Source organism: Pseudomonas panipatensis (genome assembly GCF_900099785.1).
Lineage (GTDB): Bacteria > Pseudomonadota > Gammaproteobacteria > Pseudomonadales > Pseudomonadaceae > Pseudomonas > Pseudomonas panipatensis.
This window is the reverse complement of the sequence record NZ_FNDS01000004.1, coordinates 57367-274901: the sequence shown is the minus strand read 5'-3', so window position 1 is coordinate 274901 and position 217535 is coordinate 57367. Positions and strand designations below refer to the sequence as shown.

220 protein-coding genes and 3 pseudogenes (2 of these 223 only partly in view) are annotated in these 217535 nt (G+C 67.0%); 127 read left to right on the top strand and 96 right to left on the bottom strand.

Features of this window, described 5'->3' with window-relative positions:
* On the top strand, positions 1–791 hold the 3' portion of the coding sequence (locus tag BLQ74_RS11480; protein ID WP_090262694.1) for a glycosyltransferase family 4 protein. It extends 241 nt beyond the left edge of the window; only the last 791 of its 1032 coding nucleotides appear in the window; its start codon lies off the left edge, out of view; the stop codon is at positions 789–791.
* On the opposite strand, the gene BLQ74_RS11475 is transcribed toward BLQ74_RS11480, so the two are convergent.
* Positions 788–1036, bottom strand: a complete 249-nt coding sequence (locus tag BLQ74_RS11475) for a hypothetical protein (protein WP_090262693.1) — start codon at positions 1034–1036, stop codon at positions 788–790. The genes BLQ74_RS11480 and BLQ74_RS11475 overlap by 4 nt on opposite strands.
* 220 nt (positions 1037–1256) lie before the next feature.
* Between BLQ74_RS11475 and BLQ74_RS11470 the strand changes: the two genes are divergently transcribed.
* Positions 1257–2384 (top strand): GNAT family N-acetyltransferase, encoded by a 1128-nt coding sequence (locus BLQ74_RS11470; protein ID WP_090262692.1) that lies wholly within the window; start codon positions 1257–1259, stop codon positions 2382–2384.
* Between the two features lie 15 nt (positions 2385–2399).
* Here BLQ74_RS11470 and BLQ74_RS11465 read toward each other — a convergent pair whose 3' ends face one another.
* The 4 genes from BLQ74_RS11465 to BLQ74_RS11450 all read right to left on the bottom strand — a co-directional run bounded on the left by BLQ74_RS11465 (position 2400) and on the right by BLQ74_RS11450 (position 6629).
* Positions 2400–4232 carry an ABC transporter ATP-binding protein gene (locus tag BLQ74_RS11465; protein ID WP_090262691.1) on the bottom strand — a complete coding sequence of 611 codons (1833 nt, stop codon included), beginning with the start codon at positions 4230–4232 and terminating at the stop codon, positions 2400–2402.
* 74 nt (positions 4233–4306) lie between these two features.
* Entirely contained in the window at positions 4307–4867 is a 561-nt protein-coding gene (locus BLQ74_RS11460) for a peptidylprolyl isomerase (RefSeq protein ID WP_090262906.1), read from the bottom strand.
* A gap of 30 nt (positions 4868–4897) precedes the next feature.
* Positions 4898–5689 (bottom strand): alpha/beta fold hydrolase, encoded by a 792-nt coding sequence (locus BLQ74_RS11455; protein WP_090262690.1) that lies wholly within the window; start codon positions 5687–5689, stop codon positions 4898–4900.
* A 13-nt stretch (positions 5690–5702) separates the two neighbouring features.
* Positions 5703–6629: a PA3225 family LysR-type transcriptional regulator gene (locus BLQ74_RS11450; RefSeq protein ID WP_090262689.1), complete on the bottom strand. Its 927-nt coding sequence runs from the start codon at positions 6627–6629 to the stop codon at positions 5703–5705.
* A 61-nt stretch (positions 6630–6690) separates the two neighbouring features.
* Here BLQ74_RS11450 and BLQ74_RS11445 point away from each other — a divergent pair, with 61 nt between their 5' ends.
* The 4 genes from BLQ74_RS11445 to rarD all read left to right on the top strand — a co-directional run bounded on the left by BLQ74_RS11445 (position 6691) and on the right by rarD (position 9730).
* Positions 6691–7005, top strand: a complete 315-nt coding sequence (locus BLQ74_RS11445) for a 3-phosphoglycerate kinase (RefSeq protein WP_090262688.1) — start codon at positions 6691–6693, stop codon at positions 7003–7005.
* A 149-nt stretch (positions 7006–7154) separates the two neighbouring features.
* Entirely contained in the window at positions 7155–7754 is a 600-nt protein-coding gene (locus BLQ74_RS11440; protein WP_090262687.1) for an FMN-dependent NADH-azoreductase, read from the top strand.
* A gap of 216 nt (positions 7755–7970) precedes the next feature.
* The gene (locus BLQ74_RS11435; RefSeq protein WP_090262686.1) at positions 7971–8831 is read left to right on the top strand and encodes a carboxylate/amino acid/amine transporter; all 861 of its coding nucleotides are present in this window, start codon (positions 7971–7973) and stop codon (positions 8829–8831) included.
* Positions 8828–9730: an EamA family transporter RarD gene (rarD, locus tag BLQ74_RS11430; RefSeq protein ID WP_090262685.1), complete on the top strand. Its 903-nt coding sequence runs from the start codon at positions 8828–8830 to the stop codon at positions 9728–9730. The genes BLQ74_RS11435 and rarD overlap by 4 nt, the downstream gene beginning before the upstream one ends.
* A gap of 60 nt (positions 9731–9790) precedes the next feature.
* On the opposite strand, the gene BLQ74_RS11425 is transcribed toward rarD, so the two are convergent.
* The 4 genes from BLQ74_RS11425 to BLQ74_RS11410 all read right to left on the bottom strand — a co-directional run bounded on the left by BLQ74_RS11425 (position 9791) and on the right by BLQ74_RS11410 (position 13175).
* Positions 9791–10399: a C40 family peptidase gene (locus tag BLQ74_RS11425; RefSeq protein ID WP_090262684.1), complete on the bottom strand. Its 609-nt coding sequence runs from the start codon at positions 10397–10399 to the stop codon at positions 9791–9793.
* A gap of 369 nt (positions 10400–10768) precedes the next feature.
* Entirely contained in the window at positions 10769–11176 is a 408-nt protein-coding gene (locus tag BLQ74_RS11420; protein ID WP_090262683.1) for an NUDIX hydrolase, read from the bottom strand.
* Positions 11173–11709: a dihydrofolate reductase family protein gene (locus BLQ74_RS11415; RefSeq protein WP_090262682.1), complete on the bottom strand. Its 537-nt coding sequence runs from the start codon at positions 11707–11709 to the stop codon at positions 11173–11175. The genes BLQ74_RS11420 and BLQ74_RS11415 overlap by 4 nt, the downstream gene beginning before the upstream one ends.
* A 101-nt stretch (positions 11710–11810) precedes the next feature.
* Positions 11811–13175, bottom strand: a complete 1365-nt coding sequence (locus BLQ74_RS11410) for an MFS transporter (protein WP_090262681.1) — start codon at positions 13173–13175, stop codon at positions 11811–11813.
* Positions 13176–13323: 148 nt separating this feature from the next.
* Between BLQ74_RS11410 and BLQ74_RS11405 the strand changes: the two genes are divergently transcribed.
* The 4 genes from BLQ74_RS11405 to BLQ74_RS11390 all read left to right on the top strand — a co-directional run bounded on the left by BLQ74_RS11405 (position 13324) and on the right by BLQ74_RS11390 (position 17249).
* Positions 13324–14673 carry a DEAD/DEAH box helicase gene (locus BLQ74_RS11405; RefSeq protein ID WP_170842799.1) on the top strand — a complete coding sequence of 450 codons (1350 nt, stop codon included), beginning with the start codon at positions 13324–13326 and terminating at the stop codon, positions 14671–14673.
* A gap of 158 nt (positions 14674–14831) precedes the next feature.
* Positions 14832–15248, top strand: a complete 417-nt coding sequence (locus BLQ74_RS11400; protein WP_090262679.1) for a MarR family winged helix-turn-helix transcriptional regulator — start codon at positions 14832–14834, stop codon at positions 15246–15248.
* Between the two features lie 75 nt (positions 15249–15323).
* Complete coding sequence (locus BLQ74_RS11395) at positions 15324–16517, top strand: MFS transporter (protein ID WP_090262905.1); 1194 nt, start codon at positions 15324–15326, stop codon at positions 16515–16517.
* 174 nt (positions 16518–16691) lie between these two features.
* On the top strand, positions 16692–17249 hold the full coding sequence (locus tag BLQ74_RS11390; protein WP_090262678.1) for a glutathione peroxidase: 558 nt from the start codon (positions 16692–16694) through the stop codon (positions 17247–17249).
* 70 nt (positions 17250–17319) lie between these two features.
* On the opposite strand, the gene BLQ74_RS11385 is transcribed toward BLQ74_RS11390, so the two are convergent.
* From BLQ74_RS11385 to BLQ74_RS11375, 3 genes are all read right to left on the bottom strand, one after another.
* A complete protein-coding gene (locus BLQ74_RS11385; protein WP_090262677.1) occupies positions 17320–18594 on the bottom strand; it encodes an outer membrane protein transport protein in 1275 nt (424 codons plus the stop codon).
* A 175-nt stretch (positions 18595–18769) separates the two neighbouring features.
* Entirely contained in the window at positions 18770–19249 is a 480-nt protein-coding gene (locus tag BLQ74_RS11380) for a hypothetical protein (RefSeq protein WP_090262676.1), read from the bottom strand.
* A 263-nt stretch (positions 19250–19512) separates the two neighbouring features.
* Positions 19513–20367 (bottom strand): sulfurtransferase, encoded by an 855-nt coding sequence (locus BLQ74_RS11375; RefSeq protein WP_090262675.1) that lies wholly within the window; start codon positions 20365–20367, stop codon positions 19513–19515.
* A 105-nt stretch (positions 20368–20472) separates the two neighbouring features.
* On the opposite strand from BLQ74_RS11375, the gene BLQ74_RS11370 reads away from it, so the two are divergent.
* Positions 20473–21276, top strand: a complete 804-nt coding sequence (locus BLQ74_RS11370) for a lysophospholipid acyltransferase family protein (RefSeq protein WP_090262674.1) — start codon at positions 20473–20475, stop codon at positions 21274–21276.
* Between the two features lie 11 nt (positions 21277–21287).
* Here the strand turns inward: BLQ74_RS11370 and BLQ74_RS11365 are convergent, their stop codons facing one another.
* Positions 21288–22349, bottom strand: coding sequence for an SMP-30/gluconolactonase/LRE family protein (locus tag BLQ74_RS11365; protein WP_090262673.1), 1062 nt, complete (start codon positions 22347–22349; stop codon positions 21288–21290).
* 136 nt (positions 22350–22485) lie between these two features.
* Here BLQ74_RS11365 and rnd point away from each other — a divergent pair, with 136 nt between their 5' ends.
* The 3 genes from rnd (at position 22486) to BLQ74_RS11350 (ending at position 25107) form a co-directional block, all read left to right on the top strand.
* Complete coding sequence (gene rnd / locus BLQ74_RS11360; RefSeq protein WP_374442190.1) at positions 22486–23640, top strand: ribonuclease D; 1155 nt, start codon at positions 22486–22488, stop codon at positions 23638–23640.
* The gene (locus tag BLQ74_RS11355; RefSeq protein WP_090262672.1) at positions 23637–23930 is read left to right on the top strand and encodes a YcgL domain-containing protein; all 294 of its coding nucleotides are present in this window, start codon (positions 23637–23639) and stop codon (positions 23928–23930) included. The genes rnd and BLQ74_RS11355 overlap by 4 nt, the downstream gene beginning before the upstream one ends.
* Positions 23931–24174: 244 nt before the next feature.
* Positions 24175–25107, top strand: coding sequence for a D-2-hydroxyacid dehydrogenase (locus BLQ74_RS11350; RefSeq protein ID WP_090262671.1), 933 nt, complete (start codon positions 24175–24177; stop codon positions 25105–25107).
* A 36-nt stretch (positions 25108–25143) separates the two neighbouring features.
* On the opposite strand, the gene BLQ74_RS11345 is transcribed toward BLQ74_RS11350, so the two are convergent.
* On the bottom strand, positions 25144–25737 hold the full coding sequence (locus tag BLQ74_RS11345; RefSeq protein ID WP_090262670.1) for a nitroreductase family protein: 594 nt from the start codon (positions 25735–25737) through the stop codon (positions 25144–25146).
* Positions 25738–26019: 282 nt separating this feature from the next.
* Between BLQ74_RS11345 and BLQ74_RS11340 the strand changes: the two genes are divergently transcribed.
* Positions 26020–26469, top strand: coding sequence for a YcgN family cysteine cluster protein (locus tag BLQ74_RS11340; RefSeq protein WP_090262669.1), 450 nt, complete (start codon positions 26020–26022; stop codon positions 26467–26469).
* 16 nt (positions 26470–26485) lie between these two features.
* Here the strand turns inward: BLQ74_RS11340 and BLQ74_RS11335 are convergent, their stop codons facing one another.
* Both BLQ74_RS11335 and BLQ74_RS11330 read right to left on the bottom strand, forming a co-directional pair.
* On the bottom strand, positions 26486–26857 hold the full coding sequence (locus tag BLQ74_RS11335; RefSeq protein WP_090262668.1) for a CPCC family cysteine-rich protein: 372 nt from the start codon (positions 26855–26857) through the stop codon (positions 26486–26488).
* The gene (locus tag BLQ74_RS11330; protein WP_090262667.1) at positions 26857–28920 is read right to left on the bottom strand and encodes a S9 family peptidase; all 2064 of its coding nucleotides are present in this window, start codon (positions 28918–28920) and stop codon (positions 26857–26859) included. The genes BLQ74_RS11335 and BLQ74_RS11330 overlap by 1 nt, the downstream gene beginning before the upstream one ends.
* A 98-nt stretch (positions 28921–29018) precedes the next feature.
* Here BLQ74_RS11330 and BLQ74_RS11325 point away from each other — a divergent pair, with 98 nt between their 5' ends.
* The 3 genes from BLQ74_RS11325 to BLQ74_RS11315 all read left to right on the top strand — a co-directional run bounded on the left by BLQ74_RS11325 (position 29019) and on the right by BLQ74_RS11315 (position 31009).
* Complete coding sequence (locus BLQ74_RS11325; protein ID WP_090262666.1) at positions 29019–29489, top strand: MFS transporter; 471 nt, start codon at positions 29019–29021, stop codon at positions 29487–29489.
* A 179-nt stretch (positions 29490–29668) separates the two neighbouring features.
* Positions 29669–30442, top strand: coding sequence for a class II glutamine amidotransferase (locus BLQ74_RS11320; protein WP_090262665.1), 774 nt, complete (start codon positions 29669–29671; stop codon positions 30440–30442).
* A 42-nt stretch (positions 30443–30484) separates the two neighbouring features.
* Complete coding sequence (locus BLQ74_RS11315; protein ID WP_090262664.1) at positions 30485–31009, top strand: DUF2937 family protein; 525 nt, start codon at positions 30485–30487, stop codon at positions 31007–31009.
* Positions 31010–31043: 34 nt separating this feature from the next.
* Here BLQ74_RS11315 and BLQ74_RS11310 read toward each other — a convergent pair whose 3' ends face one another.
* Complete coding sequence (locus BLQ74_RS11310; RefSeq protein ID WP_090262663.1) at positions 31044–31676, bottom strand: cysteine hydrolase family protein; 633 nt, start codon at positions 31674–31676, stop codon at positions 31044–31046.
* Between the two features lie 163 nt (positions 31677–31839).
* On the opposite strand from BLQ74_RS11310, the gene BLQ74_RS11305 reads away from it, so the two are divergent.
* Complete coding sequence (locus BLQ74_RS11305) at positions 31840–32793, top strand: GlxA family transcriptional regulator (RefSeq protein WP_090262662.1); 954 nt, start codon at positions 31840–31842, stop codon at positions 32791–32793.
* 76 nt (positions 32794–32869) lie between these two features.
* Here the strand turns inward: BLQ74_RS11305 and aceK are convergent, their stop codons facing one another.
* The 4 genes from aceK to cysK all read right to left on the bottom strand — a co-directional run bounded on the left by aceK (position 32870) and on the right by cysK (position 38350).
* Positions 32870–34594: a bifunctional isocitrate dehydrogenase kinase/phosphatase gene (gene aceK / locus BLQ74_RS11300; RefSeq protein WP_090262661.1), complete on the bottom strand. Its 1725-nt coding sequence runs from the start codon at positions 34592–34594 to the stop codon at positions 32870–32872.
* Positions 34595–34763: 169 nt separating this feature from the next.
* Positions 34764–35669: a DMT family transporter gene (locus BLQ74_RS11295; protein WP_090262660.1), complete on the bottom strand. Its 906-nt coding sequence runs from the start codon at positions 35667–35669 to the stop codon at positions 34764–34766.
* A 448-nt stretch (positions 35670–36117) separates the two neighbouring features.
* Positions 36118–37212 carry a polyamine ABC transporter substrate-binding protein gene (locus tag BLQ74_RS11290; protein ID WP_090262659.1) on the bottom strand — a complete coding sequence of 365 codons (1095 nt, stop codon included), beginning with the start codon at positions 37210–37212 and terminating at the stop codon, positions 36118–36120.
* 163 nt (positions 37213–37375) lie between these two features.
* The gene (gene cysK, locus BLQ74_RS11285) at positions 37376–38350 is read right to left on the bottom strand and encodes a cysteine synthase A (protein WP_090262658.1); all 975 of its coding nucleotides are present in this window, start codon (positions 38348–38350) and stop codon (positions 37376–37378) included.
* 288 nt (positions 38351–38638) lie between these two features.
* Here cysK and BLQ74_RS11280 point away from each other — a divergent pair, with 288 nt between their 5' ends.
* The 3 genes from BLQ74_RS11280 (at position 38639) to BLQ74_RS11270 (ending at position 42009) form a co-directional block, all read left to right on the top strand.
* Positions 38639–39484 carry an AAA family ATPase gene (locus BLQ74_RS11280; RefSeq protein ID WP_090262657.1) on the top strand — a complete coding sequence of 282 codons (846 nt, stop codon included), beginning with the start codon at positions 38639–38641 and terminating at the stop codon, positions 39482–39484.
* 109 nt (positions 39485–39593) lie between these two features.
* On the top strand, positions 39594–40775 hold the full coding sequence (locus tag BLQ74_RS11275) for a vWA domain-containing protein (RefSeq protein ID WP_090262656.1): 1182 nt from the start codon (positions 39594–39596) through the stop codon (positions 40773–40775).
* A gap of 214 nt (positions 40776–40989) precedes the next feature.
* Positions 40990–42009, top strand: coding sequence for an AraC family transcriptional regulator (locus BLQ74_RS11270; RefSeq protein ID WP_090262655.1), 1020 nt, complete (start codon positions 40990–40992; stop codon positions 42007–42009).
* Positions 42010–42027: 18 nt separating this feature from the next.
* On the opposite strand, the gene BLQ74_RS11265 is transcribed toward BLQ74_RS11270, so the two are convergent.
* Entirely contained in the window at positions 42028–43071 is a 1044-nt protein-coding gene (locus BLQ74_RS11265; RefSeq protein WP_090262654.1) for a class I SAM-dependent methyltransferase, read from the bottom strand.
* Positions 43072–43405: 334 nt separating this feature from the next.
* Positions 43406–44107 (bottom strand): DNA-binding transcriptional regulator CsiR, encoded by a 702-nt coding sequence (csiR, locus tag BLQ74_RS11260; protein WP_090262653.1) that lies wholly within the window; start codon positions 44105–44107, stop codon positions 43406–43408.
* A 197-nt stretch (positions 44108–44304) separates the two neighbouring features.
* On the opposite strand from csiR, the gene glaH reads away from it, so the two are divergent.
* The 5 genes from glaH (at position 44305) to gabP (ending at position 50982) form a co-directional block, all read left to right on the top strand.
* Positions 44305–45282, top strand: coding sequence for a glutarate dioxygenase GlaH (glaH, locus tag BLQ74_RS11255; protein WP_090262903.1), 978 nt, complete (start codon positions 44305–44307; stop codon positions 45280–45282).
* A 122-nt stretch (positions 45283–45404) separates the two neighbouring features.
* The gene (lhgO, locus tag BLQ74_RS11250; protein ID WP_090262902.1) at positions 45405–46658 is read left to right on the top strand and encodes an L-2-hydroxyglutarate oxidase; all 1254 of its coding nucleotides are present in this window, start codon (positions 45405–45407) and stop codon (positions 46656–46658) included.
* Between the two features lie 32 nt (positions 46659–46690).
* Positions 46691–48139, top strand: a complete 1449-nt coding sequence (gene gabD, locus BLQ74_RS11245; RefSeq protein WP_090262652.1) for an NADP-dependent succinate-semialdehyde dehydrogenase — start codon at positions 46691–46693, stop codon at positions 48137–48139.
* Positions 48140–48187: 48 nt separating this feature from the next.
* On the top strand, positions 48188–49462 hold the full coding sequence (gene gabT / locus BLQ74_RS11240) for a 4-aminobutyrate--2-oxoglutarate transaminase (protein WP_090262651.1): 1275 nt from the start codon (positions 48188–48190) through the stop codon (positions 49460–49462).
* Positions 49463–49581: 119 nt separating this feature from the next.
* Positions 49582–50982, top strand: coding sequence for a GABA permease (gene gabP, locus BLQ74_RS11235; RefSeq protein WP_090262650.1), 1401 nt, complete (start codon positions 49582–49584; stop codon positions 50980–50982).
* 186 nt (positions 50983–51168) lie between these two features.
* On the opposite strand, the gene mdtI is transcribed toward gabP, so the two are convergent.
* The gene (gene mdtI / locus BLQ74_RS11230; protein ID WP_090262649.1) at positions 51169–51498 is read right to left on the bottom strand and encodes a multidrug/spermidine efflux SMR transporter subunit MdtI; all 330 of its coding nucleotides are present in this window, start codon (positions 51496–51498) and stop codon (positions 51169–51171) included.
* Complete coding sequence (locus tag BLQ74_RS11225; RefSeq protein ID WP_425287491.1) at positions 51492–51788, bottom strand: SMR family transporter; 297 nt, start codon at positions 51786–51788, stop codon at positions 51492–51494. Before BLQ74_RS11225 ends, mdtI begins: the two co-directional genes overlap by 7 nt.
* Positions 51789–52578: 790 nt before the next feature.
* Here BLQ74_RS11225 and BLQ74_RS11220 point away from each other — a divergent pair.
* From BLQ74_RS11220 to BLQ74_RS27920, 7 genes are all read left to right on the top strand, one after another.
* Positions 52579–52941, top strand: coding sequence for a DUF427 domain-containing protein (locus BLQ74_RS11220; RefSeq protein ID WP_090262647.1), 363 nt, complete (start codon positions 52579–52581; stop codon positions 52939–52941).
* A 36-nt stretch (positions 52942–52977) separates the two neighbouring features.
* Positions 52978–55101, top strand: a complete 2124-nt coding sequence (gene egtB / locus BLQ74_RS11215) for an ergothioneine biosynthesis protein EgtB (RefSeq protein ID WP_090262646.1) — start codon at positions 52978–52980, stop codon at positions 55099–55101.
* A gap of 123 nt (positions 55102–55224) precedes the next feature.
* Complete coding sequence (locus BLQ74_RS11210) at positions 55225–57177, top strand: DEAD/DEAH box helicase (RefSeq protein ID WP_090262645.1); 1953 nt, start codon at positions 55225–55227, stop codon at positions 57175–57177.
* Positions 57178–57314: 137 nt separating this feature from the next.
* Complete coding sequence (locus tag BLQ74_RS11205) at positions 57315–58355, top strand: histone deacetylase family protein (protein WP_090262644.1); 1041 nt, start codon at positions 57315–57317, stop codon at positions 58353–58355.
* A gap of 23 nt (positions 58356–58378) precedes the next feature.
* Positions 58379–59479, top strand: coding sequence for an extracellular solute-binding protein (locus tag BLQ74_RS11200; protein ID WP_090262643.1), 1101 nt, complete (start codon positions 58379–58381; stop codon positions 59477–59479).
* A gap of 256 nt (positions 59480–59735) precedes the next feature.
* Complete coding sequence (locus BLQ74_RS11195; RefSeq protein WP_090262642.1) at positions 59736–60668, top strand: DMT family transporter; 933 nt, start codon at positions 59736–59738, stop codon at positions 60666–60668.
* A gap of 160 nt (positions 60669–60828) precedes the next feature.
* Complete coding sequence (locus tag BLQ74_RS27920) at positions 60829–60963, top strand: PA1414 family protein (protein WP_280139847.1); 135 nt, start codon at positions 60829–60831, stop codon at positions 60961–60963.
* Positions 60964–61039: 76 nt separating this feature from the next.
* On the opposite strand, the gene BLQ74_RS11190 is transcribed toward BLQ74_RS27920, so the two are convergent.
* The 5 genes from BLQ74_RS11190 to speB form a co-directional block, all read right to left on the bottom strand.
* On the bottom strand, positions 61040–61765 hold the full coding sequence (locus BLQ74_RS11190) for an MBL fold metallo-hydrolase (protein ID WP_090262641.1): 726 nt from the start codon (positions 61763–61765) through the stop codon (positions 61040–61042).
* A 246-nt stretch (positions 61766–62011) separates the two neighbouring features.
* Positions 62012–63613, bottom strand: coding sequence for a 5-guanidino-2-oxopentanoate decarboxylase (locus BLQ74_RS11185; RefSeq protein WP_090262640.1), 1602 nt, complete (start codon positions 63611–63613; stop codon positions 62012–62014).
* Positions 63614–63776: 163 nt separating this feature from the next.
* Positions 63777–65291, bottom strand: coding sequence for a purine-cytosine permease family protein (locus BLQ74_RS11180; RefSeq protein ID WP_090262639.1), 1515 nt, complete (start codon positions 65289–65291; stop codon positions 63777–63779).
* Positions 65292–65316: 25 nt separating this feature from the next.
* Positions 65317–65724 (bottom strand): nuclear transport factor 2 family protein, encoded by a 408-nt coding sequence (locus BLQ74_RS11175; protein WP_090262901.1) that lies wholly within the window; start codon positions 65722–65724, stop codon positions 65317–65319.
* A 9-nt stretch (positions 65725–65733) separates the two neighbouring features.
* Positions 65734–66693 (bottom strand): agmatinase, encoded by a 960-nt coding sequence (gene speB / locus BLQ74_RS11170; protein WP_090262638.1) that lies wholly within the window; start codon positions 66691–66693, stop codon positions 65734–65736.
* 280 nt (positions 66694–66973) lie between these two features.
* Between speB and BLQ74_RS11165 the strand changes: the two genes are divergently transcribed.
* The 3 genes from BLQ74_RS11165 to BLQ74_RS11155 all read left to right on the top strand — a co-directional run bounded on the left by BLQ74_RS11165 (position 66974) and on the right by BLQ74_RS11155 (position 69837).
* Positions 66974–67870, top strand: a complete 897-nt coding sequence (locus BLQ74_RS11165; RefSeq protein WP_090262637.1) for a LysR family transcriptional regulator — start codon at positions 66974–66976, stop codon at positions 67868–67870.
* Positions 67867–68463, top strand: coding sequence for a tRNA-uridine aminocarboxypropyltransferase (locus BLQ74_RS11160; protein ID WP_090262636.1), 597 nt, complete (start codon positions 67867–67869; stop codon positions 68461–68463). Before BLQ74_RS11165 ends, BLQ74_RS11160 begins: the two co-directional genes overlap by 4 nt.
* A 189-nt stretch (positions 68464–68652) precedes the next feature.
* Positions 68653–69837, top strand: a complete 1185-nt coding sequence (locus tag BLQ74_RS11155; protein WP_090262635.1) for a thiolase family protein — start codon at positions 68653–68655, stop codon at positions 69835–69837.
* 130 nt (positions 69838–69967) lie between these two features.
* Here BLQ74_RS11155 and BLQ74_RS11150 read toward each other — a convergent pair whose 3' ends face one another.
* The gene (locus BLQ74_RS11150; protein WP_090262634.1) at positions 69968–70177 is read right to left on the bottom strand and encodes a DUF6316 family protein; all 210 of its coding nucleotides are present in this window, start codon (positions 70175–70177) and stop codon (positions 69968–69970) included.
* 202 nt (positions 70178–70379) lie between these two features.
* Between BLQ74_RS11150 and BLQ74_RS11145 the strand changes: the two genes are divergently transcribed.
* From BLQ74_RS11145 to BLQ74_RS11115, 7 genes are all read left to right on the top strand, one after another.
* On the top strand, positions 70380–71018 hold the full coding sequence (locus BLQ74_RS11145; RefSeq protein WP_090262633.1) for a peroxiredoxin: 639 nt from the start codon (positions 70380–70382) through the stop codon (positions 71016–71018).
* A gap of 433 nt (positions 71019–71451) precedes the next feature.
* On the top strand, positions 71452–72045 hold the full coding sequence (ssuE, locus tag BLQ74_RS11140) for an NADPH-dependent FMN reductase (RefSeq protein WP_090262632.1): 594 nt from the start codon (positions 71452–71454) through the stop codon (positions 72043–72045).
* Between the two features lie 139 nt (positions 72046–72184).
* Complete coding sequence (locus tag BLQ74_RS11135; protein WP_090262631.1) at positions 72185–73156, top strand: sulfonate ABC transporter substrate-binding protein; 972 nt, start codon at positions 72185–72187, stop codon at positions 73154–73156.
* 116 nt (positions 73157–73272) lie between these two features.
* Complete coding sequence (ssuD, locus tag BLQ74_RS11130; RefSeq protein WP_090262630.1) at positions 73273–74421, top strand: FMNH2-dependent alkanesulfonate monooxygenase; 1149 nt, start codon at positions 73273–73275, stop codon at positions 74419–74421.
* 105 nt (positions 74422–74526) lie between these two features.
* Positions 74527–75315: an aliphatic sulfonate ABC transporter permease SsuC gene (gene ssuC, locus BLQ74_RS11125; RefSeq protein WP_090262629.1), complete on the top strand. Its 789-nt coding sequence runs from the start codon at positions 74527–74529 to the stop codon at positions 75313–75315.
* The gene (ssuB, locus tag BLQ74_RS11120) at positions 75312–76130 is read left to right on the top strand and encodes an aliphatic sulfonates ABC transporter ATP-binding protein (protein WP_090262628.1); all 819 of its coding nucleotides are present in this window, start codon (positions 75312–75314) and stop codon (positions 76128–76130) included. The genes ssuC and ssuB overlap by 4 nt, the downstream gene beginning before the upstream one ends.
* A 43-nt stretch (positions 76131–76173) precedes the next feature.
* The gene (locus tag BLQ74_RS11115; protein WP_003091900.1) at positions 76174–76389 is read left to right on the top strand and encodes a TOBE domain-containing protein; all 216 of its coding nucleotides are present in this window, start codon (positions 76174–76176) and stop codon (positions 76387–76389) included.
* A gap of 210 nt (positions 76390–76599) precedes the next feature.
* Here the strand turns inward: BLQ74_RS11115 and BLQ74_RS11110 are convergent, their stop codons facing one another.
* Entirely contained in the window at positions 76600–77562 is a 963-nt protein-coding gene (locus BLQ74_RS11110; protein ID WP_090262627.1) for a threonine dehydratase, read from the bottom strand.
* Positions 77563–77792: 230 nt separating this feature from the next.
* Between BLQ74_RS11110 and BLQ74_RS11105 the strand changes: the two genes are divergently transcribed.
* On the top strand, positions 77793–78755 hold the full coding sequence (locus BLQ74_RS11105; protein ID WP_090262626.1) for a DMT family transporter: 963 nt from the start codon (positions 77793–77795) through the stop codon (positions 78753–78755).
* Between the two features lie 340 nt (positions 78756–79095).
* On the opposite strand, the gene aqpZ is transcribed toward BLQ74_RS11105, so the two are convergent.
* The 4 genes from aqpZ to BLQ74_RS11080 form a co-directional block, all read right to left on the bottom strand.
* Positions 79096–79782 carry an aquaporin Z gene (gene aqpZ / locus BLQ74_RS11095; RefSeq protein WP_090262624.1) on the bottom strand — a complete coding sequence of 229 codons (687 nt, stop codon included), beginning with the start codon at positions 79780–79782 and terminating at the stop codon, positions 79096–79098.
* A 199-nt stretch (positions 79783–79981) separates the two neighbouring features.
* Entirely contained in the window at positions 79982–80605 is a 624-nt protein-coding gene (locus BLQ74_RS11090) for an NAD(P)H-dependent oxidoreductase (protein WP_090262623.1), read from the bottom strand.
* Complete coding sequence (locus tag BLQ74_RS11085) at positions 80598–81992, bottom strand: class II fumarate hydratase (RefSeq protein WP_090262622.1); 1395 nt, start codon at positions 81990–81992, stop codon at positions 80598–80600. The genes BLQ74_RS11090 and BLQ74_RS11085 overlap by 8 nt, the downstream gene beginning before the upstream one ends.
* A gap of 92 nt (positions 81993–82084) precedes the next feature.
* Positions 82085–83089, bottom strand: a complete 1005-nt coding sequence (locus BLQ74_RS11080; RefSeq protein WP_090262621.1) for a DUF2804 domain-containing protein — start codon at positions 83087–83089, stop codon at positions 82085–82087.
* 151 nt (positions 83090–83240) lie between these two features.
* Here BLQ74_RS11080 and BLQ74_RS11075 point away from each other — a divergent pair, with 151 nt between their 5' ends.
* From BLQ74_RS11075 to BLQ74_RS11050, 6 genes are all read left to right on the top strand, one after another.
* Positions 83241–83798, top strand: a complete 558-nt coding sequence (locus tag BLQ74_RS11075) for a DUF2059 domain-containing protein (RefSeq protein WP_090262620.1) — start codon at positions 83241–83243, stop codon at positions 83796–83798.
* A gap of 24 nt (positions 83799–83822) precedes the next feature.
* On the top strand, positions 83823–84128 hold the full coding sequence (locus tag BLQ74_RS11070; RefSeq protein WP_090262900.1) for a BolA family protein: 306 nt from the start codon (positions 83823–83825) through the stop codon (positions 84126–84128).
* Between the two features lie 108 nt (positions 84129–84236).
* On the top strand, positions 84237–85178 hold the full coding sequence (trhO, locus tag BLQ74_RS11065; RefSeq protein WP_090262619.1) for an oxygen-dependent tRNA uridine(34) hydroxylase TrhO: 942 nt from the start codon (positions 84237–84239) through the stop codon (positions 85176–85178).
* A 39-nt stretch (positions 85179–85217) separates the two neighbouring features.
* Positions 85218–85820 carry a DsbA family protein gene (locus BLQ74_RS11060; protein ID WP_170842797.1) on the top strand — a complete coding sequence of 201 codons (603 nt, stop codon included), beginning with the start codon at positions 85218–85220 and terminating at the stop codon, positions 85818–85820.
* A 279-nt stretch (positions 85821–86099) separates the two neighbouring features.
* Complete coding sequence (locus BLQ74_RS11055) at positions 86100–88556, top strand: EAL domain-containing protein (RefSeq protein WP_090262618.1); 2457 nt, start codon at positions 86100–86102, stop codon at positions 88554–88556.
* A gap of 63 nt (positions 88557–88619) precedes the next feature.
* Positions 88620–89405, top strand: a complete 786-nt coding sequence (locus BLQ74_RS11050; RefSeq protein WP_090262617.1) for an iron-containing redox enzyme family protein — start codon at positions 88620–88622, stop codon at positions 89403–89405.
* Positions 89406–89412: 7 nt separating this feature from the next.
* Here the strand turns inward: BLQ74_RS11050 and BLQ74_RS11045 are convergent, their stop codons facing one another.
* The 3 genes from BLQ74_RS11045 to BLQ74_RS11035 all read right to left on the bottom strand — a co-directional run bounded on the left by BLQ74_RS11045 (position 89413) and on the right by BLQ74_RS11035 (position 91547).
* On the bottom strand, positions 89413–90369 hold the full coding sequence (locus BLQ74_RS11045) for a quinone oxidoreductase family protein (RefSeq protein ID WP_090262616.1): 957 nt from the start codon (positions 90367–90369) through the stop codon (positions 89413–89415).
* A 24-nt stretch (positions 90370–90393) separates the two neighbouring features.
* On the bottom strand, positions 90394–90567 hold the full coding sequence (locus tag BLQ74_RS11040) for a DUF1427 family protein (protein WP_090262615.1): 174 nt from the start codon (positions 90565–90567) through the stop codon (positions 90394–90396).
* A gap of 194 nt (positions 90568–90761) precedes the next feature.
* Positions 90762–91547, bottom strand: a complete 786-nt coding sequence (locus BLQ74_RS11035; protein ID WP_090262614.1) for an AraC family transcriptional regulator — start codon at positions 91545–91547, stop codon at positions 90762–90764.
* A 352-nt stretch (positions 91548–91899) separates the two neighbouring features.
* Here BLQ74_RS11035 and BLQ74_RS11030 point away from each other — a divergent pair, with 352 nt between their 5' ends.
* The 3 genes from BLQ74_RS11030 to arfB all read left to right on the top strand — a co-directional run bounded on the left by BLQ74_RS11030 (position 91900) and on the right by arfB (position 94298).
* Positions 91900–93309: an amino acid permease gene (locus BLQ74_RS11030; protein WP_090262613.1), complete on the top strand. Its 1410-nt coding sequence runs from the start codon at positions 91900–91902 to the stop codon at positions 93307–93309.
* A 105-nt stretch (positions 93310–93414) separates the two neighbouring features.
* Positions 93415–93792, top strand: coding sequence for an MliC family protein (locus BLQ74_RS11025; RefSeq protein ID WP_090262898.1), 378 nt, complete (start codon positions 93415–93417; stop codon positions 93790–93792).
* A gap of 92 nt (positions 93793–93884) precedes the next feature.
* On the top strand, positions 93885–94298 hold the full coding sequence (gene arfB, locus BLQ74_RS11020) for an alternative ribosome rescue aminoacyl-tRNA hydrolase ArfB (protein WP_090262612.1): 414 nt from the start codon (positions 93885–93887) through the stop codon (positions 94296–94298).
* 37 nt (positions 94299–94335) lie between these two features.
* Here the strand turns inward: arfB and BLQ74_RS11015 are convergent, their stop codons facing one another.
* From BLQ74_RS11015 to BLQ74_RS11000, 4 genes are all read right to left on the bottom strand, one after another.
* Positions 94336–95688, bottom strand: coding sequence for an MFS transporter (locus BLQ74_RS11015; RefSeq protein WP_090262611.1), 1353 nt, complete (start codon positions 95686–95688; stop codon positions 94336–94338).
* A 128-nt stretch (positions 95689–95816) separates the two neighbouring features.
* Entirely contained in the window at positions 95817–96134 is a 318-nt protein-coding gene (locus BLQ74_RS11010; RefSeq protein ID WP_090262610.1) for an NIPSNAP family protein, read from the bottom strand.
* A complete protein-coding gene (locus tag BLQ74_RS11005; protein WP_090262609.1) occupies positions 96135–97868 on the bottom strand; it encodes an FAD-dependent oxidoreductase in 1734 nt (577 codons plus the stop codon).
* 55 nt (positions 97869–97923) lie between these two features.
* On the bottom strand, positions 97924–98760 hold the full coding sequence (locus BLQ74_RS11000; RefSeq protein ID WP_090262608.1) for an SDR family NAD(P)-dependent oxidoreductase: 837 nt from the start codon (positions 98758–98760) through the stop codon (positions 97924–97926).
* A 332-nt stretch (positions 98761–99092) separates the two neighbouring features.
* Here BLQ74_RS11000 and BLQ74_RS10995 point away from each other — a divergent pair, with 332 nt between their 5' ends.
* Positions 99093–99980 carry a helix-turn-helix domain-containing protein gene (locus tag BLQ74_RS10995; RefSeq protein WP_090262607.1) on the top strand — a complete coding sequence of 296 codons (888 nt, stop codon included), beginning with the start codon at positions 99093–99095 and terminating at the stop codon, positions 99978–99980.
* Between the two features lie 27 nt (positions 99981–100007).
* Here the strand turns inward: BLQ74_RS10995 and BLQ74_RS10990 are convergent, their stop codons facing one another.
* The 4 genes from BLQ74_RS10990 to phhA all read right to left on the bottom strand — a co-directional run bounded on the left by BLQ74_RS10990 (position 100008) and on the right by phhA (position 103483).
* Positions 100008–100901 carry a TauD/TfdA dioxygenase family protein gene (locus tag BLQ74_RS10990; RefSeq protein WP_090262606.1) on the bottom strand — a complete coding sequence of 298 codons (894 nt, stop codon included), beginning with the start codon at positions 100899–100901 and terminating at the stop codon, positions 100008–100010.
* 161 nt (positions 100902–101062) lie between these two features.
* On the bottom strand, positions 101063–102259 hold the full coding sequence (locus tag BLQ74_RS10985; protein ID WP_090262605.1) for an amino acid aminotransferase: 1197 nt from the start codon (positions 102257–102259) through the stop codon (positions 101063–101065).
* The gene (locus BLQ74_RS10980) at positions 102256–102612 is read right to left on the bottom strand and encodes a 4a-hydroxytetrahydrobiopterin dehydratase (RefSeq protein WP_090262604.1); all 357 of its coding nucleotides are present in this window, start codon (positions 102610–102612) and stop codon (positions 102256–102258) included. The genes BLQ74_RS10985 and BLQ74_RS10980 overlap by 4 nt, the downstream gene beginning before the upstream one ends.
* Before the next feature lie 82 nt (positions 102613–102694).
* Positions 102695–103483: a phenylalanine 4-monooxygenase gene (phhA, locus tag BLQ74_RS10975; protein WP_090262603.1), complete on the bottom strand. Its 789-nt coding sequence runs from the start codon at positions 103481–103483 to the stop codon at positions 102695–102697.
* Between the two features lie 259 nt (positions 103484–103742).
* On the opposite strand from phhA, the gene BLQ74_RS10970 reads away from it, so the two are divergent.
* Positions 103743–105305, top strand: a complete 1563-nt coding sequence (locus BLQ74_RS10970) for a sigma-54-dependent transcriptional regulator (RefSeq protein ID WP_090262602.1) — start codon at positions 103743–103745, stop codon at positions 105303–105305.
* Positions 105306–105422: 117 nt separating this feature from the next.
* Here the strand turns inward: BLQ74_RS10970 and BLQ74_RS10965 are convergent, their stop codons facing one another.
* Positions 105423–105794 (bottom strand): hypothetical protein, encoded by a 372-nt coding sequence (locus BLQ74_RS10965; protein WP_090262601.1) that lies wholly within the window; start codon positions 105792–105794, stop codon positions 105423–105425.
* Between the two features lie 124 nt (positions 105795–105918).
* On the opposite strand from BLQ74_RS10965, the pseudogene BLQ74_RS10960 reads away from it, so the two are divergent.
* Positions 105919–110251 (top strand): annotated as a pseudogene (locus BLQ74_RS10960) (DEAD/DEAH box helicase); the annotation flags it as partial.
* Positions 110252–110281: 30 nt separating this feature from the next.
* Here BLQ74_RS10960 and BLQ74_RS10955 read toward each other — a convergent pair.
* A complete protein-coding gene (locus BLQ74_RS10955) occupies positions 110282–110599 on the bottom strand; it encodes an Mpo1-like protein (protein ID WP_090262599.1) in 318 nt (105 codons plus the stop codon).
* A gap of 156 nt (positions 110600–110755) precedes the next feature.
* Between BLQ74_RS10955 and BLQ74_RS10950 the strand changes: the two genes are divergently transcribed.
* From BLQ74_RS10950 to flhB, 13 genes are all read left to right on the top strand, one after another.
* Entirely contained in the window at positions 110756–111754 is a 999-nt protein-coding gene (locus BLQ74_RS10950) for an AraC family transcriptional regulator (protein WP_090262598.1), read from the top strand.
* A 107-nt stretch (positions 111755–111861) separates the two neighbouring features.
* Complete coding sequence (locus BLQ74_RS10945; RefSeq protein WP_090262597.1) at positions 111862–112167, top strand: STAS domain-containing protein; 306 nt, start codon at positions 111862–111864, stop codon at positions 112165–112167.
* 13 nt (positions 112168–112180) lie between these two features.
* Complete coding sequence (locus BLQ74_RS10940; protein WP_090262596.1) at positions 112181–113881, top strand: ATP-binding SpoIIE family protein phosphatase; 1701 nt, start codon at positions 112181–112183, stop codon at positions 113879–113881.
* A 52-nt stretch (positions 113882–113933) separates the two neighbouring features.
* Entirely contained in the window at positions 113934–114284 is a 351-nt protein-coding gene (locus BLQ74_RS10935; RefSeq protein ID WP_090262595.1) for an Hpt domain-containing protein, read from the top strand.
* Between the two features lie 92 nt (positions 114285–114376).
* Positions 114377–115723: a flagellar hook-length control protein FliK gene (locus BLQ74_RS10930; RefSeq protein WP_090262594.1), complete on the top strand. Its 1347-nt coding sequence runs from the start codon at positions 114377–114379 to the stop codon at positions 115721–115723.
* Between the two features lie 224 nt (positions 115724–115947).
* Entirely contained in the window at positions 115948–116466 is a 519-nt protein-coding gene (fliL, locus tag BLQ74_RS10925) for a flagellar basal body-associated protein FliL (protein WP_090262593.1), read from the top strand.
* A 9-nt stretch (positions 116467–116475) separates the two neighbouring features.
* Entirely contained in the window at positions 116476–117447 is a 972-nt protein-coding gene (gene fliM, locus BLQ74_RS10920) for a flagellar motor switch protein FliM (protein ID WP_090262592.1), read from the top strand.
* A 28-nt stretch (positions 117448–117475) separates the two neighbouring features.
* The gene (fliN, locus tag BLQ74_RS10915; protein WP_090262591.1) at positions 117476–117952 is read left to right on the top strand and encodes a flagellar motor switch protein FliN; all 477 of its coding nucleotides are present in this window, start codon (positions 117476–117478) and stop codon (positions 117950–117952) included.
* 2 nt (positions 117953–117954) lie between these two features.
* On the top strand, positions 117955–118434 hold the full coding sequence (gene fliO, locus BLQ74_RS10910) for a flagellar biosynthetic protein FliO (RefSeq protein ID WP_090262590.1): 480 nt from the start codon (positions 117955–117957) through the stop codon (positions 118432–118434).
* Entirely contained in the window at positions 118431–119210 is a 780-nt protein-coding gene (fliP, locus tag BLQ74_RS10905; RefSeq protein ID WP_374442302.1) for a flagellar type III secretion system pore protein FliP, read from the top strand. The genes fliO and fliP overlap by 4 nt, the downstream gene beginning before the upstream one ends.
* A gap of 19 nt (positions 119211–119229) precedes the next feature.
* Positions 119230–119499: a flagellar biosynthesis protein FliQ gene (gene fliQ, locus BLQ74_RS10900; RefSeq protein ID WP_090262589.1), complete on the top strand. Its 270-nt coding sequence runs from the start codon at positions 119230–119232 to the stop codon at positions 119497–119499.
* Positions 119499–120275 (top strand): flagellar biosynthetic protein FliR, encoded by a 777-nt coding sequence (gene fliR, locus BLQ74_RS10895; protein ID WP_090262588.1) that lies wholly within the window; start codon positions 119499–119501, stop codon positions 120273–120275. The genes fliQ and fliR overlap by 1 nt, the downstream gene beginning before the upstream one ends.
* Entirely contained in the window at positions 120275–121411 is a 1137-nt protein-coding gene (gene flhB / locus BLQ74_RS10890; RefSeq protein ID WP_090262587.1) for a flagellar biosynthesis protein FlhB, read from the top strand. Before fliR ends, flhB begins: the two co-directional genes overlap by 1 nt.
* Before the next feature lie 131 nt (positions 121412–121542).
* Here the strand turns inward: flhB and BLQ74_RS10885 are convergent, their stop codons facing one another.
* Both BLQ74_RS10885 and BLQ74_RS10880 read right to left on the bottom strand, forming a co-directional pair.
* Positions 121543–122796: an OprD family porin gene (locus tag BLQ74_RS10885; protein WP_090262586.1), complete on the bottom strand. Its 1254-nt coding sequence runs from the start codon at positions 122794–122796 to the stop codon at positions 121543–121545.
* A 311-nt stretch (positions 122797–123107) separates the two neighbouring features.
* Positions 123108–124607: an aldehyde dehydrogenase family protein gene (locus BLQ74_RS10880; protein WP_090262585.1), complete on the bottom strand. Its 1500-nt coding sequence runs from the start codon at positions 124605–124607 to the stop codon at positions 123108–123110.
* 336 nt (positions 124608–124943) lie between these two features.
* Between BLQ74_RS10880 and BLQ74_RS10875 the strand changes: the two genes are divergently transcribed.
* From BLQ74_RS10875 to feaR, 3 genes are all read left to right on the top strand, one after another.
* Entirely contained in the window at positions 124944–126443 is a 1500-nt protein-coding gene (locus BLQ74_RS10875; protein ID WP_090262584.1) for an APC family permease, read from the top strand.
* Complete coding sequence (locus tag BLQ74_RS10870) at positions 126424–127002, top strand: DUF3156 family protein (protein ID WP_090262583.1); 579 nt, start codon at positions 126424–126426, stop codon at positions 127000–127002. The genes BLQ74_RS10875 and BLQ74_RS10870 overlap by 20 nt, the downstream gene beginning before the upstream one ends.
* A gap of 154 nt (positions 127003–127156) precedes the next feature.
* Entirely contained in the window at positions 127157–128104 is a 948-nt protein-coding gene (gene feaR / locus BLQ74_RS10865; RefSeq protein ID WP_090262582.1) for a transcriptional regulator FeaR, read from the top strand.
* A gap of 7 nt (positions 128105–128111) precedes the next feature.
* Here the strand turns inward: feaR and BLQ74_RS10860 are convergent, their stop codons facing one another.
* The 8 genes from BLQ74_RS10860 to BLQ74_RS10825 all read right to left on the bottom strand — a co-directional run bounded on the left by BLQ74_RS10860 (position 128112) and on the right by BLQ74_RS10825 (position 134081).
* Positions 128112–128450 carry a hypothetical protein gene (locus tag BLQ74_RS10860; RefSeq protein ID WP_090262581.1) on the bottom strand — a complete coding sequence of 113 codons (339 nt, stop codon included), beginning with the start codon at positions 128448–128450 and terminating at the stop codon, positions 128112–128114.
* A gap of 135 nt (positions 128451–128585) precedes the next feature.
* Positions 128586–129356, bottom strand: a complete 771-nt coding sequence (locus BLQ74_RS10855) for an SDR family oxidoreductase (protein ID WP_090262580.1) — start codon at positions 129354–129356, stop codon at positions 128586–128588.
* The gene (locus tag BLQ74_RS10850) at positions 129356–130147 is read right to left on the bottom strand and encodes an SDR family NAD(P)-dependent oxidoreductase (RefSeq protein ID WP_090262579.1); all 792 of its coding nucleotides are present in this window, start codon (positions 130145–130147) and stop codon (positions 129356–129358) included. Before BLQ74_RS10850 ends, BLQ74_RS10855 begins: the two co-directional genes overlap by 1 nt.
* Entirely contained in the window at positions 130144–130959 is an 816-nt protein-coding gene (locus tag BLQ74_RS10845; RefSeq protein ID WP_090262578.1) for a molybdenum cofactor biosynthesis F family protein, read from the bottom strand. Before BLQ74_RS10845 ends, BLQ74_RS10850 begins: the two co-directional genes overlap by 4 nt.
* Before the next feature lie 60 nt (positions 130960–131019).
* Positions 131020–131694 (bottom strand): helix-turn-helix transcriptional regulator, encoded by a 675-nt coding sequence (locus tag BLQ74_RS10840; protein ID WP_090262577.1) that lies wholly within the window; start codon positions 131692–131694, stop codon positions 131020–131022.
* 108 nt (positions 131695–131802) lie between these two features.
* Positions 131803–132168 (bottom strand): cupin domain-containing protein, encoded by a 366-nt coding sequence (locus BLQ74_RS10835; RefSeq protein WP_090262576.1) that lies wholly within the window; start codon positions 132166–132168, stop codon positions 131803–131805.
* A 38-nt stretch (positions 132169–132206) separates the two neighbouring features.
* Positions 132207–133505: an NAD(P)/FAD-dependent oxidoreductase gene (locus BLQ74_RS10830; RefSeq protein ID WP_090262575.1), complete on the bottom strand. Its 1299-nt coding sequence runs from the start codon at positions 133503–133505 to the stop codon at positions 132207–132209.
* A 135-nt stretch (positions 133506–133640) separates the two neighbouring features.
* Positions 133641–134081 carry a GlcG/HbpS family heme-binding protein gene (locus tag BLQ74_RS10825; protein ID WP_090262574.1) on the bottom strand — a complete coding sequence of 147 codons (441 nt, stop codon included), beginning with the start codon at positions 134079–134081 and terminating at the stop codon, positions 133641–133643.
* Between the two features lie 145 nt (positions 134082–134226).
* On the opposite strand from BLQ74_RS10825, the gene hpaR (BLQ74_RS10820) reads away from it, so the two are divergent.
* Entirely contained in the window at positions 134227–134649 is a 423-nt protein-coding gene (gene hpaR / locus BLQ74_RS10820; RefSeq protein ID WP_090262573.1) for a homoprotocatechuate degradation operon regulator HpaR, read from the top strand.
* Between the two features lie 37 nt (positions 134650–134686).
* Here the strand turns inward: hpaR (BLQ74_RS10820) and hpaI are convergent, their stop codons facing one another.
* The 8 genes from hpaI to BLQ74_RS10780 form a co-directional block, all read right to left on the bottom strand.
* The gene (gene hpaI, locus BLQ74_RS10815) at positions 134687–135493 is read right to left on the bottom strand and encodes a 4-hydroxy-2-oxoheptanedioate aldolase (protein ID WP_090262572.1); all 807 of its coding nucleotides are present in this window, start codon (positions 135491–135493) and stop codon (positions 134687–134689) included.
* Between the two features lie 10 nt (positions 135494–135503).
* A complete protein-coding gene (gene hpaH, locus BLQ74_RS10810; RefSeq protein ID WP_090262571.1) occupies positions 135504–136307 on the bottom strand; it encodes a 2-oxo-hept-4-ene-1,7-dioate hydratase in 804 nt (267 codons plus the stop codon).
* Positions 136308–136318: 11 nt separating this feature from the next.
* The gene (locus BLQ74_RS10805) at positions 136319–137626 is read right to left on the bottom strand and encodes an MFS transporter (protein ID WP_090262570.1); all 1308 of its coding nucleotides are present in this window, start codon (positions 137624–137626) and stop codon (positions 136319–136321) included.
* Between the two features lie 42 nt (positions 137627–137668).
* Positions 137669–138061: a 5-carboxymethyl-2-hydroxymuconate Delta-isomerase gene (locus BLQ74_RS10800; RefSeq protein WP_090262569.1), complete on the bottom strand. Its 393-nt coding sequence runs from the start codon at positions 138059–138061 to the stop codon at positions 137669–137671.
* Positions 138062–138072: 11 nt separating this feature from the next.
* Positions 138073–138996: a 3,4-dihydroxyphenylacetate 2,3-dioxygenase gene (hpaD, locus tag BLQ74_RS10795; protein WP_090262568.1), complete on the bottom strand. Its 924-nt coding sequence runs from the start codon at positions 138994–138996 to the stop codon at positions 138073–138075.
* A gap of 120 nt (positions 138997–139116) precedes the next feature.
* Complete coding sequence (hpaE, locus tag BLQ74_RS10790; protein WP_090262567.1) at positions 139117–140577, bottom strand: 5-carboxymethyl-2-hydroxymuconate semialdehyde dehydrogenase; 1461 nt, start codon at positions 140575–140577, stop codon at positions 139117–139119.
* Positions 140578–140594: 17 nt separating this feature from the next.
* Positions 140595–141365 carry a fumarylacetoacetate hydrolase family protein gene (locus tag BLQ74_RS10785; protein ID WP_090262566.1) on the bottom strand — a complete coding sequence of 257 codons (771 nt, stop codon included), beginning with the start codon at positions 141363–141365 and terminating at the stop codon, positions 140595–140597.
* 1 nt (position 141366) lies between these two features.
* On the bottom strand, positions 141367–142032 hold the full coding sequence (locus tag BLQ74_RS10780) for a fumarylacetoacetate hydrolase family protein (RefSeq protein WP_090262565.1): 666 nt from the start codon (positions 142030–142032) through the stop codon (positions 141367–141369).
* A 284-nt stretch (positions 142033–142316) separates the two neighbouring features.
* On the opposite strand from BLQ74_RS10780, the gene hpaR (BLQ74_RS10775) reads away from it, so the two are divergent.
* The gene (gene hpaR, locus BLQ74_RS10775; protein WP_090262564.1) at positions 142317–142739 is read left to right on the top strand and encodes a homoprotocatechuate degradation operon regulator HpaR; all 423 of its coding nucleotides are present in this window, start codon (positions 142317–142319) and stop codon (positions 142737–142739) included.
* A gap of 49 nt (positions 142740–142788) precedes the next feature.
* On the top strand, positions 142789–143706 hold the full coding sequence (hpaA, locus tag BLQ74_RS10770) for a 4-hydroxyphenylacetate catabolism regulatory protein HpaA (RefSeq protein ID WP_090262563.1): 918 nt from the start codon (positions 142789–142791) through the stop codon (positions 143704–143706).
* 27 nt (positions 143707–143733) lie between these two features.
* Here hpaA and BLQ74_RS10765 read toward each other — a convergent pair whose 3' ends face one another.
* Positions 143734–144963 (bottom strand): MFS transporter, encoded by a 1230-nt coding sequence (locus BLQ74_RS10765; RefSeq protein WP_090262562.1) that lies wholly within the window; start codon positions 144961–144963, stop codon positions 143734–143736.
* Positions 144964–145297: 334 nt separating this feature from the next.
* Between BLQ74_RS10765 and BLQ74_RS10760 the strand changes: the two genes are divergently transcribed.
* The 17 genes from BLQ74_RS10760 to BLQ74_RS10680 all read left to right on the top strand — a co-directional run bounded on the left by BLQ74_RS10760 (position 145298) and on the right by BLQ74_RS10680 (position 162811).
* Positions 145298–146470, top strand: coding sequence for a p-hydroxyphenylacetate 3-hydroxylase oxygenase component (locus BLQ74_RS10760; protein ID WP_090262561.1), 1173 nt, complete (start codon positions 145298–145300; stop codon positions 146468–146470).
* Between the two features lie 100 nt (positions 146471–146570).
* Entirely contained in the window at positions 146571–147512 is a 942-nt protein-coding gene (locus BLQ74_RS10755) for a p-hydroxyphenylacetate 3-hydroxylase reductase component (RefSeq protein ID WP_090262560.1), read from the top strand.
* A gap of 164 nt (positions 147513–147676) precedes the next feature.
* Positions 147677–149833 (top strand): flagellar biosynthesis protein FlhA, encoded by a 2157-nt coding sequence (gene flhA, locus BLQ74_RS10750; protein WP_425287488.1) that lies wholly within the window; start codon positions 147677–147679, stop codon positions 149831–149833.
* Between the two features lie 10 nt (positions 149834–149843).
* A complete protein-coding gene (gene flhF, locus BLQ74_RS10745) occupies positions 149844–151145 on the top strand; it encodes a flagellar biosynthesis GTPase FlhF (protein ID WP_090262558.1) in 1302 nt (433 codons plus the stop codon).
* A 152-nt stretch (positions 151146–151297) separates the two neighbouring features.
* Entirely contained in the window at positions 151298–152128 is an 831-nt protein-coding gene (fleN, locus tag BLQ74_RS10740) for a flagellar synthesis regulator FleN (RefSeq protein WP_090262557.1), read from the top strand.
* Positions 152125–152871 carry an RNA polymerase sigma factor FliA gene (gene fliA / locus BLQ74_RS10735; protein WP_090262556.1) on the top strand — a complete coding sequence of 249 codons (747 nt, stop codon included), beginning with the start codon at positions 152125–152127 and terminating at the stop codon, positions 152869–152871. Before fleN ends, fliA begins: the two co-directional genes overlap by 4 nt.
* A gap of 284 nt (positions 152872–153155) precedes the next feature.
* Complete coding sequence (locus tag BLQ74_RS10730) at positions 153156–153530, top strand: chemotaxis response regulator CheY (protein WP_090262896.1); 375 nt, start codon at positions 153156–153158, stop codon at positions 153528–153530.
* Positions 153531–153549: 19 nt separating this feature from the next.
* Positions 153550–154335 (top strand): protein phosphatase CheZ, encoded by a 786-nt coding sequence (locus BLQ74_RS10725; protein WP_090262555.1) that lies wholly within the window; start codon positions 153550–153552, stop codon positions 154333–154335.
* A gap of 30 nt (positions 154336–154365) precedes the next feature.
* Positions 154366–156621, top strand: a complete 2256-nt coding sequence (locus tag BLQ74_RS10720) for a chemotaxis protein CheA (RefSeq protein WP_090262554.1) — start codon at positions 154366–154368, stop codon at positions 156619–156621.
* Between the two features lie 53 nt (positions 156622–156674).
* Positions 156675–157769, top strand: a complete 1095-nt coding sequence (locus tag BLQ74_RS10715) for a protein-glutamate methylesterase/protein-glutamine glutaminase (protein ID WP_090262553.1) — start codon at positions 156675–156677, stop codon at positions 157767–157769.
* Positions 157770–157785: 16 nt separating this feature from the next.
* A complete protein-coding gene (locus tag BLQ74_RS10710) occupies positions 157786–158526 on the top strand; it encodes a flagellar motor protein (protein ID WP_090262552.1) in 741 nt (246 codons plus the stop codon).
* 13 nt (positions 158527–158539) lie between these two features.
* Positions 158540–159421, top strand: a complete 882-nt coding sequence (gene motD / locus BLQ74_RS10705) for a flagellar motor protein MotD (protein ID WP_090262551.1) — start codon at positions 158540–158542, stop codon at positions 159419–159421.
* A 46-nt stretch (positions 159422–159467) separates the two neighbouring features.
* The gene (locus tag BLQ74_RS10700; protein WP_090262550.1) at positions 159468–160256 is read left to right on the top strand and encodes a ParA family protein; all 789 of its coding nucleotides are present in this window, start codon (positions 159468–159470) and stop codon (positions 160254–160256) included.
* A gap of 82 nt (positions 160257–160338) precedes the next feature.
* Positions 160339–161238: a CheW domain-containing protein gene (locus tag BLQ74_RS10695; RefSeq protein ID WP_090262549.1), complete on the top strand. Its 900-nt coding sequence runs from the start codon at positions 160339–160341 to the stop codon at positions 161236–161238.
* 82 nt (positions 161239–161320) lie between these two features.
* Complete coding sequence (locus tag BLQ74_RS10690) at positions 161321–161800, top strand: chemotaxis protein CheW (RefSeq protein ID WP_090262548.1); 480 nt, start codon at positions 161321–161323, stop codon at positions 161798–161800.
* A gap of 1 nt (position 161801) precedes the next feature.
* Positions 161802–162209 carry a DUF2802 domain-containing protein gene (locus BLQ74_RS10685; protein WP_090262547.1) on the top strand — a complete coding sequence of 136 codons (408 nt, stop codon included), beginning with the start codon at positions 161802–161804 and terminating at the stop codon, positions 162207–162209.
* Between the two features lie 122 nt (positions 162210–162331).
* Positions 162332–162811, top strand: coding sequence for a hypothetical protein (locus BLQ74_RS10680; RefSeq protein WP_090262546.1), 480 nt, complete (start codon positions 162332–162334; stop codon positions 162809–162811).
* Here BLQ74_RS10680 and BLQ74_RS10675 read toward each other — a convergent pair.
* Both BLQ74_RS10675 and fliK read right to left on the bottom strand, forming a co-directional pair.
* Positions 162783–163130: an EscU/YscU/HrcU family type III secretion system export apparatus switch protein gene (locus BLQ74_RS10675; protein WP_090262545.1), complete on the bottom strand. Its 348-nt coding sequence runs from the start codon at positions 163128–163130 to the stop codon at positions 162783–162785. The two genes, BLQ74_RS10680 and BLQ74_RS10675, sit on opposite strands and share 29 nt — an antisense overlap.
* Positions 163127–164710 carry a flagellar hook-length control protein FliK gene (fliK, locus tag BLQ74_RS10670; protein WP_090262544.1) on the bottom strand — a complete coding sequence of 528 codons (1584 nt, stop codon included), beginning with the start codon at positions 164708–164710 and terminating at the stop codon, positions 163127–163129. Before fliK ends, BLQ74_RS10675 begins: the two co-directional genes overlap by 4 nt.
* 130 nt (positions 164711–164840) lie before the next feature.
* Here fliK and ccmA point away from each other — a divergent pair, with 130 nt between their 5' ends.
* From ccmA to BLQ74_RS10620, 10 genes are all read left to right on the top strand, one after another.
* A complete protein-coding gene (gene ccmA / locus BLQ74_RS10665) occupies positions 164841–165512 on the top strand; it encodes a cytochrome c biogenesis heme-transporting ATPase CcmA (RefSeq protein ID WP_090262543.1) in 672 nt (223 codons plus the stop codon).
* Positions 165509–166180, top strand: coding sequence for a heme exporter protein CcmB (ccmB, locus tag BLQ74_RS10660; RefSeq protein WP_090262542.1), 672 nt, complete (start codon positions 165509–165511; stop codon positions 166178–166180). The genes ccmA and ccmB overlap by 4 nt, the downstream gene beginning before the upstream one ends.
* A gap of 63 nt (positions 166181–166243) precedes the next feature.
* A complete protein-coding gene (locus BLQ74_RS10655) occupies positions 166244–166990 on the top strand; it encodes a heme ABC transporter permease (RefSeq protein ID WP_090262541.1) in 747 nt (248 codons plus the stop codon).
* Complete coding sequence (gene ccmD, locus BLQ74_RS10650; RefSeq protein WP_090262540.1) at positions 166987–167163, top strand: heme exporter protein CcmD; 177 nt, start codon at positions 166987–166989, stop codon at positions 167161–167163. Before BLQ74_RS10655 ends, ccmD begins: the two co-directional genes overlap by 4 nt.
* Positions 167160–167642 (top strand): cytochrome c maturation protein CcmE, encoded by a 483-nt coding sequence (gene ccmE, locus BLQ74_RS10645; protein WP_090262539.1) that lies wholly within the window; start codon positions 167160–167162, stop codon positions 167640–167642. Before ccmD ends, ccmE begins: the two co-directional genes overlap by 4 nt.
* A 2-nt stretch (positions 167643–167644) precedes the next feature.
* Positions 167645–169621, top strand: coding sequence for a heme lyase CcmF/NrfE family subunit (locus BLQ74_RS10640; protein WP_090262538.1), 1977 nt, complete (start codon positions 167645–167647; stop codon positions 169619–169621).
* A gap of 2 nt (positions 169622–169623) precedes the next feature.
* The gene (gene dsbE / locus BLQ74_RS10635; RefSeq protein WP_090262537.1) at positions 169624–170166 is read left to right on the top strand and encodes a thiol:disulfide interchange protein DsbE; all 543 of its coding nucleotides are present in this window, start codon (positions 169624–169626) and stop codon (positions 170164–170166) included.
* On the top strand, positions 170163–170633 hold the full coding sequence (locus BLQ74_RS10630) for a cytochrome c-type biogenesis protein (protein WP_090262536.1): 471 nt from the start codon (positions 170163–170165) through the stop codon (positions 170631–170633). Before dsbE ends, BLQ74_RS10630 begins: the two co-directional genes overlap by 4 nt.
* A complete protein-coding gene (gene ccmI / locus BLQ74_RS10625; RefSeq protein ID WP_090262535.1) occupies positions 170630–171838 on the top strand; it encodes a c-type cytochrome biogenesis protein CcmI in 1209 nt (402 codons plus the stop codon). Before BLQ74_RS10630 ends, ccmI begins: the two co-directional genes overlap by 4 nt.
* Positions 171839–171863: 25 nt before the next feature.
* The gene (locus BLQ74_RS10620; RefSeq protein WP_090262534.1) at positions 171864–172277 is read left to right on the top strand and encodes a hypothetical protein; all 414 of its coding nucleotides are present in this window, start codon (positions 171864–171866) and stop codon (positions 172275–172277) included.
* A gap of 110 nt (positions 172278–172387) precedes the next feature.
* Here BLQ74_RS10620 and BLQ74_RS10615 read toward each other — a convergent pair whose 3' ends face one another.
* Positions 172388–173614 carry a GGDEF domain-containing protein gene (locus BLQ74_RS10615; RefSeq protein ID WP_090262533.1) on the bottom strand — a complete coding sequence of 409 codons (1227 nt, stop codon included), beginning with the start codon at positions 173612–173614 and terminating at the stop codon, positions 172388–172390.
* A gap of 165 nt (positions 173615–173779) precedes the next feature.
* Between BLQ74_RS10615 and BLQ74_RS10610 the strand changes: the two genes are divergently transcribed.
* Together BLQ74_RS10610 and BLQ74_RS10605 are read left to right on the top strand one after the other, a co-directional pair.
* Positions 173780–174496, top strand: coding sequence for a lipoate--protein ligase family protein (locus BLQ74_RS10610; RefSeq protein ID WP_090262532.1), 717 nt, complete (start codon positions 173780–173782; stop codon positions 174494–174496).
* Positions 174497–174568: 72 nt separating this feature from the next.
* The gene (locus tag BLQ74_RS10605) at positions 174569–176422 is read left to right on the top strand and encodes a monovalent cation:proton antiporter-2 (CPA2) family protein (RefSeq protein WP_090262531.1); all 1854 of its coding nucleotides are present in this window, start codon (positions 174569–174571) and stop codon (positions 176420–176422) included.
* Positions 176423–176466: 44 nt separating this feature from the next.
* Here the strand turns inward: BLQ74_RS10605 and BLQ74_RS10600 are convergent, their stop codons facing one another.
* From BLQ74_RS10600 to BLQ74_RS10590, 3 genes are all read right to left on the bottom strand, one after another.
* Positions 176467–176652: a hypothetical protein gene (locus BLQ74_RS10600; RefSeq protein ID WP_090262530.1), complete on the bottom strand. Its 186-nt coding sequence runs from the start codon at positions 176650–176652 to the stop codon at positions 176467–176469.
* Positions 176653–176869: 217 nt separating this feature from the next.
* Positions 176870–177592: an rRNA pseudouridine synthase gene (locus tag BLQ74_RS10595; protein WP_090262529.1), complete on the bottom strand. Its 723-nt coding sequence runs from the start codon at positions 177590–177592 to the stop codon at positions 176870–176872.
* 155 nt (positions 177593–177747) lie between these two features.
* Positions 177748–177948 (bottom strand): hypothetical protein, encoded by a 201-nt coding sequence (locus tag BLQ74_RS10590; RefSeq protein WP_374442412.1) that lies wholly within the window; start codon positions 177946–177948, stop codon positions 177748–177750.
* A 145-nt stretch (positions 177949–178093) separates the two neighbouring features.
* Between BLQ74_RS10590 and BLQ74_RS10585 the strand changes: the two genes are divergently transcribed.
* Both BLQ74_RS10585 and BLQ74_RS10580 read left to right on the top strand, forming a co-directional pair.
* Positions 178094–179857, top strand: coding sequence for an ABC transporter transmembrane domain-containing protein (locus BLQ74_RS10585; RefSeq protein ID WP_090262527.1), 1764 nt, complete (start codon positions 178094–178096; stop codon positions 179855–179857).
* Between the two features lie 53 nt (positions 179858–179910).
* Positions 179911–180747 (top strand): CvfB family protein, encoded by an 837-nt coding sequence (locus tag BLQ74_RS10580; protein WP_090262526.1) that lies wholly within the window; start codon positions 179911–179913, stop codon positions 180745–180747.
* 65 nt (positions 180748–180812) lie between these two features.
* Here BLQ74_RS10580 and BLQ74_RS10575 read toward each other — a convergent pair whose 3' ends face one another.
* Positions 180813–181367, bottom strand: coding sequence for a hypothetical protein (locus BLQ74_RS10575; RefSeq protein ID WP_090262525.1), 555 nt, complete (start codon positions 181365–181367; stop codon positions 180813–180815).
* Between the two features lie 262 nt (positions 181368–181629).
* Here BLQ74_RS10575 and def point away from each other — a divergent pair, with 262 nt between their 5' ends.
* Entirely contained in the window at positions 181630–182193 is a 564-nt protein-coding gene (def, locus tag BLQ74_RS10570) for a peptide deformylase (RefSeq protein WP_090262524.1), read from the top strand.
* Between the two features lie 91 nt (positions 182194–182284).
* On the opposite strand, the gene BLQ74_RS27915 is transcribed toward def, so the two are convergent.
* From BLQ74_RS27915 to BLQ74_RS10555, 3 genes are all read right to left on the bottom strand, one after another.
* Positions 182285–182416 (bottom strand): hypothetical protein, encoded by a 132-nt coding sequence (locus BLQ74_RS27915; RefSeq protein ID WP_280139840.1) that lies wholly within the window; start codon positions 182414–182416, stop codon positions 182285–182287.
* A gap of 127 nt (positions 182417–182543) precedes the next feature.
* A complete protein-coding gene (locus BLQ74_RS10560) occupies positions 182544–182732 on the bottom strand; it encodes a hypothetical protein (protein WP_090262522.1) in 189 nt (62 codons plus the stop codon).
* Positions 182729–183229: a hypothetical protein gene (locus BLQ74_RS10555; RefSeq protein ID WP_244507177.1), complete on the bottom strand. Its 501-nt coding sequence runs from the start codon at positions 183227–183229 to the stop codon at positions 182729–182731. Before BLQ74_RS10555 ends, BLQ74_RS10560 begins: the two co-directional genes overlap by 4 nt.
* A gap of 208 nt (positions 183230–183437) precedes the next feature.
* Here BLQ74_RS10555 and BLQ74_RS10550 point away from each other — a divergent pair, with 208 nt between their 5' ends.
* Positions 183438–184346: a YihY/virulence factor BrkB family protein gene (locus tag BLQ74_RS10550; RefSeq protein WP_090262521.1), complete on the top strand. Its 909-nt coding sequence runs from the start codon at positions 183438–183440 to the stop codon at positions 184344–184346.
* Positions 184347–184349: 3 nt separating this feature from the next.
* Here the strand turns inward: BLQ74_RS10550 and BLQ74_RS10545 are convergent, their stop codons facing one another.
* The gene (locus tag BLQ74_RS10545) at positions 184350–184847 is read right to left on the bottom strand and encodes a hypothetical protein (RefSeq protein WP_170842792.1); all 498 of its coding nucleotides are present in this window, start codon (positions 184845–184847) and stop codon (positions 184350–184352) included.
* Between the two features lie 155 nt (positions 184848–185002).
* Positions 185003–186127 (bottom strand): PilT/PilU family type 4a pilus ATPase, encoded by a 1125-nt coding sequence (locus tag BLQ74_RS10540; protein ID WP_090262520.1) that lies wholly within the window; start codon positions 186125–186127, stop codon positions 185003–185005.
* 169 nt (positions 186128–186296) lie between these two features.
* On the opposite strand from BLQ74_RS10540, the gene BLQ74_RS10535 reads away from it, so the two are divergent.
* Positions 186297–186926 (top strand): hypothetical protein, encoded by a 630-nt coding sequence (locus BLQ74_RS10535; RefSeq protein ID WP_090262519.1) that lies wholly within the window; start codon positions 186297–186299, stop codon positions 186924–186926.
* Between the two features lie 43 nt (positions 186927–186969).
* On the opposite strand, the gene BLQ74_RS10530 is transcribed toward BLQ74_RS10535, so the two are convergent.
* The 9 genes and pseudogenes from BLQ74_RS10530 to BLQ74_RS10495 form a co-directional block, all read right to left on the bottom strand.
* Entirely contained in the window at positions 186970–187524 is a 555-nt protein-coding gene (locus BLQ74_RS10530; protein WP_090262518.1) for a hypothetical protein, read from the bottom strand.
* 137 nt (positions 187525–187661) lie between these two features.
* Positions 187662–188096: pseudogene (locus BLQ74_RS28105) on the bottom strand (methyl-accepting chemotaxis protein); the annotation flags it as partial.
* Between the two features lie 156 nt (positions 188097–188252).
* Positions 188253–188888, bottom strand: a pseudogene (locus BLQ74_RS28100) (PAS domain-containing protein); the annotation flags it as partial.
* 281 nt (positions 188889–189169) lie between these two features.
* The gene (locus BLQ74_RS10520; RefSeq protein ID WP_090262516.1) at positions 189170–189451 is read right to left on the bottom strand and encodes a peptidylprolyl isomerase; all 282 of its coding nucleotides are present in this window, start codon (positions 189449–189451) and stop codon (positions 189170–189172) included.
* Between the two features lie 133 nt (positions 189452–189584).
* Positions 189585–190169 carry an NADPH:quinone oxidoreductase MdaB gene (gene mdaB / locus BLQ74_RS10515; RefSeq protein WP_090262515.1) on the bottom strand — a complete coding sequence of 195 codons (585 nt, stop codon included), beginning with the start codon at positions 190167–190169 and terminating at the stop codon, positions 189585–189587.
* 124 nt (positions 190170–190293) lie between these two features.
* Entirely contained in the window at positions 190294–190947 is a 654-nt protein-coding gene (locus tag BLQ74_RS10510; RefSeq protein WP_090262514.1) for a TIGR02466 family protein, read from the bottom strand.
* A gap of 133 nt (positions 190948–191080) precedes the next feature.
* Entirely contained in the window at positions 191081–191770 is a 690-nt protein-coding gene (locus tag BLQ74_RS10505; protein ID WP_090262513.1) for a hypothetical protein, read from the bottom strand.
* 86 nt (positions 191771–191856) lie between these two features.
* On the bottom strand, positions 191857–192792 hold the full coding sequence (locus BLQ74_RS10500; RefSeq protein ID WP_090262512.1) for a hypothetical protein: 936 nt from the start codon (positions 192790–192792) through the stop codon (positions 191857–191859).
* Positions 192793–193196: 404 nt separating this feature from the next.
* Positions 193197–194096, bottom strand: coding sequence for a LysR family transcriptional regulator (locus BLQ74_RS10495; RefSeq protein ID WP_090262511.1), 900 nt, complete (start codon positions 194094–194096; stop codon positions 193197–193199).
* A 104-nt stretch (positions 194097–194200) separates the two neighbouring features.
* Between BLQ74_RS10495 and BLQ74_RS10490 the strand changes: the two genes are divergently transcribed.
* The 3 genes from BLQ74_RS10490 to BLQ74_RS10480 are packed head-to-tail and all read left to right on the top strand — an operon-like array spanning position 194201 to position 196361.
* A complete protein-coding gene (locus BLQ74_RS10490; RefSeq protein WP_090262510.1) occupies positions 194201–194830 on the top strand; it encodes an NADPH-dependent F420 reductase in 630 nt (209 codons plus the stop codon).
* 23 nt (positions 194831–194853) lie between these two features.
* A complete protein-coding gene (locus tag BLQ74_RS10485) occupies positions 194854–195687 on the top strand; it encodes a DODA-type extradiol aromatic ring-opening family dioxygenase (RefSeq protein ID WP_090262509.1) in 834 nt (277 codons plus the stop codon).
* A complete protein-coding gene (locus BLQ74_RS10480; RefSeq protein WP_090262508.1) occupies positions 195684–196361 on the top strand; it encodes an alpha/beta hydrolase in 678 nt (225 codons plus the stop codon). Before BLQ74_RS10485 ends, BLQ74_RS10480 begins: the two co-directional genes overlap by 4 nt.
* A gap of 27 nt (positions 196362–196388) precedes the next feature.
* On the opposite strand, the gene BLQ74_RS10475 is transcribed toward BLQ74_RS10480, so the two are convergent.
* Complete coding sequence (locus tag BLQ74_RS10475; protein ID WP_090262507.1) at positions 196389–197273, bottom strand: hypothetical protein; 885 nt, start codon at positions 197271–197273, stop codon at positions 196389–196391.
* A 426-nt stretch (positions 197274–197699) separates the two neighbouring features.
* On the opposite strand from BLQ74_RS10475, the gene BLQ74_RS10470 reads away from it, so the two are divergent.
* Positions 197700–198023: a hypothetical protein gene (locus BLQ74_RS10470; protein ID WP_139199056.1), complete on the top strand. Its 324-nt coding sequence runs from the start codon at positions 197700–197702 to the stop codon at positions 198021–198023.
* Between the two features lie 177 nt (positions 198024–198200).
* Positions 198201–199052 carry a CAP domain-containing protein gene (locus tag BLQ74_RS10465; protein WP_090262505.1) on the top strand — a complete coding sequence of 284 codons (852 nt, stop codon included), beginning with the start codon at positions 198201–198203 and terminating at the stop codon, positions 199050–199052.
* Between the two features lie 304 nt (positions 199053–199356).
* Here the strand turns inward: BLQ74_RS10465 and BLQ74_RS10460 are convergent, their stop codons facing one another.
* Positions 199357–200415, bottom strand: a complete 1059-nt coding sequence (locus BLQ74_RS10460; RefSeq protein WP_090262504.1) for a hypothetical protein — start codon at positions 200413–200415, stop codon at positions 199357–199359.
* A gap of 203 nt (positions 200416–200618) precedes the next feature.
* On the opposite strand from BLQ74_RS10460, the gene BLQ74_RS10455 reads away from it, so the two are divergent.
* A complete protein-coding gene (locus BLQ74_RS10455) occupies positions 200619–201377 on the top strand; it encodes a hypothetical protein (protein ID WP_090262503.1) in 759 nt (252 codons plus the stop codon).
* A 171-nt stretch (positions 201378–201548) separates the two neighbouring features.
* Here BLQ74_RS10455 and BLQ74_RS10450 read toward each other — a convergent pair whose 3' ends face one another.
* The 3 genes from BLQ74_RS10450 to BLQ74_RS10440 all read right to left on the bottom strand — a co-directional run bounded on the left by BLQ74_RS10450 (position 201549) and on the right by BLQ74_RS10440 (position 206955).
* Entirely contained in the window at positions 201549–202013 is a 465-nt protein-coding gene (locus BLQ74_RS10450; protein ID WP_090262502.1) for a BRO-N domain-containing protein, read from the bottom strand.
* A 538-nt stretch (positions 202014–202551) separates the two neighbouring features.
* The gene (locus tag BLQ74_RS10445) at positions 202552–203799 is read right to left on the bottom strand and encodes a ribonucleotide-diphosphate reductase subunit beta (protein ID WP_090262501.1); all 1248 of its coding nucleotides are present in this window, start codon (positions 203797–203799) and stop codon (positions 202552–202554) included.
* Positions 203800–204069: 270 nt separating this feature from the next.
* A complete protein-coding gene (locus tag BLQ74_RS10440) occupies positions 204070–206955 on the bottom strand; it encodes a ribonucleoside-diphosphate reductase subunit alpha (RefSeq protein WP_090262500.1) in 2886 nt (961 codons plus the stop codon).
* 715 nt (positions 206956–207670) lie between these two features.
* Between BLQ74_RS10440 and BLQ74_RS10435 the strand changes: the two genes are divergently transcribed.
* The 10 genes from BLQ74_RS10435 (at position 207671) to modC (ending at position 215238) form a co-directional block, all read left to right on the top strand.
* A complete protein-coding gene (locus BLQ74_RS10435) occupies positions 207671–208372 on the top strand; it encodes a response regulator (RefSeq protein ID WP_090262499.1) in 702 nt (233 codons plus the stop codon).
* Between the two features lie 54 nt (positions 208373–208426).
* Positions 208427–210040, top strand: coding sequence for an ATP-binding protein (locus BLQ74_RS10430; RefSeq protein ID WP_090262498.1), 1614 nt, complete (start codon positions 208427–208429; stop codon positions 210038–210040).
* Positions 210041–210133: 93 nt separating this feature from the next.
* Positions 210134–210463 (top strand): ArsR/SmtB family transcription factor, encoded by a 330-nt coding sequence (locus BLQ74_RS10425; RefSeq protein ID WP_090262497.1) that lies wholly within the window; start codon positions 210134–210136, stop codon positions 210461–210463.
* Positions 210460–210894 (top strand): YeeE/YedE family protein, encoded by a 435-nt coding sequence (locus tag BLQ74_RS10420; protein WP_090262496.1) that lies wholly within the window; start codon positions 210460–210462, stop codon positions 210892–210894. The genes BLQ74_RS10425 and BLQ74_RS10420 overlap by 4 nt, the downstream gene beginning before the upstream one ends.
* Before the next feature lie 2 nt (positions 210895–210896).
* Positions 210897–211322: a DUF6691 family protein gene (locus BLQ74_RS10415; RefSeq protein WP_090262495.1), complete on the top strand. Its 426-nt coding sequence runs from the start codon at positions 210897–210899 to the stop codon at positions 211320–211322.
* Positions 211319–212182 (top strand): MBL fold metallo-hydrolase, encoded by an 864-nt coding sequence (locus tag BLQ74_RS10410; protein ID WP_090262494.1) that lies wholly within the window; start codon positions 211319–211321, stop codon positions 212180–212182. Before BLQ74_RS10415 ends, BLQ74_RS10410 begins: the two co-directional genes overlap by 4 nt.
* Before the next feature lie 55 nt (positions 212183–212237).
* A complete protein-coding gene (locus tag BLQ74_RS10405) occupies positions 212238–212600 on the top strand; it encodes a YidH family protein (protein ID WP_090262493.1) in 363 nt (120 codons plus the stop codon).
* Positions 212601–212698: 98 nt separating this feature from the next.
* Positions 212699–213454: a molybdate ABC transporter substrate-binding protein gene (modA, locus tag BLQ74_RS10400; RefSeq protein WP_090262492.1), complete on the top strand. Its 756-nt coding sequence runs from the start codon at positions 212699–212701 to the stop codon at positions 213452–213454.
* 12 nt (positions 213455–213466) lie between these two features.
* On the top strand, positions 213467–214147 hold the full coding sequence (gene modB, locus BLQ74_RS10395; RefSeq protein WP_090262491.1) for a molybdate ABC transporter permease subunit: 681 nt from the start codon (positions 213467–213469) through the stop codon (positions 214145–214147).
* Between the two features lie 2 nt (positions 214148–214149).
* Positions 214150–215238: a molybdenum ABC transporter ATP-binding protein gene (gene modC, locus BLQ74_RS10390; protein WP_090262490.1), complete on the top strand. Its 1089-nt coding sequence runs from the start codon at positions 214150–214152 to the stop codon at positions 215236–215238.
* A gap of 6 nt (positions 215239–215244) precedes the next feature.
* Here the strand turns inward: modC and BLQ74_RS10385 are convergent, their stop codons facing one another.
* The gene (locus BLQ74_RS10385) at positions 215245–215955 is read right to left on the bottom strand and encodes a 4'-phosphopantetheinyl transferase family protein (RefSeq protein WP_090262489.1); all 711 of its coding nucleotides are present in this window, start codon (positions 215953–215955) and stop codon (positions 215245–215247) included.
* A 285-nt stretch (positions 215956–216240) separates the two neighbouring features.
* On the bottom strand, positions 216241–217032 hold the full coding sequence (locus tag BLQ74_RS10380; RefSeq protein ID WP_090262488.1) for a dienelactone hydrolase family protein: 792 nt from the start codon (positions 217030–217032) through the stop codon (positions 216241–216243).
* A gap of 159 nt (positions 217033–217191) precedes the next feature.
* Between BLQ74_RS10380 and BLQ74_RS10375 the strand changes: the two genes are divergently transcribed.
* A protein-coding gene (locus tag BLQ74_RS10375) for a lytic murein transglycosylase (RefSeq protein ID WP_090262487.1) crosses the window boundary here: on the top strand, positions 217192–217535 show its beginning. 853 nt of this gene lie beyond the right edge of the window; only the first 344 of its 1197 coding nucleotides appear in the window; its start codon is at positions 217192–217194; its stop codon lies beyond the right edge, outside the window.

Below are 217535 nucleotides of genomic sequence, written 5' to 3'. Positions count from 1 at the left end.
GGCCGCTGGGCTGGGCTGCGCGGCGTTGGTTGGGGCGCCGCGGATGGGCCTTTACCTCGGCCATTCACACGCGCTTTCCGGAATACCTGAGCACCCGTTGGCGCTGGCTGCCCCTGGCGATCGGCTATGCCTTCCTGCGCCGCTTCCACGCACCCAGCGCGGCGGTACTGGTGAGCAGCGAACGCATGCGCCAGGCCTTCGCCGAGCGCGGCGTGGCGCACCTGGCGCTCTGGCGCAAGGGTGTCGATGTCGGTGTTTTCCAGCCCAATGTGTTTCCACGCGGCGATGCCGTGTTCCTCTACGTTGGCCGGCTCGCCCCGGAGAAGAACCTGGAGGCTTTTCTCCGCCTCGACCTGCCGGGGCGCAAGCGGGTGGTCGGCGATGGGCCGCAACGCGCCGAACTGCAGGCGCGCTATCCGCAGGTGGAGTTCCTCGGCTACCGCTACGGCGTTGAGTTGGCCGAGGCCTACCGCAGCGCCAGCGTGCTGGTGTTTCCGTCCCTCACCGACACCCTCGGGCTGGTCATGTACGAAGCCCTGGCCTGCGGCACGCCAGTGGCCGCGTTCCCGGTGGCCGGGCCACTGGATGTGCTGATCGAGGGCCGCACCGGCGCCCTCGATACGGACTTGCGCAACGCCTGCCTGCGCGCGCTGGCGCTGGACCGCCGGGATTGCGCGCGCTGGGCGGCGGAACAGTCCTGGCGCGTCTCCGCGCAGCAGTTTCTTGCCTTGCAGCGTGCCCTGGTCGAGCGGCCGCCGTGCCGCGCCGACGCATTGCCCGTCAGCGATTAGAAGAGCTGCCGCTTGCCCTCCAGGCACTGATCCACCAGCCATTTGCCGTGGGCGATGGAGGCGTGCTGGGCGTTGTCCAGGTCGGCCAGGTAGGCCATTTGCGCCGGCAGTGCCTGGCGCCGGCTGATGCGGCCGTCGGGGGCGATGATCTCGCAGCCGCCGGCCCAGGGCGTCGGCAGGCCGGGATGCTCGAAGACGCGGGCGACGATGGTGTAGTCGCGGTGGGTGCATTGCAGGCTTTGCATGGGGCGTTCCTCATGGCGAGGCCAGAGCCACGGGCTTCCCGAGCCATCCGGGAACGCTCTGGCGTGGATGTCCCGCCGACGGGCGGGGCCGATGCTTCAGCGTCACACCACCTTAGAGCAGCGTCGCGTCGGCGCAAGCGCCTCTCGACGAAGGGCCAGGCCAGGTTTTCGCCGTGCGTCCATCTTTCGTTCCACCGCGTCTCGCGCCAGACTGTCGGGCATGCCTATCCAGACCCTTTCCCGCCTCGCCGACCTCGATGCCCGCCAGTGGGACGCCCTGTTGCCGGATGCCCAGCCATTTCTGCGCCACGCCTTCCTCGCCAGCCTGGAGGACAGCGGCAGCGTTGCCCCGCAGAGCGGCTGGCAACCGGCGCACCACCTGCTGCGCGGCGATGACGGCCGCCTGCTGGCGGCGTTGCCGGCCTATGTGAAAGCCCACTCCTACGGCGAGTATGTCTTCGATTGGGGCTGGGCCGATGCCTGCCAGCGCGCCGGTATCCGCTATTACCCCAAGCTGCTGGTCGGCGTTCCCTTTTCGCCGGTGAGTGGGGCGCGCCTGCTCGGCGAGGACGCGGCGCTCACCGAATTGCTCGGCGCCCTCGCCCAAGGCAGCGAGGCGGGGCGCTGGTCCGGGGTGCACGTGAACTTCACCGATGCCCGCGCCGACGCCCGACTGGCCGCCGAAGACGGCTGGCTGGAGCGCCTGGGGTGCCAGTACCACTGGTTCAACCGGGGTTACCGCGACTTCCAGGACTTTCTCGATGGGCTGGCCTCGCGCAAGCGCAAGCAGATGCGCAAGGAGCGTGAGCAGGTGGCCGGGCAGGGCATCGATTTCCGCTGGATGGCAGGGCACGAGCTGAGCGAGGTCGACTGGGACTTCGTGCACGCCTGCTACGCCAGTACCTACGAGGTACGCGGCCAGGCGCCCTACCTGCGTCGCGAGTTCTTCAGCCTGCTGGCCGAGCGCATGGCGGAGTCGATCCGCGTGGTCTTCGCCCGCCGCAGCGGCCGGCCGCTGGCCATGGCCTTCTGCCTGGTCGATGGCGACACCCTCTACGGGCGCTACTGGGGCTGTCTGGCAGAGTTCGACCGCCTGCACTTCGAGACCTGTTTCTATCAGGGGCTGGACTACGCCATCGGCGCGGGCCTGCGCCGTTTCGACGCCGGCGCCCAGGGCGAACACAAGCTGATCCGTGGCTTCGAGCCGGTGATCACGCACTCCTGGCATTACCTGGCGCACCCGGGGCTGCGCGCCGCGGTGGCGGAATTCCTCGAACAGGAGCGCGGTGCTATCCGCGCTTACGCCGAAGAGGCGAGGGCGGCCTTGCCTTATCGGCAGGCGGACTAGCGCGCGGACGCTGCCTCAATCCACCCCGACGAAGCCCCCGGTCTGGTGCTGCCACAGGCGTGCGTAGAGACCGCCCTGTTCGAGCAGCTCGGCGTGGCTGCCACTTTCGACGATGCGTCCGTGGTCGAGCACCACCAGGCGGTCCATGCGCGCGATGGTGGACAGGCGGTGGGCGATGGCGATCACCGTCTTGCCCTGCATCAGCGTCTCCAGGCTTTCCTGGATGGCCGATTCGATTTCCGAGTCGAGCGCCGAGGTGGCTTCGTCGAGGATCAGGATGGGCGCGTCCTTGAGCAGCACGCGGGCGATGGCGATGCGCTGGCGCTGGCCGCCGGAGAGCTTCACGCCGCGCTCGCCGACGTGGGCGTCGAGACCGGTGCGGCCCTGGGCGTCGTACAGCTGCGGGATGAACTCGTCGGCGCGGGCCTTGCGGATCGCTTCCCGCAGGTCGTCCTCGCTGGCGCCGGGGCGGCCGTAGAGCAGGTTGTCGCGGATCGAGCGGTGCAGCAGCGAGGTGTCCTGGGTGACCATGCCGATCTGCGCGCGCAGGCTTTCCTGGGTCACGCCGGCGATGTCCTGGCCGTCGATGAGGATATGGCCGCCTTGCAGGTCGTAGAGACGCAGCAGCAGGTTGACCAGGGTCGACTTGCCGGCGCCGGATGGGCCGACCAGGCCGATCTTCTCGCCCGGACGCACGTCCAGTTGCAGGCCCTGGATCACGCCCGCGCCTTTGCCGTAGCTGAAGCTGACATCCGCGAAGCGCACGCCGCCGCGTTCCACGCGCAGGGCCGGGGCATCGGGCTGGTCCACCACCTGGCGCGGGATGGCGATGGTCTGCATGCCGTCCTGGACCTGGCCGACGTTTTCGAAGATGCCGCCGACCACCCACATGATCCAGCCGGACATGTTGTTGATGCGGATGACCAGGCTGGTGGCCAGGGCGATGGCGCCCACCGAAATCAGCGCCTGGCTCCACAGCCACAGGGCCAGGCCGGTGGTGCCAGCGATGAGCAGGCCGTTCATGAAGGTGATGCTGACGTCCATCGAGGTCACCACGCGCCCGGCGCGCTGGGCCTTGCGGGTCTGGTCGTCGATCGCCTCGCGGGCGTATTCCTCTTCCTGGCGAGTGTGGGCGAACAGCTTGAGGGTGGTGATGTTGGTGTAGCCGTCGACGATGCGCCCCATGAGCTTCGAGCGCGAGTCCGAGGCGGCCACCGAGCGGCGCTTCACCTGCGGCACGAAGTAGGCGAGGGCGCCGACGTAGGCGATCACCCAGAGCACCAGCGGGATCATCAGGCGCCAGTCGGCCTCGGCGAACAGCACCAGAGCGCTGAGCGTATAGATCGCCACGTGCCAGAGCGCGTCGACCACCTGCACCGCCGAATCGCGCAGGGAGTTGCCGGTTTGCATGATGCGTTGGGCGATGCGCCCGGCGAAGTCGTTCTGGAAGAAGCCCAGGCTCTGCTTGAGCACGTAGCGGTGGTTCTGCCAGCGGATCAGGTTGGTCATGCTGGGGTTGATGCTCTGGTGCACCAGCATGTCGTGCAGGGCGTTGAACAGCGGGCGCAGGACCAGCGCGACCAGCGCCATCCAGACCAGCTCGCGGCCGTGCAGGCTGAAGAACTGGCTGGCGGGGGTGTTCTGCGCCAGGTCGACGATGCGCCCCAGGTAGCTGAACAGCGCCACTTCGATGAGCGCGACGACCAGGCCGACCACCAGCAGGACCGAAAACACCGGCCAGACCTGGCGCAGGTAGTAGGCGTAGAAGCGGACGACGTCGGCCGGCGGCATGCGCTCGGGAGCGTCGCGGAAGGGATCGATGAGTTTTTCGAAACGGCGATAAAGCATGATGTCTCTCGGTTGCGGCAGGCCCATCCGTTGGGCCTGCCTGGTCAGTCCTCCGCGTCGTGCGCCGGCAGTGTTTACAGGCGTTTGGCGGAAAGAATGACGATGGGTTCCTTGGGCACGTCCTGGAACATGCCGCTGTTGCCGGTGGGGGCCTTGGCGATCATGTCGACCACGCCCATGCCGCGCACGACCTTGCCGAACACGGCATAGCCGAAGTCACGCTGGCCATGGTTGAGGAAGTCGTTGTCGGTCAGGTTGATGAAGAACTGGCTGGTGGCCGAGTTGACCTCGCTGGTGCGGGCCATGGCCAGGGTGCCGCGCGTGTTGAGCAGACCATTGTCGGCTTCGTTCTTGATCGGCGCCTGGGTGTCCTTCTCCTGCATCTTCTCGGTGAAACCGCCGGTCTGCACCATGAAGCCGGGGATCACGCGGTGGAAGATAGTGCCGTTGTAGAAGCCGCTGTCAACGTAGCCGAGGAAGTTCTTCACCGAGATCGGGGCCTTGGTCGCGTCGAGTTCCAGCTCGACTTCACCGAGGGTGGTGGACAGCAGAACGTGCGGTTTCGCTGGGTCCGCGGCAAGCGCCGAGGTGGCCAGGACGAGGGTGCAGGCGGCGAGCAGGAGGCGTTTGAACAGGGTCATTTTGCGGATGTTTCCTGGGGCTGTTTACGAATGGTCGACCTGCCCGAGGAAGTCGAGCAGGGTGCGGTTGAAGACCTGTGGCTGGTCCAGCGGGGTCGCGTGGCGCGAATCTTCGATCACCACCAGGCGCGCGTTGGGCAGGCGTTCGACGTAGGCCTGCTTGAGCGCCACCGGGGTGTAGTCGCGGTCGGCGCTGATCACCAGTGTCGGACAGGTTATGCGCCCGAGACGCTCCTGCACACCCCAGCCGATGATCGCGTGCAGGCTGGAAAGGTACGCGCGTTTGTCGTTCTGCGGCCAGCGCTGCTCGATCTTGCGCCGCAGTTCGGCCTGCTCCGGCTTGGGGAAGAGCAGCCGGCCGAGGGCCTTGCCCACGGTGTTCAGGCCCAGCACATGGGCGAGGAACAGGCGCCGCGCCACCTCCAGGTATTCGCGCGGGGTGCGCGGCTTCACTTCGGGGGCGCTGTTGACGATGGTCAGGCTTTTCAGCAGTTCCGGCCGGCGGGTGGCCAGCTCGAAGCCGATCATGCCGCCCATGCTGATGCCCACCAGATGCACCGGCGCCAGGCGCAGCTGCTCGATCAGCGCCGCCACGTCGGCGGCGAAACCGGCGATGCTGTAGCGCTCGCGCGGCTTGTCGGACTGGCCGTGGCCGCGCACGTCGAGGGCGATCACCCGGTGCCGGGCCTGCAGTTCGGGAATCTGGTATTCCCAGTCGCGGCTGCTCGAACCCAGGCCGTGGACCAGCAGCACCGGCGTGCCCTCGCCACTGTCCGCGTAGTACAGGCGCTGGCCGGCATGGCTGAGGTAGGGCATGGGCTGACTCCTTTCAGTGGGTGCTTTGCGGCGCGGCGAAGTGCGCGTCCAGCGGCACGTTGGCGAAGGTCTTCAGTAGTTCGACGAGAATCTGCGTGGCCGGACCCAGGGGTTTGTCCTTGTGCGGGTAGAGGTAGAAGCTGCTCTGCCGGGTGCCGCCCTGGGTCAGCGGCAGCGGCTTGAGCAGGCCGTCGCGCAGTTCGCGCTCGATCATGTGCCGCGGCAGCCAGGCGAAGCCCAGGCCGTTGCTGACGAAGGTGGCGGCGGTGGCCAGGCTGCCTACCGTCCAGCGCTGCTCGGCGCCGAGCCAACCGACGTCGCGCGGCTGCAGGCGCCCCGAGTCGCGGATCACCACCTGCATCTGGGTTTCCAGATCCTGGTGGCTGAGTTCACGTTGCAGGCGGTGCAGCGGATGGTCCGGGTGTGCCACGGCGACGAACTCCACCGTGCACAGCTCGGCGCCGAGATGGCCGGGGATGTTCAGGCCGCTGATGGCCAGGTCGGCGGCGCCCTGGATCAGCGCCTCCTCGGCCCCGGAGAGCACCTCTTCGCGCAGTAACACGCGGCAGCCGCGGCTCTGCGGCATGAACGCGGACAGCGCACGGACCACGCGCACGGTGGGGTAGGCGGCGTCCACCACCAGGCGTACCTCCGGCTCCCAGCCCTGTTCCATGTGGTGCGCCAGTTCTTCCAGCTGGCCGGCGGCCTTCACCAGTTGCCGCGAGCGGCGCAGCAGCACCTCGCCGGCCTCGGTGAGCACCGCCTTGCGTCCGTCGATGCGCAGCAGCGGCACACCGAGCTGCTCCTGCATGCGCGCGACCGTATAGCTGATCGACGATTGCGAGCGGTGCAGGGCCTCCGCCGCTTGCGCGAAGCCGCCGTGATCGACCACGGCCTGCAGCGTCCGCCACTGATCCAGGGTAACGCGGGGCGCTTTCATCCTCGCCTCCTCTTGTCTACTCTGGCGGTCTGCCTGAAACCGACTGTCCAGGGACCGCCACATGAAAAAACTCTGCTGTGCGTTGCTGTTGTCGCTGCCGCTGAGCGCCTTCGCCTACCCGACCGAAGTGGAAACCTCGCTCAATGGCACCGAGGTGTCCTACGAGACCCAGGATATCGGTGACAGCATGGGCGCCGTATTGCTGCAGAACTATGGCAAGCAGGATGTGAACTGCACGGCGGTATTCCAGAACGGACCGGAAACCCCCAAGGTGCGCAAGACGCTGGTCCCCGCCGGCAAGACCAGCAACCTGACCGTCAGCTTCGGCCGCGCCATCATCAAGCTGCGCGTCAAACTCACCTGTAATCCGGCCTGAAGCCGAGCGGTACTGGGATCAGACTAGGGCCGGAAGTTTCATAAATCAACTTAGTCGATGCTTTGAAGCGAATTTTTCCGCTTTTTTATCGATTGGTCTGGCCATAGTCTCTCTCCATCGACGCAACTGACCGATGGAGGTCGAAGCCCATGTCCCGCGTTCTGGTTATCGAAAGCAGCGCTCGCCAGCAAGATTCGGTGTCCCGCCAACTCACCGCCGAGTTCATCGCCAATTGGCGTGCCGCGCATCCGGCCGATCAGGTCCAGGTCCGCGACCTGGCCGTCAATCCGTTGCCGCACCTGGACGCCGATCTGCTCGGTGGCTGGATTAAACCCGCCGCCGAACAAAGCGCCAGCGAACAGGCCGCGTTGCAGCGTTCCAACCTGCTCACCGACGAACTCCTGGCGGCCGACGTGCTGGTGCTGGCCGCACCCATGTACAACTTCGCCATCCCCAGCACCCTCAAGGCCTGGCTCGACCATGTGCTGCGCGCCGGGGTGACCTTCAAGTACACCGAGAGCGGCCCGCAGGGCCTGCTCAGCGGCAAGCGCGCCTTCGTGCTGACCAGCCGTGGCGGCGTCTACGCCGGCGGGCCGCTGGACCACCAGGAGCCTTACCTGCGTCAGGCCCTGGCGTTCATCGGCATCCATGACGTGACCTTCGTCCACGCCGAAGGCCTGAACATGGGCGGCGAGTTCGCCGCGCGCGGCCTGGCCAAGGCCCGCGAGCAACTGGCCGCGGTTGCCTGATCCCGCTCCACTTTCCCTTGCGCGCCACCGCTCCTGGGCGCGATGCCCGGTCGATCACTGCCTCCCCTGCGAATGTCGACCGGGCTTTTTCTTGCGCCACTCGCCGCCAGCCATGCGCCGAGCGCCCGGTCGCCAGCCTGTCGCCGCGGACCCGCGCCGCTTCCCCCGTTCCGGCAAAAGCGCTATTTTCCTCGCCCATTTTTCGCGGCTGCGCTCATGCCTTATCTGTTGTTCGTGACGGTCCTCTGGGCCTTCTCTTTCAGTCTGATCGGCGAATACCTCGCCGGTCGGGTCGACAGCTACTTCGCCGTGCTCACCCGAGTGCTGCTGGCCGGCCTGGTGTTCCTGCCGCTGACCCGCTGGCGTGGCGTGGCGCCGCGCTTCATCGGCGGCGTGATGCTGGTCGGCGCGCTGCAGTTCGGTGTCACCTATATCTGCCTGTACCAGAGTTTCCGCGTCCTGACGGTGCCCGAGGTGCTGCTGTTCACCGTGCTCACGCCGCTGCACGTGGCGCTGATCGATGATGCCCTGAACCGCCGCTTCAACCCCTGGGCGCTGCTGGCTGCCGCCGTGGCCGTGCTGGGCGCGGCGATCATCCGTTACGACGGGGTCAGTGGCGATTTCATCGAGGGTTTCCTGCTGCTGCAGTTGGCCAATGCGACCTTCGCCGCCGGCCAGGTGCTGTACAAGCACCTGGTGGCGCGCTACCCCTCGGACATCCCGCAGTACCGGCGCTTTGGCTACTTCTTCGTCGGTGCGTTGCTGATCGCCTTGCCGGGCTGGCTGTTGCTGGGCAATCCGCAGAAACTGCCGAGCACCGAGACCCAATGGCTGGTCCTGCTGTTCATGGGCCTGCTGGCCACCGCCCTGGGGCAGTACTGCTGGAACAAGGGTGGCACCCTGGTGGATGGCGGCACCCTGGCGGTGATGAACAACCTGCACGTGCCAGTCGGCCTGTTGATCAACCTGCTGATCTGGAACCAGCACGCCGACCTGCCACGCCTGGCCCTGGGCGGCGCGGTGATAGTGGCGTCGCTGGGCGTCAATCGCCTGGGTGGGCGGAGGGCGACGGCATGAATATCTCCGGACGTGGCGTGGCCTTGTCCCTGGCGTCGTCGCTGCTGTTCGTCACGCTGCCCGGCTACATCCGCTGGCTGGCGCCGCTGGACAGCGTTCAGGTGGTGGCGCACCGGGTGGTCTGGTCGATTCCCATGGTGTTGCTGCTGGTGGCCTTTACCCGCCAGGGCGGCGTCTTGCGCGCGGCCGGCCAGCGCCTGTTGCGCGAGCGCTGGCTGCTGCTGTGCTTCCCGCTGACCGCGGCGATGATGCTGGTGCAATGGGGCGTGTTCATCTGGGCGCCGATGGTCGGGCGCACCCTGGAGCTTTCCCTCGGTTACTTCCTCCTGCCGCTGACCATGGTGCTCTGCGGCCGGCTGTTCTATGGCGAGCGCCTGACCTCGCTGCAGAGCATCGCCGTGGCCTTCGCTCTGCTCGGCGTGCTGCACGAGCTGTGGCTGACCCGCGCCTTCTCCTGGTTCAGCCTGATCACCGCGCTGGGTTATCCACCGTATTTCATGCTGCGCCGGCGCATGGGCGTGGACGCGCTGTCCGGCTTCGTCTTCGAGATGCTGGTGCTGTTGCCCTTCGCCATCTTCACCATCTGGCACTTTGGCGAGCGCCAGGCGTTCATGGAGACGCCGCGGCTCTGGGGGCTGCTGCCGATGCTCGGGCTGATCAGCGCGCTGGCCTTCGGCGCCATGATGGCCTCCAGCCGTCTGCTGCCCATGGGGCTGTTCGGCATTCTCAGCTATGTCGAGCCGATGCTGTTGTTCGCCATCGCGGTGCTGTTCCTCGGTGAGCACTTCCAGGTGCAGCAACTCTGGACCTACGGGCCGATCTGGGTGGCGATCCTGCTCACCGGCTGGGACAGCGCGCGCCTGCTGCGCAAGCAGGCGCGGCGCGATCCGAAAGGCTGAAAACGCAGAACCCCGGGCAAGCCCGGGGTTCTTGTTGCAGCAGGCCAGCGGGGCTGGCGCTTATTCGTAGCGATGGCCCGGCAGGTCGGCCTTGGCCAGGGTTGTCGGCAGCACGCGCTTGGCCGCCAGGTAGTGACGCGTCCAGTAGCTGTCGTTGAGGTTGGCCACCTTGACCTTCTCGCCGCGCCGCGGCGCGTGGACGAAGCGGTCGTTGCCGACGTAGATGCCGACGTGGTCGACGTTACGGCTGTGGATGCGGAAGAACACCAGGTCGCCCGGCTGCAGGTCGCGGCGCGCCACTTTCGGCTTGCCGCTCTGGTAGATGGCCCGTGCGGTACGCGGCAGGTCGACTTCATCGACGTCCTGGTACACGTAGTTGACCAGGCCGCTGCAATCGAAGCCCTTCTTTGGCGAGGTGCCGCCCCAACGGTAGGGCGTGCCGATCATGCTGAAGGCCCGTTTGGTCACTTCATGGGCTTCGCGTTTGTCCTGCGTAGCCGGTTTGGGCGCCACGGTGAGCAGGGCGCTGCCCTGTACCGGAACGCGGAGATCGATGGGGGCCGGAGTGTAGGTTCGGGTGGCCCGCGTAGAGGCATCCGCCTCGGTCACAACTGCGGCAAAACTAGCCGCCAAGCCTATGGAAAGGCATGTCAAAAGGATACTGCGCATTCGGCATGTCTTCTTGCTGGTTGATTATGTAACCCAGACTCCGCTGGATCGCCGTTGCTTCTGTGCGGCGATGGTTTCCTTTGGTCCGTGAAAAATGCCCGGGCATTCTGACCGACTTTGGATGACAGTGTTTTTACCGTTTGTCGCCATCGACTAACGTCATGTGACTTCGCCGGTGAGCGGTGACATGTGCTCTGACCTTTCAGTCAGTCCCGGAGCTTATAGCCGAAAGCCCTATAGGATGGGGCTTTCGGCGCGATGGCCAGGATGCTGGCCAGGTCTCGGGAATCGGCCAGGGAAAGGCCGGGGTGGGATGCATTGTCGCAGTGAAAAACCCGACGAAATGCACGGTCTCGCGGTGTTTTGCACTCAGTCGAGGTGTTTTTTCAGGGCGGGCAGTACCTGTTCGCTGAGCAACGGGGCCAGGTGATCGGGGGGCGGCGCACCAGGTTCCAGCCAGCTCAGCTCTTCCAGTTCGGCGGCAGGTGCCACCGGGTGCGGCAGCGCGGCGACGTAGACCTGGGCCTGCACGCGGGTATTGGCTTCGTTGGCGGCGACGGCCTGGAAGCTGCCCAGCGGGGTCAGCGCGGAGGCGGGCAGGCGCAGGTCGAGTTCTTCCTGGAGTTCGCGCTGCAACGCCTGCAGCGGGCTTTCGCCGGGCTCGCGTTTGCCGCCGGGCAGCATGAAGGCACGGGTGCCGCGCTTGCGCACCAGCAGCAGGCGGCCGGCATCGTCGAGCAGGCAGGCGGCAGCGATATCGAGAAGGGTGTGGGTCATGGGGACGCGGTTTCTTTGAGCACCTGGTAGTGCATCTGCACGATCCCGCTGGGAAAACTGCGCATTTCCAGCAAGTGCAGAGGCCGTTCGATGCCGATGCCGAACAATGGGATGCCGGCACCGAGCAGGAGCGGGATGATGCTGATCACCACTTCGTCGAGCAAGCCCGCCGCCAGGCAATTGCCCGCCAGGCTGCCGCCACCGACCAGCCAGATACGCTGGCAGCCCTGGGCCTGCAGTCGCTTCAGGGCGTCGGCCGGGGAGCAGTGCAGTTGCTCCACCTGCGGCGCGGCGCGGGGCAGATGGTTGGCGCGGGTGAGGACGATGGTCGGTTTGTCCGGGTACGGCCAATCGCCCTCGTCGAGGCATTGCTGGTAGGTGGCGCGGCCCATGAGCAGGCCATCGATGCTGGCGTAATAGTTGTTGTATCCGTGGTCATCGACGAAGGGCAGCAGCCAGTCGATGCTGCCGTCGGGGCGCGCGATATAGCCATCCAGACTGGCCGTCACGTAATAGATGAGGGTCACGGGCATGGCGCTCTCCGGACAGGGCGCGGGGTATGCGCCTGCCCTGAGCATGGCACCGGCCGCGCGGGGCGGCCAGGCTGGCCGGTGACGTCTGTCCGATTCGCGCGTCAGCCGGCCAGCTCTTCCAGCGTGCGGCCACGGGTTTCGATGCCGAAGCCCCAGACCACGGCGGCAGCCAGCAGGAAGCACAGGGCGCCGAGGCTGAATACGCCGCCCTGGCCGGCCACCGGCAATATCAGCCCACTGATGGTTGGCCCGAGCAGCGAGCCGACGCGCCCGACCGCCGAGGCAAAGCCCGAGCCGGTGGCGCGCGCCGAGGTCGGGTAAAGCTCCGGGGTATAGGTGTAGAGCACCGCCCACATGCCGAAGAGGAAGAACTGCATGGCCAGGCCGCAGCCGATCAGCAAGGCCAGGCTGCCGCCGAACACCGCGGTCTGCCCGTAGGCGGAGGCCATCAACCCGCCGCCGATGAGCATCAGGATGCAACTCGGCTTGCGCCCCCAGCGTTCCACCAGCCAGGCCGCGCAGAGGAAGCCGGGGATGCCGGCCAGGGAAATCAGCACGGTGTAGTACACCGACTGGGTGACCGCGAAGCCGGACTGCTGCAGCAGCGCGCTGAGCCAGGAGGTCAGCCCGTAGAAACCGAGCAGGGCGAAGAACCACAGGCTCCAGACGGTCAGGGTGCGGCGCCGGTAGGTCGGCGTCCAGAGTTCGGCGAAGGCGCTGAAGAAGCCCTTGCGGCGGCCTTCCAGGCGTGGCACCGGGCGTGGCTCCGGCAGGCTGCTCAGCCCCAGCGAGCGCATGACCCGTGCCTCGATGCGCGCCAGTGCGCGGTCGGCTTTCTCCGGCATGCCGGCCTGCTCCAGCCAGCGTGGAGACTCCGGCACCAGGAAGCGGATCGCCAGGACGAAGACCGCGGGGAAGGCCAGCAGCAGGAACAGGCTGCGCCAACCGCCCAGCGGCAGGATGAAATACGACAGGCAGCCGGCGGCGATGAAGCCCAAGGGCCAGAACCCGTCCATCAAGGCGATGTAGCGACCGCGACGGCTGGCCGGAATCATTTCCGAGAGCAGCGACTGGGCGATCGGGAATTCCATGCCCATGCCGATGCCCAGCAACACCCGGTACAGCGTCAGGTGCTGCACATCGGCGGCGGTGGAGCAGAGGTAACTGGCCAGGCCCCAGAGCACGATGCTCCACTGGAAGACCGGCTTGCGCCCATAACGGTCGGCCAGCAGCCCGGACAGGGCGGCGCCGAGGACCATGCCGAAGAAACTCGAACTGGCCAGCAGCCCGGCCTGGGCGCTGGAGAGGCCGAACTCGGCTTTGATCGAGCCGAGCAGGAAGGTCATCATCGCCAGGTCCATGGAGTCGAAGAAGAAGGCCAGCGCGATGATCACGAAGATCAACCGGTGGTAAGGGCTCAGGGGCAGGCGTTCCAGGCGTTCGGCGGCACTGTGGCGGAGAGGCATCGCGGCGGTCCTTGTGCGGGGGTTGCGGCCAGTCTGGGATGGGCCCTGGCGGCGGACTTTCCCGGCAGCGACACGGACGCAGCGGATCGCGACCGGCGAATAAAACCTGCGCTCGGGCGCGGCAACCGTTAGGCTATGCAGCTGTTCGATTCCTTCACGCTCCACGAGGTCTGCCTTGTTCGCCCAATTCGCCCTTCACGAACGCCTGCTCAAGGCGTTGGAAACCCTGTCCTTCACCGAGCCGACCGCCGTCCAGGCTGCCGCCATCCCGAAGGCACTCGAAGGGCGCGATCTGCGCGTGACGGCGCAGACCGGCAGCGGCAAGACCGCCGCCTTCGTCCTGCCGCTGTTGCACCGCCTGCTCAGCGAGGACAAGCCGAAGAGCGGCGCCCGCGCGCTGATCATGCTGCCGACCCGCGAGCTGGCGCTGCAGACCCTCAAGGAAGTCGAGCGCTTCGCCCAGTTCACCTTCATCAAGGCGTGCCTGATCACCGGCGGCGAAGACTTCAAGGTGCAGGGCGCACGCCTGCGCAAGAACCCGGAAATCATCATCGGCACGCCTGGGCGGCTGAACGAGCAGTTCAACGCCGGCAACCTGCCGCTGGGCGATGTCGAAGTGCTGGTGCTCGACGAAGCCGACCGCATGCTCGACATGGGCTTCTCCGAAGACGTCCTCAAGCTCGCCGCGCAATGCCCCGCGCAGCGCCAGACCCTGCTGTTCTCGGCTACCGCCGGCAGTGGCCTGCGCGAGATGGTCGAGCAGGTCCTGCGCGAGCCGGAAACCCTCATGCTCAACCGCGTCAGCGAGCTGAACGAGGACATCCGCCAGCAGGTCATCCTGGCCGACGACAACGCGCACAAGGAAGCCATCCTGCAGTGGCTGCTGGAGAACGAGACCTATGAGAAGGCCATCGTCTTCACCAACACCCGTATTCAGGCGGACCGCCTCACCGGGCGCCTGATCGCCGCCGGGCACAAGGTTTTCGTCCTGCACGGCGAGAAGGACCAGAAAGACCGCAAGCTGGCCATCGAGCGCCTCAAGCAGGGCGCCGTGAAGATCCTCGTCGCCACCGACGTCGCCGCGCGAGGCCTGGATGTCGACGGCCTGGACCTGGTGGTGAACTTCGACATGCCGCGCAAGGGCGACGAGTACGTGCACCGCATCGGCCGGACCGGTCGTGCCGGCGCTTCCGGCCTGGCCGTGTCCCTGGTCGGGCATGGCGACTGGAACCTGATGTCGAGCATCGAGCGCTACCTCAAGCTGCGTTTCGAGACGCGCACGATCAAGGAACTCAAGGGCAGCTACAAGGGGCCGAAAAAGCTCAAGGCCTCCGGCAAGGCGGCGGGCGTGAAGAAGAAAAAGGCCGATCCGAAGAAGGCCGGCGCCAAGCCCGCGGCCAAGCGCAAGCCAGCCGCCAAGCCCAAGACCGGCCCGTCGCAGGTGGTCAGCCAGGATGGCCTGGCGCCGCTCAAACGCAAGAAACCGGCCGCCGAGTAAGCATCGCCACGGGTGAGGCGTCGCGCCTTGCCCTGTCCAGCTCAGCCCGCGCGCGAAGGCGGCTTGCTCCGCCTTCCAGCCCTTCACTGAACACAGTGGCTTGTCCGGCGTCCCGTCGGTCATTGACGCTGCGGGAGGTGCGGGTATATACACGCATCATGCTGACGACTCCCTGCCTCTGTACCCGACTGCGCCGCGCCGCCCGCGGCGTCACCCGTGTCTATGACGATGCCTTGCAAGGTGTCGGTCTGACGGTGGCGCAGTATTCGCTGTTGCGCCACTTGGCGCGTCTCGAACAGCCGAGTATTTCCACCTTGGCCGAGGCGCTGGGCCTCGAGCGCAGTAGCCTCGGGCGCAACCTGCGGCCGCTGCAGGCCGAGGGTCTGCTGGAGCTGCAAGGCGATGCGTCGGACCAGCGCAATCGCCTGGTTCTGCTCACCGCCGCCGGACGCCAGCGCCTGGAGCAGGGCGCCGCGCCCTGGGAAGCGGCGCAGCGGTATCTGCTGGCGCGACTCGGTGAGCAGCGGCGGGAACAACTGATGGCGCTGTTGGGTGAGTTGGAAGACCTCGGCTGAGCCGATTCGCGGCCTGGCCTGGAATGATGGTGTGCGGGTATCCGCCCTGATGGAGCAATAAGAATAATGGCCAAGCTGTCGCGTGCGGGGTTCTGGATATTGCTGTCCGGCGCCCTGGTCCTCGCCCTCTCGTTGGGTATCCGTCACGGCTTCGGCCTGTTCCTGGCGCCGATGAGCGCCGAATTCGGCTGGGGGCGCGAAGTCTTCGCCTTCGCCATCGCCTTGCAGAACCTCATCTGGGGCATCGCCCAACCCTTCACCGGGGCGCTGGCCGACCGTTTTGGCGCGGGACGTGTGGTGCTGCTCGGTGGCCTGCTCTACGCCGTCGGCCTGGTGCTGATGGGACATGCCGATTCGGCGGCGAGCCTGTCGCTGAGCGCCGGCCTGCTGATCGGCATCGGACTGTCCGGCACTTCGTTCTCGGTGATCCTCGGCGCCGTCGGCCGCGCCGTGCCGCTGGAGAGACGCAGCATGGCCATGGGGATTTCCGCCGCCGCCGGTTCTTTCGGCCAGTTCGCCATGCTGCCCGGCACCCTCGGGCTGATCGGCTGGCTTAGCTGGTCGTCGGCATTGCTGGCCCTGGGGCTGCTGGTGGCGTTGATCGTGCCGCTGGCCGGACTGATGCGCGACCGACCGCTGCCGGTGCAGGCCCATGAACAATCCCTCGGCGAAGCCCTGCGCGAAGCCTGTGCCCACCCCGGTTTCTGGCTGCTGGCGCTGGGATTCTTCGTCTGTGGCTTCCAGGTGGTATTCATCGGCGTGCACCTGCCGGCCTATCTGGTCGACCGCCATCTGCCGGCCACGGTGGGCACCACGGTGCTGGCGCTGGTCGGGCTGTTCAATGTGTTCGGTACCTACATCGCCGGCTGGCTCGGCGGGCGCTGGTCGAAACCACGCCTGCTCACTGCGCTCTACCTGATCCGCGGGCTGGTGATCCTGGCCTTCATCTGGGCCCCGCTCAATGTCTGGAGCGCCTATGCCTTCGGTATCGCCATGGGCCTGTTGTGGCTGTCCACGGTGCCTTTGACCAACGGCACCGTGGCGACCCTGTTCGGCGTGCGCAACCTGTCCATGCTCGGCGGCATCGTTTTCCTTTTCCACCAGCTCGGCGCGTTCCTCGGTGGTTGGCTGGGCGGTTATGTCTATGACCACACTGGCAACTACGACCTGGTCTGGCAGATTTCCATCCTGCTCTCGTTGCTCGCCGGTCTGCTCAACTGGCCAGTGCGCGAGCATCCGGTGGCGCGCTTGCGGGTGGAGGCGGCGTGAGCCCGTTGCGTCTGCTCGGTGCGGCCCTCGCCGGGCTGCTGCTCGCGCTGGCCTGGTGGGGCTGGAGCCAGGGCGGCCTGGCCTTGCTGGAGGCCGGGCTCGGCCATTGCACCTGAGGATTGCTCAAGACCATTGGCCAGAGTAGCGTCGCTGCACCAACGGAGGTTCTTGCCCATGTCCTATCGTCTGTTCCTCGCCGTCGCGTTCGCGCTTCCCCTGGCTGCTGCCCAGGCCGCCGATTGTCCTTCGCTGCTCAAGGAGCAGGGACACTTGCAGAAGCTGCGTTCGAAGACCGATCTCGATCTGTGCTCGCTCTACGCCGGCAAGCCGTTGCTGGTAGTCAACACGGCCAGTCACTGCGGTTTCACGCCGCAGTTCAAGGGACTGGAAGCGATCTACCAGCGCTACAAGGGGCAGGGGCTGGAGGTACTTGGCGTACCTTCGGACGATTTCAAGCAGGAGGCCGACGACAGCGCCGAAACCGCCAAGGTTTGCTACGGCAACTACGGTGTGACCTTCAATATGACGCAGGTGCAGTCGGTGCGCGGGGACGCGGCGATTCCGCTGTTCAAGGGACTGGCCGAACAGTCCGGCCAGGCGCCGCGCTGGAATTTCTACAAGTACGTGGTCGATCGCCAGGGCAAAGTGGTCGCGCAGTTCTCCAGCATGACCAAGCCGGATGATCCTGAATTGCAGGCGGCGATCGAAAAGGCCATCGCCAGCCAGCCCTGACTCGTGCAGCCGGGGGCGACAACGAAAAAACCGGGCGTTTGCCCGGCTTTTTCATGCGCGTCGCTGGCTATCAGAAGCGATAGGTCACTTGCGCGGTCAGGCCGTTGGCGCTGTTGTCGTACTTGGCGCTGTAGGCCGGCTGCAGTGCGCTGCCTTCCTGATTGACGCTGGTGGTGTTTTCCCACAGGTAGGCGTAGGCAACGTCGACGGTCAGGTCCGGGTTCGGCGACCAGCCGGCACCGAAGGTGACGATCTTGCGGTCGCCGACCGGGATGCGCACGGTGCGGTGATCGTTGGTGGTCGGCGACGGGTCGTAGGCGAAGCCGGTACGCAGTACCCACTCCTGGTTCAACTGGTAGGACGCACCGACCGAGCCGGACCAGGTGTCATGCCACTTCATCTCTTCGCCGATGGTACCGAAGCCCAGCGCCTGGCCCAGTGCCGGAACGCCGCTGTTCTGTACTTCGATGGCCTTCAGGCGGCTCCAGCGGGTCCAGACGGCGCCGACGTAGCCGGTCCACTTGTCGTCGAACTTGTGGGTGAAGGAGGTATCGACCGATTCCGGCAGGGTGATATCCAGCTTGGCGTCGTAGGTGCCGTTCAGGCCCAGGGCGCCCGGCGCATTCGATACCTTGGTGTGGCCATCCAGGTGGTAGTCGACCTTGGAGTGATAGGCCAGGCCCCAGGTGGTGCCTTCGGCAAGGTCGACCATCACGCCGATGTTGTAGCCCAGCGCGGTGTCGTTGCCCTTGATGTCGATCTTGGTGTCGCCCTGGCCGCCGGCGATGCCGTTGGTGGCCAGGTTGTTCTGCAACTGGCCGTCGAGACGGTTGATGGTCGGGCCGAAGCCGACGGAGACCTTGTCGTTGATCTTGTAGGCGATGGTCGGTTGCAGGGTGATGACCTGAACCTTGCTATAGGAGCCGTGATAGGAGCCCTGGAAGCTGTTTTCGTAGTCGTTGATGATGCCGTAGGGCACGTACATGCCGACGCCGAAGGTGAAATCGTCGTTGATCGGCGTGGAGATGTAGCCGAACGGAACGCCGGCCAGCGGCACGGAGTCACCTTTGCTGGTGCCCTGCGCGGTGCTGTGGGCATCGCTGATGTCGTCCTTGGCCGAGACGACGGCGGCACCGCCGCTGACTTCGGTGCGTTTCAGCTTGGACAGGCCTGCCGGGTTGCCGTAGATGGTGCTGGCGTCGAGCGCGGAAGAGGCGCGGCCGGCGTAGGCGGTGCCGGCGCCGCTGGCGCTTTGTTCGTTGATTGCGATGCCGTTGGCCAGGGCCTGGGCAGAGGCAGCGCTAATGGTCAGTGCGAGAGTGGTTTTGAGCCATGTTGTTTTCATTGTTAGAGCAACTCCTATGTATTCCCGCGCGGAAACTACCAAGTTTCCCAGGCCATTGGTAGTGCGGGAAGGCGCTCTATTCCGGGCATTAACGGGCGAGGCGGCGGAAAATCGGGGGATTTATCGTTCGTTACTGTATGTAAATTATTTTTGACTTGTAGGTCATTTCCGGACTTCACGCAGCCAGGCTCGGGTTGCCGATGTAGGCTCGCCAGGCAGTGATGAAATCGCGCAGATGGCCATGGGGTTGGAACACCCTGCGCCAGACGCGTGCCTGACCGATATGGTCGTCCGCGGCGGGCAGCGGCAGGCGTTCGGCTTCCACCAGCAGCCAGGCGATGGCGCAGCTGTAGCGCAGGTTGACAGTGAGTTCCAAGTGCGGCGCGGCGAGGAAGGCGTGCTGGCTGGCCAGCCCGCGGACCCGGCTGGCGAGTTCCGGGTCGCGTGCCAGGTAGTTGTCCCATAGCGTCTGGTGGCGCCTGGCATCGATGCGGAACAGGCCGTGGCCGTGGCCGTCGTCGAGAAGGTTGCCCAGTGCCGATTGGCAGGCCGCCGCTCCCAGCAACAGCGCCTCGGCCTCGTTGCTGTGACGTTCCAGGTACAGCAGAGCGGGCCGGATGACGTGCTGTCGCAGGTCGCTGGCGGCGATTCCCATGGTCTTATCCTCAGTGAACGGCGGGGCTGGGCGTCTTGGCAGCTTCTGATGTTCTCCTGGGCCCCGCCGTGAGCGAACTTAGCCGCTCCATTTGAAGTGTAGTGCGACAAGTACGCTGTAAAGGACTGTTTTTAAATTGTTTTGACCTTCTGGTTATTGGCCATATTCCTGCTGGTGATTAACCCAGGGAGGGGCGAGCAGGGTTGTACGCCGGCAGACAGGCTGCCGGCGCGGGTTCCACCAGAGGCTGCGGAGCGGCTCGTTCAGGCGCCGCGGGCGATCGGATGCCGCGGGTCGGTGATCCATTCACTCCAGGAACCGGCATACAGGCGGCCCAAGGGGTAACCGGCGAGGCTGAGGGCGAACAGGTTGTGGCAGGCGGTTACGCCGGAGCCACAGTAGGCCACCAGTTCCTCTGCCGGGCGACCGCGCAGCAGGCGGGCGAAGCGTTGGTGCAACTGCGCCGGCGGCAGGAAGCGGCCATCGCTGCCGAGGTTCTCGGTAAAGGCGGCGCACTGGGCGCCGGGGATATGTCCGGCGACCGGGTCGATGGGCTCCACTTCGCCACGGAAGCGCGGTTCGGCGCGGGCATCGATCAGCGGCAACTGCGGATCGGCGAGCAGCGCCACGAGGCCGTCGGCGTCGATCAACAGCCCGCTGTCCGGTTCGCCGCGGAAGGCGCCCGGTTGCACGCTGGGCTTGGCGGTGGTCAACGGCAGGCCGGCGGCGCGCCAGGCATTCATGCCGCCGTCGAGCAGGTAGACACCATCGCGTTTGCCCAGCCACAGCAGCAACCACCAGGCGCGCGCGGCGAAGGCGCCGGGACCGTCATCGTAAAGCACCACTTCGTCGGTGTTGTCCAGGCCCCAGGCGCGCAGGCGTTGCAGCAGGGTCTGCGGATCCGGCAGCGGGTGGCGCCCGGTCTTGCCCTTGACGACCTCGGCCGACAGATCGCGCTCCAGGTCTGCGTACTGCGCGCCGGGAATGTGGTTCTCGGCGAAGACGCGGGCGCCGTAGCCTGGGTCGTCGAGGGCGAAGCGGCAGTCGAGGATCAGCAGGCCGGGGTCGTCCAGGCGGGCTGCCAGTTGTTGCGGGCTGAGCAGGCGAGCGAGTGACATCTTGCGGGTTCCTGTGTCGTGACGGTGTCCTGGGGCATCATAAGGCCTGTGCAGCGAAAGCGCTGTCTGTCAGTGCTTTCCTGAGTTGATTGGGAGTTTTCGAGCATGCACAGCTTTCAGCCGATGACGCGCCGGGCGTCTCTGGCGCGCGTCGTCACCGTTGCCGTGGTCACGGCCCTGGTAACCCTCTACTACAGCCTTTGCGTCCTCACTCTGGCGGCCTGTGGCCGCCTGCGCCGTTCGCGCGTGGATCGCTACACCCGCGAGTGGTCGGGGCTGCTGCTACGCCTGGTGCGCATGCGCCTGAGCGTGCACGGCGAACTGCCGGACTTCAGCGACGGCCGCCGCTACATGATTCTCTGCAATCACTCCAGCCACTACGACATTCCCGCCACCTTCGTCGCCATGCCGGGCTCGATCCGCATGCTGGCGAAGCAGGAGCTGTACGGGATTCCGATCCTCGGCCGCGCCATGCGCGCCGCCGAGTTTCCCTCCATCGACCGGCATAGCGGCCAGCGCGCCCGCGCGGACCTGCAGCGGGCGCGTGAAATGATGGAAAGCGGCATCGTTCTGTGGGCCGCGCCCGAGGGCACGCGATCCGCCGATGGCCAGTTGCTGCCGTTCAAGCGTGGCTGCTTCCGCCTGGCCCTGGACACCGAGGCGGTGATCGTTCCGATCGCCATTCGCGGTATCCAGCGCGTGCTGCCGGCGCGCACCTTCGATCTCACCCTGGGGCAGCCGGTCGACCTGGTGGTCGGCCAGCCGATGGATGCCGCGGCGTATCGCGAGCGTGGCATCGAGGCGTTGCTCGGGGATGCACGCGAGCGCATGCAGGCCTTGCTCGAGCAGCCGCTGGGCGGCGAGCCGGGCGTCGTGCGAGCGGCCCGGCAAACCGTGACGCTTGACTGAGGCTGCGCCCGTCAGCGGATTTTCAGGCGGCCGATGCGGTCGTTTTCCAGGCTGCCGAGGTACAGCTCATCACCCACCGGCTTGGCCGAGGTGATCATCCGCAGGTGCTGGCCGCTGGTGTCGTGCAGGCTGCGCAGGATCTTGCCGTTTTCGTCGATGGCGAGCACCAGGCCATAGGGCGTCGGCTTCGGCAGCAGGGCGCGCGGCAGCTTGGCCAGTTGGCGCTTGAGCCAGGGATGGTCGAGGATGAAATCGGCGTCGGCCTTGCGCGGGGTCGGCAGGGCCACCCAGAAGGTGCCGTGGCGATCGCCCTGGAGGTTGTCCGGCAGCCCCGGCAGGTTGTCGATGAAGACATCCTGCTGGCCGGCCTTCGGCCCCTTCAGCCAATAACGGGTGATGCGGTAGCGGTAGGTTTCATTGACCAGCACGAAGTCCTCGCCGGCGGACAGCGCCACGCCATTGGCGAAATACAGGTCCTTGAGCAGCACCTCGGTCTTGCCGGTCGCCGGGTCATAGCGCAGCAGACGGCCGTGGGGCCGGGTTTCGAGCAGGTCGAGCACATAGTCCGGCTGGTGGAAGCGACTCGATGCGTCGCTGAAATAGATGCGCCCGTCGCTGGCGATGTCGAGGTCGTCGGTGAAGCCGAAGGGCAGGCCGTCGGCGCTGTCGGTGAGGCGGCTGATCTGGCCTTGCGGGTCGATTTTCAGCAGGCCCTTCCAGGCATCGGCGACGATCAGGTTGCCCTGCGCGTCGAAGTCCATGCCCAGCGGTCGGCCACCCGTGTCGGCGAAGGTTTCCGGCTGGCCGCTGCCGTTCAGGCGGATCACCCGGCCGTCGCTTTGTCCGGCATAGACGCGGCCCGCCGCATCCACCGCGGTATCTTCCGGTCCCTTGACCTGGCCCAGGCCGAGAAGCTCGGCTTTCATCAAGGTGTCGTTGGGTTCCAGCACGCCTTGCATGGGCGGCGGTGCCGCGGGAGCCCAGGCCAGAGGGTCGATGGGGCTGGGCGTGAGGGCAAGGTACAGGGCCACCGCGGCGACCAGGACGGCCAGTGAGGCGAGGAGTTTCTTCATGGGTGACTTCTTGTCGTTGTTGTCCGAAGACGGGAAAGATAGGCCGCGCTGGTCGGCGCTGACAGCCATTGGTGCAAATGCGGAATGCTCGCACATCATTCGGCTCTATATAATGCGCGGCACTTGAAGCAAGGAGATGTTCGTGAGCGCACTCGATATCCGGTGGATTCGCGACGATGCCAGCCTGGCGCAGCAGTGCCAGGACTGGAAACAAAGGCCGTACCTGGCACTCGATACCGAGTTCATGCGCGTCGATACCTTCTACCCCGAAGCCGGCCTGGTGCAGGTTGGCGACGGCGAGCGGGCCTGGCTGATCGACCCGCTGCTGATCCGCGACTGGTCGCCGTTCTCCGCGGTGCTCGAAGCGCCTGGCGTGGTCAAGGTGTTCCACGCTTGCGGCGAGGACCTGGAAGTCTTCCAGCGCCTGACCGGCAGCCTGCCGCAGCCGCTGTTCGACACCCAACTGGCCGCCGCCTACCTGGGCATGCCGCATTCGATGGGCTATTCCAAGCTGGTGCTGGAAATCCTTGGCCTGGAACTGCCCAAGGAAGAGACCCGTTCCGACTGGCTGCAGCGGCCGCTGACCGACATGCAGGTGCGCTACGCCGCCGAGGACGTGCAGCACCTCGCCGAGGTCTACGTGAAGCTGGCGCCGCGCCTGGAGCCGCACAAACTGGCCTGGCTGCTCGCCGACGGCGCCGATCTGGTGAGTAACCAGACCCGTGTGTCCGACCCGCGCGAAGCCTGGCGCGACGTCAAGCTGGCGTGGAAGCTGAGCCCTCAGCAATTGGCCGTGCTGCGTGAACTCTGTGCGTGGCGTGAGGAACAGGCGCGAGTGCGCAATCAGCCACGCAACCGTGTGCTGCGCGAGCCGACGCTGTGGCCGCTGGCGCGCTTCCAGCCAACCGACAAGGTGGCCCTGGCGCGTGTCGAAGACATGCATCCACGCACCGTGCGCCAGGACGGCGATACCCTGCTGGCGTTGATCGCCCATGCGGCGGCCTTGCCTGCCAGCGACTGGCCCGAGGCGCTGCCCGAGCCCCTGCCGCGCGACGTCACCCCGTTGCTGAAGAAGCTGCGCGAGGTCGGCCAGCGCGAAGCCGAGCGCCAGGGCATGGCGCCCGAACTGATGTTGCGCAAGAAGATTCTCGAGGCCTTGCTCAAGAGCGGCTATCCGAACGGCCCCTACCGGTTGCCCGATTCCCTGCAGGGCTGGCGCCGCGAGCTGATGGGCCAGGCACTGCTCGACTGCCTGGCCAGCGCCACTGACGAACACGCGGAGACCCCATGAAACGCATCTGCTCCATCTACAAGAGCCCGCGCAAGAACGAGATGTACCTGTACGTCGACAAGCGCGAAGCCCTGAGCCGTGTCCCCGAAGCCCTCCTGGCGGCCTTCGGCGCGCCGCAGCACACCTTCGACCTGTTGCTCACGCCGGAGCGCAAGCTGGCCCGCGAGGACATTGCCAAGGTCCTGGAAAACATCGAGAAGCAGGGCTTCCACCTGCAGATGCCGCCGGGCGAGGAGGAGTACATCGAGCACCTCCCCGAGGAACTGCTGCGGATGAACGACCCGCTCTGACGCAACACCCCGCGCCCCGCCGCTGCGAGCCCCGTATTTTCTCAGTGCCACTACTGTGCAAGTACGGGGCTCCGGCGCATTATTACCTCAGAAAAATACGTCAGAAGATCGGAACGTCTATGCTTGGCGTGTGTCTACAGGCGTCCATCTGACCAGTCCGGGCCGCACCGCCACTCGCGGGGTGACACCACTAATGAGAAACACCGTGCCTCCGCCTTGCTCCTTCCGTGGTGCGATCTGAATCATGCGCTTGCTCATCCTCGATCGCGATCATGCCCTTTATGCCGCCCTGATCATGGCGGCCGAATCCAATATCACCGTGGTTTCCGGGGATAACCCCGAGGCGCTTCGCGATGCCGCGGCCGAGTGCCCGGTATGGCTGGGCCAGCCCGATCTGGTGGCGCGCATGCTGCGCCAGGGCGTGCACCCGGTCTGGGTGCAGTCGACCTGGGCCGGCATCACGCCGCTGCTCGCCGACGATCTGCCCAAGGACTACGCGCTGACCCGCGCGGTGGGTATTTTCGGCCAGGTGATGAGCGAATACCTGCTGACCTACCTGCTGGCCCATGAGCGCCAGTTCCTCGGGCGCCTGGCCAGCCAGGTCGGCACGCAGTGGGACGACCGCATGCCCGGCAGCCTGCATGGACGCCAGATACTCCTGGTCGGCACCGGCGAGATCGGCCAGTCGGTGGCGCACATGCTGGCGAGCTTCGGCGTCGACCTGATCGGTGTGGCGCGCAACCCACGCTCGTTGCTGCCGTTCCAGCGCATCGGCGCGTTGTCCGACCTGCCGCGCCTGGTGCAGACCGCCGACTACGTCATCAACCTGCTTCCGGATACCCCGGAAACCCGCGATATCTTCGACCTGGCGTTGTTCCAGCGGATGAAGTCCTCGGCCCTGTTCATCAATGTCGGGCGTGGCAGTTCGGTGGTCGATGCCGATCTGGTCACGGCGCTGGAAGGCAACCGCCTGGCCGGCGCGATCATCGACGTCTGCCGCCAGGAACCGCTGCCGCCGGAGCATGCCTTCTGGCACAGCCCGCGCCTGCTGCTCACCGGGCATACCGCCGCACCGACGCTGCCGGGGCCGATGGTGGAACTGTTCCGCGACAACCTCGCGCGCTTCTGGGGTGGCCAGGGCATGCGCGGCGAAGTGGACTTCAGTCGCGGATATTGAGGCGCCGGCGCCCCGCGGAGGAGCGCCGGCAGAGCATCACAGGCTGAAATCGCCCTCGGCGGCCAACTGCTCCAGCGGTTTGCGCGGGCTCGGCACTTCACGGGCCTGCAGGCTTTCCGAGAGGCTGGCCTTGTCGCCCAGTTTGCCGATGGCGACGACCGCGTGAATCTCGTATTCCGCCGGCACTTTCAGTTCGACGCGGGCCAGTTCACGGTCGAAACCGGCCATGCCATGGCTGTACCAGCCCGCCAGGCTCGCCTGCAACGCCAGGAAGGCCCAGGCCGCGCCGGTATCGAAGGTGTGCCAGAGCGCCGGTTTCTCCTCGCTGGAGCCGGGCGGCGCGAAGGTGGTTTTCGACAGCACCACGACCAGCGCCGAGGCATTCTGCGCCCAGCCGCGGTTGAATTCGCCGAGCAGGTTCAGGTAGCGCTGCCAGTTCGGCGTATCGCGGCGCGCATAGAGGAAGCGCCAGGGCTGCGAGTTGAACGAGGAGGGCGCCCAGCGGGCGGCTTCGATGAAGCTCAGCAGGGTTTCTTCGGGGATGCTTTCGCCGTTGAACGCGCGCGGCGACCAGCGATTGAGGAATTGCGGGTCGACGGGGTAGTCGGCAACGCGGGGATTGGCGCTCATGGAAGCTCCTGATCGGCAAGTGGGAAGTGGGATGCTGCCGTGGACGGCTGGGTATCCGAGGAACGACGAGGACGTTGGGCGCCGGCTTGGGACGCCGCACCGTGGGTGGCGCGGAAGGAGTGCCGGCGGTGGACCGTTCGGCTGTCGAAACTACCCAGCGCGGCGCCGCCTGGCAAGCACCGAAATGGCTGGCCGATGGTCGCTTGCGCTTGGCCGGCGCGGCACACCGGCATAGACTTGGCGCCCCGTGAAATCCTCCCTCCCGAAGCCCCAGCGCAGATCATGGCCGCCAAAGTCGAACCTTTCTGGAAACGCAAGACCCTCGCCCAACTCGACCAGGAAGAGTGGGAGTCGCTCTGTGACGGCTGCGGCCTGTGCTGCCTGCAGAAACTCGAGGATGAAGACGACGGCAGCGTTTACTACACGCGCATCGCCTGCAAGCTGCTGGACCTGAAGACCTGCCGCTGCACCGATTACGCCAATCGCCGCGCCAGCGTGCCGGACTGCATCCAGCTCACCCCGGCGCAGGCCGACGAGTTCCGCTGGCTGCCGCCGACCTGCGCCTACCGCCTGGTCGCCGAAGGCAAGGACCTGCCGCTCTGGCACCCGCTGGTCTGTGGCGACCCGGACGCGGTGCACCATGAGCGCATCTCGCAGTCGGGGCGCATGCTCAGCGAGAACCAGGTAGCCGAGGACGACTGGGAAGAACACCTGATCTTCCGCGCCGGCTGAAGCCGCCGCCGCCGTTTCAGCGCTGGCGCTCGCCGCGCGGCGAGCGCAGCCAGTAGCAGGCTTCGACGCCCGGCGAGCGGTCGCTGGCGCGCATTTCCCGTTCCGGGACATAGTCCACCGGCCGCTGCCAGAGCGGGAACCATTGCGGGTCCAGCTCATCCTCGATGGTCACCGGGCGCACCTGCGCCTGCAGGTGTTTCTCGCAGGCGCCCCATTGCACGTAGTTCACCTGCGCTTCGATCAGGCTCACCGTATTGGCGCCGCCGCGGGCATCCGGGAAGCACAACTGGGTGTAGTCGTCTTCCCAGAAGCAGATCGGGCAGATTTCGTAGGAGCCCGGCGCATCGTTGAAACTGAAGTGGCCGCAGCAGGGGCAGGTGTAGAGCATCAGGCGCCGGCGTCCGCCAGGCCCAGCACCTTGAGCAGGAAGGCATATTCCAGGGCCACGTCCTTGAGCCCCTGGTAGCGGCCACTCATGCCGCCATGGCCGGCGCCCAGCTCGGTCTTGAGCAGCAGCAGGCGCTCGTCGGTCTTGCTGACGCGCAGCTTGGCCACCCACTTGGCCGCTTCCCAGTACTGCACGCGACTGTCGTTGTAGCCGGCCACCACCAGCATCGCCGGGTAGTCCTGGGCGCTGACGTTCTCGTAGGGGGCGTAGGCCTTGATCCGCTGATAGACCTCCGGCTCCTGCGGGTTGCCCCACTCGTCGTACTCGGTGACGGTGAGCGGCAGGTCGGGGTTGAGCATGCTGTTCAGCACATCGACGAAGGGCACCTCGGCGATCGCCGCGGCGAATTGCTGCGGGCGCTGGTTGAGCACCGCGCCGATCAGCAGGCCGCCGGCGCTGCCGCCGCTGATGGCGGTCTGCCGCGGGGTGCTGTAGCCCTCGCGGCAGATGTGTTCGGCGCAGGCGATGAAGTCGCTGAAGCTGTTCTGCTTGTGCGCCAGCTTGCCGGCGCGGTACCAGGCTTCGCCCAGCTCGCCGCCGCCGCGCACGTGGGCGATGGCGAAGACGAAACCGCGCTCCAGCAGGCTCAGGCGCGCATGGGAGAACCAGGGGTCGAGGCTCATGCCGTAGGCGCCGTAGCCATACAGGTAGAGTGGCGCCGGGCGGCCGGCGGCGATGCCGTCGAGCACCTCGCGGCGGGCCACCAGGCTGATCGGCACCTGCACGCCATCGACGCTGGGCGCCCAGAGCCGGCGGCTGACATAGGCGTCGGCGTCGAACGGCCCTTCCACCGGGGTTTCCTTGAGCACCGTCTGCGCGCCGCTGGCCAGGTTCAACTGGCGGATCTGCGCCGGGCGGTTCAGCGCCTCGTAACGCAGGCGGATGCTCGGGCTGTCGAACTCCAGGCTGTCGTGCACATAGAGGTTGTAGGCCGCGTCGGGCAGTTCGACACGCCGTGGCGCCTGGCCATTGGCGTGGACTTCGATGATCGGCAGGCCGCCTTCGCGCAGGCTGAGGGTCAGCGCGTCCTGGTTGAGGGTGATGTCTTCCAGCATTACCTGTTCGCGATGGGCGATCAGCTCGCGCCAGTGCTCGCGGGTCGGCTGTGCCTCGCTGGCGCTGTACAGGGCGAAGTTGATGCCGCTCTGGTTGCTGCGGATGAACCAGGTCCATTGCCCGTCGAGACGGCCGTGGTCGACGTGGTATTCGTGTTCCTCCTCGCGCGGCGCCAGGCAGCGGAATTCGCCGCGCGGCTGCTCGGCGTCGAGCACCCAGGCCTCGCTGGTGGTCTTGCTGCCGAGCAGCAGGACCAACTGGCGTTCGGAGCTGGCGCGGTAGCAGTGCAGGAAGAAGCGCCCGTCGGTTTCCACGAACACCAGCTCGGCGCCTGCTTCGCCCAGGGTATGGCGGTAGAGTTTGTGCGGTCGGTGGGTGTCGTCCAGCTCGCCGAAGAACAGTGTGCGGCTGTCGTTGGCCCAGGTCATGCTGCCGTCGCAGTCGTCGAAGGGCAGTTCCTCGACGGCGCCGCTGGCCAGGTCCTTGACGTAAAGGCGGTAGATTTCGTCGCCGCTGGTATCCAGGCTGTAGGCCAGGCGCGAGTGGTCCGGGCTGATGCTGAAGGCGCCGAGGGCGAGAAAGTCGTCGCCGGCCAGGGCGTTGGGGTCGAGCAGCAGTTGTTCGGCGCTTTCATCCACCGTCAGCGAGCCGTCGGCCGGGCGGGGGCAGCGGTAGTGGCGCGGATACTCGTCGCCGGCGGTGGTGCGCTGGTAGTACATCCAGGGCCCCCAGGGCGAGGGCAGCGAGAGGTCGGTTTCGCGAATACGCCCCTTGATCTCCTGGAACAGCGTTTCGCGCAGCGCGTCCTGGTCGGCCAGCTGCTCTTCCAGGTAGGCGTTCTCCGCCTTGAGGTAGTCGAGCACCTCGGCAGTGTCGCGGTTTTCCAACCAGGCGTAAGGGTCGGCGGCGGCTTCGCGACGGGCGATGGGAGGCTGGCGATCGGTCATGGCGGCTCCTTGGCGGGGCAGGGGTGACGCCCGGCTGCGCACCCGCGGGTAAAAGCGGCTATCATAAGCGCCCCTCCGCCGCTATCGCACGCACGCGCATGAACCATAACGATTATCTGCTCGCCTGGGGCGCCTATCTGGTCGCCGGCCTCGGACTCCTGCTGGTCTGGTTCCTGATGACCGGCTGGATGTGGCGTTGGCTGCGCGAGCCGCTGCGGGTGATCGTGCTGGTTCTGCTGTTCACCCCGACCCCGGTGGACCCGGCCAACAACGAATACGCCCCGGCGATCGCCATCACCGCCCTGGATATCGTCTTCAAGGTCGGCAACAACGCCTGGCGTGCGGTATCCGACCTGGCCCTGGTGATGCTCGTGGCCTTCGCCGTGTACCTGCTGTTCGTGGCCATCCGCTGGCCCATCGAGCGCGCCGCGAGAAGCCGTCGGGCCCGCGCCGAGGCGGAAAAGGAACCGACCATGCGGCAGATGATGCAGCCGCAGTTGATGCCGGACGTCGACAGCCGCACCGACGAGCGTGGCGACCGCCGCATGCGCATCGAGCCGCGCCTCTGATTGCGTCACGGCGCCGCCCTTGCGCGGCGCCCGGCGGGCGTTCAGCATGGCGCCTGTCGGTTCCGCCAGGTTCCGTATCTTTCCCCTGATTCATCGCGCGGGGCGCTGTGGCCCCGCGAAGCAGTCCGTCGCCCACGGCGGCGGGCGTGCGGCTGGCTCTGCAACAGGAGATTCGAGCCATGTGCGAACTGCTCGGCATGAGCGCCAACGTACCCACCGATATCGTCTTCAGCTTCACCGGCCTGATGCAGCGCGGCGGCGGCACCGGTCCGCACCGCGACGGCTGGGGCATCGCTTTCTATGAAGGGCGCGGCGTGCGCCTGTTCCAGGACCCGCAGGCGAGCATCGACTCGGAAGTGGCGCGCCTGGTGCAGCGCTACCCGATCAAGAGCGAGACGGTGATCGGGCATATCCGCCAGGCCAATGTCGGCAAGGTCTGCCTGTCCAACACCCATCCCTTCGTCCGCGAACTGGGCGGGCGCTACTGGACCTTCGCGCACAACGGCCAGTTGGCCGATTTCGCGCCGCCCGCGGGGCTCTATCGGCCGGTGGGCGATACCGACAGCGAAGCGGCCTTCTGTGATCTGCTCAATCGCGTGCGCCGGGCCTTCCCCGAGCCGGTGCCGGTGGAAGTGCTGTTGCCCACGCTGATCGGCGCCTGCGCCGACTACCGGCAGAAGGGTGTGTTCAACTGCCTGCTCAGCGACGGCGACTGGCTGTTCACCTTCTGCTCCAGCAAGCTGGCCTACGTTACCCGCCGGGCTCCCTTCGGCCCGGCGCGGCTGAAAGACGCGGACCTGACCGTGGACTTCCAGGCGGAAACCACGCCCAATGACGTGGTCACGGTGATCGCCACCGAGCCGCTGACCGACAACGAAAACTGGAACCTGCAGCAGAGCGGCGAGTGGATGCTCTGGTGGCGCGGCGAGATTCTCGACCAGGGCCGCGTCTGAACGCCGCCGTGCAGGTAGCCGGATCATCACAAGGGGACAAACATGCTGCGCAGCTACATTCGTCTGGTGCTCTTCGCCTTCGGCTTGATGGTCGGCGTACAGGTGCCGGGCTTCATCAAGGATTACGCGCTGCGCGTGGACGCCCACCGGCAAGAGGCGAGCCAGGCCCTGGAAGGCTATCGCGGCACCGCCGGGCAGTTCTTCACCGGCGACCTCAATGCCCTGGTGGCGCACTACCGCGGCAGTCCCGATCCGGTGTTCCAGCGTGACGCCGACAACATCGAGCGGGTGCTGCGCCGCTCCCAGCTGTTCGACAAGGAGTGGCAGGTCCTGCAGGGCCCCTGGTACGCCCGCGCCTGGCACATGCTCAGCGCGCCGAACCTGGAACTGCTGCGGGAAACCTTCGACAGCTACACCTACCAGGTGGCGCTGGTGCCGGAAGCCATTGGCTGGGCGCTCGGCGGCGGCCTGCTGATGGCCTGGATCGTCGAGTTGCTGATGGTCTCGCTGGGCGCCCTGGTCGGGCTCGGCGACAACCGCCACAGCGCGCGCCGCCACTGGAGCTGACGCGCGCGGGCGGCAACCGCCTCGGCGGCGGCGACTATCGCCCCCGCGCCGCCAGCGCCCGCTGGTTGGAGGCGTAGATGGTGTCGCGCGGTGGCGCTTCGCCGGCGTTCAGCGCTGCCAGCCAGCGTTCGGTGCTCAGCACCGTGGCGAAGGACGAATGCAGCACCACGCTGAACACCCGATGGATTTCCTCGGCGCTGGCGTTGCCGGCGCTGTTGGCGTAGGGCAGCGAACCGCTGGCGTCGTCGAGGAACTCCACGTGCCAGCCTTCATGGGCCGCCTGGCGGGCGGTGGCGTCGTCGCAGTTGTGGGTCATGTAGCCGACGATGCTCAGCGTGTCGATGCCGCGCTGGCGCAGCCAGTCGCCCAGGCCGGTGCCGCTGAGGGCGCTGGCCTTGGATTTCTCCAGCAGAAGATCGTAGGGCCGCTGCGCCACTTGCGGGTGCAGTTCGGCGCCGTGGCTGCCGCGGGCGAAGATCGGCGAGCCTTCCGGCGCCAGGTGCTTGAGCAGCACCACCGGGATGCCGGCGGCGTGGGCGGCGTCCATGGCGCGGAGGATATTGGCCAGGGAGTCGCTGACCGGTGGGTATTCGATGCGCAGGTTGCCGTCGAAGTATTCGTTCTGCACGTCGATGACGATCAGGGCGCGTTTCGGGCTGTCGCTCATGTCTTGTTCTCCGGGGTGGGTGACGATGTGGCCATTCTGCGCAGGGCGCGCCGACCAGTGTGAGTGGCCCGGATGACAGCTTTCGCTAGAATCGGGCCAACGTATTCTTCTCGTCGTGCGGTCCTGGGCGTGCTGCCCTTGCTGAAAACCGCTGGAGGTGTCTGTGGATATCCATCGTGTGGCGGTGGTCGCGTTCGACCAGATCAGCCCCTTTCACCTGTCGGTGCCCTGCCTGGTCTTCGGTGAGGGCGATCCGGGCGGCGACCGCGTGCGCTTCGAGCTGTGCGTCTGCGCCGCCGAGGCCGGGCCGTTGCGCACCAGCGCCGGTTTCAGCATCGACACGCCGCATGGCCTGGAGGCCCTGGCCGCCGCCGATACGCTGATAGTGCCGAGCTGGCGCGATCCCCAGGAGCGCCCGCCGCAGGCGTTGCTCGACGCCCTGGTGGCGGCCGAGGCGCGCGGCGCGCAACTGGTCGGCCTGTGCCTGGGCGCCTTCGTCCTCGCCGAGGCCGGACTGCTCGACGGCCGCGTGGCCACCACCCACTGGCTGTGCGTGGAGCAATTCGCCCAGCGTTTCCCGAAGGTTCGGCTGCAGCCGGACGTGCTCTACGTCGACGATGGCCCGATCCTCACCTCCGCCGGCACCGTGGCCGGCATCGACTGCTGCCTGCACCTGCTGCGCCAGCGCTGCGGCGCCGGCTTGAGCAACCAGCAGGCGCGACGCCTGGTGGTGGCGCCGCACCGCCAGGGCGGCCAGGCGCAATTCATCGAACAGCCGTTGCCGGCGACGGCCCGCGACAACCGCCTGTCCGGCCTGCTCGACTGGGTCCGCGAACGCCTCGACCAACCCCACGACCTGGACAGCCTGGCCGCACGCGTGCTGATGAGCCGGCGCAGTTTCAGCCGGCATTTCCGCCAGCTCACCGGCGCGACCCTGGGCGACTGGCTGCGCGGCGAACGCCTGGCCCTGGCGCAGCGCCTGCTGGAATCGACCGAACAGCCCATCCCGGCGATCGCCAGCCTCGCCGGCTTCGGCTCGGTGGCCTCGCTGCGGCAGCACTTCAGTGCCGCGCTGGGGGTTTCGCCGAGCGCCTACCGGCAGGCGTTTCGGGGATAGGCGCGGCGGTCGAAACAGCGATGCCCGATGACCACGGCAATAACGCCCCAGGCGCTATGCGCCCTACGGGCGCGGCTCATTCCGCCAGGGCTTTTTCCGGCAGCTCGTTGCGGCGGTAGGGGAATACGTCGATGACCTTGCCGGCGCGGATCTGCGCCTGCAGGCCCTTCCAGTAGTCGGCGTCGAAGAGGTCGCCGTGCAGCTTGCTGAACAACCGGCGTTGCGCCAGGTCGACGAACAGGAAGCGCGGAAACTCCTCGGGGAACACGTCCATCGGCCCGACCGAATACCAGGGCTCGGACGACAGTTCGTCCTCCGGGTAGCGCGGCTCGGGAATGTGCCGGAAGTTCACTTCGGTGAGGTAGCTGATCTCGTCGTAGTCGTAGAACACCACGCGGCCGTGGCGGGTGACGCCGAAGTTCTTCAACAGCATGTCGCCGGGGAAGATGTTCGCCGCCGCCAGTTGCTTGATGGCCAGGCCGTAGTCGTTCAGCGCCTCGCGCACCTGTGCGTCGGTGGCGTGTTCCAGGTAGATGTTCAGCGGGGTCATGCGCCGTTCGGTCCAGCAATGGCGGATCAGCACCACATCGCCCTCCAGCAGCACGGTCGACGGCGCCACCTCCAGCAGTTCGGCCAGGCATTCGGGCTCGAACTTGCTCACCGGGAAGCGGAAATCGGCGAACTGCTGGGTGTCGGCCAGGCGGCCGACGCGGTCGTGGTTCTTCACCAACTGGTATTTCTGCACGACGGTGGCGTGGTCGACGTTCTTCGCCGGGTTGAAGTTGTCCTTGATGATCTTGAACACGGTGTTGAAGCCGGGCAGGGTGAACACGCTCATGACCATGCCGCGCACCCCGGGCGCCATGATGAAGCGGTCGTCGGTGCTCGCCAGGTGGTTGATCAGCGCACGGTAGAACTCGCTCTTGCCCTGCTTGTAGAAGCCGATCGAGGTGTACAGCTCGGCGATGTGCTTGCCCGGCAGCAGGCGCTTGAGGAAGGCCACCAGCTCGGCCGGCACCGGCACGTCGACCATGAAGTAGGAGCGGGTGAAGGAGAAGATGATCGAGACTTCCGCCTCGTCGGTGATCACCGTGTCGAACTGGATGCCCTTGCCATCGCGGTGGATCAGCGGGAACACCAGCGGCCACTGCTCGTCCGGGGTGAACAGGCGCCCGACCAGGTAGGCGCCCTTGTTGCGGTAGAACACCGAACCGATCAGCTCGATGCTCAGCTCGGGGTCCTTGCACACCCAGTCCGGCAGGTTGTGCCGCAGCAGGGCGTCGATGCGTTCCAGGTTGCCGGCCTCGTCCTCGTAGGGCACCTGGAAGCGGTAGTCGGCGAAGATCTGCTCCAGCGCCTGGCGCAGGTGCCCGCGCGGCCGGTAGAGGCGCGTGTGCGGGTCGCGGGTCTGGGCGCGCAGCGAGGGTCGCGTGGTGTGCACGAACATGGTGCCGTCGCTGATGTTGTCGTGGCTGAACAGCCCGCAGAAGATCGAGTTGAACCAGGTTTCCGCCAGCTCGTCGTCGTTGCGCGGGTCGATCAGACGGATGTAGGCGCTCTTGATCAGCGGCCAGCGCTCCACGTCCAGCAGCGCCTCGCGGCCGAAATCGCCGATCACCCGCGCGACCGTTTCAGCGACCTTGTCCTCGTACAGGTTGATGCGCTCGGCGGAGGCCCGCTGAGCTTCCTGCCAGAGCGCCTGCTCGAAACGCGCCGGCGCGCCGTCGGTGATCTGCCGGAAGCGCTCGCGGTAATCGTCGAAGCCTTGCAGGATGGTCTGCGCGATCTGGGCGTGCATCATGGGCGCGTCTCGTTGGCGGGGTTGCAGCGAGCTTAGCCAGGGTGCGGGCGGAGGGAAAGCGCGGCGTCCGCGCGGGCGCCCGGCCCAGACCGTTGCGACGGCCGGCAATCCGGCCGGCCAGGGCGTCCCGGCAACGCAAGGTCGCCGCGGACGCCTATCTGCGCACGGCTCAAGCGGCCCGGCCGCCTTCGCGCGAGGGGGTGTCCGCCGCGCCGCGTGGCTGGCGAAACACCAGCAGCAGGCCCACGACGATCAGCCCCATGCCGAGCAGGGCGAGGCCGCCCAGGCGGTTGCCGAACACCAGGTAGTCGAGCAGCGCGGTCACCGCCGGCACCAGGTAGAACAGGCTGGTGACCTGCACCAGGTTGCCGCGCGCGATCAGCCGGTACAACAGCAGGGTCGCGCCCACCGAGATCACCAGACCCATCCACAGCAGCGTCAGCAGCAGTTCCAGGCTCCAGTCCGCGCGTAACGGCTGGGTCGGTGCCAGCGCCAGGCACAGCAGCAGGCCGGCGGCGTATTGCAGCGGCAGACTGCCCAGCGGGCTTTCTCGCAGGCCCTTTTGCAGCAGGGTGCCGACGGTGATGCCGAACAGCGCCAACAGGCCGCAGAGCAGGCCGCCGACGGTCAGCCCACTGAAGCCGATGCTCTGGTAGACCACCAGCACCAGCCCGCCCAGGCCGAGCGACAGGCCGCTCAGGCGTGTGGCCGAGAAGCGCCGTTCGAGGAGGATGCCGGTGAGGATCGGTTGCACGCCGAGCAGCGTGGCGATCACCCCGGGCGTCACCCGCAGGTCCAGCGCCAGCAGATAGAAGATCGGGTAGAAGCCCAGCAGCACCAGGCCGGTGAGCAGCGCCTGGCGGCGCTCGCGCGCTTGCCGGGGCAGGCGCAGGCCGAGCAGCGGGCCGAGCGCCAGCAAGGCGAGCAGGGCGATGGCGAAGCGCCCGATGAGGAAGACGAAGGGCGAGGCGTGGGCCAGCCCCCATTTGGAGGCGATCGCCGCGCTGCTCCAGAGCAGCACGAAAAGGCCGGTACTGGCCAGGTTGGCCAGGCTGGAACGATTGAAACTGGACATGGGATTCACCTGTCTGGGCACAGCGGCCGGTGCTGACGCGACCGGCCAGGACCGCAGCGCGCGGGCGTGGCGCGGCGGCATAGGGTTCAGCGCTGTGGGGGTGGCGCCTGGGTCAGGCGCTCGCACCCGGCGGCGGGCAGGCCGCGACGGAGGGCGGCGGGGGCGCCACGGCAAGGGCGGCAACGGCGGGAGACAGGTGGGCGATGGCGTCACGCAGGCAGGCACGCGCTTCACCAGGGTGGGCGAAGGACGGGGCGGGGAGCTTGGGCGCGTAGGTCATGGCCGGTGGCTGCGTGGCTGGATGGGACGGGGTGACTATAGCCGCGCCGGCGGGCGCCGGCGAGGCGCGGGAGAGCGGCGCGGCAATCCGCGAGTCCGGCGACAAAGCGCCGCCGGCCCAGGGCGTGGCGCCGGGCTCCCTGGAAGCTGAGGCCCGGCGCGGCGCGGATTACTTGCCGGTCTTGATGGTGTTCCAGATGCGCGTGCGCAGGCGGTCGATCTTCTGCGGCATGGATTCCAGGGCGAACAGCTTGGCCATCTTCTCCTGCGGCGGGTAGATCGCCGGGTCGGCCTTGATCGCCGCGTCCACCAGCGGGTCGGCGGCCTGGTTGCCGTTGGCGTAGTGCACCGAGTTGCTGATGCCGGCCATCACCTCCGGGCGCAGCAGGTAGTTCATGAAGGCATAGCCGGCCTTCTCGTCGGGCGCGTCGGCGGGCATGGCGACCATGTCGAACCACAGCGGCGAGCCCTCCTTGGGCGTCGAGTAGTGGATCTCCACGCCGTTCTTGGCTTCCTTGGCGCGGGTCGCCGCCTGCAGCACGTCGCCGGAGAAGCCGACCACCATGCACACCTCGCCGTTGGCCAGGTCGCTGACGTACTTCGAGGAGTGGAAGTAGCGGATGTACGGGCGGACCTTGAGCAGCGCTTCTTCGGCCTTCTTGTAGTCTTCGGCTTTCTGGCTGTGGTGCGGCAGGCCGAGGTAGTTGAGGGTGATCGGCAGCAGCTCGGGGCCGTTGTCCAGCACGGCAACGCCGCACTTGGCCAGCTTCTCCATGTTCTCCGGTTTGAAGAACAGGTCCCAGGAGTCGAGCGGCGCGTTGTCGCCCAGCACTGCCTTGATCTTGGCCGGGTTGTAGCCGATGCCGGTGGTGCCCCACAGGTAGGGGAAGCCGTGCTGGTTGCCCGGGTCGTTGACCTCCAGGGCCTTCATCAGCACCGGGTTGAGGTTTTTCCAGTTCGGTAGCTGGCTCTTGTCCAGCTTCTTCAGGGCGCCGGCCTGGATCTGCTTGGCCATGAAGTGGTTGGACGGGAAGACCACGTCGTAGCCGGACTTGCCGGTCATCAGCTTGCCGTCGAGGGTCTCGTTGCTGTCGTAGACGTCGTAGGTGGCCTGGATGCCGGTTTCCTTGCTGAAGCCCGGCACCGTCTCCGGCGCGATGTATTCGGACCAGTTGTAGATCTTCACGGTGTCGGCCTGGGCGACACCTGCGCCCAGGGAGACGGAAAGCGCGAGGGCACTGAGCAGCGGTGCGGTTGTTTTCATTGTTGGATTCCTGACGGCGAACGGGAATGGCGCGACCGGGCGGGGCCGCGGCCTGGGCAAGAAATAACCGTATTGCCGGAGGATTTGGAGACGGCGGGGTTGTCTGCGGGTCCGCAGACAGGGGCGGGGAGGGCGCCGCCCCGCGATGGGGCGGCGCGCCGGCTTACTGCACCAGTTCCTGTTCGTCGAACACGCCCTCGAAGAGCATGCTCGACAGGTAGCGCTCGGCCGAGTCGGGCAGGATCACCACGATGGTCTTGCCCTGCATCGTCGGCTCCTGGGCCAGGCGCACGGCCGCGGCCATGGCGGCGCCGCAGGAAATGCCGCAGAGGATGCCTTCTTCCTGCATCAGGCGCTGGGCCATGGCCTTCGCCTCGTCATCGGTGACCGTCTCGACGCGGTCGACCAGCGACAGGTCGAGGTTCTTCGGCACGAAACCGGCGCCGATGCCCTGGATCTTGTGCGGCGCGGGCTTGATCTCGGCGCCGGCGAGGGTCTGGCTGATCACCGGCGAACTGGCCGGCTCCACCGCCACCGAGAGGATCGGCTTGCCCTTGGTGTTCTTGATGTAGCGCGAGATGCCGGTGATGGTGCCGCCGGTGCCGACCCCGGACACCAGCACATCCACCGCGCCGTCGGTGTCGTTCCAGATTTCCGGGCCGGTGGTCTTCTCGTGGATCGCCGGGTTCGCCGGGTTGTCGAACTGCGCCGGCATGAAGTACTCGCCGGGATGTGCGGCGACCAGTTCCTCGGCCTTGGCGATGGCGCCCTTCATGCCCTTAGCCGGTTCGGTGAGGATCAGCTCGGCGCCGAGCGCCTTGAGCACCTTGCGGCGTTCCAGGCTCATCGAGGCGGGCATGGTCAGCACCAGCTTGTAGCCGCGCGCGGCGGCGACGAAGGCCAGGCCGATGCCGGTGTTGCCGGAGGTCGGTTCGATGATGCTCATGCCCGGCTTCAGGCGACCGCTGGATTCGGCATCCCAGATCATGTTGGCGCCGATCCGGCATTTCACCGAATAGCCGGGGTTACGCCCCTCGATCTTGGCCAGGATGGTGACGCCGCGCGGGGCGATGCTGTTGATCTGGACCAGCGGCGTGTTGCCGATGGACTGCGCGTTGTCTGCGAAAATGCGGCTCATGGTGAGTGTCCTTGTGGCGCGATGGTGATCCGCCAGCCTATTCCGCGACGCTGGGCGAGTCCAGCGGCGAACCGGCGGAAAGATCGGGGTGGCGGGGGGGCGTGGCTGCCAGGCTCCGGGTCGCCGGGCGCGGCGGAAATGCCTGGTCGCGCCGTGGCCGTGCATTCAATGACTGAATGCCGCGTCTGCGTTCACAGTCGAAGGACCTGCGCGTTATAGTCGCTGTCTGTCGCAAATTTTCCTTCAGCCCGGGCATGGCCCCGGCCGATACCGTTCGAGGATTCCCTGATGAAGTTCGAAGGCACCCAGTCCTACGTCGCCACCGACGACCTCAAGCTGGCGGTCAATGCCGCCATCACCCTGCAGCGTCCGCTGCTGGTCAAGGGCGAGCCGGGCACCGGCAAGACCATGCTCGCCGAGCAGTTGGCCGAGTCCTTCGGCGCCAAACTGATCACCTGGCACATCAAGTCCACCACCAAGGCCCACCAGGGGCTCTACGAGTACGACGCGGTGAGCCGCCTGCGCGACTCGCAACTGGGCGTGGACAAGGTCCACGACGTGCGCAACTACATCAAGAAGGGCAAGCTCTGGGAGGCCTTCGAGGCCGAGGAGCGGGTGATCCTGCTGATCGACGAGATCGACAAGGCCGACATCGAGTTCCCCAACGACCTGCTGCAGGAACTCGACAAGATGGAGTTCTTCGTTTACGAGACCAACGAGACCATCAAGGCCAGGCAGCGGCCGATCATCATCATCACCTCGAACAACGAGAAGGAACTGCCGGACGCCTTCCTGCGCCGCTGCTTCTTCCACTACATCGCCTTCCCCGACCGCGAGACCCTGCAGAAGATCGTCGACGTGCACTACCCGAATATCCGCGCCTCGCTGGTCAGCGAAGCCCTGGATATCTTCTTCGACGTGCGCAAGGTGCCGGGCCTGAAGAAGAAGCCCTCGACCTCCGAGCTGGTGGACTGGCTGAAGCTGCTGATGGCCGACGAGATCGGCGAAGCGGTGCTGCGCGAGCGCGATCCGACCAAGGCCATTCCGCCGCTGGCCGGCGCCCTGGTGAAGAACGAGCAGGACGTGCAACTGCTCGAGCGCCTGGCCTTCATGAGCCGCCGCGCCAGCCGCTGAGTAGCGGGCTGCTGCGCGGCGGCCTTGCCCGGCTCCGGCTCGCGAGCCCGGGCACCGAGTGCAAAAGGAGCATTGCTCCTGAATCAATGAAATCACGAGGCATGCAGCCATGCTGCTCAACCTGTTCAACGAAATGCGCGCGGCCAAGGTGCCGGTGTCGGTGCGCGAGCTGCTCGACCTGATCGATGCGCTCCAGCACCGCGTGGTATTCGCCGACATGGACGAGTTCTACTACCTCGCCCGCACCATCCTGGTGAAGGACGAGCGCCATTTCGACAAGTTCGACCGGGCCTTCGGCGCCTACTTCAAGGGCCTGGAGAAACTCGACGACCACCTCAAGGCACTGATCCCCGAGGAATGGCTGCGCAAGGAATTCGAGCGCCTGCTGACCGACGAGGAGCGCGCGCAGATCCAGTCCCTCGGCGGCCTGGACAAGCTCATCGAGGAGTTCAAGAAACGCCTCGAAGAGCAGAAGGAACGCCACGCCGGCGGTAACAAGTGGATCGGCACCGGCGGCACCAGTCCGTTCGGCTCCGGCGGCTTCAACCCCGAGGGCATCCGCGTCGGCGACGCCGGCAAGCGCCAGGGCAAGGCCGCCAAGGTCTGGGACCAGCGCGAGTACAAGAACCTCGACGACCAGGTCGAGCTGGGCACGCGCAACATCAAGATCGCCCTGCGCCGCCTGCGCAAATTCGCCCGTGAAGGCGCCGCCGAAGAGCTGGACATCGACGGCACCATCGACCACACGGCGAAGGATGCCGGGCTGCTCAACATCCAGATGCGCCCGGAGCGGCGCAACACCGTGAAGCTCCTGCTGCTGCTCGACATCGGCGGTTCCATGGACGCCCACGTGAAGGTCTGCGAAGAGCTGTTCTCGGCGTGCAAGACCGAGTTCAAGCACCTGGAGTACTTCTACTTCCACAACTTCATCTACGAATCGGTGTGGAAGAACAACCTGCGCCGCAGCAGCGAGCGCACCGCCACCTTCGACCTGCTGCACAAGTACGGGCCGGACTACAAGGTGGTGTTCGTCGGCGACGCGGCCATGGCGCCCTACGAGATCACCCAGGCCGGCGGCAGCGTCGAGCACTGGAACGAGGAGGCCGGTTACGTCTGGATGCAGCGCTTCATGGAAAAGTACAAGAAGCTCATCTGGATCAACCCCTACCCGAAGGACACCTGGAACTACACCGCCTCCACCAATCTGGTGCGCGAGCTGGTCAAGGAACAGATGTACCCGCTGACCCTCAGTGGCCTGGAAGAGGGCATGCGCTTCCTGTCGCGTGGCTGAGGCATCCGGCGTTTCCAACCGCGCAGCACGATTGGCGCGAGCCCGGGGCGTACAACCGTTCGCGGTTTTACGCCGCCGTCCCCCATGCCCCTCCAGCGGCGCGGTCGAGCCCAAGGCGCCGCCCCGGCCTCCGGCACGCAACTTGCCTTGCCATTAGCCGCGCCATCGGCGGTAACATCCCGTCGGCGCGTCGTTGTGCACTGATGGGCAAGACATGATCGCAACCACTTTTTCCCGCTCCACCTGGCTCAATTCCCTGCACATGTCCTCGCTGACCGTGTCCCTGCTGGAAGCCGAGGGACACCCGCGCGAGAGCATCCTGGAGGGCAGCGGCATCACCTCCGATGACTTGCTCGAGCTGCGCCGGCTGATCAGCCCCTGGCAGGAGCAACAGGTGTTCGCCAATGCCCAGCGCCTGGCCGGCGAAGCCGCGCTTGGCCTGCGCCTGGGGCTGCGCACGCGGATTTCCGCCTATGGCCTGCTGGGCTATGCGTTACTTTCCGCACCGACCTTGGGCGAAGCGCTACGCATCGGCCTCGGTTATCCGGTGCTGCTGGGTACCTACTTCCACCTGGCGTTGAGCGTCGAGGGCGAACTGGCCTGGCTGGTGGCCACCGGCTACGGCGAAGACGCAAGCCTGCTGCCGTTCAATACCGAACTGTGCCTGGGCTCGCTCCAGGTGATCTGCGCCGACCTGCTCGGCCAGCCGCTGCAACTGCTCCACGCCGAGTTCGACTACCCCGGCACGCCCGAGCGCGAGGCGGCCTATGCCCAGGGTTTCGCCTGCCGACCGCGTTTCGATCGGACGCGCAGCGCCATCGGCTTCCCCGCTAGCTGGCTGGAGCGGCGCCTGCCGCTGGCCGATCCGGTGACCCACCGCGAGATGCTCGAACAGTGTCGCCGGCAGAACGTCGACCTCGCCGCGCGCCGCGCCTGGTTGGACAAAGTCCGCGCGATCCTCGGCGAGCGCCTGCAGGAGCCGCCGGGCCTGGAGGAGCTGGCGCGGCGGCTGAACTGCTCCTCGCGCAGCCTGCGTCGGCACCTGCAGCAACAGCAGACCAGCTACCAGCAACTGCTCGACGAACTGCGTTTCGCCCGCGCCAAGGAGCTGCTGCAGGACGGCGACATGCCGATCTACCGCATCGCCGAGGCGCTCGGCTTCAGCGAAACCGCCAGCCTGCGGCACGCCTTCCAGCGCTGGAGCGGCCAGCCGCCGAGCCACTTCCGCGCCTGAGTGCCCGGCGCATGAGCGCTACGGCCGTGCTTCCAGGATCAGGTTGAACGGCGTTTCCGTCGCCCGGCGGAAGTGGCTGAATCCGGCTTCCTCGAAGACCTTGCGCAGACGCGCTTCGCCGGCCTGGGCGCCGAGGCCGAGGCCGACCTCCTGGGACAGCGAGTTGGGCGTGCAGAGGAAGGTGGAGGCGGCGTAGAACAGCCGGCCCACCGGCGTCAGGTTGTCGTCCAGGTGGTCCTGCGCATAGGGCTCGACCAGCAGCACGCAGCCGCCCGGCGCCAGGTGCTGGTAGGCGTAGCGGGCGGCGCCCACCGGGTCGCCCATGTCGTGCAGGCAGTCGAAGAAGCAGATCAGGTCATAGTCGCCCGGGTAGTCCTTGGCGGTGGCCTGGGCAAAGCTCACGCGGTCGGCCACGCCGCCTTCCTCGGCGCGTTGCTTGGCGATGTCGATGGACGGCGCGTGATAGTCGAAGCCGAAGAAACGCGAGGCCGGGAAGGCCTGCGCCATGATCACGCTGGAGGCGCCATGGCCGCAGCCGATGTCCGCGACCCGCGCGCCGGCCTTCAGTTTGTCGACCACGCCATCGAGCGCCGGCAGCCATTCGTCGACCAGGTGCGCGCGGTAGCCGGGGCGGAAGAAGCGTTCGGTGCCGCGGAATAGGCAGGGGTGGTGGTCGCCCCAGGGCACCGCGCCGTCACCGCGCATGGCGGCGATCAGCTTGTCCTTGTCCTGGTACATCGAGGCGAGCACGCCCGCGCCGCCGGCCACGTAGACCGGCGAGTTCTCGTCGGCCAGGGCCATGGCCTGTTCTTCCGGCAGGCGGAAGAGCCCGTTGTTGTGTTCCATGTAGCCGGCCGCGGCCTGGGCGCTGAGCCATTCGCGCAGCAGGCGGGGGTTGCAGCCGGTGCGTTCGGCCAGGGTGTCCGGGCTGAGCGGCTGGCTGTCGGCCATGGCGCGGTAGAGCCCCAGCTCATCGCCGAGAATGACATTGGCCAACATGGCCGCGCCGCCCATGTCGCTGACCAGGCGACCCATGAAGTCGTTGAGTTTGGCTTCGTCCATGGCGTGTCCTCCAGCTGCAAGGCCAGCGCGCCGCGCTGCGCGGCGGCGGCGAGGTTCATCGGGACTGCGGGATCTGCCGGAAATCCATCGGCGCCGCGAACGGCGGGGGCCTTCGGGCAATGGACGGGCACCCCGCCGGGGCGCGGAACGGAGCCATTGTGCAGGCGTCATGCAGCCGGATTCGGACGCGTGCCGGCAGCTCGCTGCTCACGCGCCGAGCCTGCTCCGGGCATGACGGGTCCCCTCTGCGGGGCGTGTTTAAAGTCTAGTCCCGCGGGGCGCGCGGGGTTCGCCGGCCGACACCCGGCGCGCCCTGTAAAGGCGCGCGGGCGCTTCAGCGCGCGCCTTCGCCCAGGCCGCCGGACTGCATGATGGTGGCGATGATCGGCACCGGCGTCATCAGGTGGGTGCGCATCATCTCGCTGGCGCGCGCGGCGTCGCGGGCGAGGATCGCCTCGACCAGCGCGGCGTGCTCCTGGCGCTTGAGTTCCAGGGCCTGCTCGGAGAACACCGTCTGCGTCAGCCACAGGTGCCGGTAGCGTTCGGCCTGGTCGAACAGGTAGGTGCGCGCCTGCAGCAGGTGCTTGGAGCCACAGCCCTGGGCGATGGCGGTATGGAACGCCTTGTGGCGTTCATCCCAGACATCCAGGCGCTGCTCGCGGGTCTTCACTTCGACGACCTTGGCCAGGGTGTGCGAATGCGCCAGCACTTGGGCTTCCCAGGCGTCGTCGCCACGCTGGATGGCCAGGCCGACGATCATCGCTTCGAGATTGGCGCGGGCATCGTAGATGTCCTTCATCTCGTCCAGCGACATGGGCGCGACGCGGTAGCCCTTCTGGCTGATGGCCACCACCAGGTGTTCGGCCACCAGTTGCGAGAGGGCCTCGCGCAGTGGGCCGACGCCGAGGTCGTAGCGCTCCTTCAGGGCGCTCATCAGCAGCTTTTCGCCGGGCTTGAAGACACCACGGATGATGTCCTGCTTGAGCCACTCATAGCCGCTGAATGCCGAATTTTGCCGGGGGGCGAGCGCTTCCAAATCCAGCTCCTATAGGGGTTTTGCGCGGAATCATACCCAAATGTCGGATGGACGAAAAACAATAGACAAGCGTTGGTTTTGTTGTCGTTTTATAAAAATGTAGACATTTTTGTTTTGTAGCGATATTTTTCTCATCGCCCGCCTGATCCAGGTCATTGCCGGACGGCGAAAACCCCTTCTTCTGCCAGGACACTGCCATGAATGCCTTCACCTCGATCCAGGACCTTGTGATGCCCTTGCCGCTGGAAACCCGGGGCTATTCCGTCGCGCCCTCGAAGCAATCGCCGCGCCTGCTCGAGCTGACCTTCGCCCGCGAGACCGTGAAGGCCTTCCTCGAGGCGGTGGCGCAATGGCCGGTTCAGGCGCTCGAATACAAGTCCTTCCTGCGCTTCCGCGTTGGTCAGATCCTCGACGAGCTGTGCGAAGGCACCCTGCGCCCGGTGCTGCTGAACACCATCCTCGATCGCGCCACCGGCGGCATGCTGATCAAGCCCGAAGGGCTGGATGACGTGGCCCAGGCCGAAGACATGGTGAAGTTCTCCACCGCCGTCGCGCACCTGATCGGCCGTTCCAACTACGACGCCATGAGCGGCCAGTTCTATGCCCGCTTCGTGGTGCTCAACACCGACAACTCCGACAGCTACCTGCGCCAGCCGCACCGCGTCATGGAGCTGCACAACGATGGCACCTTCGTCGACCAGATCACCGACTACGTGCTGATGATGAAAATCGAAGAGAAGAACATGGAAGGCGGCAACTCCCTGCTGCTGCACCTGGACGACTGGAGCGATCTGGACGAGTTCTTCCGCCACCCGCTGGCCCGCCGCGAAATGCGCTGGACCGCGCCGCCGAGCAAGAAGGTCAGCGAGGACGTGTTCCACGCGGTGTTCGATACCGATGCCGAAGGCCGCCCGACCATGCGCTACATCGACCAGTTCGTGCAGCCGAAGGACTTCGAGGAAGGCGTCTGGCTGAACAGCCTCTCCGAATCCCTGGAGGGCAGCGAGCAGAAGCTGTCGGTGCCGGTGCCGCAGGGCTGCTTCCTGCTGATCAACAACCTGTTCTGGCTGCACGGCCGCGACCGCTTCATCCCCCACGAGGGCCTGCGTCGTGAACTGATGCGCCAGCGCGGCTACATCGCCTACCAGAAGCCGCTGTACCAGCGCGGCCAGTAATTCCCACAGCGTCACCCTTCCCGCAGCCGCGGGCCCGCCGTCGAAGACTCCGCGCACGAGCTTCACGGCGGGCCCGCGTCTGCGGGGCTTTTTCAGCTAAGCCAGTGCGCGAGGTAATGGCTGTGTACGATTTCATCATCATCGGCGGCGGCATCGTCGGCATGTCCACCGCGATGCAGCTCACCCAGGTCTACCCGGACGCGAAGATTCTCCTGCTGGAGAAGGAATCCGGCCCGGCGCGGCACCAGACCGGGCACAACAGCGGCGTGATCCACGCCGGCGTCTACTACACCCCCGGCAGCCTCAAGGCGAAGTTCTGCCTGGCCGGCAACAAGGCCACCAAAGCCTTCTGCGACAAGCACGGCATCCGCTACGACGAGTGCGGCAAGCTGCTGGTGGCCACCAACGAACTGGAAATGGAGCGCATGAAGGCGCTCTGGGAACGCACCGCGGCCAACGGCCTGGAGCGTGAATGGCTGTCCGCCGCGCAACTGCGCGAGCGCGAGCCGAACATCGTCGGCATGGGCGGCATCTTCGTGCCCTCCAGCGGCATCGTCAGCTACTCCCAGGTCACCGCCGCCATGGGCCGCGAGTTCACCGCCGCCGGTGGCGAGATTCGCTACAACGCCGAAGTGGTGGCCCTCGACGAACGCGCCGAGGAAGTGGTGGTGCGCACCACCGACAACGAATTCCGTGGCCGCTACCTGGTGACCTGCTCGGGCCTGATGGCCGACCGCATCGTGCGCATGCTCGGGGTCGAGCCGCAGTTCATCATCTGTCCGTTCCGCGGCGAGTACTACCTGCTGCCGCAGCAGCACAACCAGATCGTCAACCACCTGATCTACCCGATCCCCGATCCGTCCATGCCGTTCCTCGGCGTGCACCTGACGCGGATGATCGACGGCACCGTCACCGTCGGCCCCAACGCCGTGCTGGCGATGAAGCGCGAGGGCTACCGCAAGTCCGACATTTCCGTCAGCGACCTGTTCGAGACCCTGACCTCGCCGGGCATCCTCAAGGTACTGGCGAAGAACCTGCGTCCGGGCCTGATCGAGATGAAGAACTCGCTGTTCAAGGGCGGCTATCTGAAGGAAGTGCAGAAGTACTGCCCGAGCATCGTCAAGAGCGACCTCACCGAGTACCCGGCCGGCGTGCGCGCCCAGGCGGTCTCGCGCGACGGCAAGCTGATCGACGACTTCCTCTTCGTCAACACCAAGCGCAGCGTCAACGTCTGCAACGCGCCGTCGCCGGCCGCCACCTCGGCCATCCCGATCGGCGCCTACATCGTGGAAAAGGTCCGCGAACAGATCGCCGGCCTCGGCACTGACTTCGTCAAAGCCGCGACCCCCGACAACAACCTGCGGGCGGCCGGCTGAGCCGTCCCGTCACCGATAACGAGGAAGACTGCGTGCAACTTAAAGACTCCAGCCTGTTCCGTCAGCAGGCCTACATCGATGGCGCCTGGGTCGATGCCGACAGCGGCAAGACCCTGGCAGTGAACAACCCGGCCACCGGCGAGACCATCGGCAGCGTGCCGAAGATGGGCGCCGCCGAGACCCGCCGCGCCATCGAGGCCGCCGACCGCGCGCTGCCGGCCTGGCGCGCGCTGACCGCCAAGGAGCGCGCCAACAAGCTGCGCCGCTGGTTCGAACTGATGATGGAAAACCAGGACGACCTGGCCCGTCTGATGACCATCGAACAGGGCAAGCCACTCACCGAAGCCAAGGGCGAAATCGCCTACGCCGCCTCCTTCCTCGAATGGTTCGGCGAAGAAGCCAAGCGCGTCTATGGCGACATGATCCCCGGTCACCAGGCCGATAAGCGCCTGATGGTGATCAAGCAGCCGATCGGCGTCACCGCCGCCATCACCCCGTGGAACTTCCCCTCGGCGATGATCACCCGCAAGGCCGGCCCGGCCCTGGCCGCCGGTTGCACCATGGTCCTCAAGCCCGCTTCGCAGACCCCGTACTCGGCGCTGGCCCTGGCCGAGCTGGCCGAGCGCGCCGGCATTCCGAAAGGCGTGTTCAGCGTGGTCACCGGCAGCGCCGGCGAAGTCGGCGGCGAACTGACCAGCAACCCGATCGTGCGCAAGCTGACCTTCACCGGCTCGACCGAGATCGGTCGCCAACTGATGGCCGAGTGCGCTAAGGACATCAAGAAGGTCTCCCTGGAGCTGGGCGGCAACGCACCCTTCATCGTCTTCGACGACGCCGACCTGGACGCCGCCGTCGATGGCGCGCTGATCTCCAAGTACCGCAACAACGGCCAGACCTGCGTCTGCGCCAACCGCCTGTACGTCCAGGACGGCGTGTATGACGCCTTCGTCGAGAAGCTCAAGGCCGCCGTGGCCAAGCTGAACATCGGCAACGGCCTGGAGCAGGGCATCACCACCGGCCCGCTGATCGACGCCAAGGCCGTGGCCAAGGTCCAGGAACACATCGCCGACGCCGTCAGCAAAGGCGCCAAGGTCGTCGCCGGCGGCAAGCCGCACGCCCTGGGTGGCACCTTCTTCGAGCCGACCGTGCTGGTCGACGTACCGAAGAACGCCGCCGTAGCCAAGGAAGAGACCTTCGGCCCGCTGGCGCCGCTGTTCCGCTTCAAGGACGAGGCCGAGGTGATCGAGCTTTCCAACGACACCGAATACGGCCTGGCCGCCTACTTCTATGCCCGCGACCTGGGTCGCGTGTTCCGCGTCGGCGAGGCGCTGGAGTACGGCATCGTCGGCATCAACACCGGGATCATTTCCAACGAAGTCGCGCCCTTCGGCGGCATCAAGGCCTCGGGCCTGGGCCGCGAAGGCTCCAAGTACGGCATCGAGGACTACCTGGAAATCAAATACCTGTGCATCGGCGTGTGATCCACGGCGACCCATTCTTCAGTGCCTGAGTGCAATACCGGAGACAGCATGAATAGCAACCAAAGCCTGCAACAGCGCCGCATGGCCGCGATTCCCCGCGGCGTCGGGCAGATCCACCAGATCTACGCCGAGCGCGCCGAGAACGCCACCGTCTGGGACGTCGAGGGCCGCGAGTTCCTCGACTTCGCCGGCGGCATCGCCGTACTCAACACCGGCCACCTGCATCCGAAGGTGATGGCCGCCGTGCAGGAACAGCTGGCCAAGCTCACCCACACCTGCTTCCACGTGTTCGGCTACGAGCCCTACGTGGCGCTGTGCGAGAAGATCAACAAACTGGTGCCGGGCAACTTCGAGAAGAAGACCCTGCTGGTGACCACCGGCGCCGAAGCCGTGGAAAACGCCATCAAGATCGCCCGCGCCGCCACCGGCCGCACCGGCGTGATCGCTTTCACCGGCGCCTACCATGGCCGCACCCACTACACCCTCAGCCTGACCGGCAAGGTCGTGCCGTACTCCGCCGGCATGGGCCTGATGCCCGGTGGCGTGTTCCGCGCGGAATACCCCAACCCGCTGCACGGCGTGTCGGTGGATGACGCCATCGCCAGCATCGAGCGCATCTTCAAGAACGACGCGCAGCCCAGCGACATCGCCGCGATCATCCTCGAACCGGTCCAGGGCGAGGGTGGCTTCAACCCCGCGCCGAAGGAGTTCATGGCCCGCCTGCGCGCCCTCTGCGACCAGCACGGTATCCTGCTGATCGCCGACGAAGTGCAGACCGGCGCCGGGCGTACCGGCACCTTCTTCGCCATGGAACAGATGGGCGTGGCGGCGGACCTGACCACCTTCGCCAAATCCATCGCCGGCGGCTTCCCGCTGGCCGGCGTCAGCGGCCGCGCGGAAATCATGGACGCGGTAGCACCGGGCGGCCTGGGCGGCACCTATGCCGGCAGCCCGGTCTCCTGCGCCGCCGCCCTGGCGGTGATCGAAGCCTTCGAGCAGGAAAAACTGCTGGACCGCGCCAAGGCAGTCGGCGAGATCCTCAGCAGCGGCCTGCGCAAGCTGGCCGAGAAGCACAAGAGCATCGGCGACGTGCGTAACCTCGGCGCCATGGTCGCGGTGGAACTGTTCGAAGCCGATGGCCACACCCCGGCCGCCGAGCTGACCGGCAAGATCGTGGCCAAGGCGCGCGACAAGGGCCTGATCCTGCTGTCCTGCGGTACCTACTACAACGTCCTGCGCATCCTGGTGCCGCTGACCGTCAGCGACGCCGACCTGGAGCGCGGTCTGTCGATCATCGCCGAGTGCTTCGACGAACTGGCCTGATGGCCCGTCGCGTCCGCTGAATCGCAAGACACTACGACGTATCCCTTCCTGCCCGTGAGCGATCACGGGTGGGCGGGGCTGTTTTCGCTGCAAGGACGCTGTTTTAGAAAGGTGAGACCATGCAAAAGCTCAACAAGAACAACCTGAGCCATGGGTTGAAATCGCGGCATGTGACCATGTTGTCCATTGCCGGGGTGATCGGCGCCGGCCTCTTCGTTGGCTCCGGCCGCGCGATCGCCGAAGCCGGTCCGGCCGCCATCCTGGCCTACATCCTGGCTGGCGCGCTGGTGGTGATCGTCATGCGCATGCTGGCCGAAATGGCCGTCGCCGCGCCCGACACCGGCTCTTTTTCGACCTACGCCGACCAGGCCATCGGTAAATGGGCCGGCTACACTATCGGCTGGCTGTACTGGTGGTTCTGGGTACTGGTGATCCCGATCGAGGCGAACATCGCCGCGACCATCATCAACACCTGGGTGCCGCAGTTGGACATCTGGGTGCTGTCCCTGGTGATCACCCTGCTGCTCACCGCCACCAACCTGTTCAGCGTGAAGAACTACGGCGAGTTCGAGTTCTGGCTGGCCCTGGTCAAGGTGGCCGCGATCACCTGCTTCATCATCCTCGGCGCCTGCGCCATCCTCGGCCTGCTGCCGAATACCGGGGTGAGCGGCGTATCGCGCCTGTGGGACAACGGCGGCTTCATGCCCAACGGCTTCGGCGCGGTGCTCAGCGCCATGCTGATCACCATGTTCTCGTTCCTCGGCGCCGAGGTGGTGACCATCGCCGCGGCCGAATCCGACGCGGCCGAGAAGCAGATCTCCAAGGCCACCAACTCGGTGATCTGGCGGATCACCCTGTTCTACATCCTGTCGATCTTCATCGTCGTCGCCCTGGTGCCCTGGACCGACTCGCGTCTGGCCGCCGATGGCTCCTACGTGACAGTGCTGGAAGTGCTCGGCGTACCCCACGCCAAGGCGCTGATCGATGTGGTGGTGCTGACCTCGGTGACCAGTTGCCTGAACTCCTCGCTGTACACCGCCTCGCGCATGCTCTTCTCGCTGAGCAGCCGTGGCGACGCGCCGGCCTGCGCCCGCATCACCAGCAACGCCGGCACGCCGGTGGTCGCGGTGCTGCTGTCGACCGCCGCGGCCTTCGCCACCGTGATCGCCAACTACCTGGTCCCGGCCCAGGTGTTCGGCTTCCTCATGGCCAGCTCCGGCGCCATCGCCCTGCTGGTGTACCTGGTGATCGCCATCTCGCAACTGCGCATGCGCAAGCGCCTGGTCGCCGAAGGCAAGCCGATCCAGTACCGCATGTGGCTGTTCCCCTGGCTGACCTGGGGCGTGATCGTGTTCATCGTCGGCGTGCTGGTGCTGATGCTGCTGCGTCCTGACCATCGCATCGAAGTGGCCGCCACCGCGCTGCTCAGTGTGCTGATCGTTTGCTCCGGCCTGCTCGTCACCCGCCGCCGCGCGCGCAGCGAGTCGCTGCAAGGCAGCCTCGGCGTCGCCGAACGCTGAGTCGCCCCTTCGGGATTTCCGCGGGCGCGGGCGGTTTCGGTTAGTCCCCTTGCCGCACGTCCTGCCCGCGGGAGCCCGGTTTTCTCGGCATCTACCTGGTGTCGGTGGATAAGGCGAAACGCTTTATCCACCGACACCAGGGGTAAACGGAGCGGGGCGCCGCAAGGGCGCCCCGTGTTCGTTGCATCAGGCCAGTTTCAGCAGGCCCATGCCGGCCACCAGCAACGCCAGCCCCAGCCAGCCGCGCCAGACCAGGCGCTGGCCGAACAGCACCCAGCCCATGGCTACGGTGGCGAGAATGCCGAAGCCGCCCCAGACCGCGTACGCCACCGACAGCTCGATGTCGCGCACCGCCTGCGCCAGCGCGGTGAACGCCAGCAGCACGCAGAGGATCGAGGCGACCCCCAGGCCGCGTTTGCGGAAGCCGTCGGAATACTTCAACAGCAGGTTGGCCAGCACTTCCAGGCCGATCGCCAGGCCCAGCCAGGCGCAGGCGATCCAGGTCGAAGTCAGCATGCCAGCGCCTCCTCTGTGGCCGGCGCGCGAGTGCGGGTGCCGGACTTGATCAGCAGGATGCCGGCGATCATCACCGCCAGGCCGATGGCCTTCTCCGGGGCCAGCTCCTCGCCCAGCAAGGCCACGCTGACCAGAGTGATGAGGACGATGCCGATGCCTTCCCAGAGGGCGTAGGCGACCCCCACCGGCACGCGCTTGATGGCCAGCGACAGGCAGTAATAGGACAGGCCGATCAGCACGTACATCAGCAGGTGGCCGCCGAACGGGGCCTGCTCGGCGGTGAATTTCATCGAGGTGGTGCCAACGACTTCGAAGCCGATGGCCGCGAACAGGTAGATCCAGCTACGCATGTTTTTGCCCTCCCATGGGCGCGCGCCGAGCCAACGCCGCAAGGCGAGGCAGGGCGGATGACGGGGACATGGAGGGAGACGGCGGGCGCACGGCGATGGCCGATCGCGCGGCGTCTCCGACAGAAATGACCGTGGGGGAGGGGCTACAGATCGCCGGTCCAGTAACGCTCGCGGGAAACCAGGCGGGAGGTGCTGAGGGGTAACGCTTGGGTGTTCAACATAATGAACGATATTTTGCCTGAGCTAATGGATGTTGGCAAACCGATAGTGACAGGAAATTGTTTAAAGGCTGTTAAAGCCCGAATTTATTAGCGATTAGCGCGAGGCTCTTTCAGAAGGTGCTGATTGGAGTGTGCAATATTTTGTTCATTTTGGTCGGCCGCGCCCCGTCGCCGCGCGCCTGACCGCGAGCCCTGTCCTACGTCCCTTGCCTTGAGGCCTGTGTCCGTCGCCCATACCCTCAGCGCGCCTCCATACAAGCGATGGAGGTACGGGTTTGGCGACTCGTTCTACTTAGGTGCGGTGACGCTCCCATGCTCAGCGACCTGTCCAGGCTGGTCGCCGAACCCCACCGCAGCGGTCGTTGGCGCCGCTTGCTGCCGGGCTGGCGAGGGACGCCAGCGCTACGCCCATCGGTTTTTCCGGCGTCATCGGGCTGGGCTTCTACCCTGAACAGGTGCGCCGCCACGTCGGCGGCCGGCTCAGCAGACCAGACCACTGGAGAGCGCCGATGAGCAACCCCGGCCACCCGCACCCGATCGATATCAGGCCGTATCGCGGCCGTGTCAGCGTGTCCTTCGCCGGCGCCCTGGTTGCCCGCAGCGACAACGCCCTGTTGCTGCACGAGGCCGGCTATCCCGCGGTGTTCTACCTCCCCGAAGCCGATCTCGATCCGGCGTGCTTCGTGCGCAGCCAGCACCACACGCATTGCCCGTACAAGGGCGAAGCCAGCTACTACAACCTGGTGCACGACGGGCAGGTGTCGGCCAACGCGGCGTGGACCTACGCAGACCCCCTTGCCGCAGTGGCGCCGATCCGCGGCCATGTCGCTTTCTACCCCGAGCAGGTGCGCATCGACGCCGAGCCGCAGTGAAGCGGCGCGCCTGTCCCTCGCCAAAGGGATCTCGCCATGTCTTCCAGCAAGGCCCCCGCGCTCCTCGACGCCTACCGCCAGGTGCGCCAGCGCAGCGAAGCGCTGATAGTCCCCCTCGACGCCGAGGACATGGTGGTGCAGTCCATGCCCGACGCCAGCCCGGCCAAGTGGCACATCGGCCATACCACCTGGTTCTTCGAGACCTTTCTGCTCACGCCGCGATTGCCGGGCTACGCGCGTTTCGACGAGCGCTTCGGCTACCTGTTCAACTCCTATTACGAGGCCGTCGGGCCACGCCAGCCGAGGCCGCAGCGGGGCATGCTGACGCGCCCGTCGCTGGCCCGCGTGCTGGCCTACCGGGAGCATGTCGACCGCGCCATGCAGGCGCTGCTGGAGGCCGGCGTGGACGCCGACGGGGAGACCCTGGTGCGCCTCGGGCTGGCCCATGAGGAGCAGCACCAGGAGCTGTTGCTGATGGACATCCTCCACCTGTTCAGCCTCTCGCCGCTGGCGCCGGCCTATGGCGACGGCTTCGCTGCTGCGCGCGGGCGGCCGGCGCGCTGGCGCACGGTGCGCGGCGGGCTGGTCGGCATCGGCCATGGCGGCGACGGTTTCGCGTTCGACAACGAAGGGCCGGCGCATCGCTGCTTCCTGCCGCCCTTCGAGATCGCCGACCGCCTGGTGAGCAACCGCGAATGGCTGGCGTTCATCGAGGACGCCGGCTATCGGCGCGCCGAGTTCTGGCTTTCCGATGGCTGGGCCAGGGTCCGCGAGGAGGGCTGGGATGCGCCGCTGTACTGGCGCCGCGACGGCGACGCCTGGGCCGAGTTCGGCCTCGCCGGATTGCGCCCGCTGGATCTCGACGCGCCGGTGCTGCACATCAGCTACTACGAGGCGAGCGCTTATGCCGCCTGGGCCGGGGCGCGCCTGCCGACGGAGGCGGAGTGGGAGACCGCCGCCCTCGACGGCCTGCTGGAGCAGGTGTACGACTCGGCCTGGCAATGGACGCAGAGCGCCTATGCGGCCTATCCGGGGTTCCGCCCCGGCGCCGGGGCGGTGGGCGAGTACAACGGCAAGTTCATGGTCAGCCAGATGGTCCTGCGCGGCGGCGCCTGCGTCACCCCGCCGGGGCATTCGCGGCCGAGCTACCGCAATTTCTTCTACCCGGACAAACGCTGGATGTTCGCCGGCCTGCGCCTGGCCCGCGACCTGCCGGCGCAGGCCGGGATCGAGCCGCAGGCGCGCGAGCTGATGGAGGACGTGGTGGCCGGGTTTACCGCTACGCCCAAACGGCTTTCGCCGAAGTATTTCTACGACGCCGCCGGTTCCGAGCTGTTCGAGGCCATCTGCCGCACCCGCGAGTACTACCCGACGCGCAGCGAAACCGCGCTGCTGGCGCGGGTGGCGCCGCTCATCGCCGCGGACATCGTCGCTGACAGCACCCTGGTGGAGTTCGGCAGCGGCGCCAGCGAGAAGACCTGCCTGTTGCTGGATGCCGCGCCGCAGGTGCGCGGCTACCTGCCCATCGACATTAGCCCGGCGGCGCTGGACAAGGCCGCCGCGCGCCTGCAAGGCGATTACCCGGCGCTGCGCATCAGCCCCCTGGCGGCGGATTTCACCCGCCTCGAAGCGCTGCCCGCGGCGCTGGCGCAAGGTCCGCGGCTGGGCTTCTTCCCCGGCTCGACCATCGGCAACTTCAGCCCCGAGGAGGCCCTGGACTTCCTGCACTCGGCCCACGCCCTGCTGGGCGTCGGCAGCGTGTTCATCGTCGGCGTCGATCTGCCCAAGGCCCGCGATGTACTGGAGGCCGCCTACAACGACGCCGATGGCGTCACCGCGCGCTTCAACCTCAACCTGCTGCGGCGCCTCAACCGCGAGCTGCACGCCGACTTCCAGCTCGAACGCTTCGAGCACCTGGCGTTCTGGAGCGCCGAGCACAGCCGTGTCGAGATGCACCTGGTGAGCCGGGTCGCGCAGACGGTGGAGATCGCCGGGGTGCGCTACCACTTCGACGCCGGCGAACGCCTGCACACCGAGAACTCGCACAAGTACAGCGTCGATGACTTCGGCGCCCTGGCCGAGCGCGGCGGCTGGCGGGTCAAGGCGCACTGGCTGAGCCCGGCGCCGCAGTTCGCCATTTTCCAGTTGCAGGCGACCTAGCGGCGCTCGCCGGCGCTGCCTGCTGGCCCCGGGCCCAGGCCGAACCGTTGCCCACGGCAACTGTCGGAGCGTCACCCAAACCCCTTATCATTCCGCGACATGTCACCGGGTCGGAGCCTTTCGATGCTGTCTGCCGTCAGGCGCTACAAACTGCTGTTGGCCGAGTCGCTGGCGCGTTATTTCCCACGGACCACCGCGTACCTGCGCGAACAGGGCCAGGCCGCGCCGCCCGCGGCCCACGGCAAGCGCCCGGCGGCCAAGGCGCGGGCGAAGAAGGCCGGGGCCTGCGCCCAGGACGAGAACGCCACGGCCAAGCCGCGCCGCCGCAAGGCCGCCGAGGGCACGGCCGCGCCGCGCGCGACCCAGCCCGCCAGCGCCGGCATCTACCCCGCGCGCGCCCTGCCGGTGGACGCAAGCCAAGAGCAGGCCATGCGCGCCCGCGTGGCGCAGGCGGTCAGCGCCGGGGTGCTCAGCCCGCCGTCCGACGAGCAGTGGGCGATGATCCTCTGCCGCCAGCCGCTGACACGCATCTTCGCCGGCGCCGGCTCGGGCAAGTCGACCACCCTGGTGCTGCGCGTGGTGTTCATGCTCTGCCACCTGGGCATCGAGGCCGAGCGGATCACGGTGATTTCCTTCACCAACGCCTCCTGCGCGCAGTTGCGTGAACAGTTGCAACGGGTGCTCGGCTTCTGGTCGTTTCCCTTCGACCAGGCCCAGGCGCACCAGTGTGTGCGCACCTTCCACTCGGCCATGGGCGGGCTGGCCAAAGCGTTGCTGGGCAATCCGCGCTGGTTCGAGCAGCTCGACGAGCGCAACCCCGACGAGCCGGACAACCCGCTGACCGGCGGACGCCTGCGCCCGGCCCAGCAACGCCTGCTGCAACAGGCCTACAGCGAGTGCTATGCGGCCAGCGCGGTTTTCCGCGGCAAGGTGCATCGCCTGCTCGGGCTGCCCAAGCCGGCGGAGGAGGCGGTCGGCGCGGCGCCCCTGGAGCCCTTCAAGCTGGCCGGCGAGTTCGCCGCCGTGCCCTTGTTCGAGGCTTTCTACGTGCAGGCCGGGTTCATGGAAAGCCTCGGCCTGCGCCCGGAATCCCTGGGCAAGGCCGAGCTGGCGTGCGCCACGCGGGAGAAAATCTTCCTCGAAGCCCTGGCGCTGTTCTGGAGCTTCTTCCTGGCGCTGCTGCGCAAGCAGCGCCTGATGACCTTCAACGCCGCCTTCCAGCAACTCACCGAGCGCCTGAACGACGGCGCCGCGCCGCTGGAGGCGGTGCAGCCGTTCAGCCATCTGCTGATCGACGAGTTCCAGGACATCTCGCCGCAGATCGTTCTCTGGTTGCAGGCCGTGCAACGCCACCTGTCGCGCCAGGGCCAGGCGCCGAGCCTGATGGCCATCGGCGACGACTGGCAGTCGATCTACGGCTGGCGTGGCAGCTCGCCGGAGCTGTTCATGGACTTCGACCGGCATTTCCCCAGCAAGGGGCGCAACCGCAAGAGCACGGTGCTGCTGCTGGAAACCAACTACCGCAGCATCGAGCCGGTGATCCGCGACGCCGAGGCGGTGCTCGCCGAGGTGCGCTTCAAGCAGGCCAAGCACAGCCGCGCGTTCAAGGCCATGCAGCCGGGCGACCACGGCGTGCGCCTGGTGCAGCCGTTCGACCTGAAGACGCAGATGCCGGCGTTGCTGCGCGAGATCCAGGCGCAGTGCGCGCATGTCGAGGCGGGCAGCAGCCGTGAGCGCACCGCCGTGCTGCTGCTCAGCCGGCGCAACGAGCCGTTGCAGCAGATCCAGGCGCAACTCGACCGCGCGTGGCCGGTGAAGGCCATGAGCATCCACCGCGCCAAGGGCTTGCAGGCCGAGGTGGCGATCATCGTCGACGACTGCGCGCCAGTGGAGAAACACCCGCTGCGCAACGCGCTCTACGCGCACTGCGGCTTCTTCCGCAACAGCTACGACCAGGCCATGCAGGACGAGAGCCTGCGCCTGGCCTACGTCGCCATCACCCGTGGCGTCAGCCGGGTGTTCTGGTATACGCGTAAGGTCCAGGGCGCCACCGCGCTGCTGGGCCGACGCGGCTGAGGGGAGGGAAAGGGCTATCGGGTCATGAAACATGGCCATATCGATCCCCTTTTGGCCGCTGCCACCGTTCAGTCCATTTCCTCCGAGTGGGCAGAATCCTCTCCACCAAGAACAACAAGCCCTGAGAGGTTCTCCCCATGCTGACCGTCTATAGCGACGATCATCGCCTGCATTTCGGCCAGTCCGAACTGGTCGATGGCAAGCTCCAGCCCTGCTTCGAAATGCCCAGCCGCGCCGACACCGTGCTGGCCCGGGTGAAGTCGCAGAACCTCGGCGAGGTCATCGCCCCGCGTGACTTCGGTGTCGATCCGATCCACCGCGTGCACGACCCCCGGTACGTCGCCTTCCTTCAGGGCGCCTGGGCGCGCTGGGTCGCCGCGGGCCACTCGGGCGACCTGGTTTCGACCACCTTCCCCGGCCGCCGCCTGCGCCGCGACGGGCCGATTCCCACGGCGCTGATGGGCGAACTGGGCTACTACAGTTTCGACACCGAGGCGCCGATCACCGCCGGCACCTGGCAGGCCATCCACAGCTCGGCGCAGGTCGCGCTGACCGCCCAGGACCACCTGCGCCAGGGCGCGCGCAGCGCCTTCGGCCTCTGCCGTCCGCCGGGACACCACGCCGGCAGCGACTTCATGGGCGGCTACTGCTTCCTCAACAACGCCGCCATCGTCAGCCAGGCCTTCCTCGACCAGGGCGCCAAGCGCGTGGCCATCCTCGACGTGGACTACCACCACGGCAACGGCACCCAGGAAATCTTCTATCAGCGCAACGATGTGCTCTTCGCGTCCATCCACGGCGACCCGCTGGTGGAGTACCCGTACTTCCTCGGCCATGCCGACGAGCGCGGCGAGGGCGCCGGCGCGGGCTGCAACTTCAACTACCCGCTGGCCCACGGCACCGGCTGGGACGGCTGGTCCGCCGCGCTGGAGGACGCCTGCCGGAAGATCGCCGCCTACGCCCCGGACGCCGTGGTGGTGTCGCTCGGCGTGGACACCTACAAGGACGACCCGATCTCGCAGTTCAAGCTGGACTCCCCGGACTACTTGCGCCTGGGTGAGCGCATCGCCGCGCTCGGCGCGCCGACCCTGTTCATCATGGAAGGCGGTTATGCGGTGGAGGCCATCGGCGTCAACGCGGTCAATGTCCTGCAAGGTTACGAAGGCGCCGCCCGTTGAGGCGGCGCATCGAGGAACGAGTCATGCACAGCTACAAGAAAAGCCTCTGCGGCCTGCTCGCCGCGACTCTGCTCGGCGGCGCCGGCCTGGCCAGCGCCGAGCCGGTGGTGCGTATCTACAACTGGTTCGATTACATCGCCCCGGACACCCTGAAGAACTTCCAGCAGGCCAGCGGCATCGCGCCCAAGTACGACGTCTACGACAGCAACGAGGTGCTGGAGGCCAAGCTGCTCTCCGGGCATTCCGGCTATGACCTGGTGGTGCCCAGCGACAGCTTCCTGCCCAACTACCTCAAGGCCGGGGTATTCCAGCCGCTGGACAAGAGCAAGCTGCCGAACTGGAAGAACCTCAACCCGGCGCTGCTCAAGGTGCTGGAGGCCAAGGACCCGGGCAACCAGTACGTGATGCCGTACATGTGGGGCACCAACGGCGTCGCCTACAACGTCGACAAGGTCAAGGCGATCCTCGGCGACAACGCGCCGGTGGATTCCTGGGACCTGATCTTCAAACCGGAGAACCTGGCCAAGCTCAAGGAATGCGGCGTGGCCTTCCTCGACTCGCCCACCGAGGTGATCCCCGAGGCCCTGCATTACCTCGGGTTGCCGCCGAACAGCCGGAATCCGGAAGACTACGAGAAGGTCGAGAAGCTGCTCAGCAGCCTGCGGCCCTATATCACCTACTTCAGCTCCTCGAAGTTCGTCAGCGACCTGGCCAACGGCAACGTCTGCGTGGCCATGGCCTGGTCGGGCGGCGCGCTACAGGCGGCTAACCGCGCCAAGGAAGCGAAGAACGGCATCCGCATCGACTACCGCATCCCGAAAGAGGGCACCGCGGCCTGGTTCGATGTGCTGGCCATTCCCAAGGACGCGCAGAACGTCGAGCAGGCCCACGCCTTCCTCAACTACCTGCTGCAACCGGAAGTGGTGGCGCCGATCTCCGACTACGTGTCTTACGCCAACCCCAACCAGGCGGCGGACAAGCTGATCTCCGCCACGCTGCGCGACAACCCCAACGTCTACCCGCCGGCCGAGGTGCAGGCCAAGCTGTTCTCGGTGGAAATGCTGCCGGCGAAGCTGGAGCGGGTGCGCACGCGGACCTGGAGCAAGATCAAGACCGGTCAGTGACTGGCCGCCCGGCGTCGTTTTTCGAATGGTGTCCGGCGTACCGGAACTGAAATAATCGGCGGTACCCTTTGGGGGCCGCCGATTTGCCTGTGCCGCGTGTCATGCGCTGCCGCGCGGATCGCCGGACGGCGCGGCGGAGCGATTCCCAGAGCGGCCGCCGGCAGCGGCCAGCGACGAACCTTTTTCTGCCGAGTCCTGCCATGCCTGCCTGTGTCGATCCGTCCATCCCCCTGCCTGCGCGCCTGCGGAGGCTCCCATGAGCCCGACACGCAAGGGCGCCGACGCCTTCGCCCTGCAGGCGATGCTCGGCCTGTGCCTGATCTGGGGCATCCAGCAGGTGGTGATCAAGCTCGCCGCCGGGGATATCGCGCCCATCCTCCAGGCCTGCGCGCGCAACGCCATCGCCGCGCTGCTGGTGGGCTTGCTGATGTGCTGGCGCGGCGGCTGGCAAGGCTTGCGCCAGGGCACCCTGGCCGGTGGCGCGCTGGCCGGCGTGCTGTTCGCCGGGGAGTTCTTCTTCATCGCCCAGGGGCTGGTCTACACCTCGGCCTCGCACATGGCGGTGTTCGTCTACACGGCGCCGATCTTTTCCGCCCTCGGTCTGCATTTCCTGCTGCCCAGCGAGCGCCTGCGGCCATTGCAGTGGCTGGGTATCGTGGCCTGCTTCGGTGGCATCGCGCTGTGCTTCGGCGCGGGCTTCGACCTGGCGCACCTGGACCGGCGCATGTTGCTGGGCGATGCCCTCGGCGTGCTCGGCGGGGCGTCCTGGGGCGCGACCACCGTAGTGGTGCGCAGCACGCGGCTGTCCGAGGCTCCGGCCAGCCTGACGCTGTTCTACCAATTGTTCAGCGCCGCGCTGCTGCTGCCGCTGCTGGCCCTGGCGCTGGGCGAACTCGGGCCGCTGCGGCTGACCCCGAGCAGTGTCGGCAGCGTGCTGTTCCAAGGCGTGGTGGTGTCCTTCTTCAGCTATTTCAGTTGGTTCTGGCTGCTGCGCCGCTACCTGGCGTCGAACCTGGCGGTGTTTTCCTTCATGACGCCGCTGTTCGGCGTCACCTTCGGCGTACTGATCCTCGACGAGCCGCTGACCCTGAACTTCGTCGCCGGCGCGCTGCTGGTGCTGCTGGGCATCACCCTGGTCAGCAGCGAGGCGTGGATTCGCCGTCTGTTGCGTGGCGACAAGCGCGCCTGAACTTGACCCAAGTCAGTCGGCGAGCCGTGCTAAACACATAGTCTTCAACTCAAGGAGCGAGTGGCACGGGCGGAGAGTGGGACGCCGGGCTACTCTTTCCGAGGGTGGCCTCGCTTAATCGCGGGCCGCCCGACTTTCTTACCCGATAAGGGGGCATTCCATGAAACTCTGGCTGCAATCCTTGGCGTGGAACCTTGGCGTCGCCCTCGGCCTGATCGAGGCGCCGCGACTGCAACGCATCCCGGTCCACAGCGACGAGCAACGCCGTCTGGCGCAGCAACGTCGCCAACGCTGACCCTTCTTCCCACGCACCTCTGTCTGCCCGCGATCGCGGGCAGATTGCTATCTACTGCGGCCGTCTCGCGTGGCGCTCAGGCGTGCGCCTTCAGCCAGTCGTCGATGAGGCTGCGCAGGCGTTCGCCGGAGAAGCTGGCGAAGTGCCCGCCATGCACGGTGCGCACCGGCAGTTCGCGCAGGCGCTGCATGCTCTTTGCGTAGTCGTCCAGGTTGGCGTGGTAGGCATCCTCGATCAGCGGGCCGTCGTAGACGATATCGCCGCTGAACAGGGTCTGCGTCGCCGCTTCCCACAGGCTGATGCCGCCCGGCGAATGGCCGGGGGTGTGCAGCACTTCCAGCACGCGGTCGCCGAGATCGAGCACGTCGCCTTCGTCGATGGTGCGCGTCGCCGGCGCCGCCTTGACGCGGTATTCGGCGTAACACAGCGGGCAATCCGGGTGAGCCTCGAACATGTCGTCGCCGACGAAGGCCGTGGCCAGGGTGCGCTCGCCGTCCGGCGCGGCGAGGATGTCGGCCTCGGCCGGGTGCACCAGGCGTTCGGCGAATTCGTGGTGGCCGGCGATATGGTCGAAGTGGGTATGGCTGGCCACCGCCAGCAGCGGGCGCTCGCTGAGCCAGGGCAGTTGTTCGCGCAGGCTGACCAGCCCGGAGCCGCTGTCCACCAGCACATCGCGCTCGCGGCCCTGGATGTGCCAGATGTTGCAGCGGTAGAAGGGCCGCACGTAGGGCTCGTGGATCAGGCTGATGCCGTCGTAGAGGTGGCGGATTTCGAACCACTGGTCACGGGTGACGATTTTCATGGTCGGGAGCCTTGTTTCGGGTAGTGGCGACCACCTCGGTCGCTGGGGGAGGGCGGATGACGCTTTGGCGTGATGCGCCCCACGCGATTGTGCCGTATGCGTCGCATACAAGGGCGTACAAGCGTTCGCCGTCGTCCACCGCTACACCACGCTTGCCACTGGCCTCAGGGCCACGCTCGGCGCGCCCTGAGGCCAAGGTGGAACGGTGGATGACGTCGAACCTTAGCCACCCTGCGCCTGGTCGCATCAGGGCGCGAAGGGCGTCGCCTCCATCACTTCGACGAGCAGCGGGCGGTCCGCCGGCGCATGGCGCAGCAGTTCCCGCAGGTGCGCGTGGTCGCGGGCGCGCTCGGCGGCGCAGCCGAAGCCCCTGGCGATGGCGAGGAAGTCCGGGGTGTAGATATCCACACCCAGCGGGGTGATGTCGCGGCGTTCCATGTAGCGCTTGATCTCGCCGTAGCCGTGGTTGTTCCACAGCAGCACGATGATGCCGACCTTGGCTTCCACCGCGCTGGCCAGCTCGGGCAGGGTGAACTGCAGGCCGCCGTCGCCCATCAGGCTGATCACCGGGCGGCGCGGTTCGCCGAGCTTGGCGCCGATGGCCGCGGGCAGGCCGTAGCCGAGGGTGCCGTAGCCGGTGGAGGCGTTGAACCAGCGGCGGCCGCCGTCCAGTTCCACCAGGTGGTTGCCGCTGTACACGGTCTGCGTCGAGTCGCCGACGAAGCGGGCCTCCGGCAGCACCTCGAGGATCGTCTCGAACAGCCTGCGGTAGTGCGCCCAGCCGCTGAAGTCCTCGGCCAGGCGCGCGCGCACCTGGGCGGCGCGCTGCGCGCCGGGGCTGTCGGCGCTGGCTGCGCGGGCCGGCAGCAGTTCCAGCAGGGCGCGCATGGCCGTGCGCGCGTCGCTGTGGATGGCGATGCTCGGCGCGTGGTTGCGCATCAGTTGCTGCGGGTCGATGTCGATGCGGATCAGCTCGCCGCCGATCTTGAAGTTACCGTCGAACACCACGTCGTAGTCGGTCTCGCCCAGCTCGGTGCCGATGGCCAGGACCACGTCGGCCTCCAGGGCCAGCTCGCGCACCGGCACCAGCGACTGGTTGCTGCCGAGCAGCAGCGGGTGCTCCGGCGGCAACAGGCCCTTGGCGTTGATGGTCAGCGCGGTCGGGGCGTCCAGCGCGCTGGCCAGGGCGCGGGCTTCGGCCTCGGCGGCGACGCAGCCGCCGCCGAGCAGCAGCAGCGGCTTCTGCGCCTTGGCCAGCTTGGCCGCCGCTTCGTGCAGCGGCGAGCGCGCCGGCGCCGGGCGCGCCAGCGGCACGCGCGGGCGTACCGACAGGTGCGCGGCCGGGGCGCTGATGATGTCCAGCGGCAGCTCGATGTGCACCGGGCGCGGGCGCTCGCTGTCGAACACGGCGAAGGCGCGGGCGAGCACCGCCGGCAGTTCCTCGACGCTCATCAGGGTGTGGCTGAAGGCGGTCACCCCGGCGCTCATCGCGCGCTGGTTGGGCAACTCGTGCAGGTAGCCGTTGCCGTGGGCCAGGCGCGCGCGCTCGTTGACGCTGGAGATCACCAGCATGGGGATCGAGTCGGCATAGGCCTGGCCCATGGCGGTGAGGATGTTGGTCATCCCCGGTCCGGTGATGATGAAGCACACGCCGGGCTTGCCGGTGACGCGCGCGTAGCCGTCGGCCATGAAGCCGGCGCCCTGTTCGTGGCGCGGGGTGATATGGCGGATGGCGCTGCCCGGCAGGCCGCGGTACAGCTCGACGGTGTGCACGCCGGGGATGCCGAAGACGGTATCGACGCCCCAGGCTTCGAGTTGCTTGACGAGGAATTCGCCGCAGGTGGTCATGGCAGTTCCTTAGGGTTCGTGGATGAGGTCGGAGTGAACGTCATTGCCAACGAAGCGGGCGCGGCGATCGTCTCGCCGCGCCCTTGCTCATTACCATGTCACCATCGGGCCGCGCTGGCGGTGACCGGCCCGACGGCGTCTTGCCGGGACTTGCCGGGGCGTTTCAGGCAGCCGGTTCGCCGATGCCGCGCACCGGGCGAGCGTGGCTGCCGACCCAGCGCGGGCCACGCGGGCCGTACACGCCTGCGGATTCCGGGAAGGTCCGCAGCAGGGTCAGGTAGAGCAGGGCGGCCAGGCCGAGGGTGATCGGCAGGCTGATGTCGATGCCGCCGGCCAGGTTGCCCAGCGGGCCGACGAATTGGCCCGGCAGGTTGACGAAGCACAGGCCGGCGGCCGCGCTGGGAATCCAGGCGCCCATGCCGCGCCAGTTCCAGCCGTGGTGGAACCAGTAGGCGCCGCCTTGCTGGCCGCGGGTGAACACCTGCAGGTCATCGGCGTGGTAGAAGCCACGGCGTGTCACCAGGCCGAGGATCATGATCACCATCCAGGGGCTGGTGCAGGTGATGATCAGCACGGCGAAGGTGGACACGCTCTGTACCAGGTTGGCGGCGAAGCGGCCGATGAAGATGAAGGCGATCGACAGCAGACCGATCAGCAGGGTCGCCTGGACGCGGTTGAGCAGGCGCGGGAACACGCTGGACATGTCCAGGCCGGTGCCGTACAGCGAGGTGGTGCCGGTGGACATGCCGCCGATGGTGGCGATCAGGCACACGGGCAGGAAGAACCAGCTCGGCGACACCGCCAGCAGGCCGCCGACGTAGTTGTTCGCGGCGATGTAGTCCGGCGCTTTCACGGCGACGATGGTGGCGGTGACCAGGCCGAAGAAGAACGGGATCAGGGTGGCGATCTGCGACAGGATCACCGCCAGCATGATGCGCTGCTTCGAGGTCTCGCGCGGGATGTAGCGCGCCCAGTCGCCGAGGAAGGCGCCGAACGAGATCGGGTTGCTCATGGCCAGCAGGGTGGCGCCGATGAAGGCGGCCCAGAAGCCGGCGCTACCCATCTGCACGGTGCCGGCGTAACCGGCGTCGAACGGGCCGGCGAAGGCGAACACGCCGAGCAGGAACAGCAGGCTGGCGGCCCAGACGGCGATCTTGTTGACCAGCAGCATGAAGCGGAAGCCGTAGATGCACACCACCAGCACCAGCACGGCGAACAGGCCGTAGGCCAGGCCCAGGGTGAGGTCGGTTTCCGGCAGGCCGAACAGGCGCTTGGCGCCGCCGATCAGCGCGTCGCCCGAACTCCACACCGACAGCGAGAAGAAGGCGATGGCGGTGAGCAGCGAGAGGAAGGAACCGACGATCCGTCCGTGCACGCCGAAGTGGGCGCCCGAAGACACCGCGTTGTTGGTGCCGTTGAGCGGACCGAACAGGCCCATGGGCGCGAGGATCAGCGCGCCGACCAGCACGCCGAGGATGATCGACCAGACGCCGGCCTGGAAGGACAGCCCGAAGAGTACCGGGAAGCTGCCCAGCACCGCGGTGGCGAAGGTGTTGGAGCCGCCGAAGATCATGCGGAACAGGTCGGTCGGCGTGGCGTTGCGTTCGTGGTCCGGGATCTGTTCGACCCCGAATGTCTCGATGGTGGTGATGGCGTGTGCGTTGTTCTTGTTATCCATGACTTCCTCCCGGGAAAGTCCTGACTTACGGCGTCGGCGCCGCGGACAGGTGCTCGTGTACGGCCAGCCAACGGCCTTGTTCTTGTGTACGGCGGAAGACGATGGTCTCGCGCTCGTGGTTGAGGCTTTCCGCTCCCTGGATGCGCAGCCGCGTGGCGACGTCGTGGCTGAAGATCGCCACGTCGCCGTGCAGGCTGACAACGGTATTGCTGGACTGGCAGTCGAGGACCGCGAAGCCGTCCTCGCGCAGCCAGCCTTCCCAGACCTCGCGGTAGGCCGCGCGCGTCGGTAGCGGCTGCGGCCAGGTGTGGAAGATGAAGCTGGCGTCTTCGCTGAAGGCCGCGAAGTAGGCCTCGGTGTCGGTGCGGGCGAAGGCGGCCACCAGGTCGCGGGCCGCCTCCAGCACCTGTGCTACGCAGGCGTCGTTGGGCATGGTGGTCACTCAGCGGCGCTCCACACCCGGGAGGATGCAGAGCATTTCATAGAGCAGGTTGGCGCCGAGCAACGAGGTGTTGCCGGTGGTGTCGTAGGGCGGGGAGACCTCCACCAGGTCGCAGCCGATGATGTCCAGGCCGTGGCAGCCACGGATGATTTCCATCGCCTGGATGGTGGTCAGGCCGCCGATTTCCGGGGTGCCGGTGCCGGGCGCCCAGGCCGGGTCGATGCCGTCGATATCGAAGGACAGGTACACCGGGCCGCCGCCGACCTTCTCGCGGACTTCGGCCATCAGCGGCTGCAGCGACTTGTGCCAGCACTCTTCGGCCTGCACCACGCGGAAGCCCTGCTTGCGGCTCCAGTTGAAGTCTTCGGCGGTGTAGCCCTGGGCGCGCAGGCCGATCTGCACCACGCGGTCGCAATCCAGCAGGCCTTCTTCCACGGCGCGGCGGAAGGTGGTGCCGTGGGCGATCTTCTCGCCGAACATATGGTCGTTGACGTCGGCGTGGGCGTCGATGTGCACCAGGCCGACCTTGCCGTGCTTCTTGTGGATGGCGCGCAGGATCGGCAGGGTGATGGTGTGGTCGCCGCCAAGGGTCAGCGGGAGGATGCCGTGGTCGAGGATCTTGTCGTAGGCCTCCTCGATGATGCGCACCGCCTCCAGCAGGTTGAAGGTGTTGATCGCCACGTCACCGATGTCGGCGATGTTCAGCGAGTCGAACGGCGCGGCGCCGGTGGCCATGTTGTACGGACGGATCATCACCGACTCGGCGCGGATTTCGCGCGGGCCGAAGCGAGTCCCGGAGCGCAGCGAGGTGCCGATGTCCAGCGGCACGCCGACGAAGGCGGCATCGAGCTGGTTGAGTTCCTCGGGGGACTGGATGTGCGGCAGGCGCATCATGGTGGCGATGCCGCCGAAGCGCGGCATTTCGTTTCCGCCCAGGGGTTGATGGAGTGTCTTGTCCATGGGGAGGCCTCACGCAATTCGCTGGTTTTTGTAGGAGCAGGCTGGTTGATGCTGGAAGCGGATTCTCTTCAGGTCGGGGAGGCGGAAGAATCGCTGTCGGCAAATAATCACTTCAGCATTTTCTAAACTTATTTCTCTCGCTAGACTGCGCCCGCGTGTCGCAGCGGCCCGGCTGCCGGCCACGCCCGGCCTGACCTGCGGGTCATTCGGCAGGGCGCATGCGGCGCTCGCGCCAGTCCTGGGTCCGCTGAACTGGGCCTTTTGCTTTTCTGGAGTCGCCATGAGCGCCAACGCCTTGCCCGATATCAAGCTGCTGCGCATCTTCGCCTGCGTGGTGCGCAACCAGGGCTTCGCCGCCGCGCAGCAGGAACTCAACCTCTCCACCTCGGCGATCAGCACCTACATGAGCCAGTTGGAAAACCACCTGGGCATCGTGCTCTGCCACCGGGGCCGCGGCGGCTTCGGCCTGACCAGCAAGGGCGAGCTGTTCCACCAGGAAACCCTGCGCATCCTCGGCGAACTGGAAGGCTTCGAGCGCTACGCGGCGACCCTCAAGGGCGAGTTGCGCGGCACCCTCAACCTCGGCGTGCTCGACTCCACCGTGAGCGATCCGGCGCTGCCGCTGGCCGAGGTCATCGGCGCCTTCAGCAGCCTGCACCCGGCGGTCCATCTGCACCTGCAGGTGCAGAGCCCCTATGAGTTGCAACTGGCGGTGCTGGACAACCGCCTCGACCTGGCCATCGGCTCCTTCTTCAGCCGCATGAACGGCCTGGTCTACCAGCCGCTGTACAGAGAGCAGCACTGGCTGTACTGCAGCGACCGCCACCCGCTGTTCGACGGCCGGCGCATCCCCGCAGAGCTGATCACCCAGCAGCGCATGGTCGGCCGGGGCTACTGGAGCCAGGCGGAACTGGCGCGGCACGGCTTCAAGCACAGCGCCGGCACCGTCGAGAGTATGGAAGCGCAACTGATCCTGATCCTCTCCGGCGGCTACATCGGCTACCTGCCCGAGCACTACGCGCATCCCTGGGTCGAGCAGGGCCGCCTGCGCGCGCTGTTGCCGGCGACCTTCGGCTACCAGGCGCCGTTCTCGCTGATCCTGCGTCGCGGCCGTTCGCGCGAGCCGTTGATCCAGAACTTCCGCGACCTGCTGCGCACGCAGCCGGGCAAGCCATGAGCCGGCCCCGCTGCGCGCGCTGCGAACGCCCCCTCGGGCACTGTTTGTGCGCGCTGATTCCGCGCCTGGCCAGCCGCACGCTGGTGCTGCTGCTGCAACACCCCAGCGAAACCGGCCACGCGCTGAACACCGCGCGCCTGGCCGCGCTCGGCCTGGAAAACGCCGAGCTGCGGGTGGGCGAGCGCTTCCCGCCGCAGAGCTGGCAGCGCGACGGCTACCAGAGCTGGCTGCTGTTCCCCGGCGAGCAGGCGCGAAGCCTGAGCGAGGTGGCGCAGGCCTGCGCCGAACAGCCGTGCCAGCTCATCGTTCCCGACGGCACTTGGCGCAAGGCGCGCAAGCTGCTGCACCTGAACCCGGAACTGGCGGCGCTGCCACGCGCGGTGCTGCCCGCGGGCCTGAGTTCGCGCTACCGCCTGCGCAAGGCCCCGGCCGACGGCGCGCTCTCGACCATCGAGGCTGTCGTCCAGGCGCTGAACGTGCTGGACGCGCCGCGGGACTTCGATGAGCTGCTCAAGCCTTTCGATGCGCTGATCGACGGGCAGATCGCAGCCATGGGCGCGGAAACCTTCCAGCGCAATCACCAGCGGCCCTGAGCGCCGTTGTGGTCGGGCGTTATCCGCCCTGCGCTTGGCCGGCTGGGGAGAGGCCGCTGTGCCGGCATTTCCGTCAGGGGATGGCGCCGCATATGCCAGGTGAATGATCGTCGCGCGTCAGGATTCCCCGGCTCTATTCTTGCCCGACGTCATCCTCCCTTCATCGAACAACAATCAACGAGGTATCCCATGCGCGAAGTGGTGATCGTCGACAGCGTCCGTACCGGCCTGGCCAAATCCTTCCGTGGCAAGTTCAACATGACCCGCCCGGACGACATGGTCGCCCATTGCATCGATGCGCTGCTGGCGCGCAATGACCTCGATCCGCTGCTGGTCGACGACTGCGTGGTCGGCGCCGGCTCCAACGAAGGCGCCCAGGGCCACAACATCGGGCGCAACGCGGCGGTGCTGTCGCGCCTGGGCACCCACGTCGCCGGCATGACCCTCAACCGCTACTGCTCCTCGGGCCTGCAGGCCATCGCCATCGCCGCCAACCAGGTGGCGTCCGGCTGCAGCGACATCCTGGTCGCTGGCGGGGTGGAATCCATCACCCTGACGGCGAAGAAGCAGAACATGGACAATTTCTACAACCCGCGCCTGCAGCAGGATTTCCCCGGCATCTATTACCCCATGGGGCAGACCGCCGAGATCGTCGCCCGCCGCTACAACGTCAGCCGCGAGGAGCAGGACCTGTACTCGCTGCAGAGCCAGCAGCGCACCGCCCGCGCCCAGGCCGAAGGCCTGTTCAAGGACGAGATCGTGCCGATGCGCGTGCGTTACGCCGTGGAAGACAAGGCCAGCGGCGAGAAGACCCTCGTCGACGGCGTGGTCGAGGCTGACGATTGCAACCGCCCGGACACCACCCTCGAAGGCCTGGCCTCGCTCAAGCCGGTGTTCGCCGAGGACGGTTCGGTCACCGCCGGCAACGCCTCGCAGCTTTCCGACGGCGCCTCCATGACCCTGGTGATGAGCCTGGAAAAAGCCCTGCAACTGGGCCTCAAGCCCAAGGCCTTCTTCCGTGGCTTCACCGTCGCCGGTTGCGAGCCGGACGAAATGGGCATCGGCCCGGTGTTCTCGGTGCCCAAGCTGCTCAAGGCCAAGGGCCTGCGGATCGACGACATCGACCTCTGGGAGCTCAACGAAGCCTTTGCCTCGCAGTGCCTGTACGCGCGCAACCGCCTGGGCATCGACAACGAGAAGTACAACGTCAACGGCGGCTCCATCTCCATCGGCCACCCCTTCGGCATGACCGGCTCGCGCCAGGTCGGCCACCTGGTGCGCGAACTGCAACGGCGCAACCTGCGCTACGGCATCGTGACCATGTGCGTGGGCGGCGGCATGGGCGCCACCGGGCTGTTCGAAGCGCTGCGCTGAGTTCCCTGCGGTCCGACGCAAAAGCCCCGGCAGCCAAGGCTGCCGGGGCTTTTTCATGGGCGTTCGGCCAGCCGCGCGACAAAGAAAAGCCCCGGTGCTTGCCGGGGCTTGGGTGAGGTCGTGTCTTCGCCTAGCGCGCCACCCGCGCGAACAGGCCGGCGGCCTGGCGCATGCGGTTGATGTACTGCTCCACCTCACGCTCCGCGTCGAAGCGGGTGAAGAAAGGACCTTCCAGGGTGCCTTCGCGAGTCGAGAAGAAATACTGGCCGTTGACGGCGCTGATCCGGTCGCTGCGATAGTGCGTACTGGCCACGCTGTCGCTGGTCCTTTGTCCGAACATAAGTACACCTCCCGGAAAATGGGCTGATGTGTTCAGTGTAGTTGTGCCGCGCCGACACGCTGGGCAAGCGATGAACGGCTAGGGTTGGCGCCATGCTCGGCAGGGTTTGGTTTTTCAGTTATAAGAAAATCGAAATATATTCTTTTTGGTTCGCTGAATCCTTGTGCATAGTTGAGCCCAACACGAACCAGGAGAATCTCCCATGAGTCTGCGTCTCGGCGATATCGCCCCCGATTTCGAACAGGATTCCAGTGAAGGTCGCATCCGCTTCCACGAATGGCTCGGCGGCAACTGGGGCGTCCTGTTCTCCCACCCGGCGGATTTCACCCCGGTGTGCACCACCGAGCTGGGCCTGACCGCCAAGCTCAAGGATGAATTCGCCAAGCGCGGGGTCAAGGTCATCGCCCTCTCGGTGGACCCGGTGGCGTCCCACGTGAAGTGGATCGACGACATCAACGAGACGCAGAACACCCAGGTCAACTTCCCCATCATCGCCGACGCCGACCGCAAGGTCTCTGAGCTGTACGACCTGATTCACCCGAACGCCAACGACACCCTGACCGTGCGTTCGCTGTTCGTCATCGATCCGAACAAGAAGGTGCGCCTGATCATCACCTACCCGGCGAGCACCGGGCGCAACTTCAACGAAATCCTCCGGGTCATCGACTCGCTGCAGCTCACCGACCAGCACAAGGTCGCCACGCCGGGCAACTGGCAGGACGGCGACGAGGTGGTGATCGTGCCCTCGCTGCAGGACGAGGAGGAGATCCAGCGGCGCTTCCCCAAAGGTTACCGCGCGGTCAAGCCATACCTGCGCCTGACCCCGCAGCCCAATCGCTGAGGCGGCGTGGCCGTCCGCGACACCCAGTTTCATCCACGACAGTAGGGTTTTTGGCCGGTTCGCCGGCCAGCTTTTTTTCCGTTCCCCGCGCGGTCTTTCCCCGCGTCTTTTTTTGCCTCTCCTCCCGGCTTGCGGGGCAGGGCGATGCCCGCTGATTCCCGCCATCCGCCGCGCCCTGAGCACCACGCTGCTCGCCGACCATCCGCCTTGTCCACGCCATTCCCCATGCCATCCCTGGCCCCTGCCCGCAGCGGGCCGAGGGTGCTGATGGACATGTCGCAGGTTTTTTTCGTGAAGGCAGAGGATTGCTTAAAAGTAATAAGCAAATGAATAAATAACATTTATTGGAATAACAGAAGGCCTGATAAGGTCTATGCACGTTGGTTAGCGAGCCGCTTGATATCCGGCTCTTTCAGTTATAAGGAAGCGTGCCATGTATGTGCTCACCCTCGCCGGCAGTCCCAGCCAGCGTTCCCGCTCCGCGGTCTTGCTCGACGTTGCCCGGGACTGGCTGCAGCGGCACGGCGTCGAAGTGCGCTCCTATCAGGTGCGCGACTTCCCGGCCGAGGATCTGCTCCACGCGCGCTTCGACAGCCCGCTGGTGCTGGAACTGCTGGAACAGGTGGCGCGCGCCGATGGCCTGGTGATCGCTACCCCGGTGTACAAGGCCTCCATCGCCGGCGCGCTCAAGGTGCTGCTCGACCTGCTGCCCGAACGCGCGCTCAGCCACAAGGTGGTGCTGCCCCTGGCCACTGGTGGCAGCAATGCCCACATGCTCGCCGTGGATTACGCGCTGAAGCCGGTGCTGGCGGCGCTCAAGGCCCAGGAAATGCTCCAGGGCGTGTTCGCCGAGGACAGCCAGATCGCCTACGCCAGCGCCGAAACGCCGGCGCAACTGGCGCCGGCCCTGGAACAGCGCCTGCTGGAGGCCCTCGAACAATTCCACGGCGCCCTGGCGCGGCGCCCCCGACCGATCGACCCGGAGCTGCTCAACGAACGCCTGCTCAAGGCCCGCTGGAGCATCTGAACGACAACCCCACCGTCATCCGCCGCCCAGCCCCACCCCGGCACGCGGCCCGCAGGACGGCAGACGACATCAGGCCCTCACCGCCCCGCCAACGGGACGGCAGGTCCGGCAAGCACACAATGACAAAGGAGCAATGCCCATGCGCACCCTCACTTTGCGTCGTGGACTGGCGGCCCTGCTGGTAGCGGCCCTGTCCTACGGCGCCCACGCTGAAGAACAACCTGGCACCCTGCGGATCGGTTACCAGAAATACGGCACCCTGGTCCTGCTCAAGGCCCGTGGCACCCTGGAAAAACGCCTGGCCGAGCAGGGCGTCAAGGTGCAATGGACCGAGTTCCCCGGCGGCCCGCAACTGCTCGAAGGGTTGAACGTCGGCAGCATCGACTTCGGCGTCACCGGTGAAACGCCGCCGGTGTTCGCCCAGGCCGCCGGCGCCGATCTGCTCTATGTGGCCTTCGAGCCGCCGGCTCCGACCAGCGAGGCGATCCTCCTGCCGAAGGATTCGCCGATCCACTCGGTCGCCGAACTCAAGGGCAAGAAGGTCGCCCTCAATAAAGGCTCCAACGTGCACTACCTGCTGGTGCGCGCCCTGGAGAACGCCGGGCTGAAATACAGCGACATCCAGCCGGTGTACCTGCCGCCGGCTGACGCCCGAGCCGCCTTCGAGCGCAAGAGCGTGGACGCCTGGGTGATCTGGGACCCGTACCAGGCCGCCGCCGAGAAGCAACTGCAGGCGCGCACCCTGACCGACGCCCGTGGTCTGGCCGACAACCATCAGTTCTACCTGGCCGCGCGCCCCTACGCCCAGCAGCACCCGCAGGTGCTGACGACCCTGATCGACGAAGTGCGCCAGGTCGGCGAATGGTCCAAGGCCAATCCGCAGCAGGTCACCGACCAGGTCGCGCCGCTGCTCGGCCTGCCCGCCGACATCACCCTCACCGCGGTCAAGCGCCAGGGCTACGGCGCGCAGTTCATCACCCCCGAGGTCGCCGCCGCGCAGCAGAAGATCGCCGACGCCTTCGCCCAACTGAAGCTGATTCCCAAGCCGCTGAGCATCAAGGACGTGGTCTGGACGCCGCCGGCCGAGGCCAAGCTCGCCACCAGCAACTGAACACCGGGTAACGACGCAGGCTCGGGCCAGGCCCGCGCCTGCGCGAACCGCGACACCTGCGAAACCATCATCGCGCGGCTACGCCACGCCGGCGCGCTCACATTGGAGTTAATGCGATGAGTCTGAATATCTTCTGGTTCCTGCCCACCCACGGTGACGGCCATTACCTTGGCACCGCCGAGGGCGCCCGCGCGGTCGACCACGGCTACCTGCAGCAGATCGCCCAGGCCGCCGACCGCCTCGGCTTCGGCGGCGTGCTGATCCCCACCGGACGTTCCTGCGAGGACTCCTGGCTGGTCGCCGCCTCGCTGATCCCGGTGACCCAGCGCCTGAAGTTCCTGGTCGCACTGCGTCCGGGGATCATTTCGCCAACCGTGGCCGCCCGCCAGGCCGCGACCCTCGACCGCCTGTCCAACGGCCGCGCGCTGTTCAACCTGGTCACCGGCGGCGACCCGGACGAACTGGCCGGCGACGGCCTGCACCTGAGCCATGCCGAGCGTTACCAGGCCTCCGTCGAATTCACCCGCATCTGGCGCCGCGTGCTGGAAGGCGAAACCGTCGACTACGCCGGCGAGCACATCCAGGTGAAGGGCGCCAAGCTGCTCTATCCGCCGATCCAGCAGCCGCGTCCGCCGCTGTATTTCGGTGGCTCGTCGGAGGCCGCGCAGGACCTCGCCGCCGAGCAGGTCGAGCTGTACCTGACCTGGGGCGAGCCGCCGGCCGCGGTGGCCGAGAAGATCGCCCAGGTGCGCGAGAAGGCCGCCCGCCAGGGCCGCACGGTGCGCTTCGGCATTCGCCTGCATGTGATCGTCCGCGAGACCAACGCGGAAGCCTGGCAGGCCGCCGATCGCCTGATCAGCCACCTCGACCAGGACACCATCGACCGCGCCCAGGCGTCCCTGGCGCGCTTCGACTCGGTCGGCCAGCAGCGCATGGCCGCCCTGCATGGCGGCAAGAAGGACCGACTGGAAGTCAGCCCCAACCTCTGGGCCGGCGTCGGCCTGGTGCGCGGCGGCGCCGGCACCGCGCTGGTCGGCGACGGGCCGACCGTGGCCGCGCGGGTCAAGGAATACGCCGCGCTGGGTATCGACACCTTCATCTTCTCCGGCTACCCGCACCTGGAAGAGTCCTACCGGGTCGCCGAACTGCTGTTCCCGCACCTCGATGTGGCTCGCCCGCAGCAGCCCGAGGCGCGTGGATACGTCAGCCCGTTCGGCGAGATGGTGGCCAACGACATCCTGCCCAAGCAGGCGTCGCAGAGCTGAGTGAACCCTGGGGCGCATGCGGCGCCGGCGTGATCCGCCACTGTCGGGCAGTGGCGGACCGAGCCTGCCGCTTCATGCGCCCGACGCAAGCGTTGGAGAGTTGATATGAGTGTGTCCAATCGAGTGGCCGAGCGCCTGGCGCCCTGGGCGCTGCCCGTGGGGCTGCTGCTGCTCTGGCAACTGGCGGTGGAGGCCGGCTGGCTGTCCAGCCGCATCCTGCCGGCGCCGAGCGCGGTGGTTGCCGCTGGCTATCACCTGGTGCAGAGCGGCGAGCTCTGGCACCACCTGGCGATCAGCACCTGGCGCGCCGCCATCGGCTTCGTCATCGGCGGCGCCATCGGCCTGGCCCTGGGCCTGATCACCGGCCTGTCGACCTGGGGCGAGCGCTTCCTCGACAGTTCGGTGCAGATGATCCGCAACGTCCCGCACCTGGCGCTGATCCCGCTGGTGATCCTGTGGTTCGGCATCGACGAGACGGCGAAGATCTTCCTGGTCGCCCTCGGCACCCTGTTCCCGATCTACCTGAACACCTACCACGGCATCCGCAGCATCGATTCCGGCCTGCTGGAAATGGCGCGCAGCTATGGCCTGTCCGGTTTCGCCCTGTTCCGCCAGGTGATCCTGCCCGGCGCGCTGCCGTCGATCCTGGTCGGCGTGCGCTTCGCCCTCGGCTTCATGTGGCTGACGCTGATCGTCGCCGAAACCATTTCCGCCAATGCCGGCATCGGCTACCTGGCGATGAACGCCCGCGAGTTCCTGCAGACCGACGTGGTGGTGCTGGCGATCCTGCTCTACGCCGTCCTCGGCAAGCTCGCCGACCTCGCCGCGCGCGGCCTCGAACGCCTCTGGCTGCGCTGGCACCCGGCCTACCAGAACAAGGCAGGTGCGGCATGAGCGCGCTGAACCATCCGAACGCCCCGCACAGCCTCAAGCAGGGCATCCCGCTGCTGGCCGACGGCGTGCGCAAGCGCTTCGCCGAGCGCGAGGTGCTCAAGGGCATCGACCTGCGTATCCCGGCTGGCCAGTTCGTCGCCATCGTCGGCCGCAGCGGCTGCGGCAAGAGCACCTTGCTGCGCTTGCTGGCCGGCCTCGACGACGCCAGCGAAGGGCAACTGCTGGCCGGCTCGGCGCCGCTCGAATCGGCCCGCGAAGACACCCGTCTGATGTTCCAGGATTCGCGCCTGCTGCCCTGGAAGCGGGTCATCGACAACGTCGGCCTGGGCCTGAGCGGCGACTGGCGCGGCAAGGCCCTGGAAGCCCTGGAAGCGGTCGGCCTGGCCGACCGCGCCAAGGAGTGGCCGGCGAGCCTGTCCGGTGGCCAGAAGCAACGCGTGGCCTTGGCCCGCGCGCTGATCCACCGGCCGCGCCTGCTGCTGCTCGACGAACCGCTGGGGGCGCTGGACGCGCTGACCCGCATCGAGATGCAGCAACTGATCGAACGCCTGTGGAAGCAACACGGCTTCACCGTGCTGCTGGTGACCCACGATGTCAGCGAGGCCGTGGCCGTCGCCGACCGGGTGATCCTCATCGAGGACGGCGAGATCGGCCTCGACCTGCCGATCGACCTGCCGCGCCCGCGTTCGCGCGGCTCGGCGCGCTTGGCCGCCCTGGAAGCCGAAGTGCTCGACCGCGTGCTGGCGCTGCCGCCGTTGCCGCCGGAACCGGAACCCGTTTCACCCCTGCCCACGCAACTGCGCTGGGCGCTTTGACCACCTGACTCATCCGTAACGCCATTGCCCAAGGAGAAATGCCATGACCATCAAAGCCATCAACGTCCGCAACCAATTCAAAGGCACCGTGAAAGAAATCATCGAAGGCCCGGTCCTCTCGGAGATCGACGTGCAGACCGCCGCCGGCATCGTCACGTCGGTGATCACCACCCGTTCCGTGAAGGAGCTGGAGCTGGCGATCGGCAGCGAAGTGATCGCCTTCGTCAAATCCACCGAGGTCTCCATCGCCAAGCTGTAAGGCGGCAGGCAAGAAAAAAGCGGGCGGCCTTTCGGGGCCGTCCGCTTTTTTGTGCCGGGCTTGGCAGCGCGCCACGCAGGATGGCGTTGAGCGCAGCGAAACCCACCGCCGGGAATCGCTGCGCACATCCCAGCCTACGATCCTGCTTCGCTCGCCACGCCGCCGCAGAAGCGGCGAACAACGCGCCGCGTCATCCACCAGGGCGAGCGTTCAGTCGGCTCTGGCCAACTCCCGCGCATACACCGCGCGGTCGACATTGCCGCCGCTGAGCACCAAGCCCACCTTCAAGCCGCGCAACGCCTCGCGCTCCTGCAGCGCCGCGGCCAGCGCCGCCGCCCCGGCGCCTTCGGCGACGTTGTGGGTGGCGCTGAAATACAGGCGCATGGCCGCACCGACCTCTTCATCGGTGACCTGCACGATATGCGCGGCGCCGCCCAGGATGCTCGCCAGCGCCGTCGGCTCCGGGGTGGTGCAGGCCATGCCGTCGGCCAGTTGCGTGCTGGTGGCGTGGTACACCGGCGCGCCGGCCGCGAAGGACAGCGCATAGGCCGGCGCGTGCGCCGAGACCACGCCGACGATGCGCGTCTTCAACCCCAAGGCGTCGCGCGCCGCGATCAGCGCGCAGATGCCCGAGCCCATGCCGATCGGCACATAGGCGACATCCAGCGTGGGCAGGGCGCGGAACAGCTCCAGGCCATAGCTCGCAACGCCGGCCACCAGCCACGGATGGTAGGAGGGCACCAGGTGCAGGCCGTCGCGCGTGGCCAGCGCCTGGGCGTGTTCGCGGGCGGCCTGGAAGTCCTCGCCGTGCTCGATCAGCTCGGCGCCTAGGGCGCGCATGGCGGCGTTCTTCTCGCGGCTGTTGCCATGCGGCACGACGATGCGCGCCGGGATGCCCTGGCGTGTGGCGGCGAAGGCGATGGACTGGCCGTGGTTGCCTCGGGTGGCGCTGATCACCCCGGCCGGGCGCTGGGCCTGGGCGGCCAGGTGATGGAAGTAGACCAGCCCGCCGCGCAGCTTGAAGGCGCCCACCGGCGAGTGGTTCTCATGCTTGACCCAGGCGTCGCAGCCCAGTGCCTGGCACAGCAGTGGCCAGCGGATCTGTGGCGTCGCCGGCAGGCTCTGGCGGACGATGGCGGCGGCCTCTTCCAGGGCGGGGAGGGAAAGCGGCATGGGCGGTCTCCTGTATGGGGCCTTCAGTCTAGGAGGTGGCCGAGGCGAGCCACCAGCTACAGCTAGCGAGGCGCTGGCGCGTCAACTGTAGCGCCTGTGCCGGGCGCAGCCCGCGAACGACGCGGGCTGCTGGGGCAGGGACCGGTACAGTTGTGCCGCCGAACTGTTCCTGTCGAGCCCGGTGGCCCTTGGAATAGCATGGCGGACCGCACACGCGTAGAGATGTCCCCATGCACGTATCTTCCGGCCGCTGGCAACTCGGCCTGTTCCTCTCCCTGGTCACCGCCGTGCTCTGGGGCATCCTGCCGATCAAACTGAAAGAAGTGCTCAAGGTGATGGATCCGGTCAGCGTCACCTGGTTCCGCCTGGTGGTGTCCGGCGGCATGCTGTTCGCCTGGCTGCTGGTGCGCGGGCAACTGCCGCGCTTCCGGCCGCTCGGCAAGCGCGGCGGCGGCCTGGTGCTGCTGGCGGTGCTGGGCCTGACCGGCAACTATGTGTGCTACCTGATCGGCCTGCGCCTGCTGACGCCCGGCACCACCCAACTGGTGATCCAGATCGCGCCCATCCTGCTGTTGCTCGGCAGCCTGTTCGTCTTCAAGGAGAGTTTCAGCATCGGCCAGGGCATCGGCCTGGCGGTGCTGCTGGGCGGCTTCGGGCTGTTCTTCAACCAGCGCCTGGCGGAGCTGTTCGGCTCCCTCGGCGACTACACCCTGGGCGTGCTCATCGTGCTGCTGGCCGCCTTCGTCTGGACCTTCTACGGACTGGCGCAGAAGCAATTGCTGACGCAATGGACGTCGCTGCAAGTGATGATGGTCATCTACCTCGGCTGCGCGCTCCTGCTCACGCCCTGGGCGCACCCGCAGCAAGCGTTGCTGCTCAGCCCGCTGCAGGCCTGGCTGTTGCTGGCCTGCTGCCTGAACACCCTGGTCGCCTATGGCGCCTTCGCCGAAGCCCTGGCCCACTGGGAAGCCTCGCGGGTCAGCGCCACCCTGGCGCTCACGCCGCTGGTCACCTTCGCCTCCGTGGCCCTGGCCGCCAGCCTGTGGCCGGACCATGTGCACCCGGAAAGCGTCAATGGCCTGGCCTACCTCGGCGCGCTGCTGGTGGTCAGCGGCTCCGCGCTGACCGCCCTGGCGCCGTCGCTGCTGCGCAGCTACCGGGCGCACAAGGCGCGTCTGTATAGCGCGCCCTGAACCGCCTCGCAGGACGGCGTGAGCCCGCGAAACCCATGCGGTCAGGCATTTCCATGCAGCGGATGATGGGAATCGCTGCGCTCAACGCCATCCTACGAACCCCCGGCCACACCGACGTGGCCCCCGTAGGATGGGTTGAGCCCGCGAAACCCATGCGGTCAGGCATTTCCATGCAGCGGATGATGGGAATCGCTGCGCTTCACGGCCTTCTTCGGACCCCCGGCCACACCGACGTGGCCTCCGTAGGATGGGTTGAGCCCGCGAAACCCATGCGGTTGCCCGGCAGCCCAGGCGATGGGTAAGGCTGCGCTCAACGCCGTCCGACGGGGCGGCGTTTGTCTCAGCGGCCGCGCAGTACCCGGTAGACCATGGCGCCGAGGGCGCCGCCGGCCAGCGGGGCGACCCAGAACAGCCACAACTGGTTCAGCGCCCAGGGACCGGCGAAGACCGCCACGGCCAGGCTGCGCGCCGGGTTCACCGAGGTGTTGCTCACCGGAATGCTGATCAGGTGGATCAGCGTCAGCGCCAGGCCGATGGCCAGCGGGGCGAAGCCGGCGGGAGCCTCCTGGTCGGTGACGCCCATGATGATGAAGAGGAAGAAGGCGGTCAGCAGCAGTTCGCAGAGCAGCACCGCCTGCAGGCTGTAGCCCCCCGGCGAATGCTCGCCGTAGCCGTTGGCGGCGAAGCCTTTCAGCGAGTCGAAGCCAACCGCGCCACTGGCGATCGCGTAGAGCGCGGCGCCGGCCAGCAGTCCGCCGAGCACTTGGGCCAGCACATAGGGCGCCAACTGGCTGAGCGGGAAGCGCCCGCCGACGCACAGGCCCAGGCTCACCGCCGGGTTGAGGTGGCAGCCGGAGATCGGGCCGATGGCGTAGGCCATGGTCACTACCGTCAGGCCGAAGGCCAGGGACACCCCGAGCAGACCGATACCGACATCGGCGAAGTGCGCGGCCAGCACCGCGCTGCCGCAGCCGCCCAGAACCAGCCAGAACGTGCCGATCAGTTCGGCACCGAGTTTGCGAAGCATGTTTCCTCCCAAGGAACGATCGACGCCGCCCCAAGGGCGGGGCGGCATGGCCTGGGATGCTAGGCAAGGCCGCCAACCCTGGCTTTAAGCGGTGTCTTAGGCAGAGGTAGGACGCAAGCCTGAATGGGCGGTGTTTTGTAGGTGGGAGAAGAGAATACGGGCTGACAGCCTTGGAATCGCCTGTCAGCCCATTGCGCTCTCAGCGCTGGGCGCCCAACTGCCGGGCACGCTTCAGCCAGGCCTGGCGCTGCTCCTCGCTGGAGTTGCGCAAGGGGCTGAATTCCTCCAGGTGGCGGGTGCGGATGCCGCAGGGGCCGAGGATGCAGCGGACCATCTGGCGATGCGCCGGGGCGTCCTGGCGCAGGCGGTAGCGCCAGTGCGCCTGGTCGTGGCTGACCAGCAGATCGGCGCTGCGTCCGCCGAGCAGCGGCTCTGGCTCGCGGTCTTGCGGCCTGTGGTAGCGGAAGGCGAAGCCAGGCAGGAAGACGCGGTCGAAGAAGCCCTGCAACAGCGCCGGCAGGCCGCCCCACCAGATCGGGTAGACCAGGGTCAGGTGTTGCGCCCAGTGCAGTTGGCGCTGGGCGTCGAGCAGATCGGGTTCGAGCTCCTGGCTGCGTTCGTAGCCGCCGCGCAGCACCGGGTCGAAGTGCAGCTCGCCGAGCTTGAGCACGCGCACCACCTGGTCGCGGCTGCGCGCGCCCTGGGCATAGGCCTCGGCCAGGGCGTGGCAGAAGCCGTCGGCCTTGGGCGTGCCGAGGATCAGCAGGATGCGCTTGCCGTCGCCCTCCAGGGGCGTGGCGCCGGATTTGCCGCCTTCAACCATGCTGGCCGGCCTCCAGCATGTCCTGCGGGCGCACCCATTCGTCGAACTGCTGGTCGTTCAGGTAGCCCAGCGCCAGCGCCGCCTCGCGCAGCGAGGTGCCTTCCTGGTAGGCCTTCTTGGCGATTTCCGCGGCCTTGTCGTAGCCGATGTGCGGGTTCAGCGCGGTCACCAGCATCAGCCCGCGCTCCAGGTGCTCGGCCATGCGCGCGGCATCCGGCTGCATGCCGGCGATGCAATGGGTATTGAAGTTGCGGCAGCCGTCGGCGAGCAGGCGCACGGATTCCAGCAGGTTGTAGATGATTACCGGTTTGAACACGTTGAGTTGCAGGTGGCCCTGGCTGGCGGCGAAGGTCACGCAGGTATCGTTGCCGAACACCTGGCAGGCGAGCATCGACAGCGCTTCGCACTGGGTCGGGTTGACCTTGCCGGGCATGATCGAGCTGCCCGGCTCGTTGGCCGGCAGGCGCACCTCGGCGAGCCCGGCGCGGGGGCCGGAGCCGAGCAGGCGCAGGTCGTTGGCGATCTTCATCAGGGCCACGGCGAGGGTCTTGAGCGCGCCGGAGAGTGCCACCAGCGGTTCGTGGCCGGCGAGGGCGGCGAATTTGTTCGGTGCGGAAATGAAGGGCAGGCCGGTGAGCCCGGCCAGCTCGGCGGCGATGTCTTCGGCGAAGCCCTTGGGCGCGTTCAGTCCGGTGCCGACCGCGGTGCCGCCCTGAGCCAGCTCGTAGAGCGCCGGCAATGCCGCGCGGATGGCGCCCTCGGCGTAGTCGAGCTGGGCGACGAAGGCCGAGAGTTCCTGGCCGAAGGTGATGGGCGTGGCGTCCATCAGGTGGGTGCGCCCGGTTTTCACCAGGTCGGCATGGCGCACGGCCTGGGCGGCGATGCCGCCGCTCAGTTCGGCGACGGCCGGCAGCAGTTCGTCATGCACCGCGCGGACGGCGGCGATGTGCATGGCGGTGGGGAAGCTGTCGTTGGAACTTTGCGCGCGGTTGACGTGGTCGTTGGGGTGCACGGGCGACTTGCCGCCACGCGGCTTGCCGGCCATCTCGTTGGCGCGCCCGGCGATCACTTCGTTGACGTTCATGTTGCTCTGGGTGCCGCTGCCGGTCTGCCAGACCACCAGGGGGAACTGTTCGTTGTGTTCGCCGGCGAGCACTTCGTCGGCGGCCCGCTCGATCAGCCCGGCGATCTCTGCCGGCAGCTCGCCCAGGCGCAGGTTGACGCGCGCCGCGGCTTTCTTGATCAGGGCCAGGGCGTGCACCACCGCCAGCGGCATGCGCTGGCCGCCGATGGCGAAATTCTCCAGCGAACGTTGCGTCTGCGCGCCCCAATAGGCCTGGGCATCGACTTCGATGGGCCCGAGACTGTCGGTTTCGATGCGTTTCATAAGGCGATCTCCCGAGGTGGATTGAGGGAGTTTAGGCTCTGCGCCGGCGGTGGGGTTCCGCTGCCGGTCGCTGTCGACGATCGCTTGCCGCCTCACCAGCGCGCGTGGGTTTCGCCGATCCAGCCCAGCGCCCGCGTGACCGGCACCTGCTGGCCATCGAGGGTGCGCAGGAAGCCGTCGTAATGGCCGAACCACTGGCTGGTCTCGGCGAACAGCAGGCCCAGGCGCGGCGCCGCGCGGTGCAGTTTGAGCGGGGTGAAGCGCAGCTCGACGCGCTGGTCGGGGCTGCTCAGGGTCCAGGGCGCCAGTGGGTCGTGGGGCGCCTGGCGGATGTCCACGGCGCTGCCCAGGCGCTGCAGCTCGCCGCCGAACCACAGGGCGTTCTCCTTCAACTCGCCGTGGTCGGTCCAGCCGGCGCCGAAGTTGCCGGCGATGCCGCCGGGCGCGGAGAAGGCAGCGCGGGTCCAGTGGCTCCTGAACGGCCAGACGCCGCGACCGAAGTCCAGCGCGGCGAAGCTCTGGTCCGGCGCGCAGTGGTAGCTCTGGCCGCCCAGGTGCAGGCTGCCGCTCAGCGGCAGGCCCATCTGTCGGCTGCAGGCGTGGAAATGCCGCTCGCCCATGGGCACCACCAGGTTGATCGACTCCAGGTGCGCCGGCCGCTGCACCTCCAGCGCCAGGCACAGCGGCTCGCCACCGACATCGCAGGCGTGGGCGCCAATGCGCAGGCGACCGGGCTGGTCGTCGAAACTGAGGTCGAGGCGGTCGTGATGGAAGGCGTGGCTCTGGTGGGGCCGGTCGGGCAGCTCGCAGCCGCGCGCCAGCGGGCTGAGCACGGTGCGGGAGACGGCCTTGCCGCTGTTCAGGTCGAGAAAGTAGAGGGCGCCGTAGCCGAGGTAGTCGAGGTCGGCGATGGTCAGCGAGAGCATCCAGCCGGGGGCGACCAGGCACCAGTGGTTCCAGCGTTTGCGCCGCCCGTGGTGACCCGGCAGGGCGCAACGGAGCTGCGGACGCACCGACCAGCCGACGGCGGCGGGATTCAGCCGCCCTTGCGGGTCGCACAGCATTTGCTCGGCGGGGAAGCGGGCCTGGGAGGTCATCGAACACGTCCATGTGACAATGCGTCTCAGCATGCCGTTTCGCCTGGGGGAGGACAAGAGAAGGCGGTCACTTTCCACCACTCGCGAGCCTCGGGGCGTCGCGCACCGTTACTCAGGAGCCGCTTGAGGCGATTCCGAACTTAGGCGCAGAATGTCGGGTCCCAAGGGACACATCCTCCAGACTCAAGGACTGCTCATGACCGCCCTTCGCAAACTCTGCACCGCCGCACTGCTCGTTGGTTTCAGCTCCGTCGCCCTCGCCGATTCCGCCGCCGAGGCCGAGAAATTCCTCAAACAGGTCCACGCCGACAAGCTCACCGTGCCGGTCTACGCCCAGGTGCAAGAGATGTTCGCCCAGCGCTTCGCCCAGGCCAAGGCGCCGGACAGCAAGAAGGCCGTGCTCGACCGTTACCAGGCCAAGGCCAACGCCGAGCTGGACCGCGCCGTGGGCTGGGACAAGATCAAGCCGGACCTGATCAAGCTCTACACCGACAACTTCAGCGAGTCGGAACTCAAGCAACTGAACGATTTCTACGCCTCGCCGCTGGGCCAGAAAGTCCTGACCAAGATGCCGCGCCTGACCGCGCAGTCCGCTCAGATGACCCAGGCCAAACTGCAGACCGCCGTCGATCCGGTGAACAAGCTGATGGCCGACATGGACAAGGAACTCGGCGTGAAGGCCCCGGCGGCCCCGGCCCAGAAGCCCTGATCCAGCCGCTTAGCGAGTATGACCATGAGCATGCGTGAACGAATCCAGACCGCCCTGGCCGCACTCGAGCCGCAGCACCTGGAGGTGCTCGACGAAAGCCATATGCACAGCCGTGGCCTGGAAACGCACTTCAAGGCCGTGGTGGTCAGCCCGGTGTTCGCCGGGCTGAACGCGGTCAAGCGGCACCAGAAGGTCTATGCCAGCCTCGGCGAGCTGATGGGCCAGTTCCACGCCCTGGCCTTGCACACCTACACCCCCGAGGAGTGGGCCGAGCAAGGCGCGGCGCCGGACTCGCCGACCTGCAAGGGCGGCAGCAAGCACGATCACTGACGCTGTCCGATCATTGCGCTAGAATGCCCCAGCGCCGGCTCCTTGCCGGCGTTGTCTTTTCTGATCCGGTCCGCCCTTTGCGTGGGCGACCACTGGAGGATGTACCCCATGACCCGCTCCATCGTCGTGGCGGCGCTGTACAAGTTCGTCTCCCTGCCGGACTACGTCGCGCTGCGCGAACCCCTGCTGCAAACCCTCCTCGATAACGGCGTCAAGGGCACCCTGTTGCTCGCCGAAGAGGGCATCAACGGCACCGTTTCCGGCTCCCGCGAGGGCATCGACGCGCTGCTCGCCTGGCTGCGCAGCGATCCGCGCCTGGTCGATATCGACCACAAGGAGTCGTATTGCGACGAACAGCCCTTCTACCGCACCAAGGTCAAGCTGAAGAAGGAAATCGTCACCCTCGGCGTGCCCGGCGTCGATCCCAACCGCCGCGTCGGCACCTATGTCGAGCCCAAGGACTGGAACGCGCTGATCACCGACCCCGAGGTGCTGCTGATCGACACCCGCAACGACTACGAAGTGGCCATCGGCACCTTCGAGGGTGCGGTGGACCCGCAGACCAAGTCGTTCCGCGAGTTCCCCGAGTACATCAAGGCCCACTACGATCCGGCCCGGCACAAGAAGGTGGCGATGTTCTGCACCGGTGGCATCCGTTGCGAAAAGGCCTCCAGCTACATGCTCGGCGAGGGTTTCGAGGAGGTCTACCACCTCAAGGGCGGCATCCTCAAATACCTGGAGGAAGTGCCCGAGGCGGAAACCCGCTGGCGCGGCGACTGCTTCGTCTTCGACAACCGGGTGACGGTGCGCCACGATCTGTCCGAGGGCGACTATGACCAGTGCCACGCCTGCCGCAACCCGATCTCCGCGCAAGACCGCCAGTCCGAGCACTACGCGCCAGGCATCAGTTGCCCGCACTGCTGGGACTCGCTGAGCGAGAAGACCCGCGCCAGCGCCCGCGAGCGGCAGAAGCAGATCGAGCTGGCCAAGGCGCGCAACCAGCCGCATCCCATCGGCCGCGACCCGCGCCAGGCCGCCCTGGAGGATTGACCCGTGGCCAATGCCCGCCTGCTCTATGTGATGGACCCGATGTGTTCCTGGTGCTGGGGCTTCGCGCCGGTGGCGCAGGCCCTGGTGGAGCAGGCGGCGGCCGCGGGCGTACCGCTGGCGCTGGTGCTCGGCGGCCTGCGCACCGGGCAGGGCGCGGCGCTCGAACCGACCACCCGGCGCTACATCCTTGAACACTGGCAGGCGGTGGCGAAAGCCACCGGCCAGCCATTCCGCTTCGAGGGGGCCTTGCCCGAAGGCTTCGTCTACGACACCGAGCCGGCCTGCCGCGCAGTGGTGGCCGCGCGGCGCCTCGACGATGAGTACGCCTGGGCGCTGGTCAAGGCCATCCAGCAGGCCTTCTACGTCGAGGGGCGCGACGTGACCGCGGCGGCGACCCTGGCCCAGCTGGCCGAAAGCGTCGGCCTGCCACGCATCGAGTTCGCCGAGTTGTTCGACAGCCAGGAAATCCACCTGGCGACCCAGGCCGACTTCTCCTGGGCGCGCGACCTGGGCATCGCCGGCTTCCCCACGCTGCTGGCCGAGCGCAATGGCCAACTGGCGCTGCTGACCAACGGGTACCAGCCGCTGGAAGAACTCGCGCCGATGTTGGCGCGTTGGCTGGAGCGCGGTCGCCAGGCCTGAACCTGCCTGCCGGCAGCCCGGCTGTCGGTCGCCGCTCCGGTTCCGCCGCCAAGCGCGTTGACGGCCGCCGCGCATTCCTGGAAATCTCCCCCGCCGCTGTGCCCCCGGTCTCGCTACCGCCGCCATTTGCACGGTTTCCGCCGCCACGGGCTTGTGGAATCGGTGTCATCGGCTATGAGTTAGGGGGACGCATACACAGCTGTCCGATCTCGTCGGGTCGGGTCCGTTGGTGCCATCGCAGCGGGCGAGCAGGGAAACGAAAGGAATCCAGGACTCTCCATGGGTGAAACAGGACACAGTCGTACCCGCCATCACTCCCAGCTGCTGAAGCTGGTGTGGCCGTTCATCATCGTGATCCTGCTGCAGGCATTGCTCGGCGGCGGCAGCCTGTACCTGATGTCCGGGGTACGCGCCTATGTCGGCGGCGAAAGCCTCTGGTCGAAGGGCCAGAAGGACGCCATGCATTACCTGCAGCGCTACGGCGAAACCCGCGACCCCTCGGACTACCGGCGCTTCCAGGCGGCGATCGCGATTCCGCTGGGCGATCGCCTGTTTCGCTCGGCCATGGACCGGGCAAAGCCGGACTATGAACTGGCGCGCCAGGGCATCCTGGCCGGCGGCAACCATCCCGGCGACGTCGACGCCATCATCTGGCTGTACCGCTACTTCCATGACTTCGCCTATTTCCGCGATGCCGTGCGCTACTGGATCGAAGGCGACCGCTACCTCGACCGGCTGACGACCATCGCCGACCTGATGCACGCGCGCATCGACAGCGGCCAGGCCAGTGCCAGCGAGCTGAGCTACTGGAGCCAAAGCATCCAGGCCATCAGCGATGACGTCGCGCCTCCGTCCCAGGCCTTTTCCGCCGCGCTGGGCGAGGGCTCGCGCAACATCACGCGGCTGCTGCTGGGCGTCAACGTCATCTTCGGCCTGATGCTGATTGCCCTGGCGGTGTGGCGCACCGGCGTGCTGCTGATGGCGCAGAACGCCTTCCGTGGCGCCCTCGACCGTGAGCGCGAACAGGCGCAGACGACGCTGGCCGCCATCGGCGACGCGGTGATCACCATCGATGAGCAGGAGTGCATCCTCTACCTCAATCCGGCCGCCGAACGGATGATCGGCTGGGACGGCGAAATGGCCATCGGCCTGCCGCTGAAGTCGCTGCTGCACATGCGCGACGAAAACGCCACGGCGGAAGACATCGCGCTGATCGGCCAGGTGCTGCGTGGCGAGGTCGAGGCCGGCAGCGAAACCAGCAAGGTGCTGCAGCGCCTGGACGGCAGCCATCTGGCGGTGACCCTGGTGGGGACGCCGATCCGCGTGCAGGGGCGTATCGTCGGCGCGGCCCTGGTGCTGCACGACATGACCCGCGAGCGGCAGTACATGGAAAGCCTGTCCTGGCAGGCGACCCACGACGCCCTGACCGGGCTGTGCAACCGCCGCGAATTCGAATTCCGCCTGAAGCAGGCGCTGGAGCGTTCGGCGCACATGCACGACCGCCATTCGCTGATGTACCTGGATCTCGATCAGTTCAAGCTGGTCAACGACACCTGCGGCCATGCCGCCGGCGATGAGCTTCTGCGTCAGGTCTGCAGCCGCCTCGAAGGCTGCCTGCGCGAGGGCGACACCCTGGCCCGGCTGGGCGGTGACGAGTTCGGCATCCTGCTCGAGGGGTGTCCGCCGGAAGTCGCCGAGCAGATCGCCGAGAGCCTGCGGCGGAGCGTCGAAGGCCTGTACTTCGTCTGGGATCGACGGCCCTTCAACATCACCGTGAGCATCGGCGTGGTGCACGTCTCGGCGATGATGGTGTCGGTGGAGGAGGCCCTGCGCTGCGCCGACATGGCCTGCTACCTGGCCAAGGAAAAGGGCCGCAACCGCGTCCAGGTGTTCAGCCCGGACGACAGCGAGCTGTCCATGCGCTTCGGCGAAATGGCCTGGGTCCAGCGCATCCGCCAGGCCCTCGAAGAGGACCGTTTCTGCCTTTACGCCCAGCCTATCCAGGCGGTCGATGGGCACGCCGAGGAGGGGCGGCACGTCGAGTTGCTGCTGCGCCTGACCGACGAGAATGGCCGGCTGGTGGCGCCGAGCAACTTCATTCCCGCCGCCGAGCGTTACGGCCTGATGCCGCAGATCGACCGCTGGGTGGTCGAGCAGGCGTTCAAGACCTTGGCCGCGCGCCGCGACAGCGGCTGCGAGCCGATCGCCACCTGCGCCATCAACCTGTCCGGCGCGACCATCGGCGACAGCGGCTTCATCGACTTCCTGCGCGAGCTGCAGCCGCGCTACGGCCTGGTGCCGCAGAGCATCTGCTTTGAGGTCACCGAAACCAGCGCCATCGCCAACCTGGTCAGCGCCACCCAGTTCATCCACGAACTCAAGGCACTGGGCTACCGCTTCTCGCTGGACGACTTCTGCGCCGGCATGTCGTCCTTCGTCTATCTCAAGCACCTGCCGGTGGATTACCTGAAGATCGACGGCAGCTTCATCAAGGACATGCTCGAAGACCCCATCGACCGCGCCATGGTCCAGGTGATCAACCAGATCGGCCATGTCATGGGCAAGCGCACGGTGGCCGAGTTCGTCGAGTCGCAGGAAATCCTCGAAGCCCTGCGCGAGATCGGTGTCGATTATGCCCAGGGTTACGCCCTGGGCCGCCCGCAACTCTTCGGCCTGCAGTATGCCGAGCGATCGGTGGAGGTCGTGCTGGCGTCGCACACAACCTCCGGACGGTGACAGCGGGCCCACAGGCGATTAGGCTGTGGCGTTCGTCGTCTATGCACACAGGGATGCCTCCGCATGAGCGAAATCTTTCTTCGCAGTGGCCCGCTGAAGGAACTGAGCAGTTACCCGCAGTGGGCGCAGGAACTGGTGAAGGCTTGCGAGCCTGCTCGTCGCGCTGTCACCGAACATGAGTTGTACCGGCGCATGCGCGATGGCGAACTGTCCTTCGACACCCTGCGCACCTTCCTCATCGGCGGTTGGCCGGTGGTCGAGCAATTCCCCCTCTACATGTCGCAGAACCTGCTGAAGACCCGCTTTGGTCGCTCGCCGGGCGAGGACATGGCGCGGCGCTGGCTAATGCGCAACATCCGCGTCGAACTCAACCATGCCGACCACTGGCTGCGCTGGGCCGAGGCCTACGGTATCGGCATCGCCGACCTGCACGCGCAGAAGGTGCCGGTGGAGCTGCACGCCCTCGGGCACTGGAGCTGGCACACCAGCGCGTCGGACGACCTGGCGGTGTCCATGGCCGCCACCCACTACGCCATCGAGGGCGCCACGGGCGAATGGTCGGCACTGGTCTGCTCCAGCGACGCCTACGAGCACTCGCTGCCGGCGGAACAGCGCAAGGGCGCGATGCGCTGGCTGCGACTGCACGCGCGCTACGACGACGACCATCCCTGGGAAGCCCTGGAGATCATCTGCACCCTGTGCAGCCCGTCGCCGTCGGCCGAGCGCCAGGATCAGTTGCGCGATGCCATCTGCAAGAGCTATGGCTACATGCGCCTGTTCCTCGACCATTGCCTGGCCCTGGAGCCCGCCGGCGCGGTGCGACCCGCCAAGGTGCGGGTCGCCGGCTGAGCCCGCCTCAGGGAATCAGCACTATCTTGTCGCTGCTACCGGCGTTCACCTCGCGGTAGCACTGCGGCCCGGCGCTCAGCGGGACTTGGTTCAGCCCCTCGGGTAGCGGCAGACGCCCATCGTCGAACCATTGGCCGAACTGCGTGAGCATCCGCGCGCAGGCGACGCTGTCATACAGCAGCGAGTTGATACCCACCAGCGAGCCGCCACGGCGGTACAGGGCCAGGGCCGGCAGTTGTACCTGGCCATCCATCGGCGCGGCGATGATGGCGATGCGGCCGAAGCTGGCCAGGGCATTCACCGCCGCCGGCAGCCAGAAGCCGGTGGTGTCGAAGATCACCTCGGCGCCACCGGGAAACACCGCCTCGACCTGTCCTGCCAATGCCTCCGGCGTATCCAGCAGCAGGCTGGCGAAGCCCTGCGCCTGCAGGGCGCTGGCCTGTTCCGCACGCCGTACGCCAGCCAGCGGCTGTGCGCCGAGGGCCTTGGCCAGGGCCAGGGCGGCGGAGCCGACGGCACCGGCGCCGATCACCAACAGCCGGGTGCCAGCCTTGACCCCACTGCGCTCCAGGGCATCCCAGGCGGTGCTGAAGGGGACGCCGCAACTGGCCGCCTGGGCAAAGCCGAGGCTTTTCGGCATCAGCGCCACCCCCTTCGCCGGCAGGGTCAGCAGGCTGGCATGGCTACCGTCGCGGAAGAAACCGAGGTCCTTGCCGGTGCCCCAGACCGCCTGGCCGAGCAGCGCCTGCGGGCCTTCTACCACGACGCCGGCGAAGTCGCGGCCGGGCACCCGTGGCAGGGTGGTGTAGGGGAAGCGTCCGAGGACGTTTTTCACGTCGCTGGGATTGAGGCCGGCGGCGCGGACCTCCACCAGCACCTCGTCGGCGGCGGGCACGGGATCGGCCAGCTCGACCAGGCGCAGGGCGTCGAGATCGCCGGTACGCTCGAATTGCAGGGCTTGCATGGAGACACTCCTTCAGTGGCGGGGTCAGTGGAACCAGCGCAACAGCAGCTCGCGGCCGAACGGCAGCAGGCCTTCGCCGATCTGCATGCCGAGCAGGCCGACCAGGGCCACCAGGGGCGGCGCCGGGGAGCGGAAGTCGAGCAGGTGATAGAGCAGACCGACGACCAGCCCTATGGCCAATGAGAGCAGGTAGTTCATAGCGCCTCCGCGGCGTGGCTGGATGCAGGCAGTCTAGGGCCGCGCGCAGCCGGGCGTCGGTCAAGGGCTTCGGAATTTCGGACAGAGTGGTCGGCCAGCGCCGCCGGCGGCGGTCGCTTTGTCGGATGGCAGGTGCGCGGCGATTGCCATCGATGGGTATCGCTGTGCGCCACGCCTTCATGGGGGCGCCGCGCCTAGGCGGCGGGGGACGAATCCTCGGCCAGGTAAGCCGATGGCGACACCCCCAGCTCGCGACGGAACATCTCACTGAAGCTTCCCGGCTGGTAGCCCAACTCATGGGCGATGCGGCTCACCGGCTGGCCCTCGGCCAGCGCCGCCACCGCGGTGGCCAGTTGCACCTGGCGGCGCCAGGCGGCGAAGCCCATGCCCAGGCTGCGTTGGAACAGGCGGGCCACGGTGCGCACGCTGGCGCCGGCGTCGGCGGCGTGCCGCTCGAAGGGAATGGCGGCGCTGGGCTGCGCCATCACCGACTGGCACAGGGCGAGCAGACGGCGGTCTTCATGCCTTGGCAGGGGCACGCGCAGCAACTGGCTGCGCGCGCGACGCAGCTCCAGCACACAAAGGTTGGACAGGGCCGAGTAGTACTCGGCGTCGGGCTGCCGTTCCTGTTCCACCAGGCGCAGGATCAGCTCGCGCAACAGGGGATTCACCTCGAACACCTGGACCCGCTCGTCGAGGCTGCCGGCCAGGGTCGGACGCAGGTAGATGTTGCGCATCTGCAGTTCGCTGACCACGCGGATGCCGTGGGGCACGCCGGGCGGCAGCCAGACCGCCCGCTGCGGTGGCAACAGCAGCGCTTCCTGCGGGGTTTCCAGCCACATCAGCCCGGAGATGGCATAGAGCACCTGGCCCCAGTCGTGCTGGTGCGGCTCGATGTACAGCCCGCGCGGGTAGCTGCGCGCCAGGCCGCGCAGGGGTGCCTGGCTATCGCTGAGATCGGGCGGGGCGGCGCGGGCCATGGCAGCACCAGGGTTGGGGGGACGTTGCGCATGGTAGCCGCGCGCGCCTGGCGATGCATCTGCCCTGGAAGGCTGGCGCACCGGTCTGTAACGCAGGCTTTACGGCTGTACGCGGCGAATCCGCGCCGGCTCTGCCGTTGCTGCGAGCGTAACGGAAACTTTCCGCTTGGCGGCCCGTTGCCGGGTGGCCAGGCACGGCCGACGGGCTTGTCCGAGCCTCGGGCAACGGCTGTGATGGCGCCTGCTCCGCCCCGGCCGCTCGACCCGACGGCGGCGCCCACAGCCTTGCATGCCGCGCGGTCACGAGCCGCGCGGGCCCGATCCGTCACAGATAACAACAAAAGGTGACGCCATGTCGCGTGATACCCAGCACGCAGGCCAGCTCCAGCGCGGCCTGAAGAATCGCCATATCCAACTGATCGCCCTCGGCGGCGCCATCGGCACCGGCCTCTTCCTCGGTTCCGCCGGGGTGCTCAAATCGGCCGGCCCCTCGATGCTGCTCGGCTACGCCATCGCCGGCTTCATCGCCTTCCTGATCATGCGCCAGCTCGGCGAGATGATCGTCGAGGAGCCGGTGGCCGGCTCCTTCAGCCACTTTGCGCACAAGTACTGGGGCGGCTTCGCCGGCTTCCTCTCCGGCTGGAACTGCTGGGTGCTGTACATCCTGGTCGGCATGTCCGAGCTGACCGCGGTCGGCAAGTACATCCACTACTGGTGGCCGGACGTGCCGGCCTGGGCCAGCGCCGCGCTGTTCTTCGTGCTGGTCAACGCCATCAACCTGTTCAACGTGAAAGCCTTCGGCGAGGCGGAGTTCTGGTTCGCCATCATCAAGGTGGCCGCGATCCTCGGCATGATCGCCCTCGGCAGCTGGCTGCTGCTCAGCGGCCACGGCGGCGCGCAGGCGTCGGTGAGCAACCTGTGGAGCCACGGCGGCTTCTTCCCCAACGGCATCAAGGGGCTGGTGATGGCCATGGCGATCATCATGTTCTCCTTCGGTGGCCTGGAGATGCTCGGCTTTACCGCCGCCGAGGCCGACCAGCCGAAGACGGTGATCCCCAAGGCGATCAACCAGGTGATCTACCGCATCCTGCTGTTCTACGTCGGCGCCCTGGCCGTGCTGCTCTCGCTGACCCCCTGGGATAACTTGCTGCAGACCCTCGGCGCGTCCGGCGATGCCTACAGCGGCAGCCCCTTCGTGCAGATCTTCTCGATGATCGGCAGCGACACCGCCGCGCACGTTCTCAACTTCGTGGTGCTCACCGCGGCGCTGTCGGTCTACAACAGCGGCACCTACTGCAACGGGCGCATGCTGGTCGGGCTGGCCGAGCAGGGCGACGCGCCCCAGGCGCTGGCCAAGGTCGACGGCCGTGGCGTGCCGGTGCGCGCCCTGCTGGTGTCGGCGGCGGTGACTTTCCTCGCCGTGCTGGTCAACTACCTGATCCCGGCGCGCGCCCTGGAGCTGCTGATGTCGCTGGTGGTGGCGGCGCTGGTGATCAACTGGGCGATGATCAGCCTGGCCCACCTGAAATTCCGCGCGCAGCAGGAGCGGCGCGGCGTGCGCAGCGCCTTCCGCGCGCTCTGGTACCCGCTGGGCAACTGGCTGTGCCTGGGTTTCGTGGTCTTCATCCTGGGCGTCATGCTGCTCACCCCGGGCATCCAGGTCTCGGTCTATGCCATTCCGCTGTGGCTGCTGGCGATGTTCGCCTGCTATCGCCTGAAGCGTCCGTCGCTGGCGCACCGGGCCCTGGCCCTGGCCGAGTGAAGCGCAGGGTCCGGCCGCCGAGGTTGTTCGGCGGGCCGGGCCGTTTCCCCCGGCGGCGATCCTTGACTAGAGTGACAAGGCCACGTTTTCGTCAGAGGGATGTTCATGAACAAAGCCTATGTGCTGTTGCTGGCCGCCGTGCCGGTGCTGCTGGTCGCCTGCGGCGGCGGAGAAAAGAAAGCGCCGCCGGTGGATGCCCTGGTCCTGCCCGGCGACGCCAAGCTGGATTCGCGCAGTGTCGACTACAAGTGCGAGGACGGCCGCAAATTCAGCGTCCAGTACCTGAACAAGGGCGATAACCACCTGGCCGTGGTGCCGGTCAGCGACAGCGCCAGCCTGGTCTTCGCCAACGTCATCTCCGCCTCCGGCGCCAAGTACGCCGCCGGCCAGTACATCTGGTGGACCAAGGCCGACCAGGCCACCCTGTACAAGGACTGGAAGGGCGGCGAGCCGGCCGACGGCGTGGCCTGCAAGGAACGCTGAGACCTCAGCCGGCGGGCGCGCGCCGCAACCGCTGCGCGCGCTGCCGCCGCGCTCGCGATATCCTTGGGCTTCCCCCGCACGAAGCCACCGTCATGCTGAGCATTTCCAACAGCGTCGAGATTCCCGACAGCGAGATCGAACTGACCGCCATCCGCGCCCAGGGCGCCGGCGGGCAGAACGTCAACAAGGTCTCCAGCGCGGTGCACCTGCGCTTCGATATCCACCGCTCGTCGCTGCCGGCGTTCTACAAGGAGCGCCTGTTGGCCTTGCGTGACCAGCGCATCAGCGGCGATGGCGTGGTGGTGATCAAGGCCCAGCAGTACCGCACCCAGGAGCAGAACCGCGAGGATGCGCTGCAGCGCCTGGCCGAGCTGATCCGCAGCGTGGCCAAGGTGCAGAAGGCGCGCCGTCCGACGCGCCCGACGCTGGGCTCGAAGACGCGCCGGCTGGATGCCAAGAACAAGCGCGGCTCGATCAAGGCCGGGCGCGGCAAGGTGGACTTCTGAGCGAGGCGGCCAGCCGCCCCGCCCATGCGCCACGCGTTCAGCGGCTGACGGCGCCCAGGGCCTGCGGCCGGCGCTGCCGGGCGAGCCCCTTGGCGGCGATGACCAGGGCGCCGAGCAGGGCCGGCAGGGTCAGCGCGGCGAACATCTGCGGGAAGCTCCAGCCTAGGGCCATCATCTGCGCGCCGGCGAAGGCGCTGAGAATCGCGCCGAAGCGGCCGATGCCGCTCATCCAGCTGGCGCCGGTGGCTCGCGCCTGGGTCGGGTAGAAGCAGGTGGCCAGGGCATTCATGCCGACGCTGGTGCCGTTGAGGCCGAAACCGATCCCGCAGGCGAACACGCAGAGCAGCAGGAAATGCGTGGTGGCCTGGCCGATGCAGAAGATCAGCGCGGCGCTGCCGGCGAAGGCCAGCACCAGCACCTTGTAGGGGTTGAAACGGTCCATCGACCAACCGACGAACAGCGCGCCGGCCGGACCGCCGATCTGGAACAGCGCGGTGACCAGGGCCGCCTCGCCGACGCCATAGCCACCGCCTTCCTTCACCAGCATCGGCAGCCAGCTACTGAACAGGTAGACCAGGAACAGCGCGAGGAAGTAGCCGGCCCAGACCATCAGGGTGCCGAAGCGGTAGTGCGGCGACAGGATCAGCCCCACCGAGGTCTTCGCCGTGACCGGCGCCGACGGCAGGCAGAAATGCGATTGCGCCGAGCTGGCGCCGGGCGCGATGCGCTCGACGATCCGCCGGACCCGCGCGGCGGGCGCGCCCTGGGCGACCAGGAAACTGATCGACTCCGGCAGCAGCAGCCACAGCAGCGGCGCCACCAGCAGCGGCAGCGCGCCGCCGAAGAGCAACATGCTGTGCCAGCCGAACGCCGGGATCATCCAGGCGGACAGGAAGCCGCCGCCGGCGGCGCCTGCGGAAAAGCCGGCGAAGGCCACGGTGACCAGGAAGGAGCGCCGCTTGTCCGGGGCGAACTCGGAGACCAGGGTGCTGGCGTTGGGCATCGCCGCGCCCAGGCCGAGGCCGGTGAGCAGGCGCAGGATGACCATCTGCGTGACGTCGCTGGAGAAGGCCGTGGCCAGTGTCCAGAAACCGAAGAAGAACACGCTGCTGACCAGCACGATGCGGCGCCCGAAGCGATCGGCGAGCGGACCGGCGATCAGCGCGCCCGCCGCCAGGCCGACCAGCGCCGCGCTCAGCACCGGCCCCAGGGCCTGCGTGGAGAGGTTCCAGTCGGCTTTCAGTTGCGGGGCGATGAAGCCCATGATGGCGACGTCCAGGCCATCCAGGCCGATGATCAGGAAGCCGAGGAAGACCACCCAGAGCTGGTAGGCACCCAGCGGACGGTCGTTGATCAGTTGGCGTACGTCGATTGCTCGTTGTGTGTTCACAGTCTTCACCTCGTGTCGACGCGGGCCGTGGCGCCGCGTCGCTGTTGTTATTGTTCGGTGCTGCGGCCGTTGGCGGCGCAAGGGCAGGGGGGGCGGTTCCTCCGTGTGTTTTGTGTGCTGGCGCTCGCTCAGCGCAGGCTGGGCAGGTCGGCCGGGCGCAGGATGCGCGTTTCCTGGGCGATCACCAGGTGCGCCGAGGCTTGCAGGTACGCCGGGAAGTCGGGGTCGGCATCGCGCGCCGCCGAGCGTCTTTCGAAGTCATCCAGGCTCTGGTAGCCCCACAGGTGCAGCACCTGGTTGAGCGGACCGATGCTGCTGACGTAGAAGCCCAGCGGCTCGCCGAGATGGCGCCGCAGCACGGGCAGCGCCAGGCGGTCGAAGATCTCGAGGAACTCGGCCATGCCGCGCGGGCGGATGGTGTAGAGACGGTGGTCGATGACGTTCATTCAGGCGCTCCTGCGCGGGCTCAGGCGCTGCGCGGCCGGATAGGCGCCGGCCAGGTGGCGGCCGGTGATGTAGGCGAAGGTCATGATCGGCCCCAGGGTGATGCCGGCGCCGGGGTAATTGCCGCCCATCACGCTGGCGCGGTCGTTACCCACCGCATAGAGGCCGGGAATCGCCTGGCCGGCCTGGTCCAGCACTTCACCGACCAGGCTGGTGCGCAGGCCATCGAAGGTGCCGAGGTCGCCCATCAGCACCTTCACCGCATAGAACGGCCCTTTCGCCAGCGGCGCCACGCAGGGGTTCGGTGTGTGCTGCGGGTCGGCGAGGTAGCGGTTGAACGCCGTGCTGCCGCGGGCGAATTCAGGGTCTTCGCCGCGCACCGCACCGAGGTTGTAGCGCTGCACCGTGCGCTCCAGTCCCTGGGCGTCTATGCCGGCGTTGGCCGCCAGCTCGGCGAGGGTCCGTCCTTTGATCAGATAGCCGTTGCGCAGGTGCGGGCGCAGCGGCATGGGGGCCGGCTTCACATAGCCGAGGCCGTACTTGGACAGCGTCGCCTGGTCGCAGACCAGCCACATGGCGGTCTCCCGCTCGCCGGCACAGGCCTTGAGCATGGCGGCGCCGACATCGTGGTAGGAGTCGGATTCGTTGGTGAAGCGTTGCCCGTTGCGCAGCACCCCGATCACGCCGGGCTTGTAGCGATCCAGCAGGTGCGGGAAGACGCCGAAAGCGTTGCCCAGCGGCACCCGCGACACCGGCATCCAGGCCGCCGCCTGGGGATAGTCCAGTTGCAGCTGCGCGCCCAGCCGCTCGGCCTGGCGCACGCCGTCGCCGCTGTTCTCGACGGGCACCGGCGACAGGTGTTCGCCGCCGCGGCGCAGGTGCGGGTAGACCTCGGCCAGGCGTTGGCGGTCGTGGGAGAAGCCGCCGCAGGCCAGCACCACGTGCCTGGCCTCGATCCGCTGGCCGTCGCCGACCCGCGCGCCGCAGACCCGCCCATCCTCGCTCAGCAGCTCGCGCAGCGCCGTGCCGGTGAGGATCGGGATGCCCAGGTCCAGCGCCGATTTGGCCAGGCGCGCGGCGAGGGCGTTGCCGCTGGTGACCTGGATGCCGCGGCGATACAGCAGCAGCTCCTTGAGGTGGGTGGCCAGGCGCCGCGCCACGTAGAGGAACGAGGTCAGCGAGCGGGTGGCATTGAAGAAGTGCTTCAGATCGGCGTTCGACGAGTTGAACATCATGCCGATGAAGGTGATGGTCTTCAGCGGCGGGCGCAGGCGCGCCATGTCGGCCCCGAGGCGGCGGATATCGAAGGGCTTGGCCAGGATCGAGCGGCCGATCGCGACGCCGCCGGGCGCATCGGGGTGGTAGTCGGGGTACAGGGTGGGGACGAACTGCACCTCGGTTTCGCGGCGGAAGAACTCGACCATCTTCGGTCCTTCTTCGAGAAAGGCTCGCGCGGCGTCTTCGTCGAAGTGCGCGCCGGCCTCGTGGCGCAGGTACTGCAGCGCGCGTTCGTGGCTTTCCCGGGGGTCGCGCTGGCAAAGGTCATTGCCGGGAATCCACAGCACGCCGCCGGAAAACGCGGTGGTGCCGCCGAAGCGTTCGGCCTTCTCGACGACGATCACATGGAGGCCGTGTTTCTTCGCGGTGATCGCCGTGGCCAGGCCGCCGGCGCCGGCGCCGACCACCAGTAGGTCGCAGCGCAGCACGCCGCGTGGGTCTTGTTGGGTGTCGTTCATTGCAGCTCTCTCGCGCTGAAAAGTGGGCGGCGGATGGCCCGCCGGGCCGGGAGTCTCAGGCCTTGGCCAGCGGCGACTGGAAGCCGGGGCGCGGCACCAGGTCCATGAGCATCGAGCCGAAGCCGCCATCCACCGTCAGTTCGGCGCCGTTGACGTAGTCGGCGCGCGGGCTGGCGAGGAACAGCGCGGCGTTGGCGATGTCCTGCGGCTCGCCGATGCGGCGGTTGGCGGTCATCGCCGTGCGCGCCGCCTCGACCGCGGGGTCGGCGTAGAAGGCGGCGGACAGCGGCGTGCGGATCATTCCCGGGCAGATCACGTTGCTGCGTATCCCGCGCGGGCCCCACTCGGCGGCGAGCTGGCGCGAGAGCAGGCAGACCGCGCCCTTGGCCGCGCTGTAGGCGCCGCTCCAGGTCTGCGGGAACTGCGCGGCGATGGAGGCGATGTGCACCAGGCGCCCGGTGCGGCGGGCGAGCATGCCGCGGCCGAACGCCTGGGCGCACAGCAGGTAGCCGCTCAGGTTCACCGCCAGCAACTGGTTCCAGTGTTCCAGGCTGATTTCTTCGAGGGCGCCGGGGCGCAGCACGCTGGCGTTGTTGATCAGCACGTCGCAGGCGCCGAAGCGGCTTTCCATTGTCGCGGCGGCGGCGCGCACGCTGTCCGGCTCGGCGATGTCGCAGCCCAGGGCGAGCACTTCGCGGTCGAACTCGGCGGACAGCGCGTCGGCGAACTGGGCGCAGCCCGCCTGGTCGCGGTCGAGCAGAACCAGGCGAGCCTTCTGTTCGATCAGCCCGCGGGCGATGGCGCGGCCGATACCGCCGGCGGCGCCGGTGACCACGCAGACGGCATCGTCGAGTTGCAGCCAGGCGGTGGAGGGATTCTTGTTGTCGGTCATGAGGGAGTCTCAGCATCAGGCAAACGGAGCACGAAGTGCCGGCCGGACCACTTCGATGGCCTGAAGGATGCTCGCCAGGACGCCCGCGCAGAATGGACAAAACCCTCAAGCGGCTAGACATAAACGACAAAATGCAGCGCTTCGCCGGCCCCCCGGACAGGGGCGCAGGCCTTGCGCGGCGTGGCTTGCGCCCGTGCCTTCGGGCCGTCGTGGAGCGGTCAGCGGGTTTGACCGCGGCGGCCGGCGCGGTTAAGAAAGCGTCATGACGAGCCGTGCCGGGGCTGCCTGCCCCGACGCCCGGCCTCGACTGCTTTTTCAGCGTGGGAAAAATAATGAACAAGATCCCCAGCTATGCCTTGTATGGCGAGCAGGCTCAACCGGTGTGGCACCAGTCGCTGCATGTCGAGCCGATTTCCATCCGTTCCGGTGCCTATGACTGGGTGATCGACGCCCATCGCCATGACAGCCTGCTGCAGATCCTTTATGTGCAGAGCGGCGCGGGCGAGGTGGCGTTCGACAGCGAGCGGCTGACGGTCGAGGCGCCCTGCGTGATCCTCGTGCCGGCGCTGGTGGTGCACGGCTTCCGCTGGGCGGGCAAGGTGTCCGGCTGCGTGGTCACCGCCGAGCAGCATCCGCTGGAGTCGATCACCGGCATCCTCGCCCCGGCGCAATTGCCGCGCCTGCGCCAACCCCAGGTGATCGCGCTGCCGCGCTGGCGCCAGGCCGAGGACCCGCTGCGGCCGCTGTTCCGGGCGCTGCAGGCCGAGTACCACAACCGCGAGGAGGAACACGTCGCCAGCAGCATGGCCCTGTTGCTGGCGCTGGTGATCGCGGTGTTCCGCCTGGACGTGCCGGCGCCGCTGCCGTTGCCGCGCGGCGGCGGCCGTCGCGCGCAGCAGGTCAAGGCGTTCCGCGAGCTGGTGGACACGCACTTTCGCCAGCACTGGCCGCTCAAGCGCTATGCCGAGGCGCTCGGCGTCACCCTGGTGACCCTCGGGCGCTTGTGCCAGGAGCAACTGGGGATGACGCCGATGACGGTGATCAATGCCCGGCTGATTCTCGAAGCCAAGCGCCAGCTCGCGCATTCCAGCCTGAGCGTGAAGGAGATCGCCCACGACCTGGGCTTTGCCGACCTGGGCTATTTCAGCCGCTTCTTCCGCAAGCACACGCAGCTCAGCCCCAGCGCCTTCAAGAGCGCGCTGCAACTGCGCGTGGCCTGAGCCGCGGGCGTTCCGCCGCGAGCCGCCTCAGCGGCTCGGCACCTCGCCGACCACGGTGGTGCGGTACATCTCCCGGCGCATGCCGTGGTAGTCCGCCACCGGGTAGTGCCAGGTGCTGCGGTTGTCCCAGATCGCCAGGGTGCCCTGGGTCCAGCGCATGCGGCAGGTGAAGGCCGGCTGGGTGGCGATGCCGAACAGGTAGTCGAGCAGCGGTTGCGCTTCGGCCGGGCGCAGGCCCTTGATGCCGCTGGTGTAGGCGGGGTTGATGAAGAGCACCTTCTTGCCGGTTTCCGGATGGCGGGTCACCAGCGGGTGCGAGCGCACTTCGCCGTCGCTGTTGCCGTAGCGCACCGCCATGTTTTCCATCAGCTCGTTGTGCTTGGCTTCGGCGCCGTAGGCGCGCTCCGGGCTGTGGATGGCGTCGAGGGTCTCCAGCTGCGCGCGCAGCTTCGGCGACAGCCACTCGTAGGCCAGCGCCAGGTTGGCGTACAGGGTGTCGCCGCCGAAGGGCGGGATGTCGTGGCCGTAGAGCAGGGTGAAGGCCGGCGGGCGCTCCTGGAACGACCAGTCGCTGTGCCAGGCGCCGCCGAACACCACCGGGGTCTTTTCGTTGGCCTCCTTGAGCACCCGCACCACATGGGGATGGCCGGGCATGCCCTCGACATAGGGCTCGCGGCCGAACTCGCCGAAGCGCAGAGTCAGCGCCTCCATATCCTCGACGCCCAGCGACTGCCCGCGGATGAACAGCACCTTGTGCGCCAGCAGGGCCTGGCGCAGCTCGGCGAAGCCGTCGTCGCCAAGGCTTTTCAGGTTCACCCCGGTGACGTCCGCACCGATGGCGCCGGTCGCCGGCAGGATGCTGAAGTGACGGTACTCGGCGGCGCGGTTCTGGCTCGGCAAGGCGTAGAAGAACTCGAACATGGGGTGCCCTCTGCTTGGGGGATCGGCACAGCCAGAATGGTCGGCATCCGGCGATTGCGCCACTGCCCGCCGGCGCTCCCTGCGCCGCATCCACCGGCTGGCGGCCTTGCGCGTGGCAAAAAAAGACCGGCCAGTGGCCGGTCGAGCGAGGGGGATGGCGCTCAGGCGCAGACGCTGGCGATGGCCCTGGCCAGTTCGTCCAGGCGCTGGGCGTCGATGCCGGCCATGTTGGCGCGGCCGCTGCCGACCAGGTACACGCTGTGTTCGTCGCGCAGGCGGCGGACCTGCTCCGGGCTGAGTCCGGTGTAGGAGAACATGCCGCGCTGGATCGCCAGGTGCGCGAAGCGCTCGGCCAGGCCGTGCGGGCGCAGGGCGTCGACCAGGTCCAGGCGCAGGCCGGCGATGCGCGCGCGCATGGCGTCCAGTTCCTCCAGCCAGAGTGCTTTCAGCTCGGGGTCGCCGAGGATGGTCGCCACCACTTCGGCGCCATGCGCCGGCGGGGTGGACCACAGATTGCGCGCGAGGAACGCCAGTTGGCTGCGCACGTCGGCCAGTTTCGCCGCGCTGCCGGCGCAGACGATCAGCGCGCCGACGCGGTCGCGGTAGAGACCGAAGTTCTTCGAGCAGGAGCTGGTGATCAGCAGTTCCGGCAGGTTCTCGGCGAACAGCCGCACGGCGCGCGCGTCTTCCTCCAGGCCGTCGCCGAAGCCCTGGTAGGCGAAGTCGATCAGCGGCAGCAGCTCGCGCCGCTTGACCACTTCCAGCACGCGTAGCCAGTCGTTCCAGGCCAGGTCGAAGCCGGTCGGGTTGTGGCAGCAGGCGTGCAGCAGCACCACGTCGCCGTGGGGGATGTGCTGCAGGGCGGCGAGCATGGCCTCGACGTCCAGGTGGTTATCGGCGCCGACGTAGGGGTAGTACGCCACCTGCACCCCGGCGGCGGCGAAGAGGCTTTCGTGGATCGGCCAGGTCGGATCGCTCAGCCAGACGCCGCGCCCGGGCAGGCAGCGGGCGATGAAGTCCGCCGCCAGGCGCAGCGCACCGGTGCCGCCGGGCGTCTGGCTGGCGTCGGCGCGCTGGCTGCTGAGCAGGCGCGAGTCGCTGCCCAGCACCAGTTCGCAGAGGCGCGCGGCGAACAGCGCGTCGCCGTGGCCGCCGACGTAGCTCTTGGTGGTTTCGTGCTCGACCAGGTACTGCTCGGCGCGCTTCACCGTGCGCAGGATCGGCGTCAGGCCCTGGGCGTCCTTGTAGACTCCGACGCCCAGGTCCAGCTTGGCCGGGTTGGGATCGGCGCGGAAAGCGTCGAGCAGGCCGAGGATGGGGTCCCCGGGCACCCGTGGGACATGGGCGAAATGGCTCACTTGCGGCCCTCGGCGGTCTTGGCCAGCTCGTCGGTGCGCGCGGCCATGATGAAGTCGTTGCGGTGCAGGCCCTTCAGTTCGTGGCTCCACCAGGTCACGGTGACCTTGCCCCAGCGCGTGAGCAGGTCCGGGTGGTGGCCTTCTTCCTCGGCGAGGGCGCCCACCGCGTTGGTGAAGGCCAGGGCGTGGCGGAAGTTCTTGAAGAGGAACTCGCGCTCCAGCTCCATGTGGCCGTCGCGGACCTCGATGTTCCAGTCCGGGATCTGCTTGATCAGCACGGCCAATTCGTCGTCGGACACCTTCGGGGCATCGGCGCGGCAGGCTTCGCAATGGGCTTGGGTCAGGGCGGTCATGGGGTTCTCCTTGGAATGCATCGGGCAAGGCAAAGGTGGCCGACCGCGCGGGTCGTCCACCAAGGGTAGTCAGTGCAGCGGATCAGGCCGCTGCTTTCGGCGGAAACTTCGGTGCGTGCAGACCCAACTGCATGGCGCGGTGGACCAGCGCCATGATGTCCTGGTGGGCCAGCTCGAACAGGCGCTTGAGTTCCGGCAGGACGAAATAGACCGGCTGCAGGATGTCGATGCGATAGGGCGTGCGCATGGCCTCCAGCGGATCGAAGGGCAGGTGCTCGGGCGCGTCGGAGAGGCTGTAGACGGTTTCCTTCGGCGACGAGAGGATGCCGCCGCCATAGATGCGCCGGCCCTGCGGCGTGTCGAGCAGGCCGAATTCGATGGTCATCCAGTACAGCCGCGCCAGGTAGACGCGCTCTTCCTTGCTGGCGGCCAGGCCGAGCTTGCCGTAGGTGTGGGTGAACTCGGCGAACCAGGGGTTGGTCAGCAGCGGGCAGTGGCCGAAGATTTCGTGGAAGATGTCCGGTTCCTGCAGGTAATCCAGCTCTTCCTGCGTGCGGATGAAGGTGGCCACCGGGAATTGCTGGCTGGCGAGCAGCTCGAAGAAGGTCTGGAAGGGGATCAGCGCCGGGACGCGGGCGACGCGCCAGCCGGTGCTGGCCTGGAGCACGCGGTTGATTTCGTCGAGTTGCGGGATGCGCTCATGGGGCAGGCGCAGTTGCTCGATGCCGTCCAGGTATTCCTGGCAGGCGCGGCCCTCGATCACTTTCAATTGGCGGGTGATCAGGGTGTTCCACACCTGATGCTCGGATTCCGGGTAATCGATGAAACCCTTCTCGTCAGGTTGGCGGGCCACGTACTGCGTTGTCTTCATGGGTCCTCCGGCGTCGAGGCCTTGTTGTTGTGATGCCTCAGAAATAACCCGGCGGGCGCTGCCACGCAGCCAGGCAGCGGGCGGCGGCGAGGCGGGATGAGGCAGCTTTCCGTAAAGTTATCGTTACGAATGCCGTGGATTCGCATGCCGTCGGCTTGTCGATGCGGCATGCTGTCACATATTCTTGACGGAAATTTCCAGGCAACTGGGGAAAGTCCGCTGCCTGAAGCCCACTACAACCACAATGACGGGCCGCTCCATGCGCATCAAAGTGCACTGCCAGAACCGCGTCGGCATCCTTCGCGACATCCTCAACCTGCTGGTCGAGTACGGCATCAACGTCAACCGCGGCGAGGTCGGCGGCGAGCAGGGCAATGCCATCTACCTGCTCTGCCCGAACCTGATCAACCTGCAGTTCCAGTCGCTCAAACCCAAGCTGGAGGCGATCCCCGGCGTCTTCGGCGTCAAGCGCGTCGGCCTGATGCCCAGCGAGCGCCGCCACCTGGAGCTGAACGCGCTGCTGGCGGCGCTGGAATTCCCGGTGCTGTCCATCGACATGGCCGGGCAGATAGTCGCGGCCAACCGCGCCGCCGCGCAGTTGCTCGGCGTGCGCGTCGACGAGGTGCCGGGGATTCCCCTGGCGCGCTACGTCGAGGACCTCGACCTGCCCGAGCTGGTGCGCGCCAACAAGGCTCGCATCAACGGCCTGCGGGTGAAGGTCAAGGGCGATGTGTTCCTTGCCGACATCGCGCCGTTGCAGACCGAACACGACGAAAGCGAAGCGCTGGCCGGGGCGGTGCTGACCCTGCACCGCGCCGATCGCGTCGGCGAGCGCATCTACAACGTGCGCAAGCACGAGCTGCGCGGCTTCGACAGCATCTTCCAGAGTTCGCGGGTGATGGCCGCGGTGGTCCGCGAGGCCCGGCGCATGGCGCCGCTGGATGCGCCCTTGCTGATCGAGGGCGAAACCGGCACCGGCAAGGAGCTGCTGGCGCGCGCCTGCCACCTGGCCAGCCCGCGCGGGCAGTCGCCGTTCATGGCCTTGAACTGCGCCGGCCTACCGGAATCCATGGCCGAGACCGAGCTGTTCGGCTACGGCCCCGGCGCCTTCGAGGGCGCGCGCCCGGAAGGCAAGCTCGGCCTGCTCGAACTGACCGCCGGCGGTACCCTGTTCCTCGACGGCGTCGGCGAGATGAGCCCGCGCCTGCAGGCCAAGCTGTTGCGCTTCCTGCAGGACGGCTGCTTCCGCCGGGTCGGCAGCGACGAGGAGGTCTACCTCGATGTGCGGGTGATCTGCGCGACCCAGGTCGATCTTTCCGAACTCTGCGCCAAGGGCGAATTCCGCCAGGACCTCTACCATCGCCTCAACGTGCTCTCGCTGCACATTCCGCCGCTGCGCGAGTGCCTGGATGGCCTCGGCCCGTTGGTCGAGCACTTCCTCGACCAGGCCAGCCGGCAGATCGGCTGCGCGCTGCCGCTGCTTTCGCCGCAGGCCATGGAGCGCCTCGGCCGCTACCACTGGCCGGGCAACGTGCGGCAACTGGAGAACGTGCTGTTCCAGGCGGTGTCGTTGTGCGACGGCGGCACCATCAAGCCCGAGCACATCCGCCTGCCGGACTACGGCGCGCCGCACCCGCTGGGGGATTTCTCCCTCGACGGCGGCCTGGATGCCATCCTCGGGCGTTTCGAGAAGGCGGTGCTGGAACGGCTCTACCGCGAACACCCGAGCAGCCGCCTGCTGGGCAAGCGCCTGGGGGTGTCGCATACGACCATCGCCAACAAGTTGCGCCAGCATGGCCTGGGGCCGGGCGGCGAGTCGTAGCGCCGATGACCGCTCGCGGTGATACGCCGCTGCAGCACGCCCGTGCCCGGCTCTGCGGCCGAACTCGGGCGTCGGTTCATGGCGAGCGTCGAGCCGCTACCCGGCCGGACCACGGCGTTACCAGGTCTTCGCCCGATAGCCCTTCACGCAGGCGCGCACCTCGTCGTCGATCAGGTTGCCCGGTTTGATGCATTCGGCCAGCGCTCGTGGGCTGTCGCTGTAGCGGCCGGGGCTGGCCGGCGCGGCGTGCGCGGGTTGCTCCAGACCGAGGCGGCCGAGCAGGGCGTGCCAGCGCATCTGCACCCAGGCCTGGCCGTTGGGGGCGTGCCACAGTGCCCAGGCGCCGCTGGCCAGGGCCCCCAGCAGAATCAGCCAGAGCAACGGCGCCAGCAGGCGGCGCCAGCGTGGCGGGCGGCGCTCCGGTGGTTCGCCGTGCTGGCCCGGATTGTTGATGTTCTGCCAGTACCAGTCGCGGTCTTTCAGGCTCATCGGGATCGGTCCGCGGACGAAGAAGTGCGCGCAGCTTAGCCGCTGTCGCCGCGCGCCGCGAGGTGCGATCGGCGGCCCTTGAGGCAGGCTTCTCGCGCCAGCATAGTGTCGGCATGAACCGACCCGTCACGCCGACCCGGCCACGCGACCCGCTGGCGGATTTCCATCCCGCCGTCGCGGCCTGGTTCCGTCGCCATTTCCGCGCGCCGACCCCGGCCCAGGTCCAGGCCTGGCCGTCGATCCGCGCCGGCCGATCGACCCTGGTGGCGGCGCCCACCGGCTCGGGCAAGACGCTCACCGCCTTTCTGTCGGCCATCGACGGGCTGGTCCGCGAGGGCCTGGACCACGCTGGCGAGCTGCCCGACCGCACCAGCGTGGTCTACGTCTCGCCGCTGAAGGCGCTGTCCAACGATATCCGCATCAACCTGGAGGAGCCGCTGGCCGGCATCCGCGAGGAACTGCGGCGCGCGGGGCTGCCGGCGGTGGATATCCGCACGGCGGTGCGCACCGGCGACACCAGTCAGGGTGAGCGCGAGGCCATGCGCCGCCGGCCGCCGCACCTGCTGGTGACCACCCCGGAATCGCTCTATGTGCTGCTCGGCTCGGATTCCGGGCGGGCCATGCTGGCCGGCGCGCGCAGCGTCATCGTCGACGAGATCCACGCCCTCGCCGGGAGCAAGCGCGGCAGCCACCTGGCGTTGTCGCTGGAGCGCCTGCAGGCGCTGTGCGCCGAGCCGCTGGTGCGCATCGGCCTGTCCGCCACGCAGAAGCCCATCGAAGCGGTGGCGGCCTTCCTCGTTGGCCACGGCGCGGCGGGCGCGACGGGCTGCGACATCGTCGATATCGGCTACAGCCGCGCGCGCGACCTGGCCATCGAGGTGCCGCCGGCGCCGCTGGAGGCGGTGATGTCCCACGAGGTCTGGGACAGCGTCTACGACCGCCTGGCCGCGCTCGCCGAGGCCCACCGCACCACCCTGGTATTCGTCAACACTCGGCGCCTGGCCGAACGCATCACCCGCCATCTCGGCGAGCGCCTGGGCATCGAGCGGGTCGCCGCGCACCACGGCAGCCTGTCCAAGGAGCAACGCCTGGGCGCCGAGCAACGGCTCAAGGCCGGCCGGCTGAAGGTGCTGGTGGCCACCGCGTCGCTGGAGCTGGGCATCGATATCGGCGAGGTCGAACTGGTCTGCCAGATCGCCTCGCCGCGCTCCATCGCCGCCTTCCTGCAACGCGTCGGACGTTCCGGGCACAGCGTCGGCGGCACGCCCAAGGGGCGTCTGTTTCCGACCTCGCGGGACGAGCTGGTCGAATGCGTGGCGCTGCTCGATAGCGTGCGCCGTGGCGAACTGGACGCCCTGGTGATACCGCGCGCGCCACTGGACGTGCTGGCCCAGCAGATCGTCGCCGAAGTGGCCTGCCGCGAGTGGCACGAGGAGGCGCTGTTCCAGTTGTTCAGCGCCGCCCAACCCTATGCCGAGCTGCCGCGCGAGCGCTTCGAGGCGGTGCTGCGCATGCTCGCCGAGGGCTACGCCAGCCGTAACGGGCAGCGCGCGGCCTACCTGCACCGCGACGGCATCCACCACCTGCTGCGCGGACGCCGTGGCGCGCGGCTGACCGCCGTGACCTCGGGCGGCACCATCCCTGACGCGGGCGACTACAGCGTGCTGCTGGAGCCGCAGGGGTTGACGGTCGGCACGGTGAACGAGGACTTCGCCGTGGAAAGCCTGGCCGGCGATGTCTTCCAACTGGGCAATGTGTCCTATCGCATCCTCCGCATCGAACCGGGCAAGGTGCGGGTCGAGGATGCCCAGGGCCAGCCGCCGAACATTCCCTTCTGGCTCGGCGAGGCGCCGGGGCGCAGCGACGAGCTGTCGGCCAGCGTGTCGCGCCTGCGCGAGCGCCTGGACGCGCTGCTCGCCGAGGGGCAGGGCGGCGCCGAGCCGCTGGCGCCGGCCATCGCCTGGCTGAACGCGGCGCTCGGCGTGGACGAGGCCGCGGCGCGCCAGATGGTCGAGTACCTGGCCCGCGCGCGCAACGCCCTGGGCGTGTTGCCGAGCCAGTCGGCGCTGGTGCTGGAGCGCTTCTTCGACGAGTCCGGCGGCATGCAGTTGGTCATCCATTCGCCCTATGGCAGCCGGGTCAACCGCGCCTGGGGCCTGGCTTTGCGCAAGCGTTTCTGCCGCACCTTCAACTTCGAGCTGCAGGCGGCGGCCACCGAGGACGCGATCATTCTCTCGCTGTCCACCAGCCACAGCTTCCCGCTGGACGAGGTCTGGCGTTACCTGAATGCGAAGAACGCCGAACAGGTGCTGCTGCAGGCCCTGCTCGACGCGCCCTTGTTCGGCGTGCGCTGGCGCTGGAACGCCACCACCGCGCTGGCCCTGCCGCGCTTCCGCGGTGGCCGAAAGGTGGCGCCGCAACTGCAGCGCATGCGCAGCGAGGACTTGTTGGCCGCGGTGTTCCCCGACCAGGTGGCGTGCCTGGAGAACATCGTCGGCGAGCGGCAGATTCCCGATCACCCGCTGGTCGCCCAGACCCTCGATGACTGCCTGCACCAGGCCATGGACTGCGACGCCTGGCTGGCCCTGCTGCGGCGCATGGAGAACGGCGCGGTGCGCCTCTATGCGCGCGACCTGCCGGCGCCCTCGGCGCTGGCGGCGGAAGTGCTCAGCGCCGCGCCCTATGCCTTCCTCGACGACGCGCCGCTGGAAGAGCGGCGGACCCAAGCCGTGCAGAGCCGGCGCTGGAGCGACCCGGAATGCGCCGACGACCTCGGCGCCCTCGACCCCGAGGCGATCGCCGCGGTGCGCGCCGAGGCCTGGCCGGAAGCGCGCGATGCCGACGAGATGCACGAGGCGCTGAGCGGCCTGGGTTGCATCCGCCTCGACGAAGCCGCCGCCAACCTCGGCTGGGAGTTGCTGCTCGGGCGCCTGGCCAAGGCCGGCCGCGCCACCCGTCTGCGCACCGCCGCGGTCGAGCTGTGGGTGGCCGCCGAGCGCCTCGCTCAACTGCTGGCGATCTATCCCCAGGCCCGACCGACGCCGGCGCTGCAACTGCCCGCGACGCTCGGCGACGGCTGGTCGGCGGAAGACGCGCTGCTCGAACTGCTGCGCGCCCGCCTGACCGGCTTCGGCCCGCGCAGCCAGGCACAACTGGCCGACGACCTGGGCCTGGACGCGGCGGCCATCGCCTTCGCCCTGGCTGGCCTGGAGCGCGAGGGCTACGTCCTGCGCGGCCGCTTCAGCCCCGGTGCCAGTGAGGACGAATGGTGCGAGCGCCACCTGCTGGCGCGCATCCACCGCTACACGGTGCGTCGCCTGCGCCGTGAGATCGAGCCGGTGGAGCGCGCCGACTACCTGCGTTTTCTCTTCGACTGGCAGCGCGTCGCCGCGGGCGCGCGGGTGCGCGGCGCCGAGGCGCTGGCCGGGGTGCTGAGCCAACTGGAAGGCTTCCAGGCCGCCGCCGGCGCCTGGGAGAGCGACATCCTGCCGGCGCGGGTCGCCGATTACACGAGCCACTGGCTGGACGATCTCTGTCGCGCCGGCCGCCTGGTCTGGGCGCGCCTGCCGGGGCGTGGCGCCACGCGCGGGCGCAGTGGCGGCGGGCCGTTGCGCAGCAGCCCCATTGTCCTAGTGCCGCGCCGGCAGTTTTCCCTGTGGAGTACGCTGGGCGCCGATAGCGGCGATGCACAGCCGTCGTCCAAGGCGCAGAAGGTGCTGGCGGCGCTGACCGAGCAGGGCGCGCTGTTCTTCGACGAGTTGCTGGGCGACACCCGCCTGCTGCGCAGCGAGCTGGAAGGCGCGCTGGGCGAGCTGGTGGCGCTGGGCCGGGTCAACGCCGACAGCTTCGCCGGCCTGCGCGCCCTGCTGCTGCCGGCGGCCAAGCGCAGCCGGCATGACCGGCGCGCGCGCACCCCGCTATTCGGCATGGCCGACGCCGGACGCTGGGCGTTGCTGCGGCGGCCCACGGCAATGGCCGAGAAGGGGCGCCCGGCGCGGCTGGCGCCGGACGTGCTGGAGCATGTCGCGCTGACCCTGCTGCGGCGCTACGGCGTGGTCTGCTGGCGGGTACTGGCGCGCGAGGCCGACTGGTTGCCGCCGTGGCGCGAGCTGTTGCGCATCTACCATCGCCTGGAGGCGCGCGGGGAAATCCGTGGCGGCCGTTTCGTCGCCGGCCTCACCGGCGAGCAGTTCGCCCTGCCGGAGGCGGTCGGCCTGCTGCGCGAGGTGCGCAAGCGCGACAAGGACGGCGAGTGGCTGGTGCTCTCGGCGGTCGATCCGCTCAACCTCTCCGGCAGCCTGTTGCCGGGCAACAAAGTCCCGGCACTGGCCGGCAATCGCGTGCTCTACCGCGACGGCGTGGCCAGCGGCGCGCTCATCGCCGGCAAGGCGGAACTCTGGGTCGAGCTGGCGGCGGAAGACGCGGCCAGGGCGCGGGAACTGCTGATCCGCCGCTAGCGGCGGGGCGCTTGCGCTACCCCGCGGGATTCAGAAGCGAATCCGCCCGGTGAAGGCATCCTTGAGCATCACCCAGTCGCCGATGAACGACCACAGCGGGTACTTGAAGGTGGCCGGGCGGTTCTTTTCGAAGACGAAGTGCCCGACCCAGGCGAAACCGTAGCCGGCGAAGGGCAGGGCCAGCAGCCAGGCCAGTTGCCCGCTGAGCAGGGCATAGGCGAGGATCGCCAGCACCAGCAGGCTGCCGGCGTAATGCAGGCGGCGGCAGGTCGAGTTGCTGTGTTCCTGCAGGTAGAAGGGATAGAACTCGGCGAAACTGTGGAAACGCTCGGCGGTCTGGGTGCTCATGGCGCACCTCCTGTCATTGTGAGGGGCCCAGTGTAGGCTCCGGGCCGGCCGCTTGCAGATGACATACACAGCCAGTTTAGTATCCTTCCCCGCCATTCCCCGGCCGGGCCTGCGCCTGCAGTCCCGGCGCCACCGCACAGAACAAGAAGAAGCGATATGCCTGAGCGAACAACCCTGTCGAGCTGGGTGCGCGGAATGGTCGAGGCCATCGAACTGGAAGGCCTCGACGGTCGCAGCCTGTTCGCCGAACTGGGACTGGACTACCGCGCCCTCGACGACCCCGACGCGCGCTTCCCGCAGGACGCCATGAGCCGCCTGTGGCAGCGCGCGGTGACGCTCAGCGGCAATCCGGCCATCGCCCTGAACATCGCCCGCGTGCACACCCCGGCGTTTCCCGTGCTGGGGTATGCGCTGATGTCCAGCCGCAACCTCGGCGAGGGACTGGAGCGCCTGGAGCGCTACCAGCGAATCATCGCCGAAGGCGCCGACCTGAGTTTCCGCCGCTTGCCCGAGGGCTGTCTGTTCAGCGTGCAGGTGCATGGCGACCGCCTGCCGCCGCCGCGGCAGAGCGCCGAGTGTTCCCTGGCCAGCCTGATCGCCCTGGTGCGCTGGATCACCGGGCGCCACCTGAAGCCGCTGGAGGTGCGCCTGGCCGGCGAGCCGCCGCTGGATGCCACGCCCTACCAGGCGCTGTTCGAGGCGCCGCTGAGCTTCGGCCACGGGCAGTGCGCGTTGCTCTTCGCCCATGCCGACATGAGCGCCGCGCTGCCCACCGCCAATGCCGAACTGGCGCGCCTGCACGATCGCTTCGCCGGCGACTACCTGGCGCGCTTCGCCAGCAGCCGCTTCAGCCACCAGACGCGCCAGGTGCTGTGCCGCTTGCTGCCGCAGGGTGAACCGCGGCGCGAGGCGGTCGCCGAAGCCTTGCACCTGTCCGAGCGCACCCTGCAGCGACGCCTGCAGGAAGAAGGCAGCAGCTACCAGCAACTGCTCGACGACACGCGCCGCGAACTGGCCGAACAGTACCTGGCGACACCGCACATGACCCTGCTGGAAATCGCCTACCTGCTCGGCTTCTCCGAGCCGAGCAATTTCTTCCGTGCCTTCCGCCGCTGGTTCGGAGTGACGCCGGGCGAGTACCGCGAGCGCTTGTAGCGGCCGGCGCCGAGCGCTGTCCGCCTGCCGCCGAAGTTGCTGGGCGGCGGACAAGCTGCTAAATCTTCCTCCCCAGACGCGCAGTCCTATCAGTAGGGAGACATCCAGTGGCCATCACTTCCGTTCCATCCGCCGACGGGCAGGAGTTGACCATCGTCGTCCAGGGCCGCTTCGATTTCGGCGCGCACCAGGAATTCCGCAACGCCTACGAACGCCAGGACATCACCCCCAAGCGCTATGTGGTCGACCTCAAGGGCGCCACCTACCTGGACAGCTCGGCGCTGGGCATGTTGCTGCTGTTGCGCGACCACGCCGGAGGCGAACAGGCGCGGATCAGCCTGGTGCAGTGCAGCCCGGACGTCCGCAAGATCCTTTCCATTTCCAACTTCGAACAACTCTTCCAGATCAGCTGAGCCGCGACCGGCCATGGCGAACTTCCTGACGGTGCTGATCGCCGACGACAACGCTGCCGACCGGCTGTTGCTCTCGACCATCGTCAGCCGCCAGGGCCATCGGGTGCTGACCGCCGCCAATGGCCTGGAGGCCTTGGCCCTGTTCGACCAGGAGCGTCCGCAACTGGTGCTGATGGACGCACTGATGCCGGTGATGGACGGCTTCGAGGCGGCGCGGCGTATCCGTAGCCTGGCCGGCGAGGAGCTGGTGCCGATCATCTTCCTCACCTCGCTGAGCGAGACCGAGGCGCTGGTGCAGAGCCTGGAGGCGGGCGGCGACGACTTTCTCTCCAAGCCCTACAACCGCGTCATCCTCGAAGCCAAGATCCGTGCCATGGGCCGCCTGCACCATTTGCAGCGCGAGGTCCTCGAACAGCGCGACCTGATCGCCCGGCACAACGAGCACCTGCTCAACGAACAGCGGGTGGCCAAGGCGGTGTTCGACAAGGTGGCGCATTCCGGCTGCCTCAACGCGCCGAACATCCGTTACCTGCAATCGCCGTTCGCGCTGTTCAACGGCGACCTGCTGCTGGCCGCCTACAAGCCATCCGGCGGCATGCACGTGCTGCTCGGTGACTTCACCGGCCACGGCCTGCCGGCGGCCATCGGCGCCATGCCGCTGGCCGAGGTGTTCTACGGCATGACCGCCAAGGGATACCCGATCGCCGACATCCTCCGCGAGATGAATGCCAAGCTGAAACGCATCCTGCCGCTGGGGGTGTTCTGCTGCGCGACCATGCTCAACCTGAGCTTCCAGCGCGGCATGCTGGAGGTGTGGAATGGCGGCCTGCCGGACGGCTACCTGTTCCGCCACGACGGCACGTTGCTGCCGCTGGTGTCGCGCCATCTGCCACTGGGCATCCTCGAATCCAGCGCCTTCGACGAGCGCTGCGAGGTTTTCCCCATGGAAGACGGCGACCGCGTGCTGCTCTTCTCCGACGGCGTGCTGGAGGCGCGCAATACCCAGGGCGAGATGTTCGGCGAACAGCGTCTGCGCCAGGTCTTCGCCCGGCATGCCGGCGGTTCGCGGCTGTTCGACGACATCCAGGCGACGCTGTCGCGTTTCCGTGGCGAGGCCCAGGACGACCTGAGCATGCTGGAAATCGCCCTGGTGCCGGATGCCAGCCTGCAACGCCCGCCGCTGGCGTTCTCCGACGCCGGCTTGAACGGCCCGCAGGACTGGTCGAGCAGTTTCGAGTTCCGCGCGCCGACCCTGCGGCATTTCAATCCCTTGCCCTTCCTGCTCCAACTGCTCATGGAAGTGCATGACCTGCGGCCGCGCGGCGGCGCGCTCTACACGGTCTTGGCCGAACTCTATTCCAACGCCCTGGAGCATGGCCTGATGGGCCTGGACTCCCGCCTGAAATGCGACGCGGAGGGCTTCGCCCGCTATTACGCCGAGCGCCGCGAGCGCCTGCAGAACCTCAGCCATGGCTTCGTGCGCTTCCACCTCGACCTGGCGCCCCACGGTGACGGGGGGCGCCTGTTGCTGCGGGTCGAGGACAGCGGCGACGGCTTCGACGTCGGCGCCGTGCTGCAGGCCCAGGCGCAATGCCCGGGACCCGGCTTCAGCGGGCGCGGCCTGACCCTGGTGCGGCAGCTCGCCGACCGCTGCCAATGGTCGGCGGACGGCAAATCGGTATCCGTGGAGTTTTTCTGGTCCGCTCAGGCATAATCCGCCGTTCTCGCGCGCCGGCCCAGGCGCCGGGCGGCCAGGGAGTGAGCGAATGTCCGAGGTGCATCTCGACGATGCCGCGTTGAACGCCTTGCGCGATGTGATGGCGGAGGAGTATCCGCTGTTGCTGGAGACCTTCATCAGCGACTCCGAGGAGCGCCTGCGCAGCTTGCGCGAGGCCCTCGCCAATGCCGACAGCCAGGCACTGCGCCACGCCGCGCACAGCTTCAAGGGCAGTTGCGGCAACATGGGCGCGCAGATCCTGGCCGGCCTCTGCAAGCAGCTCGAAGAATCCGCCCGCCAGACCGACCTACCCCATGCGGAAGCGCTGGTGGAGCAGGTCGAGCGCGAATTCGCCATCGTCCGCATTCTCCTCAAGCAGCAGCGCCACCCGCGTCGCTAGGGGCTCGCGCGGGTTTTCCCGCGGTCGTCGAGGAAACTGGCCCGTCCCTTGCTATCTCCGTAGTGGTTACTCAATACGAACGGAGAGTTCCGATGGCTGTCGCCCCGGATATTTTGTTGTCGCCGACCCCCGCGCCGAGCCCCAGGGCGACCCCGTCCAAGGCTGCGCAGGATTCGGCGAATGCCACGAACGACAAGGGTTCCAGCTTCGCCGACGTGTATGCGCAGGAGAGCCGGCCGGCCTCCACCGAGCGCCCGGCGAACAGCGCCAAGCCGGCTCGCGACAAGGGCAAGCCGCAGCAGGACAAGGACACCACGGACAGCGCGTCGGCGCCGCCGCCGGCCGCTGACCAGCCAAAGGTTGCCGAAGGCGGCAAGGCATTGCCGGCCGATGGGCAGGACAAGCCGGCCAGCGCCGACGACAAGCCCGCCGACAGTCTCGATCCCTTGTTGGCCTTGGGGCTCGGCAGCCCGTTGCCGGCCAGCGCCGCCAGCGCCTCGACGGCGCCCGCCGCGACCGGGCAAAGCCAGCCGGGCGCGGCGGCGAGCGATGGCGACTTGCTCAAGCTCAACCAGGCCCAGGGGGTGAACCTGCTCTCGGTCGCCGGCGCGCCGGACGCCACGCCAGCGTTGCAACTGCAACTACAGGCGCAGGTGCAGGGGGTAGGGCAGGCGCAGGGGCAAGCCGATACCGCGACGGCGGCCAAGCTGGTCGACAAGCTCGGCGATGGCCATGCCAAGACCGACATGGCGAGCCTGCTGGCCGGGCTGAGCAGCGGGCAGGAATTGCAGAGCGCCGACGGCAAGGCGCTCGACACCAGCCTGCAGGCCAGCGCCGAGCTGGCCCAGCAGTTGCCGGAGAAGGCCGTCGACAGCAAGAGCGAGAATCGCAATGAGGCCTTCGCCAACAAACTGGAAGCCCTGACCCAGGCGCTCAATGGCACCCAGCAGAGCCTCACCAGCCGTCCGGTCAACGCCCTGGTGCCCGGCCAGCCGGTGTCCGTGCAGCAGAGCGGCTGGACCGACGCGGTGGTCGACCGGGTGATGTGGATGTCCAGCCAGAACCTGAAGTCGGCGGATATCCAGATGGAGCCGGCCGACCTGGGGCGCGTGGAAGTGCGCATCCACATGGCCAGCGACCAGACCCAGGTGACCTTCGCCAGCGCCAACGCCGGCGTGCGCGAGGCCCTGGAAAGCCAGCAGCACCGCTTGCGCGACATGTTCAGCCAGCAGGGCATGAACCAGGTCAACGTCAACGTCTCCGACCAGTCCCTGGCGCGTGGCTGGCAGGGCCAGCAGCAGGGCGGCAACGCGCGTGGCGGCGGCAATGCGGCGACTGGCCGCGACGCTGCGGACGACGAGCCGTTGATCAGCGGTGTCAGCGAAATCCGCAGCCGGCCGCAGGTGGGCGGCCTGGGCATGGTGGACTACTACGCCTGATCCCCGCCGGACGCCGGTCCAGCGCAGCTCGACCTGCGCCGATGCGAGCATGAACGGCTCCCGCCCGGGAGCCGTTCATCGCGAGCTTTTCTCGCTCTCCCCCGTGACTTCCTCCCGCCAGTCTGTAATATCCGCCGCGGCGGTCAGCTATTTGTGAGCTGGCACAGCCCTTGCTCCTGTTCCAGGTGACAGGCATCGGACCGCTCAAGCGACGGATTTTTGGCATGGCAAAGAACGATCAGACGACCTCTCCACCCGCCGAGGGTGGCTCCGGCAAGAGCCGAATGAAGCTCATCATCCTGCTGGCGGTGGCCTTCCTGGTGGCGGTGGGGCTGTCGGTGGGCGGCACCTGGTTCTTCCTCAGCCGCAACGCCAAGCCGGCGGAGAGCGCGCCGGCCGAAGCCGATGCGCACCCGGGCAAGAAGGAGGCGCTCTACGAAGTGCTGGCGCCGTCCTTCGTGGTCAACTTCAACCAGGGCGGGCGGCAGCGCTACCTGCAGGTTTCGGTGGCCCTGATGGGCCGCGACCAGGCGCAACTGGATGCGCTCAAGGAGCAGATGCCGTTGGTCCGCAATCAGTTCGTCATGCTGTTTTCCAGTCAGAATTTCGATTCGCTGGTGACGCCAGTCGGCAAGGAAATGCTGCGCCAGCAGGCCACCGCCAGCATCCAGGCGCTGGCGAAGAAGGCCACCGGCCAGTTGGCCGTCGAACAAGTGCTTTTCACCAACTTCGTACTGCAGTAGGTAACGCGCATGGCCGTGCAAGATCTGCTTTCCCAGGATGAAATCGACGCGCTTCTGCACGGCGTGGACGATGGCCTGGTCGAGACGGAAGCCGAGGTCGAACCCGGCGCGGTCAAGTCCTATGACCTGACCAGCCAGGACCGCATCGTCCGGGGCCGCATGCCGACCCTGGAGATGATCAACGAGCGCTTCGCCCGCTACACCCGCATCAGCATGTTCAACCTGCTGCGCCGCTCCGCCGACGTCGCCGTGGGCGGCGTGCAGGTGATGAAGTTCGGCGAATACGTGCATTCGCTGTATGTGCCGACCAGCCTCAACCTGGTGAAGATGAAACCGTTGCGCGGCACCGCGCTGTTCATCCTCGACGCCAAGCTGGTGTTCAAGCTGGTGGACAACTTCTTCGGCGGCGATGGCCGCCACGCCAAGATCGAGGGCCGTGAGTTCACCCCCACCGAGTTGCGCGTGGTGCGCATGGTCATCGAGCAGGCCTTCGTCGACCTCGCCGAGGCCTGGAGCGCGGTCATGCCGATCGCCTTCGAGTACGTCAACTCGGAAGTGAACCCGGCCATGGCCAACATCGTCAGCCCCAGCGAAGTGGTGGTGGTGTCGACGTTCCACATCGAGCTGGACGGCGGCGGCGGCGACCTGCACATCACTCTGCCGTACTCGATGATCGAGCCCATCCGCGAGATGCTCGACGCCGGCTTCCAGTCCGATCTCGACGATCAGGACGAGCGCTGGGTCAACGCGCTGCGCGAGGATATCCTCGACGTCAATGTGCCGGTGGACGCCACCGTGGTGCGTCGCCAGCTGCGCCTGCGCGACATCCTGCACATGCAGCCGGGCGACGTGATCCCGGTGGAGATGCCGGAGCACATGATCCTGCGCGCCAATGGCGTGCCTTCCTTCAAGGTCAAGCTGGGTTCGCACAAGGGCAACCTGGCCTTCCAGATTCTCGAACCGCTCGAGCGTCCGCGCTGAGCGCAGCTACATAGAGGACAGATTCACCATGGCAGACGAAGAGAACGTGACTCCCGAGGAACAGGCGCTGGCCGACGAGTGGGCCGCGGCGCTGTCCGAGGCGGGCGACGCCAGTCAGGACGATATCGACGCCCTCATGGCCGGCAATGCCGCCCCCGCCGCCCCCGCCGCGCCGGTCGCGCCGCGCGCGCCCATGGAGGAGTTCGGCATGTCGCCCAAGGCGCCGACCATCGCCGGCCTGGAAGGCCCGAACCTGGATGTGATCCTGGACATTCCGGTGACCATCTCCATGGAAGTCGGGCACACCGACATCAACATCCGCAACCTGCTGCAGCTCAACCAGGGGTCGGTGATCGAACTCGACCGCCTGGCCGGCGAACCGCTGGATGTGATGGTCAACGGCACCCTGATCGCCCATGGCGAGGTGGTGGTGGTGAACGAGAAGTTCGGCATCCGCCTCACCGATGTGATCAGCCCCAGCGAACGCATCAAGAAGCTGCGCTGACCATGGCCCGTCTGCTCGCGCTGTTCCTTGCCCTGCCGCTGGCCGGGCTGCCGCTCTTCGCCGGCGCCGAAGAAGAAGCCGCCGTCGCTCCGGCGCCGGCCATCGTGCATGCCAGCGCCTCGCCCAGCCTGATTACCGGCAGCGCCGGCACGCAACTGCTGCAACTGTTGTTCGGCCTGGTGCTGGTGGTGGCGCTGATTTTCCTGCTCGCCTGGCTGGTGCGGCGCATGCAGCAGATCGGCCCGCGCAGCAACCAGGCGATCAAGCTGGTGGCCAGCCAGGCGCTGAGTCCGCGCGACCGCCTGGTGCTGGTGCAGGTCGGCGAGGAGCAGATCCTCCTCGGCCTGACGCCGGGGCGCATCACCCCGCTGCACGTGCTCAAGGAGCCGGTGCGCAGCACGGAGCCGGTGGAGCCGGCGACGCCGGAGTTCGCCCAGCGCCTGCTGGAGCTGCTGAACAAGGACAAGGGCCGCCCGCAATGAGTTTCCGCGCTGTACTGGAGGCCCTGCGCCGCTGCCTGCCGCTGGCCCTCGGCCTGCTCGCGCTGGGCATGCCCCAGGCCTTCGCCGCCGACCCCACGTCGATCCCGGCGATCACCGTGACCACCAACGGCCAGGGCCAGCAGGAGTACACGGTCAGCCTGCAGATCCTGCTGATCATGACCGCGCTGAGCTTCATCCCGGCGTTCGTCATGCTGATGACCAGCTTCACCCGGATCATCATCGTCTTCTCCATCCTGCGTCAGGCCCTCGGCCTGCAGAGCACGCCGTCGAACCAGGTGATGGTCGGTCTGGCGCTGTTCCTCACGCTGTTCGTCATGGCCCCGGTGTTCGACAAGATCAACAGCAGCGCGCTGCAGCCGTACCTCAACGAGCAGATTCCGGCGCAGGAGGCGGTGAGCCGCGCCGAGGTGCCGCTGAAGGCCTTCATGCTGGCGCAGACCCGGCAGTCGGACCTCGACCTGTTCGTGCGCCTGTCCAAGCGCACCGACATCCCGCGCGCCGATGCGACGCCCATGACCATCCTGGTGCCGGCCTTCGTCACCTCGGAGCTGAAGACCGCTTTCCAGATCGGCTTCATGATCTTCATTCCCTTCCTGATCATCGACCTGGTGGTATCCAGCGTGCTGATGGCGATGGGTATGATGATGCTGTCGCCGCTGATCATTTCCCTGCCGTTCAAGCTCATGCTGTTCGTCCTGGTGGACGGCTGGGCGCTGATCATCGGCACCCTGGCCGGTAGCTTCGGCACCGTGTAACCGCAGAGGAGGGTGCGCCATGACCCCGGAAGTTGCCGTCGACCTGTTCCGCCAGGCGCTCTGGCTGACCGCCATGATGGTCGCCATCCTGGTGCTGCCGAGCCTGTTGGTGGGCCTGGTGGTGGCGATGTTCCAGGCCGCCACGCAGATCAACGAGCAGACCCTGAGCTTCCTGCCGCGCCTGCTGGTGGTGCTGGTCACCCTGATCGTCCTCGGCCCCTGGCTGCTGCGTGAACTGATGGAGTACACGCAGAACCTGATTACCAGTATTCCGACGCTGATCGGCTGATGTTCGAACTGAGCAACGCCCAGATCGGCGGCTGGATCTCCAGCTTCATCCTGCCGCTGTTCCGCATCGGCGCCCTGCTGATGACCATGCCGCTGTTCAGCACCCAGATGGTTCCGGCGCGGGTACGTCTGTACCTGGCCCTGGCCATCAGCGTGGTGCTGGTGCCGAACCTGCCGCCGATGCCGCAGGTGGATGCGCTGAGCCTGCGCAGCATGCTGCTGATCGGCGAGCAGATCCTCATCGGCGCCATGCTCGGCTTCACCTTGCAACTGATGTTCCATGCCTTCGTGGTCGCCGGGCAGTTGCTGTCGATGCAGATGGGCCTGGGTTTCGCCTCCACCGTCGATCCCACCAACGGTGTCTCGGTGCCGGTGATGGGGCAGTTCTTCAGCATGCTGGTGACCCTGCTGTTCCTCGCCATGAATGGCCACCTGGTGGTCTTCGAGGTGATCGCCGAGAGTTTCGTGACCCTGCCGGTGGGGCAGGGGCTGTCCGCCGAGCATTTGTATACCGTGGCCGGCAAGCTCGGCTGGGTGCTCGGCGCCGGCCTGCTCATCGCCTTGCCGGCGATCACCGCGCTGCTGGTGATCAACCTGGCCTTCGGCGCCATGACCCGCGCCGCGCCGCAACTGAACATCTTCTCCATCGGCTTCCCGCTGACCCTGGTGATGGGCTTCGTCATCATCTGGATCGGCACCGCCGAGATCCTCTCGCAGTACCAGTCCCTCGCTGGCGAAGGACTGCGACTGCTCCGTGAATTGGCGGGAGCGCGCTGATGGCGGAAAGCGAGAGCGGTCAGGACAAGACAGAGGAACCCACAGAGAAACGGCGCCGAGAGGCGCGCGAGAAAGGCCAGCTGCCGCGCTCCAAGGAGCTCAACACCCTGGCGGTGCTGATCGCCGGTTCGGCGGCGTTGCTGAACTACGGCGCCGGCCTGGCCGTTGACCTGATCCGGGTGATGCGCGGCAGTTTCGATCTGTCCCGCGAGACGCTGATGAACAGCGACAGCATGCTGCAACTGGTCGGCGCCGCCGTGCGCACCGCCGGCGAAGGGCTCTGGCCGATCCTGCTGATCCTGCTGCTGGCGTCGATCATCGGTCCCATCGCCCTCGGCGGCTGGCTGTTCTCCGCTGAAGCCCTGGCCCCCAAGTTCAGCCGGCTCAACCCGCTGGAAGGGGTCAAGCGGATGTTCTCCAGCAAGTCGCTGCTGGAGCTGTTCAAGGCCCTGGTGAAATTCCTCGTGGTGCTGGTGGTGGCCCTGCTGGTGCTGCAATCGGACCGGCAAGCGCTGCTGGCGCTGATCCACGAACCGCTGGAGACCGCCATCCTGCACAGCGTCCAGGTGATTGGCTGGAGCGCCTTCTGGATGGCCTGCAGCCTGTTGCTGATCGCCGCGGTGGACGTGCCCTACCAGCTCTGGGACAACCGCCAGAAGCTGCTGATGACCAAGCAGGAAGTGCGCGACGAGTACAAGGACTCCGAAGGCAAGCCGGAAGTGAAGGCCAAGGTCCGCCGCCTGCAGCGCGAAATGGCGCAGCGGCGGATGATGCAGGCGGTGCCCGATGCCGACGTGGTCATCACCAACCCGACGCACTTCGCCGTGGCCCTGAAGTATGACCCGCAGTCCGGCGGCGCGCCCAAGCTGCTGGCCAAGGGCAACGACTTCCTCGCCCTGAAGATTCGCGAGGTCGCCCAGGAGAACAAGATCACGGTGCTGGAATCACCGGCACTGGCGCGCGCGGTCTACTACTCCACCGAACTGGACCAGGAAATCCCCGCCGGCCTCTACCTCGCCGTGGCCCAGGTGCTGGCCTACGTCTACCAGCTCAAGCAATACCGCGCCGGCAAGGGCAAACGCCCCGGCCCGATGCCCGACGTACCGATTCCGCCGGATCTGCGTCGCGACGAGTGAGAGGCGAATCCAACCTTGGCTGTTCCGTGTGGCTGCTGGTCGTTGCCCGTGGCGGTTGCCTCTCCCTGGAAACGCTGCGCACTCGACAGTGCTCGCGCCAGGCCGGCCGCTCTGTTCTTCGCTTGCGTCGCTCACCAGAACTTGAAGCTGTAATTGACGATGAACCGGTTCTCGTCCATGTCCGCGCCGTAGCGGCTGCGCACGCTGACGTTGCGCCATTTCAGCGCCAGGTCCTTCAGCGGTCCGCTCTGCACCACATAGGCGAGGTCGGTGTCGCGCTCCCATTCGGCGCCGTTCGCCAGTCCGTTGCCGCGCTGGATGTCGTCGCCGTGGGCGTAGCGGCTCATCAGCGCCAGGCCGGGGACGCCAAGGGCGGCGAAGTCGTAGTCGTAGCGCAGTTGCCAGGACTTCTCGCCGGCCTGGGTGAAGGTCTGGATGGTCATCAGGTTGTGCGAGTAGGGCGGGGTGTAGCCGTTCAGGGTGGGGAAGGGGTCGTCACCCATCATCTTCTGGTAGGCGACGCCGAATGCATGGGCGCCGGCCTTCAGTGTGAGCATGGCGTTGAAGTTGCGGTTGTCCACCGGGCCGGAGATCGCCTGGCCGTCGTCGCTGCTGTCGAAATAGCGCAGATCGCTGCGCAGCGATAGGTCCTTGGCCAGCGGCAACGTATGCACCAGGCCGACATAGTGCTGCTGGTAGATGTCCTTGAGTTCGCCATAGAAGTAGCTGGCGCTGAGGTTCGGGGTGAGCGCGTAGGTGGCGCCGCCGAGGTTGAATTCGTCGCTGGCGAAGGCTTTGCTGCGGCCCATGATGTACATGTCGTCGCTGCCGGCGGACTCGCGGGTGCGCGATTTCCATAGTTGGCCGGCGGTGAGGCTCAGGTGCTCGATCTCGTTGGAGGTCAGCAGGGCGCCGTCGAAGGTCTGTGGCAGCAACCGGGTGTCGTCGCGGAACACCACCGGTAACTGCGGTTGCAGCAGGCCGACGTTCAACTGGCTCTTCGAGTAGCGCAACTTGGCGGTCAACCCGGCGTGGCTGTAGTCATCCACCGGCTCGCGTGTTTGCGGGCTGAAGGGCAGGGTGCCGTCGCCGCTACGCCCGGCACCGGAGTCGAGCTTGACCCCGAGCAGCCCGGTGGCGTCCAGGCCGAAACCCAGCGGGCCCTCGGTGAAGCCCGATTGCAGGCGCAGGACGAAGGCCTGCGACCAGCTGCCGGCCTGGGATTGCGTGGCGTTGTCCTGGCGGTAGTCGCGCAGTTGGTAGAAGTTGCGCAGGTCGAGGTTGGCGCTGCTGTCGTTGCTGAAATCCGCGTGGGCGTCGGGCGCCAGCAGCGGCGTAGCCAGCAGGCAGCAGCCCAGCAGCTGCGGTGCGAGGGTTCTGGACATGGAGGACTTCCCGTTTTGTTCTTGTTTTCCGGCGTCATGGGTGCCGGCGGCGGGAAGGTTTTACCACATGATTAACTTGTTAATGAAGCGCTGGCGTGGGCATTGAAAGCCGGTGGCTGATCCCATAGCCCGCTTCGCTGCTTGATTAATCTGATATCTGATTGATTTTGATGATTTTATGTTTTGATGGTGGGCGTGTTGACGGACGCCATTGACGGGCTTTTCCTACTGTACCTGTCAGTCGTTTCTGAGATTTTTAATCTGTTAACCAAGCGGCGGCCTCCCCGGCGTCGGGGAGGCCGCCGCGGCCGTCAGTAGGTGATGCAGACCGACTTGAGTTCGGTGAAGCCTTCGATCGCGGCGCGGCCGAACTCGCGGCCGATGCCGGATTGCTTGTAGCCACCGAACGGCAGGTTGGGGTCCAGCGGCACATGGTTGTTGACCCAGACGGTGCCCGCCTGGATGCGCGGGATCAGGTCCATGACCCGGCCGAGGTCGTTGCTCCAGATGCTCGCCGCCAGGCCGTTGGGGTTGTCGTTGATCCGCTCCACGGCAGTATCCAGGTCGTCATAGCGCAGCACCGACAGCACCGGCCCGAAGATTTCCTCGCGGGCGCAGTCCATGCCCGGCTCGACGTCCGCCAGCACGGTCGGCTCGACGAAGTAGCCGGGCCGCTCCGGCCGTGCGCCGCCGCAATGCACGCGCGCGCCCTGCTCGCGGGCGCGGGCCAGGTGGCCGAGCACGCTGTCCTGCTGACGCCGCGAGACCAGCGGGTTGATCTGCGCCTGCGGGTCCATGCCGGCGCCGATCTTCAGCGCCGCGACCTGGGCGCCGAGCCGTTCGACGAAATCGTCGTAGCGGCTGGCGTGCACGAAGAAGCGCGAGGCCGCCGCGCACACCTGTCCCTGGTTCAGCAGGCCACCGCCGATGGCGCCGGCCACCGCCTTGTCCAGATCGGCGTCGGGCAACACCAGCATGGGGTTCTTGCCGCCCAGTTCGAGGGTGAAGCGCGTCATGTTCTGCAGAGCGGCGGCGCCGACCTGCTTGCCCACCGCGGTGGAGCCGGTGAAGGACACCTTGTTCACCAGCGGATGGGCGATCAGCGCCGCGCCCGCCACCGAGCCCTGGCCCAGGAGGACGTTGAAGACGCCGGCGGGGATGCCCGCCTGGATCGCCAGTTCGGCCAGGCGCAGCACGGTCAGCGGCGTCTCGTCGGCCGGCTTGATGATGATGGTGCAGCCGCAGGCCAGGGCCGGCATGACTTTCCACAGGGCGATCATCATCGGGAAGTTCCACGGCACTATGCCGGCCACCACCCCGGCCGGTTCGCGCCGGGTGTAGGCGTTGAAGCGCGCGCCGGCGGGCATCGGCATGGACACGTCGAGGGTCTGGCCTTCGATCTTGGTGGCCCAGCCGGCCATGTAGCGCATGTAGTTGAGCGTGGCGCCCACCTCGATGGCGCGGGCGATGTGGATCGATTTGCCCTGGTTGAGGCTTTCCAGCTGCGCCAGTTCTTCGCTGTGCTGTTCCACCAGGTCGGCGAAGCGCAGCAGGAGGCGTTCGCGCTCGGCCGGCGTCAGCCCGCTCCAGATGCCGGAGCGGAAGGCGCGGTGCGCCGACTGGACGATGGCCTCGACCTGGGCGAGGTCGGCCAGGCGGGTTTCGCTCAGCGCAGTGTCGTCTGCCGGGTTGCGCAGCGTGCGCCGGGTCTCGCCGCCGGGCAGGCGTTGTTCGCCGTCGATGAAGGAGGCGTGGCTGCGGGCCAGGAAGGCCTCGACGCTGGCGAGGGGCTGGATCAGGGGGCTGGTCATGCTCGGCTCCTGGAGTGCATGGATGTCGACCCAGGCTATCCACGCCGGGCGCGCGCCGCTTGTCTCTGCCTGCCAGCCGCGCATGACCCGGATTGCCGGACATGGCAGCCAGCGACAAATACCCCGGCAACCCTGGGCAAGACGCCAGCCGGTGGCGGGCGCAGAGTGGCAGGCAAGGTTCACCGGGCCGCGCCCTGCGCGCGGCCCCTCAGCGGACGGGAACGGTGGACGGCGGCCAGCCAGTAGAACAACAGGCCGTGCGGTCGTAACGGGGGCGCGGCCCCCTTGAATGCCTAAGCCACAAGAAACGAAAACAACTGCTTAGAGGCTCCCAAGATGTCGATCAATCAACAGCTCAGCGCGCATTTGAACCGCGGCTCGGTCGGTTTTCCCACCGCCCTGGCCAGTACCATCGGGCTGATCATGGCCAGCCCGGTCATCCTCACCGCCACCATGGGCTTCGGCATCGGCGGCAGCGCCTTCGCCGCGGCCATGCTGATCGCCATGCTGATGATGCTGGCGCAGTCGACCACCTTCGCCGAGGCGGCCTCGATCCTGCCCACCACCGGCTCGGTGTACGACTACATCTCCTGCGGCATGGGGCGCTTCTTCGCGATCACCGGCACCATCGCCGCCTACCTGATCGTGCATGTCTTCGCCGGCACCGCCGAGACCATCCTCTCCGGGGTCATGGCGCTGGTTAACTTCGAGCACCTCAACACCCTCGCCGAGTCCGCCGGCGGCTCCTGGCTGCTCGGCGTCGGCTTCGTGGTGGTGTTCGGCATCCTCAACGTGTTCGGCGTCGATGCCTTTGGCAAGGCCGAGGTGGTGCTGACCTTCGGCATGTGGACGACGCTGATGGTGTTCGGCGTGCTCGGCCTGTTCGCCGCGCCGGCGGTGCAACTGGACGGCTGGTTCGGCGCCTCGCTGGTCGGCACCGATCTGCAGACCATCCTCTCGCTGGTGGGCATGGCCATGTTCATGTTCGTCGGCTGCGAATTCGTCACCCCGCTGGCTCCGGACCTGCGCCATTCGGCCAAAGTGATGCCGCGCGCCATGGCCCTCGGCCTGTTCGGCGTGGCCGCCTGCATGTTCATCTACGGCGCGGCGATGAAGCGCCAGGTGGAGAACGTCCTGCTCGACCCCGCGGCCGGCCTGCATCTGCTCGACACGCCCATGGCCATTCCGAAATTCGCCGAGCAGGTGATGGGGCAGATCGGGCCGATCTGGCTGGGCATCGGTTTCCTCTTCGCCGGTGCCGCCACCATCAACACCTTGATGGCCGGCGTGCCGCGCATCATGTACGGCATGGCAGTGGACGGCGCGCTGCCGAAGGTCTTCGCCTACCTGCACCCGCGCTTCAAGACCCCGGTGCTGTGCATCCTGGTGGCGGTGCTGATTCCCTGCCTGCACGCCCTGTGGCTGCGCGGCAACACCGACCACATCATGAATCTGGTGCTGGCCGCGGTCTGCGCCTGGAGCCTCGCCTACCTGCTGGTGACCCTGTCGGTGGTCAGCCTGCGCCTGCGCCGCCCGGACCTGCCCCGCGCCTATCGCTCGCCCTGGTTCCCGTTGCCGCAGATCGTCTCCAGCGTCGGCATCCTCATCGGCATGTGGTACATCACCCCGCCGGGCATGAACCCCAGCGACATCTACGTGCCCTTCGCCGTGATGCTCGGCCTCACCGCCGCCTACGCGCTGGTCTGGACCCTGCTGGTGCAGCGGGTCAATCCGTTCCGCCCGGTGCCGGTGGAGGAGGTGCTGGAGAAGGAATTCCGCAGCGAGCCGGGCATCCATTCCAGCGAGCTTTACGACCATGTTTGCAAAGCTGTGTGAGTGGTTCGGCCGGGCGCCGTCCGGCTACCGTCCGGGGGTGACCCTGGAGCAGGCCCGGCGCAACCTCGCCGGGCTGACCTTCCAGGCCCTGGCGCCCGGCCTCGGGCGCTTCGGCACGGTCGACGGCGGCCTCGTCTTCGAACTCCACGAGCGGCCCCTGGCGCAGTTCCTCATGCACCTGGTGCTGACCGAGTTCGTCCTCGAACGGCCCGCGCTCGACGCCGCCGAGGCGCGCTTCGAGCTGCGCCACAGCGGTGCCTTGCGCCGCCAGGGCCTGGTCTGCCGGCAGCGCGCCGGCGATCCGGCCCTCGGCGCGCGCCTGGCCGAACGCCTGGGCGCCGATGCGCACCTGCAGCAGGCCTTGCTGCCGCTGGACTTCAAGCGCCTGCGCCTGGAGCGCGGCGCCGGCCGCTGGCGCGTCCGCCTGGAGCACATGGGCGCCAGCGAGGTGGTCAATCGCATGCCCAGCTTCCGCCGCTATGTGCAGTTGAGCCGCGAGCAGCGCGACTACCTGCTGAGGGCGCTGTTCCATTTGCAGCGGCTGTTGGGCGACCTCTGAGAGCGGCCTAGCCGCTCTTTTTTCATTCACAGATTACTCATCGTCCCTGGCATGCGGGCTGCATGAATGGCGGCTATCCGAATCCCGTTGCGTGCAGATGGATAAGATGTTAACTGTTCGCCAACAAAAACAATGCCACCCCACGGAGGTGCGTATGCAAGCTCGTCAAGCGGCTCAGGCCGGGCTGGAAGGCTGGAGCGCGGCCTTGCGTTCGATCTGCGGTCAGTTCGAAACCCAGTTGGCGTTCAGCCGCTCCCTGTTCATTGGTGAGATTTCCGCGCAGTCGCACTCCGGCCTCACCATGGCGCACCTGCGCACCAATGCCGGACTGATCGCGCGCAACCGCCTCAATACCGACCGTGACGATGACCGCCATTGTTTCCTGATCAGCCAGCGCAGCGGCTTTTCGCAGATTTCCCAGAACGGCGTGAATATCCAGCTCTCGCCCGGCGAACTGCTGCTGATGGACTCCATCGGCAGTTGCGAGATCACCCCCTTCGGCCTCATCGAACATGCTTCGCTGCACCTGCCGCGCGAAGCGGTGGACAAGGTCCTGCCCGGGCAGCGCAAGTTCGGCAAGGTGTCTTCTGCCTGCGCCAGCGGGCGCATGCTGCACCTGCTGGTCGACCAGCTCTGCCGCGAGCCCGAAGGCCACAACGCCAATGAGGAGCGCGCCGCCCTGGAGAGCGCCATCATCGCCCTGCTGGCGCCCGCGCTGGCTCGGGCCGGCGATGACGGCGGCGTTGCCGAGGCGCTGCAGGGTTCCAACCTGCGCAGCTATGTGCAGAAGATCATCGACGAGTCGCTGACCCAGCCCAACCTCAGCCCGCTGAACCTGGCGCAACGCCTGGACATCTCGGTGCGCCACCTCTACCGGCTGTTCGAGGAGCAGGGCGACAGCGTCTGCCGCTACATCCAGCGCGCCCGCCTGCAGCGCAGCGCCGACGACCTGTCCAACCCCGTCCTCAAGGGCGAATCGATCACCGCGATCGCCTACAAATGGGGCTTCACCGACTCGGCGCACTTCAGCCGTGCCTTCAAGAAGCACTTCGAGCGCTCGCCCAAGGACTATCGCGCCAGCGCCCTGCAGGGCGTGGCCTGAGCGCTGCTCAGAGCAACTGGTCGATCAGCACCGCGTTGCTGTAGATGAGGCTGCCGTCGCTGGCGCGGTGGCCGATCAGGTGGACATGGCCGCGCCGGTCCTGGTCCAGGTAGACGCGCAACTGGCAGTCGGCCAGCGGGCCATAGCCTTCCGGCAGGCTCAACTCCAGGGTACTCGGGTCAACGTCCACCAGGCGCTCGCGCTCGTGGGTGCGTTGCAGGAATTCCTCGGCCTGTTCCAGGTGCAGGTGATCGCTGCCGCTGAGGTAGAAGTGGATGTCTTCGATCGGCGTGGGCGCGCTGTCGGCGCTGGTCTTGCACCAGCCTTCGATGGTCAGGGTGCTCATGGCCTGGCCTCCTGTGTAAGCGTGGACAGAGAAGCGCCCGGCCGTTCCGCGACCGGGCGGTGGAGTGGATTTTCTCGCCGGCGGCGGCCCGCCGTCATGGGGTTTCGGGTGAACGGTCGGCGCCGTGCCCGGCTGTCAGTCCCGTGCCGGCCGGACCTCCGCCAGGGTCGCGCCACCATCCACCACCAGGGTCTGGCCGGTGATATAGCTGGCCGCGTCCGAGGCGAGGAAGAGCATGGCCGCGGCGATGTCCTGCGCCTCGCCCAGGCGGCCCAGGGGCACGCCGCTGGCGATGCGCGCCTGCAGCGCGGCGTCACCCAGGTTGGCCATGGCCGGCGTGCGGATCATCCCCGGTTCCACGCCATTGACGCGGATGTTGCGCGGCGCCAGTTCCAGCGCGGCATTGCGGATGAAACCGTTGACCCCGGCCTTGGACGCCGCGTAGTGGCTCAGCCCCGGATAGGCCATGCGCGGGCCGGTCACCGAGGAGGTGGCCAGCACGCAACCGCCAGCGCGCCGCTGGAACAGCGGCAGGGCGCCCTGGGTCAGCCAGAACAGTGCGCCAAGGTTGATCGCCAGGGTGCGCTGCAGCAGCGCCGGGGTGATGTCCGCGAAGTCCGTCAGCGGGAAGTGGGCGGCGTTGTGCACCAGCACATCCAGGTATTCCAGTCCGGCCAGGCAGGCGCTGATCGCCTCGGGCTCGGCCAGATCGACGACCAGGGCGCGGGCCTGCTTGCCCTGGCTACGCAGGTCGGCGGCCAGGGCCTCGGCGGCATCGCCCTGGTGGTCGACGATCAGCACCTGCGCGCCGCCACGGGCGAAGCGTTCGGCGATGCCGCGGCCGATGCCTTGGGCGGCGCCGGTCACCAGCACCTGCTTGCCGCTGAAATCGAAGTGGCTGGGCATCAGGCGTTCTCCAGGCGTTCGAAGGCCAGGGTCGGCAGGTCGACCACACTGGCGCCGCCGTCGGCCATCAGGCAGGCGCCGGTGACGATGGCGGCGGCGTCGCTGGCGAGGAAGTGGCACAGCTCGGCGATTTCCCCGGCGCTGGCCGGACGGCGCAGCGGCACCTCGGCGGTGACCCGCGCGTAGGCGGCGTCCAGGCTTTCGCCGTAACGCTGCATCAGCGGCTGCATCTCTGCGTCCGCCATCGGCGTGCGTACCCAGCCGGGGCACACCGCGTTGACCCGCACGCCCCGCGGGCCGTAGTCGCGGGCCAGCGAGCGCATCAGGCCGAGCAGGGCATGCTTGGCGGTGGTGTAGCCGCAGACACCGGGCCCGGCCAGCCGTGAGGCGATGGAGCCGACCAGGACCATGCTGCCGCGCCGTTCGATCAGGCCCGGCAGGCAGGCGCGGGCGCTGACGAAGGCGCTGTCGAGGTTGCCGCGCAGCGCTTCGCTCCAGGCCTGGTCGCTGGTTTCGCCGGCGCGGCCGAGGCCATGGCCGCCCGCGCAGCCGATCAGGGTGTCGATCGCCCCGGCGTATTCCGCGATGCGCGGGAGGAAGCCCTGCCAGGTCGCGCCGTCGGCGGCGTCGCCCGCTAGCACCAGGCCGCCGGTTTCCTCGGCCAGCCGTTGCAGCGCGTCGCGGCGGCGGCCGATCAGCACCAGCCTGGCGCCCTCGGCGGCGAAGCGCCGCGCGCAGGCCGCTCCGATGCCGCTGCCGGCGCCGGTGATCACCACGCAGCGGCCGCTCATTGGTACACCGTGCGGTTGAGGAGGTCGCAATAGGAGCTGACCGGGAAGTTCGACAGCGCATCGAAGTCGGCGCCGGCATAGCCGAAGATCTTGCCGTCGCTGCGATGCTGTTGCAGGTCGATCATCACCAGGCCGAGGGTGGGCACGATCTTCTCGCGCCAGACGAACAGGTAGAGCTGTTCGGCGATCTTGTAGGTGTGGCAGCGGTCGGTGTCGCACAGGCCCGCCTCGACGCCGTGCAGGCATTGCCAGGTATAGAAGTGGTCGTTGAGGTAGATGTGTTCGTAGACCTCGCTGGGGCTGTAGCGGTAGCGATTGCGCAGGCCGACCAGTTCCTGGGTCGCGGCGTGCGGGCAGGCGCCGTCCTGCCAGGGGCGGTCGAGGCTGCCGTGGAGGATCTGCACCTGCACGCCGGTCAGTTCGCCGCCGGCCAGGGCGCGGGCGTAGAGGCCTTGCGCGCAGTCGGCGGCGTCGGGCAGGCGGCCGATCACTGCGGTAAAGGCCTGGTTGTGGCTATCCAGCACCAGGCTGATGGACCAGGCCTGGCCGTCCTCGTGCTTGGTGAAGTCGACCAGGACGATGCCCGGCCGCACCGAGGTGGCGCGGTAGGGCGCGCTGCCCGCGGAGTGGCCGTCGGCGGCGCGCCACTGGGTGGTCTCGGCGTCGAAGCGCTGCTCGATGCGCCAGCCGTTGGCGAAGTTCAGTTCGATGCGCTGGCCGGCGAGGTCGGCCAGGCGGGGCAGGATGAATGCGTCGGGGGCGAAGCCCTCGGCGAGGGCACCAACGGTGATCCAGTCGGAAGAAGCGCTCATGGGGGGGAACTCCTGTGTCTGTGGAGCCCCCATGCTGAAGCGCGGCGCCCGCGCGCCACATCAACCGGATGGTTGATCCAGGAACATCCGTGCGATGAGTTCGCCGCGGCTGGCCACGCCGGTCTTGCGGAACAGGTGGATGAGGTGGGTTTTCACCGTCGCCAGGCCCAGGTCGAGCTGGCGCGCCAGGTCCTTGTTGCTGGCGCCGTCGCGCAGCAGCAGGGCGATCTCGCGTTCGCGCGGGGTGAGCTGTTCCAGCGCCGCCTGCGCGCTGGCGCGGGGCAAGGCCTGGGCCGCGAGTTCCAGCAGGCTGTGCAGGGCCAGCAGGCGATTCAGCTCGTCGGGCGAGAAGGGCGCCTCACCGACTCGCCGCAGCAGCGATAAACCTGCCAGCGGGCGGCCCTGGTCGGCGGCGATGATCTCGACCACGTCGATCACCCCGTGGTGCTGGAGGAAGCCGCGATAGCGCTGGCTGCGCTCGCTCGGCTGCTGCGCCATGGCGACCGCCAGCGGCACCACGGGCAGGCCGGTGGCCAGGCAGCCGGCCGGTTGCAGCGGGTCCAGGCGGCGATAGTGGGCGAGGTAGTCGGCGTGCATCTGCGGACGCATGCGCTGGAGCTGGAAGTCGCAGGCCTGCAGTTCGGCGTCGATGCGGTAGAAGGCGGATTGGGCGGCGGGCACCAGTCGGTCGAAGGCGTGCAGGCAGCGCTGGCCGATCTGCTCGGGGGTGGGCATGGAGGGGCTCCTGCGCGTTGCTGATGGCGGTGGAGCGAAGGCTACCCGTTCGCCAGCGAGCGCGCGCCTAAGAAGCGCGTGCTTGCTGGCGAAGCGCGGGCGCGGAGGTCAGGCCACGGCGTAGTAATGCTTGACGAAGCTGTCGCTGAGCACTTCCCAGAGCACCGGCGTGCCCTTGGTGACGAACCAGCTGTCGCCGGCCTTGAACTGCTGGCTGTGGCCGGTGGACTCGTCGGTGAGGCGCAGTTCGCCGCTGACCACGGTGGCCTGTTCGTTGAACGGGTAGGTCATGCGGAACTTGCCCTTGGTGGTGCCGAAGTAGGCGGCGCTGACCGGATCGGTGGGGGCGCCGGCGGTCATCTTGCCGAAGGCGCGGACCTCGCCTTCGAGGATTTCCGAGCCGAGGTCGGCGACCGTGCCCCAGGCGTCCAGTTGTTCGAGGGTGATGCCGTGCGTGATGGCGGTGAGGGCCATGGGTGTCGCTCCTGTGGAAGTGATGGGGGAAAAGGGGATCAGCGGCGCCCGCTCCAGTAGCCGGACACCTGGTGCCAGGACTTGCCGGCGGTGAGCAGCAGGGGACGGATCTGGTCCTTGCCGTGGACGCGGATGCGCCGCACCGAGCTGATCAGCTCGTAGCGCGCCGAGCCTTCGCTCATGCCTTCGGCGAGGACCTTGCAGATGATGTGGCTGGGGGTCACGCCGAAGCCGGAGTAGCCCTGCACGAAGAAGGCATTGGGCCGGCCGGGCAGGGTGCCGATCTGCGGGAACAGGTTCGGGCTGCAGGCCATCGGGCCGCCCCAGGCGAGGTCGATCTTGACGTTTTCCAGGTAGGGGAAAATCTTCAGCATCAGCCGGCGGTTCCAGGCCTTGAGGTCGCCGGGGATGTGCTCGACCAGCGGCGTGGCGGCGCCGAACAGCAGGCGGTTTTCCTTGGTCACCCGGTAGTAGTCGATGACCGGGCGGATGTCGCTGTAGGCGCCGCGGATCGGGCTGATGCGCTGGATCAGCTGGTCCGGCAGCGGCTCGGTCATCATCTGGAAGGCGTAGGTGTTGATGGTGCTCTTGTGCAGCTCCGGTTCCAGCTTGTTGAGGAAGCTGTCGCAGGCCCAGAGCAGCTTGCCGGCCTTCACCGAGCCCTTGGCGGTGCGCACGCTGATGCGCTCGCCATAGCTCACGTCCAGCGCCGGGCTGTACTCGAAGATCTTCACCCCATGGCTGGCCAGCGCCTTGGCTTCGCCAAGCAGCAGGTTGAGCGAGTGCACGTGGCCGCCGCCCATGTGCAGCAGGGCGCTGCCGTAGGCGTCGGAACCGATGATCTGGCGCACTTCGGAGCCGTCCAGGTAGCGGATCTCATGCTTGGAGTTGAGCGACTTGAACTCTTTCTCCCAGGCCCGCAGGGTCTTCGCCTGGCGCGCGTTGAAGCCCATGTAGCCATAGCCGTGGCAGAAGTCGGCATCGATGCCGTACTTCTCGATGCGGCCCTTGATGATGTCGGCGCCCATGTCGCTGATTTCGAAGATGGCGCGCAGGCCGTCTTCGCCGACATCCTTCTTGATCTTCTCCAGGTCGTGGCCGATGCCGGCCATGATCTGCCCGCCGTTGCGGCCGGTGCCGCCGAAACCGAGGTAGCGCGCTTCCAGCACGACGATGTTGGTGATGCCCTTTTCGGCCAGCTCCAGGGCGGTGTTGATGCCGGAGAAGCCGCCGCCGATCACGACGACATCGGCTTCCAGGTCCGCCTCCAGGGAGGGGAAGGACAGGTCGTATTTCTTGGTCGCGGTGTAGTAGGTGGGGGTCTCGATATTGATCATGACAGCAGCCTGAAACCGGGTGATGGATGACCCGGGCGATGCCCGGCGGGTTGCCCTATTAGGGGCTGCGCCGGGGGGCGCTGTCTTGATCCTGACTGCCCCGGCACTTGTCCCGGGCTGACAGAGCGGCCGGCTTCAGCTATCGAGCAGGCTTTGCACGCGCTCGACGGCGGCTCGCGCGCAGCGCACGTCGACCTGCTCCGAAGCGCCGGAAACACCGATGGCGCCGAGCACCTCGCTGCCCAGGCGGAACGGCTCGCCGCCGCCGAACAGCACCAGCCCGGCCTGCAGCGGCAAGCCCTGGCGCACGGCCGGCGAACTGCGCTCCAGGCGCTCCTGCCAATCGCCGGTGGCACAGCCGAAGCCGGCGGCGCTGCGCGCCTTGCCCAGGGCGATGTCGCGGCATTGCGCGGGCGCGCCGTCCATGTGCGCGCTGTGGATCGGCTGGGCGCTGGCGTCCACGATCACGATGCTGATGCGCACGCCGTCAGTGGCGGCCTGCGCCAGGGCGGCCTGGAGTGCCTGCATGGCCAGGTCGAGGGTGATGCTGGTCTGTTGGCGGAGAAGCCTGTGCATAAGGGATTGCCTCTGTCGGGTTGCGGTGATGGGGGACGATGGAAAGGCGTCACGCCGGGACATGGGCGCTGGCAGCCTCGGTCATGACGGGGATGGCGGTTGTCCGTCTAATGCCGGCATCACCCCGACCAGTCGAAGTCCTGCCATGCCGAACGCCACCCCCTCCCTGACCCTCGCGCTGTTGCAAGCGCGCGAAGCGACCATGCGCTTCTTTCGTCCGCAGCTCAATCGCCAGGGGCTGACCGAACAGCAGTGGCGCGTGATTCGTCTGCTGCGCCAGCACGGCGAACTGGAAAGCCGCCAGTTGGCGCACCTGGCCTGCATTCTCCAGCCGAGCCTGTGCGGTGTGCTGGCACGGCTGGAGCGCGACGGCCTGGTGCGCCGGCGCAAGTCCGCCGAGGACCAGCGCCGCAGCCTGGTGAGCCTGGCCACGGCGGGCGAGGTGTGCTTCCAGGCCATGCGTGGGCAGATGGAGGACAACTACCGGGAGATCGAGCGGCGGCTGGGCGAGGAGAAGGTGGCGCGGCTGCTGGCGTTGCTGCATGAGTTGAAGGGCCTGCGCCCCTGAGCGCCCGGTCCGGCGTCGAGCGGGACGGGCGCTGCGTTCAGTACACCGAGGGCGCGGCCGGCGCGCTGGCGGCGGCGTCCGCCTTGAAGGTGCCGGCGAGTTTGCGCAGGGCGCCCGCCAGCAGGCTGGTGTCCACGCCCACGGCGACGAAGGTCGCGCCCAGCTCCAGGTAGCGGCGGGCGAGCTTTTCGTCGGCACTGAGAATGCCCGCCGCCTTGCCGGCTTTCTGAATGCGCCGGATGGCGTCTTCGATGGCGGCCTGTACCTCGGGGTGTCCGGGGTTGCCGCGCTGGCCCATGGCGGCGCTGAGATCGGCGGGACCGATGAACACGCCATCGACACCCTCGACGGCGGCGATGGCGTCGAGATTGGCCAGGCCGTCGAGGTTCTCGATCTGCACCAGCAGGCACATCTGTTCGTCGGCCTGGTCCAGGTAGCCGGGAATGCCGTTCCAGCGCGAGGCACGGGCCAGGGCGCTGCCGACACCGCGGATACCCTGCGGCGGGTAGCGCATGGCGCGGACCAGCTCGCGAGCCTGTCCGGCGCTGTCGACCATGGGCACCAGCAGGGTCTGCGCGCCGATATCCAGCAGTTGTTTGATCAGCGCGCTATCGCCGATCGGCGGGCGGATGATCGGCTGGCTGGCGTAGGGCGCCACCGCCTGCAACTGGCCGAGCAGGCTGCGCAGGTCGTTGGGTGCGTGCTCGCCGTCGAGCAGCAGCCAGTCGAAGCCGGCGTTGGCCGCCAGCTCTGCGCAGTAGGGATCGGCCAGGCCGAGCCACAGGCCGATCTGTGCCTCGCCGGCTTGCAGGCGTTGCTTGAAGCGGTTGATGGGCATCTGCATGGGGGTTCCCTCAGACGAAGCGGCAGGCGATGCAGCCGAGCTGGTCGTAGTCGACGTGGAAGGTGTCGCCGGGGGCGGCGGCCACCGGGCGGGTGAAGGAGCCGCCGAGGATGATCTGCCCGGCTTCCAGGGTGACGTCATAGGGCGCCAGCTTGTTGGCCAGCCAGGCCACGCCCTTGGCCGGATGGTTGAGCACCGCGGCGGACACCCCGGACTCCTCGATCACGCCGTTGCGGTAGAGCACCGCCGGCACCTTGCGCAGGTCGATGTCGTTCGGCCGCACGGCGCGTCCGCCCATGACCACGCCGGCATTGGCGGCGTTGTCGGAGATGGTGTCGAAGACCTTGCGCGTGGCCTTGGTTTCCGGGTCCACCTGCTGGATGCGCGCGTCGATGATTTCCAGCGCCGGGATCACCCATTCGGTGGCGTCGAGCACATCGAACAGGGTGCAGTTCGGCCCGCGCAGCGGCTTGCCGAGGATGAACGCCAGCTCCACTTCGACGCGCGGCACGATGAAGCGCGCGAAGGGAATGTCGCTGCCTTCCTCGAAGAACATGTCGTCGAGCAGCGCGCCGTAGTCGGGCTCGGTGATGTTCGACGAGACCTGCATGGCGCGCGAGGTCAGGCCGATCTTGTGGCCCTTGAGCACCCGGCCGTCGGCGATCTTCCGCGCCACCCAGGCGCGCTGGATGGCGTAGGCGTCCTCGATGCCGATGTTCGGGTAGTCGAGGGAGAACTGGCGTACCTGCTGGCGCGAGTGCTCGGCGGCGTCGAGGCGGGTGGCGGCTTCCTGGATCAGATGGGGATCGAGCATGGTGGTGTCTCTCAGCGTGGGTTGACCACGGCGGCCGGGGTGCGCAGGACCAGGGCGGCGCCGAGGGCGATGAGGAAGGCCAGCAGGTACAGGGCCAGGCTGGCGCTCTGGGTGGTGTCGCGCATCCAGCCGATCAGGTAGGGCGCGAGGAAGGCGGCGACGCTGCCGAAGGAGCTGATCAGGGCGATGCCGGCGGCCTGGGCACGGGCGCCGAGGAAGGCCGGCGGCAGTTGCCAGAACATCGGCAGGGCGGCGCTGGCGCCCATCCCGGCGACGATCAGCCCGGCCATCACCGGCAGCGCATCGGTCGGCGCCACGGCGGCCAGGGTCAGGCCGATGGCGGACATCAGCAGCGGCACGGCCAGGTGCCAGCGGCGCTCGCGGCGGAGGTCGGAGGAGCGGCCGAGGGCGATCATGAACACGCAGCCGGCCAGGTACGGCAGGGCGCTGAGCAGACCGATGCGGCTGTCCGAGCCGATCCCGGCGGAGTGGATCAGGCTGGGCGCCCAGAAAGCGATGGTGTTCACCGCCAGCATCACCGCGAAGTAGATCGCCACCAGCAGCCAGACGTGGCCATTGCGCAGGATGCCGGCGAAGGAGGTGATCGCCTTTCGCTGCTCCTCGCCGTGCAACTCCTCGCGCAGGCCGGTTTTCTGCTCCTCGCTCAGCCAGGCGGCGCGCTCGAAGCTCTCCGGCAGGCTGCACCAGACCACCAGGCCGAGCAGCACCACCGGCAGGCCCTCGATGAGGAACATCCACTGCCAGCCGCGCAGGCCGGCGAAATCGTGGAAGCCTTCGAGAATCCAGCCCGACAGCGGTCCGCCGATGACCCCGGCCATGGGCACGGCGATGGCGAACAGCGCGGTGATCTGCGCGCGGCGGCGCGCCGGGAACCAGCGGTTGATGTAGACCAGGATGCCGGGGAAGAAGCCGGCCTCGGCCACCCCCAGCAGCAGGCGCAGCGTATAGAAGGCGCTGGCGCTCTCGATCAGCAGCATGCTGGTCGAGAGCAGGCCCCAGGTCACCATCAGGAAGGCGATCCAGCGCCGTGGGCCGATGCGTTCCAGCATCAGGTTGCTGGGCACGCCGAACAGCGCGTAGGCGACGAAGAACAGACCGGCGCCGAGGCCGTAGACGGTGTCGCTGAAATGCAGGTCGCCACTCATCTGTAGCTTGGCGAAGCCGATGTTGATGCGGTCCAGGTGGGCGAACACGTAGCAGACCAGCAACAGCGGCATCAGCCGCCAGGCGATGCGGGTATAGGTACGGTCGCTGGCGCCGGGCAGGGCGGCGCCGTCGAGGGTCGTGGTTGTACTCATGGTCTTGTTCTTCTTTTGTCGTGAGCGCGAGGGCGCGGAACGTCAGCCGGCCTGCCCCTTGAGGAAGGCGTGGACGTTGTTCTGCTTGTAATTGAGCTCGGCGTTCAGCTCGCTCATCTCGAAGGACAGCGCGAGCAGGCGGCGCGCCTGGAGGTCGGCGAAGTGCGCGGTGATCACCTCGAAGAGCGCGTCGGCGACCTGCCGGCGGGTCTCCAGATCGCGTCCGGCGCCGACCTTCAGGCTCATGTGGACGAAGGCGTAGTCATGCTGCCCGTCGGCCATGCGCCAGGTGTCCAGGCGCACGCCGCGGCTGCGGATACCGCCCAGGGGGAAGACCCCGGACGCGCCCAGGCAGGCGTGGACCTTCTCGAACAGCCCCGGCAGGTCGGCGTCGGCTTCGATGTTGTCGGTGTATTCGGCGATGAAGTGCGGCATGGCGCTGTTCCTCAGAGGCGGCTGCTGGATTGGCCGCAGGCCGGGTTGGAAGCCTGCGCCGCCGGAATGGCCGCGCCGTCCTGCGCGGTGACCGGGAACACCGCGTTGATCTGTCCGGTGCCGGAGGCGCCGAAGTAGGGAGTGAGTACCTCCGCCTTGCCGTCGTAGTCGGACCAGCCGAGCGCGCCGAGCAGCATTGCCGTGTCGTGCATGAAGCCTTCGCCATGGCCCTTGGCGGCGTACTCCGGGAGCATCGCGCAGAACTCCTGCCAGCGGCCGTCCTGCCACATCTGGATGACGCTCAGGTCGAGGTTTTCCAGGAACGGGCTCCAGATCCGGGTGGCGAAGTCCGGGGCCTGGCCGTTCTGCGCGAAGCGATGCGACAGCGAGCCGCTGGCGAGGAAGGCGACGGTGCCGTCGTAGTGTTCCTCCACCGCCTTGCGCATGGCCCAGCCGAGGCGCGCGCTGTCGTTCAGGTAATGCACGGTGCACAGGGCGGAGACCGAGACCACCTTGAAGTGCTGGTCCTGGTTCATGTAGCGCATCGGCACCAGGGTGCCGTACTCGGGCGCCAGGGTGGTGGCGTCGTGGGCCAGGGTTTCCACGCCCAGGGCGTTGCAGCCTTCGGCGAGGATGCGGCCGAGTTCCGGGTTGCCGGGGAAACCGTATTCCATGTTGCTGATGAAGTGCGGCAGCTCGTTGCTGGTGTACAGCCCCTGGAAGCGCGGCGCGCAGTTGATGTGGTAGTTGGCGTTGACCAGCCAGTGGGTGTCGAAGACGACGATGGTGTCCACACCCAGTTCGCGGCAGCGGCGGCCGATTTCCTGGTGCCCGTCGATGGCGGCCTGGCGGAAGCCCTGGCGCGGGCCGGGCAGTTCGGACAGGTACATCGACGGAACGTGGGTGATCTTGGCAGCCAGAGCGAGTTTGCCCATGACGATTCTCCTAGCGGCGGGCGCCGCGCATGGCGGGGCGCCCGGATTCTTGTGATTGTGTCTGCACGCTGGCGAGTCGGGCGGTCTTCTGGATGGACCGCCCTGGAAGGTCCCGAGTGCTCACAGGCCCCAGCGCGGGATGTGGTGGCTGCCCATGGAGATGCACACGTTCTTGATTTCGGCGAAGACCTCGAAGCTGTACTGGCCGCCTTCGCGGCCGGTGCCCGAACCTTTCACGCCGCCGAACGGCTGGCGCAGGTCGCGGACGTTCTGGCTGTTGATGAAGACCATGCCGGCCTCGATGCCGCGCGCCAGGCGATGGGCCTTGCCGATGTCCTGGGTCCAGATGTAGGAAGCCAGGCCGTATTCGGTGTCGTTGGCGAGCGTCAGGGCCTCGGCTTCGTCCTTGAACTTCATCAGGCAGACCACCGGGCCGAAGATTTCCTCCTGGGCGATGCGCATGCGGTTGTCGACGTTGGCGAACACCGTGGGCTGGATGAACTGGCCCTTGGCGAGGTGCGCCGGCAGGTTGGCCGGGCGCTCCAGGCCGCCGGCCAGCAGGCTGGCGCCTTCCTCGATGCCGATGCGGATGTAGCCGGTGACCTTGTCGTAGTGGGCCTGGGTGATCATCGAGCCGACCTGGGTCTTCGGGTCCTGCGGGTCGCCGACGATCAGGCGCTTGGCGCGGGCGGCGAACTCGGCGACGAAGCGGTCGTAGACCGTTTCCTGGATGAAGATACGGCTGCCGGCGGTGCAGCGCTCGCCGTTCAGCGAGAAGATGGTGAACAGCGCGGCGTCGAGGGCGCGGTCGAGGTCGGCATCGTCGAAGATCAGCACCGGCGACTTGCCGCCCAGCTCCATGGAGTATTTCTTCAGGCCGGCGGTCTGCATGATCTTCCTGCCGGTGGCGGTACCGCCGGTGAAGGAAATGGCGCGTACGTCCGGGTGGCGGACCAGGGCGTCGCCGGCGGTGGCGCCGTAGCCTTGCACCACGTTGAGCACGCCCGGCGGGATGCCGGCTTCCAGGGCCAGGCGGCCCAGCTCGTTGGCGGTCAGCGGCGACAGTTCGCTCATCTTCAGCACCGCGGTGTTGCCCAGCGCCAGGCAGGGTGCGGTCTTCCAGGTGGCGGTCATGAACGGCACGTTCCACGGCGACACCAGGCCACAGACACCCACCGGCTGGTACAGGGTGTAGTTGAGCATCTGGTCGTCCACCGGGTAGCTGTGGCCGTCCATGCGCGTGCAGACCTCGGCGAAGAACTCGAAGTTGTGCGAGGCGCGGGGGATCAGCACGTTCTTGGTCTGGTGGATCGGCAGGCCGGTGTCGAGGGTTTCCAGTTCGGCCAGGTTCGGCACGTTCTGGTCGATCAGCTCGCCCAGCTTGCGCATCAGCTTGGCGCGTTCCTTGGCCGGGGTGTTGGCCCATTTCGGGAAGGCTTCCTTGGCCGCCGCGACGGCCAGGGCGATTTCCTCGGCGCCGCCGCTGGCGACTTCGCCGATGGCATCGCCGGTGGCCGGGTTGTAGTTGGTGAAGACTGCTTTGCTCTCGACCTCGCGGCCGTTGATCCAGTGCTTGATCATGGTTCTGCCTCTGCGTGTTACTGGCGGGCGCGGTTCGCGAAGAACTCGGCCTCGCTGACGATGCGGTTGACCAGGCGGCCGACGCCTTCCACTTCCACCACCACTTCATCGCCCGGGACCACGTCGGCCAGGCCTTCCGGCGTGCCGGTGGCGATCATGTCGCCCGGCTGCAGGGTCATGAAGCTGGAGAAGTATTCGATCAGGTAGGGGATGTCGAAGATCATGTCCGCGGTGGTGCCTTCCTGCTTCAGCACGCCGTTGACCCAGGTGCGCAGCTTCAGCCGCGACGGGTCGGCCACGTCGGCGGCGTCAACGATCCACGGGCCGACCGGGGTGGTGGCGTCGCGGTTCTTCACCCGCAGGTTGGGCCGGTAGTAGTTTTCCAGGTAGTCGCGGATGGCGTAGTCGTTGCAGACGGTGTAGCCGGCCAGGTAGGCGAGGGCGTCCGCGCGCTTGACGTTGCGCGCCGGCTTGCCGATCACCGCCACCAGTTCGCACTCGTAGTGCATGTAGGCGACGTTGTCCGGACGCCAGGTGACCTGGTTGTGGCCGGTATAGGTGCCCTTCGACTTGATGAACGCCAGCGGCTCGGTGGGGGCCTTGAAGGCCAGTTCGGCGGCGTGGTCGGCGTAGTTCAAGCCGAGCGCGAACATGCTGCCTTCGGCTGGCGGCAGCCATTCCACCTCGTGCTCGCCGAGCCGGCGGCCGTCGGCCAGGCGCACGGTGTTGTCAGCCTCGACGGTTACGGCGTGGACGTCGCCCTGGTAGCGGATGCGTGCGTGCTTCATCTCAGGCGTCCTCCGCCACTACGGTGTTGCACAGGCGGCCGAGACCTTCGATCTCCACCACCACGTCGTCGCCGGGCTTCACGTCGACGCGACCCTCGGGGGTGCCGGTGATCAGCACGTCGCCGGCATGCAGGGTCATGAACTCGCTGATCTCGGCGATCAGCTTGGGAATGCGGCGCACCAGGTTGGCGGTGCTGTTCTGCTGGCGGACTTCGCCGTTGACCAGCAGGCGGATCGGCAGGGCGTGCGGGTCGGCGATCTCGTCGCGGCCGATCACCTCGCTGCTCAGCGGACAAAAGCCATCGCGGCACTTGGCTTTGACCGCCGGGCGGTAATAGCTGTCTTCCGGTTGGCTGAACTCGTTGACGATCACATAGCCGGCGACGTGGGCCATGGCGTCCTGTTCGCCGACGCGGCTGGCGTCGCGGCCGATCACCACGCCCAGGGCCGGTCCCGGTTGCAGGCGCTCGATGGTGGCGGGGAAGACCACCGGATCGCCATTGCCGTTGCGCGTATTCGGCGTCTTGATGAACAGCACTGGCTTGACCGGTGGCTTCTGGTAGGGCGGCTGCTGGAATTCCTCCAGCCGGCTGTGCAACAGGCCCTGGTAGTTCAGCGCGACGCCGAACAGGGTGCCCGCGGCGGCTTCGCTCACTGCGCGACGCATGGGGTGCTCTCCTGATGTCGATCGAGACCGACCGCTTGGCCGAGTGCTCGGGGGAGGGTGATCGTTAACATCTTAGCGTTATAGTTAATATGTTAATCATGGTCAAGCCATGGCTCGCAGGATGCGCTCCTGCCGGAGGCATTAGAGCGGGACGGCCGGTGACTGGATTGCCCAGGCCTGCCAGGGCCTTGACTGGGCCTGCCAGGGAGCTGCGAGAAGGTTTGCGCGAGGGGGCGGGTTGCTGGTTAAAATCTTCTTCTTTTTCCGACGAGCACTTCCCATTCATGTCGAGCCCACGTCCGTCCCTGACCCTCACCCTGCTGCAGGCCCGCGAGGCCGCCATGGCGTTCTTCCGTCCGTCGCTGAATCAGCACGGCCTGACCGAGCAGCAGTGGCGGATCATCCGCATCCTCCGCCAACAAGGTGAGATGGAGAGTTACCAACTGGCACAGCAGGCGTGCATCCTCAAGCCGAGCATGACCGGCGTGCTGGCCCGCATGGAGCGCGACGGCATCGTTCGCCGCTGGAAGTCCGAGCAGGATCAGCGCCGGGTGCTGGTGTGCCTGACCGAGCACGGCCACCAGTGCTTTGTCGCCATGAGCGAAGGCATGGAGAACAATTACCGGCGTATCCAGGAGCAGTTCGGCGAAGAGAAGCTGCAGCAACTGCTGGGCCTGCTCGACGAGTTGAAGCAGATCAAGCCCTGAGACCCGGCACGGCGGACGCTGATCGCTGGCTCACCCGGAGGTCCTGGCCATGGCCACCCGCACGCCCATCCCGAACATCGACATCGGCCAGGTCTATGACTTGCGTTACGCCGATTCCGAGGTGCACTACGAGGAGCTGGGCAAGCTCGCCGACTTCTTCGGCCGCAACATGCCGGTGCACCGCCACGACCGTTTCTTCCAGGTGCATTACGTGAAGAGCGGCTCGGTACGGGTCTACCTCGACGAGCAGCTCTACCATCAGCAAGGCCCGCTGTTTTTCCTCACCCCGCCGACCATTCCCCATGCCTTCGTCACCGAGGCGGACGCCGATGGCCATGTGTTGACGGTGCGCCAGCAACTGCTCTGGCCGTTGCTGGCGCCGGAGCAGGGCCTGGCCGAGGGGCCGCGCATCGGTGCGGTGTGCGTGGCCTTCGGTGAACTGGACGAGGCGCTGGCCGGCGAAGTGGCGCGGCTCGACAGCCTGTTCGAGATGCTCCGCGACGAGTTCCGCGCCGACCGTGCTGGGCGCGCCGTGGCCCTGACCGACCTGACCCGGTTGGTCTTCGTCAGCCTGCTGCGGCTCTCCGCCCGCTCGCTCAAGGCGCAGCCGACGCGGCGTGACGACCTGCGCTTCTTCCATCGCTTCAATGCGCTGATCGAGGAGCATTACCCGGAGCACTGGCCGCTGGCGATCTATGCCGAGCGCATTGGCGTCACCGAGGCACGTCTCAACGACATCTGCCGCCGCGTCGCCGGACTGCCCTCCAAGCGTCTGGTCCACGAGCGCTTGATGCAGGAAGCCAAGCGCCTGTTGCTGTTCGGTGGCAGCTCGGTGAACGAGATTTGCTACCAGCTCGGCTTCAAGGACCCGGCCTATTTCAGCCGCTTCTTCACCCGCAATGCCGGCATGGCGCCCGGCGAATACCGCCAGCGCAAGTCCGAGGACAAGGAAGAGGCCTGGCGCTGAGCGCCAGGCAATGAGCGGCGCGCTGCGTCAGGCGGCCTGCTCTTCCACGGGCATGGCCGGGCGCTGGCTCAGCCAGACGCAATAGGTCAGCAGCAGGGCGCCGGCCAGGCCCATCGCCCAGGGGCCGCCGAAATGCGCCGCGAGCACGCCGGCAAGCAGTCCGCCGATGGCGTCGAAACCGAAGCGTGTCGAGGTATAGAGCGATACCACCCGCCCGCGCAGCCTTTCCGGCGCCTGGCTTTGCAGAACGATGTTGGTGCCGACGTTGCAGATCGATACGCCGAAGCCGAGCAGCGCCATGGCCGCCAGCGACAGCGGCAGGTTGCGGCTGCCGGCGAACAGCAGCAAGGCGACGGCGCAGGCCACGGCCGAAGCCAGGATCGCCTTGGGCAGCCGCGCTGGGTTGGTGAGCGTGGCGAGGAACAGTGTCGACAGCAACGAGCCGAGGCCGGCGGCGCCCCACAGCCAGCCGAGGGTGCGCGCGTCACCGGCGAAGATGTCGCGGGCGAACACCGGCAGTAGCGCCGCATAGCTGGAGGCGGTGAGGTTGACCAGCAGCACGCTGAGCATCATGCGTCGTACGTTGGGGGTTTCCAGCGCGTAGTTCAGGCCTTCGCGGAACACGTGTCGCATGCTTCCCGCGGCGCGTGGCGCGGGCGCCAGGCGGACGCACAGCAGGCCGATCACCAGGGCCAGATAGGAGCAGGCATTGATGGCGAAGCACAGGCTCTCGCTGGTCACCCCCAGCAACAGGCCGGCCAGGGGCGGGCCGACGAAGCGCGAGCAGGTGAACAGCGAGGCGTTCAGCGCCAAGGCGTTGGGCAAGTCCTCGCGCTGGTCGACGAAGCGGCTCAGCAGCGATTGACGCAGCGGCGTGTCCAGCGCATTGAGGACGCCGAGCAGCGCCGACATGGCGACGATCAGCCCCGGCCCGATCAGGCCGTTGTGGGTGAGCACGGCCAGTCCGGCGGCCTGGGCGGCGAGCAGGCTCTGGCTGATCAGCAGCAGGCGGCGCTTGTCGTGGCGGTCGATCCAGGCGCCGGCCAGGGGGCCGATCAGCAGTTGCGGCAGCAGGGCGACGCAACTGGTCACGCCGAGCAGGGCAGCCGAACCGCTGAGCCGGTAGACCAGCCAGGCCAGGGCTACCTGCTGAATCCAGGTGCCCAGGGTGGAAATCGCGTAACCACAGAAATACAGGCGGAAATTGCGATGGCGCAGGGCGCGGATGGACGTCGGCCAGGGGCGGGATGCGGGCATGGGGACGCTCGGAGCGGCGAACGGAGGTGCGCCATGATAAATGATCTCGGCTTCTCTGTTCACATGTTAACGTCTTTTTCTCTGTAGCCCGCGCCACGCCTGCTCTGGAGCGACTCGGCACAGCCCAGAGGGCATCTTTCGATGACTGAATATCCTGTGGAAAGTGCAATCTAGTCCTCGGAAGTTGCATTCAAGCACGCTGCCGCACCCTCCCATAATCGCTCCCGCCACTCTCGCCATCGCGTTCGAGAGCCCAGCCGACAGCCCGCTCGGGTCGCATGGCGACCGCCGCCGGCGCTTCGGTGAGCCTCCAATAACAATCAGGGCCATCCAGATGAAAAAGCCAAACTCCCTCCTCGAAGACTTGCAAGCCGTCCTGCCCGCCATCGCCGCCAATGCCGCCCGTGCCGAACAGGAGCGCATGGTGCCCGCCGAGAATATCGCCCTGCTCAAGGGCATCGGCCTGCACCGTGCTTTCCAGCCCAAGGCCTATGGCGGCCTGGAAATCTCCCTGCCGGAATTCGCCGACTGCGTGGTCGCCCTCGCCGGGGCCTGCGCCGGTACTGCCTGGGCCTTCAGTCTGCTGTGTACCCACAGCCATCAGATGGCGCTGTTCTCCAAGCGGTTGCAGGACGAAGTCTGGGGCGAGAACCCGGACGCCACCGCGAGCAGCAGCATCGCGCCGTTCGGCAAGGTGCGGGAGACCGAGGGCGGTGTGCTATTCAGCGGCGAGATGGGCTGGAGCAGCGGCTGCGATCATGCCGAGTGGGCCATCGTCGGCTTTCGCCGGCAGGCGCAGGACGCTGGCGACCCGGTCTATTCGTTCGGCATCGTGCCGCGTGCCGACTATCGGATTCGCGATGACTGGTTCGTCGCCGGCATGCGTGGCAGCGGCACCAAGACCCTGATCCTCGAGGATGTGTTCATCCCCAACCACCGTATCGAAGCGGCCAAGGACATGATGGAAGGACGCTCCGCCGGATTCGGCCTGTATCCCGACAGCCAGATTTTCTACGCCCCGTACCGGCCCTATTTCGCCAGTGGTTTCTCGGCCATCAGCCTGGGTGTCGCCGAGCGGATGCTGGCGGCCTTCGCCGAGAAGACCCGCAACCGCGTGCGCGCCTACACCGGCGTCAGCGTCGGCACCGCGACCCCGGCGCTGATGCGGCTGGCCGAATCCACTCATCAGGTGGCGGCCGCCCGCGCCTTCCTGGAAAAGACCTGGGAGGAACATGCCGAACATGGCCGCGCGCATCGCTACCCGGATCGTCAGACCCTGGCCTTCTGGCGCACCAACCAGGGCTACGCGGTGAAAATGTGCATCGAGGCGGTGGATCGCCTGTTCGCCGCCGCAGGCGGTACCGCCTGGTTCGAGAGCAACGAGCTGCAGCGCTTGTTCCGCGATTCGCACATGACCGGCGCCCATGCCTATACCGACTACGACGTCTGCGCGCAGATTCTCGGCCGCGAGCTGATGGGGCTGGAGCCGGACCCGAGCATGGTCTGACCGGGCCGTCGCCTACTGCCTCTCCCGGCGGCTGTGTGCAGCGGCCGTCGCATCCTTGCATCGACCCGCCGGCCAGCGCGCCGGCGCGGAGGATTTCCCCATGACCCAGAACAACAATGAAACGGGCTTCGACCCGCGCGCCTTCCGCCGTGCCCTGGGCAACTTCGCCACCGGCGTCACCGTCATGACCGCCGCCAGCGCGGACGGCCAGCGCGCCGGCGTCACCGCCAACAGCTTCAACTCGGTATCCCTCGATCCGCCGCTGGTGCTGTGGAGCATCGACAAGCGTTCCAGTAGCTACGAGGTGTTCGAGCGGGCCAGTCATTTCGCGGTCAACATTCTGGCGGCCGACCAGATCGACCTGTCCAACCAGTTCGCTCGCCCCAGCGCCGACAAATTCGCCGGCGTCGCCTGCGAGACCGGCATGGGCGGCGCGCCGCTGTTCGCCGACTGCGCCGCGCGCTTCCAGTGTGAAAAGCACCAGCAGGTCGACGGTGGGGACCACTGGATTCTCATCGGTCGGGTACTGGCCTTCGACGACCTGGGCCGCGCCCCTTTGCTCTACCACCAGGGCGTCTACTCGACCGTGCTGCCGCACCCGCGCCTGCGCAAGGTCGAGGCCGGGATGCCGCGTACCGCCTTCCAGGGCCGCTTGAACCACAATCTCTACTATTTGATGACGCAGGCCGTGCGCAGCTACCAGAGCGACTACCAGCCGCGGCAGATGGCCAGCGGCTTGCGGACCAGCGAAGCGCGCATGCTGATGGTGTTGGAGAAGGACGCCAGCCTGGACATGCTCGCCCTGCAGCAACTGGTCGCCATGCCGCAGCGCGAGATCGAGGAGGCGCTGGAGAACCTCAAGCGCAAGGGCCTGCTGCAAGGCAGCGAGCCCGGCTACGGCCTGACCCCGGCCGGCATCGATCAGGCGGAAACCCTGTGGACCATCGCCGAGGAACAGCAGGCGAAGATCTTCTCGCGCTTCAGCGAACAGCAGATCGAAACCTTCAAGGATGTCCTCAGGGCGATCGCACAGCCCGCGTAACGCCCGGATCGGGCCCGAATCGCGCAACGCGGTTCGCCGCAGCCAGCGCCCCGGCCAACCGGGGACTGGCTCTCGCGACCCAGCCCCGGAGAAAGTTGGAACACTTCCTGCTACCAGCCCTGTAGCGCCGCTTCCGGCGTCAAAAGTTTGATTCTCGTGGGCCGATGGTCCGCACCAGGGTAGTAGGGGAGTTCGGGGTGGATCGTTCGCAATGGGTCGGCGCAGTACGCAGCAATCTGGCAGGACTGGGCCGCGGCAACCTGGGGGTGCCGCTGCTGCTCCTGGCGATGCTGGGGATGATGACCCTGCCGATCCCGCCGTTCCTGCTGGATGTGCTCTTCACCTTCAACATCGCCCTGTCCATCGTCGTCCTGCTCGTCTCCGTGTACGCCCTGCGTCCGCTGGACTTCGCGGTGTTCCCGACCATCCTGCTGGTCGCGACCCTGCTGCGCCTGGCGCTGAACGTCGCCTCCACCCGCGTGGTGCTGCTTCATGGCCATGACGGCCACGCCGCCGCGGGCAAGGTGATCCAGGCCTTCGGCGAGGTGGTGATCGGCGGCAACTACGTGGTCGGTATCGTGGTCTTCGCGATCCTCATGATCATCAACTTCGTGGTGGTCACCAAGGGCGCCGGGCGGATTTCCGAAGTCAGCGCGCGTTTCACCCTGGACGCCATGCCCGGCAAGCAGATGGCCATCGACGCCGACCTCAACGCCGGTCTGATCGAGCAGGCGGAGGCCAAGAAGCGTCGCGCCGAGGTGGCCCAGGAAGCCGACTTCTACGGCTCCATGGACGGTGCCAGTAAGTTCGTTCGCGGCGACGCCGTCGCCGGCCTGCTGATCCTCTTCATCAACCTGATCGGTGGCGTGGCCATCGGTGTGATCCAGCACCAGATGTCCTTCGGCGACGCCGGCAAGGTCTATTCGCTGCTCACCATCGGCGACGGTTTGGTGGCGCAGTTGCCCTCGCTGCTGCTGTCCACCGCGGCGGCGATCATGGTCACCCGGGTTTCCAGCTCCGAGGACATGGGCCAGCAGGTCAACCGGCAGATGTTCGCCTCGCCCAAGGCCCTGGCGGTTTCCGCCGCGATCCTCATCGCCATGGGCCTGGTGCCGGGCATGCCGCATATTTCCTTCGTCGGCCTGGGTGGCCTGGCCGCCGCCGGCGCCTGGTTGATCTGGCAGCGCCAGCGCAAGGCGGTGCAGGCCGAGGAACAGGAAACCCAGCGTCAGCAGGAATTGCTGCCAGCACAGCGCGCCCAGGAAACCAAGGAACTCGGCTGGGACGACGTGACCCCGGTGGACATGGTCGGTCTGGAAGTTGGCTACCGGCTGATCCCGCTGGTCGACCGCAACCAGGGCGGCCAGTTGCTGGCGCGGATCAAGGGCGTACGCAAGAAGCTGTCCCAGGACCTGGGCTTCCTGATGCCGTCGGTGCACATCCGCGACAACCTCGACCTGTTGCCCAACGCCTATCGTTTGACGCTGATGGGTGTCAGCGTGGCGGAAGCCGAGATCTACCCCGACCGCGAATTGGCGATCAATCCGGGGCAGGTGTTCGGCACGCTCAACGGCATCGCTGGCAAGGACCCGGCGTTCGGCCTGGAAGCCGTGTGGATCGAGGCCGGTCAGCGCGATCAGGCGCAGTCGCTGGGATACACCGTGGTAGACCCGAGCACGGTGGTCGCCACGCACCTCAACCAGGTCCTGCACAAGCACGCGCACGAACTGCTCGGGCACGAGGAAGTCCAGCAACTGATGCAACTGCTGGCCAAGACCTCGCCCAAGCTGGCGGAAGAGTTGGTTCCGGGACTGATTTCCCTGTCCACCCTGCTCAAGGTCCTGCAGGCGCTGCTGCAGGAGCAGGTGCCGGTACGCGATATCCGCACCATTGCCGAGGCCATCGCCAATGTGGCCGCCAAGAGTCAAGATCCCGCCGCGATGGTTGCTGCGGTCCGCGTCGCGCTATCTCGCGCCATCGTGCAAAGCATTGTGGGGCTTGACTCGGAGCTGCCTGTGATCACCCTGGAACCCAGGTTGGAACAGATTTTGCTGAATAGCCTGCAGAAGGCCGGACAAGGTTCGGAAGATGGCATGTTGTTGGAGCCGGGAATGGCCGAAAAGCTGCAACGCTCGCTGGTCGATGCGGCGCAGCGCCAGGAAGTGCTCGGCAAGCCGGCGATCCTCCTGGTGGCAGGTCCGATTCGCGCGATGATGTCGCGATTCGCGCGGATGGCGGTATCCACCATGAGCGTGCTGGCCTACCAGGAAATACCGGACAACAAGCAAGTCACCATAGTCGCCACCGTTGGACAGAATTAAGGACAGCGCCATGCAGGTTAAACGCTTTTTCGCCGCCGATATGCGCCAGGCCATGAAGCTGGTCCGTGATGAGCTGGGCGCGGATGCCGCCATCATCGGCAACCGCCGGGTCGCGGGTGGCGTCGAGCTGACTGCGGCGCTGGACTATCAGCCGCCGGCGGCCGCCAGTAAGCCGAATCCTGCGCTGGAAGCCGAGTTGCGCAAGACCCAGGCGCGCATCGCTCAGGCCCGCGCCGAGCTGAGCACGCCGATCCGCGCCGCGCAGGATGCGCGCAAGGATCGTCAATTGTATGGCGCCGAACCCGCCAAGCGCCCGAGCCTGGCCGAAGCCATGGCCGCGCCGGTGGCGCCTGCCGCACCGAGCGCCAGCCAGCAGACTCTGGAAGCCATGCGCTTCGAACTCAACGGGCTGCGCGAGCTGATCGAAGTGCAGCTTGGTTCCATCGCCTGGAATCAACTGCAGAGCCAGCGGCCCAAGCAGGCTGGCCTGTGGCGCCGCCTGCAGCGCATGGGCATGCCGGCCGACCTGAGCCGCCAACTGCTCGAGCGCGTGGCCGGCATTGCCGATCCCAAACAGGCCTGGCGCATGCTCCTGGCGCATCTGGCGCGCGCCATCCGCACGCCGGACGCAGACTTGCTGGAGCAGGGTGGGGTGATCGCCCTGGTCGGTCCGGCCGGGATGGGCAAGACCACCACTTTGGCCAAGCTGGCCGCGCGTTACGTCCTGAAATACGGCGCGCAGAGCCTGGCGCTGGTGAGCATGGACAGTTTCCGCCTGGGCGCCCAGGAGCAGATCAAGACCCTCGGGCGCATCCTCAACGTCCCGGTGACCCTGGTCGATCCCGGTCAGTCTCTGGTACAGGCCATGGCGCCTTTGGCGCGCAAGCGCCTGGTGCTGATCGACACCGCCGGACTGCCGGCCAGTGATCCGGCGCTGCGCATGCAGCTCGAAGCGCTGGCGGCGCAGAGCCTGAACGTGAAGAGTTACCTGGTGTTGGCGGCTACCAGTCAAAGCCAGGTGATGAAGGCCGCCTGGCACGCTTACCGCACCTGTGGCCTGGCCGGCTGCGTGCTCACCAAGCTGGACGAAGCCGGCAGCCTGGGGGAAGCCCTGGCGCTGGTAATAGCACAACGTCTTTCGGTTGCCTATCTGGCGGACGGGCCGCGAATTCCGGATGATCTGCAGGTTGCCCGCGCGCACCAACTGGTCAGCCGCGCGGTCAGTCTGCAGGCCCCCGACGAACCCTGTGAGGACACCATGGCCGGGTTATTCGCCGGCCTTTATCAGCAACCGGCGCGTTACGCCGGCTGAACGATTCCCGCGACTCCCGCGTAACGGGGGTCGCCAAGCGGATACGGATGCTCGAACAGATCCGTCAGCGCTGGGGGCGGAGAGCACTGCAACCGGCAGGATCCAGGCGCAACGAATGGCGTCGGGGTCGATGAAGAGGCAAGGTAAGGTTTATGGGTATGCATCCCGTTCAGGTAATCGCGGTCACCGGTGGCAAGGGTGGTGTCGGCAAGACCAATGTGTCGGTGAATCTGTCGCTGGCCCTGGCCGAGCTGGGTCGCCGCGTCATGCTGCTGGACGCCGACCTCGGACTGGCCAACGTCGACGTCTTGCTGGGGCTTTCTCCCAAACGCACCCTGGCCGATGTCATCGAGGGCGAATGTGACCTGCGTGACGTGATTCTCCAGGGGCCGGGCGGTATCCGCATCGTTCCCGCGGCGTCCGGCACGCAGAGCATGGTGCAGCTATCGCCGATGCAGCATGCCGGACTCATCCAGGCTTTCAGCGATATCAGCGAAAACATCGACGTGCTGGTGGTGGACACCGCCGCTGGCATCGGCGATTCGGTGGTCAGCTTCGTGCGTGCCGCTCAGGAAGTGCTGCTGGTGGTCTGCGACGAGCCGACGTCGATCACCGACGCCTACGCACTGATCAAATTGCTCAATCGCGACTACGGCATGACGCGCTTCCGCGTGCTGGCCAACATGGCGCACAGCCCGCAGGAAGGGCGCAACCTGTTCGCCAAGCTGACCAAGGTCACCGATCGCTTCCTCGATGTGGCGCTGCAGTACGTTGGCGCCGTTCCCTACGACGAGTCGGTGCGCAAGGCGGTACAGAAGCAACGCGCGGTCTATGACGCATTCCCGCGCAGCAAGGCTTCGCTGGCCTTCCGTGCCATCGCCCAGAAAGTCGACAGCTGGCCGCTGCCGGCCAACCCGCGTGGGCACCTGGAGTTCTTCGTGGAGCGCCTGGTGCAGAATCCAACCACGGGTTCGGCCGTATGATGAGCGGCTCCGGAGCGCGTATGTACAGCAAGGCGCAGGCGCAGAACTCCCAGGAACAGCTGATCCAGCGTTACGCCCCGCTGGTGAAGCGGATCGCTTACCATCTGCTCGGCCGCCTGCCGGCCAGCGTCCAGGTGGAAGACCTGATGCAGGCCGGCATGATCGGCCTGCTCGAGGCGGCGAAGAAATATGACTCCGGCAAGGGTGCCAGCTTCGAAACCTACGCGGGCATCCGTATCCGTGGCGCCATGCTCGACGAGGTACGCAAGGGGGATTGGGCGCCACGCTCGGTCCACCGCAACACACGCATGGTCAGCGATGCCATCCGGGCGATCGAAGCGCGTACCGGGCGGGATGCTAAAGATCAGGAAGTCGCTGCCGAACTCAATATGAGTCTCGACGATTATTACGCGATCCTCAGCGACACCCAGGGCAGTCGTCTGTACAGTTTCGACGACCTGGTGCTGGAGGGTGGTCAGGGTGGCGCGGTGGAAGACTCCATGCACCTGGACAATGAACCGTCCCATGGATTGGAGGACGAGCGCTTCCAGGCGGCGTTGGCCGACGCCATCACCAAGCTCCCCGAACGCGAGCGGCTGGTGTTGGCGCTCTACTACGACGAAGAACTGAACCTCAAGGAGATCGGTGAAGTGCTGGGGGTCAGCGAGTCGCGGGTCAGTCAGTTGCATAGCCAGTGCGCCGCTCGATTGCGCGCGCGTCTGGCGGAATGGCGGGCGCATTGAGTGCCGATCGCAACAAAGCCATAGCGGAATTTTCCGACAAGACGGATAGAATCTTGCCGGTTTGACCCGTGCGGCACCATCGAGCGGAAAGCGGGGCCGGCACGGCTCCAGGTGGAGCGGCACGAAATGGGTGGGGGTGTGGTCCGTCGGGGAGTTCCCGGTGGAGGCCCCGTACCCGGGAAGCGAATCAGGGTGGGTGCCTGTCGGGCGCCGGCCAATGGGTTTTCAAGGCGCGTCCGTGGCGGCGCGTCAGGGACTGGACGGAGGCAGGTTTGGACAAGAACATGAAAATTCTCATTGTGGACGACTTCTCCACGATGAGGCGCATCATCAAGAACCTCCTGCGTGACCTGGGGTTCACCAATACCGCTGAGGCCGACGACGGCACCAGCGCGCTGCCGATGCTGCACAGCGGCAATTTCGATTTCCTCGTCACTGACTGGAACATGCCGGGCATGACCGGTATCGACCTGTTGCGCGCCGTGCGTGCCGACGAACGCCTGAAGCATCTGCCGGTGCTGATGGTGACCGCGGAAGCCAAGCGCGACCAGATCATCGAAGCGGCTCAGGCCGGGGTCAACGGCTACGTGGTCAAGCCTTTCACCGCTCAGGTGCTGAAAGAAAAGATCGAGAAGATTTTCGAGCGGGTTGGCGGTTGAAGCCGACCAAGAGGGCGTCATGGAGCTCGTCAACGATTCCACGGGTGACTTCGAGTCGACCCTGAAAAAACAAGCGCACGAACTGGTCGACAGCCTGGAACGGGGCGAGGTCCAGCAGGCCGTACAGCTCATCCATGAGCTCAACCAGGCGCGCGACCGTGGCCTCTACCAGGAGGTCGGAAAGCTCACCCGCGAACTGCACAACGCTATCGTCAATTTCCAGATCGACCCGCATTCGCGGCACGTCGAGGAAATGTCGCAGATCGCCGACGCCACCGATCGTCTGTCCTACGTGGTGCAGATGACCGAGAAGGCGGCCAACCGCACCATGGACCTGGTGGAGGAGTGCACGCCACTGGTCGGGCATATCGAGAGCGAGGCCAAGGCGCTGCAGCAGGATTGGTCGCGCTTCATGCGTCGGGAGCTGGGGCCGGACGCCTTCCGCGACCTGGCCAAGCGCGTCGAGCAATACCTCTACAGCAGCGCCCAGGACAGCCGCAAACTCTCCGCGCACCTCAACGACATCCTTCTCGCGCAGGATTTCCAGGATCTCACCGGGCAAGTGATCAAGCGCGTCACCAAGCTGGTCACCGAGGTCGAGAGCAACCTGGTCAAGCTGGTCTGGATGGCGGGGCAGGTCGATCGTTACGCCGGCATCGAGCACGACCACCAGGAAATGCGCGATGAAGTCGCAAAAGAAAGATCGTCCAAGGGTGAAGGTCCGCAGGTCGCTGCCGATAAAAGAGTGGACGTCGTATCCGGTCAGGACGACGTCGACGATCTGTTGTCCAGCCTTGGTTTTTGAGGTGTGTGATCACACCGTAGGGAGCACCGCATGAGCTTCGACGCCGATGAAGAAATCCTCCAGGACTTCCTGGTGGAGGCCGGCGAGATTCTCGAGCAATTGTCCGAACAACTGGTCGAGCTGGAAAGCCGACCGGATGACATGGACTTGCTCAACGCTATTTTCCGTGGCTTCCACACTGTCAAGGGTGGGGCGGGCTTCCTCCAGCTGAATGCGCTGGTCGAGTGTTGCCATATCGCGGAGAACGTCTTCGACATCCTGCGCAAAGGCGAGCGTCGGGTCAGCTCCGAGCTGATGGATGTGGTGCTGCAGGCGCTGGACACGGTCAACGTCATGTTCGATCAGGTCCGCAACCAGCAGGAGCCCACTCCCGCGTCCGCCGAGTTGCTCGCTGCGCTTGCGCGCCTGGCGGAACCGGCCGGAGACGACGAGCAGGCGCCGGAGCCCGTTGCCGAGGCGCCGGTCGAGGCGGTTCCCGCTGCCGCTCAGACGCCAGCCTATGGCGAAATCACCGATGCCGAGTTCGAGCAGTTGCTCGATGCGCTGGAGCCAGCCGATACCGCGCAACCGGCGCCGGCTGCAGCGGCCGAGCCGACCGGCAACGCCGCTGGCGATGAAATCACCGACGACGAATTCGAAGCGCTGCTCGACCAGTTGCATGGCAAGGGGCAATTCGCTGGCGCCAAGGCGGTTGCCGAGAACGCCGCCGCACCCGCTGCGCCAGCGGAGAGCGCACCTGCAAAGTCCGGCGACGACCAGATTACCGACGATGAATTCGAAGCCTTGCTCGATCAATTGCACGGCAAGGGTCAGTTCAGTGCCGACAAGGCAGTGGTCGAAAACGTTGCCGCAAAACCCGCGGCGCCAGCCGAGAGCAGCCCTGCCGCTTCCGGCGACGATCAGATTACCGACGATGAATTCGAGGCATTGCTCGACGAACTGCACGGCAAGGGCAAGTTCGGTGCCGCCGAGGAAGCTCCCGCTGCCGCGGTAGCACCGGCGGCGCCTGCTGCGGCAGTGGTGCCGGCTGTGGCCAAGGCCCGACCCGCCGCGCCAGCCAAGGCGCCTGAGCCTTCGCGGCCTGCCGCCGCGCCTGTCCATGAGAAGAGTGCCAGCGAGGCGGAGACCACGGTGCGCGTCGATACCGCGCGGCTCGACGAGATCATGAACATGGTCGGCGAGCTGGTGTTGGTGCGAAACCGCCTGGTGCGCCTGGGGTTGAACAGCGGCGACGAGGCCATGAGCAAAGCCGTGGCCAACCTCGATGTGGTTACCGCCGACCTGCAGATGTCGGTGATGAAAACCCGCATGCAGCCGATCAAGAAGGTCTTCGGACGCTTCCCGCGGCTGGTGCGCGATCTCGCGCGCAACCTGAAGAAAGAAATCAACCTGGAGCTGGTCGGCGAAGAGACCGATCTCGACAAGAACCTGGTCGAGGCGCTGGCCGATCCGCTAGTGCACCTGGTGCGCAATGCCGTCGACCACGGTATCGAATCGCCGGAGGAGCGCGAAGCCGCCGGCAAGCCCCGTGGCGGGCGAGTGGTGCTGTCCGCCGAGCAGGAAGGCGACCATATCCTGCTGTCGATCTCCGACGACGGCAAGGGCATGGACCCGGATATCCTCCGCGCCAAGGCGGTGGAGAAAGGCCTGCTGGAGAAGGATGCGGCGGAACGGCTGAGCGAGTCCGACTGCTACAACCTGATCTTCGCCCCCGGCTTCTCGACCAAGACCGAGATTTCCGACGTCTCCGGCCGCGGTGTCGGCATGGACGTGGTGAAAACCAAGATTTCCCAGCTCAACGGCATCATCAACATCTACTCGGCCAAGGGCCAAGGCTCGAAGATCGTCATCAAGGTCCCGCTGACCCTGGCGATCATGCCGACCCTGATGGTCATGCTGGGCAACCAGGCGTTTGCCTTCCCCCTGGTCAACGTCAACGAGATCTTCCACCTCGACCTGTCGCGCACCAACGTGGTGGACGGCCAGGAAGTGGTGATCGTCCGCGACAAGGCCTTGCCGCTGTTCTACCTCAAGCGCTGGCTGGTGCCCGGTGCCGCCTACGAGGAGCAGGGCGAGGGGCATGTGGTGATCCTCTCGGTGGGCACCCAGCGCATCGGTTTCGTCGTCGACCAACTGGTCGGTCAGGAAGAAGTGGTCATCAAACCCCTGGGCAAGATGCTCCAGGGCACCCCCGGCATGGCCGGCGCGACCATTACCGGCGATGGGCGAATCGCCCTGATCCTCGACGTGCCGAGCATGCTCAAGCGCTACGCGCGGCGAATCTGATCAATCCGCGCGGGGCTGCCCGCGCGCGATCATGGCTTTAATCAGGAGTGTTTATGGCTGTCAAAGTCCTGGTGGTGGACGATTCGGGATTCTTCCGCCGCCGCGTCTCGGAAATCCTCTCCGCCGACCCGCAGATCCAGGTGGTCGGCACGGCCACCAACGGCCGCGAAGCGATCGACCAGGCGCTGGCGCTCAAGCCCGATGTGATCACCATGGACTACGAGATGCCGCTCATGGATGGCATCACCGCGGTGCGCAATATCATGCAGCGCTGCCCGACCCCGGTCCTGATGTTCTCCTCGCTGACCCATGAGGGCGCCCGCGTCACCCTGGACGCCCTGGATGCCGGTGCGGTGGATTACCTGCCGAAGAACTTCGAGGATATCTCGCGCAATCCGGAGAAGGTCCGCCAGTTGCTCTGCGAGAAGGTCCACACCATCGCCCGTAGCAACCGTCGCTACGCCTCCTTCCTTTCCGCGCCGGCGCCTGCCTCTGCACCGCCTTCGCCGGCTGCTGCCGCAGCGCCCCGGCATGCTCCTGCCGCTCCCCAGGCCGCTGCGCCCCAAGCCTCGACCCCAAAGCGTAAGCCCTACCGGCTGGTCGCCATCGGTACGTCCACCGGTGGTCCGGTGGCGCTGCAGCGGGTGCTGACCCAGCTGCCGGCCAATTTCCCCGCGCCCCTGGTGCTCATCCAGCACATGCCGGCGGCCTTCACCAAGGCCTTTGCCGAGCGGCTGGACAAGCTCTGTCGGATTAGCGTCAAGGAGGCCGAGGACGGCGACTTGCTGCGTCCGGGCCTGGCCCTGCTGGCACCGGGCGGCAAGCAGATGATGGTCGATGGGCGCGGTGTGGTGCGCATTCTCCCTGGCGATGAGCGGTTGAATTACAAGCCCTGCGTCGACGTGACCTTTGGTTCGGCGGCCAAGGCCTATGGCGACAAGGTACTGGCGGTGGTGCTCACTGGCATGGGCGCCGATGGCCGTGAAGGCGCGCGCATGCTCAAGCAGAGTGGCAGCCAGGTGTGGGCGCAGGACGAGGCCAGTTGCGTGATCTACGGCATGCCCATGGCTATCGCCAAGGCGGGACTTGCCGACGCGGTCTACAGCCTCGACGACATCGGTCGGCACCTCGGCGAGGCCTGTGCATGAGTCGGGATTCGCGCTGATGGATGTACTCAGCCTGGTCGGTCTGATACTGGCGCTGGTCGCCATCATCGGCGGCAATTTCCTCGAAGGAGGGCACGTCAGCGCGCTGGCCAACGGTCCGGCCGCGTTGATCGTGGTCGGCGGTACGCTGGCAGCGGCCTTGCTGCAAACCCCGGTGGCGATGCTCAAGCGCTCGCTCAGCCTGCTGCGCTGGATAGTCCTGCCACCCAAGGTGGACCTGCCCGGCGGCATCAACCGGGTGGTGGGGTGGAGCATGACGGCGCGCAAGGAAGGCCTGCTGGGGCTGGAAACCGTCGCCGAAAGCGAACTCGATCCTTATGCGCGCAAGGGCCTGCAATTGCTCGTCGATGGCGTCGAACCGGAGTCCATCCGCAGCATCCTGGAAGTGGACCTGTTCAATCAGGAAGGGCGCGATCTGCAAGCGGCCAAGGTCTTCGAGAGCATGGGCGGCTATGCGCCGACCATCGGTATCATCGGCGCGGTGATGGGCCTGATCCATGTCATGGGCAACCTTGCCGATCCCAGTCAACTCGGTAGCGGCATCGCCGTCGCCTTCGTCGCCACCATCTACGGCGTGGGCTTCGCCAACCTGTTGCTGCTGCCGATCGGGAACAAGCTGAAGAGCATCGTGCTGCGTCAATCCAGCTACCGGGAAATGCTCATGGAGGGGCTGCTGTCCATTGCCGAGGGCGAAAACCCACGCTCTATCGAACTGAAGCTGCAAGGCTTCGTCGGCTGAACGGGGAGTCGCCATGGCCCGTCGTCCCCACCGTGACGAACATGAGAATCACGAGCGCTGGTTGGTGTCCTACGCGGATTTCATCACCCTGTTGTTCGCCTTTTTCGTCGTGATGTATTCGATTTCCTCGATCAACGAAGGCAAGTACAAGATTCTCTCGGAAACCTTGACCGGGGTGTTCAATCAGCCGGACAGATCGATCCGGCCAATCCCCATCGGCGAAGATCGGCCGCGCACGACCCAGGCGCCCAACGACGACATGCAACAGGGTGGTCAGGACAGTCGCGACGCCGGCGACCCGCTGACGCAGATCGCCAACTCGGTGCGCGAGCAATTCGGCGACCTGATCAAGAGTGACCAGTTGAGCGTGCGGGGCAACGAGCTGTGGATCGAGATCACCCTCAACTCCAGCCTGCTGTTCCCCAGCGGTGACGCCATGCCCGCCGATGCAGCGTTTGACATCGTGGAAAAGGTTGCCAGGATTCTGACGCCCTATCGGAACCCTATCCATGTGGAGGGCTTTACCGACAACGTGCCCATCCACAACGCGCAGTACCCGACAAACTGGGAATTGTCCACCGCGCGTGCGGCGAGCATAGTGCGCCTGCTGGCGCAGGACGGGGTCGATCCCGGACGCCTGGCGGCGGTGGGTTACGGCGAGTTCCAGCCGCTGGCGGACAACGCCAATGCCGAAGGCCGTGCGCGCAATCGCCGGGTGGTGCTGGTGATTTCCCGCAATCTGGAAGTGCGCCGCAGCGTCAGCGGGGTCGGCAGCGCCAAGGCGCAGCCGGATCCGGTTTTGCGGCAGGCTGGCACGCAACCTGCACCGCAGGCTTCCAACGAGGCGCCCACTGCGGGTGCCGTCAAATCTCCGTCGCCTGCGCCCGGGGGCTGAGCAAAATGACAAGCATGAACCAACCATTCGGACCGGAGAGAACAGCATGAAAGTCTGGGCGGTTGCCAATCAGAAAGGCGGCGTCGGCAAGACCACCTCGTCCATCGCACTGGCTGGCCTGCTGGCCGATGCCGGCAAGCGCGTCGTAGTGGTCGACCTCGACCCGCATGGCTCCATGACCAGCTATTTCGGCCATGACCCGGATACCCTCGAGCACAGTGTGTTCGACCTGTTCCAGCACCAGGGCACGGTTCCCGAAGGCCTGCCGAAGCAACTGCTGCTGCCGACCAGCCACGAGAAAATCGCGCTGCTGCCCTCGAGCACCGCGCTGGCTACCCTGGAGCGCCAGTCGCCGGGGCAGAACGGCCTCGGCCTGGTGATCTCCAAGAGCCTGGCCCAGCTCTGGCAGGATTTCGATCACGCCATCATCGATAGCCCACCGTTGTTGGGCGTGCTCATGGTCAACGCATTGGCCGCCAGCCAGCATCTGGTCATCCCGGTACAGACCGAGTTCCTTGCCCTCAAGGGCTTGGAGCGCATGGTCAATACGCTGTCCATGGTCAACCGCTCGCGGCGCCAGGCGCTGCCCTACAGTATCGTGCCGACCCTGTTCGATCGCCGTACCCAGGCCTCCATCGGCGCCTTGCGCCTGCTCCGCGACACCTATCCGGATACCCTCTGGCCGGCGTTCATTCCGATCGATACGCGCCTTCGCGATGCCAGCCGTCACGGTTTGGTACCTTCGCGGTATGACGCCAACAGTCGTGGTGTGATTGCCTATCGCGCGCTGCTCAAGCACCTGCTTGGCCAGGTACCGGCAACCCAGGTGGCTTGACGATGAATATCCGACGGCAGTGTTCAAGTCTGACCCCAGGCCGGCCGATAGGCTGGCTAACCCCATTGCGCGGATTCCCTGCATGAGCCGTTCCGCTACCGCCACACGCCCCCAGATCGCGTTGCAGTCCTATCTCGACGCATTGCTGCAGGAGGCAACGTTCGAAGAGGTCGTCAGCGCGCCCGCCGTGCTGGAGCCGGTCGTCCTCACCGCCGTCGCCGCGCCCATAGCGGTCGAGGTACGTGCCGATGTGACAGCGGATGAGACGTTCGCCAGCAGCGTCAGCCTTGACGAGTTCGAGGCCGCGGTGCTCGAAGAGCAGGTTCGCGATGCGCGCCTGGCCGGTGCGAGCGCCGAGCCTGTTGTCATCCACGCTCCTCGCGAACCGCTGGCCAGCCCCGTGCTGGAGCCGCCGGCTCCCGCGCAGGCGCCGCTCTCCGCTCAGGTCATCGAACTGCATCGTCCCGGCAGTGCCGATTTGCCGGCAGCACCGCTGGCGTTGCTCGACGATGGCCGTCCGCTGTGGGCCGCCGAACCCTTCGAGTGTCTGCTGTTCGATGTCGCTGGCTTGACTCTGGCGGTGCCGTTGGTCTGCCTGGGCTCGATCTATCCGCTGAGCGGACAGGAGTTGACTCCGCTGTTCGGCCAGCCGGACTGGTTCCTCGGCATACTGCCCAGCCAGGCCGGCAACCTGAAAGTACTGGATACCGCGCGCTGGGTGATGCCCGAGCGCTATCGCGACGATTATCGCGAAGGGCTGCAATATGTGATTTCGGTGCAGGGGTACGAGTGGGGGCTGGCGGTGCATCAGGTCAGTCGCTCGGTGCGCCTCGATCCGTCCGAGGTGAAATGGCGCAACCAGCGCGTGCAGCGACCCTGGCTTGCCGGTACCGTGATCGAACAGATGTGCGCGCTGCTGGATGTCTCGGCCCTGGCCGAGCTCATCGCCAGCGGCGCGGCGCGCAACCTGCCGCGGCGTTGAGCCGACGCCGGCTGGCAACGAAATTGAACGACAACCGCCATGCGGCCAAACCGGCGTGGCAGATAACGAGAGGCGAGGGGATATGAACAAGACGTCAGCGCAAGGTGCCGAAGATCCGATTCTGCAGTGGGTCACCTTCCGCCTGGACAACGAAACCTATGGCATCAACGTGATGCAGGTCCAGGAAGTGCTGCGCTACACCGAGATCGCTCCGGTGCCGGGGGCGCCCAGCTATGTGCTGGGGATCATCAACCTGCGCGGCAACGTGGTCACGGTGATCGATACCCGTCAGCGTTTCGGCCTGGACCCGGCGCCGGTATCGGACAATACCCGCATCGTCATCATCGAGGCTGACAAGCAGGTGGTGGGTATTCTGGTCGACAGCGTTGCCGAAGTGGTCTACCTGCGCCAGTCCGAGATCGAGACCGCACCCAATGTCGGTAACGAAGAGTCGGCCAAGTTCATCCAGGGCGTCTGCAACAAGAATGGCGAGCTGCTGATTCTGGTCGAGCTGGACAAGATGATGACCGAGGAAGAGTGGTCGGAGCTGGAGAGCATCTGAGATGCTGGTCGCTCTGGCCTTGCTCGGGGTCGTCTGTCTGGCCCTGGGGGGATTCTCTGTCCGGTTGCTGCTCGAGCAGCGCCGTCAGGCCGCGCTCATCGCCCAGCAGGCGACCCAGGGCGCGGCACTGGAGCTGCGTCTGAAGGAGCTGGGCAAACGCCTCGAATCCTACCAGCGCATCAACGTGCGCATGGGGGAGGAGCTGGGTGAGCTGCGCAAGCAGGTCGCCAATTTGCCCGAGCGCCTGGCGCGCCTGGAACAGCGTGATCCGGCCAGCCTTTCCTTCAGTCAGGCGGCGCGCCTGGCCGGAATGGGGGCCAGTGCCGCCGATCTGACTCAAGCGTGTGGTTTGTCCCAGGCCGAAGCCGATCTGGTGGCCCGCCTGCACCGTGGTCGCCCGCAGGATTGACCTCGCGCCAGGGGCGCCGTGCAACGCGGCGGCCCCCTACCGGCTTTTCGGATTTGTCTCATCATCAAGCGTTGACGGCCTCGGTAGATTGGCGGACATCAGCCATTTCCGAGGATTTCGCAATGCTTCCGTTATCGCAGCGGACCCTGGTGTTCTGTCCGCACCCCGGTTGTCTGCAGCAGTACGGCATACTGCTTAACCGTCTTGAGGTCTTTCACCTCAGCTTGTGCCTCAATCTTGGCGAAGTGACCGCAGCCTTGCGTTCCGGTCAGCACTACCACCTGTTCATCTACGACAAGTTCAGCCTCAGCGAAGACGACTTCGCGACCCTGCTGCGCCTGAGTCGCAACGATGCCATCCAGCAGTTCGTCCTGGTCGGCAGTTTCTCCGAACCGGAGCGCCTGGAACTGCTGGAGTGGGCCTGGCATAACCGGGTGCCCCTGCTGCAGATTCTGGAGCGCCCCTTCAGTCTTGCCCAGTTGCGCATGGCTATCACCAGCCTGGTAGATTACGGCAATGCGCATGTCGGCGGTTTTCGCGATGGCCAGCCCGCTTTCGCGATGGCCAAGGAACTCAGTGGGATGCCGGGCTGGCCGGCGTGAGGCCGGGGCCCTCGAGTAAGAGCTGCTCGCTATTGGCGTTTGCCCGGGGTGCCGGACTCTTGCCCTTGAGGTACCAGGCGAAGGCGATGATCTCCGCCATGGTCCGGTACAGCGCTTGTGGAATTGCTTCACCCAGTTCCAGGCGCGCCAGCAGGCGCACCAATTCGCCATTTTCGTAAATCGGTACTTCGTGCTCGCGGGCGATGGCCAGGATGGCTTCGGCCAATTCGGCGTCGCCCTTGGCGCTGAGGGTCGGAGCGCTCTGCCCGTCATAGTTGAGGGCAATGGCCTGGCGTGGGACCTTGTGCGTTTTCTTCATGCGGTTTCATCCACCCAGCGTTGTTCCAGAGCGGTGCGGGCACCTTGCGGCGGCCGCCCCTGGCGGCAGGACAGCTCGCGCACCGTGAGGCCGGCATCCTGCAAGCGTTGACGCAGGTGGCCGAGTTCGCGGTCAATCAATTGGGCGGTGCTGTCGCGTTCGGCCCACAGTTGGCTGCTCAAGCCGATGCTGGCCAGCGTGGCCTGCACCTGTAGCGGCCCGAGCGGGTCGAGGTCGAAAGCCAAGTCGATACGCCAGAGGCTCTCTCGCGCTTGCTCCTGATCCTTGTGGCTGTGGCGTTCCTCTTGCTGAATGCGCACTTGCAACGGGATCACCGACTGCTGCTGGCGCATGGGGATTTCCATCTGCCAAGTGTTCAACTGGCCGCCGTCGGGCAATGGCTCGCTCTGCACCAAGCTGCTCAACTGGTGGGTCTGCAGGCGGGCGACCGCGGCGCTGGCCAGTTTCAGCAACGACTCCAGGTCGCCCTCGTCTTCCAGCTTCTGCAGGGTTCGCGGGGGGAGCGGAAAGTCGGTGTGCTGGACACGGGGGCTGCCATTCTGACTGAGCGTCCCGAGGGCATTGCGCACGAAAGCCGGCAAGCTGCGCACCAGATTGGCCGCCGAGTTGTTGGCCAGGTTGGCGAGCAGGCCGGGGGCATCGTCGCCGGCTACGGGCAGCAGTTCGCTGATCAACCTCAGCAGGTTCGCCTTGTAGTCGCTGGCTTGCGGTGCGACGCCTTGCAGCAGACGTCCTTCGAGGAAGCTGCCACTTTGCTGCAGCGCCTGGGCCAGGCCCTTGGCGTCGCTGAGCTGGTGAATGTCCGGCAGGCTGGCGAGCAAGGTGTTCACCGCGCCGCGCAGCGGCGCTGGCAGATCCTCGCCGTGAGCAGTCAGAGTCTGCAACGTCTCGATCAAGGCCTGGGGCGGCGTTTGCCGGCCTTGCTGGGCGATCAGTTGGCGGCTCAAGTTGAGCTGGTCGAGGCGCTCCGACAGCGGCAGGAACTGCAGCGCGCGAGTGTCCTGGACCTGCGCGCTGAGCAGACTGCCAGGCTTCAACGGGCGCGCCGAATCGAGGTCCAGCAGGCGCCCGGCCAACGGTCCGCCGAGCAGGCGTAGCAGCACCCGGTAGCCGCTGGTTTGTGTCTGTTCGGCTGGCAGTGCGGTACTGGACAGCACCTTGCCTTGCACCAGGCTGCCTACCGGAAGCTGCTCCAGATCGAGGCTGGCCAGTGGCAGCAGGTCGTCGACGATCGCACTGCTGGATGGCGCCAGCAGGGTGGCGGCCAGGCTCGTGGGGGACACGGCGGACAGGGTGAGGTTGCTGCCCTTGGGCAAGGGTTGCGCGCTATCGGCGGTGACCAATGCCTGCTGGCCGCTGGCCAGGGTCAGGCGCAGCAACAACTGGAAGTTGAAAGGGGCTTCGCGAACCGCCAGGACTTCGGCGCTGGCGCTCTGTCCGGTAGGCAGCAGATCGCCCAGGCTCTGTGCCAGCTTCAGGGAAATTTCCGCCGCGCTCTGGGTGACGCGCGCGGGGGTCAGCGCTGGCAGCGGGCGGGAGGCGCCAATCTCGCTCGGCATCGGTAAACCTTGCTAACAAGCTGTCGAAAATGCCGGCGCCGGGGCCGGGATGGGGCGTGTATAATGCGCCGCCCGTGGCCACTATAGCGGCCCGTGGCAGCATGACTTTAGCCTGAATTCGATTCTCTCGATGGGTTCCGATGCCTTGACCAGTCCGCTTCTCGAAACCGTGGCGCTCGCCTGCGAGCGAGACTGGCGCATGCTCTTCGAAGGCCTCGATCTGCGCCTTGGCGCCGGCGAGATGCTGCAGATCGTCGGCCCCAACGGCAGTGGCAAGACCAGCCTGCTCAGGCTGCTCTGCGGGCTGATGCAACCGACCGCCGGCGAAGTGCATCTGAATGGCCGGGCGTTGCACGAGCAGCGTGGCGCCCTGGCGCGCAGCCTGCTGTGGATCGGTCACGCCGCGGGAATCAAGGGGCTGCTGACGGCCGAGGAGAACCTGGCCTGGCTCTGCGCCTTGCACCAGCCGGCCGAACGCCAGGCGATCTGGTCGGCGCTGGCGGCGGTGGGGCTGCGTGGCTTCGAGGACGTGCCCTGCCATACCCTGTCCGCTGGCCAGCAGCGTCGCGTGGCGCTGGCGCGTCTGTACCTGGACGCCCCTCCGCTGTGGATTCTCGACGAACCTTTCACCGCCCTCGACAAGCAGGGTGTCGCGCAGTTGGAGGAGCACCTGGCCCGGCATTGCGAACGCGGTGGGCTGGTGGTGCTCACGACCCACCACAGCCTGCAGCGCATGCCCGCCGGCTATCGTGCCCTCGACCTCGGCCAGCACGCCCGCGAGAGCGCGGGGGTGCGTGCATGAGCAACGTCTTCAGCCTGCTCCTGACCCGCGAGGCGCGCCTGCTGTTCCGCCGCCCGGCGGAGCTGGCCAATCCCCTGGTGTTCTTCGCCATCGTCATCGCCCTGTTCCCGCTGGCCGTCGGCCCGGAAAGCCAGATGCTGCAGAACCTCTCGCCCGGCCTGGTGTGGGTGGCGGCGCTGCTGGCGGTGCTGCTGTCGCTCGATGGCCTGTTCCGCAGCGACTTCGAGGACGGTTCGCTGGAGCAGTGGGTCCTTTCGCCGCACCCCCTGCCTCTTCTGGTTCTGGCCAAGGTGCTGGCACACTGGTTGGTTTCGGGGCTGGCCCTGGTGCTTCTGTCGCCTTTGTTCGCCTTGATGCTCGGATTACCGGTACGCTGCCTGCCGGTCCTGCTGCTGTCGCTGCTGCTCGGGACGCCGGTGCTCAGCCTGCTCGGCGCGGTCGGTGCGGCGCTGACGGTCGGTCTGAAACGCGGTGGGCTGCTGCTGGCATTGTTGATCCTGCCGCTGTATATCCCCGTTCTGATTCTCGGCAGCGGTGCCTTGCAGGCATCGTTGCAAGGCTTGCCGACCGCCGGGCACCTGCTCTGGCTCGGCAGCCTGACCGCGTTAGCATTGACGCTGACGCCTTTCGCCATCGCTGCTGGCCTGAAGATCAGCGTTGGCGAGTGAACCCAGCCGTACGCGCGGAGCGGTCCCGGCTATGAAAAGAAGTGCCCTGACACACAGAGCCTGATGATGAACTGGACTTGGTTTCACAAGCTTGGGTCGCCCAAGTGGTTCTACGAGATCAGCGGACGCTGGCTGCCCTGGTTCGCCATCGCTGCCGTGCTGCTGATCGTCACCGGTATCGTCTGGGGGCTGGCCTTCGCGCCGCCGGATTACCAGCAGGGCAACAGTTTCCGCATCATCTATATCCATGTGCCGGCGGCGTTCCTCGCCCAGTCCTGCTATGTGATGCTGGCGGTGGCCGGCGCCATCGGCCTGATCTGGAAGATGAAGATCGCCGATGTCGCGGTGCAGTGCGCGGCGCCCATCGGTGCCTGGATGACCTTCATCGCGCTGGTCACCGGGGCCATCTGGGGCAAGCCGACCTGGGGCGCCTGGTGGGTCTGGGATGCGCGCTTGACCTCGATGCTGATCCTGCTGTTCCTCTATTTCGGCGTCATCGCCCTCGGCCAGGCGATCAGCAACCGCGACAGCGCGGCCAAGGCTTGCGCGGTGCTGGCCATCGTCGGGGTGGTGAACATCCCGATCATCAAGTACTCGGTGGAGTGGTGGAACACCCTGCACCAGCCGGCCACGTTCACCCTGACCCAGAGGCCGGCGATGCCCGCCACCATGTGGGTGCCGTTGCTGATCATGGTGCTCGGCTTCTACTGCTTCTTCGCCGTCGTGCTGCTGATGCGCATGCGTCTGGAAGTGCTCAAGCGCGAGTCGCGCGCGTCCTGGGTCAAGAACGAGGTGGAACGCGCCCTATGAGTTTCGAGTCGTTCGGCGATTTCCTCGCCATGGGCCACCACGGGCCCTACGTCTGGTCGGCCTATGCCATCAGCCTGGTGGTACTGGCGATCAACGTTGCCTCACCCATCCTGGCGCGTAAGCGTTATCTGCAAGAAGAGGCGCGCCGTCTGCGCCGGGAGGCCAATAAGTGAATCCGGTCCGCAAGAAGCGCCTGTACATCGTCCTGGCCATCGTCGCTGGCGTCGGCGTCGCCGCCAGCCTGGCGCTGTCCGCGCTGCAACAGAACATCAATCTGTTCTACACGCCGACGCAGATCGCCAACGGCGAGGCGCCGCATGACACGCGCATCCGCGCCGGCGGCATGGTCGAGAAGGGCTCGCTGAAGCGTTCGGCCGACTCCCTCGACGTGGAGTTCGTGGTCACCGACTTCGCCAAGGAAGTCACGGTGAAGTACCGCGGCATCCTCCCGGATCTGTTCCGTGAAGGGCAGGGCATCGTCGCCCTCGGCAAGCTCGACGAGAACGGCGTGCTGAGCGCCGATGAGGTATTGGCCAAGCACGACGAGAAGTACATGCCGCCGGAGGTCACCAAGGCCCTCAAGGACAGCGGCAAGATGGGCCAGTACGAAGCCTCCAAGAGTGGCGGCGCGGCGCAGCAGGGGAGCAACTGACGATGATCCCTGAACTCGGCCACCTCGCGCTGATCCTCGCCCTGTGCATGGCGCTGGTCATGTCCTTCTTCCCGCTGGTCGGTGCCTGGCGCGGCGATCGCCAGTGGATGAGTCTGGCGCGTCCGGCGGCCTGGGCGCAGTTCACTTTCCTCGCGTTCGCCTTCGCCTGCCTGACCTGGGCCTTCCTCCACGACGATTTCTCCGTGGCCTATGTGGCCAGCAACTCCAACAGCGCGCTGCCCTGGTACTACAAGTTCAGCGCCGTGTGGGGCGCCCACGAGGGCTCGCTGCTGCTCTGGGCGCTGATCCTCGGCGGCTGGACCTTCGCGGTATCGATTTTCTCGCGGCAGTTGCCGGAGCCCATGCTGGCCCGTGTGCTGGCGGTGATGGGCTTGATCAGCACCGGCTTCCTGTCGTTCCTGATCATCACCTCCAACCCGTTCAAGCGCCTGCTGCCGCAGTCGCCGGCCGATGGCAACGACCTCAACCCGCTGCTGCAAGACCCCGGCCTGATCATGCACCCGCCGATGCTCTACATGGGCTACGTCGGCTTCTCGGTGGCCTTCGCCTTCGCCATCGCCGCGCTGCTCGGCGGGCGCCTGGACGCTGCCTGGGCGCGCTGGTCGCGGCCCTGGACCCTGGTCGCCTGGACCTTCCTCGGCTTCGGCATCGTGCTCGGCTCCTGGTGGGCCTACTACGAGTTGGGCTGGGGTGGCTGGTGGTTCTGGGACCCGGTGGAGAATGCCTCCTTCATGCCCTGGCTGGTCGGCACCGCGCTGCTCCATTCGCTGGCGGTGACCGAGAAGCGCGGGGTGTTCAAGAGCTGGACGGTATTGCTGGCCATCGCCGCCTTCTCTCTCAGCCTGCTGGGCACCTTCCTGGTTCGTTCCGGGGTACTGACCTCGGTACACGCGTTCGCCTCCGATCCGGCGCGCGGGGTGTTCATCCTGGCCTTCCTGCTGGTCGTGGTCGGTGGCTCGCTGACCCTGTTCGCCCTGCGCGCGCCGGTGGTCAAGAGCCAGGTCGGATTCGCCCTGTGGTCGCGGGAAACCCTGCTGCTGCTGAACAACCTGGTGCTGGTGGTGACCGCGGCGATGATTCTCCTCGGCACCCTCTACCCGCTGGTGCTGGATGCCATCAGCGGCGCCAAGCTGTCGGTCGGCCCGCCGTACTTCAATGCGCTGTTCGTGCCGCTGATGGCGGTACTGATGCTGGCGCTGGCGGTCGGCGTGCTGGTGCGCTGGAAAGACACGCCCGGCCAGTGGCTGCTGCGCATGCTCACCCCGGTGCTGATCGGTACCGTCGTGCTCGGCGGCCTCGCCACCTTCTTCTATGGCGATCTGCACTGGCAGGTGCTGGCGGTGTTCCTGCTGGCCGCCTGGGTCGTGCTCGCGGGTGCCCGCGATTTCCTCGACAAGGTGCGGCACAAGGGCCTGATCGCCGGCGCCGCCAGCCTCAACCGCAGCTACTGGGGCATGCAGGTCGCCCACCTGGGCATCGCCGTGTGCGCCATCGGCGTGGTGCTGACCAGCCAGTTCAGCGCCCAGCGCGACCTGCGCATGGCGCCGGGCGATAGCGTCGAGCTGGCCGGCTACCAGTTCCGCTTCGAGGGTACCCGGCACGTCGTAGGACCGAACTTCACCTCGGACAAGGGCACCATTCGCGTGACGCGCGACGGCGATGAAGTGGCCGTGCTGCACCCGGAGAAGCGCCTGTACAGCGTGCAGCGTTCGATGATGACCGAAGCCGGTATCCACGGCAGCCTGACCCGCGACCTCTATGTCGCCCTCGGCGAGCCGCTGGACAACGGTGCCTGGGCCGTGCGCCTGCACATCAAGCCGTTCGTCCGCTTCATCTGGCTGGGTGGCCTGCTGACCGCCCTCGGTGGCGTGCTGGCGGCGCTCGACCGGCGCTACCGGGTGAAAGTGAAGACCAGGGTGCGCGAGGCATTGGGTCTCGCTGCCGGACAGGGAGCCTGAGTGTGAAGCGTGCGATCCTGCTGTTGCCGCTGGCGATCTTCCTGGTCGTTGCGGTATTCCTCTTCCGCGGGCTCTGGCTGGACCCCAGCGAGCTGCCCTCGGCGCTGATCGACAAGCCCTTCCCGGCGTTCTCCCTGCCTGGCGTGCTGGACCCGCAGAAAACCTATACCCAGGCCGACCTCAAGGGCCGGCCGGCGTTGGTCAACGTCTGGGGCACCTGGTGCCCGACCTGCCGATTCGAGCACCCGGTGCTGAACCAGTTGGCCCAGCAGGGCGTGCTGATCGTCGGCATCAACTACAAGGACGACAACGCCGCTGCGCAGAAATGGCTGCAGGAGCTGCACAATCCCTACCAGTTGAACATCAGCGATGCCCAGGGCAGCCTCGGCCTGGACCTGGGCGTCTATGGCGCACCGGAAACCTACCTCATCGACAAGGACGGCATCATTCGCCACAAGCTGGTCGGTGCGGTCGACGAGAAGGTCTGGCGCGAGCAACTGGCGCCGATCTACCAGAAACTGGTCGACGAGGCGACGGGCAAATGAAGCGACTGCTGGCCGTTGCCCTGCTGGGGCTGGCGTTGTGCGGGGTAGCCCGCGCCGCCATCGATACCTATGAATTTCCCAACGAAGGCGAGCGTCAGCGCTTCCGCGACCTGACCACCGAGCTGCGTTGCCCGAAGTGCCAGAACCAGGATATCGCCGACTCCAACGCGCCCATCGCTGCCGACCTGCGCAAGCAGATCTACGAGCAGCTGAAGCAGGGCAAGAGCGATGCCCAGATCGTCGACTACATGGTCGCTCGCTACGGCGACTTCGTGCTCTACAAACCGCCGGTCAATGAGCGCACCTGGCTGCTCTGGTTCGGCCCCGCGGGGGCGCTGCTGCTCGGCGTGATCGTCGTCGCTGTCCTGGTCGCCCGCCGCCGTCGGCCGGCCTCCGGCGCCGCCGCCACGCTGTCCGCCGAAGAACAGGCACGTCTCGACCAATTGCTGGATAACCAAGACAAATGATCGATTTCTGGCTCGCTGCCGGCCTGCTGTTGCTGGTGGCCATGGCTTTCCTGCTGATTCCGCTGCTGCGTGGCCGTCGCGCGCAGACCGAAGAAGATCGCACCGCACTCAACGTCGCCCTGTACCAGGAGCGCCTCGCCGAACTCTCCGCGCAGCACGCCGCCGGAACCCTCGACGATGCCCAGCTGCAAGCCGGGCGTACCGAGGCCGGGCGCGAGCTGCTGGCCGACACCGAGGGTGATGGCGAGCGGCGTTCGCGCCTGGGCCGCGCCGTGCCCTTGCTGGCCGCGCTGCTGCTGCCGTTGCTGGGGCTGGGGCTGTACCTGTACTGGGGCGCCAGCGACAAGCTGGAGCTGGCTCGCGAATTCGCCCAGCCGTTGCACTCCATGGATGAGATGACCGCGCGCCTGGAGAAGGCGGTCAAGGTCCAGCCGGACTCCGCCGAAGGCTGGTATTTCCTCGGCCGCGCCTACATGACCCAGGAACGCTTCGCCGACGCCGCCGCCGCTTTCGAGCGCGCCGCCAGCCTCAGCGGGCGCCAGCCCGAGGTACTTGGCCAGTGGGCCCAGGCCCTGTATTTCTCCGGTGGCAAGAAGATGACCGCCGCGACCAAGGCCATGGCTGACGAAGCCCTGCAGCGCAATCCACAGGAAGTCACCACCCTCGGCCTGCTCGGCATCGCCTCCTTCGAGGACAACCACTACGCCGACGCGGTCGGTTATTGGGAGCGCCTGGTGGCGGTGCTGCCGGCCGACGATCCGTCGCGCGCGGCCATCCAGAGCGGCATCGAACGCGCCCGCCAGCGTCTCGCCGAGCGTGGCGAAAGCCTGCCGGCCAGTCCGCCGGCCGTGGCCACCCAGGGCGTCAGCCTGAAGGTCAAGGTGAGCATCAGTGATGCGGTGAAGGGGCAGGTCCAGCCTGGCGACAGCGTCTTCGTCTTCGCTCGCGCGGTGAGCGGTCCGCCCATGCCCTTGGCGGTGAAGCGCCTGACCGTCGCCGACCTGCCCAGCGAAGTGACCCTGAGCGACGCCGACGCCATGATGCCGCAACTGAAGCTGTCCAACTTCCCGCAGGTGCAACTGGTCGCCCGGGTTTCCCGCGCCGGCAATGCCATCAATGGCGAATGGATCGGACGCAGCCAGGCGTTGTCTACCTCCGGCGCGGGCGATCAGGCAGTGACCATCGACAGCCCCGACCAGCATTGACCGACGAACATCAGGAGGCACGCCCGTGAAAGGCAGAATCCTAGCGCTTGCCGCGCTGCTCGCCCTGGGTGGTTGCGTGGCCCAGCAACCGCAACCGGAATCGCCGCCGCCCGGCAGCCAGTCGGGCGGTAATAGCGCCGGCGCCACGCGTCAGCCGAACAAGCCGGCGCCGCGCACCGCCATCACGCCGAGCCCTTCCGGTTCTTCCGCCAAGTCCCGCAGCCACACTCAGTTCGCTCCGCCGCCGGGCGGCACCGGGCGCTGGGATGCCAGCCTCGGCGTCTATGTGATCCAGGGCCAGAAAGACCTCTATTACCGCCAGCGCACCTACTATCACTGGGCCGATGGCTGGTACTGGGGCGTCAGCCCGAACGGTCCCTGGACCGCCACCGATGCCAGTGGTGTGCCGCCCGGCCTGAATCGCCGTTACGCGCAATGAGCGCGGACCGCCGGCCCATGCCCTCGATCGCCGCGCAGCGACGCCGCCAGGCGCGCTCGATCGCGGCCGCAGGATAGCCCGAGGCGATCCGCCGTCGGCTGGAGAGCCTGTCACTCCAGCGTGCCGCAGGGCGCCGCGTCGAGCACCTCGACGCGGTTGCGGCCGCTCGCCTTGGCCCGGTACATGGCCTGGTCGGCGGTGCTGTAGAGGCGCTCGTAGGTACTGGTGACGCCTCGGCCAAGGCTGGCGATGCCGAAGCTGGCGGTGAGATAGAGCAGGCCGTCCTTCATCGGCAGCGGGGTACTCTCCAGCAGTGTGCGCAGCTTTTCGGCGATGCTGCGTGCCTGCTGCTCGTCGGTATCTGGCAGCAGCAGGAGGAATTCCTCGCCGCCGACCCGCGCCACGCTGTCACTGCTGCGGGTGTGCTTGCGCAATTGATTGGCGGCGTGGCGGATCACCTCGTCGCCCAGTGGATGGCCGTAGCGGTCGTTGATGAACTTGAAATGGTCGAGATCGATCATCAGCAGGCTCAGGGGCGCCGGCTGGCGGGTGCAGCGCGCCAGTTCCTGGGTCACCACCTGGTCGAAGTGGCGGCGATTGAATAACCCGGTCAAGGGATCGTGGCCGGCGAGGTATTCCAGTTGGCGGTTCTTTGCCTCTAACTCCTCGCGTTGTCGTTGCAGGCGCCGCCGCTGGCGCAGGTTGCGCAATTGGCTGAACCAGAGAATCAGCGACAGCATCAGGCCGATGCCGCAGGCGGTCAGGCCGCCCACCTGGTTGGACAGGCGCAGTTGCGGATCGGCCTGGGCGCTGTCCATGGCCACCTCGAACGCCACCAGGGCGATGCCGTAGAGGGCCAGGGCGCACACCGGGCGCAGCAGCACGATCAGCGCGGCGGCCACCGAGCCCATGAGAAAGGGCGTGATGCTGCTGGTGACCTGCTGGTGGTAACAGCTGAGAGTCAACCCGAAGGCCAGCAGGATGGCGCCGCCAGCGTTGCTCAACAGTTCGCAGTACCAGAGCGGCGCCGCCAGTTTGCCCCGCATCGCCGCGCGCGCCAGCAGGCCGAGGCTCACCAGCGACAGGCCGGCCAGGGCATGGGTGCGGATGATCTCCATGCGCCAGGCGCTGAATTCCGGGCGGGTGCCCTGCAGGTTGAGCCAGAAGGCGAGCATCTGCGCGAGGACGAAGGGCACGATCAGTATGCCCAGCCAGAGCAGCCGCCGCAGGTTGTCGTTGGCGATGGCGCGCGCCAGCCAGGGACTGACCTTGAACAGTGGGCGAAGGGCGTGTGATAGCGGCGGGGACACTCTGGCCAATCCTCTGCACGATGGCATCCGGCTACCAGCATAGTCAGTTCTGTCGGTGCTTTCCTATCCATTCCGCGGCGCGCCAGGGGCAGGCGCGGCCCCGATGCGTCCACGCTGCCGGCTACTGTCGCGCTTGCGGCTCGGCGGCTGCGCTGGGCATAGTTCGCTACCTTGCGGTAAAGGAGATCGAACATGCGTGAGAAATTTCAGTGGTTGTCGGCCGAGGCGGGCCTGGATGCCGAACGGGCTGCCCTGGAGCGCGTGTTCTCTGGCCAGGAGGAAGCCGGCCTGTTGTTCTGGCGGCCGCTGCAGCCGGCCCTGGTGATGCCGCGTCGGCTCAGCCGCCTGCCGGGATTCGCCGTCGCCGAGGCGGACTGCCGTGCGCTTGGCTGGCCCATCGCCCTGCGCGACACCGGCGGCGAGCCGGTGCCGCAGTCGCCCGCAGTGCTCAACGTGGCGCTGTGCTACGCGGTGCCCCTCGACGACAACGAGCAGACGCGCATCGACACCGCCTATCAGCGCCTTTGCCAGCCACTCTGCGACTGGCTCGAAGCGTTCGGTCTGGACGCTGGGCTGGGGGAGGTGGACGGCGCCTTCTGCGACGGCCGCTACAACGTCAATATCGCCGGCCGCAAGCTGGTCGGCACCGCCCAGCGCTGGCGTCGCCGGCATAGCGATGGCCGTTACGTGGTCCTCGCCCACGGCGCGATCCTCATGGAGAACCAGCGCGACGCCATGGTCGAGGTGGTCAATGCCTTCTACCGTGCCTGCGACCTGCCGGCCGTCTGCCGCGCGAGCAGCCATGTGGCCCTGGAGGAGCACCTGCCTCAGCCCTGGCAGCAGCTCGATGCCCTGGCCGGCCACTTCCAGCGCCACCTCGCCAGCCACGGGTTGCAATTGCCGGCCTGACCCAGGCCACCGATTCATCCGGGGAACGGCGCTGGCGCCGCGCCCCTCGTCCTGCCCCTGGAGAGTTCTGGCATGGAGCATGGTTCCAACTATCTGCAATCGGCGGTGGTCTTCCTCATCGCCGCGGTCTTCATGGTGCCGCTGGCCAAGCGCCTGCAACTGGGCGCGGTGCTCGGCTACCTGCTGGCCGGCGTGCTCATCGGTCCGTCGCTGCTGCGCCTGATCGCCGACCCTGAGAGCGTCGCCAGCCTTTCCGAGCTGGGCGTGGTGCTGCTGCTGTTCATCATCGGCCTGGAGCTGTCGCCCAAGCGCTTGTGGGTCATGCGCAAGGCGGTGTTCGGCATCGGCCTGGCGCAGGTGCTGCTCACCGCGCTGGTGATTGGCGCGACGGCGCACCTGGGCTTCGAACTGCCGCTGAATACTTCGGTGGTGCTGGGCGGCGGCCTGGCGCTGTCATCCACCGCCTTCGGCCTGCAGATCCTCGCCGAGCGCAAGGAGCTGTCCAGCCCCCACGGGCGCCTGGCCTTCGCCATCCTGCTGTTCCAGGACATCGCCGCCATCCCGCTGATCGCCATGGTCTCGCTGCTCGGCGCGCGCGCCGACGAGACGGTGCCGGGCGGCGACTGGCGCCATGCCCTGGAGGTGGTGGGCAGTATCGCCGTGGTGGTGATCGGCGGACGCTACCTGCTGCGTCCGGTGTTCCGTCATGTGGCCAAGACCGGCATGGCCGACCTGTCCACCGCCACCGCGCTGCTGGTGGTGGTGGGCACCGCCTGGCTGATGGAACAGGCCGGCGTGTCCATGGGCCTGGGCGCCTTCCTCGCCGGCCTGCTGCTGGCCGACTCGGAGTACCGCCACGAACTGGAAGCGCAGATCGAGCCGTTCAAGGGCCTGTTGCTGGGCTTGTTTTTCATCAGCGTGGGCATGAGCGCCGACCTCAGTCTGTTGCTCAGTTCACCGCTCGCAGTGCTCGGCCTGACCCTGCTGCTGATCGCCATCAAGCTGCCGCTGCTGTACCTGCTCGGGCGCCTGACGGGCGGCCTGGATACCTTTTCGGCGCTGCGCCTGAGCATCATCCTGGCGGCGGGCGGCGAATTCGCCTTCGTGGTGTTCAAGCTGGCGCGCGCCGAAGGTCTGCTGGATGCCGGCCTGCATAGCCTGCTGGTGCTGACCATCACCCTGTCCATGGCGTTGACGCCGTTGCTGGTGCTGCTGGTGGCGTACCTGGTCAAGCCGCGTCCGCAGATTCCGCGCGAGCCGCCGGAGGAGTACCGGCGCATCGATGGCGACACGCCGCGGGTGGTGATCGCCGGCATGGGCCGCATGGGCCAGGTGATCGCGCGGGTAATGCGCGCCCAGCGCGTGCCTTTCATCGCCCTGGACACCTCGGTGGACACCATCGAGCTGAGCCGCAGCTACGGCACCATCCCGATCTTCTATGGCGATCCGCTGCGCCCGGAAATCCTCCGCGCGGCGCAGGTGGACAAGGCCGAGTTCTTCATCATCGCCACCGATGACCCGAAGACCAACATCGAAACCGCGCGCCTGGTGCGCAAGCTCTATCCGCACCTGAAGATCATCGCCCGGGCGCGTAACCGCCAGCACGTCTATCACCTGCTCGACGCCGGCGCCAGCCCGGTCCGCGAGCTGTTCCACGCCAGCCTGGAAATGAGCCGGCTGATCCTCATCGGCATGGGCTTGTCCGAAGAGCAGGCGGCGGCACGCATTCGTCGCTTCCGCCGACATGACGAGGATGTGCTGACGGCGCAGTACGCCGTCTACGACGATGCCAAGGCGGTGATCCAGACGGCCCGCGAGGCGCGGCGTGAACTGGAGACGCTGTTCGAGGGGGACTTGCTGGAGAAGCACGGCCTGGAGGTGGTTCACCCCGAGCCCGGTGCAGAGCCGCCGCCGGCCAAGGGTTGAGGCCGATGCCGTGGACTGCCGCCGTGCGCCTCGGGCGTTTGGCGTCAGCGGCGCAGGCTACGGCGCGGCGGCGGGTCGATGCGGATCGGCTCGCCGGGGGAGCGCATTGCCAGCACGGCGATCACGCTCAGCAGCAAGGTGCCGGCCAGGCCGATGGCGCCCAGCACCACGTAAAGCAGCAACTCCGCCAGGGAGCCAATGATCAGTAGAAAGTCCAGCGCGGCCTGCATGATCCGATCCTCCAGTGCCAGCCTCGTCCAGGGTTCGGGGCGGTCCGGTGGTGTGCACGCGCAGGCTGCCTCGCGGCCTCGACAGGGGGGAAGTGAGGCCTGGGGCAACCATACGCCGCCGCGCGGCAATGGGAATTGAATCTCCCTGCTGGTGACTATCGACGCCGTTGATGGGGCGAAAAGCCCCATGCCAGAGCGGTCGCCTCGGCAGCTCGGCTCAGAAGCGCTCGTTCGGCAGCAGGTAACGCCACTGTCCCGCTTCGAGCTTGCCCATGGCCACCCCGCCCAGGCGCAGGCGGCGGATCGAGAGAACCTGCAGGCCGACGCTGCGGCACATGTGGCCGATCTGCCCGGGACGGAAACGCTTGCCGGCGAAGCGCAGGCGGTTTTCGCTCTGCCAACTGACCTTCAAGGGCGGCAGTGCCTGGCCCTCGAAACTCAGGCCTTGGCAGAGTCGCGCGAGGCCCTTGGCGTCGAGCTGGCCGCTGACTTCCACCACATATTCATGCTCGACGCTGGCGGCATCGTCCACCAGCCGGCGCAGCACGCCGCGGCTCTGGGTGAAGACCATCAGGCCGCTGGCGTCGGTTTCCAGCGGCGTGGTGGATTGCTGGTGGGCGAAATGCTTGCGCAGCAAGCGCATGCCGGCCGTGTCGCCGGGCCAGTGGTGTTCGGCGGTGAGCAACTGCTGCGCGGAATTGGCGCCGTTGCCGCTGCCGTAGCCGCTGGGCTTGTTCAGCAGCAGGGTGACCGGATGGATGGGCTCCGGCGTGGCGCCGGGCAGCAGCTCGATGCGCTGATCGCCGACGCGGAAATGCGCCTCCTCGACACGTTGGCCATCCACCGTGACCCAGCCGCCCTCGATGTACAGCTCGGCTTCGCGGCGGGAGCAGGGCAGGAGTTCGGCAAGGCGTTTGGACAGGCGGATCGGCTCGGTCATGGCAGGGGCACGGCGTAGGAAGGGGCGTTAGTGTAACCCGCGTGGACGAGGCGTGCGGGGTGCTGGAAGGGTGCGGCGGGGTGTCGGTGGCGGGATCGTCGAGCGCGGAGAAAAAGGCAGCCCGCCATGTGCGGCGGGCTCCAGGGACTTTCCGGTTACTTCTTGCCGAGGCTGATGTGGCGGCTCGGCGCACCGTAGTTCTGCCCGGTGACGCCCTTGGCGATCTGCTGGATCTCGCCGCCGGAATTGAGGAAGGCAGCCACTTGCGCCTCCAGGGATTCACGGGTCTCGACGGCCGCGGGGGGCTTGGGCATCGATTTCTGGCGGGTGGAGGGCTTGGTAGTCATGTCTGCCATACCTTGTCATTCGCGAATTGGCTGGCCATTGTACACGAAATGAGCAGCCTTCGGGGCGGCAATTGCCTGAGCGGTCCGTGCCATCGCCGGGGGCGGGTGCCGGTGCTACTCTGCGCGCACTGCCCCTGGCCTGTCCGAGTCGTCCATGCCCCTGCTTTCTGCCCGCCAGCGCAACGCGCTGCGCCTGGCCCGCGCGTTCCTCGCCCCGTATCGCTGGCGGGCCCTGGGGGCGTTGCTGGCCTTGCTGTTCACCGCCGCCATCACCCTGTCGCTGGGGCAGGGCATCCGGCTGCTGGTGGACCAGGGCTTCATCACCCAGTCCGAACAACTGCTGAATCGCTCCATCCTGCTGTTCTTCGTGCTGGTGGCAGGGCTGGCGATCGGCACCTTCGTGCGTTTCTACCTGGTGTCCTGGATCGGCGAGCGCTTCGTCGCCGACATTCGTCAGCGCGTCTTCGACCACCTGATCGAGCTGCATCCGGGCTTTTATGAAAGCAACCGCGCCTCGGAAATCCAGTCGCGCCTCACCGCCGACACCACCTTGTTGCAGACGGTGATCGGCTCCTCGTTGTCGATGGCCCTGCGCAACGCCCTGACCCTGATCGGCGGGGTGATCCTGATGTTCGTCACCAACGCCAAGCTGACCAGCATTGTGGTGCTCGCGCTGCCGCTGGTGATCGTGCCCATCCTGCTGTTCGGCCGCCGCGTGCGTCACCTGTCGCGGCAGAGCCAGGACCGCGTCGCCGAGGTCGGCAGCTACGTCGGCGAAACCCTCGGGCAGATCAAGACCGTGCAGGCCTACAACCACCAGGCGCAGGACCGCGAGCGCTTCGGCCACACCGTGGAAGCGGCCTTCGCCACCGCCTGCAAGCGCATCCTGCAGCGCTCCTGGCTGGTCAGCGTGGTAATCCTCCTGGTGCTGGGAGCGGTGGGGGTGATGCTCTGGGTCGGCGGAATGGACGTCATCGCCGGGCGCATCTCCCCCGGCGCGCTGGCCGCCTTCGTCTTCTACAGCCTGATCGTCGGCATGGCTTTCGGCACCCTCAGCGAGGTGCTGGGCGAACTGCAGCGCGCCGCCGGCGCCGCCGAGCGTATCGCCGAGCTGCTGCGGGCGCGCAACGAAATACAGGCGCCGCAGAGCGGCCTGCTCACGTTGCCGACGACGGTCGCCGGGCACATCGAGCTGGACGGCTTGCGCTTTGCCTATCCGTCCCGACCGCAGCACTGGGCCATCGATGGCATCGACCTGGACATCCGTCCCGGTGAGACCCTGGCCCTGGTCGGGCCTTCCGGGGCCGGCAAATCGACCCTGTTCGACCTGTTGCTGCGCTTCTTCGACCCGCAGCAGGGCGAAATCCGTATCGACGGCCGGCCCATCGCCCGTCTCGACCCGCGTGACCTGCGCCGCTGCTTCGCCCTGGTCTCGCAGAATCCGGCGCTGTTCTATGGCAGCGTCGAGGACAATCTGCGCTATGGGCGTCCCGCTGCCAGCGACGCCGAGGTGCAGGCGGCGGCCCGCGCGGCCCACGCCGACGAGTTCATCCGCACGTTGCCCGAGGGCTACCGCACACACCTCGGCGAGAGCGGCATCGGCCTTTCCGGGGGGCAGCGCCAGCGCCTGGCCATCGCCCGCGCGCTGTTGGTGGACGCGCCCATCCTGCTGCTCGACGAGGCCACCAGCGCGCTCGATGCCGAGAGCGAACACCTGATCCAGCAGGCCCTGCCGGGGCTGATGAGCGGGCGCACCACCCTGGTCATCGCCCACCGCCTGGCGACCGTGCTGAATGCCGACCGCATCGCGGTGATCGACCAGGGCCGCCTGCTCGCCCTGGGGCGTCATGCCGAACTGGTCGGCAGCAATCCGTTGTACGCGCGCCTGGCGGAACTGCAGTTCGGCCAGGGACAGTAACGCCGCGGCGCGCCAACGCGTAGAATGCGCGGCCCTGATTCGAGGTAACGGTTATGGCAGTCATCGGGCGTTTCAATTCATTGCAGGTGGTCAAGCACACCGACTTCGGGCTGTACCTGGACGGCGGCCCGCACGGCGAGATCCTCCTGCCCAAGCGTTACGTCCCCAAGGACGAGCCCACTGAAGAGGGGGACTGGCTGAACGTCTTCGTCTACCTCGACAGCGAAGACCGGGTGATCGCCACCACCCTCAAGCCCAAGGTGCAGGTCGGCGGTTTCGCCAGCCTCAAGGTGGTCGAGGTCAGCCGCGTCGGCCTGTTCCTCGACTGGGGCCTGCCCAAGGACCTGCTGCTGCCGCACTCGGAAGAGAAGCGCCCGTTGCAGGTCGGGGACTACTGCGTGGTCTACGTCTACCTCGACGAGCGCACCCGGCGCATCACCGCCACCGCGCGCCTGGACCGCTACCTGGACAACACCCCGGCCGATTACCGCGCCGGCGAAGAGGTCGACCTGCTGGTGGTGGAACGCACCGACCTCGGCTTCAAGGCCATCATCAATGGCAAGCACTGGGGCCTGATCCACAAGAACGAGATGTTCAAGTTCCTGCGTGGCGGCATGCGCGAGAAGGGCTACATCAAGGAAGTCCGCGCTGACGGCAAGATCAGCCTCAGCCTGCAACCGGTCGGCCAGGCCGCCCGCGACGACCTCAGCGAGAAAATTCTCGCCGAGCTGCGCGCCGCCGGCGGTAGCCTGGCGCTTTCCGACAAGAGCCCGCCGGAACTGATCAGCCAGCACTTCGGCGTGAGCAAGGGCAACTTCAAGAAGGCCATCGGCGGCCTGTTCAAGCAGGGCCTGATCAGCATCTTCGACGACCGCATCGAACTGCGCTGAGCGGCCCGCGCCCGGCTTGAAGCGAAACTGCCTCGATTCAAGCCGCGGCGATTGCCTCGCTGCCCCTACATCATGCGTTTGAAGCGGTGCCACGCCTGTTCCCAGGCCAGCACCCAGCGCGGCATCGCGGCGCCGAAGCCAGCGACTTCCAGGCGTGGGTGATGGCCCACGACCATGTCCAGCAGCGGTTCCTGGTCCGGCTGCACGTCGACGAAGAAAACGTGCTGGCCGGCATGCAGGCGCGGTCCGAAGCGGCGCATGTCGCCGCTGGGACGCTGCAGGCCGAAGAAACTGCCCTCCCACAGGCAGAAGCCGAGCAGCACCGCCGCGAGGAACAGCACCGGCACCCAGCCGGCGGCGGTTTCGCTCCAGCCGGCGAGGTAGCCGAGCAGCACCACCACGACAGCCAGCGCCAGGCCGATGCCCAGGCCGTACTTGCCGCCGCGCACCACATCCTTGCGCATGACTTCGGGGACTTCGTGCAGCCTGCGCTGCCCGAGTTCGGCATCCTGCTCGCTGAGCACATGCATCTGCTCCGTCTCGATGCCGTTGGCCTTGAGTTCGCTTTCCAGGTGCTCCAGTTCATCCAGGCTGTCACTGATGTAGTAATGCCTGTTCATGGCAGACCTCCTTCCAGCCCCCCGAGTGACCCCAGAGTTTCATCCGCGATCGGCGCTGATCGACCGGCGAAACGCGGACATTTGCCGGCTTGCGCCTGGTTTGAGTCTAGCACCGGGCCTTTCCGCCCGAACGCCGCCCGACGGTGGGCGGCGTGCGTCGATTCAGCCGACGCTGGTGCCCGCCCGACCCGCTTATCGCTTGTCCTGCACGGCCGCTTAGACGACCATGGATTGCCATGATGAGCACAGCGACGAGGCTGGCATGATCCGCGAAATTCTCAAGATGGGTGACGAGCGCCTGCTGCGCATTGCGCCGCCGGTGCCCGCGTCGATGTTCGCTAGCGCCGAGTTGCAGCGGCTGATCGAAGACATGTTCGACACCATGCGCCACGTCGGCGGTGTCGGCCTGGCGGCGCCGCAGATCGGCGTCGACCTGCAACTGGTGATCTTCGGTTTCGAGCGCAGCGAGCGTTACCCGGACGCGCCGGCGGTGCCGGCGGCCATCCTGCTCAATCCACGCATCACGCCACTGGACGATGAGCTGGAGGCCGATTGGGAGGGCTGCCTCTCGGTGCCCGGCCTGCGCGGTACGGTGAGCCGGCACCGGCGCATCCGCTACCAGGGCGTCGATCCGCAGGGGCAGCCGATCGACCGCAGTGTCGACGGCTTCCATGCGCGGGTGGTGCAACATGAGTGCGACCACCTGATCGGGCGTCTGTATCCGTCGCGGATCAGCGATTTCAGCCGTTTCGGCTTCACCGAGGTGCTGTTCCCCGATCTCGACCCCGAGGGGCGTCGGCTGAGCACTTCCAGCACGCGCGGCTGATCGGCCCGGTGCTTTGCCCTGGCCAGGTGATGTCGAGCGGGGAGGGAAAGTGAAGGCGGATAACCCATGACAGGGTTATCCGCCCCCGGGGTCAGGATTCTTCTGTGCGCTTGCCGAGTAGCGATTGGCCAGACTTCTTCTGTTTTTTCGCCATGCGCTTTTCATGGGCGTTTTTCAGTGGCTTTTTCTTCGCTTCTTTGTGCGGACCCAAACCTTTGCTCATGACCTTCACCTCCGAGGGTGACTGGAAGGGGATGCCTCCCTGCGCTTTGCGCTCCTCGGCGCCACTCGCCATGGCGAATGGAACCCATCTTCTTACAGCATAGTTGCTGTCTGCGCTGCCGGCCGTGTCAGACGTCGCTCAGGCGCTCCAGCTCACGGCGCACCATGGCGGCGAATTCCGGCGGGCTCAGGCGGTACAGCTCGGTCGCCACCCAGGGCAGCCAGCGGCCAGCCAGGGCCTGACGCTCGGCCAGCAGGCGGCGAGCCTCGCTGGCGGCGCGTTCGGCGTTGTCGCGGTGGAAGTCGGCGCGGCTCATCCTTGCGGGCATTGCAGGACCTTGGGATCGATCTCGACGCTGGCCAGCGGCTTGCCGTCGCTGCCGTCGTAGTCGTGGGCGATGCGGATGTCGTGCTGGCTGATGCGCTGCAGCAGCATCGGCTGGGCGCAGGTGCTACGTTCCAACTGGCTGCGCATGTCGCCGCGGAACTTGTCCAGACCGGCCGCGCCGAGCCCGTCGGCGGTCATGCTGGAAACTCCGTAGTGGTAGTGCAACACCTTGCTGTCCGGGTCGAGGTGGATGCTCACCAGGCGCGTCACCTTGTCCACCTGCACCGGCAGGTTGGTCTTGGTCTGCTGATCGAAGAAGGCCACCGACTCCTTGAGGAAGGTGGCTTCGTCCTGCGTCGCTTCGGCCCGGGCGTCCACCGCTTGAAGGGCGAGGGTGGCGCCGAGCAGGGCAATGACCAGGGCGCCGCACAGGCGTTGCGGGGCGCGGCGCGAGAGCGGGGTGGGACGTTCCATCGGCTGGGGCATGCGGGCTTTCCTCCGGTTGTCGGTTGCCCGTCAGTGTATAGGCCAATTCGCACGCTTGCCCGGCCGCCGCGCCACTTCACCTTGGCGCCCAAGCTGGCTAGGCTTGCCAGAGTGGTCCGACGTTTGCGCAACCTGCTCGCCGCGTCGGGCGCCACGGGTGGTCGTCGCCGACCGTCTCCCAGCCAGCAGCCATCAAGGAAACCGGCGGATGCGATTCATGGATTTGCGCGGCCTGCGCCTGGGCCCCTGGACGCTGCTGAAGCTGACCGTCACGAAGTTCCTCGAGGACCAGATGCCCACCTATGCGGCGGCGCTGGCCTACCAGGGACTGTTCTCGCTGTTTCCCTTTCTGCTCTTCCTCATCGCCCTGCTGGGCTTCCTGCATCTGCCGGAGTTCTTCGCCTGGCTGCGCGAGCAGGCCGCCTACGTGCTGCCGGCCCAGGCGCTGGCGCAGGTGAACCCGGTGATCGACCAGTTGCAGCGGCGCCAGGGCGGGCTGCTGTCCATCGGCATCATCGTCGCGCTGTGGTCGTCATCGTCGGCGGTGCGCTCGCTGATGACCGCGCTGAATGCCGCCTACAACGTGCCCGAGACGCGCCCGCTGTGGAAGCGCGTGCCGTTGTCGGTTTTCCATACCCTGGGCCTGGTGCTGTTGGTGTTGCTGATCAGCGCGCTGATGATCCTCGGCCCCTGGGTGATGGGCTGGATCGCCGAGCAGATCGGTCTCGAACGCTACGTGGTGATTCTCTGGGCGTGGTTGCGCTGGCCGCTGGTGATACTGCTGATGACCATGCTGGTGGCGGCCATCTACCACGTGACGCCCAACGTGCGGCAGCACTTCCACCTGATCAGTCCGGGCTCGGTGCTGGCGGTGGTCGCCTGGGTCGGTGCGTCCCTGGCCTTTGGCTTCTACGTGCAGAACTTCGCCGACTACAACGCCATGTACGGCAGCGTCGGCGCCATCATCGTGCTCTTGCTGTACTTCTACATCTCCGCCGCCGTGCTGCTGCTGGGCGCCGAACTCAACGCGGTGATCGAGCACCACCTGCCGCACGACGCCAGCCCCGCCGCGCCGGCCAGCGACGAGGACCGCCAGCGGCACGATCGAGACCGCTGAGCGTCATTGTGCCGGCGGTTGCTGGGTCAGCAGCATCTCGACGATTTCCTGGGCGCGCTCGAACGACGGATAGCCGCTCTTGGCCACGTCCAGCTGGGCATAGGCCGCGCGGTACTGGGCAGCTCGCTGCGGATCGGCGTGTTGCACCAGCATCGGCTGGCTGTAGGCGCGGTAGAGCAGGGCGACCGCGTAGGGCTGGTCGGCATTGGCAGCGCGCTCCAGCAAGGGCAGCACCTGCTCCGCCGGGGCGTGCTGGCGGATTTTCAGCAGGGCGTCGTAGAAGGACGCTTCGCCGCGCTGGTCATGGTCCTTGGCGCGGTCGAGCAGGGAGTTGGCCAGGGCGTAGTTGGCCGGGTCGGCCGAGGCGATCAGCAGCTTCGCCTGGAGCATGTCGTTGCGGTAGAGCTGGTGCTGTTCCTCGGCGGGCTGACTGGCGCAACCGGCGAGCCAGAGCGGCAGGCCCAGCGCGGCGAGGCGAATGTAAGGGTGAAGCAGGCCCATGAAGGTCCCTCGGCGGCAGATGGCGGACGTGAATGGCGGGCGGCCCGAAGCGCCAAGCATAGCCGGGAGACCCCCGTGCCTGGAATCCGCAGGCCCGGGGAATCGTCCCGAGGTATTGACGCCATTGTCTGGCGACGACGTGAGCGGCACGCCGTTCAGGCGCCGAACATGCCGCCTGTCTCGTCGTTCTCGAAGCCGCGTTCCAGCTTGATCTTCAGGCTCAGGTCGGTGCGCGAGTCGGCGAACTTGAGCGCGTCGGCCACGCTGATGCGCCCGGCTTCCATGAGTTGGTAGAGGCTCTGGTCGAAGCTCTGCATGCCGTGTTCCAGGGCGCGTTCGGTGGCGGCCTTGAGATCGGTCAGTTCGTCGCGCTGGATCAGCCCGCGGATGTGCGGGGTGCCCAGCACCAGTTCCACCGCCGCCACCCGCCGCTGCGAGGTGCCCGGCACCAGGCGCTGGCCGATCAGCGCCAGGAGGTTCTGCGAAAGGTCGGCCAGTACCTGGTGGCGTGCCTCGTCGGGGAAGAAGCGGGCGATGCGCTCGATCGCGTGGCGGCTGCTGGTGCCGTGCAGGGTGGCCACGCAGAGGTGGCCGGTTTCGGCGTAGTGCAGGGCTTGCTGCATGGTTTCGCCGTCGCGGATTTCGCCGAGCATGATCACGTCCGGCGCCTCGCGCAGCACATTGCGCAGGGCATCGGCGAAGCTGTGGGTGTCCAGCCCCACCTCGCGCTGGTCGATGATCGAGCGCTGGTGGCTGTGGAGGAATTCGATGGGGTCTTCGATGCAGACGATGTGGCCGCTGCGATGGCGGTTGCGGAAGTCGAGCAGCGAGGCGAGGGTGGTCGACTTGCCCGAGCCGGCCGCGCCCACCACCAGGATCAGCCCGCGATCCTGCACCGCCAGCTTCTCCAGGATCGGCGGCAGGCCGAGGCTGGCGGTGTCCGGGATCTGCTCCTTGATCAGGCGCACGACCATGGCCACGTCGCCGCGCTGGAAGTACATGTTGGCGCGGAAGCGTCCGCTGCCGGGCACGCTGATGGCCAGGTTCATCTCCAGGTCGCGCTCGAAATCGGCGATCTGCTCCGGCGTCATCAACTGACAGGCCAGCAGGCGCACTTCGCCGGCGAGCAACGGGCGCTCGCCCACCGGGCGGCTATGGCCTTCGACCTTGATATGCGGCGGCGCGCCGACACTGAAGAACATGTCCGAGCCGCCTTGCTGCGGCAGCAGGGCCAGGTAGCTGAAAACATCCGCTTGGGTGGGTTGGGTTGGGTCGTTCATGTCGCCTCCGCGCGTCAACACCTCAAGCCTAGCAGCCCGACGCAGAGGGCCGGCAGAGGCAGCTTCCGGCAAATTGCCATTATCGGTTGCCGGCGGGTAGAGTAGCGCCGCCGCGCGCGGACCGTGCGCCGCGCGCAGGAAGCCACCCGAGATAAACGAAGGATTCGTGATGAAACTCAAGATGTTGGGCGCGCTGTTCGCCCTTTCGCTGGCCGCTTGCGCCAGCTTCCCCGGCGATCAGGTCGCGCCGACCAAGCTGCCGTCGATGGCCAGCTACCAGCAACGCCCGAGCGTGTATGTCGACTTCGCTTTCTACCAGGGCGAGCCGGGCAGCCAGGGCGCCGTGGAAATGCCCCAGGCCCGTGAACAGCTCAAGCCGCAACTGGAGACCCTGCTGCGCGAATCCGGCCTGTTCAGCCGCTATAGCCTCGACCAATTCCAGAAGCAGCCGGGCGACTACACGCTCAAGCTCAAGGTCTACAACCATGGCTCCAGCGGCGCGGCCATGCTCAGCGGCATCATCACCGGCGTCAGCCTGTTCATCATCCCCGGCACCGCCAGGGACGACTACACCATGACCTTGCAGGTGATCGACCCCGATGGCCGCCCGGTGCTGGCACAGCAGAACAACGAGTCGATCCGCACCTGGCTCGGCATCTGGTTCCTGCCCTTGGCCGCACACACGCCGAAGGACGCGACCAACGATGCCTTCAGCCGCCAGTTCAACGCCCTGTTGAAGAAGCTGGTCGATCAGCAAGTGCTGAAGTACGCGCAACTGCCGTCGCCGCTGCGCGGCTGAGCAGCACGGCGCGCCTGCCCGGGCGCGCCGCTTTACCCGTGGATCAGGGGCGCTTGAGCGCCTGGATGAACTCCGGGTCCTGATACAGCTCGGCGAGCAACTCGCGCACCAGCGGGTTGAAGGCATTGGCCGCGCGCGGGATGGCAAATACCGCGAAGAAGCTACTGTCCCAGCGGCTGCTCACTTGCTTGCTGCCGTGGTAGAGCGACACGCCCTTGTCGCGCAGGTCGAAGTCGGCACTGAGCGTGCCCTGGCCATCGCCGAAGGCGGCGGCGTGCAGATCGGTCTTGCGCAAGCGGACGTCCAGATGGCGTGGCGAGCCCGGCTCCAGCAGGCCGGCGAGGCGCAGTTCGCCTTCCAGCGCGTGCTGCACATGCTGACTGAGATCGCCTTCGGGGCTGCGCACCGGATTGGCGCGGACGAAAATCGAGTTCTGCCCGGCGTCGGCTTCCACGCTGGGTGCGTCCAGGGTGGCCAGCGGCGCCTTGGCGCGCAACGCCTGGACATTGTCGTAGCTGGATTCGTAGCGCGGCATGGTGATGCCACAGCCCTGCAGGAGCAGAGCGGCAAGGGCGACGGGCAAGAAGCGGCAAAGCATGACGAGTCCTTTCGATGAATGATGGGGACGCGATGCTAGCACGCTGATTGCGTACCTAACTATTTGATCAGAATTGCTTTTCCGCTGGGCTCGGCGGCGGCGCCGGAGGACGGCGACGCCGTGTCGCGCGCCGGCGCTCAGCCCGCCAGATGGCTGGAGAACTGCCCCACGGCGTTGACCACCTGTTGCGCGCCTTCCTGGATTTCGATGATCACCGTGCCGGCCTGGCCGGAGAGTTCCAGGCCCAGTTCGGCCTGTTGCTTGCCCCGGTCGATCATCGCCACGGCGCGTTCGGCCAGTTGCTGGTTCTGCTCCACCACCTTGGAGATTTCCTCGGTCGCCGCGCTGGTGCGCGAGGCGAGCTGGCGCACCTCGTCGGCGACCACCGCGAAGCCGCGGCCCTGGTCGCCGGCGCGCGCCGCTTCGATGGCCGCGTTGAGGGCCAGCAGGTTGGTCTGGTCGGCGATGCTGCTGATGCTCTTGACGATCGAGCCGATCACCTGCGACTGCTGGTCCAGCGCCTCGATGCCCTGGGTCGCCTCCTGCATGCGGCTGGCCAGTTCGCGCATCACCTCGACCGTCTGCTGCACCACCGCCGCGCCTTTCTGCGCGCTGTCGTCGGTGCCCTGCGACGTGCTGTAGGCCAGGCGCGCGGCCTCGGCCACAGCGGTTTCGCGATTGATCTGCTCGGTGATCACCGTGGCGAACTTGACCACTTTATAGAGCCGGTCGTGGGCGTCGATGATCGGGTTGTAGGAGGCTTCCAGCCAGACGGTGCGGCCATGGCTGTCCAGCCGTTTGAAGCGGTCGCTGACGAATTCACCGCGGCGCAGCTTGTCCCAGAACGCCTGGTACTCGGCCGACTGGTAATCGCTGGGTTCGCAGAACAGACGGTGGTGCTTGCCCTGGATCTGCGCCAGGGAATAGCCCATTGCATCGAGGAAGCGCTGGTTGGCGGTGAGCACTTCGCCGTCCAGGTTGAACTCGATCACCGCCATGGAGCGCTGCAGCGCGGCGATCAGGTTTTCGTGCTCGCGCGAGCTTTCGATGGTGCGGGTCAGGTCGCTGGCATAGATGGAGAAATGCTGCACCACGCCGAGGCTGTCGCGGATCGGCTGGACGATCGAGCGCAGCCAGGCTTCCTCGCCATTGCCGCGCTGAAGGCGGATCACCCCGGCCAGGTGCTCGCCGCGCTCCAGCGCCTGTTTGACCCGGTGGTGGAAGTCGAGGCCGCGCACATGGGCGGGGATCAGCTCCAGCAGCGCGCGGCCCTGCAGGTCGGCATTGCGGTAGAGCATTTCCTTCTCGAAGTTGGCGTTCACCGACTCGATGCGGCCGCGTGGGTCCAGGTAGAGCGCCAGCATCTCGTTATCGAGGCTGGCCTTGACCTGCTCGATGGACGACAGTTCTTCGCGCAAGGCGGCCAGTTCCTGCTTCAAACGCGTATTGAACATTCGGGGGGTACTCGAAGGGGGGAGAAGAAATCCGTTCCCCATGGATCGGCCCGGGAGACGACTTCTTGAGGCCCCCAGCGATCCGCGCTTGCCTGTGGAACGCTCGTGCCACTAGGTCTCGGGCGGACCCGGCGCTTGCCGCCGGGTCGTCTTGGCGCCGTGTCGGAAGGCTCCGGCCGGCGCGCGGCGAATCAGTCTTCGCGGCTGGTGACTTCCACCAGGTGGTAGCCGAACTGGGTCTTCACCGGGCCTTGCACCACGTTCAGCGGCGCGCTGAAGACCACTTGGTCGAACTCGCGGACCATCTGGCCCGGACGGAAGGAACCGAGGTCGCCGCCGCTGCGGCCGGAGGGGCAGGTGGAGTTGTCGCGGGCGACCTGGGCGAAATCGGCGCCGGCTTCGATGGCAGCCTTGAGTTCGTTGCACTTGGCTTCGTTGGCAACCAGGATGTGACGGGCAGTGGCGCGGGCCATGGAAATTCTCCTCTGAAAGTACGGCGTCGGCGGATGCCGGGCCGGTAACACGGGCTGAAACGGGCCCATAGCCTAGCGCAATCGCCCGTTCCTCGCCCGCCGTCAGTCGAGCGCCGCGCTGCGCTCGCCGTGGTCAGCCCTGGAACACCTCGGCCAGGTGCCGCTGGTAGCGCTGCACGTCGCGCTCCACGTCGGGGCGCTTCATCACGTCCACGCAGAGGAAGGTCGGCAGCGGCGCCATGCCGAGGAACTGGTTGGCCTTGTGGAAGGGGAAATACACCGCGTCCACGCCCTTGCCCTCGAAGAAATCGCTGGGGTCGTCGAAGGCTTGCTGTGGCGCGTTCCAGGTGACTGAGAGCATGTAGTGCTTGCCCTGCAGCAGGCCGCCGCTGCCGTATTTCTGCGAGGCGTCGGAGCGGGTGCGGCCGTCGTTGGCGTAGAGGCTGCCATGGCCGGCGGTGAACACCTCGTCGAGGTACTGCTTCAGCGTCCAGGGCGCACCCATCCACCAGCCGGGCATCTGGTAGATCACCACATCGGCCCAGAGGATCTTCTGCACTTCCTCTTGGATGTCGTAGCCCTCTTCCAGGACCGTGGTGCGCAGGTCGCAGCCGGCGCGGTCGAACCACTCGGCCGCCGCCGCGTGCAGGGTGGCGTTGTACTGGCCGTTGGAATGGGCGAAGCGCTTGCCGCCGTTGATCAGCAGAATCTTTTTCATGGGGACTCCAGAGCGAACGAATGGCCGGCAGGATAGCGGCGCGGGGCAGGGGGAAACACCCGGCCCAGGTCAATTGATTCTTGAATCTGGCGCATGAATCGGCGAGGAGTACCGCAGCCGCGCGTCAGAGTCCGAAGTTGAACGCCACCGACAGCCGCGGCCGCTTGCTGTGGTGCGGCAGCACCCGGTGCAGCAGCCAGGAGGGAAACATCAGCAGTTGCCCGCTCAGCGGCGCGATGCCGGTGGCGTAGCCGGCGCTCAGGCAGCCCTGGATACGCATGCGCAGTTGCGGGTTGTAGTGTGAGGGCATGAGCCCGCGCGGGTCGATGAACTCCAGTTGCCCGCCGAGCGACGGGTCGGCGCCGCAGCCGCCGTCATCGACCCAGTAGACCCCCGACCAGAAGCAGCCCGGATGGCCGTGCAGGGCGTTGCCGTCGCCGGCGCGGTTGAGGTTGGCCCAGGCGTTGTAGCGCCAGTTCAGGCTGGCCGCCAGCAGCCCGGCCTGGGCGTCGTGGACGGCGGTGAGTTCATCGGCGAAGGCACGGGCGAAGGCCACCAGTTCGGCGCCGGCGTCGCCGCTCCACTGCTCGAAATCGTCCGCCGACTGCCAGCCGCCCTCGTTGCTGTGCCGCACTCCGGGGTCGCTGGCGGCGCGGCGCAGGATGCGCTCGCCGAGCGCCGCGTTGAGCGCGTCGGCGTTCGGGTGGTTGAGACGGGCGACGGGGGTGCTGAACAGGCGTTCGATGTGGATGGCGTCGGTATCGATGGCGGCGGACATGGCAAGTGCATTCGTTGCAAATGCGCTCGTTATAGCCGCCGAAGGACGCGGATCGAAGCCTTTTCGGGTATCAGTGGCGATACCCGTGCAAGCATCCGCTTACAAAGGCGCCGCCGAGTGGCCAGGACGCCCGTCAGTTCGCCGGTTGCGACGGCTGCGCCAGCGCACAGCCCTTTTCCGCCGCGCGTTGCCGGTAGCCGTCACGCTTGGCCGCCGGCACCTTGGTGCTGAGCATCAGGTAGATGTCCGCCTGGTAGTCGCGCAGTCCACCCAGGGTGGCGTTGAGCGTCATCTCGCGCTTGGCCGAGCACCAGCCCAGGGCGTGGCTGGGCTGCGGGAAATACTTGGCATAGCGCCCCGAGCGGGCGGCGGCTTCGGCCTGCTGGAGGAACTGCGCGCGCTTGGCCTGCTCCGGGCAGAGGGTTTCCAGTTCCAGCGCGGCCGGAGCGAAGCCTTGCTTCAGGCTGTCGCCGAGCAACTCGCAGGCGCGTTGCTGGCTCTTCGCGTCCTGGGCGAAGTCGGCCAGCACCTGGGCCAGGCGGTACTCCGCCACCGGGTGCTTCTGCGCCGCCGCCTGGTTCAGCAGCGGTATGGCCTGGTTGAGGTTCTTCGACAGTGTCGCGCTGAACGGCTTGGCCGCCTCCGCCGGGCTTTTGCCGGCCTCGCGGGCCTTCTCCATGCCGGCGATCTGTTCTGCCGCCTTGTCCAGGAAGGGCAGCGCCTTGCGGTAATCGCCATCGCCCGGCAGCGGTTTGTCCTTGGCCTGGGCCGTGGCGGCGCCGAGCAGCAGGGTGAGGGAAAGCAAAGCGATGCGCCGGTTCAACGTACGGCCTCCTGGGTGAGCACGGGAACGTGCGTGCATGGTAGGCAGCCCCGGCGGGGCTGTCATCCGTCGCGCGGGGCGCGGCATCAGTCTGCGTAGCTGTTGACGCTGGCATAGAGCGACAGCCACTGGCGGGACTTCAATGCCTGGGCGTCCTCGCCGCGCTGGCCGTCGGCGGTTCGCGGCGCGACGAAGTCGAGCAGTTCGAGGTAGATGTCGTCGGCGGCGAGCTGGCGCAGCGAAATGCGCTTCCAGGTGACGCGGCCCTGCTCATCGGTGGCGGCGGCGAGAAGGGTGCCGGGGGCGTCGCTGAGGTTGGCGTAGGCCGGCACATCCGGCACCTCGACGCCGTCGTGCATGGCTTGCACGAGCTTGTAGCGCAGGAGTTCTGCCGACTCGTAGTGGGCGCGCTTCTCGACGTCGCTCATGCCCGCGTAGAGCTGCAGCCAGGCCTTGTCGCGCAGCGCCCTGACGCTGGCATCCTGCTGCAGCAGCTCCAGGGCTTCCTGTTGTTTCTGCACCGCCTTCCAGTAGCGATCATCGCGTTGGCCGATTTCCGTCAGGGCCAGGTCGCGCTCGGCGGGGGTAAAGGCCGCGGAATCGTTGTAGGCGATCTTCGACAGCGATTCGCGGCTCAGGCTTTGCAGCGGGTTCGCCGGCTCCACCCCGGGGTAGAGCGGTGCCAGCCCGTATCGCTGGCTCAGCCGGTTGGCCGCCTGGCGGGCCAGTGCAAGGCGCGCGGGGTCGTTGCTGTCGGGCATCACCGCGAGCAGTTCCGCCGCCGAGCCGTCGCTGGCGATCTGCTGATGCAAGCGACCGGTGGTGTCGAAGGCTTCGCGCCAACTGAGGCTGTCGGGTTGGTCTTGCAGCAGGGCATCGAGCGTCCGCGCTTCGATGGAGAGGGAAACGCCAGCCATTGGCGGCGTGTCTTGGTCCGCCGGCTCGGCAACCGCCATGGTCCTGACGGGCGCATTGATGAGCCGGATAGTGAGGATGTTCTGCAGTGCGTTGATTCCAACCATGGCTTATTGCTCCGTTCAGCGTTCTCCGCGGAAGCAAGGCAGTGGAGAACGGGCGTTGGACTATCGCGGCGGCTTGCCGGATATGGCAGCGAGCGACTCTCTCCTTCGTTGCAAGTTATTCGGTGCAGTGATTGACGACCGGTATGGAATGGCGGCTTACCAGGGCTCTATCGGCGGATAAACAAGAGGACTTGAGTCAAATGAATGAGATCGACGGACAGATACATAAAAAGAATGAACTTGTAGGAAAGTTCACTGGGAAACTTCTTTAGTTATTCCGCTGAATGTTTGATTGATGATTGGATTGATTAAATGCCAGGCGCAGCGACGGGGACAGTTCGCCAATCGCCGAACAGCGGACGCGCCAACCTCTCCGCTGTCCCGCGAGCCGGGCCGTGGGTGCCTCAGTCGCCCCAGTCGACGCGTTGGAAGCTGTCGGCGAGGAAGCTGATCAGGGCGCGCACCTTGGGCGCGAGGTGCTTGCGCGACGGATAGACGGCATAGATGCCGAATTCCACCGAGCGATAGTCCGGCAACAACTCCACCAGGTCGCCGCGGCGCAGGTCTTCATGCAGCATGAAGCTCGGCTGCAGGAGGATGCCGCCGCCGCCCAGGGCGATGGCCCGGCAACTATCGCCGTTGTTGCAGCGGATCGCCGCGTGGGTCTGCACGCTGATCCGCCCCTGCGGCCCGTTGAAAATCCATTCGTTGCGGCTGGCCAGGTTGCTGTAGGCCACCACCGCGTGCTGGTTCAGGTCGGCCGGGGTGCGCAGCGGCGGGTGCCGGGCCAGGTAAGCCGGCGCGGCGCACAGGCGCATGCGTGTGCTGGCGAGGCGCCGGCTGATCAGCGAGGAGCTTTCCATCTGGGCGATGCGCACCGCCATGTCGAAGCCTTCCTCGACCAGGTCGACGACCCGGTCGTTGAGGCTGATATCCAGCTCGATCTTCGGGTAGGCCTGCATGAAGCGCGCCCACAGCGGCGCCAGGTGCAGCACGCCGAAACTCACCGGCACGTTGACCCGCAGCATGCCGCTGGGCTCCTGGGAGCCGGCGGCCACCGCGTTCTCGGCGGCATCGAGCATGGCCAGCACCTCCTTGGCCTGTTCGTGGAATACCCGACCCTCTTCGGTCAGCGACAGGCGCCGCGTGGTGCGCTGCAACAGGCGCACGCCCAGGCGTTCCTCCAGGGCGTTGACGTGGCGCGAGACGGCGGCCTTGGACAGGCCTAGGGCATCCACCGCGGCGATGAAGCTGCCCTTGTCCACCACGGTACAGAACACCTGCATTTCCAGCGCGCGGTCCATGTTTGTCTCACTAAGCGGAACGATGAGTGCCATTAGCGCATGTTTATCCCGTGAATCCTATCCATAAACTGACAGCAACTTCCGACTGATTCACGAGGCAGGCCATGAACATCACCCTGATCGGCACCGGCAACATGGGCGCGGCATTCGCCAAGCAACTTTCCGCGGCGGGACACCGTGTCCGCCTCACCGGGCGCGACCTGGCCAAGGCGCAGGCACTGGCCGCGCAGCATGCCAACGTCGAGGCCTATCCCGCCGTGCAGGCCCTCGGCGACAACGCCGTGGTCATCCTCGCCACCGGCTACGCCGACGCGGTGCCCGCCCTGCGCGGCCTGGGCGACCTGGCCGGCAAGGTGGTCATCGACATCAGCAATCCGCTGACCCCTGACTACATGGGCCTGACCCTCGGCCACAGCACCAGCGCGGCGGAAGAAATCGCCAAGGCTTTGCCCGAGGCGCAGGTGGTCAAGGCCTTCAACACCCTGTTCGCTCAGGTGCTCGCCGACGGCCCGGTGTTCGCCGATGGCCAGCGCGCCAGCGTGTTCGTCGCCAGCGACAGCGAGCGCGCCAAGCAGACCGCCATCGCCCTGGCGCAGAGCCTCGGCTACGAAAGCGTCGACGCCGGCGGCCTGGTCAACGCGCGTTACCTGGAGCCGCTGGCCGGCCTGAACATCTACCTGGGTTACGGCGCCGGGCTGGGCACCGCCATCGCACCGACCTGGATTCACAAGTGAGCTTGCGGCCTGGAGCCTTGTCCATGAGTAGCGCCTATCCCGTTCTGTTCATTTCCCACGGTGCGCCGACCTTCGCCATCGAACCCGGCCAGGCTGGCGCGCGCCTGCGCGAACTGGGGCGGACGCTTCCGCGGCCGACGGCGGTGCTGGTGGTCTCGCCGCACTGGATGACCCGTGGCGGCGTACGCGTCGGCGCCAGCGCCGCGCCGGAAACCATCCACGACTTCGGCGGCTTCCCCGACGCGCTCTATCGCCTGCGCTACCCGGCGCCCGGCGCGCCGGCGCTGGCCGAGGCGATCGTGCAACGCCTGCGTGCGGCCGGCGTGCCCGCCGAGGCCGATCCGCGCCGTGGCCTCGACCACGGTGCCTGGGTGCCGCTGCTGCACCTGCTGCCCGAGGCCGATGTGCCGGTGCTGCAGGTCTCCATGCCGATGCCGCTGGACACCCACGGCGCCTGGCGTCTGGGTCAGGCCCTGGCACCGTTGCGTGAGCAGGGCGTGCTGATCCTCGGTTCTGGCAGCCTGACCCACAACCTCTACGAATTCCGCGGCGGCAATGGCCCGGCGGCTGGTTACGTCGCGCGCTTCGCCGAGTGGACCGCTCAGGCGCTGCAGGCCGGCGACAACGACGCACTGCTGGACTACCGGCGACTGGCGCCGGAGGCCGAGCGCGCGCATCCCAGCGACGAGCACTTCCTGCCCCTGCTGGTGGCCCTGGGCGCCGCTGGCGAAGACTATCGGGTGGAGGTGCTGGAGGGCGGCATCAGCTATGGCGTACTGGCCATGGACAGCTACCTGTTCGACGCCCCGGCAGCCGCCGCCCACTCCGTCTCCCACCAAGGTCAGCACGCATCATGAGCCATCCCGTGTCCTTCTCTTCGCTGCAAGTCGATGCCGATTCCGCCCTGCAATTCCGCCAGCGCGTCCAGGCCCAGGGCGTGGCGCCGCGCGCGCGGCTCCTGCTGCTGCATGGGGTCGGCGGCAACGAAAGCAACCTGGCCGGCCTGGCCCAGTACCTGCCGGCGGACCTGGACGTCCTGCTGCTGCGCGGGCCGTTGCAGATCGCTGCCCAGGGCTTCGCCTGGTTCCAGGTGAACTTCAGTGCCAACGGGCCAGTGATCAACGCGGAACAGGCCGAAGCCAGCCGGCAGCAACTGCTGACCTTCATCCAGGCCCGGCCAGCCCTGCCCACTGTGATCGCCGGCTTCAGCCAGGGCGGCATCCTCAGCGCCAGCGTCGGCCTCAGCGCGCCGGGCAGCGTGGCCGGTTTCGGGCTGCTCAGCGGGCGCATCCTGCCGGAGCTGGAGCCGCACATCGCCACCGCCGAGGCGCTGCGCACGCTGTCCGCCTTCGTCGCCCACGGCCGTCATGACGACAAACTGCCGCTGTTCTGGGCCGAGCGCGCCGATGCCTGGCTGACGCGCCTGGGCGTCGAGCACCAGACGCGCCTCTACGACATGGGCCATGAACTCGTCGCCGAGGAAGTCAGCGATTTCGTGCAGTGGCTGGACGCCACGCTGCAACGCCACTGAGCCGCTGCGCCCCGCCCCCGCGCCGGGCTAGCTGCTGATGCATAGCGACAGGGACAGCCATTGGCGGGTCGTCAGGTGTTCGGCATCGCCATGGCTCGGCCCGGCGGCCGCGAAGTCGACCAGTTCGATGCGGCAGCCCTGGGCGGTCAGGCGGTAGAGATCGAGCCGTTGCCAGATGGCGTGGCCCTTGGCGTTGATGCCGGCGGCGAGCAGGCTGCCCGGGATGTCGCGCTCGGTCGGGTAGTCCGGCAGCACGGGCAAGGGCACGCCGCTGGCGTCGAACTGATCGATGTGGCTGCGCAGATCCTCCAGCGACTGGTAGTAGGCCGCGCGCTCCGCCTCGCACATGTAGCCGTACAGCCTGAGCCAGGCCTTGTCGTAGAGCGCCTTGCCGGCCTTGAGGCCGAGCAGGTGCTCGACCGACTGGGCGAGGTCCGAAATCCGGTTCCAATAGGCGAAGTCGCGCTGGCGAATGTTGCGCAAGGCGATCCAGCGCTCGGCCGGGGTGAAGGCGCCGGTGGCGTTGTAGGCCAGCCTGGAAAGCGCGCCGCGGCTCAGGTGAGCCAGCGGGTCGGCCGCATCGACAGCGGCGTGGATGGGCGTCAGGTCGTGTGCGCTCAACACATGGTTGACCGCCTGCCGGGCCAGCGCCAGGCGCACGGGGTCGTCGCTGTCCGGCATGCTCGCGAGCATCGGCGCGTCGCCGCCGGTGATGGTCATCTGGCGCAGGAACAGGTGATCGTCGATCAGGCTGTGGCGCCAGCTCTGTTGATTGCACGGGCCATCGCTGTCGGCGCGCAGGGTGCGGCTTTCGAAGGTCAGGATGAGTGGGGTGTCAGGGGCGGCCCGGTACTCTGGCGCAAGCGGGCGGATGGGAGCGTTCAGCAGGCGGTCATAAAGTGTTTGGCTCAATTGAGCGATTCCAGCCATTGGCGCGTTCTCCATAGGGACTGCATGCGCCGCAGCGCAAGGCCACGAAACGCAACGGGAAAATCGCTGGCCAGAGGAGCAAACCGGCTGCGCGATATTCCTCGACACAGGGATGATCGATACGGGATGTACGAGCGAATTATCGATGCCAGTTTGCTAAGACTTTAACGAGTTGTGTCGGGAATACATTTCTGAATGTTGAATAACAAGTGTTATGTAGGAAATAACTTTAGGAAACTTCTTAATAGTTCTGCGTTAATTGAAGTTCAATACAACGGCACTTAAACGCGTTATTCAGGCTCTTCGGCGTGATCTGCTCCGGCACGCTAGTCAGCCGGCCAGTCCGCGTGCCTTCGTCGACTCCCCCTGGTCTACACTTTGCGGACGTCCACGCGGAGAACGTCCCCCATGAAAAGCACCTCTACGTTCCTACCGTTGCTGGCGACCGTTACCGTGCTGTCCGGTTGCATGAGCGACCAACAATTCCTCGCCTCCAACCAGCAAGCTGCGCTGAATGCCACGACCTCGCGCGCCAAGTTCGAACTCAATTGCCAGGACGTCACGCCCAGCGTGCTATCGAGCAAGGTCACCCAGGCCCGCGTCGGCTACCAGCACACCGAATACACCATCGGCGTGCGCGGTTGCGGCAAGCAGGCGGTGTACATCACCTACTGCCTGAACCCGCAGACCTGCAACGCCATCGCCGACACCGCGCGCATCGGCAACCAGTGAGCGCGCGTTAGCACAGGCGCTGAGCCCGGCGCGGCGGCCGTCCCGCCAGCGCCGCTCCCGCGGCGCTCACTGCGCATCCCGGCGCCAGCGGGAAATGCTGCGCGCGCCGCACTTCGACCTGCACAGAAGGGGGCGGAATCGCGCATCATGTGCGCCGTCAGGTCGAGGGAGTTTTCCATGCACGTCTTTTCTTCCGTTGTACGTCTTGCCGTTTTCTCGCTGGGGCTGTTGCTTGCCGCCACCGCCGGGGCCAGCGAAGAGTCGCAGTTGGTCGAGTCGATCAACGCCTACCGTGGCCAGGTGCAGCGCTGCGCCGGCCAGGCCTCCGGCGAATTGCCGCCGCTCTCGGCCGATCCGCGCCTGCTGCTGCCGGCCAGCGGCTACGTGGACCTGCAGCAGGCGCTGAACCGCGCGGCGTATCAACTGGTCAACGTCCAGGCCATCAGCCTCTCCGGCCCGCGCGATGCGGCGGCGGCGATGAAGGCGCTGCAGGAGAGCTTCTGCCAGGTGGTGCTCGACCCGCAGTTCGTCGACATCGGCATCAGCCGCGACGGCCGCGACTGGCGCATCGTCCTGGCGCGGCCGCTGCTGAGCAAAGGCATGGGCGACTGGCAGGCAGAAGGACAGAAGCTCCTCGAACAGATCAACGCGGCCCGCACCAAACCGCGCCAGTGCGGCGGCCAAGCCTTCGCCGCCGCCGGGCCGCTGGGCTGGAACGCCACCCTGGCCAGCGTCGCCGAAGGGCATAGCCGCGACATGGCCAACAACAACTACTTCGACCACAAAGACCGCGCCGGGCAAACCCCCGGCGACCGCGCCGAACTGGCCGGCTACGCAGGCCGGCAGATCGGCGAGAACATCGCCGCCGGCCAGGACAGCGTGCGCAAAGTGGTCGACGGCTGGCTGGCCAGCCCCAGCCACTGCGCCAACCTGATGAACCCGCAGTTCCGCGAACTGGGCGCGGCCTACGCCATCGACCCGAAGAGCGACGCCGGCATCTACTGGACGGCACTCTTCGGCACCCCCTGAACCGCCCCACCGCCCCACCGCCCAGCCTGGCTTTCGCCCATGTCGAACGGAACGAGGCGATGGCTATCGCTGCACTCAACGCCATCCTACGCGCGGTCAATCCGTAGGATGGGTTGAGGAACGAAACCCATGCGGGGGCGGCGGAGGCTGATGGGTATCGCTTCGCTCAACACCATCCTACGCACGGTCAATTCGTAGGATGGGTTGAGGAACGAAACCCATGCGGGGGCGGCGAAGGCTGATGGGTATCGCTTCGCTCAAGCCATCTTGTCTCCCGACCAAGCTTGCACGCTGCGCTACCGCGTCAGCTTTCCTGGCGGATGATGGCTTTGACGAATCGCGAGGGAATCTGCACCTGCCGGGCCGCTTTGTCGCTGCCGATGCTCAGCGTCAGGGTTTCGCCCATGGACCAGATGATGCGCACGTCTCTCAGGTTGCACGCTGTGTTCAGCGGCAGTTCCTTGGGGAAACTGCCGCTGCAATAGGTCGGGTCCAGCAGCACGCTTTCCGCCTGATAGCCTCCCAGGCCGAGTCTCTGCATGGTGCGCTCTGGCAGACCGGCCAGAACGCCGCTGTAGAAGGCGATGATGAAGGCGAAGATCAGTGAAAAGTGAACGGCATAACTGAGGCCGCCAAAGCAGCCCAACGCGCTGACTGCGGCGACTAGGCAGGCGCCCAGTGGTATCAGATAGAGCGCCAGAAGCTTCAGGTTGTTGCCATCGAGACTATCGATGAAGGGCTTTACGTCGGCGATCACGCTGAAGGCCATCGCACAGACGACGGCGACTGGCACCCAGGCGTTGAAGGCGTAACGGCAGAAGGCGAACTTCGGTAGTTTGAAGGTGAGCTGCAGGGTGATGCCGAACAGCAGCACGACCAACAGGCTGAGCCCCATTAGCGCAGTGACATACAGCTCTGGAAATTGTGTGAGTACGAATGAAAGCAACAGCGAGTTAACGCAGTAGGGGCCGGCATAGCAAAGGAAAAACAGCCACAGAACAAGATTTACCCGGCGCGCCTCATCGGTAGACAGTCGGTCGATGATCCGATGGCGAATGTCTTTCTTGTCGATGAAACAATGGAAGATCCATAACCCCGGCAGCAGCAGCCACAGCAGTAGTGAACCGATAATGGCGAATCCGACCATGCCAGCGCCCAGCAGCAGCGAGGAAAATTGCAGCAGGTCGAAGCTCGGGTAGAAATGGTTGCCGTAGAAATACAGCAGAAAGAGCGCAAAGCCGGTCACCGGCGGTGCGAACTTGGCGATCTGGGATGAGTACCGCTTGAAGAGTGCTGTGCTCAATGCGGCGAATCTGTCGATCGGGTCGCCTTCCGTAGCGGGGCGGTCGCTCCACTTTTCCATGGGGCCTTCCTTGTGCGAGTGCGGCTAAGTGCAGGCATGGTATGGAGCGGCGGATGTGCTGTCATCCCGGCCAAGACACGGAACGCAGTGCAAGCGCGCAGGCAGGGCGGCACTCTGGTACTTTTTCGCCTGCTCGGGGCGTGCGGACGAGGCACGGCTGGCTCAACACACAAGGAGGGCCTTCATTGTTCAAGGAGGGATCGATGTTCAGGAACCAGCAGGCAGTCACGTTGGGCATCCTCTCGGCGGCGTTCAGCGCCGCCACCTGGGGCGCGACCTTGGCGCCGGGCGAATACGCCAGGGGAGGCTGGGGAACCCTGAGTATCCAGGCGCTCCATCATGGCGTGCAGGCATTCGAGATACGCACACAGGGTGCCAACTTTCATAGCTGCCATGTGCGAGGCGTGATCAAGAATCTGAAGGCCGTGGTTTCGGTGGATGAGTCCCAAGGCGAGGCGACGGCTCCATGCACCATTACCTTTGTACGCCAAAGCGAAACCAGCATCCTGCTGGACAGCCCGGCTTTAGATGCCAGTTGCAGCAGTTTCTGCGGCAACCGCGCCGATTTTCTGCAGGAAACCTATACCCGCGTCCCGACAGGTTGCACTGTCGCCGAGATTGTCCGCGCACGAAAACGCTTCGATGCCACGCGGGCCAATGGCGATCATGAACAGGCCTACGCGCTGTTCAAGCCTGCGTTCGAGCGTTGCCAATCGGTGATCAATCTCTTCCTGCGGAGCAAGTACCGCGTCGCCTTGGCCGATCTGGAGCGGCAGGCGGGCAAGTTGCCCGCCTGTGCGCAAACCCTGGCTCCTGTGCTCAAGGACTTCCCCGGATCGAACGAGGACCTGGAACGGCAATTGGCCCCGGGCGAGTTCTGGGAAATGCGCCCGGTCGTCGAACAGGCCCGTGAATTGGCCGCCGCCTGTGGCAAGGCCGAAGTGCAGGCGGTTAGCCCGTAGGATGGGTTGAGGAACGAAACCCATGCGGGGCGGTGGAGATTGATGGGTATCGCTTCGCTCAACACCATCCTACGCACGGTCAATCCGTAGGATGGGTTGAGGAACGAAACCCATGCGGGAGCGGCGAAGACTGATGGGTATCGCTGCGCTCAACGCCATCCTACGTGGCGGTTAGCATTCCGCTGGTGCTTGCAGTTGTGGCCACTGCCGATACGGCACCCAGACCACGCCTTGCCAATGCAGCACCGTCAGCGCCTGGGTCGGGCCGTGGAGGGTTTCGCGGCGGGGCTGGTGGTGGTCGTGGCGGTGCTGGTCGCGCAGGGCGGGCACCACGTCCTGGGTGATCCACTGGCGGATGCAGCGATTCTCCGGGTGGTAGTAGTGGATCAGCGCGGCGTAGACGGCGGATTCGCTGAGCAGCAGTTCATCGGTGTACTCGCCGTTGCCATCGCGCAGCCAGGCGTGGCGGTGCTGGTCGTCGTCGAGGTTGCGCTGCACGCGCTCTTCCAGCAGGGGCGTGCCCATCAGTCGGCCGAGGTCGTGGGCGCAGAACCAGCATTGGTCTTCCAGCAGCAGGGCGCGCAGTTGGCGTTTGTGGCGGGTGAATTGCGTGGGAATCAGTACCTCTTCAGACATGGTGCACCTCCGCGGGGGAGGAAGAAGAGGGCGGGCACAGTGAAGTGCCTTCAGGCTGAAGGCTTGGGGGGATAGGCATTTCCATTACCTCTGGTCGCTTCTTAGGGCGTGATTGGAGTCGGGAGCTAAGAAACCCACCAGAGACGGGCCGGACGTATTCCCCTTGCGGGTCTTTTATTAGCCCACTCCCGACAGCACGGGTTCTTTCTTGCGGACGCGACAGAGCCGCAGGCGCAAAAAAGCCGCATAAGCTATCGGGTGCGGTGAACCGCTCTGGTTTAGGCGTTTCTTAGGCGCCGGGTGCGAGGGTAGGGGGTTGGCTGGATTGGGTCAACCGCGTCGACGGCGGATAACGCGGCGCGTTATTCGTTGCCTCACACGAATTTCAGCCCAGGTGTAGGGCTTCTTGCTTCGGCTTGTGAAACAAAAAAGCCCCGCACAAGGCGGGGCTTTTGTCTTTCTATCGCTGCCCCAAAAATCCGTCTCGGGTATCAAGCGTTTCTAATGGTCTTGACTTGCGGTCTTGCTACTACTTCGGTCAGTCCCAGCTCAGCGCGCCGCCGGTCTGGTACTCGATCACGCGGGTCTCGAAGAAGTTTTTCTCTTTCTTCAAGTCCATGATTTCGGACATCCACGGGAACGGGTTGGTGGCGCCCGGGTATTCCTCTTTCAGACCGATCTGGGTCAGGCGGCGGTTGGCGATGAATTTGAGGTAGTCCTCCATCATGGCCGCGTTCATGCCCAGGACGCCGCGCGGCATGGTGTCGCGTGCGTATTCGATTTCCAGTTGGGTGCCCTGGAGGATCATCTGGGTCGCTTCGTCTTTCATGGCGGCGTCCCACAGGTGCGGGTTTTCGATCTTGATCTGGTTGATCATGTCGATGCCGAAGTTCAGGTGCATCGACTCGTCGCGGAGGATGTACTGGAACTGTTCGGCGGTGCCGGTCATTTTGTTGCGGCGGCCCATGGAGAGGATCTGGGTGAAGCCGCAGTAGAAGAAGATGCCTTCCAGGACGCAGTAGTAGGCGATCAGGTTGCGCAGGAACTGGCGGTCGGTTTCCGGGGTGCCGGTGGTGAACTGCGGATCGGAAATCGAGCGGGTGTATTTGAGGCCCCAGGATGCCTTTTTAGCGACGCTGGGAATCTCGTGGTACATGTTGAAGATTTCGCCTTCGTCCATGCCCAGCGATTCGATGCAGTACTGGTAGGCGTGGGTGTGGATGGCTTCTTCGAAGGCCTGGCGCAGGATGTACTGGCGGCATTCGGGGTTGGTGATCAGGCGGTAGACGGCCAGCACCAGGTTGTTGGCCACCAGGGAGTCGGCGGTGGAGAAGAAGCCGAGGCTGCGCTTGACGATGCGGCGCTCGTCTTCGGAGAGGCCGTCCTTGCTCTTCCACAGAGCAATGTCGGCGTTCATGTTCACTTCCTGCGGCATCCAGTGGTTGGCGCAGCCATCCAGGTACTTTTGCCAGGCCCAGTCGTACTTGAAGGGGACGAGTTGGTTGAGGTCGGCGCGGGCGTTGATCATTTGCTTGTCGCCGACGTGCACGCGGGCGGCCGTGCCTTCGAGGTCGTCCAGGCCTTCCTGGATGTCGAGGGCGTCGAGGGCTTTCTTGGCGCGGGCGACGGCGTCGGAGTCGCTGGCGGAAACGGCGCGGGCGTCTTCCACGGAGCCGGCGGCGTCGTCGTCGAGTTTGTCAGCGGCTTGCGCGGCGGCCTGGGCGACAGCGGGGGCTGCCTTGGCTTCGGTGGGGTCTTCTTTGTCGAATTCGTCCCAGCTGAGCATCGGTTCCTCTCCTGGTCTGGTTGCGTGATGGGTGCACGCTAAAGCTTTCGTGGCTTCCCTTTCCTGGGTTCTCGCGGGCGCGGGAATGACGGAAGGGGGAAGCTGTTATGTCTTGTGGGGATGGGGCTTCAAGAGCCCCTCTCCCTAACCCTTTCCCGCAAGCGGGAGACTGCCTTTGCCTTCTATCGGCGTGACGCTGAGCGAGTGACCGCTAGGCGCCCGGCTAACCGGGCAACAACGCGGGCGCCGCTCAGCGCCGCGCTTACACCATTACTGGCAGGCTTCGCAGTCCGGGTTGTCGATGCTGCATGCCTTGGGCACCGGCGCCGGCTGCGGAGCAGCGGCAGGGGCGGCTTGCAGGCTTTCGTCGATCGCCGAACTCACGGCGTTGAGCTTGCCGGTGTTGATGGTGGATTTCTCGGTGCTGGTGGCGGCCAGGGCACGGAGGTAGTAGGTGGTTTTCAGGCCACGGTACCAAGCCATGCGGTAGGTCACGTCGAGCTTCTTGCCCGAGGCGCCGGCGATGTAGAGGTTCAGCGACTGGGCCTGGTCGATCCACTTCTGGCGGCGGCTGGCGGCATCGACGATCCACTTGGTCTCGACTTCGAACGCGGTGGCGTAGAGGTCTTTGAGGTCCTGCGGGATGCGTTCGATCTGCTGCACGGAGCCGTCGTAGTACTTCAGGTCGTTGACCATGACCGGGTCCCACAGGCCGCGTGCCTTGAGGTCGTGTACCAGGTAGGGGTTGATCACGGTGAACTCGCCGGAGAGGTTCGACTTCACGTAGAGGTTCTGGTAGGTCGGCTCGATGGACTGCGACACGCCGGTGATGTTGGCGATGGTCGCGGTCGGCGCGATGGCCATGATGTTCGAGTTGCGGATGCCTTTCTTCACGCGCTCGCGCACCGGGGCCCAGTCCAGGGACTCGCTCAGGTCGACGTCGATGTATTTCTGGCCGCGCGCTTCGATGAGGATCTGCTGGGAGTCCAGCGGCAGGATGCCCTTGGACCACAGCGAGCCGTCGAAGGTCTCGTAGGCGCCGCGCTCGTCGGCCAGGTCGCAGGAGGCCTGGATGGCGTAGTAGCTGACCGCTTCCATGGACTTGTCGGCGAACTCGATGGCCGCGTCGGAGCCGTAGGCGATGTGCTGCAGGTACAGGGCGTCCTGGAAGCCCATGATGCCGAGGCCGACCGGGCGGTGCTTGAGGTTGGAGTTGCGCGCCTGGGGAACCGAGTAGTAGTTGATGTCGATGACGTTATCGAGCATGCGTACCGCGGTCTTGACGGTCTTCTGCAGCTTGGCGGTGTCCAGCTTGCCGTCGACGATGTGGTTGACCAGGTTGACCGAGCCCAGGTTGCAGACGGCGATCTCGTCCTTGTTGGTGTTCAGGGTGATCTCGGTGCAGAGGTTGGAGCTGTGCACCACGCCGACGTGCTGCTGCGGGCTGCGCAGGTTGCACGGGTCCTTGAAGGTCAGCCACGGGTGGCCGGTCTCGAAGAGCATCGAGAGCATCTTGCGCCACAGGTCTTTGGCCTGGATGGTCTTGAACAGCTTGATCTTGCCGTACTGGGTCAGGGCTTCGTAGTACTCGTAGCGCTCTTCGAAGGCCTTGCCGGTCAGGTCGTGCAGGTCCGGGACTTCGGAGGGCGAGAACAGGGTCCACTGGCCGTCGTCGAACACGCGCTTCATGAACAGGTCGGGAATCCAGTTCGCGGTGTTCATGTCGTGGGTGCGGCGGCGGTCGTCACCGGTGTTCTTGCGCAGCTCGATGAACTCTTCGATGTCCATGTGCCAGGTTTCCAGGTAGGCACAGACAGCGCCCTTGCGCTTGCCACCCTGGTTCACGGCGACGGCGGTGTCGTTCACCACCTTGAGGAACGGCACCACGCCCTGGGACTTGCCGTTGGTGCCCTTGATGTAGGAGCCCAGCGCGCGCACCGGGGTCCAGTCGTTGCCCAGGCCGCCGGCGAATTTCGACAGCATGGCGTTGTCGTGGATCGCGTTGTAGATGCCCGACAGGTCGTCCGGCACGGTGGTCAGGTAGCAGGACGACAGCTGCGGACGCAGGGTGCCGGCGTTGAACAGGGTCGGCGTCGAGCTCATGTAGTCGAAGGACGACAGCAGGTTGTAGAACTCGATGGCGCGTTCTTCTTTCTGCTTCTCTTCCACCGCCAGGCCCATGGCCACGCGCATGAAGAAGACTTGCGGCAGTTCGAAGCGGATGCCGTCCTTGTGGATGAAGTAGCGGTCGTAGAGGGTCTGCAGGCCGAGGTAGGTGAACTGCTGGTCACGCTCGTGGTTGATCGCCTTGCCGAGTTTTTCCAGGTCGAAGGTTTTCAGTTGCGGATCGAGCAGTTCGAACTCGACGCCTTTTTCCACGTAGGCCGGCAGGGCCTTGGCGTAGAGGTCGGCCATCTCGTGGTGCGTGGCGCTCTCGGCGACGGCGAGGAAGCCCAGCGCTTCGGCGCGCAGGGTGTCCATCAGCAGGCGGGCGGTGACGAAGGAGTAGTTCGGCTCGCGCTCGACCAGGGTCCGGGCGGTCATCACCAGGGCGGTGTTGACGTCCTTCTCGGCGACGCCGTCGTAGAGGTTCTTCAGGGTTTCGCGCTGGATCAGGTCGCCATCGACTTCGGCCAGGCCTTCGCAGGCTTCGCTGATGATGGTGTTCAGGCGGCCCATGTCGAGCGGCTGCAGGCTGCCGTCGGCGCGGGTGATGCGGATGCTCGGGTGCGGCTGGGCGACTTCGCTGGCGCTGGTCTTGCGCTGGGCGGCGCGGGCTTCGCGGTAGATCACGTAGTCGCGGGCGACTTTCTGTTCGCCGGCGCGCATCAGGGCCAGTTCGACCTGGTCCTGGATTTCTTCGATGTGGATGGTGCCACCGGACGGCATGCGGCGCTTGAAGGTCGCGGTGACCTGTTCGGTCAGGCGCGCGACGGTTTCATGGATGCGCGACGAGGCGGCAGCGGTGCCGCCTTCCACGGCGAGGAACGCCTTGGTGATGGCTACGGTGATCTTGTCATCGGTGTAGGGAACTACGGTGCCGTTGCGCTTGATCACGCGCAGCTGGCCCGGCGCGGTGGCGGCCAGATCCTGTTGGGATTCGGCGGCCTGCGGCGCGCTGGCCTGCGGGTTCTCGCGAGTGGTGTCGATTTGCATGGGTGGGTGTCTCCACGTTCTCGTAATTGGTGTGTTGCGGGCGCCGGGGCGCCGCCCCGAAAAGAGCGAAAAAGAGCAGGGGCGTCCGGCGGGGCCGGGCGCGGAATTCTTTGGACAGGGGTGGGGGACTCAAGCGCCTCCCTGGCCCAAGTCGGGTGTCCGGCTTGACGGGCCGGAACCACAATACCTAGTGGTGTTGAACGATTGGTTGCAACACCCGTACCGCATTTCCATCGACATGAATCGCTCCTTGCGGTCTACGCCACATTGGACTTCTGTACGTCTGGATGCAGGGACTGAACAAACCGGAGGAGCCGTGGAAAAGGCTCGCGACTTCGTGCTTCTTCTTGTGTCCGGTTCGTGGCGTCGAACCCAAGATGTAGGGGTTCGCCGCAACGGGGATACAAGATAATGCGCTAACGGGGGCTTTGCAAGGCGGGGGGCTGGGGGAAACCTGTGGATAAAATGTGGGTGAAATGTGGGTGACTGCGGATAGCCTGCGCGAGGCCGCATCGCTGCTGCGTTTCGCCGTTCGTCATGTGCGGCTGCGGTTTTTTGACCCTGGCGCGGTGCTATCAGAGTGCGAACCGTACCACAATATCTTGTGGTTATGCCCCTCGCCGGTTCAGCGATGCGGGGCGCCGGTCACTTGGCTACAATGCCGGCCGTTCGTGGCGGACCTGGCGGTCTTTTGGTGCGTGGTTCAGGAGGCGGTGTGGAGCAAGAGGCGCGTGTCCTCATTGTCGAGGATGACCAGCGGTTGGCCGAGTTGACCCAGGATTACCTGGAGAGCAACGGCCTGAAAGTGAGCGTCGAATCCGACGGCGCGCAGGCGGTGGCGCGCGTCCTGGCGGAGCGTCCGGACCTGGTGGTGCTCGACCTGATGCTGCCCGGCGAGGATGGCCTGTCGATCTGCCGGCGCCTGCGCCCGGACTACGACGGCCCGATCCTGATGCTCACCGCGCGCACCGACGACATGGATCAGGTGCAGGGCCTGGAGATGGGCGCTGACGATTATGTGTGCAAGCCGGTGCGTCCGCGCCTGCTGCTGGCGCGCATCCGTGCCCTGTTGCGGCGCAGCGAGGGGGGGGAGCCTGCGCCGGTTTCGAGCAAGCGCCTGACCTTCGGCAAGCTGGTGATCGACAATGCCATGCGCGAGGCCTGGCTGGACGAGGCGACCATCGAGCTGACCGGCGCCGAGTTCGATCTGCTCTGGCTGCTGGCCTCCAATGCCGGGCGCATCCTTTCCCGCGAGGAAATCTTCAACGCCCTGCGCGGCATCGAGTACGACGGCCAGGACCGCTCCATCGACGTGCGCATCTCGCGCATCCGCCCGAAGATCGGCGACGACCCCATGCACCCGCGCCTGATCAAGACCGTGCGCAGCAAGGGCTACCTGTTCGTCGGGGAGCTGTGAGAGGGTGGCGCGATCGTGCCTGTGCACTAGCCCGATGAGCCGGCGAGCCGCCCCATGAAATCCATCTTCCTGCGCATCTACGGCGGCATGCTGCTGACCCTGGTACTGGTCGCCGCCCTCGGCGTGCTGACCCTGCACCTGGTCAACGAGGTGCGCGGCGAGCGTTATCGCGATGACCTGGCGCGCGGCACCTTCCGCCTGATGGCCGACGAGTTGCAGCCGATGGACGAGGTGGACCGCAAGCGCGCGCTGTTGCAGTGGAGCCGCCTGATGGGCATTCCGCTGAAGCTGGTGCGCCTGGACAGCCTCGGCATGCAGGGCCGCGACCGTGCGCGGCTGATGAACGAGCAGGTGCTGGTGGAGCCGAGCGGCGCGCATCTGGTGAAGGTCTTCACCCAGGTCAGCCTGCCGGATGGCTTGATCCTCGCCGGCGAGGTGGAGCAGGTCAGCGAGCAACTGGCGCGCGCCACCATTTATATGTTGATGGACGAGCTGCGGCGCTATCCGGTGAGCGAGCAGCCTTACCACCTGGCGCGCATCGTCCGCGACAAGCGTTTCGGTTACGACGTGCACCTCAAGCGGCTCAAGGAGATCGACCTCGACGACGACCAGAGCCGGCGCGTGGAGGAGGGCGATACCGTGCTGGCGCTGGGCAAGAACGGCGATTCGATCCGCGTGGTCGCCGGCATCGTCGATACCCCATGGATTCTGGAAATGGGGCCGATCTACCAGATGAACCCCTATCCGCCGCACCTGCTGCTGCTGATCGCGGCGGTCGGCCTGAGCCTGATCGGCCTTACCCTGTACTTGCTGGTCAGCCGCCTGGAGCAGCGCCTGCGCAGCCTGGAGGCGGCCGCTTCGCGCATCGCCCGCGGCAGCCTGGATGCGCGCGTCGAGGTGCGCGGCGCCGACTCGGTGGGGCGCCTGGCCGGGGCCTTCAACCACATGGCCGAGCAGATCCAGCGGCTGATCATGGTGCAGCGCGAGCTGGTTCGCGCGGTGTCCCACGAGCTGCGCACGCCGGTGGCGCGCCTGCGCTTCGGCCTGGAGATGATCGCCTCGGCGGAGACCGACGCGGCGCGGCAGAAGTACCTGGAAGGCATGGATGGCGATATCCAGGACCTCGACCAACTGGTGGACGAGATGCTCACCTACGCGCGCCTGGAGCAGGGCTCGCCGGCGCTGACCTACCAGCCGCTGGAGCTGGGCGCGCTGGTCGAGCAGGTGGTGGCGGAGATCGCCCCGCTGCGCCGCGAGGTGCAGGTCAGCTGCGAAGCCGGCGCGCTGGTGCCGTTCGACCAGGGCAGTTGGATCGAGGCCGAGCCGCGTTATCTGCACCGCGCCCTGCAGAACCTGCTGAGCAACGCCCTGCGCTATGCCGAGAGCCGCGTGCGGGTGAGCTACCGGGTCAGCCTGGATCGCTGCCAGGTGGATGTCGAGGACGACGGCCCGGGTGTGCCGGAGGATCGCCGCGAGCGCCTGTTCACGCCGTTCTTCCGCGTCGACGACAGCCGCACGCGGGTCACTGGCGGTCACGGCCTGGGCCTGTCCATCGTGCGGCGGATCATCCACTGGCACGGCGGCCGCGCCTCGGTGGACCGCAGCGAAGCCCTCGGCGGCGCGCGCTTCACCCTGGCCTGGCCGCGGCGCCAGGTGGTCAAGGAATAAGCCTTCCCGCCAGCCGTTCATCGATTCGCGCTTGGACAGTTTTCGATTAAACAATATATATATTTATATATTGTGTTTTCGTAGAATGAGCCCATGCCCGATACCGCCGCGACATCCATCGACTTGGCGCGCCTGCGCCAGTCCGCCGACCAGGCCGGGCGCCTGCTCAAGGCGCTGGGCAACCCGGAGCGCCTGTTGCTGCTGTGTCTGTTGGCGCAGCAGGAGTGTCACGTCGGTGGCCTCGAGGCGCGCCTGGGGATCGTCCAGCCGACGCTCTCCCAGCAACTGGCGGTGCTGCGCCGCGAAGGGCTGGTGGACTGTCGGCGCGACGGCAAACAGATCTATTACCGCATCAGCAGTCGCGAAGCGCTGGCGGTGATCCAGACTCTCTATCAATTGTTCTGCACGGAGGGTGCCGAATGAGCATCGACTGGAACGTTTTCACCCCTTGGAGCGCCCTGGCCGGTGGCGCCCTGATCGGCCTGGCGGCGGCGCTGTTCGCCCTGCTCAACGGACGCGTGGCGGGCATCAGCGGCTTGCTCGGCGGTTTGCTGGTGGGAACCCGCGACGGCCGCTGGGAGCGCCTGCTGTTCCTCCTCGGCCTAGTCGCCGCGCCGCTGCTGTGGCTGGCCTGGGGGCCGCTGCCAGCCATCCACTTCGACGGCGGCTGGCCTTCGCTGCTGCTCGCCGGCCTGCTGGTCGGCATCGGCACCCGTTATGGCGCGGGCTGCACCAGCGGCCATGGCGTGTGCGGCCTGTCGCGCCTGTCGCCGCGCTCGCTGGCGGCGACGCTGTGTTTCATGGCCAGTGGGTTTGCCACCGTCTTCGTCATCCGTCATCTGCTGGGAATCTGAACATGGCCAAGTTGACTGCGTTTTTCTGTGGGTTGCTGTTCGGCATCGGCCTGTTGCTGGCCGGTATGGCCAACCCGGTCAAGGTGCTCGGTTTCCTCGACCTCGCCGGACACTGGGACCCCTCCCTGGCGCTGGTGATGGCCGGCGCCATTGGCGTCGGGCTGCTGCCGTTCACCTGGGCCACGCGCCAGTCGCGCAACCTGCTCGGCGGGCCGATGCAGATGCCGCAGGCGCGCACCCTCGACCGCAAGCTGATCGCCGGCAGCCTGCTGTTCGGCGTCGGCTGGGGCATCGCCGGTATCTGTCCGGGGCCGGCGCTGGTCGGTGTCGGCGCCGGTTACTGGCAGGCGGCGCTGTTCTGCCTGGCTATGCTGGCTGGCATGGGGATTTTCGAGTGGCTGCAACGGCGGCCAAGGGGCAACGCATGAGCGTACAGATCGAGGCCTTCTTCGACCCGGCCACCTTCACCTACAGCTATGTGGTCGCCGATCCGCGGCAGGGCGTCTGCGCGATCATCGATTCGGTGCTCGACTACGACGCCGCCGCCGGACGCATCAGCCATGCCGGCGCGGATCGCTTGATCGCTTACGTCCGCGAGCGGGGCCTGACGCCGGAGTGGCTGCTGGAAACCCACGCCCACGCCGATCACCTGTCGGCGGCGGCCTACCTCCAGGCGCAGTTGGGCGGACGCATTGCCATCGGCGCGGGCATCACCCAGGTGCAGCGCACCTTCGCCCGGCTGTTCAACTGCGCCGCCGAGATGGCCACCGATGGCAGCCAGTTCGACCGCCTGCTCGCCGACGGCGATGTGCTGCCCCTCGGCGATCTGCAACTGCATGTGCTGCACACGCCGGGCCACACGCCGGGGTGCGTGAGCTATCGGGTCGAGGACGCGGTGTTCGTCGGCGATACCCTGTTCATGCCGGACTACGGTACCGCTCGCTGCGATTTCCCCGGCGGCGACGCGCACCAGCTGTACCGCTCGATCCGCCGCCTGTACGCGTTGCCCGACAGCACCCGCCTGTTCATGTGCCATGACTACAAGGCGCCAGGGCGCGAGACCTTCCGCTTCGAAACCACGGTCGGCGAACAGCGGCGGCATAACGTGCACCTGCACGATGGCGTCGATGAGCAGAGCTTCGTCGCCATGCGCCAGGCGCGCGACGCCAGCCTGAACATGCCGGTGCTGATCCTGCCGGCGATCCAGATGAACATGCGCGCCGGGCACCGGCCGCCGGCGGAAAGCAATGGCGTGCATTATCTGAAGATTCCCCTCGACCAGCTGTGAGCGCCCGCCGATGATCGGCGGCGCGCCGGCCTGACGGCGTTACAGGAGTCTGTGCATGTCCGAACTCAACGATCCACGGGTGTTCTTCGCCGCCGAGCGCACGCTGCTGGCGTGGAACCGCACGGCCCTGGCGCTGATCGCCTTCGGCTTCGTGGTCGAGCGCTCCGGGTTGTTGCTGCGCCTGCTGCGCAACGGCGTGGAAGACCTTCCCGCCGGCCATGTGTCGTTCTGGGTCGGGATGGGCTTCATCTTCCTCGGTTGTGCCACGGCCTGCTGGTCCGCCTGGCAGTTCCGCCGGGTGGCGCGCAGCCTCAAGCCGGTGGAAATCCCCGAGGGCTACAGCGTCAATGCCGGGCCGGCGGTGAACCTGACGGTGGCCATCCTCGGCCTGGCGCTGACGCTCTATCTCCTGCTCTAGCGCAGCGCTGTGTAGTTTCTGATATAACGGGTGGCGGCGCCGCCGATGGCACATCGCCTGCCGCGCGCACAGAACAACGACACTGCCCGGAGCCCCCGATGAAACCCATTTTCCTGCGTTTCTCCCTGGCCATCGCCGCCTGCCTCGGCGCCCATGGCGCGCTGGCCGGCGAGGTCCAGGTCGCCGTCGCCGCCAACTTCACCGCGCCCATGCAAGCGATCGCCAAGGACTTCGAGCAGGACACCGGCCATCGCCTGGTAGCGGCCTACGGCGCTACCGGGCAGTTCTACGCGCAGATCAAGAACGGCGCGCCCTTCGAGGTGTTCCTCGCCGCCGACGACAGCACCCCGGCAAAGCTGGAGGCGGAGCACGAGAGCGTCCCCGGTTCGCGCTTCACCTATGCCATCGGCAGCCTGGCGCTGTGGTCGCCGAAGGCTGGCTATGTCGACGCCGAGGGCGAGGTGCTGAAGCAGGGCGGCTTCCAGCACCTGGCCATCGCCAATCCGAAGGCCGCGCCCTATGGCCTGGCCGCGACCCAGGTGCTGGACAGGCTGGGGCTGACCCAGGCCCTGGCCGGCAAGATCGTCGAAGGGCAGAACATCAGTCAGGCCTATCAGTTCGTTGCCAGCGGCAATGCCGAACTGGGCTTCGTCGCGTTGTCGCAGGTCTACAAGGATGGCAAGGTGAGCAGCGGTTCGGCCTGGCGGGTGCCGGACAACCTGTATCAGCCGATCCGCCAGGACGCGCTGATCCTCAACAAAGGCAAGGACAATGCCGCGGCCAAGGCCCTGGTCGAGTACCTCAAGGGGCCGAAGGCGGCGGCGCTGATCCGTGCCTACGGTTACACCCTTTAAGCAAGGACGGCGATGCCCCTGACCTCGGCGGACTACACGGCGATCCGGCTGACCCTGGAGTTGGCCGCGCTCAGTACCCTGATCCTGTTGCTGCTCGGTACGCCGCTCGCCTGGTGGCTGGCGCGCAGCCGTTCGTGGCTGAAGGCGCCGCTCGGCGCGCTGGTGGCGCTGCCGCTGGTGTTGCCGCCGACGGTCATCGGCTTTTATCTGTTGCTGGCGCTCGGCCCCCACGGCCCGTTGGGCCAGCTCAGCGATGCGCTCGGCTGGCAGCGCCTGCCGTTCAGCTTCGCCGGGCTGGTGGTGGGCTCGGTGTTCTACTCGCTGCCCTTCGTGGTGCAGCCGTTGCAGAACGCGTTCGAGGCGATCGGCACGCGCCCGCTGGAGGCCGCCGCGACCCTGCGCGCCAGCCCCCTGGATGCGTTCTTCAGCGTGGCCGTGCCGCTGGCCCGGCCGGGCTTCGTCAGCGCCGCGGTCCTCGGCTTCGCCCACACCGTCGGCGAGTTCGGCGTGGTGCTGATGATCGGCGGCAACATCCCTGGGCAGACCCGCGTGGTCTCGGTGCAGATCTTCGACCATGTCGAGGCCATGGAGTACGCCCAGGCGCACTGGCTGGCCGGCGGCATGCTGGTGTTTTCCTTCCTCGTCCTGCTGGCGTTGTACGCGACCCGGCGGACGCGCACGGCCTGGAGCTGAGGATGGGCACGACGGCCATCGAAGCGCGTTTCCTGCTCGACTATCCGGGCTTCTCCCTGGACCTCGACCTGCGCCTGCCGGGGCGCGGCGTGACCGCGCTGTTCGGCCCCTCCGGCTCGGGCAAGAGTACCTGCCTGCGCTGCGTGGCCGGCCTGGAAAGGCCTCGGCAGGCGCGCCTGCTGGTCAATGGCGAGGTCTGGCAGGACAGCGCGCGCGGCCTGTTCCTGCCACCGCACCGGCGCGCCATCGGTTATGTGTTCCAGGACGCCAACCTGTTCGAGCACCTGTCCGTGCAGCGCAACCTGGAGTACGGCATGCGCCGGGTGCCGCGCGCCGCGCGCCGCGTCGAGCTGGCCCAGGCCGCCGCGCTGCTGGGCATCGAGCAACTGCTCGAACGCATGCCGCGCCACCTGTCTGGCGGCGAGCGGCAGCGCGTCGGCATCGCCCGCGCGTTGCTGACCAGCCCGCGCCTGCTGCTGATGGATGAACCGCTGGCGGCGCTCGACCTCCCGCGCAAGGCGGAAATCCTGCCGTACCTGGAGCGCCTGCACGACGAACTGGAAATCCCGGTGCTCTACGTCAGCCACTCGCCGGACGAAGTGGCGCGGCTGGCCGATCACCTGGTGTTGCTGGAGGACGGCCGCGCCCTGGCCAGTGGCGCGGTGGGCGAGACCCTGGCGCGCACCGACCTGCCGACCGCGCTGCTGGAGGATGCCGGGGCGGTGATCGAGGGCCGCGTGCTCGGCCACGACGCCGTTTACGGCCTGCTCGATCTCGGCCTGGCCGATGGCGAGCGCATGCGCCTGGCGCACAGCGCGCTGCCCGTGGGCCAGGCGCTGCGCATCAAGGTGCAGGCGCGCGACGTCAGCCTGAGCCTGCAGGTGCCGGCGCCGAGCAGCATTCTCAACCGCCTGCCGGCGCGCGTGGTGGAGGTCGCCGACACCGACAACGCAGCCCATGTGCTGGTGCGCCTGGACGTGGCCGGCACGCCGCTGCTGGCGCGCATCACCCGCTATTCCAAGGATCAGTTGGGGCTGCGGCCGGGGCTGAAGGTGTGGGCGCAGATCAAGTCGGTGGCGGTGCTCGCTTGAGCCGTTTCAGCGCCGCGCCGGGATACCGACCAGGCTGAGCAGGCGGCCGTCGAAGCAGGCGAACTGGCCTTCCAGCTCGCGGCCGTTGTGCCATTCCGCGGAGAGATCGCAGAGCAGGCGCAGGCGCGCGTGGCCCTGGTCGTCCCAGTCCAGCAGTTCGGCGTGCTCGAAGTAGAAGCGTGTGCCCACCAGCGGGTAGAGCGCTTTGAACAGGCTTTCCTTGAGCGAGAAGCTCAGGGTCACCGTCAGGGCCAGTCGCTGCGGGTCGAGACGCTGGCGTTCGCCAGGGGTGAGGATTTCCTCCAGCAGGCGCTTGGCGCGCGCGGTTTCCAGGAGGTTTTCCACGTCCAGGCCGAGTCCGCGCCAGGCCTCGTTGCGCGCCACCACGGCGGCGGCCCAGCCGGCGCCATGGGTGATGGAGCCGCACAGGCCGGCTGGCCAACTGGGCGAGCGGTCTTCACTCAGGCCGGGCACCTCGTCGTGGCCGCCCAGGCACCGGATGCCGGCGCGCGCGCAGAGGCGCCCGGCGAGGAACTCGGCGCGGCGCTTGGCCACCGCGCGGGCGATGCTCGGCGGCAGGTCGATGGCGTGGCGGGCGAAGGCATCGGCGTCCAGTCGCTGCGGGTCGAAGCGGCTGCTGCAGAGGATCGCGCCGGGCAATGCCTGGGGCAGGGGCCAGTGGGCCAGGGGCGGGGTGACGAAGTCGGGCTCGGACATGGCGGAAATTCTGCCCGGCGGCGTGGCTTCCCGCCAGCGCATTCTCCCGCCGCGGCTCTTGCGCGGAGACCGTCCAGTCGCGTCCGCTCGGTCACGCAGCCGTTACATTCGCTTGCAAAGGTTCACCAAAGCACTACGGATCGACGCGGGGCGATTTGCCACACTGCGCGCTGCGTTCCCCCTGAAGGGACGCAGGTGAGGTTGTTGTCGGAGCCCCGCGCTCCGGCCTTTTCACAGATCGTGAACGGGAGCCCCTTGGGGCTCCCGTTTTTTTTCGCCCGCGCTTCAGGCCGGCTGCCCGAAGATGTCCTTGAGGAACTGCTTGAGGTCGGCCCAGGACTTCTGGTCGGCGGTCTTGTCGTAGCCCACGTCGAGGCCATGGCCCTTGTGCTTGTCGGCGTCCGGGTTGGTGAAGCTGTGCTTGGCGCCGGGCTGGACGACGAAGCGGTAGTCGACCTTGGCGGCGTCCATCTCCTTCTTGAAGGCGGCGACGCTGTCCGCCGGCACCAGGGTGTCGCCGCCGCCGTGCTCGACCAGCACCTTGCCCTTCACCGAGCCGGGCTGCGCCGGGCTGGCGGTGGCCAGCACGCCGTGGAAGCTGGCCACGCCGGCCAGCGGCAGGCCCTGGCGGGCCATATCCAGCACCACCTTGCCGCCGAAGCAGTAGCCGATGGCGGCGATCTTCGTCGGATCGGTCTGCGGCTGTTTCTTCAGCAGCTCCAGGCCGGCCTGGAAGCGCGCCTTGGCGGCGTCGGCGTTCTTCAACGCCTCGTTCATGAAGGCGGTGGCTTCGGTCGGGTGCTCGGTGTGCTTGCCTTCGCCGTACATGTCGATGGCCAGGGCGCTGTAGCCGAGGGCGGCGAGGTCGCGGGCACGCCGCTTGGCGTAGTCGTTGAGGCCCCACCACTCGTGCACCACGAGAATGCCGGGGCGTGCGCCGGGCGTGGCGTCGTCATAGGCGAAGTAGCCGATCATCCGGGTGCCGTCGGCGGATTGGTAGGGGATTTCTTCGGTCTTGATCTCGGCCTGGGCGGCAAGGCTCAGGCCGAGCAGCAGCAAGCTGGCGAGCAGGCGCATGGGTCGTTCTCCATTGTGTCGGAGCTGCAAAGATAGCCGCTTCTGCGCCGCGCACCAGGCCTTTCGCCAGCCGCCGCGGGCCGCGGGCGCGGGTGAAACGGCGGACGCCTTCGGCTACCCTTGGCGCCCTGTGTCTACTGCGTTACCGAGGAAAGCCGCATGTCGCCCCTTCGTTTCCTGTCGTCCCTGCTGCTCAGCGCCGGCCTGTTCCAGGCCCAGGCCAGCCTGGCCGACGACTTTTCCGCCTGCCTCGCGCGCCTGCAGCCCGAGGCCCGCGCCAAGGGGGTCGAGAGCGTCAGCTACGCGCGTTACACCCAGGGTCTGCAGGCGGACCTGAGCGTGCTCGACCTGCTCAATGCGCAGCCGGAGTTCGTCACACCGCTGTGGGACTACCTGGCGGGGCTGGTGGACGAGCAGCGCGTCGCCGACGGCAAGGCCATGCTGGCGCAGCACGGCGAACTGTTCGATCGCGTCGCCCGCCAGTACCAGGTGGACAAATACAC

What these genes read in the sequence shown, in the direction of transcription:
- BLQ74_RS11475 (WP_090262693.1), bottom strand. Translation starts at nt 1,036, where the DNA reads ATGCAAAGCCTGCAATGCACCCACCGCGACTACACCATCGTCGCCCGC.
- BLQ74_RS11470 (WP_090262692.1), top strand. Translation starts at nt 1,257, where the DNA reads ATGCCTATCCAGACCCTTTCCCGCCTCGCCGACCTCGATGCCCGCCAG.
- BLQ74_RS11465 (WP_090262691.1), bottom strand. Translation starts at nt 4,232, where the DNA reads ATGCTTTATCGCCGTTTCGAAAAACTCATCGATCCCTTCCGCGACGCT.
- BLQ74_RS11455 (WP_090262690.1), bottom strand. Translation starts at nt 5,689, where the DNA reads ATGCCCTACCTCAGCCATGCCGGCCAGCGCCTGTACTACGCGGACAGT.
- BLQ74_RS11450 (WP_090262689.1), bottom strand. Translation starts at nt 6,629, where the DNA reads ATGAAAGCGCCCCGCGTTACCCTGGATCAGTGGCGGACGCTGCAGGCC.
- BLQ74_RS11445 (WP_090262688.1), top strand. Translation starts at nt 6,691, where the DNA reads ATGAAAAAACTCTGCTGTGCGTTGCTGTTGTCGCTGCCGCTGAGCGCC.
- BLQ74_RS11440 (WP_090262687.1), top strand. Translation starts at nt 7,155, where the DNA reads ATGTCCCGCGTTCTGGTTATCGAAAGCAGCGCTCGCCAGCAAGATTCG.
- BLQ74_RS11435 (WP_090262686.1), top strand. Translation starts at nt 7,971, where the DNA reads ATGCCTTATCTGTTGTTCGTGACGGTCCTCTGGGCCTTCTCTTTCAGT.
- rarD (WP_090262685.1), top strand. Translation starts at nt 8,828, where the DNA reads ATGAATATCTCCGGACGTGGCGTGGCCTTGTCCCTGGCGTCGTCGCTG.
- BLQ74_RS11425 (WP_090262684.1), bottom strand. Translation starts at nt 10,399, where the DNA reads ATGCGCAGTATCCTTTTGACATGCCTTTCCATAGGCTTGGCGGCTAGT.
- BLQ74_RS11420 (WP_090262683.1), bottom strand. Translation starts at nt 11,176, where the DNA reads ATGACCCACACCCTTCTCGATATCGCTGCCGCCTGCCTGCTCGACGAT.
- BLQ74_RS11415 (WP_090262682.1), bottom strand. Translation starts at nt 11,709, where the DNA reads ATGCCCGTGACCCTCATCTATTACGTGACGGCCAGTCTGGATGGCTAT.
- BLQ74_RS11410 (WP_090262681.1), bottom strand. Translation starts at nt 13,175, where the DNA reads ATGCCTCTCCGCCACAGTGCCGCCGAACGCCTGGAACGCCTGCCCCTG.
- BLQ74_RS11400 (WP_090262679.1), top strand. Translation starts at nt 14,832, where the DNA reads ATGCTGACGACTCCCTGCCTCTGTACCCGACTGCGCCGCGCCGCCCGC.
- BLQ74_RS11390 (WP_090262678.1), top strand. Translation starts at nt 16,692, where the DNA reads ATGTCCTATCGTCTGTTCCTCGCCGTCGCGTTCGCGCTTCCCCTGGCT.
- BLQ74_RS11385 (WP_090262677.1), bottom strand. Translation starts at nt 18,594, where the DNA reads ATGAAAACAACATGGCTCAAAACCACTCTCGCACTGACCATTAGCGCT.
- BLQ74_RS11380 (WP_090262676.1), bottom strand. Translation starts at nt 19,249, where the DNA reads ATGGGAATCGCCGCCAGCGACCTGCGACAGCACGTCATCCGGCCCGCT.
- BLQ74_RS11375 (WP_090262675.1), bottom strand. Translation starts at nt 20,367, where the DNA reads ATGTCACTCGCTCGCCTGCTCAGCCCGCAACAACTGGCAGCCCGCCTG.
- BLQ74_RS11370 (WP_090262674.1), top strand. Translation starts at nt 20,473, where the DNA reads ATGCACAGCTTTCAGCCGATGACGCGCCGGGCGTCTCTGGCGCGCGTC.
- BLQ74_RS11365 (WP_090262673.1), bottom strand. Translation starts at nt 22,349, where the DNA reads ATGAAGAAACTCCTCGCCTCACTGGCCGTCCTGGTCGCCGCGGTGGCC.
- rnd (WP_374442190.1), top strand. Translation starts at nt 22,486, where the DNA reads ATGTTCGTGAGCGCACTCGATATCCGGTGGATTCGCGACGATGCCAGC.
- BLQ74_RS11355 (WP_090262672.1), top strand. Translation starts at nt 23,637, where the DNA reads ATGAAACGCATCTGCTCCATCTACAAGAGCCCGCGCAAGAACGAGATG.
- BLQ74_RS11350 (WP_090262671.1), top strand. Translation starts at nt 24,175, where the DNA reads ATGCGCTTGCTCATCCTCGATCGCGATCATGCCCTTTATGCCGCCCTG.
- BLQ74_RS11345 (WP_090262670.1), bottom strand. Translation starts at nt 25,737, where the DNA reads ATGAGCGCCAATCCCCGCGTTGCCGACTACCCCGTCGACCCGCAATTC.
- BLQ74_RS11340 (WP_090262669.1), top strand. Translation starts at nt 26,020, where the DNA reads ATGGCCGCCAAAGTCGAACCTTTCTGGAAACGCAAGACCCTCGCCCAA.
- BLQ74_RS11335 (WP_090262668.1), bottom strand. Translation starts at nt 26,857, where the DNA reads ATGCTCTACACCTGCCCCTGCTGCGGCCACTTCAGTTTCAACGATGCG.
- BLQ74_RS11330 (WP_090262667.1), bottom strand. Translation starts at nt 28,920, where the DNA reads ATGACCGATCGCCAGCCTCCCATCGCCCGTCGCGAAGCCGCCGCCGAC.
- BLQ74_RS11325 (WP_090262666.1), top strand. Translation starts at nt 29,019, where the DNA reads ATGAACCATAACGATTATCTGCTCGCCTGGGGCGCCTATCTGGTCGCC.
- BLQ74_RS11320 (WP_090262665.1), top strand. Translation starts at nt 29,669, where the DNA reads ATGTGCGAACTGCTCGGCATGAGCGCCAACGTACCCACCGATATCGTC.
- BLQ74_RS11315 (WP_090262664.1), top strand. Translation starts at nt 30,485, where the DNA reads ATGCTGCGCAGCTACATTCGTCTGGTGCTCTTCGCCTTCGGCTTGATG.
- BLQ74_RS11310 (WP_090262663.1), bottom strand. Translation starts at nt 31,676, where the DNA reads ATGAGCGACAGCCCGAAACGCGCCCTGATCGTCATCGACGTGCAGAAC.
- aceK (WP_090262661.1), bottom strand. Translation starts at nt 34,594, where the DNA reads ATGATGCACGCCCAGATCGCGCAGACCATCCTGCAAGGCTTCGACGAT.
- BLQ74_RS11295 (WP_090262660.1), bottom strand. Translation starts at nt 35,669, where the DNA reads ATGTCCAGTTTCAATCGTTCCAGCCTGGCCAACCTGGCCAGTACCGGC.
- BLQ74_RS11290 (WP_090262659.1), bottom strand. Translation starts at nt 37,212, where the DNA reads ATGAAAACAACCGCACCGCTGCTCAGTGCCCTCGCGCTTTCCGTCTCC.
- cysK (WP_090262658.1), bottom strand. Translation starts at nt 38,350, where the DNA reads ATGAGCCGCATTTTCGCAGACAACGCGCAGTCCATCGGCAACACGCCG.
- BLQ74_RS11280 (WP_090262657.1), top strand. Translation starts at nt 38,639, where the DNA reads ATGAAGTTCGAAGGCACCCAGTCCTACGTCGCCACCGACGACCTCAAG.
- BLQ74_RS11275 (WP_090262656.1), top strand. Translation starts at nt 39,594, where the DNA reads ATGCTGCTCAACCTGTTCAACGAAATGCGCGCGGCCAAGGTGCCGGTG.
- BLQ74_RS11270 (WP_090262655.1), top strand. Translation starts at nt 40,990, where the DNA reads ATGATCGCAACCACTTTTTCCCGCTCCACCTGGCTCAATTCCCTGCAC.
- BLQ74_RS11265 (WP_090262654.1), bottom strand. Translation starts at nt 43,071, where the DNA reads ATGGACGAAGCCAAACTCAACGACTTCATGGGTCGCCTGGTCAGCGAC.
- glaH (WP_090262903.1), top strand. Translation starts at nt 44,305, where the DNA reads ATGAATGCCTTCACCTCGATCCAGGACCTTGTGATGCCCTTGCCGCTG.
- gabT (WP_090262651.1), top strand. Translation starts at nt 48,188, where the DNA reads ATGAATAGCAACCAAAGCCTGCAACAGCGCCGCATGGCCGCGATTCCC.
- gabP (WP_090262650.1), top strand. Translation starts at nt 49,582, where the DNA reads ATGCAAAAGCTCAACAAGAACAACCTGAGCCATGGGTTGAAATCGCGG.
- mdtI (WP_090262649.1), bottom strand. Translation starts at nt 51,498, where the DNA reads ATGCTGACTTCGACCTGGATCGCCTGCGCCTGGCTGGGCCTGGCGATC.
- BLQ74_RS11225 (WP_425287491.1), bottom strand. Translation starts at nt 51,788, where the DNA reads ATGAAATTCACCGCCGAGCAGGCCCCGTTCGGCGGCCACCTGCTGATG.
- BLQ74_RS11220 (WP_090262647.1), top strand. Translation starts at nt 52,579, where the DNA reads ATGAGCAACCCCGGCCACCCGCACCCGATCGATATCAGGCCGTATCGC.
- egtB (WP_090262646.1), top strand. Translation starts at nt 52,978, where the DNA reads ATGTCTTCCAGCAAGGCCCCCGCGCTCCTCGACGCCTACCGCCAGGTG.
- BLQ74_RS11210 (WP_090262645.1), top strand. Translation starts at nt 55,225, where the DNA reads ATGCTGTCTGCCGTCAGGCGCTACAAACTGCTGTTGGCCGAGTCGCTG.
- BLQ74_RS11205 (WP_090262644.1), top strand. Translation starts at nt 57,315, where the DNA reads ATGCTGACCGTCTATAGCGACGATCATCGCCTGCATTTCGGCCAGTCC.
- BLQ74_RS11200 (WP_090262643.1), top strand. Translation starts at nt 58,379, where the DNA reads ATGCACAGCTACAAGAAAAGCCTCTGCGGCCTGCTCGCCGCGACTCTG.
- BLQ74_RS11195 (WP_090262642.1), top strand. Translation starts at nt 59,736, where the DNA reads ATGAGCCCGACACGCAAGGGCGCCGACGCCTTCGCCCTGCAGGCGATG.
- BLQ74_RS27920 (WP_280139847.1), top strand. Translation starts at nt 60,829, where the DNA reads ATGAAACTCTGGCTGCAATCCTTGGCGTGGAACCTTGGCGTCGCCCTC.
- BLQ74_RS11190 (WP_090262641.1), bottom strand. Translation starts at nt 61,765, where the DNA reads ATGAAAATCGTCACCCGTGACCAGTGGTTCGAAATCCGCCACCTCTAC.
- BLQ74_RS11185 (WP_090262640.1), bottom strand. Translation starts at nt 63,613, where the DNA reads ATGACCACCTGCGGCGAATTCCTCGTCAAGCAACTCGAAGCCTGGGGC.
- BLQ74_RS11180 (WP_090262639.1), bottom strand. Translation starts at nt 65,291, where the DNA reads ATGGATAACAAGAACAACGCACACGCCATCACCACCATCGAGACATTC.
- BLQ74_RS11175 (WP_090262901.1), bottom strand. Translation starts at nt 65,724, where the DNA reads ATGCCCAACGACGCCTGCGTAGCACAGGTGCTGGAGGCGGCCCGCGAC.
- speB (WP_090262638.1), bottom strand. Translation starts at nt 66,693, where the DNA reads ATGGACAAGACACTCCATCAACCCCTGGGCGGAAACGAAATGCCGCGC.
- BLQ74_RS11165 (WP_090262637.1), top strand. Translation starts at nt 66,974, where the DNA reads ATGAGCGCCAACGCCTTGCCCGATATCAAGCTGCTGCGCATCTTCGCC.
- BLQ74_RS11160 (WP_090262636.1), top strand. Translation starts at nt 67,867, where the DNA reads ATGAGCCGGCCCCGCTGCGCGCGCTGCGAACGCCCCCTCGGGCACTGT.
- BLQ74_RS11155 (WP_090262635.1), top strand. Translation starts at nt 68,653, where the DNA reads ATGCGCGAAGTGGTGATCGTCGACAGCGTCCGTACCGGCCTGGCCAAA.
- BLQ74_RS11150 (WP_090262634.1), bottom strand. Translation starts at nt 70,177, where the DNA reads ATGTTCGGACAAAGGACCAGCGACAGCGTGGCCAGTACGCACTATCGC.
- BLQ74_RS11145 (WP_090262633.1), top strand. Translation starts at nt 70,380, where the DNA reads ATGAGTCTGCGTCTCGGCGATATCGCCCCCGATTTCGAACAGGATTCC.
- ssuE (WP_090262632.1), top strand. Translation starts at nt 71,452, where the DNA reads ATGTATGTGCTCACCCTCGCCGGCAGTCCCAGCCAGCGTTCCCGCTCC.
- BLQ74_RS11135 (WP_090262631.1), top strand. Translation starts at nt 72,185, where the DNA reads ATGCGCACCCTCACTTTGCGTCGTGGACTGGCGGCCCTGCTGGTAGCG.
- ssuD (WP_090262630.1), top strand. Translation starts at nt 73,273, where the DNA reads ATGAGTCTGAATATCTTCTGGTTCCTGCCCACCCACGGTGACGGCCAT.
- ssuC (WP_090262629.1), top strand. Translation starts at nt 74,527, where the DNA reads ATGAGTGTGTCCAATCGAGTGGCCGAGCGCCTGGCGCCCTGGGCGCTG.
- ssuB (WP_090262628.1), top strand. Translation starts at nt 75,312, where the DNA reads ATGAGCGCGCTGAACCATCCGAACGCCCCGCACAGCCTCAAGCAGGGC.
- BLQ74_RS11115 (WP_003091900.1), top strand. Translation starts at nt 76,174, where the DNA reads ATGACCATCAAAGCCATCAACGTCCGCAACCAATTCAAAGGCACCGTG.
- BLQ74_RS11110 (WP_090262627.1), bottom strand. Translation starts at nt 77,562, where the DNA reads ATGCCGCTTTCCCTCCCCGCCCTGGAAGAGGCCGCCGCCATCGTCCGC.
- BLQ74_RS11105 (WP_090262626.1), top strand. Translation starts at nt 77,793, where the DNA reads ATGCACGTATCTTCCGGCCGCTGGCAACTCGGCCTGTTCCTCTCCCTG.
- aqpZ (WP_090262624.1), bottom strand. Translation starts at nt 79,782, where the DNA reads ATGCTTCGCAAACTCGGTGCCGAACTGATCGGCACGTTCTGGCTGGTT.
- BLQ74_RS11090 (WP_090262623.1), bottom strand. Translation starts at nt 80,605, where the DNA reads ATGGTTGAAGGCGGCAAATCCGGCGCCACGCCCCTGGAGGGCGACGGC.
- BLQ74_RS11085 (WP_090262622.1), bottom strand. Translation starts at nt 81,992, where the DNA reads ATGAAACGCATCGAAACCGACAGTCTCGGGCCCATCGAAGTCGATGCC.
- BLQ74_RS11080 (WP_090262621.1), bottom strand. Translation starts at nt 83,089, where the DNA reads ATGACCTCCCAGGCCCGCTTCCCCGCCGAGCAAATGCTGTGCGACCCG.
- BLQ74_RS11075 (WP_090262620.1), top strand. Translation starts at nt 83,241, where the DNA reads ATGTCGGGTCCCAAGGGACACATCCTCCAGACTCAAGGACTGCTCATG.
- BLQ74_RS11070 (WP_090262900.1), top strand. Translation starts at nt 83,823, where the DNA reads ATGAGCATGCGTGAACGAATCCAGACCGCCCTGGCCGCACTCGAGCCG.
- trhO (WP_090262619.1), top strand. Translation starts at nt 84,237, where the DNA reads ATGACCCGCTCCATCGTCGTGGCGGCGCTGTACAAGTTCGTCTCCCTG.
- BLQ74_RS11060 (WP_170842797.1), top strand. Translation starts at nt 85,218, where the DNA reads ATGTGTTCCTGGTGCTGGGGCTTCGCGCCGGTGGCGCAGGCCCTGGTG.
- BLQ74_RS11055 (WP_090262618.1), top strand. Translation starts at nt 86,100, where the DNA reads ATGGGTGAAACAGGACACAGTCGTACCCGCCATCACTCCCAGCTGCTG.
- BLQ74_RS11050 (WP_090262617.1), top strand. Translation starts at nt 88,620, where the DNA reads ATGAGCGAAATCTTTCTTCGCAGTGGCCCGCTGAAGGAACTGAGCAGT.
- BLQ74_RS11045 (WP_090262616.1), bottom strand. Translation starts at nt 90,369, where the DNA reads ATGCAAGCCCTGCAATTCGAGCGTACCGGCGATCTCGACGCCCTGCGC.
- BLQ74_RS11040 (WP_090262615.1), bottom strand. Translation starts at nt 90,567, where the DNA reads ATGAACTACCTGCTCTCATTGGCCATAGGGCTGGTCGTCGGTCTGCTC.
- BLQ74_RS11035 (WP_090262614.1), bottom strand. Translation starts at nt 91,547, where the DNA reads ATGGCCCGCGCCGCCCCGCCCGATCTCAGCGATAGCCAGGCACCCCTG.
- BLQ74_RS11030 (WP_090262613.1), top strand. Translation starts at nt 91,900, where the DNA reads ATGTCGCGTGATACCCAGCACGCAGGCCAGCTCCAGCGCGGCCTGAAG.
- BLQ74_RS11025 (WP_090262898.1), top strand. Translation starts at nt 93,415, where the DNA reads ATGAACAAAGCCTATGTGCTGTTGCTGGCCGCCGTGCCGGTGCTGCTG.
- arfB (WP_090262612.1), top strand. Translation starts at nt 93,885, where the DNA reads ATGCTGAGCATTTCCAACAGCGTCGAGATTCCCGACAGCGAGATCGAA.
- BLQ74_RS11010 (WP_090262610.1), bottom strand. Translation starts at nt 96,134, where the DNA reads ATGAACGTCATCGACCACCGTCTCTACACCATCCGCCCGCGCGGCATG.
- BLQ74_RS11005 (WP_090262609.1), bottom strand. Translation starts at nt 97,868, where the DNA reads ATGAACGACACCCAACAAGACCCACGCGGCGTGCTGCGCTGCGACCTA.
- BLQ74_RS11000 (WP_090262608.1), bottom strand. Translation starts at nt 98,760, where the DNA reads ATGACCGACAACAAGAATCCCTCCACCGCCTGGCTGCAACTCGACGAT.
- BLQ74_RS10995 (WP_090262607.1), top strand. Translation starts at nt 99,093, where the DNA reads ATGAACAAGATCCCCAGCTATGCCTTGTATGGCGAGCAGGCTCAACCG.
- BLQ74_RS10990 (WP_090262606.1), bottom strand. Translation starts at nt 100,901, where the DNA reads ATGTTCGAGTTCTTCTACGCCTTGCCGAGCCAGAACCGCGCCGCCGAG.
- BLQ74_RS10980 (WP_090262604.1), bottom strand. Translation starts at nt 102,612, where the DNA reads ATGACCGCCCTGACCCAAGCCCATTGCGAAGCCTGCCGCGCCGATGCC.
- phhA (WP_090262603.1), bottom strand. Translation starts at nt 103,483, where the DNA reads ATGAAGACAACGCAGTACGTGGCCCGCCAACCTGACGAGAAGGGTTTC.
- BLQ74_RS10970 (WP_090262602.1), top strand. Translation starts at nt 103,743, where the DNA reads ATGCGCATCAAAGTGCACTGCCAGAACCGCGTCGGCATCCTTCGCGAC.
- BLQ74_RS10965 (WP_090262601.1), bottom strand. Translation starts at nt 105,794, where the DNA reads ATGAGCCTGAAAGACCGCGACTGGTACTGGCAGAACATCAACAATCCG.
- BLQ74_RS10955 (WP_090262599.1), bottom strand. Translation starts at nt 110,599, where the DNA reads ATGAGCACCCAGACCGCCGAGCGTTTCCACAGTTTCGCCGAGTTCTAT.
- BLQ74_RS10950 (WP_090262598.1), top strand. Translation starts at nt 110,756, where the DNA reads ATGCCTGAGCGAACAACCCTGTCGAGCTGGGTGCGCGGAATGGTCGAG.
- BLQ74_RS10940 (WP_090262596.1), top strand. Translation starts at nt 112,181, where the DNA reads ATGGCGAACTTCCTGACGGTGCTGATCGCCGACGACAACGCTGCCGAC.
- BLQ74_RS10935 (WP_090262595.1), top strand. Translation starts at nt 113,934, where the DNA reads ATGTCCGAGGTGCATCTCGACGATGCCGCGTTGAACGCCTTGCGCGAT.
- BLQ74_RS10930 (WP_090262594.1), top strand. Translation starts at nt 114,377, where the DNA reads ATGGCTGTCGCCCCGGATATTTTGTTGTCGCCGACCCCCGCGCCGAGC.
- fliL (WP_090262593.1), top strand. Translation starts at nt 115,948, where the DNA reads ATGGCAAAGAACGATCAGACGACCTCTCCACCCGCCGAGGGTGGCTCC.
- fliM (WP_090262592.1), top strand. Translation starts at nt 116,476, where the DNA reads ATGGCCGTGCAAGATCTGCTTTCCCAGGATGAAATCGACGCGCTTCTG.
- fliN (WP_090262591.1), top strand. Translation starts at nt 117,476, where the DNA reads ATGGCAGACGAAGAGAACGTGACTCCCGAGGAACAGGCGCTGGCCGAC.
- fliO (WP_090262590.1), top strand. Translation starts at nt 117,955, where the DNA reads ATGGCCCGTCTGCTCGCGCTGTTCCTTGCCCTGCCGCTGGCCGGGCTG.
- fliP (WP_374442302.1), top strand. Translation starts at nt 118,431, where the DNA reads ATGAGTTTCCGCGCTGTACTGGAGGCCCTGCGCCGCTGCCTGCCGCTG.
- fliQ (WP_090262589.1), top strand. Translation starts at nt 119,230, where the DNA reads ATGACCCCGGAAGTTGCCGTCGACCTGTTCCGCCAGGCGCTCTGGCTG.
- fliR (WP_090262588.1), top strand. Translation starts at nt 119,499, where the DNA reads ATGTTCGAACTGAGCAACGCCCAGATCGGCGGCTGGATCTCCAGCTTC.
- flhB (WP_090262587.1), top strand. Translation starts at nt 120,275, where the DNA reads ATGGCGGAAAGCGAGAGCGGTCAGGACAAGACAGAGGAACCCACAGAG.
- BLQ74_RS10885 (WP_090262586.1), bottom strand. Translation starts at nt 122,796, where the DNA reads ATGTCCAGAACCCTCGCACCGCAGCTGCTGGGCTGCTGCCTGCTGGCT.
- BLQ74_RS10880 (WP_090262585.1), bottom strand. Translation starts at nt 124,607, where the DNA reads ATGACCAGCCCCCTGATCCAGCCCCTCGCCAGCGTCGAGGCCTTCCTG.
- BLQ74_RS10875 (WP_090262584.1), top strand. Translation starts at nt 124,944, where the DNA reads ATGTCGATCAATCAACAGCTCAGCGCGCATTTGAACCGCGGCTCGGTC.
- BLQ74_RS10870 (WP_090262583.1), top strand. Translation starts at nt 126,424, where the DNA reads ATGTTTGCAAAGCTGTGTGAGTGGTTCGGCCGGGCGCCGTCCGGCTAC.
- feaR (WP_090262582.1), top strand. Translation starts at nt 127,157, where the DNA reads ATGCAAGCTCGTCAAGCGGCTCAGGCCGGGCTGGAAGGCTGGAGCGCG.
- BLQ74_RS10860 (WP_090262581.1), bottom strand. Translation starts at nt 128,450, where the DNA reads ATGAGCACCCTGACCATCGAAGGCTGGTGCAAGACCAGCGCCGACAGC.
- BLQ74_RS10855 (WP_090262580.1), bottom strand. Translation starts at nt 129,356, where the DNA reads ATGCCCAGCCACTTCGATTTCAGCGGCAAGCAGGTGCTGGTGACCGGC.
- BLQ74_RS10850 (WP_090262579.1), bottom strand. Translation starts at nt 130,147, where the DNA reads ATGAGCGGCCGCTGCGTGGTGATCACCGGCGCCGGCAGCGGCATCGGA.
- BLQ74_RS10845 (WP_090262578.1), bottom strand. Translation starts at nt 130,959, where the DNA reads ATGAGCGCTTCTTCCGACTGGATCACCGTTGGTGCCCTCGCCGAGGGC.
- BLQ74_RS10840 (WP_090262577.1), bottom strand. Translation starts at nt 131,694, where the DNA reads ATGCCCACCCCCGAGCAGATCGGCCAGCGCTGCCTGCACGCCTTCGAC.
- BLQ74_RS10835 (WP_090262576.1), bottom strand. Translation starts at nt 132,168, where the DNA reads ATGGCCCTCACCGCCATCACGCACGGCATCACCCTCGAACAACTGGAC.
- BLQ74_RS10830 (WP_090262575.1), bottom strand. Translation starts at nt 133,505, where the DNA reads ATGATCAATATCGAGACCCCCACCTACTACACCGCGACCAAGAAATAC.
- BLQ74_RS10825 (WP_090262574.1), bottom strand. Translation starts at nt 134,081, where the DNA reads ATGCACAGGCTTCTCCGCCAACAGACCAGCATCACCCTCGACCTGGCC.
- hpaR (WP_090262573.1), top strand. Translation starts at nt 134,227, where the DNA reads ATGCCGAACGCCACCCCCTCCCTGACCCTCGCGCTGTTGCAAGCGCGC.
- hpaI (WP_090262572.1), bottom strand. Translation starts at nt 135,493, where the DNA reads ATGCAGATGCCCATCAACCGCTTCAAGCAACGCCTGCAAGCCGGCGAG.
- hpaH (WP_090262571.1), bottom strand. Translation starts at nt 136,307, where the DNA reads ATGCTCGATCCCCATCTGATCCAGGAAGCCGCCACCCGCCTCGACGCC.
- BLQ74_RS10805 (WP_090262570.1), bottom strand. Translation starts at nt 137,626, where the DNA reads ATGAGTACAACCACGACCCTCGACGGCGCCGCCCTGCCCGGCGCCAGC.
- BLQ74_RS10800 (WP_090262569.1), bottom strand. Translation starts at nt 138,061, where the DNA reads ATGCCGCACTTCATCGCCGAATACACCGACAACATCGAAGCCGACGCC.
- hpaD (WP_090262568.1), bottom strand. Translation starts at nt 138,996, where the DNA reads ATGGGCAAACTCGCTCTGGCTGCCAAGATCACCCACGTTCCGTCGATG.
- hpaE (WP_090262567.1), bottom strand. Translation starts at nt 140,577, where the DNA reads ATGATCAAGCACTGGATCAACGGCCGCGAGGTCGAGAGCAAAGCAGTC.
- BLQ74_RS10785 (WP_090262566.1), bottom strand. Translation starts at nt 141,365, where the DNA reads ATGAAGCACGCACGCATCCGCTACCAGGGCGACGTCCACGCCGTAACC.
- BLQ74_RS10780 (WP_090262565.1), bottom strand. Translation starts at nt 142,032, where the DNA reads ATGCGTCGCGCAGTGAGCGAAGCCGCCGCGGGCACCCTGTTCGGCGTC.
- hpaR (WP_090262564.1), top strand. Translation starts at nt 142,317, where the DNA reads ATGTCGAGCCCACGTCCGTCCCTGACCCTCACCCTGCTGCAGGCCCGC.
- hpaA (WP_090262563.1), top strand. Translation starts at nt 142,789, where the DNA reads ATGGCCACCCGCACGCCCATCCCGAACATCGACATCGGCCAGGTCTAT.
- BLQ74_RS10765 (WP_090262562.1), bottom strand. Translation starts at nt 144,963, where the DNA reads ATGCCCGCATCCCGCCCCTGGCCGACGTCCATCCGCGCCCTGCGCCAT.
- BLQ74_RS10760 (WP_090262561.1), top strand. Translation starts at nt 145,298, where the DNA reads ATGAAAAAGCCAAACTCCCTCCTCGAAGACTTGCAAGCCGTCCTGCCC.
- BLQ74_RS10755 (WP_090262560.1), top strand. Translation starts at nt 146,571, where the DNA reads ATGACCCAGAACAACAATGAAACGGGCTTCGACCCGCGCGCCTTCCGC.
- flhA (WP_425287488.1), top strand. Translation starts at nt 147,677, where the DNA reads ATGGTCCGCACCAGGGTAGTAGGGGAGTTCGGGGTGGATCGTTCGCAA.
- flhF (WP_090262558.1), top strand. Translation starts at nt 149,844, where the DNA reads ATGCAGGTTAAACGCTTTTTCGCCGCCGATATGCGCCAGGCCATGAAG.
- fleN (WP_090262557.1), top strand. Translation starts at nt 151,298, where the DNA reads ATGGGTATGCATCCCGTTCAGGTAATCGCGGTCACCGGTGGCAAGGGT.
- fliA (WP_090262556.1), top strand. Translation starts at nt 152,125, where the DNA reads ATGATGAGCGGCTCCGGAGCGCGTATGTACAGCAAGGCGCAGGCGCAG.
- BLQ74_RS10730 (WP_090262896.1), top strand. Translation starts at nt 153,156, where the DNA reads ATGAAAATTCTCATTGTGGACGACTTCTCCACGATGAGGCGCATCATC.
- BLQ74_RS10725 (WP_090262555.1), top strand. Translation starts at nt 153,550, where the DNA reads ATGGAGCTCGTCAACGATTCCACGGGTGACTTCGAGTCGACCCTGAAA.
- BLQ74_RS10720 (WP_090262554.1), top strand. Translation starts at nt 154,366, where the DNA reads ATGAGCTTCGACGCCGATGAAGAAATCCTCCAGGACTTCCTGGTGGAG.
- BLQ74_RS10715 (WP_090262553.1), top strand. Translation starts at nt 156,675, where the DNA reads ATGGCTGTCAAAGTCCTGGTGGTGGACGATTCGGGATTCTTCCGCCGC.
- BLQ74_RS10710 (WP_090262552.1), top strand. Translation starts at nt 157,786, where the DNA reads ATGGATGTACTCAGCCTGGTCGGTCTGATACTGGCGCTGGTCGCCATC.
- motD (WP_090262551.1), top strand. Translation starts at nt 158,540, where the DNA reads ATGGCCCGTCGTCCCCACCGTGACGAACATGAGAATCACGAGCGCTGG.
- BLQ74_RS10700 (WP_090262550.1), top strand. Translation starts at nt 159,468, where the DNA reads ATGAAAGTCTGGGCGGTTGCCAATCAGAAAGGCGGCGTCGGCAAGACC.
- BLQ74_RS10695 (WP_090262549.1), top strand. Translation starts at nt 160,339, where the DNA reads ATGAGCCGTTCCGCTACCGCCACACGCCCCCAGATCGCGTTGCAGTCC.
- BLQ74_RS10690 (WP_090262548.1), top strand. Translation starts at nt 161,321, where the DNA reads ATGAACAAGACGTCAGCGCAAGGTGCCGAAGATCCGATTCTGCAGTGG.
- BLQ74_RS10685 (WP_090262547.1), top strand. Translation starts at nt 161,802, where the DNA reads ATGCTGGTCGCTCTGGCCTTGCTCGGGGTCGTCTGTCTGGCCCTGGGG.
- BLQ74_RS10680 (WP_090262546.1), top strand. Translation starts at nt 162,332, where the DNA reads ATGCTTCCGTTATCGCAGCGGACCCTGGTGTTCTGTCCGCACCCCGGT.
- BLQ74_RS10675 (WP_090262545.1), bottom strand. Translation starts at nt 163,130, where the DNA reads ATGAAGAAAACGCACAAGGTCCCACGCCAGGCCATTGCCCTCAACTAT.
- fliK (WP_090262544.1), bottom strand. Translation starts at nt 164,710, where the DNA reads ATGCCGAGCGAGATTGGCGCCTCCCGCCCGCTGCCAGCGCTGACCCCC.
- ccmA (WP_090262543.1), top strand. Translation starts at nt 164,841, where the DNA reads ATGGGTTCCGATGCCTTGACCAGTCCGCTTCTCGAAACCGTGGCGCTC.
- ccmB (WP_090262542.1), top strand. Translation starts at nt 165,509, where the DNA reads ATGAGCAACGTCTTCAGCCTGCTCCTGACCCGCGAGGCGCGCCTGCTG.
- BLQ74_RS10655 (WP_090262541.1), top strand. Translation starts at nt 166,244, where the DNA reads ATGATGAACTGGACTTGGTTTCACAAGCTTGGGTCGCCCAAGTGGTTC.
- ccmD (WP_090262540.1), top strand. Translation starts at nt 166,987, where the DNA reads ATGAGTTTCGAGTCGTTCGGCGATTTCCTCGCCATGGGCCACCACGGG.
- BLQ74_RS10640 (WP_090262538.1), top strand. Translation starts at nt 167,645, where the DNA reads ATGATCCCTGAACTCGGCCACCTCGCGCTGATCCTCGCCCTGTGCATG.
- BLQ74_RS10630 (WP_090262536.1), top strand. Translation starts at nt 170,163, where the DNA reads ATGAAGCGACTGCTGGCCGTTGCCCTGCTGGGGCTGGCGTTGTGCGGG.
- ccmI (WP_090262535.1), top strand. Translation starts at nt 170,630, where the DNA reads ATGATCGATTTCTGGCTCGCTGCCGGCCTGCTGTTGCTGGTGGCCATG.
- BLQ74_RS10615 (WP_090262533.1), bottom strand. Translation starts at nt 173,614, where the DNA reads ATGCCATCGTGCAGAGGATTGGCCAGAGTGTCCCCGCCGCTATCACAC.
- BLQ74_RS10610 (WP_090262532.1), top strand. Translation starts at nt 173,780, where the DNA reads ATGCGTGAGAAATTTCAGTGGTTGTCGGCCGAGGCGGGCCTGGATGCC.
- BLQ74_RS10605 (WP_090262531.1), top strand. Translation starts at nt 174,569, where the DNA reads ATGGAGCATGGTTCCAACTATCTGCAATCGGCGGTGGTCTTCCTCATC.
- BLQ74_RS10600 (WP_090262530.1), bottom strand. Translation starts at nt 176,652, where the DNA reads ATGCAGGCCGCGCTGGACTTTCTACTGATCATTGGCTCCCTGGCGGAG.
- BLQ74_RS10595 (WP_090262529.1), bottom strand. Translation starts at nt 177,592, where the DNA reads ATGACCGAGCCGATCCGCCTGTCCAAACGCCTTGCCGAACTCCTGCCC.
- BLQ74_RS10590 (WP_374442412.1), bottom strand. Translation starts at nt 177,948, where the DNA reads ATGGCAGACATGACTACCAAGCCCTCCACCCGCCAGAAATCGATGCCC.
- BLQ74_RS10585 (WP_090262527.1), top strand. Translation starts at nt 178,094, where the DNA reads ATGCCCCTGCTTTCTGCCCGCCAGCGCAACGCGCTGCGCCTGGCCCGC.
- BLQ74_RS10580 (WP_090262526.1), top strand. Translation starts at nt 179,911, where the DNA reads ATGGCAGTCATCGGGCGTTTCAATTCATTGCAGGTGGTCAAGCACACC.
- BLQ74_RS10575 (WP_090262525.1), bottom strand. Translation starts at nt 181,367, where the DNA reads ATGAACAGGCATTACTACATCAGTGACAGCCTGGATGAACTGGAGCAC.
- def (WP_090262524.1), top strand. Translation starts at nt 181,630, where the DNA reads ATGATCCGCGAAATTCTCAAGATGGGTGACGAGCGCCTGCTGCGCATT.
- BLQ74_RS27915 (WP_280139840.1), bottom strand. Translation starts at nt 182,416, where the DNA reads ATGAGCAAAGGTTTGGGTCCGCACAAAGAAGCGAAGAAAAAGCCACTG.
- BLQ74_RS10560 (WP_090262522.1), bottom strand. Translation starts at nt 182,732, where the DNA reads ATGAGCCGCGCCGACTTCCACCGCGACAACGCCGAACGCGCCGCCAGC.
- BLQ74_RS10555 (WP_244507177.1), bottom strand. Translation starts at nt 183,229, where the DNA reads ATGCCCCAGCCGATGGAACGTCCCACCCCGCTCTCGCGCCGCGCCCCG.
- BLQ74_RS10550 (WP_090262521.1), top strand. Translation starts at nt 183,438, where the DNA reads ATGCGATTCATGGATTTGCGCGGCCTGCGCCTGGGCCCCTGGACGCTG.
- BLQ74_RS10545 (WP_170842792.1), bottom strand. Translation starts at nt 184,847, where the DNA reads ATGGGCCTGCTTCACCCTTACATTCGCCTCGCCGCGCTGGGCCTGCCG.
- BLQ74_RS10540 (WP_090262520.1), bottom strand. Translation starts at nt 186,127, where the DNA reads ATGAACGACCCAACCCAACCCACCCAAGCGGATGTTTTCAGCTACCTG.
- BLQ74_RS10535 (WP_090262519.1), top strand. Translation starts at nt 186,297, where the DNA reads ATGAAACTCAAGATGTTGGGCGCGCTGTTCGCCCTTTCGCTGGCCGCT.
- BLQ74_RS10530 (WP_090262518.1), bottom strand. Translation starts at nt 187,524, where the DNA reads ATGCTTTGCCGCTTCTTGCCCGTCGCCCTTGCCGCTCTGCTCCTGCAG.
- BLQ74_RS10520 (WP_090262516.1), bottom strand. Translation starts at nt 189,451, where the DNA reads ATGGCCCGCGCCACTGCCCGTCACATCCTGGTTGCCAACGAAGCCAAG.
- mdaB (WP_090262515.1), bottom strand. Translation starts at nt 190,169, where the DNA reads ATGAAAAAGATTCTGCTGATCAACGGCGGCAAGCGCTTCGCCCATTCC.
- BLQ74_RS10510 (WP_090262514.1), bottom strand. Translation starts at nt 190,947, where the DNA reads ATGTCCGCCGCCATCGATACCGACGCCATCCACATCGAACGCCTGTTC.
- BLQ74_RS10500 (WP_090262512.1), bottom strand. Translation starts at nt 192,792, where the DNA reads ATGGTTGGAATCAACGCACTGCAGAACATCCTCACTATCCGGCTCATC.
- BLQ74_RS10495 (WP_090262511.1), bottom strand. Translation starts at nt 194,096, where the DNA reads ATGGACCGCGCGCTGGAAATGCAGGTGTTCTGTACCGTGGTGGACAAG.
- BLQ74_RS10490 (WP_090262510.1), top strand. Translation starts at nt 194,201, where the DNA reads ATGAACATCACCCTGATCGGCACCGGCAACATGGGCGCGGCATTCGCC.
- BLQ74_RS10485 (WP_090262509.1), top strand. Translation starts at nt 194,854, where the DNA reads ATGAGTAGCGCCTATCCCGTTCTGTTCATTTCCCACGGTGCGCCGACC.
- BLQ74_RS10480 (WP_090262508.1), top strand. Translation starts at nt 195,684, where the DNA reads ATGAGCCATCCCGTGTCCTTCTCTTCGCTGCAAGTCGATGCCGATTCC.
- BLQ74_RS10470 (WP_139199056.1), top strand. Translation starts at nt 197,700, where the DNA reads ATGAAAAGCACCTCTACGTTCCTACCGTTGCTGGCGACCGTTACCGTG.
- BLQ74_RS10465 (WP_090262505.1), top strand. Translation starts at nt 198,201, where the DNA reads ATGCACGTCTTTTCTTCCGTTGTACGTCTTGCCGTTTTCTCGCTGGGG.
- BLQ74_RS10460 (WP_090262504.1), bottom strand. Translation starts at nt 200,415, where the DNA reads ATGGAAAAGTGGAGCGACCGCCCCGCTACGGAAGGCGACCCGATCGAC.
- BLQ74_RS10455 (WP_090262503.1), top strand. Translation starts at nt 200,619, where the DNA reads ATGTTCAGGAACCAGCAGGCAGTCACGTTGGGCATCCTCTCGGCGGCG.
- BLQ74_RS10450 (WP_090262502.1), bottom strand. Translation starts at nt 202,013, where the DNA reads ATGTCTGAAGAGGTACTGATTCCCACGCAATTCACCCGCCACAAACGC.
- BLQ74_RS10445 (WP_090262501.1), bottom strand. Translation starts at nt 203,799, where the DNA reads ATGCTCAGCTGGGACGAATTCGACAAAGAAGACCCCACCGAAGCCAAG.
- BLQ74_RS10440 (WP_090262500.1), bottom strand. Translation starts at nt 206,955, where the DNA reads ATGCAAATCGACACCACTCGCGAGAACCCGCAGGCCAGCGCGCCGCAG.
- BLQ74_RS10430 (WP_090262498.1), top strand. Translation starts at nt 208,427, where the DNA reads ATGAAATCCATCTTCCTGCGCATCTACGGCGGCATGCTGCTGACCCTG.
- BLQ74_RS10425 (WP_090262497.1), top strand. Translation starts at nt 210,134, where the DNA reads ATGCCCGATACCGCCGCGACATCCATCGACTTGGCGCGCCTGCGCCAG.
- BLQ74_RS10420 (WP_090262496.1), top strand. Translation starts at nt 210,460, where the DNA reads ATGAGCATCGACTGGAACGTTTTCACCCCTTGGAGCGCCCTGGCCGGT.
- BLQ74_RS10415 (WP_090262495.1), top strand. Translation starts at nt 210,897, where the DNA reads ATGGCCAAGTTGACTGCGTTTTTCTGTGGGTTGCTGTTCGGCATCGGC.
- BLQ74_RS10410 (WP_090262494.1), top strand. Translation starts at nt 211,319, where the DNA reads ATGAGCGTACAGATCGAGGCCTTCTTCGACCCGGCCACCTTCACCTAC.
- BLQ74_RS10405 (WP_090262493.1), top strand. Translation starts at nt 212,238, where the DNA reads ATGTCCGAACTCAACGATCCACGGGTGTTCTTCGCCGCCGAGCGCACG.
- modA (WP_090262492.1), top strand. Translation starts at nt 212,699, where the DNA reads ATGAAACCCATTTTCCTGCGTTTCTCCCTGGCCATCGCCGCCTGCCTC.
- modB (WP_090262491.1), top strand. Translation starts at nt 213,467, where the DNA reads ATGCCCCTGACCTCGGCGGACTACACGGCGATCCGGCTGACCCTGGAG.
- modC (WP_090262490.1), top strand. Translation starts at nt 214,150, where the DNA reads ATGGGCACGACGGCCATCGAAGCGCGTTTCCTGCTCGACTATCCGGGC.
- BLQ74_RS10385 (WP_090262489.1), bottom strand. Translation starts at nt 215,955, where the DNA reads ATGTCCGAGCCCGACTTCGTCACCCCGCCCCTGGCCCACTGGCCCCTG.
- BLQ74_RS10380 (WP_090262488.1), bottom strand. Translation starts at nt 217,032, where the DNA reads ATGCGCCTGCTCGCCAGCTTGCTGCTGCTCGGCCTGAGCCTTGCCGCC.